Consider the following 230,686-nt stretch of genomic DNA (forward strand, 5'->3'; position numbering starts at 1 on the left):
GAACACGGAAGTTAAGCTTCTCAGCGCCGATGGTAGTTGGGGGTTCTCCCCCTGTGAGAGTAGGACGTCGCCAGGCATACCATTATTCCGCAGTAGCTCAGTGGTAGAGCATTCGGCTGTTAACCGAACGGTCGTAGGTTCGAGTCCTACCTGCGGAGCCATTATTTTTATTATATGTTAGCCAAGGTGCTTCCATAGCTCAGCAGGTAGAGCACTTCCATGGTAAGGAAGAGGTCACCGGTTCGAGCCCGGTTGGAAGCTTACGAAAATAAATATGGCCCATTGGTCAAGCGGTTAAGACACCGCCCTTTCACGGCGGTAACACGGGTTCGAATCCCGTATGGGTCACCATTTGGAGGATTAGCTCAGCTGGGAGAGCATCTGCCTTACAAGCAGAGGGTCGGCGGTTCGATCCCGTCATCCTCCACCATTGATTCTTAAAAGTTTATAAATTTATTGCCGGTTTAGCTCAATTGGTAGAGCAACTGACTTGTAATCAGTAGGTTGGGGGTTCAAGTCCTCTAGCCGGCACCACTTTTTTAAATTGTCATTAGTTTGAATATCGGAGGGGTAGCGAAGTGGCTAAACGCGGCGGACTGTAAATCCGCTCCTTCGGGTTCGGCGGTTCGAATCCGTCCCCCTCCACCATTTATGATTGGACAATATTAATTATATGTCCTTTTTATATTTTTGGGCTATAGCCAAGCGGTAAGGCAACGGACTTTGACTCCGTCATTCGTTGGTTCGAATCCAGCTAGCCCAGCCAACGAGCCATTAGCTCAGTCGGTAGAGCATCTGACTTTTAATCAGAGGGTCGGAGGTTCGAATCCTCCATGGCTCATCTTTCTTTAAACCAAACACAATCGTGTTTGGTTTTTTTGTGCTTTTTAAGCATGGCATTCTTGTTGTTTCCTCTCGGGATTTATAGAATATTCGCATATATATACATAAAGATGTTGAGTTGAGTCATTGTTTCAGAAGAAGGTACAATAAAAGAAGAATATGACTGGAGAGATGGGGGAGGATTTTCATGAGAAAGCTGACTATTATTGGAATGCCGATGGATCTTGGACAAATGCGCAGAGGTGTAGATATGGGGCCAAGTGCAATCCGTTACGCAGGTATTTTTGAAAGATTATCAAAGCTATTTTCCTCTATAGAAGATTGGGGAGATATATCAGTAGGAAGACCAGAAACCATAATAGATGTCCAAAGCAATCTTAGAAATCTTCATTTAATAGCAGAAAAAAATCAAATGCTTGCAGAAATGGTTGATAAGATTATTCAATCAAAGTCATTTCCTCTTGTTTTAGGCGGAGATCATAGTATAGCAATTGGGACACTTGCTGGAGTATCTAAGCATTACACCAATTTAGGTGTCATTTGGTATGATGCACATGGAGATTTAAATACGGCAGAAACCTCTCCATCAGGGAATATTCATGGGATGCCACTGGCTGTAAGTTTAGGATATGGGCATGAGCTATTGACCAATATATTAGGAACCTCTCCTAAAATAAAACCAGAGCATGTAGTGATAATAGGAGCTAGATCTTTAGATGAAGGTGAGCGCAGGCTTATAAAAGAATTAGGAATAAAAGTTTTTACCATGCATGAAATTGATCGACTAGGGATGACGAAGGTGATGGAGAGTACGATTGATTATTTAAAGGAAAAAACAGATGGGGTACACTTGTCTCTAGACTTAGATGGATTAGATCCAAATGATGCACCAGGAGTTGGAACACCAGTACCTGGGGGAATAAGTTATAGAGAGAGTCATTTAGCTATGGAAATGTTAGCGGAGTCTGGACTTATTACTTCCGCTGAATTTGTAGAAGTTAACCCGATATTAGATGAAAGAAACAAGACTGCCTCGTTAGCTGTAGCATTGATGGGTTCACTATTTGGAGAAAAATTACTATAAATTAAAATCTAAAAAGCAGGCATGGATGTGCACTGCTTTTTAGATGATAATTGGACTGAAAGCAAGATAAAAGCAATCTTATTATTTAACAGATAGTTCACTACATATTTTTTCATATTTATTTAATAACAAATCTAATTTTGTACTTAAGTCAACAACTTTTGGGTGCGAAAAAGAAGTGTTGTTTGCCAAATAGATCATCATTTCACGATGTTCTTCAATGTCTTTTAATAATTTTCTATCACTCATTTGCTTCACCCTCTATATGTTTTTATAATTCTTCATAATCTATATAGCCGTAGTAAATTCAAATGTTGCTTGTCTTGATTTTAGCATATTATTACTTTTTTTATAACCAATTCTAAAAATTTTAAACATTATGTGGCATTATTTGTTAAAATAAGAATGAGTATCCTAAAAAAGATAGATGTGCATAATAGGGAGATTTTTCACTACATATAAGTGAGAATATTATTTTTTTTATACATAAATAAAATTTTTTTAGAGAAAAAATGAAACCTTTCCTGCTGTCGATTCGTAAATCGATTAGCCGCACTAGAGCGGAGGTAAATAGATGGAAGCATTAGTAAAAAAAAGGATTCAACAAGTTTTAAAAGGGGATAAAAATGCATTTGGTGACATAATCGAACTATATAAAGATAAAGTGTTTCAAATTTGTTATCGGATGTTGGGGAATAGGCATGAAGCAGAGGATATAGCACAAGAGGCTTTTATTCGTGCATATGTGAATGTTCATCGCTATAATATGGAATATAAGTTTTCAACATGGCTATATCGTATTGCGACAAACCTATGCATTGACCGTATAAGAAAAAGGAAACCAGATTATTATCTTGATGCAGAGGTTCCAGGTACAGACGGCTTAAATATGTACTCGCAAATTTCCTCGGATGGAAAATTGCCTGAGGAAGATGTAGAGAGTATGGAACTGCAAGCAATGATACAAAGGGAAATCTCCAAACTTCCTGAAAAGTATCGAGCAGTCATCGTTTTAAAATATATCGAAGAACTTTCTTTAAATGAGATAAGTGAAATTCTGGAGCTTCCTTTAGGAACAGTTAAAACACGTATTCACAGGGGAAGAGAAGCGTTGAGAAAACAATTACGGTATGTCTGATAAAGAAGGTGAAAATAATATGACTTGTTCAACAGAGATTATTTCCTATATGCATCAATATCTTGATGAAGAAATAGAAGAAGAGAATTTAAAAGAATTAAAGAAGCATTTAGATCAGTGTGAAGAATGTGCAACTCATTTTCATGAACTGAAAAAAACTATCGCACTGGTCCAAAGTACTTCTCACATTCAAGCACCAATGAACTTTACAGAAAATATACTTGCTAAATTACCGGAAGAAAAGAAGCAAGTCAGAGTGAAACGATGGCTGCGTCATCATCCTATGCTTGCTGCTGCTTCCCTTTTCCTTATATTAATGATATCGAGTCTAATGTCGTCATGGAATGAGGATCATCAGTTTTCTGTTTCGAAACAGCCAAATATAATAGTAGAAAATAATACAGCTATTGTGCCAGAGGGAGAGACAGTAAAAGGTGATGTGATCGTTCGTAATGGAGATATTAAAATAGAGGGACAAGTTGAAGGAAATGTAACAGTAATCAATGGAAAGAAGTATATGGCTTCTGCTAACCAAGTAACTGGTGATATTAAAGAGGTAAACGAGATATTTGATTGGTTATGGTACCATATAAAGAAAACTGTAACGGATATTACAGGGGTATTTAGTGATGAGGATAACACCCAAAAAAATAGCCTTCCTGCAATTTAATTTTAAATTGCAGGTTTTTTTATTTAGTTTTACATGTATTTTTCTTTCGAGTAAAAATAGGGCTTAAATACAATGGAGACACATATACTACTGATATGGACAATCTAATTGTTTTCAAGATAGTTGGTTATGCTTTTCTTTGTATTAATTGGAATTGTGTTATAATATGATAATTGTAGGTTTTCTCCTGACATGTTTGAGTTAGGGAAAAATCTTCAAAACGTCACTTTTGAAATATATACTTTGGAGGAAGGAAAATGTCGTTTGCAGATTTCCCTTTTTTAAAATATTTAGCGAATACAGTAGACATTATCCTTGTTTGGTATGTCATTTATAAGATTATTACAATTATCCGTGGGACAAAAGCGGTACAATTGTTGAATGGAATATTTGTTATTTTAATTATTAAAATGTTAAGTGACTATTTCCAACTACAAACATTAGGCTGGATGATGCAGCAGGTAATACAGTGGGGTGCATTAGCCCTTATTATTATTTTCCAGGGAGAATTAAGAAGAGCTCTCGAACAATTGGGGCGAGGGAAGTTTTTTTCACGATCCGTTGTTCAAGAACATGAACTCCAAGCCCAGTTAGTGGAATCCATTGTAAAAGCAGTAGACTATATGGCTAAACGAAGAATTGGTGCGTTAATCACAATTGAAAGAGAAACAGGAATGAGTGATTACATAGAAACAGGTATAGCGCTTGATTCAAAGATATCTGCAGAGCTATTGATTAATATTTTTATTCCGAATACTCCACTGCATGATGGAGCCGTTATTATACAAAAAACAAATATTGCCGCAGCTGCATGTTACCTTCCTCTATCGGAAAGTCCCTTTATTTCAAAAGAGCTGGGAACTAGACATAGAGCGGCACTGGGCATTAGTGAAGTAACAGACAGCTTAACCGTCGTTGTTTCAGAGGAAACGGGTGCAATCTCCATAACGAAAAACGGTGATTTGCACAGAGAATTAAAACTAGATGCATTTAGAGAAATGTTATCTAGTGCCTTGATAACACCTTCTACCAAACAAACCACGTCTAGTAAGTGGAGCTGGAAGGGGAAGAAAAATGAGTAAATTGTTTAATAATGTAATAGGTAAAAATTGGTTTACAAAAGTTTTATCCTTAGCTTTTGCTCTTTTACTTTTTTCCTATGCATATGATCCCAATGAAAGTTCAACAGATGTAAATGTTCCAGGTGATTCTGAAACTGTTATTTTAGAGGATATTCCGGTAACAGCCTATTATGATACTGAAAATGTAGTTGTCACAGGGATACCGAAAACAGTTACCGTCACTTTAAGAGGTCCAACGGTTCATATACAGCAGGCTAAATTGAAAAAGGATTTTGAGGTATATGTTAATTTAGCAAATGCTAATTTAGGAAGTAAGACCGTTCCCCTTCAAATAAAGAACTTATCTGATAAAATTAGGGCAACGATTGATCCCGAAACGATAAAAGTCACGGTTAAAGAAAAGGTTACTCAAGAATTTAATGTAGAAGCAGAATTTAGCAGTAACGCTATTGCGAAGGGATACGCTGCTGGAACACCGAAAATTGAGCCAAAAACAGTTAAGGTTACAGGAGCAAAAGATGAGATTGAAAAAATTGCCTATGTAAAGGCAAATGTAAATCTTGATGGAAATACAAATGAGGCAGTAAGCCAACAGGCGAAGGTTTCTGTATTGGATGGTAGTTTAAATAAATTAAATGTGCAAGTGGAACCAGAAATAGTAGAAGTGAATATTCCTGTCAAAAGAACGAGTAAAACAGTACCTATAAATATAGTGGAACAAGGTAAGCCACAGGATGGTATAACGATTGACTCGATAACTTTGGATACAAAGGAAGCAACTATCACTGGTCCAGAAGATGTTTTAAAAGATGTGGAAAGCACAAGAGTTGAAGTTGACCTAAGTAAAATAGAAAAGGATGAAGAATTAACATTACCTGTCATTATATCCAATGGGGTAACATCTGTTGATCCAGAGCTTGTAAAGGTTACAGTAAAGGTAACAGCAGCACAGCAAGAACAAGAAAAAGAACAGAAAGAGGATGAGCAGGAGAATCAAGATTCAGAGGAAGCCGCGACGACAGAAAAAACAGAAACAAGAACGTTAAGCAATGTACCTATTACTATTATAGGCTTAAATAGCGATTTGGAGGCAACCATTACTAAACCAAAAAGTAGTAGTACAAGTCTTCGGATTTCTGGGGAGCAAAATAGGGTAAGGGAATTGAGTGTCTCTGATTTTAATCTCTATATAGATTTAACAGGAATGGATGATGGGGAGCACGAAGTCCCTATTAAAGTAAATGGGCCTGACAATATAGATTGGGAACTAGCTACGAATACGGCGAGTGTGTCTATTACAAATAAAGAGGCTTAACATAAAACGTGATCTATACTAGTTAGAAGGAGCGATATAGAAATGGGTAAATATTTCGGTACGGACGGAGTACGAGGTGTGGCAAATAGTGAACTAACACCAGAAATAGCGTTTAAGCTAGGAAGATATGGTGGTTTCGTCCTAACAAAAGACCACGACAGACCAAAGGTATTAATCGGACGAGATACTCGTATTTCCGGACATATGCTGGAAGGAGCGCTTGTAGCAGGATTGCTTTCCATTGGTGCAGAAGTAATGCGCTTAGGTGTTATCTCTACACCAGGTGTATCTTATTTAACAAAGGCATTAGGAGCACAGGCGGGAGTAATGATTTCTGCATCGCATAACCCGGTCGCAGATAATGGAATTAAATTTTTTGGTCCTGATGGTTTTAAACTATCGGATGAGCAAGAGTTAGAAATTGAAGCACTGATTGATCAAGCAGAAGATACGCTGCCTAGACCAACGGGTGCAGATCTTGGTCAGGTTGATGACTATTTTGAAGGTGGTCAGAAGTATCTGCAATTCTTAAAACAAACAGTGGATGAAGAATTTGCAGGTATTCACATTGCATTAGATTGTGCACATGGAGCAACTTCTTCCTTAGCAATGCATTTGTTTGCAGATTTGGATGCGGATATTTCTACAATGGGCGCATCACCGAATGGATTAAATATTAATGATGGCGTAGGTTCTACACACCCTGAGGCGCTTTCTAAATTTGTCCTAGAAAAAGAAGCAGATGTTGGGTTAGCCTTTGACGGTGATGGTGATCGTTTGATTGCTATTGATGAAAATGGGGATATCGTTGACGGCGATCAAATTATGTATATATGTGCAAAATACTTAAAAGAAACAGGAAGACTCAAAAACAATACAGTTGTGTCTACTGTCATGAGTAATTTAGGCTTCTATAAAGCGCTAGAACAACACGCAATTACGAGCATTCCAACTGCTGTTGGAGACCGTTATGTAGTCGAAGAAATGCGTAATAATGGCTATAACCTTGGTGGAGAACAGTCAGGACATATTATCTTCCTTGACTACAACACAACAGGTGACGGTCTTTTAACTGGGCTGCAATTAGTTAATATTATGAAAGTAACAAAGAAAAAGCTATCGGAGCTTGCAGGAGAAATGAAGAAATTTCCGCAAAAATTAGTGAATATTAGAGTGACAGATAAATTTCATGTAACAGATAATGAAAAAGTAAAAGAAGTAATTGCAAAAGTGGAACAAGATATGAACGGAAATGGAAGGATTTTAGTTCGTCCTTCTGGAACAGAGCCACTTGTACGTGTGATGGCGGAGGCTCCAACAGAGGAATTATGTGAAGCTTATGTGAATGTTATTTCCGAAGTTGTTAAAGAGGAAATGGGTTTACCAGAAGAATAAACTTAAACACATAAGGGACTTATACTAATATCTATGCAATTTGGAACACAATTAGCACGATAGAATACATTATTAGGGTGAAAGACATTTCCGAAGGAATGTTTTTTACCCTATTATTTTTTCCGCTTTTCGTGTCGGAATGTATCCTACCTCAGTTAATGAAATAAAAATTTACGATTTTGTCATAGGATTGTATTTGACGGAACGATTCTTGGTAGGGTATGATTAAATTGCTTTTTGAATAAAAGCAAACCTGTTGTTAAGGAGGATAGGAGTTATTTTAGGAATTTGAAGCGCCTGGACTAGTAATGGACGACACGAAACTAGTTGACGAGGAGGAGGTTTATCGATTTTTCGGCGGATGCCTCCCGGTTGTATTAGCCAATCGTAAGTCATACTTTAAAACATTAAGGTAACTTAATGCACAAAGAGTAGGGCATGCTAATCAGAAGCGTAATCTTTAAGTTGTATTATCTACAACCTTTTGTTTTTATCTGTCTTTATGCAGGACAAAAGATGCAGTATATTACGACTTATAACCCCAAAAAAACAGAGATAAGGGAGCAAGTTTGTTCCCTAAATAGTGACTTCTTGCTCCCTTAGAACGGAGGAAAAGAAGTATGTGCGGAATTGTTGGTTATATTGGAAATCAGGATGCGAAAGAGATTTTATTAAAAGGTTTAGAAAAACTAGAATATAGAGGCTATGACTCAGCTGGTATTGCATTAAGCAATGGAGAGGGAGTTCAAGTTTTTAAAGAAAAAGGACGAATTGCTGACCTACGCAGTATTGTGGACGAAGAGGTATTTGCACCTGCTGGAATTGGTCATACACGCTGGGCAACTCATGGCGTGCCAAGCAGATTAAATGCGCACCCACATAAAAGTGCATCAGAACGCTTTACAATTGTTCATAATGGCGTTATTGAAAACTATGACTTATTAAAGAAGGAATATCTTGCTGATATCACTTTGAAAAGTGATACAGACACGGAAGTCGTTGTTCAACTTATTGAACATTTTGTAGAAGCTGGAAGTGATGTAAAGGCAGCATTTGTTCAAACACTAAAGTTATTAAAAGGGTCTTATGCATTTGCCTTATTAGATGAGCAAAACAAAGACATGATATATGTAGCAAAAAATAAAAGCCCATTATTGATAGGTTTAGGGGAAGGCTTCAATGTTATCGCAAGTGATGCAATGGCTATGCTTCAAGTAACTGATCAATATGTGGAATTAGTAGATAAAGAAATTGTGATCGTGACAAAAGACGAGGTAACGATTGAAACATTAGAGGGAGAGGTTATTTCCCGGGAAGCATATACGGCAGAACTAGATGCTAGTGATATTGAAAAAGGGACATATCCTCATTATATGCTAAAAGAAATTGACGAACAGCCAGTAGCTATTCGCAAAATTATTCAGGAATATCAAGACAAAGATGGAAAGTTGACAATTGATCCAGCGATCATTGAAGCGGTGAAAGCTGCCGATCGACTGTACATTGTAGCTGCTGGTACATCTTATCATGCCGGTCTTCTTGGGAAGCAATTTATTGAGAAATTAGCAAAAATCCCTGTAGAGGTTCATGTGGCAAGTGAGTTCGGCTACAATATGCCGCTGCTTTCTGAAAAACCACTGTTCATTTTCATTACACAAAGTGGAGAAACTGCAGATAGCCGTGCTGTGCTTGTGCAAGTGAAGGAAATGGGTTTACCAACTCTAACTATCACAAATGTACCAGGCTCCACATTGTCTCGTGAAGCTGACCACACCTTATTATTGTATGCTGGTCCGGAAATTGCAGTAGCTTCTACTAAAGCTTATACTTCGCAAATGGCTGTATTGTCTATCCTTGCAGAAGTAACAGCAAGAAGCAAAGGCTACCAGATAGATTTTGATCTTATTCATGAATTAGGTATCATTGCCAATGCCATGGAAGGCGTTTTTGAAGATAAAGAAGAGCTAGAGGCTATTGCTCGAGAATATCTGGAAACATCAAGAAATGCTTTCTATATCGGGCGCGGCATTGATTACTATGTTGGCCTTGAAGGTTCTTTAAAGCTAAAAGAAATCTCTTACATCCAAGCAGAAGGATTCGCAGGTGGAGAATTAAAGCATGGAACAATTGCTTTAATTGAAGATGGAACACCTATTATCGCATTAGCAACACAAGAGAGTGTTAACTTAAGCATACGTGGTAACGTGAAAGAGGTAGTAGCTCGCGGAGCAAACCCATGCATCATTTCAATGAAAGGCTTAGAAATGGATGGCGACCGCTACATCGTACCAGCTGTGCACGACCTGTTAACACCCCTTATCTCTGTAGTACCATTACAATTAATTGCTTACTATGCAGCACTTCATAGAGGCTGTGACGTAGATAAACCACGTAACTTGGCTAAGAGTGTTACGGTGGAGTGATTTATTTTGTAATTCTTTATGTGAGTGTACACCCTTAAAAATCTTTGTCCTTAAACAATAAACCATGTCCTTAACTAAAAAAGTCTGGTCAAGACCGAAGGAAAATCAGGTGAAATCCTGGTCGCCCTTCGGTCTTTTTTGGTTTGAAAAAAGCGGGAAAAAATGCGAGGATATGAATCGCTGGTCAGCCATTCAGAATAAATGAAAGTCTAAATAATACTGCTAAATCAAGGGTTGGGGCAGGAAAGAGCATGAGAAAAAGGCAGAGGAAAAGCAGGAGAAAAGGGTGGAGAAAAATAAGAAAGGCAGGGGGAAAGCGGGAGAAAAAGCAGGAGAAATACAGGACTTTTGGACAAAGTTTTTTATGTCTACGACCCTGAAAATTCGGTACAATTTTGGGCGGAAATGGGGAAAAGGCGGGACAAAGTTTTTTCTCTTCCAATTGTTGGTGAAAGGGCTTGAGCCTATGCTGGACAAGGAGTTGGAAGGAAAAAGGATGGAAAGGGGGAGGGACAAAGATTTTTATGTGTGAACAAGTAGATATAATTGAGCAGGAACATCAGGTGGTCCAGTCTATAAAAAAGATTGATCATTTAAAACAAAGTTCGGTTATTTAAAATAAAGAATGATAATTTATAATAAAGTTTGTTTAAAATCCTGTTTTTACAGGATTTTTTTCTTTAACTCTAGGGTAGCGTTTATCGAAAAAAGATTAACGCTTTTTTATTGTAATCAAAAGGTGCAGTTTTAGATTTAAAATAAAGTTGCAACTTCGCAACATAAATACCCTATTTCCTGAATATCTTTATGACATAAAATCCATCACCTCCCATTCCTCCGATACTAATCAAACATACAGCTCTTTTTACAAGAACTTCAATTCCTTGCCGGGCAATTTGGTTTGTCTTTTGATCACTTGTCAAAACATGCCCATATTGATTACATGTTTGTCTATGCCATAAAGAAAAAACAAAATAAAACGGAGGTGGCGATGTGATTTCAATCAGTTTATGCATGATTGTAAAAAATGAAGAAGCTGTTATTGGACGGTGCTTAGATTCTGTGCAAGGGATAGCTGATGAAATAAACATTGTGGATACCGGTTCAGTTGACAAGACGAAGGACATCGCTGCCCGTTATACAGACCGGATTTTTGATTTTGAATGGACTGATGATTTTGCGGCTGCCCGAAATTTTTCGTTTCAGCAGGCAACGACCGACTATATTTTATGGCTTGATGCCGACGACGTGTTTACTGAGAATGATCAAGAGATTTTATTGGATTTAAAAGGAACGCTAGATCGCGTATTGACGCGGTCTCAATGAAATACCATTTAGCTTTTGATGAAGAAAATAACGTCACATCCAGCTTAAGAAGGTACCGGCTGGTAAAACGCGAAAAAAGCTTTAAGTGGATTGGCGCCGTCCATGAATATTTGGAAGTGTACGGAAACCTTCACCACAGTGAAGTTGCAGTTTCTCACCTTCCACTTAGCCATGACGCAGATCGCAACCTCCGAATTTATGAAAAAATGGCCTCGTCAGGAAAGGATTTTTCTCCAAGAGATTTATTTTACTATGCGAACGAGTTGTGTGATCACGGAAAAATGGAGCAAGCAATTGAGTATTATTTACGGTTTTTACAAATGAAACAGGGATGGGTCGAGGATAATATCAGAGCGTGCAATAAATTAGCAGACTGCTATCATTCATTGGGGCTGAAGGAAAAAGAATTAAGCTGGGTGCTCCACACGCTCGTCTATGGACCGCCTAGAGCAGAAACCTGCTGCAGGTTGGGATACTATTTTTTAGAAAAAAACGATTTTCAAAGTGCGGTCTATTGGTATGAAAAAGCAATAGAAAACAAAGGAGCAGAAAACCTGGCTTTTCAAAACCGCGCCTGCGCGACCTGGCTTCCCCACCTGCAATTAGCAGTCTGCTACGATAAACTCGGCCAGCATCAGCTTGCCTATCAGCATAATGAATCGGCATTACAATACCGTCCCCATGATTCAAGAATGCTAGCCAACAAAAAATATTTTGAAGATATCCTTCAGCAGCAAGCTAGCTCCGGGAACATAAAAATACAGAAATTCAGCATGCAGAAGATAGAATAAATGATTAGATTTCGGAAAAATTTGAAGAGGATGAGATAGAACTGTTGGAAACGGAATTAATGACATAAATATTTTATATTTAAACTTTTTTACAAGATAATGGATAAATTTAAAATAAGAAACTATTTTGCTCAAACTTTAATTAAAATGGTTCCTTTTATTCTTCACTTACAGTACCAAGAGAAAGAGTCATTAACCAGTTTTTAAATATTATTGCATATTATACCAAGTATAATTAGAATAGTTATGTAAACCACTAAAATGGAACAATTAGATTTGAATTCGCAAAAAAATTTGCTAAGCCAAAATAACAAGCTAAAATCCCATCATAAGTGATAAGGATTTTACATTTGGGAACTCATAATAAGTCCGAAAAAAACCAGTGCCTTTTCTAACTGACACTGGTTTTTTTATTTATCTTGGTAAGCTAAAAGTAGCAGATTTTCCTTTGAATTGATCTTTACCATCTGTACCGACAAATGGACCAAACCTCATATCAAACTTTTTATATATTTCAAATTCATCTTTTCTAAGTAGGAAAACATGCAGTTTTTCACCTTTTTGTCCCGCAGCAATCTCCCTTTGTTCACGAGGTTCCACCATACCCTGACTTAACACTTTCGCACGATTGTCATCAATATTAAGAGTAGTTTTTAGATTCGATATGTCAACAGGTTCTGATGTTTGATTATCAACATTCAATTTGACAGTCACAGCCACAATCCCATTATCACCAAAATTTCTAAAGCGTTCTTTATTGGCTTCTGTTGGAATCACTTCAGTATATTGTACACCTTCAAGGGTAATTTTCACTTTATCTATCTCTTTGGTATCATTAATTCCAGATTTTTCAAAAATCATTTTTTTGTCAGCCATATTATCAGTCGTTAAACGATCTTGATAAAATTGGGGTTGTTCAGCTGTTTGTTTTGCTTGTTCATCGCTATAAATAAAATCATAAGCCGGCGATTGCTGCATGTTACTATTTTTAGCTTGGTCATTATCAGCTAAACCGCCTTCAATTATATATTTTGGTTTTACTGTTTTTAATTTTTCAAATTCAGCATCTGATAATCTGAAACTCATTAAGCCAGTTACCTTCTCGCCAGCTTCATATAAAGTAATCTTTTCTTTATTCTTTTTGATTTTATTAATCTGCTGATCTTCAGGTACAAGAGTTTTCCAGTCAGACGGAATATAATCATACTCATTGCTTAGCTGAATTCTATGATTATTATTATAATACATTGGTTTATCGGTTCCATTTTCAATGGTAACTTTAGTCGTTACTACGTATCCATTATTCTGGCCATCAAAACGCAACTTAGAATCTTCGTTCATGTCTGTTACTTTAACAATTTGGTACTCGTTAACGGATACTTTGAAACCATTAATATCATTTAAAAATCCAGGTTCTTTATTGGTATAAACCACTTCAACATTTCCTTCTGTTTCTTCTGCAATACTTGGATTCAATACCTCACCTGATTTAGTATCTGATTCTTCTGCTTTTTCATTCGTTTTCCCTTTATTACTTGTTTCCTCTGTTTTAGCCTTTGAATCATTCTCTTTTGGTGATTCAGAAGCTTTTTCTTCATTTCCGCAAGCCGCCAACAATAACATTGCTGCAGAAAGGATTGATACCGATAATACTTTTGCTTTTCTCACATTTACACCCCTTCTTTTTATGTAGACCATAATTATTATAAAGGAAAATAGATAAGAATTCCTTTAATATTACAAAAATGGTATATTTTATCTAGTTTTGAAGAAGACTTTATCCCCAATTTCAATAAGTTTTGTAGTATGAAACTTTCTAAAAATTTTGATAGAGAAATGGATGAATGAGCGACGAAAAGCAATTAAAGCATAGATTGGTCAACCTGCTTTCGCAAGAAACTGAGAAAAAGAAGCTAGATTTCGATTTGGCCGTCTTTGATGAAAGAATCAGGAGCATATTTGAGCCGCGTATCGGCATCAATTATACTTGAGGAGATGGATGGAACTAATAGAAAGACTGCCATCCGTCTATCCAGTAGAAAGCTAACTAGATATCGGGAGGAGAATTGCTTACGATGACACAATTTGAGGCGTTCAATTCACTTAGGGAAATAGGAAAAAAGCCGGTCTTGGCGCAAATTGGCGGATTTCGTCCGGAGGAAGCGTGGATGAGTTGGTTTGGCGGGCATTTTTATATCGATAAGGAAGCGGGATGGCCTCATGACAAAGATGGTCCCATGATTCCCGTATTGCAAGCGTATGTGCCTGAAATACCTGGTGGGATCGATGGTATGGGAGAGGCAAGTTTGATCCAGCTATTTCTGAACAGGAAACAGCTTCCAATCTATCCTGTCAAGAACGGAGAAGGCTGGCTACTCATCGAGCATCAGTCGGTGGAAGAGCTGCAATTAATGGAAACACCGGAAGAAGCGAGAGGTCTCAGGGAGTTTCAGATTAGATGGCACAAGGCTGATAGCGATGATTACCCGTGCTGGGAAGAGGCTTGGGATTATGTTGATTTGACGGAAGTGAACGAGGATGAAGCTGCGAGCGATCAGTTCTTCGATGAATTCGGCAGTTACCCGCAAACGAAAATAGGAGGATACGCATCCTATATCCAGTCACCGGTTTCCTTAGAAGATTGTCAGTATATCATGCAAATCGGAAGCGAGGAAAAGCCGAGATTTATGGTGGGTGACAACGGGACGATTTACTTGTTCAGGTCTCGTTCGACTGGTGAATGGCATATGCATTGGGATTGTTATTGAGGGTTTGACGGTCAGATAGGATAAACTGGCGCTAAAAAGCAGGTTTTTCTACCCATGCCCGTCAGCATGAAATAATTTAAGCTGTTTCCGGACTCGCAAATGGTAAAATTATGTTAGGGTTAAGCCAGCGGTCGGTGGAGTCGTTTCGTCTTGTCTCTTGGGATTTTGGCGAACCGGGACAGTTTAAGCAGCGAGATTCAACCGTTTTCGGTTTAGTAGAGAAGACAAAACACAATGCTATTTCCTTAAGTTACTTTATTTTAAAGCTGCAGGTAAAAGACTTGTATAGACTATCTTGAATAAAGAGACACTATAAAACAACTTCGAAAAGGTACACTTACACAAAGTACTAATTCGAAAGATGTTTTGCATGGGAAAAACTATGTGATACTTATTATTCTAGGTAATATGCACTAAATAAACTATTCATGTCCTTCATATGGGCATATCTCCTTCTTGCGTGAGATAAAGTGGTTGGGAAACCAACTCTTTATCTCACGCAAGAAGGAGGTTTCTTATTACCTCGCTAAAAAGCTTTTCTGGAACTCCCTGCATAGACAGGGGTTTTCGAAAATCATTAATCAAACCCACAAATTTTATTCCAAACCAACAAGATTTGAAACGAAATTAATCAAATTTTATTTCAAAGTTACAAAAGGAAAAATAAAAATACTTGCATTTTAAATCCAATTGAGTTAAATTATTTGATGGGTCAATGATTGATAGGTCAAATAATTTCAAAAAATAAAAAAGGAGGAAAGTTATTGACAAATTCTTGCTCTAAGGAAGCAATTATTTTATATAAATTATTTTTTATTAATAAAGAAATCAATTCGAAATTTGAAGGGTGTACAGGTGTTAGTCAGTCGCGCCTTGAACTTTTGAGCCATCTTTATCAAGTGGATGAAATGAGCCAAAAAGCGCTTCAAAAAGAGATGAATATTGACAATGCTGCAATCACGCGGCATTTAAAACAACTCGAAGTAAACGGGTTGATTTTAAGACGAAAAAAAACAAGTGACAATAGGATCACGCTTGTGACGCTTACTGATTATGGACGTCAAAAAATTAGTTGCTATCAAGAAGAAAAGAAACGTTTCGTCACTTCCATGCTAAAAGATATTAGTGAAGAGGAACGAGATTTGCTATTTGATATGCTAAATCGTATTCAAAATAACATAAAAGAAATCTAATACGTAAAATTTTAGTAGGACGCCGTTCAAATATGCAGCTAATGCTTGTAGCACGCGAACATGGATACGATACATGCCTAATCGGTAGTTTTAGAAAAGGATAAGATTGCAGAAGTATTTGGCTTAGAAAAGGATTGTTATATACCAGTGATGCTTATTTCAATTGGGAAAGCAGCAGACAGAGGTTATAAATCTGTTCGAATTGTACAGTGGAAGAAAAAAGGGAAAGAAACAAGTCCTGTGGTGGATTGATATACACACTGCGTGTTCATGGATGTTTTAAATTTTCTTTAACATAAAAAGATTCAGAGAAGAGGAGGAGAACGATGATTATTATTCATGCTGTAATGCAAATAGACTCAACAAAGCAACAAAGTTTTTTAGAAGAGATAGAAACACTAATGCGTGCTTCTAGACAAGAAAGTGGAAATATTTCTTACAATTTATATAAGGATATAGAAAAGAACCATACATTTACCATGGTTGAAGTATGGCAAGATGCAGCGGCGGTAGAAAGCCATAATACAAGTGAACATTTTACTTCTTTCGTGGCCAAAGCTAGTAACTTTTTAGTTGCGCCACTTGATATAAAAGCATATGATGGACACCCTTTGCAAAGTTAGGGAGTTCTAGTGCAAAAAAATCTTTAGTGAGTTATAAGTAGACATCACTTTTTTATTGCGAATTATAAATGGTAAGATTGTTAATTAAAAAATATCTGGATAATAATGACATGTCCAAATCTTACTAAGAATAGTAAAGTTTACATTTTTAAGAGATTCTCCTGCATGGCTATCGACTTAGTTATAAAGCACCTTTGAAAATCGCGAATTAATTAGAAGTAGAAGGAACAAAAAACTAATGAATATCGATGGCGCAGCCGTATTTATCCTTGTTCGCTCAACCGAGCAAGTCAGAGTCTTCACCGGAAATGCCAGCATAGAAGACTGTTCTGTATTTAAGAAAGTGCTGTTGTAAATGAAGAAAAATATAGAAAATATTAAAAAATTATAGGAGTTGTTTGCACATGAAAACTACATTAAAAACAAACGATTTTATGAAAATAATGAAAGGGCGCCGATCCATTCGCAACTATGATCCAACAGTTAAAATCAGCAAAGAAGAGATGACTGAAATATTAGAGGAGGCGACTACAGCTCCATCTTCAGTCAACGCACAGCCATGGCGTTTTCTTATCATTGAAAGCCCAGAATCCAAAGAAAAACTTGCGGGGCTTGCTAAATTTAATCAGTCACAAGTCACCACTTCATCTGCCGTAATCGCCGTATTTGCAGATATGAACAATGCAGACTATTTAGAAGAAATTTATTCAAAAGCCGTTGACTTAGGATACATGCCACAGGAGGTAAAAGACAGACAAATCGAGGCTTTGAAGGCACATTTTGAACAACTACCGGAGCAAGTAAATCGGGAAACGATTCTAGTTGACGCTGGTCTCGTCTCCATGCAGCTTATGTTGACAGCACGCGCGCACGGATATGAAACAAACCCAATAGGGGGCTATGAAAAAGAAAATATCGCTGAAGCCTTCGGATTGGAAAAGGAGCGCTATGTACCGGTCATGCTTCTATCCATCGGAAAAGCAGTCGATGAAGGATATGCTTCATACCGTCTCCCTGTCGATAGAATTGCGCAATGGAAATAATATAAATTGATATTAGGAAACAGAAAAGGGGGGGATTAGTGAGTGGAAGTACTTGCGGCCATTTTAGTTGGGATAGTAGCAATAGAACATTTATTTATTATGATCCTTGAAATGTTTTTTATTGATTCAAAATTGGCAAAACGAGCTTTCAATTTACCGAAGCACTTAGAAAGAGATCGAAATGTAGCCATCATGTTTGCAAATCAAGGTTTATATAATGGGTTTTTAGCAGCTGGTCTCATTTGGGGACTCATACTTGGACTTAATTCAATTGGCTATATGATTCAGTTGTTTTTTGTAATTTGTGTGGTAGTGGCAGCCATTTTCGGAGGCTTTACATCCAACAAATCAATTATTGTGAAACAAGGAATTCCAGCTATTTTAGCACTGGTTACCCTTTTGTCTGTAATGTAGAACCGAAGCTTTTATATTTTATGAATATATGTATGTTGAAGATCATAAGATGAAAACAATCAAACTTTTTTATAAAAAAATCTAACAGAGTTATTAAAAGAAAATCTATTTTGAAGAAAACTTATTCAAAATGGATTTTTTGTATTCTTTGGTAAATAAAGAGTCAATAAAATGTTTTAATTAATCTTTATTTGAAAGCTACATTTGTATAAAGTTGCAACGTTTATCCCCCTTTAGTTCTAATAATTGGCAGGGGGTTTTTTAGTGAAGGGAAGAGGTATGCATATTCAAATGGGAGAATGATTGAAGGGGAGTAGCGGGTATTTCATTAACTCAGTAGATTCCCCATAAAGTAGTTTCCTAATAACAAATATAGTAAAATAAAGGAAAAAGAAAAGGCGGTTTTTGAATGCAGCGCAACTTTGGAAAGTATGATATACCAGCAAGCCTTCAAAAATTAATGGAATTAGAGAAGGAACTAGGCGATTGTGAATCTTTTTATAATGGGCTTCACTTTTATATTTCATTATCCGACTTTCGCTATTTTAACACACCAAGCGATGTTATTGTATTTGGCCATATTGGAGTAGATGGTATTCATTATGGATTTTTAACAGACTATGGGTCGGTTTCTGACCTTGAAGAGGCGCCTATTGTCTGTATAAGTCCAATGGAGTTTGAAAAGCCAACCCGTATAATCGCAAAAAATTTGCGTGAATTTTTACGTATCAATTGCACAGATAGTGATTTATTTTATAATTATTTCGCTGATGAAGACAGTTATTTAGTATTCAAGGAACGGGAAGTGGATGATGAACTTCATCCTCAGTCTGAACGACAATTATTAAAGTATATCGATAACTTTTTAGAAAAAAACATTCAAATGCCTATTATTGCTAATCCTTATCGCTATATTCAAACGCTTAGATTGCAGCGACAAAAAATGATAACTATTCAAACCCAGGATGGTCTTGGTGTAATTGCTCCATTTCTTGCTAATGAAACGCACATTCCTTTTAAAATTAATATAGACGTTGAACCAGACTTAGCAGCTTTAAAAGCATACTTATCTCGTGCACCAATACCATCACAATATGCTGTGTTTCGAGATATACAACTTCATCATGTTCTATCTGATGAACCATTGTTAAAGAAAATTGTGCTGGAATCCATGTATAATATAGGACTTATCGATGAAGCGAATAGACTATCTTAAAAGCTTTTTCGTTGTCATGATTCAAAGACCAAATGTGGTAACCCTTTTTATAAAGATTGGATAACACTTAGCAAATAAAAAATCCATTTTGATAATTTTTTCAAAATGGATTTTTCTTTTTTTACACAAAAAGAGGGTGTGAACTATCTTTAAGCAAACTTTATTTTTAATCGATATTAAGCTTAAAAACCTATTTTAATTCCCGCTTATTTTCTTTTAAAAACTCTTTGTAATTTTCTCCCCATTCATTCATTAGAGAAATAATTGGTTCGAGCGTTCTTCCAAATTCCGTTAATGAGTATTCCACTTTAGGGGGGATTTCGGGATATACTTCTCGATGAACAATTCCGTCTTCTTCCAGTTCCCTTAATTGGAGAGATAACATTCGTTTGGTAATACCAGGCATTAATCTACTGAATTCATTAAATCTTTTCTTTCCATCTAATAAATAAAACAAAATAACGCCTTTCCATTTACCCCCGATCACATCAAGCGTTCCTTCAACCGGACATCCTTCAGGGCATCCATACCCTTTCTTTCGATTTCTCATCGGTACTCATACCTTTCTCATTTCTGCTTGTTCTTCTTTTCTTAATTAGTAACATAGTTAATAGCAGATTACAAGAATGTCAGTTGCAGCTGCTTTCATTTCTCTCCTAATAGGTAACATGTGTGATACCAGATTACAAGAATGTGCGTACTTACTCTTAATATATTTCTTTTTTATAATAAACATGAATAAAAAAGGAGGGCTTTTAAATGAAAGCAGTTGGATTGTATAAATATTTACCGATTGAAAAGGAAGAAAGTTTGATAGATGTCCAAGTGGAAAAACCTACACCAACCAAAAGAGATATACTTGTTAAAATAAAAGCTGTTTCGATTAATCCGGTTGATGTAAAGGTACGTGCTCCTAAAGATAAAGAAGAAACAGAACCAAGAATTTTAGGCTGGGATGCAAGTGGAGTGGTGGAAGAAATTGGACCGGATTGTACAATGTTTAAACCTGGAGACGAAGTGTTTTATTCTGGTGACCTAACTCGACCAGGGACGTATAGCGAATACCATTTGGTTGATGAAAGAATTGTCGGATTAAAGCCAAAGTCTTTAAATTTTGCACAATCAGCGGCTTTACCACTGACATCGATAACAGCATGGGAAAGTTTATTTGATCGATTAATGATAGATATTAATAACTACGAAGAAAATCAATCTAAGAGCATTCTTATTATTGGCGGGGCTGGGGGAGTGGGCTCCATAGCGATTCAATTAGCTAAAATGGCAGGTTTACAAGTGATTGCCACAGCATCTAGAGAAGAGAGTAAGCAATGGGTGAATAAATTAGGTGCTGATTATATCATTAACCATCACGAAAACTTTCGAACTCAACTACAAGATCATGATATAAAAGGCGTTGAGTACATTTTATGTTTGAACGAAACAGAGCAGCATTGGCAAAACATGGCCGATATTATTTTCCCTCAAGGAAGGATTTGCTCGATTGTAGAAATGGCTAATCCTATCGACCTTACTGCTTTAAAAAATAAAAGTGTCACGTTTGTTTGGGAATTTATGTTTACAAGATCCATGTATGAAACTCCAGACATGATCAAACAACATGAACTTTTATCCAAACTAAATAAACTAATAGATGACGGGAAAGTAACAACAACCCTTACAGAAACTCTTAGACCAATTAATGCCGAAACCTTACGTAAAGCACATAAAATTGTAGAAACGGGAAGTATGATTGGTAAAATAGTAGTTGAGAATGAATAAATGCCTAATGAGATGGTCATCTTATCTAAAAAGTAGACTGTTTGGTTAACAATGACTTAGGATTGAAGATTATTAGTCTATTTAGAACTTAATTTTGGGGATTAGCCTTATAAAAGGGAGGGGAAAACCAGCAAAGCTGTTATCCCCTCCCTAAATAGATTTTTTATTATTGAATTATTCTCTATTCCTCACTATTCAAAAATTCCCTCACATAAATCCTATGTACTCCCTCTAAAACAATGGAACTATATTCAGCAAATGTAACCTTCGTGCTTTTCCCCTTTACAATAAAGTCCCCAGAAACTGCTCCAGTCTTATCCATTGCGGCATCGTAGAGTAAAGCAGCCCCTTTTGTCGGTGGGGAAAAGAAAAACTTCATCAATGGTTTTATATAAAAGGGAATACCTGATTTTTTTTCTTTCCGTAACGTATTGTTACTCCCGGGGTCTACACTTAGAAAACAGGCGCTACTAACCTGATTTTGAAAAATAGTTATGGAAAAAGAATGATTTTAACAAAGATGCTTATGCCAAAGCGGTAGCAGTTTATAATCAATTGACTAATCAATGCAAAGGCCTCTGCTAGTAATAATAAATTTTACAGAAAGATGGAATTCATCAGCAGTGGAGAATTAAAGTAATAGCGCTTTATATCTTTTCTACCAAGATGTATCAGAAATAGAGTCTATTGCTTAAGCATTTAGTAGTGAAAAAAGATTTGAATTTAAATAAGATAGATTAGTGTAAATTTTTTGAAAAAATAATTTACGTGCAATATATTATTTAGTATACTCTAATTGTAAAATATTGGAGGTGAAATTCGAATGAATATAATGAAAAGATTAACGGTTGGTGGATTGGCAATAGGTATATCTCTAGGAATAGGTTTATCTAACGTATCTGCAGCAATACCAACTGAAGCAAAGATTAGTGGTCCGAAAAATGAAATTAGATTTGGTTCTTCTGCTATAATGACTAAAACTATTTCTTGGGGTGGGGGTAACGGAATTTATAATGTAAAGTACCATGATGGTATTACTACTCGATTTACAGATCCTGCTGCTAATTATTATAGTACAACTAGATCATCTACATATCATCTAGGTTCCTTAAGTACCGACAAATGGAACCTTACACTAACTGTTTCATCCGCTGGGGGTGGAACTGCACGTGCAACAGGAACAGTAACACTAAGAAAATAAATGTAAAATTCTATGGCACCCTAGTCAACTGACTAGGGTGATTGTAATTAATCAATTTAAGGAGGAACGTCATGATTGATATAAAGTATTTACAAAAGTCATTTTCTGAATCCAATTCCATAATAGAAAATGTATCCTTGTCTATTGAAGAGGGACAGTGGTATACGATCGTAGGCCCTTCGGGTACAGGAAAGTCTACTTTACTTAAATGTATTTCAGGACTTTTAAAGCCTGATAAAGGCGAGGTCTTATATGAGAGAACTAATATTTATCACATGAATGAAAATGCGAGAAGCGAGTATAGAAAAAAAAATATTGGTTTTATATTTCAGGACTTCAAACTTTTGCCCCACTACTCTGTTATTGATAATGTCATGTTACCTCTTATTTATGATTATCCGAAAAAGGAACTATATATTAGAGCGGAAAAATTACTTGAGAGTGTGGGAATTAATAATTCTTTGTTTGCTAGACTGCCAGAATCTTTATCAGGAGGGGAAAAGCAAAGAGTGGGGATTGCTAGAGCTTTAATGGCTAATCCAAAGGTACTGATATGTGATGAACCGACTGGGAACTTAGATATTGAAAATAGAGATAACATTCTGCGCATTCTGATTGAATGCAAAAATAAAGGACAAACGATTATTATTGTAACCCATGATGAGGAAGTTGCGAAACTTGGTGATAAGACCTATAAATTATACAAAGGTAATTTGAAGGAAAACGAGGTATTTGTATGATACGTTTTGCTTGGGTTCGTATTTTAAGCAGAAAGTTGATCTCCATTACCATTTTATTAGCATTTATTGGTTTATATACACTTATTCCATTAGGTTTTCAGAGCACAAAAGAAATTAAGTTAGCAGTTAATCATTCCGTAGAAGAATACGGACGAGGTACATATGACATCCTAGTACGACCAAGTTCTACAAGAACAGATGTTGAAAAAAAATTAGGAATGATTGAAGAGAATTATATCGGTGATGGGGGAGGTGGTATTTCTATTTCTGATTGGGAACAGATTAAAAGAAACCCGGACATAGAATTGGCCGCTCCAGTAGCATCTCTAGGGTATTTTAGTGGTAAAAGGATGTCTATTGAACTTCCAGTATTAAAGGAACCAACAAGATTTTCTTGGCAATTTTATACCTCGGATGGGATTCATAAATATCCTATTGATCAGAAAGAGGAGTTATATTATTTTGATGGTTCGGTTCCAGGAAACATACAATATATTGACGCTTCGTATCCAAATTCCTTAACAGGTGTAGCAATGACAGTCCTAATGCCTTTTAATTATTATCTATTAGCTGCTATTGATGTTGAGAGCGAAAGTAAGTTAACTGGAATTGACTATTCTGAATTAGATAAAGAGATTAATGATATTGAATTTAAAGAAGTTCGGGAAAGTTTAGGAAATCCACCCGTTATCAAAGTTATACAGCGGCAGGATATAAATATTCCATTATATATGACTGTGAAGACAGATAGGATAGATGTAGATCTCGGAGAATATCAGGAGAAATTAGGCCTGATGAAAGATGACTCACTATTAATGGGCTATGAAAAACCTGAAAAAATGGAGCAAGTAATTAATGAACTATCTAAAGCTAAAGCGCTTGATAATAGAGAATATAATTTAGATTTATCAAAATTCCAAAAACCGTTTGAGGGGACAGCTGTAAAGATTGGGGAGGATTTCAGTATAAGTGAGACTGATCGCTTTATGTCTGACCAAGATACCTCGATTTATTACATAGCATCAAAAATCAACTATAAAATAAATGAAAATAATCTAGAAGTGCCCATACTTGAAGATGGACCTCCCCCAATATATAAAACAGTAAATAAAAAGGGGATAAGTGCCTATCAAAGTCAAAAGGTGCCCTTTATTATTGAACAAGTGGGAGAATTTTCACCTAATAAGGATACTAACCAGTTAGCTTCAAGCCCATTAGGTATATATTCTACCACAGAGTCAAAAAGCTTAGACGGTAAAGTGGTACAATCTACAATCTTTCCTGGAAGCTTTATTCCTACACCAGCGAGCGGGATAACAACCCTGGAAGCTGCTGAAATGGTAAAAGGTCAAAAACCGATTGATGCAATAAGGATCAAAGTGGCCGGGATAAATAAATATAACGTGGATGCTCAAGAGAAAATTGAACAAGTTGCAATAGACCTACTAAAATCTGGTTATGAAGTGGATATTGTTGCTGGTTCCTCTTTTAAACAAATGAGATTAGATGTTGAAGGTTTAGGCCAGATACTGGAGCCTTGGACAACTCTGGGGGTAGCACAAGAGCTGAGTGAAAATTGGAATCACATGTCCGTGATTTCTTTCATATTGTTTTCTCTTTTTGGGTTTCTATGGTTATATTCAAGAGTAACTTTTGAAAAAAAAGCCTTATATAAGGAAGATGAGTTACTATATCTATTAGGGTGGAAAAGGAAATTTATTTTTCTACGGAACTGTCTTGAACAATTTATTATTATTACTATTGGGTATGTAGTTAGCATTATTTTATTTACTCTATTCAAACAAGATGCATTCCCTTATTTACTCTCTTCATTATTATGGTTCCTAACCGTGGTCATGGTATGTTTATTATTTTTAAGAAATGGATCAGGGAATAAAACTAGGATAATGGAATATAAGAAAGTTCCAGCAATTATTCATTATAAAGAGTTTATATTACCAACCATTTTTGTTTTGTTCATTTCGATTATACTACTGATTATTCAGATATCTAACTTAGGATATTCCATTGAAAAAGCTAAGGAAACAACACTAGGTCAATTTACAATGGATGAAACATTAATCATACAAATTTCCATTATAGTGATAACCGTACTGCTTTCTTACCTAGCAGTTAGTGAGAGTATTACAGCACTCCTTCAATACCGAGCGAAGGAATTTTCTATGTACCATATTATTGGGTGGACTAAAGGTCGTATATTGATTCATTTCTCTAAAGAAATCTCTCTCTGGTCAGGAGTCCCAATTGTTTTAGGGGTTCTTTTAGGAAGTTTGATTTTATTTGGAATGAATGTTTCATACAGTTGGATTTTTATTAGTATATTAATCTCTATAGGTATTTTATCAATTGCAATCGTCGTGACTACCATTACAAAATTAAAACCGTTTAGCAAGGGATAGCCTTGAATTAGTTTTTTACTAATTTGTATCAAATAAATTGTGTTTCAGAGTCAAAACATAATTAACTTCACTCTTACAGTGACACTCAAGGAAAAAGGAATGGAATGTCGAGTGCTGTGGATAAATTAAGCTAGCAATTATGAGTTTTGATACTATTGGTCGATATCTGAACTAGAGTTAAGGATAAAATACACTTCATCTTTTATTAGATGAGGTGTATTTTGTACAATCAAATATTCAACAATAATTAAAAAGATAATGCAAGGAAAATCATTCTTTGTCGATGAGCATATTAGATTACAAGACATGAAGAGGAGGACTATTAATGAAAATGAAGGTAAAACATATTTGAGTATAAACTATAATCAAACTTTATTCGAAACAAACCCTGATTATCCTGCAGACCTTCTTTTTATTATCCTCTATTCCTCACTATTCAAAAATTCCCTCACATAAATCCTATGTACTCCCTCTAAAACAATGGAACTATATTCAGCAAATGTAACCTTCGTGCTTTTCCCCTTTACAATAAAGTCCCCAGAAACTGCTCCAGTCTTATCCATTGCGGCATCGTAGAGTAAAGCAGCCCCTTTTGTCGGTGGGGAAAAGAAAAACTTCATCAATGGTTTTATATAAAAGGGAATACCTGATTTTTTTTCTTTCCGTAACGTATTGTTACTCCCGGGGTCTACACTTAGAAACCGGAATCCATTGGCACTCTCTCTTTTTGCTATTTCTTTTGTCCATAAAGATAAAGCTAGCTTTGCTGTCGCATAGGGACCAAATAACTTTTTAAAGGAAGATGGGTTTTCCAATGTATCTGGATCAAACTGTTTCACGCGAAGGATGACAGCTGAAGATGTATTAACAATTGTCTTATCTTCTCCCATTTCAAATAAAGGGGACAGCTCCTTAAAAATAATATAAGGCACTACTGTCTGAAGTTCATAATGTAGTTCGCGATTTTGCTTAGAAAATAATAACGAAGGAAAACTGCCGCCAGCGTTATTGAAAAGGAAATCTATTTTCTTCTCCGTTGCTTTTATTTCTTCCAGCGCATTTTTTAGACTGTTAAAATCAGATAAATCTGCTTTATAAATTCGTAATTGTCCTGTAGTAATTTTTGATTGAATAAAGAGGTCGTCCTTTGAAAAAGAAGAACGTATTAATGCAATAACTTGACTCCCTTCTGCTAGCATTTTTTTGGCTAATTCTAGACCAATCCCATTATTGGCTCCAGTAATGACTACTACCTTTCCTGTTCCCAAAATAATTACCTCCGATATGATAAATAATTTTTGTTGGTAAATGAACAATTGACACTTAAGTTACAATTGTCACTTAGCTTGAAAGGATTGTATAATAAATTTAAGCAAAGAAAAAGCAAAGAATTTTTTTATGTGACACAGGAAAGGAAATTGGTGCATAAATGGATAAACGGGTCGAAAGAACACAAAAATTATTGCTGCAAAGTTTAATGATGTTTAATCTTAAGAATAAAAACTTTTATGAGATTTCCATCCGAGATTTATGCGAGCAAGCTGGAATTGCAAGGCAAACATTTTACAGGAATTATTTAGTGAAAGAAGACATCATTATAAGACAGATATCCAACGTCATGAGTGATTTTAAGTCGGTTTTAAAGCAGCAATCTTTTAACGCTTCAGGCTTTATTCAACTACTAATACAATTTTGGAAACAAAATCAACAGACATTTGCATTAATTGAATGGGCGGGCATTAGTAACGAATTTATTCGTCAGTTAGCCAATTTTAATAAGCTTGTAATGGAGCAACATAAAGCGTTCGGTAAGAATAGTGAATATATTGCAAACTATTATGCAGGCGCTACTTACATGTTTTTAAAGACATTTATGGAAAAGAACGATTTTAGCCAAGAGGCTTATGCCAAAGGAGCTGCGGTTTATAATCAGTTGACCAACCAATGCAAAGGTTTGTTTGAACCACTTAATTAGGAATGGAGTTAAGCTCCTAACATAGGAATAATAATATTTCCCATAATAGAAAAATGGAGGACGAATATGAATAGAGAAACAGATGATTCAAAACAGGTAGTTATTCAAGTTGGAACAGTGCTTAAAAAATTGCGAAAGGAGAGGCGGTTGAGTCTTGAAAATTTATCTGAGATATCAGGTGTAAGTAAGTTGACGCTGGGAAATATTGAGCGAGGAGAAACTAATCCAACAATTGGGGTATTGTGGAAGATTTCGCGAAGTTTATCGATCCCTCTGATGGCGTTATTTTCCTCAGGAAGCAGTGTGAATGTATCGCGGGCTGGTAGCGGGGTAAGAATTTTCGGAGATGATGGCAATTGGGCTGTAGAGCCGATTTTTCAAAATCAAAAGGATGAGATGGAAATGTGTCGAGCATATTTACAACCACATAGTTCTTATTATCCAGAAAAGCATCACCCCAATACGACGGAAATAGCTACGGTGATGTCGGGAACCATAACCATTAATGTAAATAATGAGTCATATATCTTAAATGAATATGATTCGATTAGTTTTGATGCAAATGGAAGCCATTCCTATATAAATCATACCGATAAAGTTGCTGTACTCTATATCTTATTGAGATACGGGAGGTAGTGGTTAGGTTATTCCGTCCAATAGCGGGGATATATTTTGTTTCTTCAACTTCTAGAAAAAAGAATGGACAAACACCTGCTTGTTATATTATATTATTCATTATCATAGTGAAAATATATTATATTATACCAAATTACTTAACTGACTACTTCTTATTAATGATGAAGGACTCATTTCATAGTCATTTGGCTACTATAATCAGGAGGAAACAATGACTAATCAACATATACAATCAAATCGAGCTGTTCATAAGTCAGCCGTTTGGATGGTTATTATAGGAATAATCTTTATTGCTGCCAATTTAAGAGCTCCGTTAACATCAGTGGGTCCAATAGTAGGATTTATTAGGGATGATCTTCATATTTCTAATACATTAGCAGGGATGATTACCACATTGCCATTATTATCTTTTGCGCTTTTTTCTCAGATTGTACCTAAATTGGCTCGTAAATTTGGTGTGGAAATGATGATTCTGATGTCTATAATCTTTCTTACACTAGGCATTATTTTACGTTTATTATCTGGGGTGGCTGCTTTATATATTGGTACTGCTGTGCTAGGATTGGCGATTTCAATTTCTAATGTGCTATTACCTAGTCTGATTAAACAAGAGTTTCCAACTCGAATTGGATTAATGACAGGCGTATATTCTATTTCGATGAATTTATTAGCTGCTATTGCTTCGGGACTAAGTGTTCCAATTGCCATTGGACTTGGAATTGGCTGGCAGGGTGGATTGGGAATTTGGGGGATACTTAGCTTCGTATCCATTTTATTCTGGCTGCCTCAAATAAAGCATCTCAACAAGGAAACAGCAGCTGTTCGAAATAAAGTAGTAGATTCTCAGGTGAACTTGTGGCGCTCTCCATTAGCTTGGCAGGTGACCTTATTTATGGGGTTACAATCGATGGTCTTTTACATTCTTATTGCATGGCTGCCTGAGATTTTACAACAACAAGGAATAAGTTCAGATCAATCTGGCTGGCTCCTTTCTGTGATGCAATTAGCATTACTTCCCTTTACCTTTATTGTACCTATTATTGCAGGGCGTATGAAAAGTCAGCGTTCTTTAGTCACTATCATGAGCGCTTTGCTTTTAGCGGGGACACTTGGACTAATTTATGGAAGTGCAAAGTTAATTGTATGCTGGATTATCATGATAGGTATTGGGGGAGGTTGTGCCTTCAGTTTATCGATGATGTTTTTTGGCTTGCGAACGGAGAATGGCAGACAGGCAGCAGAACTATCTGGCATGGCTCAATCAGTTGGCTATTTACTAGCGGCTATTGGTCCTACGCTTTTCGGGTATTTACATGATGTAACGAATAGCTGGACTATTCCGTTATTCATTTTAGCTGGTGCGTCATTGCTGCTCTTTGTATTTGGATTAGGAGCAGCTAGAGATCGGTATGTAAGCACAAGTAAATAGTTTATCATAACGAAGGTTTTTTCCGGTGCAACGCCGGAGAATCTTCGTTTTTTTTACGGATAACAAAGGACCTGTGAGGAATGAGATAGAAATGGAGATTATTGCTAAGTCGATATAAAGTTTCGCGCGGCTTTTCTGGGGAATAGTTAAGGGACAAACAAATAATTGGAGGGAAGATTATTGATGAATAATTATAATGCAGATCCCAACAAGGCCGAAGAAACAGTGAAAGAAATGGATAGAAAAACAATCCAAGAGAAGCTAGAGAATTTTAATGAGTTTAAATCTTATCTAAGCAGTAAAATAGAAGTAGGCAAAAATCTTGGCATGGATAAAGAGCAATTAGCGAAAAGTGCGGAGAAAGTCGCTGGCTATCTTGCTAACAACGCAGAACCACAAAATCGTGAGGAGGCACTACTTCAGGAACTGTGGAAAGTGGGAAATGAAGAGGAACGCCATAAATTAGCGCATATGCTTGTGAAATTGGCAAATTAATTCGTGATTTCAATTTTTAAAGGATAAAAGAAATGATAGAAAGTGAAACTCGCCTTTGGCGAGTTTTCTTTTTGCAAAAAATTAGAAGAAGGTGAGACCAAATGATTAAGTCTTTCGTAGAAGAAATAGAGAAACATCATATCATTATTTATAATGATAAACAGTAATAGATTGTAATAACACGGAGGAAGAAATCATGCATTTGTATGATAATGTTTATTATTTGTTTACTACCTAGCTCTTACTAGCACATTAAGATTTCATATCGTTTTTGCCAATATTTAATCATTTGGAAAATCTACAAGCATTTAAAGCAAATGAATAGAGTAAAAGTTAATGAGAATTTAAAAAGGGCAATCGCTTTAGCGTTGCCCTTTAAATATGCCTAAAAGAGTTTAAATTTATTAGTAGTCTACTTGATTTTATGGTCTCTTAGTTGGTGAAATGGAGAATTTTCATCAAAAGATGGCAAAATCACGTATAACTTACTATTTGTAATTGACAGAAAAATAGAAAACAAGTATTATAATTGAGAATGATAATCATTTATATTATAAAATTATATAGAAAAAGAGGGACATACATATGTTTAAAAAACAAAGAAAGCCATTTATTTCTATTTTCTTATTCTCAATTGTAGCCATTCTTTTACTAGCGGGTTGTTCAAGTCAGTCATCCTCGAAGGCAGATAAAGAAAAATCAGCTGATTCTAATACAGATTCATCGTATCCAATAACGATTAAGCATGCGCTTGGAGAGACTGTCATTAAGGAAAAACCTGAACGTGTTGCAACAATTGCATGGTCTAACCAAGATGTAGCACTTGCGCTTGGTGTTGTACCTGTAGGTTTCTCAGCAGCAAATTATGGTGTTCAAGATGATAGCGGAATGTTACCTTGGACTGCAAAAAAACTAGAAGAGCTAGGTGAAAAAAATCCTAATATTTATCAAGATACAGATGGCATAGACTTTGAGGCGATTTCTGATTCTAATCCAGATGTCATTCTTGCCGCGTACTCAGGACTTACACAAGAAGAGTATGATACTTTAAGTGAAATTGCTCCTGTTGTAGCATATCCAAAAAATCCTTGGGTTGCTTCTTGGCGTGAACAAGTAACATATAATTCAATGGGAATGGGTATGGAAAAAGAAGGGAAGCAGCTTATTGCAGATACAGAAAAATTCATTGCAGATAAAGCAAATGAGTTTCCTGAATTGAAAGGGAAAAAAGCAGCATTTGTAAGTGTTAATGGTGCTGACTTATCCAAATTTTATATCTATTCACCAACTGATCCACGAGGTGAATTCCTCACAGAGTTGGGGATGGAATATCCGGAAAGTATTACAAGTCAAATGACGGATCCAACTAGTTTCTATTTGGAAGTAAGTGCTGAAAATGCAGACATATTAAATGATGTAGATATTTTTGTATCGTATGGAAATGATGAAACACTTGCTGCTTTACAGAAAGATCCGATTTATGGAAAGATTCCAGCTGTACAGCGAGGGTCTGTTGTCATTATCGAGGATAATACGCCACTTGCAGCAGCCGGAACACCAAGTACACTTTCGATTGAATATACGCTCGACGAGTACCTAAAATTACTCTCAGAAGCTGTAAGTAAAGTGAAGTAAATGGAACAGACATCCGTTCTAAAAAATAAGCAGTTATTAATACCGAGAAAATTTATTAGTGTATTAGTAATTTCTATTATCTTACTCGGTATAAGTATATTGGCGTCTCTTGCTTTTGGATCTCGCACTGTTGGCTGGAATGAAATACTGGATGGATTATTCCATCCAGAAGTACAGTCTCACGGAGCAAATGTTGTCCGCCAAAGAATTGCTAGAACTGTATTTAGTTTGTTGTGTGGTGCTGCATTGGGAGTTTCTGGTGCTCTTATGCAATCCGTCACTCGTAATCCGATTGCAGATCCTAGTATATTAGGAGTAAACACAGGTGCAGCTCTATTTGTTGTTTGTGGGATATCCTTTTTTCATATTGGCACTGCTGGTCAATACATTTGGTTTGCATTAGCAGGAGCAATCTTAACTGCCATTTTTGTATTCGGAATTGGTTCGATGGGGAGTGGCGGTGCCACCCCCCTTAAACTTGTTTTAGCGGGGGCAGCGACAAGTGCAGCATTATCCTCTCTTGTAATGGCTATTATGATTCCGCGTTCCAATGTTATGGATCAATTTAGATTTTGGCAGGTAGGAAGTGTTGGTGCTGGAAATTGGGATTCTATCTCTATTTTCATTCCTTTTCTCGTTGTAGGCATTCTAATCGCCTTGTTCTCTGCCCCGGGCTTAAATGCTTTGGCCTTAGGGGATGAAGCAGCAAAGGGGTTGGGAGTGCGGACCGGCACACTTAGACTTGTTGCGGCATTTGGAGGGGTCTTATTGTGTGGTGCAGCAACAGCTCTAGCGGGCCCAATTGGTTTTATAGGTTTACTTGCAACCCATGTGATCCGTCTTATTATTGGTCCTGATTTGCGCTACATTATTCCAATGTCCGCTCTAGCAGGAGCGATTATCCTAACGATTTCAGATGTGTGCGGCCGGATTATTGGCAGTCCCGGTGAACTGGAAGTGGGCGTAGTTACAGCCTTTATCGGGGCCCCGATTTTAATCTTAATAACTATGAAAGCGAAAATGCGTACGTTATGATGAATGAATCAATGAATCTTATTATGGTAGGTAGAACAAAAAGGCGTCGTCGTTTTATTATTGTGACTAGTTTGTTAGCAATCATTGCTTTTGCTTTATGCTGCATGATGCTTATGCTTGGAAATACGATTTATCCAGTTGGGGATGTAATTAGTGTTTTACTAGGCGAGCAAGTAAAAGGAACCTCTTTTGCGGTCGGAACAATCCGTTTTCCAAGGATGGTGGCTGGGGTTTTTGCTGGTTTTGCTTTTGGTATTTCTGGACATGTGTTTCAAACAATGCTTCGTAATCCTCTAGCAAATCCAAATGTTATTGGAATAACAGCTGGCTCAAGTGCTGCTGCGGTATTTTGTATCATTGTTCTTCATGCAAGCAGTACGTTTGTTTCCATTGCTTCTATTATCGGTGGACTAGCTACAGTACTGGTTATTTTTCTATTATCGAAAGGCACTTCTTTTTCTATTGGCAGGTTAATATTGATAGGTATTGGAATACAGGCGATGTTAAATGCTGTAATATCCTATTTATTGCTTATTGGACAGCATCATGATGTTCCGACAGCAATGAGATGGTTAAGTGGTAGCTTAAATGGTGTGAAAATGGAGAATCTTTATCCGCTTATGATTACCGTTCTACTTTTGGCACCTATCATTATCTTACTTGGAAAACGATTAGATATGTTAGAGCTTGGGGAACAAACTGCTGCATCACTAGGCGTTAACACAGATAGAACAAGAGTTGTACTGGTTATCAGTTCGGTTCTAATTATTGCGTTAGCTACTGCTACCACTGGCCCGATTGCATTTGTTGCATTCCTTTCTGGCCCTATTGCTAAACGATTAGTTGGGATAGGATTTTCTAGTGTTATTCCGGCAGGTCTTGTGGGAATCATTTTGGTTTTAGCATCTGACCTGATTGGACAGTTTGCATTTGTCGCTAGATACCCAGTAGGTGTGATCACTGGTATTCTAGGTGCACCATACTTAATCATGCTATTAATTCGAATGAATCGAAAGGAAGAGTTGTAATGGATAAGATACATGAGTTTCGAGCGGAAAAGTTAACATCAGGCTATGAAGGCAAAATGATATTGCAAGATATTGAGCTTGAAATTCCGAGTAATAAAATTAGTGTGATTATCGGCGCAAATGGCTGTGGAAAATCAACGCTTTTAAAAACACTATCCAATCTTATTAAGTCTTCCTCTGGCAGCATTGCACTCGATGGAAAGGCGATTAGTAAATTTCCGCCAAAACAATTAGCTCGCATTCTCGGTATTTTGCCACAATCCCCTATTGTACCAGAAGGAATAACAGTAGCAGATCTAGTTGGGCGAGGGAGATTTCCTCACCAAAATTTCTTTAGTGGCTGGTCCAAGAAGGATTATGAAGCAGTTGCAGAAGCAATGGAAATTATGAAGATTACAGAATTTGCTAATCGAAATATTGATGAGCTCTCAGGCGGGCAGAGACAACGTGTCTGGATTGCGATGGCACTTGCTCAGCAAACGGATATTTTATTTCTTGATGAGCCAACCACTTTCTTAGATATCACCTATCAAGTGGAAATATTAGATTTGCTGACAGATCTTAATCGGAAATACGGTACAACGATCGTAATGGTCCTGCATGATATTAATCTTTCGGCACGGTATGCGGACTATATTTTTGCACTAGACAAAGGCAAGCTTGTAGGAGAGGGGAAGCCAGCTGACATCATTACAAGTAAGTTGGTTAAAGACATCTTCGGACTTAATTGTACGGTGATTAATGATCCAGTTTCAGGAACTCCTTTAGTTGTGCCGAAGGGCCGATATCATGTTAATGCATAGGTTTATAATGAGAAAGCCTTCAAGTATGAAAACTTGAAGGCCTTTTGTGTCTATATACCGGACGATCTTAATACTGGCAATAATAGTTTATTTTGGAAATAATATTGTTTCTCTTGGGCATATTACATGTTATATGCCAAACCTTTTAAAGGATGATTATTTATGTCCATCGCTATTATGTCACTGTTAGCATGTATAGTATTGATTGTATTTGCTATTGTTCCGAAAGGTTTAATGCTTACGGAGATTGTTTTTTTGTACTTTATTATTGGAATTTTAACAATTACGATATTTACAATATTAGATGTTAATTTGCACTGGGTCCCTCTTACTCGCACGGTTGAAGGTTCATTTGCTATGTATATTTGCCGATTTATTGTGATACCATTTCAAATTCTCCTGTCTATTTGTATCCTTTGCTCTTCATGGAAGACAAAATGGCGATTACTATTTACTGGGCTCATTGTGTTGTTTTTATGCTTGGAGGATCGGATCTATATATGGGCAGATCTTCTTGCCTTCGAGAATTGGAATCAGTTATATTCTGCTCTTTTGTATGTTATATCAATAGTTTTAGTATGGTGGATAGCCCGCTGGTTTATTGGCCTGGATAAAGGAGAGTTGGAAGAAAAATGAAAGAATTACATTATGATTTTCATTTTAGTTTAAATGAGTGGAGTATCCTTATCTCGATTTTTTTGGGATTTCTATTGGTGATATTGCTCCCAAGGCGTTTTACCAAAAAGACGATGAGTATATATCTCATGTGTGGTATTTTTTTTGGTTTCGTTTTTGACCATACGTTAAGTATTTTACCAGTGCGTTATTATATAATAAATGACAGTTCTTCTTTTGAAATAATGGATTTCTTTTCCCATGTAATGTATGCCCCGATAAGCTACCTTTTCTTTTATCTATATGATCTCTTCCATATTAAACCTAATTTTACGCTGTTATACATTTTAGGCTGGGCCCTTGTGAGTGTTGCGATAGAGAGAATTTGTGGCATGATAGGGATTTTTCATTATCAACATGGATATACGATTTATTATTCCTTTGTTATTTATTTATTAGTTATTAGCATTTGGATTATCTTTTACAGATTGATTAAAGAACATGGAGAGAAACAATATTAGCCGAATTCCGTATGAAATAAATCAAGATTTGTTATCCGAAAGAGGATATTTTAACAGGATGAATAAAAACGGGGACTGTTTTCAGGAAGAAAACAAGCCCTTTTTTTAAGAAGTATAACCAATTAAGAAGCTGATAAATAATATTATTAATACTATGGCTGTTATTCCAACATATAACCAGTCCTTTTCTTTATAGAAAGCATAACAGGATATTCCAACTCTTAATACAGGGGTTAGGATTAAACAAAAGAGACCTAGCATAATAATGGCAAATGGTTTAAATGTAGCAACCCCAATAAAAATGTCTTTAAAATTAGTAGGGAACGTTTCCTTATAACCAGAGTTATTTGTAATCAAATAAGTAATAATGCCTACAAAAATAATTAGGGCAGAGACAAGAACCCCGAATCTAAGTATTTTTCCGATTGTTTCCTCAATAATGACTAATTCTTCTTCAGAAGTTTGTTCTTTTTTTTGTGCTTCCATTAAAATTTCACCCCAAATCCTTCTAATATCATTTGAGCACCGATATAGCATAAAAGTGGAATAAAAATAATTCGGATCCATTTTGCTGGTAATATTTGCATTACTTTTGCTCCAATTGTGGATCCAATTAATACCCCAATAGCAACGGGAGCAGCAACTTCTGGTAAGATAGAGCCGTTGAAAAATAATACAGTTGCACTTGTAGCAGCAGTAACTCCCATCATTAGGTTGCTAGTTGCGCTAGAAGGCTTGAGTGGCATTTTCATAAATGTATCCAATGCCATTACTTTAAAGGCACCACTGCCAATCCCTAGTAACCCACTAGCTAATCCTGCCCCAAACATCACACTAAACCCTGCTGGGACTTTTTCGACTTGATAATCAATTTGTGTCTTTAGGCTTTTATCATAATATGTATTATTTAGTTTTAGCCTGTCCGATAAATAGTCAGGTTGCGCCTTTTTCAATACTTCTTCGCCCGAACGGAGCTTTTGTACCATATTGATCGCTGAGTAAAGTAAGAAAGAACCAAATAAAATAAACATAAGAGTCGGCGAGAGAATGCCTACTAAGATTGCTCCTATGATCGCTCCAACCGTAGTAGCAATCTCTAAAAACATGGCCACGCGAATATTGAGCATTCGATCTCTTAAGTATGCTACTGCTGAACCGGAACTTGTTGCAATAACAGATATTATACTTGCTCCAATCGCATGGTGGATATCAAACCCAAATCCTAGTGTTAGAACTGGAGTAAGAATAATCCCTCCACCTATTCCGAGGATAGAGCCCAGAAGCCCGGCAAAAATACAAATAAAAAGAAGTAAAATGAAAGTTAGCATTACATAGCCTCCTAGTGAATAAGGTAATGTCTTAAACATAGTGGTAAATCTCTACATAAAAGAATCGAATGAAAACTAATTCTTACTTAAGAATTAGAATGATAGTTTAAAAGAAAACAAAGATTTGTTGTAAGTCATTTGAACCATACTATTTCATTGACAATATGTCAATATATTTGTTCATTCTAATGTTCTAATCAAGTAATAACCCATACATAGACATAAGTTCATAGATGTTTATGCGTTTTTTATAGGGATAGATAATAGAAAACGATTTGTTTGTTGACAAAAAATCAACAGTCCGCTATTTTAGTAGTATATTGCGTGTTAATATTACAAATTCTTAATATAAAAGAATAATAAAAGATAGGAGCTTAATCTAATATGAGGGACATCAATGAGATTGGATTATTATTAAAAAATCTTTTGAAGAAAAATGCTATGTCAATGAGAAAGCTCAGTGTGTTAACGAATATTGACACAGCTACAATCTCACGAATAATTAACGGCAAAAGAAGACCAACCCCAGAACATCTTCAAAAATTTGCAAAGTTTCTTGATTTTCCTGTAGATAAAATGTTTACAGCGGCCGGTTATTTACCTTCAGAAGTGTCAAGTCAATCAGAAGATATCTTCGATTCTATCGAAACCATTCAAAGTGAATTATTCTCTTCTAACCACTATAAGGAGACCTTTTCTATCAAAGAAGTGCAAGAACAGCTTCAAAAATATAATCATTATGCATTGACTGATGAAGGAAAGGGATTAGTAGCTGATAAATTTGAAGAAAAAGTGCAAAAAGTAGAAGGGGTAGGACCATTCATACAACAACTAAAAGAGTATTATCAACGTTTTTCCAACAAAAAAGGAAATATTACGGAATTAGCTGTTATGGGAGCCGCTCTTATCTATTTTATAATTTCCGTTGATGTTATTCCGGATTACATTTTCCCAATCGGATATTTAGATGATGCGGTAGCAATTAAGATTTCGGCTAAGCTTTTGCCTGCAAAGGGTTAGAGAATAAAGGAGATATAGAATGGAAAATAATACGAGAGTAAAAAGAAAAAAGGGAATAAGGTGGAAGAGGGTTTTTGGTTTTGCAATTCTTATTTTTGCTTTAGCCGTTTTTTATTCTGTTTATCAATATAATAAAGGCTTAAAACAAGCAACCCAAATGAAAGGAAATAATAAAATAGAAAGTAGTTTTGAAGACTTTGAAGGACCTGAGCCACAATTTGGAGAAATTAATATTATGTTGTTAGGAAGTGATTCGCGAGGAGAGGAACATGCTAGAACGGATACACTAATGATTGTGCATTATAATCAAAATACACATAAAATGAAAATAGCCTCTATTATGAGAGACATATATGTAAATATTCCGGAAATAGGATATCAAAAAATGAATGCGGCATTTGCTTATGGCGGACCTGAATTAGTAAGAAAAACCTTGAAAGAGAACTTTGGTATTGATATTAACTATTATGCGATTGCAGATTTTGAGGGTTTTTCCAAAATTGTAGATATAGTAGCTCCTAAAGGAATTGAAGTTGATATACCATATGAGATGTCCTATGGGATTGGTATGACATTACATCCAGGGAAACAAGTATTACATGGCGATCAGTTATTAGGTTATGTCCGTTTTCGCCATGATCGATTAAGTGATTTTGGCAGGGTGGAGAGACAGCAGGAAGCAATAGAAAAGCTGAAAGAACAAGCAGTTAGTATACACAGTGTAGTGAATTTACCTAAAATCCTAGGTACTGTTACGCCTTATATTGAGACAAACTTAGATACACCTACAATATTGTCGATAACAAAAGGGTTAGTAGTAAATAAATCAGACGATTTGGACCGTATTAGAATTCCAGTTCAGAACTCCTATGAAAATGATACGGTTAATGTGGGAGCAGTATTAAAAATAGACATGGATGAAAACGCAAGAGTATTAAATGAATTTTTAGCTGATGGACATGGACTTGTAGAAGGAAAGGCAGGTAATTAATCAAATAAATCTTCCTTTGCTGATGGCTATGCTTTTCTATAGACTTAGTTCAGCAACAATCCTCATCCTAATTATGGATGAGGATTGTTTTAAGTGATAATAAGGTTTACTAGAATAATATTTTTTTGGTAGAACAAGAAATTTGAATGGTGAAACACTTTTTTTATGCTTGGGATTTCCCTATATATAGTTTGTATACAATGAGAGTAAGAAAAGAAATGAATAGAATTCTCTAGCATATTTTGTCAGAAAATATGCTATTATTATTTTATTCATAATACAAAGAGAATTTATTTGGAACAATATGGGGGAATAAGATGAAGACCTGGATACTACAGAAATTATATTGGATCATACCAGGGGTGCTGATTTTATTAGGACTGTTTTTATTGTTTTTTGAAAATTTTTCTAAGGTGACAGCGCAGCCAGGGCCGGATTGGAGCAAAGGATTGTTAGTTGGACAATCTGAAGTAAATAAACTGCCGGCAATCAAGGAGACGGGTGATGGAGGTTACTTGTTCTCTTTCTTTCAGGAAAATAAGTTAAAGACGGCTATCATGACCAATGACTTTAGGATCAAGGAAGAGAAAAATTATGATATACCTGTAGACAAATGGACACAAATATATCAGGGAAATGATGAGCTTATTTATTTTGATTATGAAAATATTTTTGACCAAGATAAGACACAATTAGTTGCGGATGTAGAGCAGTTTATTCCACTCGAGAAAACTATTCTCTATATAAAAGAAAATAAGCTTTTTCAATTAAATCCTGAAACAAAAGAAACGTCGGAAATTATGGATATTGATCTAGAAAAGGAAAAGTTAGCAGTAGAGGAAAATGCGGATGGCATTCACCTTCTATTATTTGCAAAGGAAAAGGGCAATGTTGACCTTGCTTTATCTCGTGTCCAAGATGGGAAAGTCAACCACTTATATGAAACAAAGGTAAAGGTTGATCCTGGGAAGATAGTAAATGGCATATCTTTTACGTTTGAAGATCAAAAACTGGCGTTATTGCTTCAAGAGGAATTAGAATTAACGCAAGGAAAACCAGAGTTTTTCAACTATTATGCAGAAATTGATATTACAAAAGGACAAGAGGCTGTGCAATATGAGTTAACGTTCCAAGATCCTGCAAGGGAGAATGGGAAGCTAACAGAAATTTCAGATGTTGCATTTACCTTTAGGGATGGAAAGCCGCGCCTGCTATTTAAGGCGAATGGTTATACAGAAACGAAATATAATGAGAAGACTGGATTCAATATTTATGAATCGGAAATAGGGGAAAACGGAAGTACAAAGACGGAGCGACGAAGCAATACAGCTGCGATATCGACTATTCCACAATGGTTAAATGAAGATATGATTGCATGGATGGATTTACATGGAGATGGCAATAAAGTCTATGTTTCTTCCAATGAAATTACAAAAATAAACAAACAAATAAAACATACATCTGAGGATTGGCTGCAGGCATTTGGCAAAACATTTGGAATGATTTCCACCTCTTTTTTCGCCTTTGCACTTTCCTTTATATGGTTATTGTGGCCAATACTATTTGTTATTTTCATGTATGTATTTTTTAGTAGAAAGGTTGATTACAATCCACCGTGGATTTTCTATACCGGAATTGGAATCTATTTGATTGCAGCAGTTATATGGAAGGATCGTTTCTTTGTTCCGAATATACTTGCAACTGCACCTAAGTACCTAACATTTACGGGCAGTACTTATTTTTATTTGTTATTATTTGCGGTTATTTCCTATTTTTTATCCATACTAACAAAACGTATCAATGAATGGACAGGTGCACCGAGGATTATCTATTTTGTTGGTGTACACATTATTTTGTTAACTGTATATTTTGGTCCGTATATTATCTATTAGAAAGGAGTGGCTTTTATGAACCTATTTGAGGGATTTTTATAACGACATTGGAGCTGGATTCGTGCCCCGCCAATTATAAATAGAATAATAGAAACATATGAATAAATATAATTGGAGGGATAGCATGAGAACAGAGAAGCAAATATTAGATTTAGTGTTAAAAGTGGCTAATCAGGATAAGAGAGTAAGAGCTGTTTGCATGAATGGCTCGAGAACAAATCCAAATGTACCGAAGGATGCTTTTCAGGATTTTGATATTGTTTATCTAGTAGATGATATGGAATCTTTTTTGAATGAGCCTAACTGGATTGATGTTTTTGGGAAACGAATCATTATGCAAACCCCAGAGGATTCCTCGCTTTTTCCGGCAGAGCTAGGCGGAAGATTTTCCTATCTTATGCTATTTACGGATGGTAACCGCATCGACTTAACCCTTGTTCCGCTGGAGGAAAAGAACAAGTATTGTCAGGAGGATGGGTTGACGGTGATTCTCTTAGATAAAGACAATAGTCTCCCTTGTATACCCCCTAGTACAGATAAAGATTATTGGGTAAAAAAGCCAACTGCCGAACAATTTTCTGATTGCTGTAACGAATTTTGGTGGGTCTCTACCTATGTTGTTAAGGGATTATGGAGAAGAGAAATTCTTTATGCGATTGACCATATGAATATCATAAGGGTGATGCTGTTAAAAATGTTGGAATGGAAGGTAGGCATCGAAACAGATTTTTCCCTTAGTGTAGGAAAAAACAGTAAATACTTAAAACAGTATATTGATGATGATACATGGAAAAGGCTCATGCATACCTATCCGAGTGGCGATTATAGTCTAGTCTGGAAATCGTTATTTTCTATGACAGCATTATTTGAGGAAATCGGATTAGAAGTTGGCAGAAAGATGGATTTTCTTTATCCCTTAGAAGAGGCGGAAGGGGTGAAAGCTTATTTAAACCATGTTCGTCAATTGAAGCCTAATGCAGCAGAGACCGCCTTTTGATGATATGGGAACCTTTAAATAAAAAGCTGAATATCAGACTTTAAAGCATCTTTAAGATAAACCTTAGCGTCGACAATTTCGACTTCTGGATAAAACTCTTCTTGTTTAAATCCAAGTATATCAACTGATAATTTGCAGGCAAGAAACTTAACTTGTTTTTTTCTTGCCCCTTTTAAGAAAGCTATAAGTGGTGAAGCTTCTTCCTCCTCAAGCATTTCCTTCATCATTATTTTACCTAGACCAGCATAATTCATTTTAGATAAAGGAAGCTGCTCTACGTCTTTAGGTTGGAAGGTGCTAAACATTTTTTCATAAAAGGACTTACCTTCCAAATCGACTTTTTCGGGATCACGAAGTAATAAAAGCCCCCAAAAGGTGAAAAACATGGTTACCTCCACATTTATTTCCCGGGCACTATTAGCTAGAATGAAACCAGCCATTGCTTTATCGTAGTCCCCGCTAAACATTAATACGTTTAACTTTTTTTCCATGGAAAAATTCCTTTCTTGTTTTAGAATATCTTTAGCTTTCATCAAATAGTTTTGGATATGCGGATTTCACTATATTGTCATATTTACGGAAGAGAATAGAAAAAAGCGGATATAATAGGAAGGTGATGAGCAGTCATGCTATATCGTAAATTTACAGCAAATGATTTTGAGTTATATTACCAATTAGTTTCTAATGAGCGAGTGATGGCCCAGATTACAGAAAGAGCTATTCCGTTAGAAGAGGCAAAGGCTGACTTTGAGAAATTATTGATCCGCAATGACAAGAATCAGATCTTTGGATCATATGCTTTTTTTCAACCAGCCTCAGAAGTATTTATAGGGCTTGGTCATGTGACTTTAACGGAGCAAGAGCTTGCTGAAGCAGAACTTGGCTATATGCTTTTGCCAGAACATTGGGGGAAGGGATATGGCGGTCTGGTTGCGGATAGATTGATGTCATTAGTGAAGCATACAGATATAAAGGTAATAAAGGCAATTATAGATCCTGCTAATAGAGCCTCGAGAAAAATATTAGTGAGTAGAGGATTTACTTCAGCATGGATTGGAGAAATAGAAGGCCTGCCAGGAGAGATTTTGAAGAAAGTTCTTTAATAGTCTAGAAGGTATTATGTGAAAATTCATTTAAAAAGTTGTTGTGTACTTTTAAACGTTCCCGTATTATCTAATTTATATGTATTTATAAAGGAGTATTAGATTTATGCAATCAAGAATTTCTTTTTCAACTTATGCTCTAATTGGGACGATGCTTTTTGGTATGTTTTTTGGAGCGGGAAACTTAATTTTTCCTATTCAGCTTGGACAGCTTGCGGGAACAAACTTTTGGCTTGCGCTAGCTGGCTTTTTAGTAACAGCGATTGGGCTTCCTTTTCTCGGTATATTAGCAATTGGCTTATCAGGAAGCAATGGCCTGCGCGAGCTTTCAAGTCGCGTTCATCCAGTGTTCGGATTTCTCTTTTCGTTATTTCTTTATTTAACGATTGGTCCATTCTTTGCTATTCCACGTACAGCGACAGTTCCATTTGCAATAGGGATTGAACCGTTTGTCGCTAATAGCCATATTGCTTTATTTTTAGCTATTTTTAGTTTTCTTTTCTTTTTACTGGTTTACTATTTTTCCTTAAATCCGGCAAAGATTATGGATGTGATTGGGAAATATCTGACTCCTGCTTTTCTGCTGTTTTTATTTTTATTAATAATAGTAAGTGTTGTTCGCCCGATGGGGAGCTTTCAAGAGCCACAGGGAGCATATCTAAATAATGCTTTTATGACAGGTTTTAAAGAAGGATACAACACCATGGATGCTCTAGCATCTCTAGCCTTTGGTATAGTGGTGATTAACGCTATTAAAGGGAAGGGGATTATGGATGTAAAGAGTATTGCGAAGACAACATGGAAATCAGGAATATTTGCCATGCTGCTAATGATGTTTATCTACGGATTTATCACTTATATGGGTTCTTCTAGTGTACAAGCTGTAGGAACTTTTGAAAATGGCGGACTTATCTTTGCTGCAGTAGCTAAGCATTATTTTGGTCCTTTTGGCGGCATTTTGCTTGCGGTTATCATTGTGCTTGCCTGTTTAAAAACAAGTATTGGATTAATAACGTCTTGTAGTGAATTTTTTCATGAAGTATTTCCGAAGATTGGCTATAAGACTTTTGTGCTTAGTCTATGTGTTGTTTCTTTCTTATTTGCCAATTTAGGCTTAAATAAAATTATTCTATTTGCAGTACCTGTGCTCATGTTCTTATACCCTTTAGCAATTGTGCTTATCATACTTGCTCTTTTTTCGCCATTATTCAAAGGCAAGCAAAGTGTGTACCTAACGGCAATGGTGCTAACATTCTTTGTAAGTATATTGGATGGCTATCAAGCACTTGTAAAAAGCATCCCAGAAGCTAAGCTTAGCTTTTTTGAGGAGATTGGGCATTTTTACGAGAATATTCTCCCCTTTTACGAGATAGGGTTAGGCTGGGTTTTACCCGCCCTTATTGGTGTGGTGATTGGATATTTCGTTCGTAAATAGTACGCAGAGGGCGGTTCTCCTGCATTCCATAGAGGAAGCGGGAGAATCGTCTTTTTATTACCATATTTATCAAGTTTATTATTTGATAAACATTCTAAATAATACACCGATAGTAATAGTGCTATTAGTGTTTTATAAAAGAGTCAAGGGATGTCATGTAAGTTAGGGTGGTAGCTTATAACAGGTCAATCTGTAATTAGGTGTAGTAAATACTCTTTATTAAGAGTCTTTTTTTAACGCTTAATGATTCTACTTGGGGGAAGCAGAGCAATATAAAGAAAATGAACAGGGAACAAGGGTGAAAGGTATGAAAATAAAATTAAAGCTAGGAACAAAAATAAATATAATTGTTTTTGCAATTATTATTGTTCTGTCTGGGGTTATCGGTTTTTTAGTAAATCAGGAAATAACAAGAGGAATGAAACAATTTGCTACAGAGAAAGCAAAAGGGGATATTGGACTTGCTTATCGGTATATAAATAATAAATATCCAGGTGATTGGGAAATCAAAGAAGATAAACTATATAAAGGAAATACGGTTCTCAATGATAATTTTGAGGTTGTAGATAAAATAGGCGCGGATACTGGTGATACCGTAACTGTTTTCCAAGGAGATACACGCATTGCGACGAATGTCATGATGAATGGAGAACGAGCAATTGGCACACAGGCCTCCCCAGAAGTTGTGAGTACAGTATTAGATCAAGGAGAAAGATTTTATGGGGAAGCAAATGTAGTTGGCCAATTGTATCAAACTGCGTACATGCCTCTAGAGAACAAAGCAGGAGAAGTTATTGGAATTCTATATGTTGGAGCTTCTCAAGAAATTATTGATAGTATTATATCCTCCTTTTTATGGAAGTTTATCGTGGTCTTGGTGATGATGATAGTGTTAGCTTCTGTTGTCGTATACTTCTATACAAGTCAATTGAAAAAGAGACTTTCTAATTTAACAGCTGCCTTAAAATTGGCTGGAGAAGGCGACTTTACAAACAATATTCAAGACAATGCTGGTGATGAATTAAGTCTCTTGTCAGATAGCTATAATAAAATGGCAGACAACCTTAAGTTGATGGTAAATGAATTGATGTTGTCCTCTGAGCGACTTGCTTCTTCTTCAGAAGAATTAACAGCAAGTGCGGAAGAGACTAGCAAAGCAACAGAGACCATAACAGAATCTATACAGCAAGTTGCGGATGGGGCAGATCAATCGACTACTAGTGTTCAGGAAAGCTCGTTTGCTTTAGAAGAGGTCTCAAAAGGGATTCAATCAATTGCCGCTAATGCTGTTATTATTACTGATATGAGTAAAAGTACAACAGAGAAGGCAAAGGAAGGCAGCTTTTTTGTGGATAAGACTGTAAACCAAATACACGAAATCAATCGTTCTGTGGCAATAAGTGGAAAGGTAATGAAGAATTTAGATAATCGATCCCAAGAGATTGAAGAAATTACAAAGGTCATTACAGATATTGCGAACCAGACGAATTTATTAGCATTAAATGCGGCCATAGAAGCGGCTAGAGCTGGAGAACATGGGAAAGGCTTTGCGGTAGTTGCAGATGAAGTGAGAAAATTAGCAGAGCAATCTCAAAAATCATCTTCTCAAATTGCCTTATTGATTAAAACAATACAGGAAGATATGACACAATCCAATCAATCGATGGAAAAAGTAAATACGGATGTAAAAGCAGGATTGGAAGTTGTTAATCAAACAAAGGATAATTTTCAAGAGATTTATCACTTTATGGAAAAAATGACAGAGTTGACGGAGGATATGGCGGCAACCTCTGAACAAATTTCTGCAAGTACGCACCAAGTTTCATCAACCGTATCTGGAATCATTAACATATCAGAGAATACTTCTATGCATTCTCAAAATGTGGCAGCTTCAGCAGAAGAACAGCTTGCATCCATGGAAGAAATTGCGTCCTCTGCTTCCGACTTATCGAATTTAGCGGAGAATTTACAAGAACTAATTAGTAGATTTAAAGTATAAGAATATGAAGGGACGATACTCCTGCTTTTCTTCGGGAAGGAGGGAGAACTGTCCCTTTGTGTATGCTAAGTCAGCAATAAAACCAAAGAATTAATGGCAAAGTCAATATTGATTCATCATTTGCTGAATTCTCCTTTTTATTTCATTTCTTATGTCTGTGGGTTCGATCACTTCTAAATAATTCCCGTAGGATAATAGGTAGCTGTATAACCATTCCCCTTTTATATGAGAGGTGCAAATGATATGATAGCCATCCTTCTCTTTTGAGATATCCTTTTCCTCAAATTCATCATAAATCCGATAACTGGCTCTGGAACTAATTCTGAGCACTAAGTCTGCCCATTCTAAATAATCCCCATCCAAAGAATCATTTAAAATTAATTCTTCCGTTTTTTTTATGTTGTCATAAATTTCATTAGTTAAAGCTATATTAGACATACGGTTTATTTTAAAAGTTCTATTCGCCGATTTTTCTAGGCAAAAACCTTCTAAATACCAGGCTTTATCCTTAAACAATAATTTTGTCGCAAGAATTCGCCGTAAGCTCTTTTCCCCATTCGAATTGATATAGTGAAACGAGAGGATATGACGCTCTAGAATGGCTTGTCTAAAAAGGGAGAAGTATTCCTTTCTTTTTGTATCACTGCCCCATGCTGAAAAATCTACCTCAATCCACTTAGTTTCGCTTTTTTGAAATAGATGACTTAGTTTCGCTAAAATATCGCTTGTATCTGGGTAATTAGTGGCAGATAGACTTTGCAGGGAAAATAGTATTTCATCCTGCTCTTTGTCTAAAAGGAGTGATTTGTTGAGTACAAACTGATCCATCAAGGTAATTCCGCCACCTTTACCTTGGGTTGTATAAATAGGAATGCCAGACTCCGTAAGAACTTCAATATCGCGGTATATAGTTCGAACAGATACTTCAAGTTTATCGGCTAGTTCGTTAGCCGTGATCATTTTTCTTTCTAGCAATGTATAGATAATTTGAAACAGTCTACTTATTTTCATGGGAAGACTCCTTATTGAGGAATATGGAGAGAAACGGAAGAACCGCTCCTCTGTCACCATTTTAATGGTGGTTTATCTAATTGAGCTTCTATTCCTAATTCTTCGGCTGCTGCTAAAATAAATTCTTTGCGGAAGAAGTAGCTTTGGTGGCTGACGATTTTGCCATTCTCGATTTCTTGTATTTGAATATCGTGAATTTTTAATTGCCCATCGATTTCTGCTAATACAATAATAACAGGTTTTCCCCATAAGATTTTTGACATTGCTGTATGTCCGGGTAATCCGTAGATGAGAGAGCCGTTACGCATTTCGTCTTTGGAATACTCTTGGAAGCCAAGGAAAGCTTCATTTTGAGCATAATCACTATAAAGACGTAACATCTTATCTAAATTTCCTTCATTGAATGCCTGCAGGTAAGCTTGAATAGTTTCTTTTTGTGCAAAATTAGCTTCTGTATATGTTTCAGAATTAGAAAAGTCTAAGGATTTAATTTTTTTTCGAGCGCGTTGAACGGAAGAATAGACCCCGCCTGGAGTACTTTTTACAATTCCTGCAACTTCTTCGGCGCTAAAATGAAAAACATCTAGAAGAAGAAAGGCAGCTGTTTGTTTAGGCGTTAAATTTGATTCCAAAGAAAGTAGAATCTCTTCTAAGAGTAGATGATCTGTAAAAGCAACGGAAGGGGTTGGAATATCTTCTAAGATTCCAATCTCTCTTTTCCTTTTTCTACACTGATCAATCCAAGTATTTGTCGCGATTCGAAAAAGATAGTTCTTTTTATCTGTAATCTCATGCCACCTTTGTGGAACCATTCCAAATGATTTAATAATTGTATCTTGAAATAAATCTTCTCCATCCCAAGGGGAACCTGTAACATATTTACAATAGTTCCATAAGGATTCGGAGTAGGATGAAATCATTTCTTCCAATTCATTTAATAAATTTCTTGATTCCTCTGTAAAATGCTTAGTGAACATTTTTTTCATTATTTTACCTCCTAAAGTCTTTTCCTATATATAACGGCCAGGTAGAACAAAATTAAACGGGTAAAATTATTTTTTTTAATTAAGTGTATCATCCAAAGAAAAGAGAAGCGAGAAGTGGTCTCAAAATATGACATACTGTTGTCAGGTTAATTGGATTATACTAAGAATAAGAATAATTTTTAAAAGAGGATGGTTTGATGGAAACTAGATGTGCCTGGGCAAATTCCAGTGACTTGATGCGAGAATATCATGATAAAGAGTGGTGTATTCCAAGTCATAATGATCAATATTTGTTTGAAATGCTTGTGCTAGAGGGAGCACAAGCTGGATTGTCTTGGTCAATCATTTTAAAAAAGCGAGAAGCATACAAAAAGGCCTTTCACGATTTCGATTTAGAATACTGTGCAAACCTAACAGAAACAGAGTTGGAAAATATCCGAATTAATACAGAGGTTGTGAAACATCCGTTAAAGATTAAATCAGTTAAAAGCAATGCCTTAGCAATGATAGAAATACAGAAAGAATACGGAAGTTTTGCTGAATTTTTATGGTCTTATGTAGATGGAAAACCAATCATATCAAATTGGCAGTATGACAGCGAAATACCAGCGCAAACTGACCTATCAAAGAAAGTCAGCAAAGATTTGAAAAAAAGAGGGTTTAAGTTTGTAGGACCCATAACTATCTATTCCTATCTACAAGCAGTCGGAATAGTCAACGACCACATAACTAGCTGTGCTTTTCATAAAGAATAAAGGAAATCGAGGAGGTTCTCCTGTTTTTGAAAGTATTCCAAGCTTTTAAACAAACTGGATAGGAATCTTACAAAAAAGTATCGAGAGTACAAGGGGAAGCTTGACTAAACCAGCGCTTTTCTTATAAGAAAAATATTCAGCAGAAAACAGAAAAATTGCCCCTCTACTTCCCATTTATGGTATAATAATGTTAATTAGATGAATGGAGGGTTGCTTTAAGATGTGGAATTCTATCTCGATTGTATACTTTATGTAACTAATTTTATAGTACTTAAAGGCTCTGCCTGTGTGTAGAGTAATCGGGATTAGTTTGCCTATTTTTAAAAGCAACCTTTCATTAACGTTATTTATAATGATGTGGTGTAAAAGGGGAGAATTATGCTCTCTTTTTATTAAAATGGAATAATATTTTCTTTAGAAACCCATTTTAGACTTAGGGTTTACTTTATATATACTATTCCTCTTCCTTATTCCGATTGCTTCACACACAGGTGGCCACCTGTGTGTTTTTTTATGAACAGAATGGAGGAACAGGAATGGAAGGAAAACAAAAAGCGATAGTAGTAGGCGTTCATTATGATCAGAAAGAAGACTTTGCTAATTCAATGGAAGAGCTAATTCAATTGGCAGAAGCTTGTGATATAGAAGTAGTGGGAGAGATAACGCAGAAGTTGGATCGGGTTCATTCTGGACACTATATTGGGAAAGGGAAACTGCAGGAGTTAACTGCATTGCTTGCGGAGAAGGACGTGCAGGCTGTTCTTTTCAATGATGAGCTGTCTCCTTCCCAAGTTCGTAATTTAGAGGAAGCAACAGATTGCCGAATCATTGACAGAACAGTATTGATTTTAGATATATTTGCTCAAAGAGCGAAGACAAAAGAAGCGATGCTCCAGGTTGAAATCGCAAAATTGCAATATATGCTGCCTCGATTAGCTGGTTTAGGAGAATCACTAGGTCGTCAAGGAGGAGGATCTGGCCTTATAAATAGAGGGTCAGGGGAAACGAAGCTTGAATTGGATCGAAGACGGATTGAAGACAGAATTAGTCGCTTGCATAAAGAGTTAGATACGCTCGTGGTCCAACGTAAAAACCAGCGAAAGATGCGAAAAAAGAAAGAGTTGCCAAGTATTGCACTCGTTGGCTATACGAATGCTGGGAAGTCGACTTTAATGAATGTGCTGCTTGAAAAATATCATGCTGCAACCGAGAAAATGGTGTTTGAAAAGAATATGCTCTTTGCAACCCTTGAAACATCAGTGCGCAATATTACATTGCCAAAAAATAAATCCTTTTTATTAACAGATACAGTTGGATTTATTAGTAAATTACCGCACCAATTAGTAAAAGCATTCAGGTCGACCTTGGAGGAAGTGGCGGAAGCTGATTTGCTTATTCATGTCGTTGACTACTCTAATCCAAATTATCAAGAGCAAATCAATGTGACTAATAAGACTTTAAAAGAGCTTAACGCGGAAAATATCCCAGCTATCTATGCTTTTAATAAGATAGATTTAGCAGCAGGAGATACATCGATGGCAGGAACAGATGGAGTTTATCTTTCTGCTAAAAGGCAAATTGGAATAAATGAACTAGTGGAAGCTATTTCTAAAAATGTCTTTAAGCAGTATATTTCCTGTGAAATGACTATCCCGTATGATAAAGGGAATGTATTATCCTATTTGACGGAAAAGGCAAATATCCTTTCAACAGAATATAAGGAAGAAGGAATATTCCTATCTATCGAATGCAAAGAAGAAGACTATAATCGTTATCGAGAATACGTAATATAAAATACGCAGAGAGACGTTTTACGGCTTCTATTTTTGAAAAAGGGAAGCGCAAGAACCGTCCCTCTGCTCTCATTCTACATCCTGCAAGTACATAGAAAAATCTGCTGCCTCTCCGTTTACTATTAAGGATCCATCATCGGTGAAACGGGGCATGACTAGGCGTTCTTTTATGTTATTGAATATGGATAGTTCCTTTAAATTTTCATTTTCTAATTGATATAGTTTAACTGTATCTGTATTTTTTTCCACTACACTTAATGCGATGTAATTTTTATAGACAGCATAAGTAGTGAAAGGTGGTGTGTGGATTTCATGGAATTCTCCATTAGAGAGATCAATATACCCTAAAATAGTTGGTCTCTTATCGTCATTTGAAAAGGCTGCATATATTTTATTATTTATTAAAGTAACGTTTTCAGCTGCTTTATAGGGAACGCTATATTTCCCAACTTGTTTTCGGCTGGTTAGATTATAGACAAAAAACTCCGTTTTATTTCTGTTATTTGATTTAAACTGCTCAGGAATAACAAGTAAATTACGATTTAAATCAGCTTTACTGTTTCTGGAAATTCCCGTGAAACCATGAATGCTAGTTTCCTTAAGTGTTGATAAATTTAACTGCTTATATCCAGAAATATCATCATAAATTAATGTATTTCCTTTCAATTGAACATCTCCTATAATGTCTTTTTTATATTCTTTCTGCGACAGTGTTTTTCGATTTTTAATAAAAAGCTTATTATTTCTTTCTCCCCACACAAGCCAATGCGCATTTGCTGTCAGTGCATATGTATCAATGTTTGCACTAGATTCGACAAGTACTTGCTGTGAGTGCGATGTGAGGGAATAAGAATAAATGTTTTTTTTATCAGCATAAATCAATTCGTTCGTTTCCTTTATATAGAAAGAATGGATTAAAGATGAATAATCAACATTTGGTATAGTTACTTTTTCCAGCGGTGTATGAAAAGAAGAGTGTGTTGAAAGCCGGTTTACTAGAGAAGGACTAATTAAAATAAGGAGAAGACTAATAATGGCAACTACACTAAATATTGGACGGACTATTCGTTTTCTTTGATTAATATTTTGCATTTGCTGGTTTGCATTTCGTAAAATCTTTTGTTTGTTTTCTTCGGAAAGGGTGATATCCGCTGGGATTGTTTCATCAAATAATTGTTTAATGTTCTTTGGCATGATTTATCTCCTCCTCACTCATGGTTAGTTGTGCTTTCTTCCGTCCTCTCGCTAGTCTAGTTTTAACCGTATTGCTGGAACAGTTTAATATCTCGCTGATTTCCTGTGTAGATAATTCAGCATAGTAATATAACCATAAGACTTCCTTATACTTTATTGGCAGTTTATTAAGTAAGTCGGCAAGATAATTTTTACTTTCTTGTTTTAAATAGGCTTCTTCGGGTGTTTCTTTATGGATCAGAAAAGTGTTCTTAATCTTCGAAACTTCGACTTTTCGATAAGCCCAGCTTTTAAAGTAGTTTCGGCATTCATTTACCGTTATACGATATAAATATGTTTTCACACTAGATCGACCTTCAAATTGATCAAGCTGCAAATAATAACGAATAAACACATCCTGCACAATGTCCTTTGCTTTTTCCCTATCTTTCACAAGGGCGTAGGCAAGTCGGGATAAATAATGGCCATATGCATCCATCGCGTTTGTAAGCAATTTATCTTTTTCTTGCTTCTCCACAATTCCCTCTCCTTTCTACCTACAGATTAGACAAAACAAACAGACGAACGGTTTCTTTTTTTACAAATTTATTCTAGCACTACGAAGGCAATGTCGTTCATATACTTAAAATAGAAGAAAAAGGGGGAATCTATGGAGATGAATATTCTTGATTGTATAGTTATTGGTGGTGGTCCAGCTGGGATGAGTGCTGCGCTGACACTGGGAAGAACGAGAAGAAGTGTGGCTATTTTTGATGATGGGACGAATAGAAATAGAGTAAGTCATGAATCACATGGCTTTCTAACAAGAGATGGAATAAATCCGCAGATGTTTAAGGATTTAGGGATGAATGATTTAATGAATTATCCGAGCATTTCTCCCTATAAGGATACGGTAACGGAAATTGAAAAGTTAAGAGAGGCTGAAGTGTTTCTTGTTAAAACGAAAAAACATAAAGAATACTTAGCAGATAAAATCATTTTAGCGACTGGTGTGCAAGAGGTCATTCCCATTCCTAATGCGAGACAATATTATGGGAAAAGCCTTTTTAGCTGCCCATACTGCGATGGCTGGGAGCTAAGAGATCAAGCTCTTCTTATTATTGCTTACACGGAAGCACAAGCATTACATATGGGAAGGTTAGTTTATAATTGGTCGAAGGATTTAGTAATAGCAACAAATGGTGCAGCGATTTCCCAAAATACAAAAGAAATATTTCTTAAGCGGAATGTTCCAATCGTTACCGAACCAATAAAGAGCTTAATAGGAGAAAACGGGTATCTTCAGCAAGTTGTATTTACATCAGGAAGGCAGATTAATAGAACGGGGGGCTTTGTTTCTCCTTCTTATTATCGTTCCAATCAGTTTGTCGAGCAGCTAAGATTAGATGTCCATGAAAATGGAGTGCTAGTAACAGATGGATCAGGGAGAACATCCCAAAAGAATGTTTATGTTGCTGGAGAAACCGAAAAAGAAGGGGCATCATCCTTACTATTTGCTGCTGCTGATGGAAGCAAAGCAGCTATAGCCGTAAATACTGATCTTATGCTGGAAAGATTCTAAAGGAATCAAATGGCCAACTTCTTATGCTCCTATTGTTTCAAAAAGGGAAGTTAAGAACCTTCCCATCTGATTCTTTATCCTCTCGTCATTGGTAACGAATTACTGCTTTTCTTAACCAATAAATATTGAATAACATCAATGTTGCTGGCTTTAAAGGAAGCGGCACAAGCTTGCAAATACAAGTCCCACATGCGGATAAAGCGTTCATCCTTTGTTTTCCTGATTTCCTCTAGGTTAGCGATAAAGTTAGCATGCCATATTTCTAATGTTTTTTGATAATGGCGACGAAGGCTTTCTAAGTCTACTAATTGCAGATTTTCAGCTGTCATATGGCTGACTAGCTCCGCGACCCCAGGAATATAGCCTCCAGGAAAAATATATTTATTGATCCAAGCATTAGTCGCGCCACCTTGCTGGCGTGAAATTCCATGAATTAAGGCTGCCCCATCGTCTTTTAGCAATTGGTGTACCTGGTGGAAATAGGCTTGGAGATTTTCTTTGCCTACATGTTCAAACATCCCAACACTAGTGATGCGGTCAAAGGTCCTATCCTTTAAATCCCGATAATCCATTAAATAGACGGTTATGCTTTCCGATAATCCTTTTTCCTTAGCTAATTGGGTAACATAATTATACTGTTCTTGGCTCAAAGTAATGCCGGTTGCCTTCACCTGATAATCTTTTACCGCAGTAAAAATAAGATTCCCCCATCCGCAGCCAATGTCTAATAGATGCTGGCCCGGAGATAGATTTAATTTTTTTAAAATATGATCCACCTTATTTTGCTGTGCGGTTTCTAATGTGTCTTCTGGGTTTTTGAAATAGGCACAGGAATAAGTCATGGAACGGTCTAGCCATAGTTTATAAAAGTCATTGCCGATATCGTAATGATTTTGGATATCTTCTTTACTTCGCGCTTTCGTATGAGATTGTTTGGGAACAAATTTCCTAAACTTATTATTTTGCATAAAGCTAGATGCATTTTCATAGGCAGACGCAATTAAATCCTCGATACTTCCCTTTATTTCAATCTTCCCGTCCATGTAAGCCTCTCCTAAAGCTAATGACGCGTTATTGTGAATGTCTTTAATACGAATAGGTTTCCTAAAAATAAGCTCTATTGCAGGATCGCCGTTACCATAAACAGCTGATTTTCCATCCCAATAAGTAACCTTCACTGGAATGGTGAAGGAATTGCTTAGAATAGTTTTATATATAGATTTCTCGAACACACCATTCACCCCTTACTCTTATGTTATATGTATAATTTTACCTCTATTCCATGAAATATGTGTTCGATATGCTCAAACGAGAAAATGGATACTTTAGGAAAAAAATTATCCATCTACAAGAATGAGAATGATAAAATAGAGACAAACATCATGAGAGGAAAGAGGTGGAATGAAATTGCAATTTATAACAGCAAGCGCCAAGATGCTTGAAGAAGTTAATGATATCTATATCAAATGCAGAGAAAATCTAATTAAGCATGATATTTTCCAATGGGATGATCATTATCCGAATAGAGGCTATTTTCAAGACTGTATCGAAAATAAGATGCTATTCGTTTTATTAGAAGAGGATAAGATAGTGGGACATGTGGTATTAAATGAATGGCAAACAGAGGAATGGCAGTCCATTCCATGGAATGGAAATAATCCTTTGATTATTCACTCTCTTATGCTTAATCCCCGTTACCAAGGAAAAGGGATAGGAGCAATCATGGTCCAGCATATGGAGGAATATGCTCTTGCCAAAGGATATGATAGCATCCGATTAGATGTATTTTCAGGAAACCCTCAAGCTTTAAAGTTATATAAAAAGCATAGTTATATAGAAAAAGGGGAAGTTTTCTTTGCCTCTAAGCCTATTGGGCATCAAAAATATCTTTGTATGGAGAAGGAATTGATATGAATATTACCGCCATTACTGAAACCAACCGTGAAAAAGTAAAATTATTTTTCCAATCTCATTGGGGAAGCCCTGAAATGGTACTTTCTACAGGTATCTATGATTGCAGTGCTTTAGATGGATTTATTGCCTGGAATAAAGAAGGGGAAATGATTGGTTTAATAACCTATATTTTAAGAGATACGGAGTGTGAAGTTATCTCTTTAGACAGTATCGAAGAAGGAAAGGGTGTTGGGACAAAGCTTTTACATACTGTTGAACAAACAGCCAAACAAGTCCTATGTGATCAGGTCAAAATAGTTACAACAAATGATAATTTACTAGCTTTAAAGTTTTACCAAAAAAGGGGCTATTGTTTAGCAGAATTGCTCGTAGACGCAGTAAAAGAAGCTAGAAAAATTAAACCAGAAATCCCCTTCCTCGGAAACGATGGTATTCCTATTAGAGATGAAGTGGTGCTCATAAAAAATCTATTAACAACCAAAGTGAATGAAAGGTGAAGATAGTGTCTATATCATTGGAAGTTTATGAAGAAAAATATAAGCAGCAATTAGAAGAATATCTTTTGTCAGATGAACAGCTATATTATACAAGTACGCCGCTTGATGCTTTAGAGAAATGTTTAATGGAAGAGGATCGTCACCCTATTGTTATCTTAAATGATGGGATGGTTGCGGGCTTTTTTGTCCTTCATGGATGGGAGGGAGTAAAAGCGTATAGTGACAATAAAGAAGCTATTCTTATGCGAGCTTATTCTATCCAGCATTCATTTCAGGGGCAAGGAATAGGCAGGGAATCAATGGAACAATTAATCCCCTTTGTGAAAAAGCATTTTCCTGCGAAAAAGGAAGTAATCTTGGCTGTGAATGTGAAAAATACTAGAGCGCAATATGTTTATCAGAAAGCAGGATTTGCTGATACAGGAAGAAGGGTAATGGGGCCAAAAGGAGAACAAATTATTCTCAGCAGAAAAGTGTAAGTAAGATTATTTCAAAAGAATAATCTGAAATAGTAGGAAAATCTAATTGTAATCCGAGAAAGTAATAGATGCTTTCTTGGATTTTTTTAGTTGGGTTGTAAATACAATAAATCGCTAAAGAAAGCCTCTTACCATATTAAAAGAAAATATTAAAAAAACAGAACCTAAAGGAGGTTTGTGTCGTCTAAACGTAATAGGAAAAAGGAGGAGGTTTTAGATGCTTGAGAAAAAGCACAATATGCATCAGAGAGAACAAATGAGCTCTGCCGATCCTCTTGAAAAGGAAGAACGCCTTATTTGGTTAATGGATGAGTACGGAAAAAGTGTTGTCCGATTAGCATATACTTATGTTCGCCATAAACAAATGGCAGAGGATATTGCCCAGGATGTATTTATAAAGTGTTATGAAAATATCGATGATTTCCGAAACGAGGCATCCTATAAGACTTGGGTATACCGCATTACGGTAAATCGCTGTAAAGATGTATTAAAAAGTTGGTCTTATAAAAATATCCTTTTTGCAGACTTTCTTTCTTTTAAAAGAGATAGTAAAGAACAATCTGTAGAATCACAAATTCTTTTAAATGAGGAGAATCGTTACATCTCCGAGCAAGTCATTTCTTTATCTGTCCCACTTCGAGAAGTGATTATCCTGTATTATTATGAAGGTTTATCCCAATACGAAATAGCAGAATTACTAGAATTGAATGAGAATACGGTAAAGTCCAGGATGCATCGTGCACGTCAGAAGCTAAAAAAACTGCTTGATGGAGGAGATGGCAATGGATGAAAAACTAAAAAATTTAGATGAGAAAATGAATGGAACGATATTAAAGGAAATAAATTTTTCTGAGGAACAGAAGCAAAGGATATTGAAGCAGATTAATTATTCTGGAAAGAAAAGAAAAAGCCCATGGTTTGTTCATAAATATATTCCGGCAACAATTAGTGTAGTCATGATTATCCTTTTTTTTATTGGTATAAAAAGTCTTATGATAAATCAGAGTGTTTCAGCACAATATCGAGATAAAAAGGAAATTGTTGAAAGATTATCCCAAACATTTAAGCCTGTGCATACTGTTGTTGGCCAATTCGAGAATAGAATGAGAGATGGAGATAAAGCTAATACTATAACTTTTACATTAAATCTAGACAAAGAACTATATAAATCCAGCGAGAAAGTATGGACCGAAGATGGTTATCAAACAATAAATATATTATGGAAAGATGGAAAGCTAATCTATAAAAATTCCACAATAGGCGTTTCGGATGAAAAAAAATTAACAAAACAGGAATTTATAGAATCAGGATATTTAGGTTCCATTTTCGAAGGCAGAAAGTATATTTCACTTCTTGAAAATTATAATAATTGGAAATACAAGGAAGTTGAGCGGTTTGGGAGAGTGCTCTATCAGATTGAAGGTATGCAGCCGGATAATACTCATTTTCCCAAGAAAGATGCTTTTGCTCTGACAGTAGATAAGGAAACAGGTATTATTTTGTATTTAGCCTTATATGATCAAAATGGCATGAGCAAAGTAATAATAGACACAATTGATATATGGATAAATAAGGAAGTTCCGGATGATATATTCCAACTTTTTTAAATAAGGAGTAATAAAAAGAAAGAGAGATAACCATGAAAAAACATAAGAAAATTACTATAAGTATATTATCTATTATTTTTATTAGCATATGTAGTTTTGTATTTTACTTGTATAAAACGATAGATAATACAGTAGATAAGGTTTACGAACCTATTGATGGAGAAACAAAAACGGAAAGTAAGCTAAGAAGTGAAAATGTCAAAAATAAAAAGCCTATCTCCATTTTATTAATGGGAGTGGATGAGCGGAAGAACGATGTGGGGAGAACTGATGCCTTGATTGTTATGACGTTAAATCCGGTGAAGGAAAAATTACAAATGATAAGTATACCGAGAGATACAAGAGCAGAAATAGTCGGAAACGGGGCGATTACTAGAATTAACTCCGCTTATGCGTTAGGGGGAGTGAAGATGGTATTAGATACAGTAGAGGGATTTACTGGGCAAAAATTGGACTATTATATAAAAATTAATATGGAAGCACTAAGTGGGATGGTCGATGCTTTAGGTGGCATAACCGTAGATAATGAAATTGAATGGCTTGATGAAGGGTACTACAAGAAAGGATATCATTATCAATTAGGAAATATAGATTTAGATGGGGAGCAGGCATTAGGTTATGTGAGAATGAGAAAACTGGACCCTAGAGGAGATTTTGGCAGGAATGAAAGACAAAGAAAGGTGATAGCAGCGATTATTGATAAAGGAACTAGTATCTCCTCAGTTACTAAATTTAAGGATATATTAGAGACTTTAGGTGAAAATGTGAAGACTAACATTCCCTTGAATGAGATGGTATCTATTGAAAGAAGTTATAAGAATACTAGAAATAGTATGGAACAATATGAAGTAAAAGGTGAGGATGCTTATATAGATGGTAAGTATTTCTTCGTGGTAAATGAAGCGGAAAGAAATCATGTTAAGGAAATGCTTGCGAATAATCTTTTAGACTGAGACGAGAAGAATTAAATATGCGTTCGACTGTGAAAATAAAGCAAGTATCCATCTACATTATGATTCTGGTGGAAAAGTAGGAAGGTTGATTCTGCTCTTAACGGACGGTAAGACTCCAACTGCCAGCTAATCCCGAATGAGAGAAAGATAGCAGGCATATCAAGAGCCAGTAAAAGCCAATAGAAAACGACTAGCCATTATTTTTATCAAATCGGTTCTCGTTCTATGCAAACATATTATAATAAGCTATATCTAAATAAAATGGGGAAGAAGGTTATTTTATATGGGTCCAATTAATCTATTAGAGCAATATATTGATGCGACAAATACGCATGACTTCGAAAATGTAGAACGGCTGCTGCACCCACAAGCGATCTATTGGTTCTCAGATCAAACATGCAGAAGTAAAGAGGAGATAAAAAATTATTTTGAGAATGCGTGGGACACTATTAAGGAAGAAAAGTATTCAGCTGCAGACATACAGTGGCTAGGTATGGGAAATGACACAGCAACATGCGTCTATCATTATCATTATGAAGGATATTATAAAGGCGAATTTATAAAAGGCAGTGGACGAGCAACGAATGTGTTCGTAAAAGATACAGATGGAAATTGGAAGATTATTCATGAGCATTTGAGCAGCTTGTAATACTGATTAAAAGGAAGATAAAGGCCAAAGTCCGTTTCCAATTATTCATTGTGAATTAGTGGAAACGGAATAGGCTGCAGTATAATCGAATGAATATTTAAAATTTTATTTTTCTAATGCTAACGTCATAAAAACACTATTCGGATCTTCGGTATAATCCGAAAATGGGCCGCAATACTCAAATCCTAAGCTTTCGTATAGTTTTTTGGCTGGTAGAAAAGCATCCATGGAACCTGTCTCTAAACTTAATCGGCTATAGCCACGATTTTTGGCTTCTGCGATAATATGGAGAAGCAATTTTCTTGCTACTCCTTTTCGTAAATGATGAGGGGAGGTTTTCATAGACTTTATTTCTCCATGCTTGTTATCTAGCTCTTTTAATGCACCGCAGCCAGTTAGCTCTCCATCCTCCCATGCACTCCAAAAGGTTACATCTGGTTTTCTTAATCCTTCCACATCTAATGCATGAATGCTCTCAGGAGGGGAGTGGAGGGTCATGCTATGTAAATGATCCTCTAATAAAGCAATGATTTCTTTTGATGTAACAGGGTCGATTATAATGTGCATCCTCATCATCCTTTTCATTGTTTTACCTACTATTCTACTAATTTCCTGATTCAAGTGGAATAGCTTATTTGCATTTTGATTGGAAATATTTAATTAAATATCTTTAATTAAAAATATTTGCCTTTGAACCATTTTTTTTGTTATGATATTCACATAGGTTTAAATATGTATGAGGGAAAGGAAAATGAAATAAATGAATGTATTAGTAGTAAAAGCAAACAATCGTCCGGCAGCTGAAGCTGTATCAAGCAAAATGTATGAAACGTTTATGGAATCTGTTAAGGGTGCTGAAAACCTTAATGTGAATGTATATGATGTCTATGCAGAAGATACTCCTTATTTTGGTCAAGAATTATTTGATGCTTTCGGTAAAGTGCAAAGCGGAGAAGAATTAACAGATATAGAGCAACGCTTATTAGCTGCAAAGCAAAAAGCGATGGATGCTTTAACAGCTGCTGATGTAGTAGTGTTCGCATTCCCACTTTGGAACTTAACTATTCCAGCTAAATTACAAACATTTATTGATTATGTATATGCTGCAGGCTTTGCCTTTAAATTTGATGCAGAAGGTAACATGATTCAATTAATGACAGATAAGAAAGCAATCCTTTTAAATGCTCGTGGCGGTGTTTATTCTACTCCAGAAGCTGCTTCTTCTGAAATGGCTGTTAACTATATGCGTGCTGTATTTGGTGGCGTATTTGGTATGGAAATCATTGATGAAGTTATTATCGAAGGTCATAACGCAATGCCTGATAAAGCTGCTTCTATCATTGAAGAAGGATTACAAAAAGTTGCTGCTGCTGGAAAGAAATTAGTAGCACAAACTGTTTAATAAATATTTAACTAGTTAAATAGATAAACTCCGTTTGAAATTAAGTTTTCAGACGGAGTTTTTTTATGGAAAAAAGATTATACTAGGAGAAGGAATGTTTAGGACATATGTCCTTTTCCTATTTTTAGAAATCGATTATCTTTAAAAAGGAAATCAAACAACAAGGGGTCGAACAAATGAGAGGTATTTTATTTGCACTAATGGGTGGGGCATTCATTACCCTTCAAGGAGTGGCAAATGCAAAAATTAGTCAGGATATTGGTTCTTGGCAGGCAGCTACCATTACACAATTTACTGGTTTTGTACTTGCATTTCTAATCTTATTAATCGTAAAGGAAGAAGCATTTTCAAAATATAAACAAGTAAAGCCATTATATTTGGCGGGAGGTTCGTTTGCTTCGGTTGTTATTTTCAGCACGATTACCGCCATGCATTTAGTGGGGGCAACGTTAACAATCTCAACTGCTTTGATTGCCCAGTTATTTATAACCTTTCTAATAGATAGCAATGGCTGGTTTGGACTGGAAAAGCAGCAAATGAGAGCTCCGCAGTTTATTGGAATTGGTATGATGATAATAGGTGTTCTTTTATTAAAAATGTAAGGAGAACCATCCGTGAAAGAAATGGGAAATCTAGAGCAGATAGAAAAATATATTCGCAAGTTTCAATTAGAAGCAATCTTTCCGAAAAAGTTGAAAGACCATTTACATCTTTATGCTTTTAATCAAGGGGAATTTATTTGTACGCAAGGACAGGCAGCGGAATATCTTTATATTTTGGTAGATGGCAAGGTGAAAATATATACGACAACAGCAGAAGGAAAAACGTTAATTCTATCCTTTAAAACACCAATCGAAATGATTGGGGACGTTGAATATGTAAGGAATACAGATATTTTGAACACGGTGGAAGCTATCACAGATGGGGTGGTCATTGGTGTACATAAACGATATTTAAAGCAATATGCGAATGATTATGCCCCTTTCTTGCAGTTTCTATTGGATATTATTACGAAAAAATTCTATATAAAATCTAGTTCGATGCGTTTCAATTTATTTTACCCAGTGGAAGTGAGACTGGCTAGTTATTTAGTATCTGTTTCTTTTGATAAGGAGGATCCTTTATACAATACGGATGGTAATGAAATTAATCTTAAGGATACAGCCAATCTAATTGGCACTAGCTATCGTCATTTAAATAGGGTAATACAGCAATTCTGTCAGGATGGATTGATTGAACGGAAAAAGGGGTTTATTATGGTGAAAAACCGCGATGGTTTATTGAATTTAGCTGGTAAAAGTATTTACGAAGAAGGGGCAGGTGAATAAAAAACATGATATATGGATTACTGATTGCCTTTATTAGCGGGAGTCTCGTTGGGGTGCAGAATATATTTAATAATCGAGTAAATCAGAAGGCTGGTCTTTGGGCAACGACGACTCTAGTGTTAGCGTTAGGCTTTATTGCCTCCTTTACTTTGGGTATTATTTCAGAAGGTACAGGCCTTTTTCACTTAGAAAATATGCACACATGGTATTGGTTCAGCGGAATTATTGGTGTCGGTGTTGTTGTATGCATGACAAAGGGGATTAAGCATTTGGGAGCAACATATGCTGTGTCGATTTCTTTGTCTTCTCAGCTTGTTTTTGCCTTGCTATTTGATTCCTTTGGTTTATTGGGATTAGATCAGGTTCCGTTTACTTTCAAGCAATTAATAGGAGTATTAGTTATTATCGGTGGCATTCTCGTGTTCAAAATGGGTGGTGTATCAGAGAAGAAACAGCCAGTGAAAGAACTGCTGAAATAATAGGAGTGAGTTTACATGCAAGGATTACTGAATAATAAGGAAGAAACAATCAGCAAAAACGCTGGGATTATGAAGTATTATCAAACATTGCTTTTTGATGTGGACGATACTTTACTAGACTTTGCAGCTGCAGAGGATCACGCCTTTCGATTATTGCTGCAAGAGCAAGGAGTTTCCTACAGAGATGAATGGAAAAAGCAATATCAAGAGCTCAATAAAGATCTTTGGAAAGCCTTTGAAGAAGGAAAAATAACGCGCGATGAGGTCGTCAATACAAGATTTACCCTCTTCTTTGACACATTGGGCATAAAAGTAGATGGTGTTGTATTACAGCAAAGCTACCGCAAGTATTTAGGAGAAGGAAATCAGCTGCTAGATGGAGCACTTGATTTAATACAAAGAATTTCCAATCGTTTTGATTTATATATTGTGACCAATGGAATATCAAAAATCCAAGAAAAGCGGTTAAAATCCTCAGGTCTTTACCCATTCTTTAAAGCTATATTTGTCTCAGAAGATACTGGCTATCAAAAGCCGATGAAGGAGTTCTTTGATTATTGCTTTGAACGAATCCCGCAAATCAACAAAGAGACAACTTTAATTATTGGCGATTCGCTAAGCGCCGATATACAAGGCGGCTGCAATGCAGGAATTGATACATGCTGGTTTAATCCATTAAAAAAGAAAAAGGAATTAGAAGTCCAGCCAACATATGAAATAGCCAAACTAGAAGAATTGCTTATTCTTCTAGACCAAGAAGAACAATCGAACCCTTAATGGATCGATTGTTTTTTATCTTCTTTGTCTAATTTTCGGATAAGTCCAATACAAGTTCTGGAAATTAAGAAGGTACAAGTTTCGGTTAGCAATGTATCATACCAATTCCAGCCCTTCTTATAGGAGATTAACTTTGTGTATTTTTCGAACAGAATTTCTACAATCGTCATCGGGATACTAAAACAAAGTGCTTTGAGAATAATTCCCGGTAGTTTGGAATGATAGCTTATTTGATTATAAACAACACAGGTGATCGGAAATAGTAAATAATCAAATAACACATTTATTTTAAAATGCTTTGGTAAAAATCGAACAGGGAAACTAAGGCGTTTTTTCGAAGTAACAATACCGTCAATAAAACTAGACAGATACCCTTTTAAAAAGAAAACAAGAAACCAATCCTTTGCTTGTTTTTTTCTAAAGATAATTGGTAAAAGTCCAATTCCTAAAAATAGGAGGAATCTTAATATTTTCCGTTCCACTAATAATCACCCGTCTAGTTACGATTATCCTTTCTCTAAGTTATCACAGGATTTTTTTATATTCCCCCAATACGAAGAAAGTATGAAAAAAAAGCATCTGTTTGGATGCTTTTTTTGTGACAATGAAACCTCGCTGCCTTTTTAATCATGTGCTTTTCCGTTTAATTAATTCTGACTGCAGTAAAACAGTTTTTGGAATTTTTCTTTGATCTAGAATTTGCTCAAGAAGTAAAGAAACACCCGTCTTGCATAGTTCCGGTATATCAATATGAAAGGTTGTTAAGGGAGGTGATACATATTTCGCCACACTTATATTATTGACGCTTATAATACTGACTCTATTTGGAATCGAAATATTATATTCATTAAAAGCTTGAAGACTTCCGACTGCAATTGGATCAGAGGCAATAAAGAAGGCAGTCGGCAATTCTTCTTTTAAGCAGTCAATTGCTTTCTTTGTAACGGTATAGCCATCATTTACGGAAAAATGCCTTTCGCCAAATATATATCTTTCATCGAGCAATCCTATATTCTGCATATGTGCACGAAACGTGATTTCGCGAATATCCATTTCATCTTCATTCGTATCTGGATTATGATAGGTTCCACCAATAAACCCAATTTTTTGATGTCCATTTTCAATGAAGTAATCGATTGCCTTTTTGGTGATTCTTATAGTATCCGGTAATACAGCATCATATAGGTCAGGGACAGGATTAGTATCAATGAAAACCCCTTTTTTCGTTTTCTTTCTTAGTTTTTGAATTTCTTCCATCGAAAAGGCACCAACTGCAATAAAGCCAGAAATATCATGGGGGATACTATTTATACCGTCTTCATGTTTGTATAGATGCAATTCAATATTATGGTTAATAGCATTTTTTTCAAGTTCTAATCGCATTTGTTTAAAATAAACATCCTCCAGCTCTTCTTTATCCGTAATCCAGTAAAGAAGTGCAACCTTTTCAATAAGTGGTTGAATACTTTTTCTTTCATATCCTAACTCAAATGCTGTATCTAAAATTCTCTTCTTGGTTTCTGGAGAAATAGAGAGTGTTGAATCATTATTTAATAATCTCGAAACGGTAGATGGTGAAAAACCTGCCTTTTTTGCAATATCTTTTATGGTGACCATGTAAACCTCCTAAAAGCACTGTTCTCAATACATTCATTATAAGCGATTTGTTTATAAATTAGTAATGTTTTTTAGTAAATTATTTTCCTGATGTTATTCTTAATAAGTAAATATTTTTATTAGTATTTATTATATTATTAAATTTATTAAGTATTGTATTTTTCTTTTTTAATAAAATATATTACTAAATATATTTACAAAAAATTCTTTGTATAGTATTCTTTTGTTAGAAAACGTTTTCAGACAATAGAAAAAGCAAAGGGTGGAAAAAAGATGAAAAAGAGGCTTACCGCAATACTTTTGAGTAGTTCTTTAGCTTTAGCATTAGCAGGTTGTGGACCATCAGATGAGGCAAATAGCGATACATTTTCAAAGAAAAATAACAATGGCTATGATCTCCTTGTATGGGAAGATCAAAGCAAGTCGGAAGGAATTGCAGATGCAATTAAAAAATTTGAAGAAGAAAATAACGTGAAAATTAAAGTTGAAGAGAAAGCTTATGCAGATCAATTAGAAGATTTGCGATTAGACGGACCAGCAGGTACAGGAGCTGATGTTATCACAATTCCCGCAGATCAGATTGGAACGGCTGTAACAGAGGGGATTTTAAAGGAAATCACAGTTGATGATACGCAAAAGTCAATGTATACAGAGGCAGCGATGGAATCCCAAATGGTTGATGGCAAAGTATATGGGCTTCCTAAAGCCGTGGAAACGACCATTTTATACTATAACAAGGACTTAGTAAGTGAAGACCAATTGCCGAAAACAACAGAGGAATGGTATGAGTTCTCTAAAGGGGTAACCAAGGATGGAAATTATGGCTTATTGGCTTTATGGGATCAAATATACTATGCAAATGGTGTTCTAAGTGGATATGGAGGTTATGTATTCGGGCAGGACAGTTCTGGAGCATACAATCCAGAGGATATTGGTTTAGCAAATGAAGGAGCCATTGAAGGAGCAGAGTATATTTCTAAATTTTATAAAGATGGATTGTTCCCATCCGGAATTATTGGCGAGCAAGGGATAAATGTTCTGGATTCTCTATTTACAGAAGGGAAAGCCGCTGCGGTTATTTCTGGACCGTGGAATTTAGAGCCGTATGCGAAAGCAGGCGTCAATTATGGAGTAGCAGAGCTCCCGATGTTAGCAAATGGAGAACATATGGGATCCTTCATCGGGGTGAAAAGCTATAACGTAAGCACTTATAGTAAAAATGCAGAACTAGCAGAAAAATTAGTTGGATTTTTAGCAAATGAAGAGAATTCGAAAACACGCTATGAAATTACGAAAGAAGTTCCAGCAGTAAAGGCGTTAGCAGAAGATCCAGCTGTGACAGAAAGTGAAAATGCAAAGGCAGTAGCGAATCAATCTCAATATTCACAATTAACACCAGGCATTACAGCAATGGATGCAGTGTGGCAGCCAATTGACTCAGCACTTCAAACGATTGCAACAGGAAAAGCGAAGCCAAAAGAGGCTCTGTCAACAGCGGTCGAGACAATCAAAGGTTCCATTGCTGCTAATAGTGGAAACTAACTAGGAACAAGGAGGGGCACAGTATCCAAAAAATACTGGTCCCTTTTAAAAGGAGAGAGGTGAAGTTTAAGTATGAGCTTCCAAGCAAAGGCAGTTGATACAGATACAAAGACAGCGAAAAGGGCTGCATTATTATCAATCATTCCAGGTTTAGGGCAGTTCTATAATAAACAATGGGGAAAGGGAGCATTCTTCCTTATCTTTTCTATCGCATTTATTGTTGTTTTTAAGGATTTATTTAATATGGGACTATGGGGGATTGTTACGCTTGGGGAACAAGTGCCCCGAGATAATTCCATCTTCTTACTTGCAGAGGGCATTATCGCTGTAATTGTTATTTTTTTCGGATTAGCTTTTTATTACTTCAATATAAAAGATGCGTATGCGATTGGAAAGAGAAGAGAAGAAGGATTTGCTATTCCCTCCATAAAAGAGCAGTATCAGGTTCTTTTAGCAGAAGGATATCCATATATCATTACAAGTCCAGCTTTCCTTTTACTTATTTTCTCTGTTATTTTTCCGATCCTATTTTGTTTTGCACTTGCCTTTACTAACTATGACCTGTACCATTCCGCTCCCGCTAATTTAGTGGATTGGGTAGGACTTGAGACATTTAAGAAGATATTTACCGTCGATATATGGCGAGCTACTTTTTTTGATGTATTAGGATGGACTTTAATTTGGACACTGATTGCCTCAACGCTTCAAGTGGCAATAGGGATTTTTTTAGCGGTGGTGGTTCATCAGAAGGAATTACGCTTTAAAAAATTCTTTCGTACTATTTTAGTGTTACCGTGGGCTGTACCTGGATTTGTAACAATTTTAGTATTTGCAGGCATGTTCAATGATAGCTTTGGGGCGATTAATACTTCCATCTTAGCTTTTTTTGGGATAGATAGTATTCCTTGGCTGACAAGCCCAAACTGGACACGATTGGCATTATTGCTTATACAAGGATGGCTTGGGTTTCCGTATATATTCATTGTCACCACCGGGGTACTTCAATCGATTTCCGATGATCTATACGAAGCAGCAACGATTGATGGAGCTTCCCCCATTCAAAAGTTCAAAAATATTACGCTGCCACTTATTTTATACTCAATGGCACCTATTATTATTACGCAATATACGTTTAATTTTAATAACTTTAACATTATCTATCTGTTTAATGCGGGAGGACCAGCTGTGCCAGGATCAACAGCCGGTGGTACAGATATTTTAGTTTCCTGGATTTATAAATTAACGATGCAGAACAGTCAATATGCACTTGCTGCTGCATTGACGATTTTACTTAGTATTTTTGTTATTAGTATTGCTTTATGGCAATTCAGAAGAACGAATTCTTTTAAGGAGGTAAAATAAGATGGCCAAAAAAACGGTCAGTATCAAAAAACAGCGGACTATTCGAATGACACTTACTTACCTCCTTTTGCTTATTGTATGTACCCTTATTATTTATCCGTTAGTATGGACGATTGGTGCTAGCTTCAATCCGGGTAACAGCTTGGTAAGTACGAGTATTATCCCAGATAATCCAACAGTGGGTCATTATAAAGACCTTTTTCAACAGGAAGGTACTCTTTACTATGGAAAATGGTATATGAATTCGATGAAGATTAGTATTCTCACAATGGTGTTTTCGATACTATGTGTCTCTTATACAGCATATGCTTTCTCTCGTTTTCGGTTTAAAGGGAGGAAAAATGGTTTAATGTTATTCTTGCTATTACAAATGATTCCACAGTTTTCTGCTTTAATCGCAATCTTTGTTTTGGCGCAAATGCTTGGGTTAATCAATAGCCATTGGCTCTTAATATTTATTTATGTTGGTGGCCAAATCCCAATGAATACGTATTTAATGAAAGGATATATTGATTCTATACCGCTTGACCTGGATGAAAGTGCGAAAATTGATGGAGCTAGCAACACCAGAATATTTTGGAGAATACTCATGCCCTTATCTAGACCGATGCTTGCGGTAGTTGCAATGAATGGATTCACTGCTCCGCTGGGAGACTTCGCGATATCATCGGTTATATTGAGAAATCCAGAATACTATACACTTCCGATAGGCTTGTATAAATTAGTCAGCGACAAAATGGGAGCAAGCTACACCACCTTTGCAGCTGGAGCTATTCTGATAAGTATTCCGGTTGCGATTGTATTTGTAGCTTTACAGAAGCATTTCGTATCTGGATTAACAGCAGGAGGAACAAAAGGATAAGAATCGGAGGGCATTAAGATGACAGATAAAACAGTAGCAGATAATCGCTTATTGCATGGTGGAGATTATAATCCAGATCAATGGCTCGATTATCCAGAAATATTGAAAGATGATTTACGATTGATGAAATTAGCAAAAGCAAATACGTTCACTTTAGGGGTATTTGCATGGAGTGCACTTGAACCAACAGAAGGGGAATTCCATTTTGACTGGCTCGATGAAAGAATAGAGGCTATTTATCAAATGGGCGGGAGAGTCATCTTAGCTACTCCAAGCGGCGCCAGACCAGCATGGATGTCTAAGAAGTATCCAGAAGTCTTAAGAACCACCGAAAATCGCATGAAAATGTTACATGGGGGACGCCATAATCATTGTTTTTCTTCCCCTATCTATCGTGAAAAAGTAGCAATTATTAATAGAAAGCTAGCGGAGCGCTATGGAAATCATCCTGCGTTACTAATGTGGCATATTTCCAATGAGTATAGCGGCGATTGTCATTGTGGACTTTGCCAAGATAATTTCCGTAATTGGCTGAAAAAGAAGTATGGGACCTTAGATAAACTAAATCATGCTTGGTGGGGACCATTTTGGAGTCATACGATCACGGATTGGTCAGAAGTTGAATCTCCTTCTTCCATTGGAGAAAGTATGGTTCATGGTTTAAATTTAGATTGGAAACGTTTTGTCACTGACCAAACAATTGATTTTTACAAGCATGAAATAGTGCCATTAAGGGAAATCTCTCCATCTATCCCTATTACAACAAACTTTATGGCAGACACGCATGATTTAATACCCTTTCAAAGTTTGAATTATAGTGAGTTTGCAAAGCATGTGGATATTGTTAGTTGGGATTGCTATCCTGCTTGGCACAATGATTGGGAGGAAACAAAGGACTTAGCTGCAAAAGTTGGTTTTATCAATGATTTGTATCGCTCTTTAAAACAACAGCCTTTTCTCATTATGGAAAGTACACCAAGTGGCGTCAACTGGCATGATGTGAATAAAACGAAGAGACCTGGTATGCATTTGCTATCCTCCATGCAATTTATCGCACATGGTTCAGACAGTGTTCTGTATTTTCAATGGAGAAAATCAAGAGGATCCTCCGAGAAATTTCATGGGGCAGTAGTGGATCATGATAATAGTGAAACGAATCGAGTCTTTCAAGAGGTTTCAGCAGTTGGTGGAGCTCTAGAGAAGATTGCTGAAGTAAAGGGAACACATAAACAAGCAAGAGTAGCAATTGTATATGATTGGGAAAATAACTGGGCTTTAAACGATGCACAAGGATTCTCCGATTCAACAAAGCAATATCCTCAAACGTTGCAAAAGCATTATCAAAGTTTTTGGAAAAAGGATATTAGTGTCGATATAGTTACATTAAATCAAGAGCTTGCTTCCTATGATTTAGTTATTGCTCCAATGCTCTACATGATGTCTCTTGATACAATTTCTAAATTAGAAAACTATGTTGCAAATGGAGGAACACTTGTAAGTTCATATATTAGTGGCCTTGTTAATGAAACGGATCTTGCCCATTTATCAGGTTGGCCGGCAACGCTAAAACGAATATTTGGCATTGATGTAAAAGAAACAGATACTCTTTATCCAAAAGATAGAAATACCCTTACCTATAACGGGAAGCAATATGAAATAAAAGATTATTGCACCATTTTTGAAAGGAAAGAAGCGAATATTTTAGCGACGTATATGGAGGACTTTTATCAAGGGAATCCTGCTGTTGTAGAAAACTGCTACGGGAAAGGAAAAGCCTATTTTATAGGGGCAAGAACGGAACAGGCCTTTTTAGATGATTTTTATGAGGAATTGCAAAAAGAAGGTAATCTTGACAGCGAAAGGGAAATTCTGCATAAAGAAGGTGTTTCCGTCCAAAGAAGGGATTCGGCTGAGTGCTACTATTTATTTGTCATGAATTTTACAGAACAAAAGCAAACAGTAACGTTAAAAGAATCCTTTTTCGATTTACTTACACAAGAAATAAAGCAAGAACAGATAGAACTTTTGCCATATGAAGTAAGGGTGTTAAAAAGAGAAAAATAATGAGGAATAACAAAAGAGGACGACGGATATCGTCCTTTTTTTGCTGTTCTAAGTCGTAACCATAGCACCGCCATTTACATGAATCGTTTGTCCTGTCATATAAGAACCATCATCAGAAGCAAGCAACACATAGACTGGAGCAATTTCATACGGCTGCCCCGCCCGCTTCATTGGTACATCTGAGCCTAATGTAGCAATATTTTCAGCTGATTGTGAAGCAGGCTGGATGGGTGTCCAGAAAGGTCCAGGAGCAACAGCGTTCACACGGATACCTTTTTGCACAAGGTTGTTGGCTAGCGCTCTTGTATAACTAACAATCGCACCTTTAGTCGTCGTATAATCAATCAAGTCACTTACCCCAATATAGGCAACCAAAGAGGTCGTATTAACAATACTGGCTCCTTCTTTCAAATAAGGTAGGGCAGCCTTTGTTAAGTGGAAATAGGCATGGATATTTACATCAAATGTTAATTCCCATTGTTCATCTGGTATGGAAGTTAAGTCTTCTCGCAAAAATTGTACAGCTGCATTATTAACCAAAATATCAATTTTCCCAAACGTTTCTAATGTTTTTTGCACAATGAATTCACAATGTTCTCTTCTTCGCAAGTCTCCTGGAATCAGTAAGCAGGAACGACCATAATGCTCGACAACTCGCTTTGTTGTTTCCGCATCTGTATGTTCGTCAAAATAAGAGATAACAATGTTCGCCCCTTCCTTCGCAAAAGCGACGGCAACGGCTCTGCCAATGCCGCTGTCTCCGCCGGTAATAATAGCTGTACGATCCTTTAACTTACCTGTTCCGATATATTTAGGGTTATCAAAAATTGGAAGTGGATCCATCAAATATTCAAACCCCGGCTGCCGTGTTTGCTGCTGAGGAGGAAACGTCCATTCAATTTCTTCACATTTTACTTCAGAACCATAATGTTGTTTCTTTATCACATTAATAACCTCCATACTTTCTTACTTTTCCTGGTTAATAAGCGTGGGGAGGAGAGGAAAGATTGAGATAAGGATGTATAGTGGGTGAAGGCTGAGTGGCATGGTATGGATAGTTTAGGACTCCTCCGGTTTGGTCACATCCTGGTGGTGGCCCGAGAATAGTAGACTGTGTAATTGGGGCAATGGCATGTGCGTAGGCGGCTTCGTTTACACAATAAGCTCTGTTAGCAATTTCCTTTGGCAAAAAGCGTAGAAAATCAGAACCAAACACGATATCAGGTTTCGGCTGGTCGAAAATAGTAAGAAAATGAGTATTGTTTCGCAATGCTACTATCCAGTGGAACCACCCCTTTGGAAATTGGGAAGCTTGCCCGGGTTTTACATGATAAGTCATGATGCTTTGTGTAAAGGGGTTGAAGACAGAGGTCATAACTTCCCCACTAATGACAAAAACAAGTTCATTCACATTTGTGTGCCAGTGCGGCTGAACAATGAATCCTTGATTAAGATGGACATTGAATAACCCAGTATGTATCGCAGGCAATTGTTCAGAAAATAACTGTGTAATGTAATTATAAGAATCCCTTTTATAATTAACAGACTGGGTAGAATCCCCGAATAGTTGAAAGGAAGGGGAAGCTGGATTAACAGACATGATGTAGCCTCCTATTTTTCATATGGAAATATTTATATGGCTTACAACTTTAAATATATACAAAACTAGGTTGGCCTATGAGTGGGAAAATCAGTTTGTTTGTAGGAAAAGTAAGGCAATGGCTTGATATGGATGGAGGTGAAGGGCGGAAATCGAAGTGGGAGAATCGGCAAAATTTTGGGTATAACAGTTAAAATAGTGGGGAAATCAGTAAAAGTATAAGTATTATATTAGTCAAAATAGTAGGGGAATCGGTGAAATTATGAGTGTACCAGCCAAGGTGAAGGGGTAAATTAGCTAAATTATGGATATATTAGCCAAAGTGTAGGAGAAATCAGCCAAACTCTGAAAATATCAGCCAAAAGGGAGGTAGAATCAGCCAAACTCCGAATATATCAGCCAAAAGGGAGGTAGAATCAGCCAAACTCAGGATATATCAGCCAAAGTGGAGGTAGAATCAGCCAAACTCTAGATATATCAGCCAAAGTGGAGAGGGAATCAGCCAAACTCCAGATATATCAGCCAAAGTGGAGGTAGAATCAGCCAAACTCAGGATATATCAGCCAAAGTGGAGGTAGAATCAGCCAAACTCAGGATATATCAGCCAAAGTGGAGGTAGAATCAGCCAAACTCCAGATAAATCAGCCAAAGTGGAGAGGGAATCAGCCAAACTCCAGATAAATCAGCCAAAGTGGAGATAGAATCAGCCAAACTCTGAAAATATCAGCCAAAAGGGAGGTAGAATCAGCCAAACTCCAGATATATCAGCCAAAGTAGAGGTAGAATCAGCCAAACTCCAGATATATCAGCCAAAGTGGAGGTAGAATCAGCCAAACTCCAGATATATCAGCCAAAGTGGAGAGGGAATCAGCCAAACTCCGAATATATCAGCCAAAGTAGAGAGGGAATCAGCCAAACTCCGAATATATCAGCCAAACCTCAACCACCCAATCAAACACCCCCCCACCCTCCAATTCCAACCACAAAAAAGCACCACCCAATCAAAACGATTAAAGTGGTGCAATGACTCATCTGTCAATCATGAAAGTTTGTACCGTCGGTTACTTCTTTAACAATGCCAGCGCGAATAACAAAGTCTCCAAAATGTTCATTTGCCGTTCTTTCTTTCGCATAGCGCGGGAGCAGTACGCGAAGTTCTGAAAGGATTTCTTCCTCGCCAACATTTTCGCGATAGAGTTTGCTTAAGCGGCTACCATTAAAGGCGGCGCCTAGGTACATATTGTACTTTCCAGGTCCTTTTCCAATGAAGGCGATTTCCCCTAATGCATGGCGGGCACAGCCATTTGGACAGCCTGTCATACGGATTGTAATTTCTTCATCACGAAGCCCATTTTCATCCACAATTTCTTCTATCTTATCGATTAAGACTGGTAAGTATCGTTCTGCTTCTGCCATCGCTAGCCCGCAGGTTGGCAGGGATACACAAGCAATAGAATTACGACGCAGTGCAGAGAAACGTTTTCCATCCATAATGCCATATTGCTCGATTAAATGAGCGATTTGCTTTTTATTACGGCTGGAGACATTCGCAATGACTAGATTTTGATTGGCTGTTAACCGGAAGTCGCCAGTATGTACTTTAGCAATTTCGCGCAAGCCGGTCATTAATGGATAATTTTCATAATCTTTAATGCGGCCACCTTCCACGAATAAAGTGAAGTGCCATTTTCCTTTAATGCCTTTTTCCCAGCCATAGCGGTCGCCGTTATGATTAAATTGAAATTCTCTTGCTTCTTGAAGTTTCCAGCCTAAGCGATTTTCTAGCTCTTCTACTACAGTATCTAGACCAAGACGATCTACGGTATATTTAAAACGGGCGTTCTTTCGAACAGAGCGATTTCCATAATCACGTTGAATCGTAATTACTTTTTCTGCCACATCAAGAATTTGCTCAGGTGTACAGAATCCAATAACTTTTGCAAGCTGAGGATAGGTTGCTTTATCTCCATGGGTCATTCCCATTCCGCCGCCGATGGCAACATTAAATCCAACTAATTTTTCTTCTTCCGTAATTGCAATTAGCCCTAGGTCTTGGGAAAAAACATCAATATCATTAGAAGGAGGAACGGCAATACCAATTTTAAATTTTCTAGGTAAATATAATTTTCCGTACATTGGCTCCACTTCTGTTTCCTCGACAGTTGGAGTGAAAGCTACCTTTTCCTTATCTAACCAGAGCTCATGATAAGCTTGTGTACGAGGCAGTAAATAATCACTTAATTTTTTTGACCATTCATACACTTCACTATGCAAAGCTGATTGATACGGATTAGGGTTGCACATCACATTTCTATTGACGTCGCCACAAGCAGCAATTGTATCAAGTAGGGATTGGTGTATATCTTGAATAGTCTGTTTCATATTCCATTTTAAAATGCCATGCATTTGGAAAGCTTGGCGTGTCGTTAATTTTAATGTTTTATTTCCATACTTTTGTGCAAGATCATCCATTGTTAGCCATTGAGCCGGTGTAGCTACTCCACCCGGTGTTCGAACTCGCAGCATAAATTGGTAGGCAGGCTCCAATTTTTGCTTAGCGCGTTCGTTGCGTATATCACGATCATCTTGCAAATAACTTCCGTGGAATTTCATTAAGCGGTTATCATCGTCTGAAATACCAGCGCTTAATTCTTCCTCCATGGATTCCTTCAATGTGCCACGTAAATAATTACTCTCTTCTTTTATTCGTTCTACATCACTTGGTGGTCCATCTGGTGCTTTTAATACTTGTTTTGCCATTTTCGAAAAACTCCTTTCCTGCCAACTATTTAATAGACGTCACGCTGATAACGCTTGGTTTGAGTCATAGAAGCTATATATTCCTCAGCCTTTTCTAAAGCCATTTTGCCTTCTTTTTGGATAATAGTAAGGAGTGTTTGGTGAACATCATGCGCCATATGCTTTTCGTCTCCACAAACATAAAGAACAGCTCCTTCTTCCAGCCATTCAAATAACTCTTTGCTATGCTCCAGCATCCGGTGCTGCACATATACCTTTTCCGCTTTATCGCGGGAAAAAGCAATACTCATTTTTGTTAACACCCCATCTTTAAGCCAATTTTGCCATTCGGTTTGATAGAGAAAGTCTGTAACAAAATGTTGGTCGCCAAAGAATAGCCATGCTTTTCCTTCTGCACCGATTTCTTCTCTTTCCTGCAGAAAAGAACGGAAGGGTGCCACCCCTGTCCCAGGACCAACCATAATAATAGGAGTATCTGGGTTTTCCGGAAGTTTGAAATTTTCATTGTTTTGTATATAGATAGGCAGTTTATCGCCTGGCTGAATACGTTCCGCTATTTGAACAGAGCAAACACCATTACGATCTCGTCCGTTTGCATGGTAACGAACGGCGCCAATCGTCAAATGTGCTTCATCAGGGTTTGCTTTGTAGCTGCTGGCAATCGAATAAAGGCGGGTAGGCAGTTTACGAAGCAAGGCTACAAATGTCTGCACATCTGCCTCAATTGGCCCATAATCTCGAATAAGGTCTAATAAGTCACGCCCATTTATATATGCCTTTAATTTATCTTCATTTCCTTTAGCAAGTAAGTCTTCTAAAGCTGGATTGGTTGTTATTTTTGCAAATTTCTCTACCAATGGTTTGGTTAAAACTGTAATTTCAAAATAGGTTAATAAAGCTTCTCGAAAAGCCAGAACTTCTCCTTGTTTATTGATTGTGACACTTTCTGTTGGAGAAAAGCTTAATTCTTGTATTAAAAGATCAACTAATTCTGGGTCATTATTTGGGAATATTCCTAGGCTGTCACCTGGTTCGTAAGAGATTCCAGAATCCTCAAGCGAAAGCTCTACATGCAATGTTTCTTTATTGGAGCCACGTCCATTTAAATTAATGACCTCCAGTACCTCTGCATAATACGGATTGCTGCGAGAATAACCAGAATCTAGAAGAGATGGTGGTGTTATACTTATGGACTGAGCGGTTGATTCTGATTGAAGGCTCAAGCTGCTGACGATGCCTTCGAACCATTCACTAGCTGGTTCATCATAATCAAGGTCACAATCCACACGTGGATAAAGTCTTGTTCCACCCAATTCTTCTAAACGCTGATCAAATTGTTTCCCTGTTTCGCAGAAGAATTCATACGAGCTGTCACCAAGCGCTAACACGGAATATTGGAAGTTCTCCAGCTTAGGTGCTCGCTTTCCATGTAAGAATTCATGGAAGGCTATAGCGGTATCTGGTGGATCGCCTTCTCCATGAGTACTAACAATAACAAGGAGATTTTGTATTTTTTTAAGATTATTTGGTTTAAAGTCACCCATTGACTGTACAGTGACATTAAACCCTAATTCTTTTAAACGATTGCCATGATTTTTGGCAAGGCTTTGTGCATTTCCAGTTTGGGATCCAAAAAGAATCGTAATGTCTTTTGTAATTGGTTCAGCTGCCTTTTGCTCCGTTAATGCAGTATTGGAGATAGGTTCTGCTGATGCTGCGATTGCAGTGGAAGCAGATAAATACCCGCTTAGCCAAATTTTCTGTGATTCAGTTAAAGTTGGTAAAAGACGGTTTAATAATTCTGTTTGTTCTTGATTAAAAGGACTATTTATTACTTGAAGCTGCAACACTTTCACCTCGCATAGATAATGGTATTCCCTATTGTTATTTGATTAGTGGGATAATTCTTGCAATTCATTTTATAATGAAGAGGGAGGATTGTCACTCTGTATTTTATTAATCCTATCAGACAAATCGGATTAGAAATACAAAAGAAGCTTGTTACTAATTAGAACAAGCAAGGGATATTGTTTTTCTAAATAAATAGATTAGTATCTAATTGGAGATTAATTTAAGCATGTGACGAAAGCTTGATAGGCGTTAAGGTATCCATACATGAAAGCAGCCGCCTTAAGCATCCTCGTATGAGATGTATTCTAATTGTACTTTACTGGAAATTAAAGAATTAGTAAAATACATATAATTAATAGCAACTATTAGTATTCTTAATAATTTTCCTATTAGCGAAAAGGAGGAGGAAAAATGCAGTATGAAGCTCTAAAAACATTTGTGACGCTTGTTGAAGTAAAGAATTTTACAAAGACAGCAGAAATGCTGTTAATGAGTCAGCCGAGTGTAAGTCTACATATTAAAAACCTGGAAAAGGAGTTTCAAACAAAACTATTGGAGCGGTCACCAAAATATTTAAAAGTAACACCCACCGGTCAAATGCTTTATGATTGTGCCATTCAGATGATACGCTTATATGACCAGACGAGACAGCATATTTTAGAGCATCATCATGCGATTAAGGGTGAATTAAAAATAGGTGCTAGTTTTACGATCGGCGAATATATTCTTCCTGCATTACTGCTTGATCTGCAAAGAAAGCATTCTGAATTGCAAATTCAAGTGACGATTGGTAATACAGAAGAAATTGTTCAAGCGGTAAGATTATATGAAGTAGATATCGGTTTAATTGAAGGACAAACAAATGATAAGGAATTGCAGGTGGTGCCATTTATGGAGGATGAGTTATTTATTGTGGCATCTGTTCATCATCCACTTGCGACTCGGGAAGGCATTTCCATTTCTGAACTCCATGATCAGACATGGATTACAAGAGAGCTTGGATCGGGTACAAGAGAGTACTTAGATCATGTTATTCGATCCAATGGGTTAAGAGCTGAATCCTTTTTAACCATTAGCAGTAATCAAGGCATCAAGGAAACGCTTATTAATGGCAATGGCTTATCACTCTTATCCAAAAGTGTGATAGAAAGGGATGTGAAGAATGGAAACCTAAGTATTATTCCAGTCACAAAAACGCGATTTACAAGGAGATTATCTTATCTCTTTGCTCCAATTATGAAGGAGAAACAAAATGTTATCACCTTTATTGAAACCCTTAAAGAGACTTTTCCTTATAACGAGTAATCCGATAATGTATAACAGCAAGTAATTAACCCCATCCTAAGGAAAATGCAGAAAATCCTTCTTATTATCATAGAAAAAATACTTGTATTTGTAGTATGATAACAAAGGAATTTTATTAAATTGAGGGAAAAGTGGATAATGCTTTTTCCACATAAGGAGAACTACTTGCAGATGAAGAAAAAAAATAAAACTACTCGTTTGGTTCTACTAGGACTTCTTACGGCTATTATTATTATTCAAACCTTTGTTCCAATATTAGGGTATATTCCGACTCCTGTACTTAGTATAACAATCATTCAGATCACAGTTATTATCGCAGCGATTGTTTTAGGACCATTAGAAGGTGCAATTATTGGAGGAGTATGGGGCATCATCACATTTATTCGTGCTTTCACTTATCCGACAAGTGTTCTTGCTCCGATTATTTTTACCAATCCGTTAATATCTGTTTTTCCTAGAGTAATGATTGGAGTAGTGGCAGGACTGTTATTTTATAAGGTGCTGAAAGACAAAATGAATGAGACAGTAGCAATGAGCATTTCGGGTGTGATAGGATCTCTAATCAATACAATTCTTGTGCTAGGTTTTGTCTATTTATTTGTAAGAGAGCCGTATGCAAACGCAATTGGCGTGAATGTGGAAGATCTCTTGCCGGCGATACTAGCTGTAGTTGGTACAAATGGTGTCCCAGAGGCAATTTTATCAGGTATTTTAACACCTATCATTGCAAAGCCGTTATTAAAGATACGAAAAAAATAAGAATGGAAAGATAGCTGATATAGTCTAGTGCTAATCAGCTATTTTTGCCAACAATAGTAATAGGACATTCACTAATACTATATTTTTTTCTATAATAAGAAAAGTATTTCCCCTAAAATACTAGGAAATAAATCGTTAATCCCGACTAAACAACTAGAAAAACTTATTGACAATAATGGCAATTATGATAAAATTTAGAAAATAACAATGCCTTTCAAGAGAGATGGAGAGAATCAGCCCAAGGAAGTCTGGCAACTTGCTGGATGCAAGGTGCAAAATCCAACAAAATGGATACCCATTTTGAAAGAGAGGGTAAGGAATAATACTCAACTCTTTCCAAATGGAAGGATTTTTTTAATCGTAAATGCATTTCACTTACGATGGTCGAGCATTCCTTTGATAGGCGTTTTCGATTCAAAAATATGTCTGGCGTAAACGCTATTCAAATGGTTTAGTAAGATTTCACCTTTTTTAAGGAGGGATTTGTTGGTGGGGGAAACAAATCAGCTGGACAAAGTGAAAATTCAATTAGAGCAAATTCTAAACACAATGAAATTTGGATCGGTCACATTAGTCGTACAGGATGGAAAAATTATTCAAATCGAAAAAAATGAAAAGATACGCTTAGGAAAATAACAAGAATTTCCTGTTTAAGGCGTTTGATAAAGAAGCTGACTAGACAAACTAGAGGCAACTTTAACTGAGAAAGTGGGTTAAAGCTGCCTCTTTTTATATTTTGGGCACATAATCCACGAACAAAATACCATTATTAAATTGGAGGATTTTTAATGAGTCAGTTATTAACCTATGAAACTATTGATACGTATCCTCCTGTGAACTTTTCAAGTGAAACGGAAACAAAGGGAGCTTTAGAGGTTTTAAAGTGGGCTTATGATACGTACCGAGAGGATATTGTCTATGCTTGTAGTTTTGGAATTGAAGGGATTGTTCTTATCGATTTAATTTCGCAGATAAAGAAGGACGCGCGTATTGTCTTTTTAGATACAGATGTACATTTTGAGGAAACTTATGAATTAATTGAAAAAGTGAAACAGCGGTATCCAGATTTGCAAATTGAAATGAAAAAACCAGCCATTACGTTAGAAGAACAGGCTGCACAATATGGAGAAGAACTTTGGTTAACTAATCCAAATAAATGCTGTGAGATTCGCAAGGTTGTTCCTTTACATGAAGTGCTGTCTGAACCGATTGCCTGGATTTCAGGACTTCGCAGAGAACAGTCAGAAACAAGAAAAAACACGCAATATCTAAATAAGGATAATAAATTTAAATCCATAAAGGTTTGTCCACTGATTCATTGGACATGGAAAGATGTTTGGAGATATGCCCATAAGAACTCTTTGGACTACAATATTCTTCACGATAAGGGTTATCCGAGCATTGGCTGCAGAACATGTACCCAGCCTGCTATTAATATGGATGATTTACGTTCTGGAAGATGGACGGGAAAAGGAAAAACAGAATGCGGGCTACACTTACAATAATGAGTAGAGGTACAAAGAAATGATCATTATTTTAGCAGGTATTATGTCATTGTTTTTTGCAATGAACATTGGTGCAAGTGGTGCAGCAGCAAGCCTTGGTGTTGCCTATGGATCAGGCGCCATACCAAAAAAGAGAGTTGCTCTGCTTATATGTGCGGTAGCGATTTTTCTAGGAGCGGTAATTGGCGGGAGTGAAGTAGTAAAAACAGTTGGGGAAGGATTAATTCCGAGTAGTATCCTTGATGCCAAAATTGTCTTAATCATTTTATCATCAGCTGCACTCTCCCTATTTATAGCTAATATAATGGGGATTCCATTATCAACAAGTGAAATTACAGTTGGCAGTGTAGTAGGAGTAGGTGTGGCTTTTAAAAGCTTATATATTGCGAATATATTATGGATTGTCTTCTTTTGGCTTCTTGTTCCAATCGTTTCTTTTTTTATAGCTCTATGGGCTGGGAAATATGTAAGAAAGCTTGAGAATCAAAATGAATGGATTCGCAATCCGAGTAATGAAAAATACTTGTCTATTTTTGTTATTATCGTGGGGTGCTTTGAAGCTTTCTCTGCGGGAATGAATAATGTTGCAAACTCTATTGGACCATTAGTTGGCGCTGACATGATATCCATGCAAACAGGAGTAGTAGTGGGTGGATTTTTTATTGCAATCGGCGCTTTTCTGTTAGGGGGAAGAGTCTTGCAGACAAATGGAAAGAAAATTGTCCAATTCACGAAGCTGGAAGGAGGACTAATTTCTGGCACGGGCGCGACATTAGTGACAATAGCTTCTATATTTGGAATACCAGTTCCGTTAACGCAAGTAACTAGCTCTGCCATTATCGGAATAGGTGTCTCGAAGAATGGATATGAGATTCTGAAGAAGAAACTAGTGTTAAGAATTTTTAAGGTATGGATTGTTTCACCAGTCCTATCATTAGTTATTTCTTACGGTTTAGTTCAATTATTTATTGAAGCAGATATCTATAATGTACTTATTATTCTTAGTGTATGTATTGCTACACTTGGAATTATAAGCCTAATGAAAACGATTCGTGAAGATAACAGTACTATTTATGAAGATGGTGGCGGAATTTAACGGAAATCATTTATAAGAAAAGGTCCGAAAAAAGAAAGGTGTGCTAAAAAATGTCATTAAGTCAACCACATGGTGGAAAATTAATTAATTTATACGATCCTAATTATGATGTCTCTGAACTAAAGGTGGAGCTAGAAATTGATACTATTGCACTTAGTGATTTAGAACTGATTGGAAATGGAGCCTATAGCCCGCTTACAGGATTTTTATCCCAAAAAGATTATGAAGCAGTGGTAGAGAGTATGCGCTTAGCAACAGGTGAGGTTTGGAGCATCCCTATTACATTGCCCATTTCAAAAGAACAATCAGATACCATTGAACTTCAGGATACGGTAAAACTAGTCCATGAAGGTGAAGTATATGGTGTGCTGACAGTAGAGGATATTTATATTCCAGATAAAAATAAAGAGGCTGTTTCTGTTTACCGTACAGATGATTTAGCACATCCAGGTGTGAAGAAAATGTTTGATCGTGGAAATATATATATTGGCGGTCCGATTAAACTCTTAAAGAAAGTAGAGAAAACGGATTTTAGCAGTTTTTACTTAGATCCGGCAGAAACGAGAGAAATATTTGCAGAAAAGGGATGGAAGACAGTAGTCGGGTTCCAAACAAGAAATCCTGTTCATCGTGCACATGAATATATTCAAAAATCAGCACTTGAAATTGTGGATGGTCTATTCTTAAATCCATTAGTAGGTGAAACGAAGGCGGATGATATTCCAGCAGATGTTCGCATGGAAAGCTACCAAGTGCTATTGAAAAGTTACTATCCAAAAGATCGTGTATTTCTAGCTGTATTTCCTGCTGCTATGCGTTATGCAGGACCAAGAGAAGCGATATTCCATGCGATGGTGAGAAAGAATTATGGCTGTACTCACTTTATCGTCGGCCGTGATCATGCTGGAGTAGGGAGCTACTACGGTACCTATGATGCCCAAAGAATTTTTGACCAATTTACACAAGAAGAGTTAGGTATTAATCTATTATTCTTTGAACATAGTTTCTATTGTAAAAAATGTGAGAACATGGCTTCTACAAAAACTTGTCCACATGGCAAGGAACATCATGAAATTTTATCTGGGACGAAGGTTCGTGAGCTTTTAAGAAATGGAGAGATTCCACCAAGTACATTTAGTCGGAAAGAAGTAGTGGAAGTGTTAATAAAAGGATTACAAAAACAAGAAATCCATTCTTAAAGGAGAGAGAACTTTTGAGCCAAAGTACAAATATTACATGGCATGACCATGCAGTAACAAAGAAGGATAGAAGAGAAAAAAATAAGCATCATAGCTATGTTCTATGGTTTACAGGGTTATCTGGTTCCGGAAAATCAACGGTTGCAAATGCTGTTGCAAAAAGATTATTTGAAGACCAGACAAATAGCTATGTCCTAGATGGAGATAATATTCGTTTTGGAATTAATAAAGATTTAGGATTTTCGGATGAGGACCGCAAAGAAAACATTAGAAGAATTGGTGAGGTCAGTAAGCTATTTGTTGATAGTGGGCAAGTCGTTCTAACTGCCTTCATTTCTCCGTTTCGAGAAGACCGTGATCGAGTAAGAGCTTTATTAGAAGAAAACGAGTTTGTGGAAATATATATAAAGTGTTCTATAGAGGCATGTGAAGCAAGGGATCCGAAAGGCTTATATGAGAAGGCAAGAAAAGGAGTTATAAAAGACTTTACAGGGATTAGTTCCCCTTATGAGGAGCCGCTTCAGCCAGAATTAATCGTGGATACAGAAAAACATTCTATTGAAGAATGTGTAGAACAAATCGTACAATATTTAAAAGAAAAAGAATATTATATCTCTTAATATTGGGAAAGGGAAAAACGGAGCATGGTCCTTGCAAGTACCATTCGTTCATCGTCAATTCCTTTCCCCGCTTTTTAATGGATCCGAACAACAAGAAGGGTGGATAAAATGGGGAGAGTATATCTAGTTGGTGCAGGGCCAGGAGATCCGGACTTAATAACGGTAAAAGGATTAAAATGCATCAAAAATGCCGATGTAATTTTATATGATCGTTTAGTGAATCGTGAGTTATTAGAATATGCGAAACCGAAGGCTGAACTGATTTATTGCGGCAAACTTCCGCATCATCATGCCATGAAACAGGAATTGATCAATCAAACCCTAGTAAAACATGCGAAAAAAGGGAAAATTGTCACAAGGCTAAAAGGTGGTGATCCCTTTGTATTTGGAAGGGGCGGGGAAGAAGCAGAGGAATTAGCTAAGAATCAAATCCCCTTTGAAATAGTACCAGGAATTACTGCAGGCATTGCTGCTCCCAGTTATGCCGGTATCCCAGTGACCCACCGCGATTATGGCTCTTCTTTTGCCTTTGTAACAGGCCATATAAAAAATGGAGAGGAAGACCATATTAAATGGGAAGCACTTTCTCAAATTGATACACTTGCCATCTATATGGGAGTGAAAAATCTACCCTATATTCAGTCGAAGCTTTTGTCCTTTGGAAAAAAAAGTACAATACCAGTTGCACTCATCAATTGGGGAACAACCTTTAAACAAAAGACAATTATTACTGATCTTAACCATGTAATAGAGGATGCTGAAAAAGGAGGAATTGAAAATCCTTGTATGATTGTGATTGGTGAAGTAGTAAAAATGAGAGAGAAAATTAAATGGTTTGAGGAAAACTTCGGTGAAACCATTCCGAAAGAGGTTGTTTGATAATGGAAGCAATATTATATATATGTCATGGAAGCAGGGTAAAGGAAGCAAGCGAGCAGGCTGTCTCCTTTATTGAAAAGTGTATGAAGATAAATGGTTTCAAAGGCATACAAGAATATTCTTTCTTAGAATTATCTGATCCCTCCATTGAAGAAGGTTTTCAAAAATGTGTAGAAAAGGGTGCTTCCACTATTTATATCATACCCGTTTTGCTTCTTACAGCAGCCCATGCCAAAAAAGATATTCCAGAAGTATTAGAAAAGCTCTCACTGAAATATCCGCATGTCCAGATGAAATATGGAAAACCGATTGGAGTTCATCCTCAAATGGTTAAAATTGCTGCAGACAAAATTCGTAGTGCTTCTCTTTATAAAGAAAGTGATGAAACAATGCTTGTTATACTTGTTGGAAGAGGAAGCAGTGATCCCGATGTAAAACGAGATTTAGGAAAAATGGCAGCTTTAATTGAACAACAAGTGGAGCAAATCGTTGTACAGGATTGTTATTTAACTGCTGCAGAACCAAGCTTTGAAGAAGCGCTGCAAATGGCAGAACATTCTTCCTATCGCCATGTGTTGGTAATTCCCTATCTTCTTTTTACGGGGATTTTGATGAAGTCAATGGAAAAAACTATTAATAAAATAAAAAGTGACCATAAAGAATACGAACTCGCCCCTTATTTGGGTTATAATCCATTGATAGCTGGAATATTAAAAGAAAGAATAGACGAAATGATGGTAGGGAATGAATATGCTTTCATTACTAGTTGATATAAAAGATAAACATTGTGTAGTAGTTGGTGGAGGCAAGATTGCCTATCGAAAGGTGTTGATGCTTCTAGAAGAAGAAGCAAGTGTAACAGTAATCAGTCCCGAAGTTTGTACTGAAATAGAAGATCTTTCAGAGGACAGGAAAATAAAGCTGCTGCGACGAAAAGGGAAAGAGGAAGATTTCACCCATGCCTTTCTAACTATTACAGCAACCAATGATTCACAAGAAAATCATCGTATCGCCAAACAAATTAAATCGTTTTGCTTAGTGAATGATGCTTCTTCTTTTGAAGAAGGAAACTGTCAGATTCCAGCTAGCTTTAAAAAAGGGCGACTTCACTTAAGTGTTTCCACTAATGGCGCAAGCCCGAAACTGGCAAAAAAGCTGAAAGAGGAATGGCAGCAAATGTATGATGGTAATTATATTGCGTATATTGATTTTTTATATGAAGTTCGGACTCTTATCAAACAAAGATCGCTTTCTTCTGATGTGTCTAATGCTATATTAACGGAAATATTGGATGATGCATATAAAGACTCACCTAGTTTACGCCATATTTATTATGAAAAGCTCCTAAACCTTTAAGCTTGTACCAGGTTTAGGAGTTTTCATTATGTCCTAAATAAGGGGAATCCACTTTATACCAATAATCTTTAAATAAAAGAGTTTTTTACGCTCCGGACATGTTAGTTCCCCTTCCCGGCTGCTCCTAGTTTCATCCAATTATCATATTGTATCATTTCCATATTTAACATATAATTTTTGTAGAATGGAATTATTTTCATAACGTAAAAAATCATCTTTGTTTATAAATATTCATGCTTGTTTATCAAAAATAATCTTCCGAGTTTCCTTATTTTATGCTTTTAAACTGGTAGATTGATAGGAGGATACATGAGATTTAGTACAAAGCTTTATGTTGGTTTAGGCATTATTTTTGTATTCATTACGATTTTAATTATTGTACTTATGAGTATGCTTCGACAGCAAAATGACAAAATGCATGTTCTTGCACATGATAAAACAGAAAGAATTAATGCAGCCTATACGTTAAAGAATGAAGTTACTAACTTAAGCAGACAAATATATGAATTATCCTCACAATCCTCTAAAACACTCAATGAAATAACAATGAGACAAATGGAAGAAACAAGAAAAGAAATAAACAAAGCGTATAATTTCTTAACAGAGAATGATAAAAGGGATGAAACGCAGGACTTATTAATAAAATTTTCGACATTATATAAACCCTTTGAAGAAAAGGGCCAACAAATAGTGGAAGCCGAAAATAAAAAAATGAACACCAATTTTTGGGCGAGAGAAAGTGATGAAAAAAATAGATTGTTACAAATCGCGAGCTCGCTTTATAGTGCCCAGATTAAAGAGATGCAAGAAGAACTAGAAGGTTCAAAAAAAACATATGATATTGTCGTATTAATGACCTATGTCTATATTATAGTCGGAGTAATATGCAGTATTGCATTGGCCATTTATTTAATAAGGGGATTAACAAAAAATCTACATAAAGTTACGAAAGTGATGTCCGGTGCTTCTTTTAGTAGAGGAATAAAGTTTCCAAGGCTGGAGATTAATTCGAAGGATGAAATAGGAGAAATTTCTCGTGCCTTTAATGAAATGGTAACAACTTTAGAAAAGTACTCTCGAGATGAAATTGAAAGCCGTGCAAAGGCAGAGGAGCAAAGTTGGCTTGACTCACGGTTGGCAGAAATAACAACTAGTTTTTCAATGGTAGAAACGATGGAATCTCTTGCAGATTACTTCATTAGTCAAATAACTCCTGCTGTAGGTGCGCAATATGGTGTTTTTTATCTGTTAAGCGAGAAGGGTAATGCCCGTTTCCTCAAGGAAATAGCAAATTATGCTTTTGATAACGAAGACAGACAATCTATCATTCAGCTTGGAGAAGGTTTAGTGGGACAAGCTGCAAAGGAGAATAAAAGCATCAGTCTTATTGATATTCCCAATGGATACATAAAGATTAAATCTGGATCAGGAGAGGCAGAACCAAAGCAGGTGCTTATTCAGCCCATTTCTTATGAAGGGGAAGTGTTAGCGATTGTAGAATTAGCCTCTTTGCAATATTTCCGACCGGTGCAGCAAAGCTTACTTAAAGAAGTGGGGGAATACTTAGGTATATCCATTCACGGTATTTTTAATCGACTCGAAGTAAAGAGATTGCTAGAGGATGAGCAGCGTTTGACGGAGGAGCTGCAAAGCCAGTCGGAGGAACTACAAGCTCAGCAGCAGGAATTAATGGCTATTAATGAAGAATTACAGGCACAATACAGAGTGTCAGAAGAAAAGAATGCAGAGCTAGAAAAGATAGGAAAGAAGTTAGAGGAACAAGCCCAGCAGTTAATCTATAGCTCCCAGTATAAATCGGAGTTTTTGGCGAATATGTCCCATGAGCTTAGAACACCCTTAAATAGTATGCTAATTCTATCACAAATGCTCGTTGAAAAGGAAAATGAGAATTTAACTACAAAACAAATCCAGTATTTGCAGACCATTTATTATTCTGGTAATGAATTACTAAGGTTAATAAATGAGATATTAGATTTGGAGAAGATTGAGACTGGGATGATGGAAATAATAGAGGAACCAGTAAAATTAGAAGGGATACAAAACTGCTTGAAAAGCCAGTTTTCTCCTATCGCTAATCAGAAGAAACTTGATTTTTGTGTGAAAATTAATAAAGAGGTGCCTGCTTTTATAGAGACAGACACACATCGTTTAAATCAAGTATTAAAAAATTTATTGTCCAATGCTTTTAAATTTACAGAAAAGGGAAGTGTGGAGCTGATTATTCGGATGGAGGAGACAGCCAAGTTCAAGTTTGCCATGGCGGAAGAATCTATCGTATCCTTCACTGTGAAGGATACAGGGATTGGGATTCCTAAAGATAAAATGAATATTATTTTTGAACCATTTAAGCAAGCAGATGGAACCATCAGCAGGAAATATGGGGGAACGGGTCTTGGGTTATCTATCTGTAAAGAGATTTCCCGCTTACTTGGGGGAGAATTGGAAGCAACAAGTATCGAAGGAATGGGCAGTTCCTTTTCTCTCTATTTACCTGTGAAACGCCAAAAGCAACAAGGAGCTGTCGAACAGTCACCTATTGAAGAAAGTTATCGACAAATTGCAGTAACAAATAATGAGTTAATCGATACTACGGAACTATATAAGAGTGCTAATTTAATAGGGAAGAAAGTGCTGATTATAGATGATGATATACGGAATATTTTTTCCATCCATGCAGCATTGGAAGAGTACAATATTGAAATTCTTTATGCAGAGAATGCGAAGGATGGGATCAGCCTTCTAGAGGAAAACGCGGATATTGATCTTGTGTTGATGGATATTATGATGCCAGAAATGAGTGGTTTAGAGGCTATTTCCATCATACGGAAAAAGGATAAATTTAAAACGCTGCCAATTATCGCCCTAACAGCAAAGGCGATGAAACATAATCGAGAACAGTGCATGGAAGCGGGAGCATCTGATTATATTAGTAAACCAGTAAATTTAGAGCAATTATATTCGCTTATCAGAGTTTGGCTTTATAAAGAATAATAGAGCGCAACTAGCATCTAGGTAACATTGGTAAATGGCTTGTTAATAGATAGGAGGCTTTATAAATTTATGCAGTATTCGGCTCAATCTATAGAACAAAAGAAAAAGCTATCTCCTTCCGTATCAGAACCAATCTATATTTTAATGGTAGATGATTTACAAGAAAATCTGATGGCCTTAGAAGCAGTATTAAATTCTCCTCGTTATCATTTGATTTTTGCTAAATCCGGTGAAGAAGCTTTAAAATGCATTTTGAAATATGACTTTGCCGTAATTCTACTCGATGTTCAAATGCCAGGCTTAAATGGGTTTGAAACAGCAAAATTAATAAAAGAACGAAAAAAATCACGACATATTCCCATTATTTTTATTACTGCCATCAGTCAAGATATTCATCATATTACACAAGGCTATCAAGCAGGGGCGATTGATTATATTGTTAAACCATTTAATCCAGATGCATTAAGAAGTAAGGTGGCTCAGTTTGTGCAAATTTTCGAAAGTCATACGACAAGCCTCCATGAAATGAATTGGCAAACAACGTCAGAATTGGAAAAAATGAATAAAGAATTAAGAATAACGAAAATGGATTTAACCAAAAATGCGGTATTCTCTTCGGTATTACAGAAGGCGTTACAAGACACCATTGTGACCTTTGATGAAGAAGGAATAATAATCAGTGTCAATCCAAGTGTGAAAAGAATGTTTGGCTATGTAGAAGAAGAACTTATAGGAGCTTCGATTGAAGTACTCTTACATTCTGTTGAATCAGAAACATCTGGAGAAACACCTATTACATTTGAGATGATGGTTCCTAAGTTAATCGGCAGAATGATAGAAGCGAAGGCGAAGCGGAAGAATCATATTATTTTTCCAGTAGATATATATATTGGAGATGCCATGGTAGAGGATTATCAATTATTCATTTGTACGATTCGTGATATCTCTGAACGAAAAGAAGTGGAATTATTAAGAAAGCAGCAACTTGATCGCTTAGAGCATGCTGTAGAAGAAAGAACGCTGGAGTTATTATCCATGAATCATCAGCTGCATAGGGAAAGAGAAGAAAAATCTAAAGTAACAGATGATTTAATGCTTTCGGAAGGACGCTTTCGACAAATATTTGAGGCGAGTCCATGTATGATGGCAATCCGCACCTTACAAAATCCTAGTTTTATTGCTGTAAATAATAACTGGGTAACAAGCACAGGTTATACAATCGAGGAATTGAAGGATGAGTGTTATCAGTGGGAAATATCGAAGGAAATTAATGGTATAGAAGAGAGCTTTCAGGAAGAAGAATGGCTGACTCCTTTTAAAAATCAAAGAGTCAACTTCATGCTGAAAAATGGAGAGCAGAAGCAAGGATTATTATCCACTGAAATTATAACGATCGAAAAGAAGAATTGTGTGTTAATTGTGTTAAATGACATAACAGAACGATTAGCATTTGAAAAAGAAATGGCAAGACTTGATCAATTAAATTTAGTTGGTGAAATGGCAGCTGGAATAGCCCATGAAATTCGTAATCCGATGACAACCGTTCATGGATTCCTGCAAATTGGAAAATCAAATCCTTCTAACCTTTCGCTAGAACATATGGAGCTCATGATTGATGAGTTAGATCGAGCAAATAAAATCATCAAGGAATTTCTAACATTAGCTAAAAATAAGACGAGCGATAAACGATTATATTCGTTAAATAGAATTATTGAAATTATTTTTCCTTTAATTAATGCAGAAGCTTTATTGACAGGAAAGAAGGTGAACCTTCAATTAGAGGAATGTCCAGAACTGTTTTTGGATGAGAAAGAGATAAGGCAGCTTTTATTAAACCTTGCTCTAAACGGTTTAGAGGCTATGGAGCCAGAAGGAATTCTTACGATAAAAACATTCTGTAAAGGAAAGTATCTTGTGTTGGAAATCATTGATAGCGGCAATGGAATCGATGAAGAAATATTAAAAAAGCTAGGAACCCCCTTCTTTACAACAAAGGATAATGGGACAGGACTAGGACTGGCGGTTTGTTATCGAATTGCTGAGCGTCATAGGGCAAGAATAAAAGTGCATACAAGTGAGAGTGGTACAAAATTCTCCGTGTATTTTGAGATAGAGGAAGGAAAATAGAGATTTGCTCAGCTAGCAGTTCTTTATTTTTCTTTTTTATGACAAAAAATTGACTATAAGAGGGTTTTTCTAAAGGGAAACAGAATGTAGAGGAGAAAAATAATAAGAGAGGGTTTTTGCAAATGGTTCCACAAAGAGTTTCATTGCTTACCATAGGAGCATTACGGTTACCGGAATTGCGAAGGTTCTATCAGCGGCTTGGCTGGCTGGAAAAGGAATCAAGCTCTGATCAATATGCTATTTTTAAGACAGCAGGTGTTTTGCTAACATTGTTTCCATTAGAGGAATTAGCGAAGGATGCAGGAGTAGAACTGCAAAATCCTATGGAGGGTTATCGAGGGGCTACCTTTGCTATTAATGTAAATACCCTTGAGGATGTAGACGCAGTGATGGAAAAAGTCAAAGAAGCAGGCGGGAAGATTATTAGAGAGGCAAGCGATGCCTTTTGGGGCGGAAGAACAGCTTATTTTGCCGATCCAGAAAATAATCTCTGGGAAGTTGCTTGGAATCCTGATTCTGTATTTGATGAAAGAGGAGCAATGATTGATTTTTAAAAGGAAATGGCGTTTTAAAATAAAGACTGATTATTTAAAGGAAAGTTGGATTAAAAGACATTTAATATTTAAATTAAATTAGGATAGAGTTTTTTTCAGTAAATGTAGGTAATTAAGAGAATCTATAATTATTTGATTATGTTAACTTGTTTATTCTATAGTTATGGAAGAAACGGGGCAGGTTAGTGAAAGAAGGATTTACATATTTTTTGGTGAATATTTAAATGAACTTACTAAATTTATCAGAAGATGATGTAATCCATATGGCTAGTAAATCAGATTTATAATGAAAATTTCGCTTTTTAGAAATTATGTAGATATATGCGAAGGGGGATATACATGACTGAAATAAAAACACTTTCAATTCCAGACCCAATAACTGCCCTGCTAAATAACTATGAGATGACTATTGAAAGGTTATATATATTTAATAGGTTACTACCAGAAAGGGATACCAAAGAGAATGATTTATATCAACTAGCTGAAGAGTACTATAAAGTTTTAAAGCATGTTTCTAAAGAGCTATATAAGGATTTTTCAGTGGAGTTATTACCGGTTGGAGAGTTCTTAGAAGAAATGTCCGAGAGATTGGATGACGATGAAATTCAGAAATTAATTAAACCATTCTTAGAATAAATCTTGAGTAGCAAGCCCTAAATAGTGTTTCCCTAAGTTTATTATTTTTGCTCTAGTGGTGTTTTTAACATTTATCAATAAAACCTAATGAAAAATTCTTTAGAAAGATCGTGCTACATTCCTATAATAAATAAGATGCTTCTTTTGTCGCTATAGGGGCAGGTTAGCGGAAGAAGGATATTTACATATTAATAACGAATTAACGATGAACATAAACATAGTAAAGAAGATTCAGACCGTTTATATGAATTCAATAGTGACAATTTAAATTTGTAGGGTGATAAGTCAATGATAGGAATAAGCATTGCAACAAAGTGGGAATATGAAGCGACATTAGAATACTTTAGCATAGAAGATAACGAATGTTTCGGTTATCCTTATGGCGAGTATTTTACAACAACAATAAATGATACTGAACTTGTTTTTTATAGCACAGGTGTAAGAAAAGTAAATGGTGTCGGTGGAAATCAGTATATGATTTCTAAATTTAACTTAACTAAAGTAATCGTTGCTGGAACGTGTGCAGGAATAGATGATAAATTCAGTAATTTGGATATTTTTATACCTGATAAAGCCGTTCAATATGATTGTACAGTAAAAGAAATTGAACCTCTTATTAAACAATCCTTCATAGTCGATATTGATCTATCGAAATACGGAAATGATTTTTATACTGGAACAATTGCCACCGCTGATAAAGCAGTAGTTATGTGGAAGGACTATTTAGAACTAAAAGAAAACAAAATAACAATAGCAGATACAGAAGCGGGTGCTATTGCTTATATTTGTAAGAAGAATGATGTTGAATGCATTATCATTAAAGGAATATCTGATTTCCCAACAGATGAAAGAAACTGTAATAAATTCGAATCAAACATTGAACAAATTAATGTATATTTAGAAAACACACCAAAAGTTATGAACAAAATATTTGGGGAATATCTAAAGAGATTTATTTAAATTGATTTAAAGTCAATAGAAAGATGATGTTGATGGATTAATGCCCGCTTCTGTTGAAATCCTTATTGTAGAAACGGGGCAGGTTAGCGCAACAAGGAACATCGTAGATTTACAACGCTAAGTAAAAAACCTACCAAACGACGCTTTGGGAACCTAAAATACATAATTACATTTATGGTAATATTATTCTGTAAATCCATTACATAAAAAGGTGGGCATGGAACATGATTGTTAAAGTCGGACTTGATTATGATGATGATATAGAGTATATGATTTGTCCTGCAAAAGTCGGGAGAAATATTAAGCGATTACAAAGAGATTTTTGGATTTGGCTATTTGACCGAGAGAACCAGCATCCTTATTGGGAAATACATTATCAAGATGAAGAAGGAAATCCTGTTTATGGAGTTAGTTACCGTACAGATGCTTTTGTCTATTGGTTGAATAATGTCAGATTTATTAAAGGGAAAAAAGTCGCACGGTTAATAGAAGTTCCAAAGACATTACCTAAAAAAGCAATCCGATTTTAAGGATGTTGAAGTGTAGTAAAATTTATATAATATGCAGTTTCAATTATAATAACATTCCCAAATGACACTTTGGTAACTAACCTAGACATCCAATTAAGTGGTGGCATTATTAGCCACCTCTGAATGGAATGTTACTCAATAAGAATTTATAAAACCCGTTCAAAACATTCTGAACGGGTTTTACTATTCGTTAATTTAAATCAATTATAACAGGCTTCAATTGCTCTGTTTCAGCACTACTAATTTTTAATACAGGAACGACTTTTATAGAAGTTGTGTCTCTAGGTAGCTCTAATAAAAGAGTGCTATCACTAATATGATTAAAGCTTATTTTTTTTCCATCCATACTATATGCTTCAAAAGTATAAGTTTGCCCTTCAAAAGCTTGTGCAAAGTTAACTGAATAAGAAATTGTTGCATTCGTTTGGCCAATTCGAATATCCTCAAATGTAATGTTAAGTTCCTTATTTTGAGAAATAACCTGTTGATTAATGAGTTGTTGCTTGGACGGCAGCTTTTCGGCAGCTAAATCAAATGACCATTCTCCTCGAATGCCCGCCATATGCGTAAATGTAATAGGTAACGAGATGACATTTTCAGTAAAATCAGAAGGAACATCTAAAATAAGTGCACCTGTATAACCACCTTCAGTTTTTGTCAATGCCCCCAGTGAACCACCCCATGTAGACACGTCTTTGCCATCAAACATTTCGTAGGTAAAACCAGCTTCTGGTCCCTGATTGCCACCTATTGTATTCTTCACTGCACCAGTTGCTTTAAATGTGATGCCAACATATGCTGCATCATAAAAAACAGATGTGATTTCTACCTGAACATCTTGATCGTTTGCAATGAGTGACGTTTCAGTAAGTAGTTGCTCTTCGGCAAGTTGTTCACCAATCGACATTTGATATTTTTCATAAATGCCACCTATTAACGGGACTTGTGCCAATACATTCGAAACAGGTATAAAAATAAAGCCTGAAGCAAGGAGCATAGCTGCTGCTGCAGACGTAAAATACGTCATGCGCTTTGTCATCTTTTTACGTTTCGTTTTCTTCTCCACCAGTTGCGCTTGCTCAATGCCTAAACGAATTGCTTGGAAAACTTCTTCTTTTGGTACTTCAATGTTATGTAAATCTTTGTGCATAGTAGTCATCTCCTAACTTTTGTTTTAATACTAGTTTTGCTCTTCGCAAATACGTTTTTATTGTCGATGGAGGCTTGCCCATCGAATTGGCAATGGTGTGAATCGGTAAATCATAATAATAAAACAATAAAATGGCATTCTTATATTCTGACTTTAATGTAGAAAGAGGTTCTGATAAATCAAGGGTAGGCTCTTCCTTTTGGTTCGATTCTAGAATGTAGGTGATTGTTTCTTCTGGTAAGGCAATCGATTTCTTTTTACGTTCTAATTCTCTGTAAGCTGTACGAATTAAAATTTTTACAAGCCACGTGCTAAAGTAGGCTGGTTCCTTCAGTTGAGTGATTGATAAATAAGCTTTGCAGGTAGCTTCTTGAATTACGTCTAATGCATCTTCTTTATTTTGCATATGGAGAAAGGAGATTTTATATAATTTCTCACTTTCAATTTTTAATAACTCCTCAAACGCGAGCTGATCTCCATGAATAGCTTTAAAAGCTAGATGAGCTTTATTAGTCATGAGCTGACCTCCTTTCACTTATTAGAGCAAATAACTGTATGATAAAGTTTCAAAATCTAAAAAGATTTTAGAAACCTGTAATTTGGAATTGTTTTAATACTTTAGTTTACACTACTTTAAAATGCAATTAGAGGCGTTATTTAGTACAACAAGGATTTCAACACTAGTATAAAGTATACAAGTTAAGCTTAATAAACGTTCCCAAATAAAAGTTTGGGAGTATATTAAAAAGCCACAAGTAATCGTTAAATCAACATTTTGTGGCTTTTTCTATGAACATTATTTATACACGGTTTTATGCAAGTTCTTTGAACGTCAGTTACAACAACGTTTTGGAAGTATATTGAACAATGCTGTACAATCTCAGTTATTGCATAAGACTTTGCATATTACTAGTTGTAAATCCACAAAAATTTGGCGAGAACGCCAAAAAAGGTGGCGTAATTTTTGCATTGATAACGCATTTAAGGAATTAAGTTCATAAAGTCATAGAAAAGATTGTGAAGTATTGTACTTAAACTAACGTGGGCGTTAGTTGAATAAAAAAGTATAGAAATAATCAAACTTTATTATAAAAAATCTAACAAAGTTATTAATAGAAAAACCATTTTGAACAATCTTTATTCAAAATGGTTTTTTGGCAATATTATTTATGTTTAACAAAGTCCATTACGTAGCGAATGTATTTATCATCTCTTGCAAGCCATACGCCATAATTTCGGCGCAGGAAGATTTCTCCTTGTAGGAAGGTAGAGAAGGTTTGTGGAAGCTTTGTTTTTTTATGGTTTATTGCCCACTGGTTTTTGCTCACTTGATAAAGGAAGAATACCTCATCTTGTTTATTTTCAAATAAAGTCCCAAGAGGAGAGTCTTTTTTATTGTATTCATTCTTTTTCGGGTCTTCCCTTAAAGGCTCTAAGGCAAAGGTTTCTAAGCAGTAATTTTGGTATGCTTTATCGGTTAAGTTGCAGCCAGATGCCTTTACATGACCTCCCCCGCCGTATACGCCCGCCACTTTTGATACATCTACATGATCATGAATCGTGCGGAATCCAAGTTTTTTTCCACCGATATTAACAATTGCTATGTAATCTAAATGAGGATATTCCTTGCCAAGTTCATTCCCCAATTCAGAATGGTATTGCTCTGCATATACAATGCCTGCATACAAACCGTCTATTTCCTTTTGGACAAGTTCACGACGTTTCCGACGGATGTAACGGTCAATTTTCTTTTCTTCCATATCTAGAATCTGTGTTTCTAGCTCATCGAAGTAGAAATGATCACTTTCCTTTAATCGTGTAACCATTTTTTCCACAAATTCATCAAATGAAATAAGATAGAAAAGTGCATTTAAACGTTGTGCTTCTAAATTATTGTTTCTTTCCCAATCCCATGTATCATATTGTCTTACCAACTCCACGAATTCTGATATTGCTGGAGAGGGAGTCATGTATTCATGTTTTACAAGGTATTCATATAATAAAGACGTGGCACTAGTCAAAGTTCCATCCTCATCTTGAACAGACACAAATCCCCATTCAAAATCATTTAAATGAAGAGCTGTTTTATGATGGTCGATTAGTTGTACCTTGCCACCCTTTTTATAATAGTCATCTAATCGAATCGTATTTTCTTCATTGACAGAAAGATCGGTAATAAAGAGAAAAGTGTCTTCCGTTTTTTGATCTAAGAACTTTTCTACTTCTTGGTTGAGAAAAGATACGGAATTATAACGCACCTCTACGTCTTCTCCGAATGCGAGTTTTGCAATAATGCCGCAGCCAACTCCATCTAGGTCATTATGCGATAATAGTTTGTACATTTTTTTCACCCCTGCCCAATAGTATAATCTAATATGAAAAAAATAGAACCGATTACGGCTAATTTCTTTTTGAAAAACACATTCTTACAAAGAAAAAAGGTGTCTCAGATAGGTTGTGCACCATATGTGAGACAGCCTTTTTGAATGGTTATTTCAATCCAATGGATACTTTTTCGCCGTCTATTTGAAGCTCTTTCATTTCTGTTATTCTTTCGAATAGAAGCTCATGGAGAATAACTCCTTTATGAATAAGAGAATGATATTCCATAATCGTTTGTTGGAAAGTGACTGGACAGTCGATATATAAATCAATTTTCTTATCGACTGGCAAGTTCTTTTCTTTCCGCAAATCTTGGACAGAACGAATCAGTTCTCTGATGTTCCCTTCCTTTTTTAATGCCTCTGATATGGTAGTATCAAGCATTACGGTGAAATTTTTATTGGAAGCCTCATGATATCCAGGTAGATTTGTCTTTCTTTGGAGAAGTATTTCTTCCCCTGTTAAGGTAATACATTCTTTACTTTCTAGTTGGAAAGTTAAATATCCTTTATTTCTAAATAAATTTATCTCTTCTTCTGTTGCAGCTTGTAATTTATCCTTTATAAATTTAACACTTTTTCCTAGTTTTGGACCTGCCTTTTTAAAATCAAGTTTTAAAGAATATTGAACATAATCTTCTTGTGAATCTAGCCAGTTAATCCTTTTTACATTTAGTTCTTCTTTTATGATAGATTCAAACTGTAAAAAATCAGTATTCTGGTTACTGTTGTTCGAGAACATCAATAATGTAGCCAACGGTTGTTTTGTTTTTATTTGAAACCGATGACGAAGACTTCTTCCGAGCTCAACCACTTCTTTTACTTTTTCCATTTGTTCTTCTAATTGTTTATTTACCCTTTCAGAGTTTCTGGAAGGGAAATTAGTTAAATGAACGCTTTTCCCTGTTAAGGCAAGATGAATACTTTCAGATGTAAAGGGAATAAACGAAGCTAATAATTGTGATAAATGGATTAAAACACTATATAAGGTTTGAAAAGCAGAAAGTTTGTCTTCTGACATTCCCCTACTCCAAAATCGCTCGCGATTTCTGCGAATATACCAATTACTTATATCATCCATTAATGCAGCGATTTTTCTGGCGGCATTGGTCAATTGATATTGTTCCATCTCCGTTTGGACAACTATCGATGTCGTTTCTAAGCGAGAAAGAATCCAGCGATCCATAATTGGGAGGTTATTAGCTCTTGGTAAATTCGGATCAAAATGATCTATTTCAGCGTATAGGGAATAGAAATGAAATAAACTTAAGAATGTATCAATAATCTTTGATTTTGCCTCTTGGACATTTTTTTCTGAGAATCTCTTTTGATTCCATGGAGCACTGTCTGCCACAAGCGCCCACCGTAGTGCATCTGCGCCATATGTTTGGATAAGCTTTACAGGGTCTAATGCATTGCCTTTGCTTTTAGACATTTTTTGTCCTTGTTCATCTAGTACATGCCCTGTTGCTACCACATTTTTATATGGTGCTTTGCCAGAATAAAGGACGGAAACAGCTAACAGTGAATAAAACCATCCTCTTGTTTGATCGATTCCTTCCACAACTACATCTGCAGGGAACTGCTGTTGAAGTATGCCGCTATTCTCAAAAGGTGTATGATATTGGGCAAATGGCATGGAGCCACTATCAAACCATACGTCGATCACTTCTGGTGTTCGATGCATTTCCCCACTGCATGAGGGACAAGTTAAGATTAGTTCATCCACATACGGTTTGTGCAATTCTAAATGGTCAAAAGGATTCTTCGTATATTTTTTTAGCTGTGCTATGCTTTTAGGAGCTATTTCTGTTTGGCAGCAAGTACATTGCCATACGTTTAGTGGAGTTCCCCAATAACGGTTTCGGCTTATATTCCAATCGACTAATCCATTAAGGAAATTTCCAAAACGGCCATCTTTTATATGTTCAGGGTACCAGTTTACCTCTTGATTTTTCGCGATCAGCATTTCCTTTGCTGCGGTTGTTTTGATAAACCAGCTTTCGGTTGCATAATACAAAAGAGCTGTGTCACAGCGCCAGCAATGTGGGTAGGAATGTTCATATTTTTCTTTATGGAATAACAGTCCCTTTTGATGAAGCATTTTGATTATCTCGACATCCGCTTTTCCATCTTTTACAAAGGTGCCTGCTAAAGGGGTAATGGCTTCTTTATATCTTCCCCTTTCATCAACTACATGGACAAAAGAAAGGTCGTTCGCTTGCACAAGATGATAATCATCTTCGCCATAAGCTGGGGCAATATGGACAATTCCAGTTCCACTGTCACTTGTGACGAAATCACCATGATGAATAGTATGACCTTTCTCCACTTGCACGTAAGAAAATGGTGCTATATAGGAAAGTCCGAGTAAGTCTTCCCCTTTTAATTGTTCGATCACCTCTCCCTCTGTACCAAATACTGCCTGTAATCTATTTTTAGCGATGATAAATACATCGTCCTCCATTTTAATCTTTACATAGTCCAAGTCTTTATGAACTGCTAATGCAACATTTGCTGGTAATGTCCACGGGGTCGTTGTCCAGCCTAGTACATATTCATTCTCCTTTGAAGCAAGCTTGAATTTGACAGTAGCACTTAAATCTTTTACATCTTTATAACCTTGAGCCACCTCATGTGAGCTTAAGGAGGTCTGACAGCTAGGGCAATATGGAGAAACACGATGCCCTTTATACAGCCAGCCCTTCTCATGAATGCTACCAAGGATATTCCAAACAGATTCAATATAATCATTACTCATGGTCATATAAGGATCATCCATATTAACCCAATAGCCTAGTTCTTTTGTAAATGTGCGCCATTGTTGTTCATAGGAGAATACGCTAGCTTTACATTGTTCAATAAAAGGAATCACGCCATATTTTTCGATTTCTTGTTTTCCGGAAATACCGAGTGCCCTTTCTACGCCTAATTCCACCGGAAGCCCGTGCGTATCCCAGCCCGCTTTGCGAATGACTTGTTTGCCGTTCATTGTTTGAAACCTGGCAATGATATCCTTGATCGTTCTACCTAACGCATGCCCGACGTGCGGAAGCCCATTGGCTGTTGGCGGTCCTTCATAAAATACAAAGGGTTCTTTATTTTTGCGCTGTTCAATTGATTTTTGAAAAATTTGCTCTTCTTCCCAAAAAGCGAGAATTCTTTCTTCGCGGCCTCTGTCTGTTTCTTTTGGTGTTTCCATCCATATCCCTCCATAATAATCAATAAACATTCCAGTATAGAAAGATATTTTTCGGAAATAAAAAAACACCCGTCCCTATGTAGGGACGAGTGTATTATTTATAACCCGCGTTACCACCCAAATTCTGTTTGGCAAAAAGCAAACAGCGCTTAGTCAACGTACTATCATACGTGTTCCTTTTAACGGTGGAAATCCGTCAAGACTTACTAACTGCTCGGGTTCTGCCTTGCATCTCAGAGATGATTTTTCCGGTTTGCTTTCCTTACTGGCTTCCACCATACCCAGCTCGCTAAAAGGGACACAAAACGTACTTTTTCTCTTCATCGATTTCTATGAATTGGAATGTTTTGTATAGGATAGCACTTTTAAATGGTAAACTCAAGAGACATTAACCTAATTTAAGATAAAAAAATAAAACATGAGAAGTGGGAGGAAATACAGCCACAAAACTGTCATAGTATCGAGACTGGGATTTTGTTAGAATGATAGGTAGTGATTGAATAGGCTTGAAAGGGAGTAGAGACATGAAGAAAGTATTAAATATAGCCTTTTTTTATGCGATTTTAGGATTGGTTAGTGGTGTTTACTATAGAGAATTTACGAAAATGAGAGATTTTACAGGTGAGACCCAGCTCTCCGTGGTGCATACTCATTCGTTTGCTTTAGGAATGATGATTATGTTAATCGTCTATCTATTCTGTTATACAATGAAAATCCATACACTCAAAAACTTTGATGTATTCTTTTATTTTTACAATATTGGAGTGCTTTCTACTATTACGCTAATGATTATTAGAGGAACGCTGCAAGTGCTTGAGTTTGATTTATCAAGCGGGTTAGATTCTGCTATTTCGGGAATCGCGGGCCTAGGCCATATTGCCGTTACCATCGGATTAGTCCTGTTTTTTCTTTTATTGAAAAAAAATCACCATGAAAATATTCGGACGAAGTAGACAAGAGCTGTTTTTCCGAAGCTTATTGAGAGCAGCTGCTTCGGAAAAACGCTAGATTAATTTAAGAATTTGCCAGCTTGTTGAGGAGGTCAATTCTATAATGGGATAGCGCAAGTAATGGAAAAATATGATTATAGCTATGATAATAAATATAGAATTGAGTTGGTAAGCCGATGCCTGTTGGATAAGTAATGGTATGATTCTCCCTTTTTTCTTCTAATAAATATTGTATTCCCCTTTTTACTTCTCTGCTCGCTCCTTCTCCTGCTGCGATTAAAGCATCGACAGCCCAAGCTGTTTGTGATTCCGTGCTAAACGGCAGCGGCACATACGTTAGTTTTTCACAGCTTTGACAGGATTCTCCCCATCCGCCATTTGAATGTTGAATTCTCTTCAGCCAAGTTACTGCCTTTTTGATTGTTGGATGATTTAAAGACATACCAACAGCTGTTAAACCTGTAAGGGCAGCCCATGTACCGTAAATATAACAGACTCCCCATCTGCCATACCAAGAGCCATTTTTCTCTTGATTATCGCTTAGCCAATCTACAGCCAGTTTTATATGAGGATGTGTATAACGCAGATGTGCAAAATTACCTAAATATTCTAGAACTCTTCCTGTTAAGTCAGCGGTAGATGGATCTACTGCTGCATCTTTTGCATTTTCAATAGGAACGAGTTTAAGTATTTCCCAATCTGTATTTTTTTCAAAGGCGCCCCATCCGCCATCTCTGTTTTGCATGGAAAGCAAATAGTTTGTGCCCTTTTGCCAAGCTTGATGAACAGTTGGATTTTTTGCAGCTGCAGCGGTTAAGGCGCGTAGAACAGCTGAGGTATCATCATTGTCTGGATTATTAGTGTTAATGTCAGAAAATCCCCACCCGCCAGGTTCTGTACGGGGATTATGAACCTGCCAATCGCCTCTTTTTGTATGTTGCTTTGTTAGAAGATATTTTGTTGCTTTTTTTATCGTAATAGATTCTGAAGTCATGCCCGCTTGTTGTAATGTATAGCTAATTAATCCTGTATCCCACACGGTGCTGGTAGAATTTTCTAGGTGGCTGAGTTCCCCTCTTTTATCAATAAGAGAGGAGAGACCTGAAACTGCTTTTTTAATAACAGGTGAGTCTTTTTTATAGCCAAGAGCAAGCAAGGCATAAATCATAAAGAAAGTGGCACTGGCATAACTGTAGAGCGTTCCATCTTCTTCGAGTCGATCTAGCATATATTTTTCGCCATATTGAAATCCTAAATGATGAAGATAGGCTGGGAATTTTCCGATTCTTTTCATTTCGTTCCACAGGAAGGTAAGGGGTGACCGCTCATTTTCTAGGTATTCGTAAGATGGATAAAGAGCTATACCTCTTACAAATAAATCATCTAGCTTTGCTTTTGGCTGAAGGGTAAACTTTTTATTGGATGCTATTAACATAGGAATGAAATGAATCCGGGCATAGGCGCTAAATTGGTAGAAGTTAATAGGCTGAAACGTTGGCAGCAATAAAAATGTCATCGGAATGTATATCATATGGGACCATGGGTATAAACCATTGACGGAAAGCATCCATTTTATCATAAAATGAGCTTTTGCTAAGCCGCCATTTTTTATAATAAATGATCTTGCCTTCTTCATCTGTTGATCGTCCTTCGTATAATGGCCAGAGTATAGAAGGGCAGTATACGCAATAATGGTTGCTGATAAATGACCATTTGGCTCATCCCGATATGCCTTCCAATACCCTTCCTTCTCCTGGGTAGTACGCAGTGTTTTAGTCAAAAGACGGATATTTTCTTCTTCGGTTTCGATGTTTAAGGCTCTAATCGTAATGATATAAAAAGCATCTGTCATTAAGCTACCTTGAAAACGGAATTGAAAAGATCCATCTGTCTGCTGATGTTCAACAAGTTTCTTTATCCGTCTATGTTGCTCTTTTTCAACTGTTTCGAGAATTGTATTCAATAAAGTCACCTCAACTTTAAGATCGTATTAGTAAACTTTATGCATCAAAAGGAAAATCATATTCAGAAATATTTATATTTTCTTTTTTTAGTGGTTGAAATTGGAAAGGAAGAGGACTATAATAAAACATAATTTAATGGAGCGAACATGTTGATCAGAAGGAGTAGCCTAAGAAACTTTTTCAAAAGAGAGCAGTCGGCAGCTGAAAAGATTGTGTAAAAGTCTTTGGTGAAGACATCTGTGAGTGTTACTTTGAAGATTGTACAAACAATTAGTAGGAGTAACCGGCCATCACCGTTATGATACAAGTGGTTTTTTGAAAAGAACAATTTGGGTGGTACCGCGGATAATCCGTCCCTTTTATAGGGGCGGTTTTTTGTTGTTTTTTTCTAAATTACAAGATAGGTTCACGACAGTTTTCTACCATCGTATTTTTGTTTCAAATGTGTACAGAGCAAAAAGATAGGGCTTTTCTTATAAGGAGGTGAGTACCGTGGATGATGATGATGATAACGATATGAATCAAAAAAAATTACTGATTATTTTAGGAGGAACAACGATATGGAATCTTCAAAAAGGGTACTCATCTCTGAGTGCGAACAGTATGTTGGAAAGGAAGTAGTATTAAAGGGCTGGGTGAAGAAAATCCGACAGCTCGGAAAGGTTGGTTTCTTGTTATTAAGAGATCGCACGGGAACGATTCAATGTGTCCTTGAGCAAGAGCAGAATCAACTGAAGATAGAGACAGAAAGTGTCGTTCAGGTGACTGGAGTTCTTGTTGATACGGAAAAAACAGCAAATGGAGTAGAGCTTCAAGTAAGGGAATTAACGATTCTAGCAGAAGCTGGCCCTTTGCCATTCGAAATTAATAAGAACCATGTTAAGGTAGGATTAGATCATTTATTAAACCACCGAGTTCTATCATTAAGACATGAGCAAATTAATGCTATTTTTACGATTCAATCTATGTTTGTAAAAGGTTTTACAGAGTTCCTAACTACTGAAGGCTTTACGCGCATTTTTACACCGAAAATTGTTTCACAGGGAGCAGAAGGCGGTGCTAATGTTTTTACCTTTAACTATTTTGATAAGCATGCTTATTTAGCGCAGTCCCCTCAATTTTATAAACAAATGATGGTTGGCGCTGGGTTTGAACGAGTGTTTGAAATTGCACCTGTATATAGAGCAGAAGAGCATAATTCATCTAGACACTTAAATGAATATATTTCCCTAGATGTTGAAATCGGCTTTATTGACAATGTGGAAGAAGTAATGGAGATGGAAAGGCGGGTTCTTCAATATACTTTTCAGTACGTAAAGGAGCATTGTCCAAACCAGTTAGATTTATTAAAAGTCGAAATACCGGTATTGAATAATATACCAAAAATGACATTAGAAGAGGCACAGCAGCTATTAAAGGATAAGTATCAGAAGAGCTCTCCTGAAGGAGATTTAAATACGGAAGGGGAAAAATACATTGGAAGGTATATAAAAGATAAGTATGGAAGCGATTTTGTTTTTATAACAAACTATCCAAGAACTTCGAGACCAATGTATACAATGCCAAATAAAGAAAACCCAGCTTTAACTGATTCTTTTGACCTTTTATATAAAGGCAGCGAAATTACTTCAGGTGGACAGAGGATTCATTGTCAAACGGAACTGATAGAGTCTTTTAAGGAGAAAGGGTTAAATCCAAGTGAGTTTACAACCTATATCAATTCCTTTGCTTATGGAATGCCACCACATGGAGGATTTGGAATTGGCTTAGAACGTATCATCATGAAGTTTCTAAATTTAGGAAACATCCGCGAAGCAAGTGCTTTTCCAAGAGACTGTGACAGACTTATTCCTTAGAAGGAGATTGTAGAACCAGTGCTGGACGTAAATAAAATTTGCTCTTTACTCGTACACTCGTAGATCAATTTGGAAGTATTTGATGTCCAAAAATAGAACCACATTACGAATAGAGGCAAATTTTATTTACAAGGGTAAACGATAAAAGAAGCAGCTTATTCATAAAAAATTTAGACAATTTGGTAGGGAGGGGTTTCTTTTCCTTTTAGAAAAGGTATATAAAAAGGAGCTAGATTATATATACATAATGGAGGGGGAAGCGCATGCATGAAGAAGTAGAATTAGTGCTTGATGCTAAAGCAGAGCTAGGGGAAGGGCCATGCTGGGATTTCAGGAATAATCTCTTATATTGGGTAGATATTGAAGGGAAAAAAGTACATATGTATAACCATATCTCTGGTAAGCACAAACAAATTCAACTAGAACGTGAAGTGTCAGCCATTATCCCTTGTAGTAAAAAAGATACGGAATTTATTGTTACATTAGATAGCGGTTTTCATCTTTTAAATATAGAAACAGGACAGCTAGAATTCATGACGGATCCAGAGAAGGAATTAACACGAAATCGATTTAATGATGGCAAGTGCGATGCTAAAGGGCGATTGTGGGCAGGAACGATGAGCAGGGATGATAAGAAAGAGGCAGCCCTTTATTGTCTTGGAAAAGATGGCAGATGCACAGCGAAGATGAGCGATTTAACTATTTCAAATGGAATGGCATGGACAAGCGATAATAAATACTTTTACCATATTGATACACCTACCCAAATTATCACTCAATATGAATATGAGTTAGAAACAGGAGAGCTAGGGAGGGCAAAACAGATTATTAATTTCTCTGAGGAAGAGGGATTTCCAGATGGCATGACGATTGATAGCGAAGGAATGCTATGGGTGGCTCATTATGGTGGAGGAAAAGTATCGAGATGGAATCCCGATAATGGTGAAAAACTAGAGGAAATTCTTTTGCCGGTCCCAAATGTGACTTCTTGTACATTCGGGGGAAAAAGGCTGGATGAATTATATATAACTACAGCACGGTCTGGTTTAGATGATGAGAAGTTAAAAGAGCATCCACAATCAGGAGGACTATTCAAAGTGAAGTTAGGTATAAAAGGCGTCAAGACTTATTTATATCAGAACTGAAGCTTACTAGTTTATAAGCGCGATTACGTTTTAATAGAGAAAAGAGAGTGGGCAAAAGATAGCCACTCTCTTATGATTATTTAACAACTAATAGGGCTTTGGGCTCTTTTTATGCTAGTTTGGCTGCTTCTTCCGTTGCTCTTAAGGAGTTTTTCGAACCATCAATTGCTAAAAGAATAGTAGAATACATCATTTACGCCCCTTTTCTGATTTAGTGATCAGATACTTTTGCATTTGGGTTTTGAAAAACAGTAAGCTTATCCACTATCTTTTGACTAGCGGAATTTAACCCTGTCATTATTACTGTATTCTGGTTTTCCTTTAACTTTAAGGCGATTTTATCAATCGCACCAACTGCAGAATCATCCCAAACATGAGAATGGGTAAAATCGATGAAAATCTTGTTGTTGGTAATGGAAGTATCAAATGCTTTAATAAAACTGTCAACAGATGCGAAGAATAATTGACCTTCCACAGTATAGTGCTCTTCATTCGTTCTTTCTTGCTTATGCACCTTAACATGGGAAATCTTCGCTGCGAAAAAGACCGCACTTAACAGGACTCCAGCAATAACGCCAAGGGATAAATTATCGGTTGCAACCACAATAATGACTGTCACAAGCATGACTACGGCATCTGCCTTTGGCGCATTCACGATATATTTGAAGGAAGACCAGTTAAAGGTGCCGATACAAACCATAATCATAATGCCGACTAATACTGGCATTGGAATCTGTACAACGAGACTGCCTAATACCATAATCAAAAACATAAGAAAGACTCCGGCAACAAAGGTAGATAATCGGCCTCTTCCTCCCGATTTTACATTGATGACAGATTGACCAATCATTGCACAGCCAGCCATGCCACCGAAGAATCCTGTCACAATATTAGCGATTCCCTGCCCTCTTGCTTCTCTATTTTTATTGCTTTCTGTATCGGTTGCATCATCAACGATAGAAGATGTTAATAAGGATTCCAGTAGGCCGACAATAGATAAAGCCAATGCATAAGGAAAAATAATCGCTAATGTTTCAAAGGAATATGGCACATTTGGAAGGAAGAAAGTTGGTAAGGACTGTGTAATTTTCCCCAAATCTCCAACAGTAGCAACATTAACATTTCCAAAAATAGCAACAGCCGTTAAAATAATAATAGCAATCAGCGGCGCAGGAATAATCTTTATAAATCTTGGCAAGATATACACAATTAATAATGTAATAATAACGAATAAATAAGTTATATTTGTTACGTTAATAAGATGTGGAACTTGAGCCATAAAAATAAGGATGGCTAAGGCATTAACAAAGCCAATCATAACGGCTCTTGGAATAAACTTCATCAGCTTGGCTATTTTTAATACGCCAAAAATAATTTGAATAATACCAGTTAGAATCGTAGCAGCAAATAAATATTCCAACCCGTAATCTCTGACTAATGGTCCCATTAATAGTGCCATTGCCCCTGTAGCTGCCGAAATCATCCCAGGTCTTCCACCTGTAAACGAAATAACTACAGCCATTGTAAAGGAAGCATATAATCCGATCATCGGATCTACTCCAGCGATAATAGAAAAGGCAATTGCCTCTGGTATTAGCGCTAAGGCAACAACCATTCCTGATAAAATATCCCCGCGGATATTCGAAAACCATTCCCTTTTTATCTTTTCAATCAAATGCTTCACCTCAATATTTGTCTTCTGTTTACTAAAAGTAGTCTATCATGATTATTCCCAAAAAGGAATATATTTTGGGAAAGTTTTTACAAGGTCTTTATTTCTGTCTATAATAGGAAAAAGAGATAACGTTGGAGGCAATGAAGATGATATATGGCTATATTCGCCCAACCATCGCAGATATTCACTGCGAGCAGCAGTTAAAAATACTAAAATCTATATGTGAGCAAGTGTATAAAGAAGAACATGATTCGGCAAAAAATAGAACAAAGCTATTGGAATTGTTGTCGTCCCTTTCCAAGGGAGACAAGATTGTGGTGGTGCAATTATTCGCGATTGCAGACTCGAGTAGACATCTGATGGAGATATTAGATATCCTTGAGAAGAAAGGTGCCTATTTACAGACAATTAAGGAAGATATTGATACAGAAAGAACAAAAAAATATTCATTGTCCGAAATGCTGTCCCATTTAATAGAATTCCAGAATGAAATTATTCGAGAAAGAACCAAAAAAGGGATGGAGTATGCGAAACAGCATGGGAAAACAAGCGGCAGACCTCGAAAAGCCGATGAGAATGTAAAAAAAGCAATCGAGATGTATCAATCAAAAAAATATACCTTGAAAGATATAAAAGAAGAAACAGGGATAAGTAAGTCTACTTTATATCGGTATTTGGAGAATTAGTCATGAAATTATTTTAGAAGGAAAGACGGAGAGCCACAGAGGATTTTATAATCTAAGAGAAAAAGCAGCAGATTCCAGGTAAACAATAACCAGAACAACCATATGTTTGTTCTGGTTTATCATTTAAAACTTAATTTGTTTTTAGCAACTGTTTAACAATGGTACCTAAAGAGCTTTCTCCCATAAACGGAGCCAGTTTCGCCAGGAGTCCTGGAGACAGCCTGTCAGGATCGATGCGAGCTAGTAATCGTTCGATCGCTTCTTCCTCTAAAAAAGGTGCCAGCTCAGTAAGCTCCTCTAATTCTATTTCATCATCTACTGCTTTATCCACCAGCGTATTTAATGTTTCTTCTCCTATAAATGGGGCCATCTTTCGGATGAATGGCCAGCTGCCTCTTCCACCTGCAATCAAAGTCAATTGATCAATTGTTTCTTCTTCTAAAAAGGGGGCTAATGGCAGAATCTTTTCTTCATTTAAAGGATCCTTTATTTCTTGCAGAACAAGCTCATTTAGAGCTGTGTCACTTACGAATGGAGCTATTTCTGTAATGAACCTCCATGTTAACTTGCCTGTGCTTACTTTTAGGAGCATATCATTCATGTATTCTTCCTCTAAGAATGGCGCTAGATGCAATAACTCCATTGGTTCAGCGGATTCATTAATTAACTGATCAGCTATTTTGTTTAATGCATGTGCAGATACAAAAGGAGCAATACGCTGTATCATTTTCCAATTGATTGCTTTTTTCGCTGCTTCTATAACTATTTCATCTAATGCTTCTGTTTGTAAAAAAGGAGCTAGGTGGACGATGGAGTCTATATCCCAAACATTGGTATTCATCTTTTCTGATACTTTACTCAGCTGGCTAGATTTAATAATAGGAGCGATATCGACAAGCTCATTTACTTGTGCGGATCCTGAATTGATTAAGTGAGCAACTTCTTCTGGTTTATCCTCCGATAAATGCTGCACGATTTTTCCTAATTGTTTAGAATGGTCCATCTTATCAACCCCCGCATTCATTAAGAGGTCAATAGATATATCAAATACATGTGCAATAACAGGAATGGTTGTAATATCTGGAAGGGACTCGCCTCTTTCCCATTTTGATATCGCTTGGTGACTAATATTTAATTTATCTGCTAACTCTACTTGGGTAAAATCTTTTTCCTTTCTTAATTTAGATATATAAGCACCAATTTTTCGTGAATCAATCATCCTATCATCTCCTTTATTTTTCCAGTGCGCACTGTCTACTTCGATACTAGCATACATACCGAAGTGTGCCTATCAACGGTTGGTTGAATGTTCAAAAAATAATGATTCTACTGGTGGTAGAATTAGCTGTTTGCAATTATAGATGATGGATCTTGTCTTTCCGAGGTACATAATAAAAACCAATGCCAATTTAGAAACTAAAAAAGTCCACAAAGAGTATCAAAACTCCTTGTGGACTATTAAAAACTTATACTAGTACGCCTTCTTTATATTCCTTTGTTAAGGTTGGCCAGTATTCTTTATTTGCTTCAATTAAATCATCAAGGACTGCTTTTGCTACTTTAGCTGATGGTAAAGTTTTATTTAAAGTGAAAGCCTGTAATGCTTTTTCGTAGGAACCTTCCACAATTGCTTCAACTAAGATCTTTTCAGATGCTAATTGTTGGTCAATCATTGCTTTATAGAAGTAAGGAATATCTCCCACAAATTCAGGCTTAGGACCGTCACTAGTAATAAGTGCAGGTACTTCAATCATTGCATCAGCTGGCAGGTTTGGAATCGTGCCATTGTTTTCTACCATAACTAAATATCTTTTTCCTAGATTTTGCGCAAGAGATACCGTTACATCTACAATAAATGTTCCATGTACACCAACCGCGAAGGAATCTTCTAAAATCCCTGTCTCTTCATATTTCTTCACTGTTTCAAATAGAGTTTTTTCACGCCCGTCCATTACTTCATTCGCACGGGTATATTCTTTATTAGAAGTTTCGACAATATGATCTGGGAACAAATAGTATTGTAAATAAGGGTTTGGCAGATATTCTGGAAAATGATCCATGATTAGTTTAATGTTCTTAAATGTTTTAATCCAAGAAGAATCGGCATGACGATAGTCAATTTTGGAAATATCTTCTGTCAGTAAACCGTATTTATAAACATGTTCGCGAATCTCTGGCAATCTTTCCACACCATCCACTTTAATGCTTGTAAACCAGCCAAAGTGGTTTAAACCGAAATAGTCTACTTCTAATTCTTCCCTTTCGACTCCAAGGATTGCTGCAATATTACGCATGGTTGCTACCGGCATATCACAAATATTTAGGACTCTTGAATTTGGTCGTAATTTGCGTACTCCTTCTGCCACAATGGATGCTGGGTTAGAGTAGTTGACAATCCATGCAGTTTCTTTTGCATATTTTTCTACATAATCGATTAATTCGATCATTGGTGCAATCGTTCTAAGTCCATAAGCTAATCCACCAGGACCACAGGTTTCTTGTCCGACTACATTATGGGAAAGAGGGATTTTCTCATCTAGCTCACGCATCGCATATTTTCCAACTCTCATTTGGGCAAATACAAAGTCTACATCCTCAAATGCGGTTTGTGGATCTGTTGTATCAATGACTTTAATTTTATCTGTATATTCCTCAATAACAGCTTTAGCGGCCACAACTACTTTGGCTTGTCTTTCTCCGTCAATATCATAGAAACGAATTTCAGATAGAGGCAGATCCTCTAGACGATCCATCAGACTACGAATAATTCCTGGTGTATAAGTGCTTCCTCCACCTGCAACTGCTAATTTAAATGTCTTCATCTTAAATACCTCCTAATTGTTGGTCTACTTGGTCTCGAACTGATTTCACATTTAAGCCATAAACAACTTGAACATTATTACCAGACTTGATAATACCTTTTGAGCCTGTTTGTTTTAATGTTTGTTCATCTACTATATTTGGATCTTTCAAAATTAAGCGCAATCTTGTATAGCAATTATCGACATTTTCAATATTCGCTTTTCCACCTAATGCATTAACAATAGTTGCACCTAAAGCAGAGGGGGAGTCATTTCTTGCAGTAGCAGATGCTGCTGCTTCTGCATTTGCTGTCTCACTTGTTTCTGTATCCTCTTCGCGACCCGGTGTTTTTAAATTTAATTTAAGAATTAAGAAGCGGAAAAGTAGGAAATAGATAGCTGCCATTAATAGTCCTACTAAGATAAACATTGGCCAGTTTGATTTCGTCGTACCAAGCGGCAAGTTATATAGCAGGAAGTCAATAAATCCATTAGCGCCAATCGCATGAACATGAAAGATACTTAAGAGCATCATTCCCACACCTGAAAGTACAGCATGTAACACAAACAAGATTGGTGCTGTGAACAGGAAGGCAAATTCTAATGGCTCTGTTACTCCTAGTAAAAAAGAAGTAAAGGCTGCCGGAAGAAGAATGGCTTTTGCGATTGTTTTCTTCTTTTTATCTGCTGTCACATACATGGCTAAAGCTGCACCCATCAGGCCAAACATTTTACTTAGGCCACGAGCATCCCAGTTAACGGTACTGCTTAGTACTTTAATGCTTGAGTCTGCCATTTCAGCAAAGTAGATATTTCTCGCTCCGTAGATAATTTCGTTTCCGATATGGGCTACTCCACCTAGTTCTGTATACAGAAATGGAGTATAAACTAAGTGATGAAGACCGGTTGGGATTAAGATTCTTTCTAAGAATCCATAAATAAGTAAGCCAAATACTCCTAAATTCTTAATGCCGCTTGCAACAGCTGTAATGCCATCTTGTACAAATGGCCAAAATTCTGCAGCAATCGCTCCTAAAATCATGGCACTAGGGATGGCTAAAATAGCAACAAAGCGATGTCCTGAGTAAATGGCCATAACCCCTTTAAATTCTGTGTCACAGTACTTATTGTGTAAGATACCAACTAGAGCACCGAGAAGAATTCCGGAGAAAACACCCATTTCTAACACTTGAACATTTAATACCATTGCTTGACCAGCTAGCTGCATTTCCTCTGGTGCCACTAAGCTGCCAGACAGACTTAACACTTGATGCATGGCATTTATGAAAATAACGAAGGTAACTAGTCCAGTTAAAGCAGCATATCCTTTATCCTTTTTAGCTAAGCCAATTGGAATGCCGACAGCAAAGATTAAAGCAAGGTTTTGTAAAATTGATACAGCAGAAGAAGAAATAAATTTCCCTGTATTTTGGATAGATGGATGTTCTAGAAACGGGATATATTGTGCTAAGTTTCCGTTTCCGAAAACATTTCCAAATGCGATAAATAATCCGATAATCGGTAGAATGAGAATTGGTGCGAATAAGGATTTCCCGAATAGCTGAAGACCATTTACGACCTTTTTCATCTATAAAACCTCCCTTTTTGGTAAGCGTTATCATATCTTTTAATATCCAAAGTATATAATTGAACATATAATTTTGAAAGGGGTTGCAATCATTGTGTACTATGTCTTTCAATCCTGTAACATGTTACACGTTATGGAAGGAAAGGCAAATGGACGAAATAGAGAGGATGTTCTCCCGAGCATCCTCTATTTTGGCGTTATTAAGGAAAGTTGTTAATATTCTTTAATAATCCCCCTTTTAATCGCGATAATTAAGAGTAAATCAATAAGCATAAACATATTGGATTCATAGGAGGTTACCTCAAATTCTTGTTGAGATTCAATAGTAGGGTCAAGGACCGTAAAGACAATATCAGAAATTTTGGCTGTTGAGCTTTTATTATTTCCGGTGAAAAGTATCGTTTTTACGCCTTTATCCTTGGCGATTTTTACTTTCTCTAGTACTTTAGCTGTTTCGCCAGAACGGGAAAAAGCGATGAGTAATTTGTATTTTTGAATATTATTGAGAAAAATGGCACGACTGTCGCTGGTAGTTGTATTGGAAACGTAATAACCAAATAACTCTAATTTCTTAGCGAAATAGCTAGAAAAAAGAGTGGAAAAGCCAGCGCCATAAAAATATATCATTTTATTTTCATTGATTTGAGATAAGAACTGTTCAATGGTTGTCTCATCTAGTGAGTCGATTGTTTGTTTATAATTACGCTTAAAGGAGGATACCGCCTCTATTAATGGTTGATGAATACTATCTACATATTCCACTTCTTGATCAAGCATCTTTGTTACTTTTAAATTTAGGTTGTAAATGAATTCACTATACCCACTAAAACCAAGTTTTTTACAAAGGCGGATAATGGTTGCAGTAGATACGAAGAGATCATTAGCCGCTGCTCGGATACTTAACGTTTCTCCGGCTAACTTTTTCTCTATCAGAAACTGGATAATATCGTTCTCTGCTTCGGTTAAATTTTTGCCATTAGTATAATCAAGAAAAAGCATATCTGAATTTTTCAAATCTATCATCATTCCTTGTTCATATTTTCGTCTAGTATGGATTCTTTTATTATAAATGATGTTTTTTCTATATGGATTGATTGGATAGCATAGCATAATATCTATAGGGATGCCAATACTATTAAAACTATGTAAGTGTTGGAGGTTTTACTTTATGTCCCAATCAAATATAAAACTAACATCTTCAGAAATTGCTTCTCTGTGGACATCTTATTTAAATAACTGTATGTCTAAACAGGTTCTCACTCATATGGTACAACATGTGAAGGATCGGGAAATTGTCGATGCTATTCGCTTTGCTTACCGATTTGCTCAAAAACAGGAAAAGCGCTTTGCGAAAATTTTCCTGGAAGATAAATTTGCCATACCACATGGCTTCACAGAAGACGATGTAAATAAAAAGGCCCCAGCCTTGTTTACCGATCCCTTCTGTTTAGCCTATATTAATCAAATGGCAAAAGCAGGATTAGTGGCATACGGGGGATTCTTATCAATGTGCACACGGAAAGATATAATCCGTTTTTTTCAAGAGGGACTACTGGATACTTCAAAGCTATATCAGTTAAGTACCTCTATTCTTGATAAAAAAGGATTGTTAGTCCGAGCCCCCTTTACTTCCGTACCAAAGGAAGTCGATTATATTGAAAATAGAAAATACTTGAGTGGTTTCTCTTTATTTCACAAAAAGAGACCATTAAATGCAGTGGAAGTTTCCCATCTTTTTATGAATACACAGACGAATAATATGGGACTTAAGATTACCTTGGCTTTCGCCCAGACAACGACGAATAAAGAAGTACAGGCTTATATGTTAAGAGGAAAAGATATTTCACAAAAACACTTAAAAATATTTACAGATACTCTATTAAAAGAAGGGATACAAAGTCCGAACACTTCCGATATTGGTATTACAGATTCTACTGTACGCACTTTTTCTGATAAATTAATGATGTTTCATATAAGTTTATTGAGTGCCTCAGGAATTGGAAATTATGCATTAGCGGGAGGAGCTAGTCAAAGAAGTGACCTGCTACTTAATTATGATAGGCTTTCGATCGAAATTGGCCAGTATGCCAAAGATGGGGCAGATTTAATGATTGACTATAATTGGGTGGAGCAGCCGCCGTCAATTATAAAGATTAAAAATGATGTAACAGGGAAATAGAGAGAAATTATATTCACAGTGTATACAAACTCCTGTATTTTGGAAAGAAATTGGAGTTAAGTATATTTATTAACCTCTTTCAATCAGGGGGTTGCTTTCCGTGGCGCTCGCGCTGAGCCGCGGTCTGCTTACAGCCTGCAGGGTCTTAGGCTGTCTCGCTAACCACAGGAGTCTCACCCCCTCCACTCCAAGCAACGCATGAAAATGCAATTCTACTTCTCCAATATCTTTTTGTCGACAAACTCAAATTATTTTTCCCTGTTACTCTTTTCTAAGCTTCCCGCTCCTCATTAAGCTTGCTGTTCTTTTTAACCTTATGAGCGCTTTCCTCTAAGATGTACATGACCGGTAATTGAGAAGTGATATTTGATCGTCCTGTATATACTTCTGTAACATAATACGCAATATTTATATCAGATATTTTTGCAAGGTGACAGTCTTTACTATTAGTAATGCTAATAATATTGCAGCCTTCCATTTTTAATCGATTTGCAAGATGAATGGTATAATCTGTTTCACCAGAAACCGATAAGATGATAGCGGTACATTTTTTCAGCTCCTTGCTGTTAATTGGGTAAAAGGGGTCTTTTATAAAAGTGGAAAACTTCCCTAAACTTGAAAAATATCTAGCACCATACTCCGCTAAAATGCCTGAACTTCCTGTTCCTACAAAAATTACTTTATCAGATTGACTAACCATATCCGCAGTTTCTTGTATATATGTTTCGAAATTACCTTTCATTGTGCGTTCTAAGAACTCAGAAAGATAGTATTTCGTTGACTTTAAGTTTTCTTGCTTACTTCTATCTAAATATAATTTTAATTTAACCTTAAACTCGGAAAAACCATCACAGTTTAACTTTCGGCAGAATCTAAGAATACTAGATGTGGATACATGCGTTTCATCGGATAATTCTCTAATACGCATATATATAACTTTATCGATATTTTTTGTAACATAGTTATAGAGTAGCATTTCTAAATCATTAAAGGATTGGATCATTTCATTTGTGAACAAATTATTCCCTCCTACTCTAAATAGAATTTTCCTTACATTCACCATTTTTCCAACTATTAATGGACTGAAAGTATATGTGAATCGCAAATAGATGAAAAATTCGCTGTCCATAAAAATATAAATGGTTCAACTAATCATCAGTGGGGATGACTTCCTTAATCATGGTAATCTTTCCTCTATTATAAAACAGGTTGTGACTAAAATGTAACAAATTCCTTCCGAAGAAAAAAGATAGTAAGTGGTTATTTTTACTTCTAATTAGTTTGCAAACGCATACATTTTAAGTGGAAGGGGGTATGTAATTGCCTGAGAAAATTAGAAATTCCTTGTGGGGTCAGCTTTTGCGCCGATTGAGTAAGGGGAGCATATGATGAAAAAGGACCATTCGAATGAGAATATTATACAAAAATCAATTATTGGAGGGAAGAAAATGAAGAAATTACTTTTAGTTTGTGCAGCGGGAATGTCTACTAGTTTATTAGTAAATAAAATGAAAGATGCAGCAAAAGAAAAAGGAATAGAGCTCGAAATCTTTGCATTGCCAGTATCAGAATGTCAAAAAGTCGCACATGAAGTGGATGTCGTTTTATTAGGTCCTCAGGTGCGTTACCAAAAACCACAGGTGGAGGAGATTATTGCGGGGAGAGTTCCGGTAGAAGTAATTGATATGAGAGCATATGGAATGATGAATGGCAAAGCAGTATTAGAAAGAGCATTAGAATTAATGGCATAAATCAATCAGCAACTTGCACCTAAAGAAGCCTGCAAAAATAGTTTTCCAATGTAAAAATAACATATTTATTTAGGGGGAATTATAATGGGTTTTATGGCGGCCTTTGAAAAGTTTGCGGAGAAAACGTTAGTGCCAGTTGCAGCAAAATTAAACTCGCAAAGGCATATCGTTGCTATCCGCGATGCATTTATTCTATCTTTTCCTATTACGCTTGCAGGTTCATTAATTGTATTACTAAATTTTGCTGTCTTAGCACCAGACGGATTCATTGCCAAAATCCTATTCTTGCATAAATTATTTCCAAATTTAGCTGATTTACAAGCGGTTTTTTCTCCTGTATTAAATGGCTCTGTTAATATATTATCTATGTTCATCGTCTTTCTCGTTGCCAGAAATATGGCAATTTCACTCAAAGCCGATGAATTATTAAGTGGGCTGACAGGTCTTTCTGTATTTTTTATTATTTATCCACCATATACCAATGTAGAAGGAACCAACTTTTTAACAACTCAATGGGTAGGAGCACAGGGACTATTTGTTGCTTTAATTGTGGGATTACTAGTTGGTGAGCTTTTCAGCAGATTATCTAGATCCAAAAAATTACAAATAAACATGCCTGATTCTGTACCTCCGGCTGTTTCTCGTTCTTTTAAAGTATTATTTCCTATTATAATTATTACTGTGGTGTTCGCTATTGCAAACGCTTTAATAAATGCAGTTTATCCAGAAGGCTTACATGGATTTATTTACGCAGTGATTCAAACTCCATTGAAGAGTTTAGGCACCAATATTGTTTCCTTAGTTATCTTAGCGATAGTTTCCAACCTATTATGGGTTTTTGGAATCCATGGTCCGAATACCATTGCTGCTATACGGGAAGCTATGTTTGCAGAAGCGGGCTTAGAAAACCTTAACTTCGTCGCAGAGCACGGTACAGCTTGGGGAGCACCATATCCCGTAACTTGGGCAATTAATGATGCTTTTGCAAACTATGGTGGTTCCGGAATGACGCTGGGATTGCTTATTGCTATCTTTATTGTGGCAAAAAGGCAGGATTACAGGGATATTGGAAAACTTTCACTTGCACCAGGGATATTTAATATAAATGAGCCAATTATTTTTGGTTTGCCAGTTGTATTAAATCCAATTTTAATTGTGCCATTTATTCTTGTTCCAGCCATAAATATTATTATTGGATATGTTGCGATTGTATCAGGATTGATTCCACCAATTGCGTATTCCGTTCCATGGACTACACCAGGACCGCTGATTGCTTTCCTTGGAACAGGTGGAAATTATATTGCGCTATTGCTTGGTTTTGTTTGCTTGGCTGTTTCTACACTGGTGTATATACCATTCGTTATGGCAGCAAATAAAGCAAACGCCGTAAGTTATGGAGGGGAGAAAAAGTGATTCGGCTGCTTCTGCTTAAAGTGATAGAAAAATGAATCAATATACTATTCAATTTTTCTGTGGACAAATAAATTATGTCCGAGATGTTTTTGAAAATTACCAGGATGATTACATCACAACTAGCATAAAGGTTATTAACAAGATTAAAGCGGAGCTAGTAGTTGTTACATCTTTATCAGCGGAGCTTGCCATACGCCATGTAGAGAAAATATTTCAGCAGTCTAAATATGGTTGTGCGCTCCACTTTCATACGACCATAACAGAAGGATAATCAATAGAAAATGTCAAACAAGGGGTACTTCTTTAAGGAGTATCCCTTGCTATAATTTCGAGTTAGTTAATAGTATTTTTTATGATAGTATGTAAAGGCTACGAAAGAATGGAATTTTAATACTAGGTAAAATCTGCATCTTTCTTTTTAGCTCGTATTACCTTATAATTATTTTAACTTTATTTTTAAGCAGGGGGAGATTTCGATGAGTGAAGTCTCTTTCTGTTTGTTTGCGATTTTACAAATAAGCAATGGATTTTTACTATTGACACAATTGGTGTATAGTTATTAATAGATAATTTTTAGAAGGAATAGGGTGTTGAACAATGAGTGAATATCGAGTATTACTTTATTATAAATATGTACCGATTGAAAATCCGGAGGAATTAACCAAAGAGCATTTAGCTTTTTGTAAAGAACTAGGATTATTAGGTCGAATTCTAATTTCCCACGAGGGGATTAATGGAACAGTTTCTGGTACGGTAGAGCAAACAGACAAGTATATCGAAGCAATGAGACAGGATCCGCGTTTCAGCGATACTATTTTCAAAATTGATGAAGCAGATGGACATGCTTTTAAGAAAATGCATGTTCGTCATAAAAAAGAATTAGTTAACTTAAGCTTAGAGGACGATGTAGATCCACTTAAATTAACTGGTAAGCACTTAAAACCAGCAGAATTTTATGAGAAAATGCAAGATCCTGATACAATTGTGATCGATGCTCGTAATGATTATGAATATGATCTTGGTCATTTCCGAGGTGCGATTAAGCCAGAAATTGAAACATTTAGAGAACTGCCACAATGGATAAAAGAAAATAAAGATATACTAGAAGGTAAAAAGATTCTTACTTACTGTACGGGTGGAGTAAGATGTGAGAAATTCTCTGGCTGGCTAATGAAAGAGGGTTTTGAAGATGTAAGCCAATTAGATGGGGGAATTGTGACTTACGGAAAAGACCCAGAAGTACAAGGCGAGCTTTGGGATGGTCAATGCTACGTATTCGACCAAAGAATCAGTGTGCCAGTCAATCAAAAAGAACATGTGATTGTAGGACGTGACTTCTTTACTGGGGAGCCATGTGAAAGATATGTAAACTGTGCAAACCCAGAGTGTAACCGCAAAATGCTTTGCAGTGAAGAAAATGAAGAGAAGTATATGAGAAGCTGCAGCCATGAGTGCCGCACACATCCAAGAAACTTCTATGTAAAACAACATGGACTCACACAAGAGCAAGTGGAAGCAAGAGTAAAAGAAATTGCTCAATGGGAAGAAGAAAGCAAAGTAATGTAATAGGAAAGGCTGTCCGTTGCGGGCGGCCTTTTTTAGTTTGAGAGAGGTTTGGCTGATAAAATGTGGTTTTGGCTGATAGATGCATCACTTTGGCTGAAAAAACCAAAGTTTGGCTGATAGATGCATCACTTTGGCTGAAAAAACCAAAGTTTGGCTGATAGATGCATCACTTTGGGGAATGTAAATTATTTTGTGTAAATGATTTAATTACTATATATGGTTAATACTATCACTATAAGATTCTTACCTATTAGGGGGATAGGGCAATGCTGGGGAGCACCCCGAGCACCTAGTAGGGTTCTGTACAAAAGTGGAGAGGCGTTATCCTCTCTTTTTCTTTTGGGAGAACCAAAGCGATAAACCCTTAGGGCATAGCCCTAAAGCGTAAGAAAATCATAAAAAATGATTATTTCCCAAATCGACCCTCAAACATTATTTCAAACTGTTGTCTACATTCTAACCATCCAGGCACAGGAATAGTCCATTTATCCGTTACACCGATAGTCGCTAGATAAACAATTTTTCTTAAAGCGTTATCCGTAGGATAAGCCGTTTTCGTTTTGGTGACTTTTCTTAGTTGTCGGTGAAAGGCTTCAATAGTATTCGTTGTATAAATTAATTTTCTAATTTCCACTGGATAAGAGAAATAAGTGGTAAGCTCTAACCAATTATTTTCCCATGACTTAATAACAGATGGATGCTTCTTTTCCCATTTTGTTTTAAATTCTTCAAAGGCCATTTCCGCTTGTTCAATGGTAAAGGCCTTATAGACATTCTTTAAATCGTTCATAAATTCTTTACGATTTTTATTGGGAACAGTCTTGGAATTATTCCGTAGTTGATGAATAATACAAGATTGAACATCAGCCTTAGGAAAAGTAGCGTTAATAGCTTCAGTAAAACCAGAAAGCCCATCTTTACAGGCTATTAGGATGTCTTCGACCCCGCGACTTTTTAAATCTTGACATACATTTAACCAAAAACTAGCACTTTCTTCTTCGCCAATCCAAATACCTAAAATATCTTTTATCCCATCTGTATTAATACCGAGAACGGTATAAGCAGCTTTACTCACAATCCTATTTTCATGCTTTACCTTAAAATGAATAGCATCTAAAAACACGATTGGATATACAGATTCTAGTAGACGGGATTGCCACTCATAAACAAGTGGTAAAACCTTATCAGTTACCTTACTAACTAAAGTCGGAGAAACACTAATCCCATATATGTCTCTCATATGACTTTCTATATCTCTAGTAGACATTCCCTTGGAATAAAGGGCGATAATTTGATCCTCTAAGCCATTGATGGAGGTCTCATACTTTTTAATAATCTGAGGCTCATATTCTCCTTTACGATCCCTAGGGATATTTAATTTAGTTTCACCTAACTTAGATTTAATGGTTTTTTTACTATAGCCATTGCGACTATTTCCCGAGTTAATACCACTAACATTGTGTTTAGAGTAACCTAAGTGTTCCTCGATTTCAGCTTCAAATACTTGTTGAAGAGTTTCCTTAAAAAGTTCTTTTAACATCATGTGGATATCATCAACTGTTTCACATTGACTGGCCAACTCTCTAATTGTCATATTCCGTAGATCTTGCATAAATGATCATCTCCTTAATTGGTAAGTATAACCATTTACACAAAATTATAGACGCTCTCTCACTTTGGCTGAAAAAACCAAAGTTTGGCTGATAAGTGCTCCAATTTGGCTGAAAAAACCAAAGTTTGGCTGATAAGTGCACCAGTTTGGCTGAAAAAATCAAAGTTTGGCTGATATCTACTCCAATTTGGCTGATAAAAGCAAAACTTGATTGAAAAGGCAATAGCTTTCTGCAAATAAAAAACGAAAAAGAGGCTAATATCCCACGTATTTATGCGATATCAACCTCATTTCCCCACTTCATATTCATTGCAGACAAACCAAGTTTGTCTGCAACGTTTCAAAACTACTAGTTTGATGTGTACTCTAGCCCAATGCTTTTCTTACAATTCGAATGTTTCCCCTAGTTCTAATACTTTCCCTTTCAAACCAAGTTCCTCAAGCTTATTTACAAACGCCTTAGCGTCTTGCTCAATTACAGGGAATGTATTGTAGTGGATGGGAATAATTAATTTTGCTTGATACCATTCGGCTGCTTGCAGCGCATCCTCGGGTCCCATTGTAAAATGGTCTCCAATGGGTAGAAAGACAACGTCTAAATGGTGTCGGTCTCCAATCATCTTCATATCACTGAAAAGTCCAGTGTCTCCGGCATGATGGATGGTTTTCCCTTCTGCTTCAATAATATATCCACCTGGCATTCCGCCATATAAGATATTTTTATTTTCTTCATCAATAATCCCGGAACTGTGGAATGCATGCGTCATTTTTGCTTTAGCAAAGCCTAAATCGACTGTTCCGCCGATATTCATACCAATTGTTTCTACACCTTGCCAAGACATATAAGCAGCTAATTCAGGGTTAGCAACAACTGGAGCATTATTTGCTTTGGCGATTGGTGCCGCATCGAGAATATGATCCATATGTGCATGTGTCAGTAAAACAGCATCCACTTTCACTTCTTCCACTTTTGTAACAGCAGAAGGGTTGCCACTAATAAACGGGTCAATAATTAAAGACTTTCCTTCTGTACTAATTTCAATAGTGGATTGACCATGATAAGTAATTTTCATGCAAAATCATCTCCTTAAAATTCCACATAGGTGGATTATTGTCCATTTTAGATTAAAGCAGAGAAAGGAAAAATACCAAATGATATGCTTGTCTATTTCTCAAATCAGTATTGACACTAACTTGTAAGGAAATACGCAGAGACAAGAAAGGCTATTGTTGTTTCGGCTGACATAAAGCTAGCATAATAAAAGAAATAATGGTGATGGTTATTACCCAAATCCAAGCCATTTTCATATTGCCAGTTTCAATGGCGACATAAATAGCAGTAGGCAGTGTCTGTGTTTTCCCTGGGATATTACCGGCAAACATTAAAGTTGCACCAAATTCTCCTAAACCTCTGGCAAAGCTAAGGATGCTTCCAGACATAAGCGAGTGGGAGGCTAGTGGAATAGAAATAGATGTTAAAACTTTCCACTCGTTTGCCCCATCAACACGTGCCGCCTCTTCAATCGAGCGTTCAATCTGGATAAACCCAGCCTTTGCCGATTGATACATTAAAGGAAAAGACACCATAAATGCAGCAATTACTGCAGCCCACCATGTAAAAATAATTGGTTGATGAAAAAGCCATTCGATTCCTTTTCCAATGATACTATTGCGTCCAAAGACAACGAGCAATAAAAAGCCAGTAACTGTTGGGGGAAGAACGATTGGCAGTAACAAACAGGTTTCCAGCAATACCTTGCCTTTAAATTTTCGTCTCGCTAATAAAGCGGCTAGAATTATTCCCGAAACAATGACGCAGACAGTGGCAATGAGTGACACTTGCAAGGAAAGAGAAATGGGAGACCAAAAGTTACTCCAATCCTCTTTAGTTAACAATAAATCCATTTTCTTTAAAAACCTCTAGGCTAATGGGTGTCTGCAAATAGTCATAGAATACTTTGGCTGCCTGATAATGCTTACTGTCTTTGATGATACCTAGAGGATAAACAATGGGAGAATGACTCGCTTCATCCGCAATTGCTGCTACCTGAACAGTAGCAGAAGCCTTTGCATCGGTTCCATAAACAATGCCTGCTGCTACATTATTTGTTTCTACATAAGATAGAACTTGGCGTACATCCTTTGCAGGAACGATATTTTCTTGGATCTTTTCCCATATATGCAGGGATTGCAGTGTTTCTTTTGCATAATTTCCTGCTGGAACGGATTCGGGTATACCGATAGCGATTTTTTCTGTATCCAATGTTTCTAAATCTGCAAAGTTATCGATAGTAGTGTCAGCCTGTTTATTGGTGATTAATACTAAATTATTCTTAACTAAGTTCATATGATCGGAATCCCTAATGAAGCCATCCTTTATTAAAAGCGCCATCTTATCTTCTGCTGCAGAGAGAAATAAATCGACGGGAGCTCCCTGGGAAATTTGCTGCTGCAATGCTCCAGATGAACCAAAATTAAAAGTTAGGGTAATATCTGGGTGCTCCTTTTCGAATTTCTCTTTGATTGACTCTAATGCATCTTGCATACTGGCAGCAGCAGAGATGGTTAAGGAAATAGGTTCTTGTTTAGATGCTGCTGATTGCCCTTGCTTATTGCTGCAAGAAGCTAAAATCAATATCGTAATTAAGAGTATAATAGGTTGGAAGTGTTTTTTCATCATGCCTCTCCTTTTTGCCAAACCTCCATTAGGGTTTTCTGTTCTTGTTTATTCAAAGTGGATAATGGCTCTCTACAAATACCTGCTTCTATGTTGCTTTCAGATAATAGATATTTAATAGCCCGCAGTGCACCTATTTCTAGAATAGTATGTATCGTTGGCAGCAATTTGGAGAACTGTTTTTCCGCCAATTCCCATTTTTGTGATTTTATCAATTGAACAATTTGTTGTATTTCTTGGGGAAAAATATTTCCTATTATACTAGTAATTCCATTATATCCGTTACGCAAATGGTCTAAAAGGTATAAATCTGTACCGGTTAAGACAGAGAAGGATGAACCAAGCTCTTTTTGAAGGATAAGAGCATTGTCGGGATTTCCAGCTTCCTTTAACCCTTTTATTTGGGGAAGTTTCTCTACTATACGATAGAGAGTATTTAATTCCAGGTTAAATCCAGTACGGGATGGATTATTGTAAAGCAAGATGGGTAAATCGGTAACTGTGCAAACTTGTTCGACATATGCTGCAGCTTCTTTCTGACTTATACGTAAATAAGGAGGAAACCCTAGCATTATTCCATCTAACCCTTCTTTTTGAGCAGCTTCCGCTAGTCGAATGGCCTCTGTCGTTCTTACAGCAGCAACTCCACCAATGAGAAGGAAATCATCTTTCCCTGCGGACTTTACCTCCCGATAGAGCATCTGTCTTTCTTCGATTGTCATGGAATGCTGTTCCCCTGTTGATCCACTAATAAGCAGTGCTGGGACATGATTCTGTTTATAGTAATCTATTAATGAATAGATGCCGGTTTGCGAAAGCTTTTCCCTTTGGTCAAAGGGGGTTACCATTGCAACACTATATGAAACAAATGGATTTTGTGTAATCATTTTCCTAACTCCTTTCAAAATAGATTATACTTAAACTATTCAGATAATGGTACAGAAAGCTGTCTAATGAAGTCTTTCTATCAATTTATCTTTTTCTTGGGATGAAATCAATATGAAGTGGGGAAGGGAGTAGAAGTTTTATGATGAGAGTGGCACTTAATTATGCAATTATGCTGGAGCAAGTGAAAGCAAAGGGATTTAAGGAAGAGGCGGTTAGCAAAGCTCTCGAAACAGAAGATTTTGCGTTCTTTCAGAACTGTGGAAATGGCTTGCCAGATTGGCAGACGCTTTTCTCCTATTATAAAGACAATAAAGCTAGCGTCAAAGCGATTATGCAAGATGATTATGAAATAACCTTTTTGACTAAGGGAACGTTAAAAAGGCTTATACTATTGAAATATCAATTAGTAGAGGGAAGAGACTATGAGGACCGCGGTGAATCAATTGGAACTATTACATTGCCGAAGGAATCCTTTCAGCAATTTACAAAGATATTAGCCAAAAACTGGACTATTGTCGTATTGGAAGAAAATCCAGACAATGTTATCTTTGATGTAAAGTTATTTGTAATCGATTAAATGAAAATGGGACAAGTGGTTGTTATTTTTACATGAAATCTTTCTTTATATATATAGAAGGAGGTAAAGATAACATATAGGCAAAAGAGGCTAATGAAGATTAGTCCCTTTTTTTACAACAAAAACAGAACATATGTTCCTTTTGGGAGGTCGAAAGGATGAAAGAATGCCGTTCTTCTCAATCAGAAGCTTTTACCGCATTTTTAGAGGAAAATAAATCATTATTAAGCAATCCAATTGTAAAGAGTTTTTTGCAGAAAAAGGTCAATGTTCATCTGTTAAAAAAAGCGCTAGAATGTCCGACAAAGGAAAATAAAGAAAAGGTGGATGAATCTTTTAAAAAGCATTTCTTTACCATTCGGTTTACTTCGTATATCACTTCTTCGATGGAGTACAGTACCATAAATTTTAATAAAAACTTATCCATGTATCAAAAACGATTTCCGTTAATACTGACCGAGAAGGAAGAGGGAGGAGAAAAGGATATTAATCTAAATGATAAAGAGGCTGAAATAGAAGCAATAGTCGAGAAGGAGGAACGATGGTCTGAGATGGAGGAATATATTTCAAATAAAACAATCTATTCAGCCGTTCTGAACTTGACTCCTTCCCAACGAAAGATCCTTACCTATGCCTATCTTTATAAATTTACGGATACAGAAATTGCCCGGAGAATTCGAACGTCTCAACAATATGTTTCAAAAACAAGAAAAACGGCTTTAAAACGTATTCTTTCAATTATCAATAACAAGGAGGAAGGCAGATGGAATTAGTAGATATGACGCAATGGATGACAATGATTAGCAATTTTGGTTTTCCACTAACCTTATCTTTATTTGTTCTCCTAAGATTAGATAAAAAAATGGATCAACTACTGAAGGAATGGAAGGAAACCCAGGAAGACGAGCGAAAGGAAAAGGACAAATGACCGATATGTATACGATGGTAAAAAGGGCAAAGGCAGATCCGGAAATGCTCCATGAGCTAATAAAGTTGTTCGAACCAAAGGTAAATAAATTAACAAAAAGAACAAGTCCAAATGATATGGCAGATCTTTCACAAGAGCTGAAGTTAATGCTTATACAATCTACCTATCAATATGACCTAGACAGTATTCCGGGCTTTTGGGAATTTAAAGATCAGCTTAATAGAGAATGACAGCTATTAAAAAGTCCGAGTCCAACTAGTGACAAGCAGCATGCAGAGTTGGATCGGATTTTTACCATACTCATTACACATTCCTATTTAATAAGCTAAGCGTAATTTCAAAAAGATGGTTTTTGTAATCCCCATCAGGTAATTTACTTAGTTGTTTAATTGCTTTCTCTGTATATTTTTTAGCAAGGAGCTCTGCTTTTTCTACTCCTTTATATTTAGCGATAAGTTTAGAAAGCTGCGCCATATCTTCGTCAGTCAAGGATTCTTTTTTATCTAATATAGGAATCAGCTCATGCGGATTTGTTTGGATTGCATAGATAAGTGGTAAATTATAGTGACCTTGTTTAATATCTGCCATCACAGGCTTTCCTAATGTTTGGGAATCTCCTTTATAATCGAGAATATCGTCCATTATTTGAAAAGCCATGCCAATATAATGCCCCATATTCCAAGCATTCATGGCGAGTGGTCTGCTTGCTTCACTTTCAACCGCACCAGAATAGCAGCTTACGGCAAAAAGCTGGGCTGTTTTTCCAGAGACTCTTGCTAAATATTTTTTCACCGTAACAGTAGATTGGTATCGAGCGTTTAATTGATCTAATTCTCCGCTTAAGATTTTTTCCATACTGCGGGCATTAAATTCTAAATGGGAAAGAGATGTTGCGTACTTAGATAAAATGGTAAAACAAACACAGAATAAATAATCACCCGCATAGATGGCAAACTTATTTCCATTATGAGTATGAATGGTTGGAATGTTATGTCGTGTTGGCGATTCATCAATAACATCGTCATGAATCAGCGTCGCCATATGCAAGGTTTCCAACGCTGCTGCCACTGCTATTGCACGATTTTTATCTTTAGACGGACCTATTTGTGAACAAAGGAGGGAATAGGCAGGTCTGAGTAGCTTGCCACCGGAATAAATTAAATCCTTAATCGTTTTTTCAACTACTTTGTCACGAACACGAATATTGCTTTCAATTAATTGAAGTACTTTTGACAAGTCATTTTTTAATTCTGGATACGTATCCCACATTTGATGTACACGCATAGTTTAACCTCTTTCCTATCTAGATTCGTTTATTTCCGATAAATCTCTATAATACTGTAGTTTTTCTACATGTGTGATTAAATAGTTGGCTAGTATTCCTATTGCTATTCCTGATAGGATACCGATAAAAGATAGAATAGGTAAATATAAGAATACTGTCCAGGTTTGTGCAACAAAACTTGCAACTGCTAATTGACCAATATTATGAAGAATGGCTCCAGTTGTACTAACGCCAATTAAGCTAATTCGTTTTGTTCCAAGCTGCTTTACACCCCACATGCCGATAAAGCTTAAGAGGGCTCCGCTGGCACTATACATAAAAGTAGAAAGTGTTCCTCCTAATAAGGTGGCTAGACAGAGCCGGATTGCGACCACTTGAAAGGCATCTTTAGTAGGAAGTGTATATAAGGCTAAGCAGGTAATAATATTTGCTAATCCAAGCTTTGCTCCGGGAGCAAATGCAAAGGGAAATGGGATAGCCCGTTCTAATAAGCTTATAATTACCGCTTGAGAAGCAAGCAGTGCTATATATACAAGGCGTTGATTTTTTGTCATCTTCTCAACTTCCATTCTTGCGATATAATTATTACTATAAATAAGTTGATTGTAGGTTAAATAAATACTGACTCCTATTAATCAGTACAGGGCAAAAAAGAATACGGTATGATAGATTCTTTATTCTATAACTAATCTTATTGTTAAACAGATTGATGCAAGCATCCTAAAGTGGAAGACAATCTACTGTCTTAAAAGCTTAAGGGTTAAGAAAAGATCAAAGAATATAAAACCACTAGCTTCTTTTTTCTCCTTTACTGATTCAAAGGGTGCTAGAAACATGGGAACTTTAATTCCCTATGTTTCTAGCAAATTTTTTATTATTTATAGTCTTTATAGATTGCTCGTTCTTTACCATACCACCAGTCGCCCAATTTTCTTTGAAGGAAAGGAACAACCCAATAATCTAATCCAAATGTACGACCAGACCCATTCATTAAAGCAATAGAAGCTGGCAAGGCCCAAACTTTATCCCAGCCAAGCATTGCAGTAAGTGTAAACATTACTAGGAATGCAGCACTTGCAGCATTTGCTAACCATGTGAATAAACCAGCAAGAATGGCTAATCCGATTGCTAACTCAATGAAAATCATCATTTTTTGCATAAATAGTGCAACTTCCGGAGTTGGAAGCATAATTTTCATAATCCACTCAAACCAGAATGGCATTTTATTTAATATGGGGGTTGCAAAGTCAGTAGAAGCAGCAGCTTCACTTGCACCACTTGTAGCAGTTTGCAGCCATTCAAAAGGCATTTTGACACTTGTTGCAGTTAACCATGAATCGTCTCCAAGACCATTAAATAAGTTTGGAACCTTTGACCAGCTGGAAATAGAATCTTTCCATGTGGATTCTCCCCAAAGCTTCGCACATGCTTCTACAATCCAGAAACCTGCGACAAATACACGTAAAGGTAAGCTCCAAAGAACATTGCCATAGCGGGTTAAGAAATCACGGAAAATATTACGTTTATCTTTTGTGTGGAAAAATTCATGCATCACATATTGGTACATATAATAGCCGCTTCTAATACCAAAGAAATAATATAGATTAACCATATGCTTCATGAAATTTGCAAACCAGCCGCTTAAATGCATGCCGCTTAAATTTGCAACACCGTATCTTGCTCCGATAGAAACCATAACCCCATGGTATTTACCTTCATATTTTTCTTTTTCACCGCCGCTGATTTCTGCAATAATATTCTTTGCTGCAGTCATAGCAGTCTGTTCGGCCGCTTCCACAATTTGTGGAGTTGGTTTTCCAGGCTCTTCTTCAAAATAGGCTAAGTCGCCGACTACATAGACATCTTTATAGTCTTCAGATTCCATATGAGCATTTACTTTTAAGCGGCCTGCTCTTCCAGCTGACATGCCGTAATCTTTTGTATCTGAATTTGCGCGGACCCCAGCTGTCCATATAAGAGTGTAAGTTGGAAGCTCTTCGCCTGATTTTAATACGATAGCGTCTTCTTTTACTTCGACGATTGGAGAGCTTTTTAAGATTTTTACTCCTTTTTTTACCATATAGCTTTCTGCTTTATCGGCATCTCTGCGTTCTAGCATATTTAATATAGTAGGAGCAGCTTCTACCACATATAAAGTAATATCCTCTGCATCTAGCTTATTGTCTTTGGCTAATCTTTCTTTCCATTCAATCAGTTCTCCAACCATTTCGATTCCTGTGAAGCCTGAACCACATACAGTAAAGGTAAGCATTGCCTTTCTTGTAGCTTCATCATGAACACGAGCAGCTTTACGAACAATCTTTTCAATATGTTCTCTTAATTTAACAGCATCTTCCCAAGACCAAAGGGTAAAGCCATTTTCTTGTACTCCGGGTGTACCAAAGTCATTTGGTTCGCCGCCCATCCCTAGGATGAGATAATCGAAGGAGAATTGGCCGTTTTCAGTTGTAACTAATTTACTTTGATAATCAACATGTTTCACGTTGTCTGTAACCAATTTAACCTTTGTACGATTAAATAAACGGCGTAAATCAAATTGAATAGCATCTGGTTCTACTCTATGCGCAGCAACCTCATGTAATTCAGTCATCATTGTATGATAGGAATGTCTATCTATAAGTGTAATGGAAACCGAATCATCTTTTTTATACTTTTTAGCAAGCTTTTTTGCAGCATGAACTCCCGCATAACCTGCTCCGATTATGACAATATTTTTCTTGTCCATTCTTCCTATTCACTCCCTTAATTGTTAATCGCTCATTTGTGAAGTTTTGAACAATTTTAATATAACAATGTGGTTTTTATCTGTCTATGGACTTCATAGAATGTCTACAATTTAAAATTTTGATTGTTCACATTTTCGAAACATTTATAAATAGTGGATTTTTGTCATAAATTCTCCATATTTAAAGGAGATGCTGATAAACACTATTAAGACAATGATTATTCCGTAAATCAGCTATTTTATAGGGTTTTGTCCACCAAAAAGTCGATAGACAGTGGCAGAAAGCAATGATAAAATGACGGTGTTATAAATGTGAATAAATTCACATGACCAATAATTTAAAGACTTGTTTATATTTAGAGACAAGATAAAACAATCGAAATGTGATATTCATAGAAGGGATGATTTTAATGAATAAATTCAAATTCGCTGCGATTCTTTTTCTTGCCCTCCTTTTATTAATTGGATGTGGAAAACAAAAGGAATCGAACGCAATGGTAAATAGTAATCCGTATAAAAGAACGGAATTTTTAATGGGGACAGTTGTCACGATTAAAATCTATGATAAAGACAAGGAAGCTGTACTGGATAAAGTATTTGATCGAATAGAGTTATTGGCAAGCCAAATCACAGTAAATGAAGATGGGTCGATTGTTGATGAAATAAATGAAAATGCTGGTCGGAATCCAGTTCAGGTCCCAGAAGATATTTACCGTTTAGTGAAAGCTGGTAAAGAATATAGTGGGTACTCAGGAGGGGACTTTGATATAACGATTGGACCATTAACTAATTTATGGCATATTGGATTCCCGGACGAGAAAAAGCCAACACAATCAGAAATTAATGCCGTTCTACCATTGATCAACTATACAAAGATAGAATTAAATGAAGACAAGCAAACGGTATTTTTGCCGGAACAAGGAATGATGCTGGATTTAGGGGGAATTGCCAAAGGGTTTATTACAGACGAAGTTATAAAAGTATTAAATGATAATAAGGTAGAATCTGCGATTGTTGATTTAGGAGGAAACATTTATGTAAAAGGAACAAATCCTTCTGGAAAGCCGTGGGAAGTAGGAGTTCAAGATCCATTTTCCGATAGAGGTGAAATGGTGGGGAAAATGGAGGAAACGAATACTTCGATCGTTACTTCTGGGATATATGAGCGGTATTTAGAGGTGGATGGAGTAAAATACCATCATATTCTCAGCCCTAAAAATGGCTATTCTGTCAATAATGAAGTTGCGGGTATTACGATTGTTTCTGATAAATCATTTGATGGCGACGGATATTCAACAACCATATTTATAAAAGGGATAGAAGAAGGGTTAAAGGCGGTAGAAAAAATGGAGGGAATAGAGGCCATCTTTGTAACCAAGGATAAAGAGGTTTATTTAACTTCAGGACTAAAAGGTAAATTTACTTTAACAAATGAGAAATTTAAATTAGCAAATGAATAAAAAGAAGAGGGAGGTCATTTGGAATGTCGATTCGTTCATTTTTAAAGTTAGTTGAAATACAAACAAAAATAGCTAGTATCTTCCCATTTTTTATTGGCATATTATTTGTATTATATCGTTATGAGGCACTTCATTGGAAAAATACACTAATATTCTTTGCCTCTATGTTAATCTTTGATTTAACAACAACGGCGATTAATAATTATATGGATTATCGAAAGGCAAATAGTGATGAATATAGGAAGGAAAAAAACGTAATAGGACAAGAGGGGATAAAGGAAAGCACCGTTATCGCAACCATATTCACCCTTTTTTTTACAGCAACGGGGCTAGGTATTTGGCTTACTGCTGAAACAGGATTATTGGTGCTTTTGATTGGATTTATCTGCTTTTGCATTGGCATCCTCTATACCTTTGGACCAATTCCCTTATCAAGAATGCCTTTAGGAGAAGTTTTTTCCGGTGTAACAATGGGATTTGGGATCGTTTTTCTTACGGTCTATGTCAATGCGTTTGATTATGGGATTGCGTCCTTAGTATGGGAACAAGACATGATTTTGCTGCAAGTAAACATAATAAAAATAATAGAAATTATCATTGTATCTTTACCTTGTATGTTTACGATCGCGAATCTTATGCTGGCAAACAATATTTGTGATGTAGAAGACGATATAAAAAATCATCGTTTCACTTTACCATTTTATTTAGGAAAGAAATACTCCTTATGGCTGTATAATGGCCTTTATGCGGGATCCTTTATGGCTATATTAATCTCTGTGTTTTTTCACTTACTACCAGTTATTGCGTTAATTAGCTTAATTGCTATTTTACCAGTTTATAAGCATATTCGGATTTTTAACCAAATCCAAGTTAAATCTAAAACATTTAGTTTAGCAGTGAAAAACTTAATTATTGTGAATGGATGTCTAGTATTATCTTTAGCTATGTTTTTTATTATTAGTTAAATAAATAATTGCTAGCATTTTAAGCTTTTCTATGGAGGGGGTATTGATTTTGCGCACCGTTTTGGAAGTGGAGGAATTAAGCTTTCGGTATGATAAAAAGCATGATAAGAGTCATGTGGAAAATGTGTCCTTTCTATTAAGAGAGGGAGAATGGACAGCGCTAATTGGTCATAATGGAAGTGGGAAATCCACCTTAGCTCATTTACTTGTTGGCTTGCTTCAACCCGATGAAGGGAAAATTAAGATAAATGGAGTTAGTCAAAAGAAAGGGCAAGGTGCTCAGGGGATTGGCATTGTTTTTCAAAATCCAGAAAATCAATTCATTGGAACAACTGTAGAAGATGATGTGGCTTTCGGGCTGGAAAATATAAATATGTCTTATGAAGAAATGCATGAAAGAGTGGATCAAGCACTAACAGATGTAGATATGCTCGGCTTTCGCATGGTGGATCCTTCTCAATTATCAGGTGGACAAAAACAAAGGGTCGCAATTGCAGGAATGCTGGCATTAGAGCCCAAGGTACTTATATTGGATGAGGCCTTTGTTATGTTAGATCCAAGAAGTCGCAAGGAATTAATAGCAATTATACGCAAATTAACAAATAAGGGAATGACAATCCTATCCATTACGCATGACATGGAAGAAGCTGCACAGGCTGATAGAGTAATGGTCATGGAACAAGGGAGAATAACAAAAATTGAAAGTCCCTCTCAGTTGTTTTATACAGATTCTACTTTAGAAAAACCATTTGCAGAGAAACTCAGAGAATCTTTGAAAAATAGAGGGAGTAAGGTTCCAGATAAATATATGACAGAAGAAGAAATGGTGCGATGGATATGCAAATCGAATTAAAAGATGTATCTGCTAATTATCAAATTGGACCGATCCGTAAACCCAATGTATTAAACTCCATCAATCTTACTATTGAATCAGGTACTTTTACAGCACTCATCGGAAGAACTGGTGCAGGAAAATCAAGTCTATTAAAGATATTGAACGGCTTGCTTCTTCCAACAAAAGGAAGCATTCGTATAGGAGAGACAATGATAGAATCACCTATCCAAAAAGAGAATATCCGTAAGATTCGCAAGCAAGTGGGGATGGTGTTCCAATTTCCAGAGTCCCAATTATTTGCGGAAACAGTGGAAAAGGACATTTGTTTTGGTCCGCTTAACTTTGGCGTATCGTTGGAAGAAGCGAAAGAAAAGGCTGCACAGGTAATTGAGCTAGTGGGCTTAGAGCCGTCTATTTTATCAAAATCCCCCTTTGCTTTATCGGGAGGACAAAAAAGGCGAGTGGCGATTGCAGGAATATTAGCAATGGAGCCATCTGTCCTTGTTTTAGATGAACCTGGTGCCGGGTTGGATCCGCAGGGGAAAAAGGAAATAATGTCTCTTCTAGCTACTTGGCATAAACAAGCGTCTTTAACGACTATTCTCGTTACACACGATATGGAGGATGTGGCTTTATTCGCAGACCAAGTTATTTTAATGGATCAAGGAAAAATTATCAAATCGGACAAAACAAAAATGATCTTTTCAGATCCAGCTTTATTGGAAAGTTGGGGGCTGGAAATGCCACAGGCTCGGTATTATCAAATGAAAATTGAACAAGAAACAGGAATAAAATTACCAAGGGTTTGCTTAACGCTGGATGAATTAGCAGATGCTTTAGTTTCGGTGGGATTAGTATGAATAAATTAATATTAGGAAGATACTTTCCGGGAGAATCATGGCTCCATCAGTTGGATGCTCGGGCAAAAATGATTTCTGTCCTTTTACTTATAGCTATGCTATTTATAGCAGATAATTGGATGGCCTACTTATTTTTATGGATGATTACCCTTTTCATTATGCACTTATCACAAGTTCCTTTCCGCACCTATGTACGAGGAGTCAAACCAATGATATGGCTCATTCTATTTACCGTAATACTGCAGGTACTATTTACTTCTGGCAGTAATGTATATATAGCATGGGGGCCAATTACTATTTCAGAGTATGGATTAATAAATGGAATCTTTATCTTTAGTCGTTTTGTTCTTATTGTATTTTTATCTACTGTCTTAACATTAACTACAAAACCAATCGATTTGACAGATGGAATAAATAAACTGCTATCTCCATTGCGTTTTATTAAGGTACCTGTAGATGATATTAGCATTATGTTATCTATTTCTTTGCGATTCATTCCCAATTTATTAGATGAAACACAAAAAGTGATGGATGCTCAAAAGGCAAGAGGGACGGAGTTTGGCCAAGGCTCATTATTTCAGCAGATGAAAACATTGGTCCCTATTTTCCTTCCTTTATTTGTAAGTTCGTTGAATAGGGCTGAGGACATGGCTAATATGATGGATGTTAAAGGATACCGTTCGGGAATAAAACGATCGGCATTTCGAAGAATATATTGGCAGAAACAAGATACATGGTGTTTATGTAGTGTATGTTTTATTGGAGTGATTACGGTTTTATTAAGCGGATAATAAATCACCTAATGTATAAAAAATTATTTTATTCACGGACCGTAATAACTTTACATGGAGCCTCTGCGGGCGTTATCAATGAGCCAAGAAGCCAGCATTATCAATAGCTGCTCATCTTCCTAAGGATATCATGCCCGCCTCTCTATATAAAGGTGGTTCTAAGCGTTTGGAAAAATTTATACAAATTCACCGCTTTTGTACATAGTTAAACTAGCACTTCCAGATTCCTATAGGAGCTTCAATAAATTTATATTTTAGATACAGCATGTGGGGAATTCTGTTACTTTTTTCCTCTGCTCCACTTCCTTCCGAGCACAGAGAACTCTTGTTTGTTAATTTCCCCCTTTTTTAATGTATAATCCGTACATGTTCCAACTTTTTATATGAATCTACTTTTTCCTTATTCATAACGCAGTGACGAGGAAGCTCAGGCGTAGCCCCATGAAAAGCGAAGTGTATTCAGGCTGCGAGTGATTACCACAAACTTTCTTTCTTAAAATAAATAAAAAACCCAAACAATTATACGAATATTTTTTTAGTGTGTACGTATAATTGCTCGGGGTTAAATTTGATTGAAATACTTATTTCTCCCCCTCTTTTTATGTATACTTCCCCTCTTCGCTTAGTAAAGGAGTAATTCAAATCAGTTTAGCATGCACCATTTTATGACAAAATCAATCGGAAATTTACAATCCTTTACTATTCCTTAAAATAGATTCAATGATTTATTAACATTGGAACCCTATACTAAATCTGATAGCTCAGATAGATAAAACTTTGAGGTGAAAAAACATGCAGGCTAACAGGAGTATCCATATTTTAAAAGAGATATCAATTGTACAAGCAAATAACCTTAAATCTTCTAAAAAAGTTTCCTTTTATCAAGTTTTTAAAAGAATGATGGATCTCTTTATAGCAAGTATAGGTATTGTTATAACTCTCCCGTTGATTCTTCTATTTGCTATTCTCATTCGCATAGATTCACCGGGTTCTCCCTTTTATGTGCAGCAAAGGGTTGGGAAGAATGGCAAATGCTTTCGTTTAATTAAATTGCGATCGATGAGAATGGATGCAGAAAAGGACGGAGAAAAATGGGCAGAGATAAATGATCCAAGAATTACAAAAATTGGTGCGTTTATAAGAAAAACAAGGATTGATGAGCTACCACAATTATTTTCTGTTTTAAAAGGTGATATGTCTATTATTGGACCAAGACCGGAGAGACCTTCTTTTACGGAACAATTTAGCAAGGAGATTGATGGTTTTTCGAATAGGCTGCTAGTAAAGCCAGGATTAACTGGCCTTGCCCAGGTAAACGGTGGGTATGACATCACACCAAGAGAAAAGCTAACTTACGATCTTCAATATATTAATAATGTAACATTTTCTTTAGAAATGAAAATTTTAGTAAAGACGATAAAAGTGGTGCTCACAGGAGAGGGTGCAAGATAATTGGACTCCATAAAAAGCAAGATTAACAGTGGAGCAAAATGGACCAGTATAGCAACGTTCGTTATTACTCTCTTACAGATTGGACAGTTTATCGTACTAGGCAATATCATGAGTGCAAAGGAGTTTGGCATGATTGGCATGCTGACGACAATCAGCATCTTTGCACAAATTTTTGTTGAATTAGGTTTAGGGGCTGCAGTCATCCAAAAACATCATGCAACAGAAAGGCAGTTATCTACCCTTTTTTGGATAAATGTTCTTTTAGGAATATTTATTTGTTTCCTTATGCAGGCAGCAAGCCCCATTATTGCAGATTATTTTCAAACAAAAGAGTTAGAGGGAAAAGTCAGATTACTATCAATCGTATTTTTGATCGCGCCTATAGGACAGCAGTCACAGTACTTAATGCAGCGAGACTTATCGTTTAAGACATTAGGAAAGATCGAAACGATATCTAATGTTTTAAGCTTTAGTCTCTTAATTGGACTGCTCCTTTTTTTAAAGCAAAATCCAGTTAATGCTTATGTATGGTCACAGGTTTGCCTTTATTCCTTGAAAGGGATTCTTTTTTATATTTGTTACTTCCCAAAGTGGAGACCAAGCTTTGTGCTAGATATCAAAGCATGTAAAGAATTTTTCTCTTTTGGCGTGTATCAGCTTTTATCTAGGCTCGTAAATCGTTTAGGAAGCAATATGGATATGTTGTTGATTGGAAGATTTATGGGCATGGAAGCATTGGGGATTTATAACTTAGTCTATCAAATTATAACTATTCCCGTTCTTAAGTTAAATCCTATTATAACGAGAGTTGCCTTTCCGGTGTTTGCGAAAGATAAAAATAATAATCGGGCATTAGAGAGTGGTTATTTATATATGACCAAATTATTAGCAATTGTGTCGTTTCCATTGTTATTAGGGCTCTATGCTGTTGCAGATTTAGTTATCCCACTCTTCTTTGGAGAGCAATGGATGGCGGCTGTTCCTGTTTTGGAAATTATGATTATAGTAGGAATTCTAAGGGTTCTTATGAATCCCAATGGGAGCATTATATTAGCAAAGGGAAAAGCAGACATTGCTTTTTATTGGGACTTAGGAGTATTAGTTTGTTATGGTTTAGCATTATTAGCTGCAGTTCGGAGTAATCAGCTGGAAATAGTAGCATGGACATATGTGGGTGTAAGTATTCTTAATTTTATCGGTGGGAGAATCCTATTAACTAGAATGATCGGGCTTCAGCTAAAAAGTTATGTAAAAGTGTTGCTGCTGCCATTTATTCTTGCAGTGGTCAGCAGTGGGATTGCATTCCTGTCAAAAACGCAAATGATTTCTATTCATAATAATTTGGTTTGGGCACTTGTATGGTCTGTGTTGATAAGCGGGATTAGTTATTTGCTGCTACTGCATGCATTAAAGCATGTAGCATTTCGAGAAGAATATCAATAAAGGAATAAGCTGAACGATAGGATGTGTATCATGAAAGTATTGTGGATAACGAGTGTTTACCCTAGTGCAGATAACCCTGGAAGCGGGGTGTTTCATGAAACACAGGTAAGAGCATTATCCTCTTTAGGAGTGGATATAACAGTTATTAATCCAGTTCCATTAAATCCTTTTTTCTTTCGACTATGGAAGAAAAAATATCATAAAAAGAACTATCCATATTTAGAGAAAAGGCATGGCATAAACATATATAGGCCTGTGTATAGGGCGACACCTGGTCAACTTCGCTGGTTCCAGCCAGATAAGCGCATTGCAGAATGTATTCTTAAAACTTGGAAGAAAGAGAACATAGAGGTCGATTTGATCCATGCACACTTCGCTATGCCTTCGGGAGGGGCAGCAAGAATTGTTGCCGCTAAATGTAAAAAGCCTTGGCTGCTCACATTACATGGAAGTGATGTCTATATTTATCCATCATTTAGTCGAAGTGCGGAACGGATTTTTCAAAAAACGGTAAAGTCCGCAGATGAAGTTATTGCCGTAGGAGAACATCTTGCTGCTGCAGCTGAGACAAAAACTGGGAGAAAATGTATACCGTTACCGATAGGAATTGATTTATCGAAATTTAAATTACCGCAGGCAGCCAATTTAAAAGCGAGCTATAGAGAGGAATTAGCATTACCTGTTAATAAAAAAATCATTTTGTTTGTAGGGCGTCTTGTGAAAGAAAAAGGGATTTTTGAATTAGCAGAGGCATTATCTTATCTTCCGGAAGATTATGTAGTGGTTTATGTGGGGGCTGGCCCAGAAAAAGAAAAGCTGCAAAAAAATAATTTGTATAATAAACGATTATTCTTAGCAGGACAAATTCCTAATGAGATAGTAAGCGATTATTTGTCAGCATGCGATACTTTTATCTTACCGTCCTATTCGGAAGGATTACCGACCGTTGTTATAGAGGCGATGGCTTTGAAGATACCGACAATTTGCACAAGTGTCGGCGGGATACCTGATTTATTTGGAGAGTACACCAATTTGCTGATTCAGCCTCGGTCGGTACAAGCGATTGTAACAAGAGTGAAAGAGCAGGCAGCTGATGCAGCCTTGTTTGACAAGGCTGCAGAACAATTATATCAGCGTGTTCTTGATAACTATTCTGCAGTTGATAATGCTAAAAAACTACTGGGAACTTACCAAGAATTGGCGAGCAAGTCGATAGAATCTACTAATCAATTAAATCACTTTTGGGAGGAAGCGAAATGACCAAGGTTCTTGTTACTGGTGGAGCGGGCTTTATTGGTTCACATATTGTAGAGAGTTTGTTAGAAGAAGGATATGAAGTAATAGTTATCGATAATTTTTCTACGGGTAAATTTGAGAATATACAGGATTTAGCTGTTAAAATATGCCCGTTTGATATAACAGATTCTCGTGTGATTGATTATATTGTCGACTTAAATCCTGATTTTATTATTCATCAAGCTGCCCAAGTAAGTGTGGCAGAATCAGTGCATGACATATTACATGATGAAAATGTAAATGTAAAAGGATCATTACATGTCATTAAAGCAGCTATTCGCGGTTCCGTCCGGAAAATACTATTTGCCTCTTCGGCAGCTGTATACGGGAATCCAGTGAAGCTCCCTGTTACGACAGAACATCCAACTTTGCCGGAATCACCCTATGGATTAACAAAATTAACGGTCGAAAAATATTTGAAGTTAGCTTCTAAATTATATGGACTGTCGTATGGAATTTTAAGATATAGCAATGTCTATGGACCGCGGCAGGATGGTAAAGGAGAAGGTGGGGTTATCTCTATTTTTGCTGATCGTGTTTTTGAAGAAAAACCACCAATTATTTACGGTTCTGGAGAACAAACAAGAGATTTCATTTATGTAAAAGACGTTGCGAATGCAAATTTACATGCGTTAAAGCAGGACGAAAATCTTTGCCTGAATATTTCATCCAATAACCGAATCTCGATAAATCAACTTTGGGAGAAGATAGCTGATATAAGCGAGGTACCATTAAAACCAATTTATAAAGCAGACAGAGAAGGCGATATTCTCCATAGTATTTTATGCAATGAACAGACCATGCAACAACTGAATTGGCAGCCACAAACCAATTTAGAATATGGATTAAGAGAAACGCTATTCTCATCTAAACAAGTTTTACAAAAGTAGGGAGGAAGGATTGTAGAAGTTGGGAACTAACCGTACAGTAAGCAAAACAATAGGATTCACCGTATTAGGGATCGGTTGTCTTACCGTTTTATATTGGACAACGATGTATCAATTAACTTGGATGCTTCCCATCGTATGTATATGGATTGCGATTCAATTAGGAATATATTTGAAGTCAGTCATAACACTTGATCAGTTATTTCAAAATGTCATGTATGTCTTATTGCTTTCCACTTTTCTTAACCAATCCATTCTTAGTGTGAAAGTTGGTGCTTTTTCTGTTTTCTTATACAGAATATTGTTATTATTAGCAATTGTTTTATATATGGGCACTGCTTTTTACAGAAAAAGGATGGTACAGGATTTTAATCGCAGTGGGCTACCGTTTATTTGGTTGTTCTTTGGTGGATGGATTCTTTATGGAACCATTTCGATTCTTTGGTCTATTTCTATTATTGCTTCCATTAAATACATGTCCTTATTGGTAATGGGAATAGCATTTGTCTATTTAGCGAATGTGACATTTAAAACACGGCAACAGCTAAAGTACTTTTTGGCAGGATGGCTTGGAATGACCATTTTATTAGTGGGAATAGGATTCGTGAATTATTTCTTTTCTATTCAATTACCAAGTTCCGGTCTGTATGGTGCTTCCAGTTATAAACTATCGTATCCAACAGCCGTCTTTTACAATCAAAATGATTTTGCTGTCTATTTAGGCATTTCTTTTTTCTTCTTTTTAGCTGTTGTAAAAAATACCAAGAGAACAATGCTGAAGGGATCTATGTTTGTTTTTAGCGTCCTAGTCTTCCTGCTTATTTATTTAACGGAATCACGTGCTGGAATACTTGCCCTTGCAGGAGGCGGATTAGTGTATATATTCCTGATCATTCCAAAGTGGTGGAAGAAACTAATATTACGAATTAGTCTTGGAGTAGGAATACTAGGAGGGATTTTGTTTGCTAACAGAGGATTTAGTAAAATTCAGAGTCTTATAGAGTTAGCCGGACAATATGAGCTAAATGAAGTGTTACCATCAAACTTAGCGAGAATCAATCTTTTAAGAAATACGTTTTCTTATTTGCTCGATTCTTACGGATTTGGAATCGGAGCAGGAAATATTCCTTATTATCTGGAGTATAAGAGTTATTTTCCAACAGGAAATGTCTACCAAGTGCATAATTGGTATGCTGAAATCGCCGGCAACTTTGGGTTAATGATTTTGTTTGGCTACTTAATGATATTGATTTATGCATTTATATCATTCTATCGAGCATACGAGAAGGCGGACAGCGGTACCGATAAAATGTTGTTAGAGGCGTGTATGATCGGAATGGTAGCATTCGTTATTTCGAGTATCAGCCCAAGCTCTGTGATGAACTTATATTTTCATTGGGTATTTCTTGGGTTTATTTTATGTACTCTGTCTGTTTATAAAAATAGAAAGCTAGAATCTTAACTTTCATAGCAGAAAGGGAGAGTTCGTTTGTGAGGTCTGTTTTATCAATTATAGCAGCTAGATGGAAAAAATATTTTATCCCTTTATTATTGCTTAGTGTCCTTTTAGGAGCAATAGGATGGTTTGTCCCAGCTGGGAAAGAAAGGGGAGCAGTTAAAGCAGAGGCCACTATTTTACTAGGGAATTATGAAAATGAGTACTTAAATAATAGTGAAGTAATTGCATCCTTATTAAGAAATGAAACGACTTTTGTACACTATTTACCCGGTGTCGATATAGAGAAGGAACAGCTTCTTATTTCTGCGGATACCCCTAAAAAGATCAGCTTTACACTTACTGGTTCAAGTGAACAAGAAGCCGTAGATTCCTTATCAGAATTAGTAGCTGCCTTTCTGGAAATGGATCAACAGTATTATCAAGAAAAAGATGAAATTATCTCAGAAAGCATTAATCAGCTTCAAGAAAAACCTGTTCAAGCAGAATCAGCTGTTGATCAACAACGATTTCTATATGAATTAAAAACGAAACAAGTAAATATGCAGCCAGCAATGTTAGTTAAGGATGTCGCAGCAATAAGTGGGGATAATCGTGTAATCTCTCCCCAAGATCGAGCGCTAATGGGTGTAATGATCGGCATCATGCTCAGTTGTTTATGGATAATTTATCCGGTGTTCTTAAAATCCGAGATCGAATAAAGAGGTGAGTGGGAGATGGTTCCATCTGTATCCATTATTATGCCTTCCTATAATTGTAAAGAGTATATATCTTTTAGCATCCAGTCTGTTAGGGAACAAACATACACAGATTGGGAACTGCTCATTGTTGATGACCATTCCACAGACGGCACAGTCGAGGTATTAAAAGAATGGGAAAAAGTAGAGGAGAGAATTCGAGTTTTTTACCGAACGGTTAATGGAGGAGCGGCTGTTGCTCGGAATATGGCGCTCGAGCATGCGCGTGGAAAATATATTGCCTTTTTAGACAGTGATGACCGATGGAAACAAGAAAAGCTTGAAATTCAACTAGCATATATGAAGGAAAATCAGTATGCTTTCACCTTTACTGCTTATGAGTGTATTGATCAAAAAGGAGAGCGGATCAATAAATATATTCGGGTTCCTGAGCAAGTGGATTATCAAACCATGCTAAAAAATACAATTGTTGGCTGTCTGACTGTTCTAATTGATCGTGATCAAGTAGGGGATTTTCAAATGCCCAACATCCGTACTCGGCAGGATCTAGCAACTTGGTTAATGATTTTGAAGCGAGGTTTCCGTGCATTTGGCTTAAACGAAATATTAGCAGAATATAGAGTAGGAAATGATTCTATCTCTAAAAATAAATGGAAAGCAGCAAAAAATAATTGGCATGTTTATCGTCAAATAGAGCAGTTAAATTTCTTGCAGTCATCCTGGTATTTTTCTCATTATGCTTATAATGCTATTCGGAAAAGACTGTAGAAGGTAGAGGAGCATAGAAAATGAGAACAATCCATGTTATCGTTGCAACTGGCGTTTGGAATTTAGACAATTTGACTTATCGAAGACATCGATTTGCAGAGTTTCTGCAAAAGCAGCAGGAAACTGAGGAAGTAATCTGGTTATGTCCAGGGGAAAAACAGACATCAGAAGTAACGAGGTTAGAAAATGGTATTTACCAGTGGATAATCAGTGATTTGGGAAATTATAAAGTACAACGTTTCGCTCGATTTATCCCTTTTTTCTACCAAAAGAAGCTCCGAAGTTTAAGTAATTATTTAGCAGAAAAGAAAGGGAATTATTTGGTGAATTTATGGTATACCTATCCTGCTTTTCCGACTTTGTATAAGATATATTCATGGGATCAAATCGTTTATGACTGCAGTGATTTATGGGCAGAACAATTGAGCGGGAAATTTTCTTTCCTTTCTTATTTAAAGCAAAAGATCATCTATCAAAGTGAACAAACAATTGTTGAAAAAGCAAGTTATATTACTTGTACTTCATGCTTTTTAGCGGCGGAAATAATAAGTAGAACACCAGCCTATCGAGACAAGATTTTTACGTATGAAAACGGAGTAGAATACCAGCTTTTTCAGGAACAGAAGAATAGGGAGCCGGTTATTGAGAAAGAAGGGCTGATGATTGGGTACATTGGTGGGATTAAACCAAAACTTGATTTTGAATTAATCCAGCAAATTGCACAAAGAAGAAGAGATTGGACCATTTTATTAGTTGGACCTGATGGAACGAATAACAGCCCGGGATTTATGAAATTATTGAAGGAACCAAATATTCGATGGATGGGAAGTGTCCCGAGAAATCAGGTTCCTGCTTATATGCATATGCTTGATATAGGGATTATGCCATATAAGGATACTCCATATAATAAGGCTATTTTTCCATTAAAGCTTTTTGAATTTCTTGCTGCTGGAAAGCCAGTGATAGGGATGAACTTGCCTTCAACAAAAGGATATGTGGAAGGAGGCGTTTATGAACTTTTGCTAGGGGAGACAGAAGTAAATCAATTTATTCATGCCTGTGAAAAGATGGCAGAGAATGCTGGTAGCCAAACGTGGCAGAGCAGAAGAAAGCAACTTGCCATGTTAAAAGATTGGGAGAATATCTTCCAAGAGATGATCCAAGTCGACAAAAAAACTAGCATATGAGGATACCTGATGGCTAGTTTTTTTGTCGTTCTTATTCAGGCTAAATTTTACTGTATATTTCCATTTCATCCATTATATCTTGTAATGTAATATGTTCTAATTCCTTTTCCATTGTTAGTTGAATGGTAGAAAAAGTCTGGTTTAAGATTGGATGAATTTTGCTTCCTATCGGGCAACGGTGATTTGGATGATCATGTATTGCGAACCATTCACTTTTTGATTGAACGGCTAAATAAATGTCTAAAAGGGTAATATCAGCAGGAGGTTTTAATAAGGATGCCCCAGAAATGCCTGCTCTGCTCGTTAGCATTCCTCCTCTTTTCAAAAGTCCGCACATTCTTCTTATCACTACAGGATTTGTATTCACACTTTCTGCAATAGAATCAGAGGTTATTTGTTCGTATGGTTTCGAGGCAATTAAAGATAGGATATGAATAGCAACAGATAGCCGGCTGTTAGCCATAATAGATAAACACCACCAATCAAATTTTTTGTCATTCATTAGGAATACGTTATAATTGTTGCGTTGATAAAATTGATAGCGAATCCGAAGAGAAGCGCTTACATTACGTGGCTACTATTATTATACAATGGAATATAAGGGCATAATCAGCTAATTTGCGATTAAATTGTGAACAAATAGACACAAAAAAAGCGATGATGGTGAGAAAGAAAATGGTCATGATGCTTTATAATAAAAAAAGCTATTAATAAGAAGGTATTTAGAAGAGGGAATTTTGCTAAAAGAGGTGGAAGAAAGTGAAAACGGTTTTAGTTATAGGTGGTGGGATAACAGGATTATCTGCCATGTATTATTTGCAGAAGGAAAATAGAGAAAGACAATTAGGACTTCGACTAGTTTTAGTGGAGGCAAATGACTACCTAGGCGGGAAAATCCATACGGTTACAAAAGATGATCTGCTTATGGAAACAGGAGCAGATTCCATTGTTGCCCGCAATAAAAATGTTCTTCCCTTTGTTAAGGAACTTAATTTAGAAGAAGAAATTGTTTATAACGCAACAGGGACATCTTATATTCATACACAAAACAAATTATTAGAAATTCCCAAGGATTCTATTTTCGGTATTCCGATGACATTAGAAGCTCTTTTTACAAGTGAACTACTTTCCACTCGAGGAAAGCTAGAGGCTTTAAAGGATCTTTTTCGTACTAAGTCAAGCTTTACGAGAGAATCCTCCATTGGTGAATTTTTAGAGTATTATCTGGGAAAGGAAATCGTAGAAAAGCAGATTGCACCAGTTCTTGCGGGCGTTTACTCTGGAAATATTTATTCATTAACAATGGGCTCCACCCTACCTTATCTGCTCGAATATAAGGAAAAGTATGGAAGCATCATCCGTGGGCTAGGGAAGAATAAAGAATCGTTTCAATCGGCTGCGAATAAGAAATTTATTTCTTTTAAAGATGGGTTATCTACAATTATTGATCGACTGGAGAAGGTATTAGAAGATGTATCCATTAGAAAGGGAATAGCTGTTACACGAATAAATAAGGAAGCAGACCAATATAAAGTTCAATTATCCAATGGGGAAGAAGAAGTGGCAGACATGGTTGTCTTATCTACTCCCCACAATGTAACACAGCATATTTTAAGGAAGGATGAATTAAATCCTGTCTTTAGCAAGCTGAAAAATTCGTCCAATATCACCTTATATTTGTCCTATGATATTTCCGATGATGAACTGCCTAAAGATGGTACAGGCTTTATAGTCGCAGGGGATAGTGACATTGTTTGTAATGCTTGTACGTGGACAAGTAGAAAGTGGAAGCATACATCGAAGAATAATCAGCTATTATTGCGTCTATTCTATAAAAAAACAAATCCAGCCTATGAACGGCTAAATAGCCTTACAGAAGAGGAACTAATCCAAGAGGCTAGAAAGGATATAGAGAGAAGTCTTGGTATTACTTCAAAACCTAAAAGTTATGAAGTGACAAAATGGACTAATGCGATGCCTGTTTACTCATTAGAACATAAGCAAGCAGTAGAACAACTTAGCCAAGACTTAGCTCTTTTATATCCTAATGTGCATCTAGCTGGTTGTTCCTACTATGGAGTAGGAATTGCAGCATGTATAGCGAATGGGGAAGAAACAGCTAAGAAAATTTTGCATTCCATAGAATAAGAAAAGTGCAGAGCCATAGTAGGAAGGCTCTGTTTTTTTGTGAAATGATTTGATAATGGAGCAATCGCTTGCTATTTATTTTGTAAAATAGCCGATTTTTAATCTCTTAATCTAGTAACGGGTTTTCACAAGATTTATAATAGGTGGAAGAACATAAAGAAAAGAGGAACTAACTAAATGAACAAAAGCCAGATGATGAGGATACAGGAGCAAAAGTAATGGATCATACTGTCATGGTATTTATTGTTTTAATCACGATGTCGGGTGCATTGCATGTGATATTAGCCATTATTGCGTATATGAATAGACAGGCATTTGAAGGAATGCGAACATTCCTATGGTTTTCCTGTTTTAATGCTATTTATGCATTTGGGTATGCATTAGGTCTTGCCAGCTCAACGATAGAAGAAATGAAATTTTGGACAGCTGTTCAGTATTTAGGTATGCCGTTTTCGGCACCAGCTACATTAATTCTTGTTTTACAATATATCGGCTACGATAGGCATTTAAATAAAAAAATGTATTTTTTCTATTATTTAATCCCAGCGCTTTCCTTTTTACTCGTTGCGACAAATGATTATCATCATTTATTCTATCAATCTGTATATTTAGAATATCGAAACGCAACTCCTCTCATGCAAATTACAATGGGACAATGGTATTTACTACATGGTGCTTATTCGTTTGGAACGTCTGCCATTGCCTTTATATTACTATCGATTTATTGGTTTAAAGAGAAATCTAGGCAAACAAAACAAGTAGCCATACTATTGACAGGAATTCTTGTCCCTGTTGGCGCGTCTTTTTCTTATTTGATAGGACTTACTCCAAACGGCTTAGATCCTGTTCCAATTGCCATGCTATTTTCTAGTTCTCTCTATTTATATGCCATTATATCTACGAAATTTTTGCTGGTTCCGCCAATAGAAAAAGATTATATATTTGAAAGTATGGGAGATGCAGTATTAGTTTTAGATCAGACATATCATCTAAAAGATTTTAATAAGGCTGCTTCTAGGTTGTTTTCGGATGTAAAAACAGGAAAACACATAGCAGCTGTATTAGGGTTGGATGATCAGATTCTTGGGCTGCTAAAAAACATCGATACGGATTCTGTCATATCGGAAGTAGAGAGGACTAATAAATCAGCAACGGAATATTATCAAGTTAAGATCTCTCCGATTAAAAAAGGAGAGTCAGCTATTGTTGGTATTTCGATTATATTTACGAATATTACGGAACAAAAGAAGGAACAGCTCAGTTTAACAAAATTGGCATACACAGATAGTCTGACACAAATATCTAATCGTGCCTATGTGACAGCAATTGCTGAAGAGATGCTTACCAAGCATAGAAAGATAGCCGTTATCCTGTTTGATGTTGATCATTTCAAGAAAATAAATGATACATATGGACATTTTGGGGGAGACGAAGCATTAAAGCATATTGCCTCTCTAAGTAAAGCTCTTGTGCCTAAGAATGGAGTTTTTGGCGAGAGGAATTTATTCTTTTTCTATTTGGAAAAGAAGCAGATTCAGCCATTTCTATTTCTGGGAAATTAAGGAGGGTAATCGCAGAAACCCCTTTATATTATAAGGAAATAGTAATTAATATTACTGCGAGCTTTGGTGTAGCTATAAAGGAAAACTGTCTAGCTCTTACCCCGTTGATAAGCGAGGCGGATGAAGCGCTATATGCATCTAAAAGAGAGGGAAGAAATACCGTTTGTGTAGTAGAAAATGGAGAATACATTAAATTAGACTCTTCTCCGTTAGTAAAAGGAAAATAATATAGGAAGGGAGTCCCCTCATACGGTATGTGGATGTTAGCGGTGGTGTTCTAATAATGTTATTTTTTCTTACACTATTTGTTAAAATATTTAGAAAATACTCAAAAATGTATTGCGTAAAAAAGAGTGGTGTATTACAATTTTTTATATAATCTAAATCTATCTTTTTTCGTCTAGGTCAAAATGATAGAGAGAAAAGTTTGTTAGTTTTGCTGTTATTCAAGACAGAGCCCTTTTCTTACGACATATGCATTGCTTCGAATGTTTATGATGATCTCATAAATATCTCGTGCAATATCCAGATGTTTATAGGAGGAGTATCACATGTATCATGCAAATACCATATATATTATTGGAGAAAGTAAAACATCCTCTAATAATGCCATTATGCAGCAATACAATGGTTTTTTTATTGCATTAGTGGTGGATAGAGTCTCTCATACAATTATTGATGCAGAATGTTCTTCCACTATCAATATAACCTCTTCCTTCATTAAGTCTATTGTTGTCGGGAAATCGATGGTAGATTTAGACACCGTTTTAAAGGAAGTAGAAAATCGTTATTTTGGATCTTCTCAAAAAGCAGTTATGGTTGCTTTTAAGAATGCCCATATTAAATATAAACAACTATTAAAAGAATTAGTATAAACTGCTTTTTCTGTTATACGCAGAGAAAATCCAGTTGATAGAGATTTTACTTCTCTGTTAGCTGGATTTTTTTATTTTGTACAAATAAGATGGATCAAAAAAATGTGGGAGGTTTTTCTAAATGGGCAAAATTTATATGTCAGTTGATATGGAAGGAATAACAGGGTTAATTGATCACACACAGGTTGATTCTAATAAGCTAAATTATGAAAGAAGCCGTATCTTGATGACAGATGAAGCAAATTATGTTGTCACAAGTCTATTTGATCAAGGCATAGAAGAAGTGGTTGTAAATGACAGCCATAGTAAAATGAATAATTTATTAATAGAAAGATTTCATCCAAAAACAAAGTTAATAACAGGGGATGTGAAGCCATATTCAATGGTGCAAGGGCTTGATGCTAGTTATGACGGGGCAATCTTTGTCGGGTATCATGCGCGAGCTTCTGTTCCTGGTGTTATGACCCATAGCATGATTTTTGGAGTCCGTAATATGTACATAGATGACGTTGTTGTTGGAGAATTAGGATTTAATGCTTATGTTGCAGGATATTTTGGTGTTCCAATTATTCTTGTAGCAGGGGACGATCAAGCAGCACAAGAAGCAGAGCAGTTAATTCCTAATGTAACAACAGCGATTGTGAAAAATAGTATTTCAAGATCAGCAGCGATGAGTTTAACTCCTGCCCAGGCTGGAGAATTGCTAAAAGAAAAGACAAGGGAAGCGTTAGAAAAAAAGCACTTAGTAAAGCCTTTAGTACCACCTGCTACTCCATTGCTCCGCATCGAATTTGCGAACTATGGACAAGCTGAATGGGCTCATTTAATGCCGGGAACCGAGATAGAGCCTGGTACTACAATTGTTCGTTTTCAAGCAAAAAACATCTTAGAAGCATATCAAGCTATGCTGGTTATGACTGAACTTGCGATGAGAACAACATTTTGTTAGGTGGTGAGACCGATGAAATCTTATTATGTTAAGCGCTTTTTCTCGATGCTCGTGACGTTATGGGTCATTATTACGATTACTTTCTTTTTAATGCATTTTACACCTGGTTCTCCATTTAATGATGAAAGAACGACAAATGACGCGATTCAGAAGAATTTAGAAGAGCAATATCATTTAGATAAACCGCTCATTGTTCAATATGGTATGTATTTAAAACAAATAGCAACCTTTGACTTTGGCATTTCGATAAAAAAATCATCGCAGACAGTAAATGAAATGATTGGAAGAGGATTTCCTGTCTCTTTTGAACTTGGCATGGTTTCCTTAATAGTCGCGGTTATTTCGGGGATAACACTTGGCGTAATTGCCTCCCTTAAACACAATGGGGTCATCGATTATGCAGCGATGACAATAGCAGTAATAGGAATTTCCATTCCTAACTTTGTTTTAGCAACCATGTTGATTCAACAGTTCGCTGTTAATTGGAGGATACTCCCAACGGCTACTTGGTCAAGCTGGAAGCATATGATTCTACCAACGATAGCACTTGCGACAGGTCCAACTGCCATTATTGCTCGGTTAACGAGAACGAGCATGCTAGAGGTATTAACACAAGATTATATAAAAACAGCTAAGGCAAAGGGACTTTCTCCATTCAAAATAATTGTCAAACACGCCCTGCGCAATGCTCTTTTGCCAGTTGTAACTTTATTAGGTGCTTTGGCGGCCAGTATTTTGACTGGTACCTTCGTGATTGAAAAAATATTTGCGATTCCTGGTATGGGGAAATACTTTGTAGATAGTATTAATAATCGTGATTATCCTGTTATTATGGGGACGACTATTTTTTACAGTACCATTTTAATTATTATGCTGTTCCTCGTTGATTTAGCATATGGCATATTGGATCCGCGAATAAAACTTCAGAAGAAGGAGGGCTAGCAATGGGCTTACGTCAAGAAACAATGTATGAAAAAAAGGACGATATTGCTCTTGATGAATGGTTTGTACCAATAGAGAAACAGCATGGGGAGGCTGAAGCCGTTGTTCGTCCAAGCCTATCCTATTGGCAAGAAGCATGGAGAAATCTTTGGAAGAATAAATTAGCGATGGGAGCATTTTTTTTCTTAATTTTATTAATTATTATGTCTATCATTGGTCCGATAATTTCTCCCCATTCGATTTCGGAGCAAAAGCTTATTAATCAAAATCAGCCGCCTTCTTCTGAATATTGGTTTGGGACAGATAGTCTGGGCAGAGACGTCTTTTCAAGAACCTGGTATGGGGCCAGAATATCGTTGTTTGTTGGGATTGCAGCTGCCGTCATTGATTTTTTGATAGGAGTTGCTTACGGTGGGCTATCGGGATACAAGGGTGGCAAGATGGATCACATCATGATGAGAATAGTAGAAGTACTATATGGACTCCCATATTTATTAATCGTTATTTTAATGTCTGTTGTGATGGGTCCGGGACTAGGATCTATTATTATTGCCTTGTCTATTACAGGATGGGTTGGAATGGCCCGCATAGTTAGAGGACAAGTTCTTCAAATAAAAAACTATGAATTTATTTTAGCATCGAAAACTTTTGGAGCTAAAACTTACAGAATAATTAGAAAAAACCTCCTTCCAAATACAATGGGCCCGATAATTGTTCAAATGACTTTAACAGTTCCCTCTGCAATATTTGCAGAAGCGTTTTTAAGCTTTTTAGGGCTTGGCATTCAAGCACCTTTAACAAGCTGGGGGGTTATGGCAGATGAAGGATTATCTGCTATTTTAACAGGTCATTGGTGGAGGCTGTTTTTTCCAACCTTATTTATATCGCTTACGATGTTTGCTTTCAATGTATTAGGGGATGGACTCCAGGATGCTCTTGATCCAAAGCTGAGGGGTGGAAAATAATGACGACAATACTAGAAATCCGTAATCTTCATGTTTCTTTTGCGTCTTATGGAGGAGAGGTAAAAGCGGTACGAGGAGTAAATTTTTCTTTGGAAAAGGGGGAAACTTTAGCCATTGTTGGAGAATCTGGCTGTGGAAAAAGCGTTACATCGCAAACGATTATGCGATTAATTCCGAGTCCGCCAGGAAGAATTACAGACGGCTCTATTTTATATAAAGGGATGGATCTCACCAAGCTGAAAGATGAAGAGATGAGAAAAATTCGCGGTGCCGATATCTCTATGATTTTCCAAGATCCAATGACAGCTTTAAATCCTACGCTGACGATTGGAGATCAGATTATGGAAGGCATTAAACAGCACAAGCAGATTTCAAAAGCAGAAGCAAAAGATAAGGCGATTGAAATGCTTACATTAGTTGGCATCCCTAATCCCGAAATGCGATTGAAACAATATCCTCACCAATTTAGCGGAGGGATGAGACAGCGAATAGTGATCGCGATGGCATTGATTTGTGAACCAGAGATTTTAATTGCAGATGAGCCTACAACAGCTTTAGATGTAACAATCCAAGCACAGATTTTGGACTTATTCCGAGAGATTCAACAAAAAAGAGAAGTGTCCATTATTCTAATCACACATGATTTAGGGGTAGTTGCTCAAGTAGCTGATCGTGTAGCGGTTATGTACGCAGGAAAAATAGTGGAGATGGGGAATAGAAGAGATATTTTCTATTCTCCCCAGCATCCATATACAAAGGGCTTGCTAAATTCTGTCCCAAGATTGGATCAGGAAGGAGAGCTGGTGCCAATAGACGGAACTCCTCCAGATTTATTTTCTCCGCCAGAAGGCTGCTCCTTTACGGCAAGATGCCCGTATGCGATGGAAGTGTGCAAAAGAGTGTATCCGTCAAAAAGTAATTTGAGTGCTCAACATCAAGTCAATTGCTGGCTGCAGGATGAGCGGGCAAGGCGGGTATTGCACACGATTTAACGATTGGAAATCTTCGAAATATAGTTTTTAGCTATTTTTTGACTTTAAAGAAAAAGTCATTTTATAGATTATGAGATGAAAACGATGTGGGGGGAATACGATGAAAAAGATAACGATCGGTTTTTTGGCTATGATGATAATTTTGTCACTTGCTGCTTGTACAGCAAATAGTGATGCAGGAAAGGAAAAGGCGGCAGGGGAAACGAAAGAAAAGGTATTAAATTTAAACAATGGACAAGAGCCTAGTTCCTTCGATCCGCCGATTGGTTTTGATAGTGTTTCGTGGACAGCTTTAAACAATTTAATGGAGGGGTTAACACGATTGGATAACAATCATGAGCCTCAAGCGGCTATAGCTGAAAAATGGGATGTGTCAGAAGACGGAAAAGTATACACTTTCCATTTAAGAGATAATGCAAATTGGTCTAATGGAGATCCAGTTACTGCGGGTGATTTTGTCTTTGCTTGGAAACGATTGTTAAATCCAGATACGAAATCGCCAGCTGCTTTCCTTGGTTATTTTATTGAGGGGGGAGAAGCATATGCAAACGGAGAAGGTTCAGCAGAGGATGTAAAACTTAAAGCAGTTAATGAAAAAACGCTTGAAGTTACCTTAACAAACCCGCAAGCTTATTTTCTAAATGTTATCACTAATCCTGCATTTTTTCCGATTAATGAAAAGGTAGCGACAGAAAATCCAGAATGGTTTTCAGAGGCAGATTCATTTGTAGGAAATGGTCCATTTAAATTAACTAAATGGGAGCATGACAGCTATTTTGAAATGGAGAAAAACGAAAAATATTGGGATGCTGATACCGTTAAGTTAGATAAAATACACTGGGCAATGGTGGATGATTCCAATACAGAGTATCAAATGTTCCAAAATGGGGAATTGGATGTTTCTGATGTTCCAGCAGAATTAAGTGAGCAGCTATTTAGTGAAGGAAAAGTTAAAGTAGAAGACCAGGCAGGAACGTATTTTTATCGATTTAATGTGACAAAAGAGCCGTTCACAAATAAAAATATTCGTAAAGCTTTTGCTTTAGCTGTTGATCAACAGCAAATCGTCGATTATGTAACAAAAAATCAAGAGAAACCTGCCTATGGCTTTGTTTCATATGGATACTTGGACAATGACGAGAAGGATTTCCGTGAAACGAGTGGAGATTTAATAAAGACAGATGTGGAAGCAGCAAAGAAACTGCTTGAACAAGGAATGAAGGAAGAAGGATATACAACCTTGCCGGAAGTAACGCTTACCTATAGTACTAGTGATACTCATAAAGCAATAGCGGAAGCTTTACAAGCAATGTTTAAGGATAATCTTGGCGTAGACGTCAAGCTTGCCAATATGGAAGCAAGTGTCTTTACGCAAGAACAAACTGCACTAAAGCTGCAATTATCCAGAAGCTCTTTCCTTGCAGACTATGGAGATCCGATTAACTTTCTTGAAAACTTCCAATCTGGTTTGGCAATGAATAGAACAGGTTGGTCAAATGCGGAATATGATCAATTAATTAAAGATGCTAAAAATGAATCGGATGAAGCAAAACGTTTTGAATTAATGTATAAAGCAGAAAAATTATTGTTGGATGAGGCACCAATTTTCCCTATTCATTTCTATAACTATGTGTATTTACAAAACGACAGTGTGACGGGAATTGTTCGTCATCCGGTTGGATACCTTGAATTAAAATGGGCGGATAAAAAATAAGAAGAGAGCAGAAGGGATGAACAAAAGGCATCCCTTCTTTCCTTAAAGCATTAAAAAAACGAAAAAAGAAAGGGATAATAAAAGTGATAAAGCCGGAACGTTTAAAAAAAGGAGATACCATTGCCGTTATTGCTCCAGCTAGTCCGCCATCGCCCGATTCTTTACAGAAAGGCATCCAGTATTTAGAAGAGGAATTAGGGTTAAAAGTAAAGGTTGGACAACATGTTTACGATCAATACGGTTACTTAGCAGGAGAAGATGAAGCTAGATTAATAGATTTAGAAAATGCGTTTTTAGATCAAGAAGTAAAGGGAATTATTTGTGCTTGTGGGGGTTATGGAACCGCTAGATTGGCAAGTCAAATTAACTATTCCATCATTGCTCAAAATCCGAAGATATTTTGGGGCTACAGTGATATAACGTTTCTGCATACTGCAATTGCTAAAAGAACTGGATTAGTTACTTTTCATGGTCCGATGCTTTCCTCGGATATTGGAATGGAAGACTGTCATCCTTTATCGAAAGCTTTATTAAAACAATTATTTCAACCGCAAGAAATAATGTATACAGAAGAGTACTCAAACGTGGATGTTTTAGTAGAAGGGAGGGCCTCAGGAAGGATAACAGGAGGAAACCTTTCTCTTATCACAAGCTCGATCGGTACTCCTTTTGAAATAGATACCAAAGCAAAAATTCTACTGATAGAAGATATAAATGAAGAGCCGCGATCCGTAGACCGAATGCTTAATCAATTACAGCAAGCTGGAAAGCTGACAGATGCTGCCGGAATTATTATTGGTGATTTTCATCAATGTCAACCCAAAAGAGACAAGTCGCTTGCGTTAGACGAAGTGATCAACCACTATATTCAAAGAGCAGGGAAACCAACTATGAAGGGATTTAAAATAGGACATTGTTCGCCACATATATCTATTCCGCTAGGGGTTAATGCAGAAATAAACACGAATGAAAAAGTACTAATTATTGATAGCGGAGTGGAATAAATTAGAAGAAGTAAAAGCTGGAGAGTAAGTTAATTGGCATAGCAACACTAGAAAACAAGATTTTAAAAATAAGGATGATACATAGTGAAAATAACTAAAATCGAAACATTCCGTGTCGCAGTTCCATTAATTAAACCTTTTAAGACAGCGTTACGAACTGTAACGATTGCTGATTCTGTATATGTAAAAATTACATGCGAAAACGGAATTGTTGGTTGGGGAGAAGCACCGCCGACTTTAGTAATAACAGGAGATAGTCTAAAAAGCATCGAAGCATCCATTCATGAAGTGTTCAAACCTTATTTATTGAGCAAAAGCATTTTGCAGCTTGAATTATTGCTTCAAGGAATCCAGCAAATACTTGTTGGAAATGTGAGTGCAAAGGCAGCAATTGATATGGCCCTATATGACTGTTTTTCTCAATATTGTAAGCTGCCACTTTATCAATTATTGGGTGGATATAATAATACATTGGAAACAGACTATACAGTTAGTGTCAATGACCCGGTAGAAATGGGAGAAGACGCAATGAGCTATGTTAAACAAGGGTTTAATGTATTAAAGATTAAAGTGGGAAAAGATGAAATACAAACAGATATTAATAGAATAATAGAGATTAGAAGAAGAGTAGGAAGTGAAATTAAATTAAGACTGGACGCTAACCAAGGCTGGAGCCCGAAAGAGGCAGTTGTAGCTATACGAAAAATGGAGGACTTAGGACTTAATATCGAATTAGTGGAACAGCCAGTTAAAGCGGATGATATCCAAGGTTTAAAGAAGGTAACTGATTCAGTAGACACATTAATTATGGCTGATGAGGCTGTATTTACTCCACAGCAGGCCTTTGAGGTGCTGAAAACACGCAGTGCAGATTTAATTAATATTAAATTAATGAAATCAGGGGGCATCTACCGTGCCCAGATTATCAATCATTTAGCTGAAGTTTCAGGAATGGAATGTATGGTCGGAAGTATGATTGAAACTAAATTAGGAATTACTGCTGCGGCCCATTTTGCAGCAAGTAAAAAGAATATAACTCGTTATGACTTTGATGCACCACTGATGCTGGCCCGAGATATAGTAGATGGCGGTGTTCAATATGACGGAAGAAACATCATTTTATCTAAGCAATTTGGTTTAGGGATAAATCATATTCTTGTACACGAAAAGGAGAATGTGGGATGAATAAATATGATGTGAGAATAGTGGATGTTCCTGTTGCTACCCTCTGGACAACTGAATATTCAGCAAGAGAAATAGACGCAGGGGCAATTGATAATCCTTGTGATATAAAGAGCTGGATTGCGAGTCTTGATTATGAAAAAGGACTAGAGCTTTGTACAGAGAACTTAGTACAATCACAAGTATTGTATGGGCAAGAGGTATATGTATTGGAAGAAAAAGGCGACTGGACATATGTAGCATTGCCCAATCAAGCAACTCGGAAAAATCAGCTTGGCTACCCGGGGTGGATACCTAAAAAACAACTTGTAAAAAGGGAAGGTTATTCTTTACAAAGTGGACCGATTGCAATAGTTGAAGCATCTGCAGCAGAGTTATGTGATGGTAATAAAAATGCAATATTGTCATTATCCTTTCAAACGAGACTCCCGCTAAAAAAACAAGAAGGAGAGTGGGTTCAAGTGTCGACACCTTCTGGGGAAGGGTGGATTAGAGCAGCGGATGTAGTCGTTTATCCCTCTTTTCAAGATGTCCGTAAAGGAACAGGGAAAGATATAGTAAAACAAGGAGAACGATTTTTGAAACTGGACTATTTATGGGGCGGCATGAGTTCGTTCGGTTATGATTGCTCTGGTTTCAGTTACAGTATGTGCTTAGCGAATGGGTATGTGATACCGAGAGATGCCAGTGAGCAAGCAGAGGCAGGGAAAAATATTCCTTTAGAGGAAATGGAGCCAGGAGATTTATTGTTTTTTGCTTACGAGGAAGGGAAAGGACATATCCACCATGTAGGTATTTATTATGGAGAAAATAAATTGCTTCATTCCCCAAAGACAGGAAAGACAATCGAAATTATTCCTTTAGAAAATACAATCTATGAAAAAGAATTATGTGTAGCAAGAAGATATTGGGAATAAGGAGAGAGTGGGATGACACAGCAGGTTCTATTGAAAGTAGAAAATGTATCGAAGCATTTTGAATTAGAGAAGAATACGACATTACAAGCAGTATCTAATGTATCCTTTTCTATCAAGAAAGGAGAAACATTTGGTATTGTCGGTGAATCAGGCTGTGGAAAATCGACATTAGGCAGAACGATTATGGGATTATATAAAGCATCGAATGGGCAAGTTTTATACAATGATATCAATATGGGAAGTATGTCTGAAAAGGATAATTTTTCATTTCGACGAAAAATGCAAATGATTTTTCAGGATCCCTATGCTTCGTTAAATCCTCGTTCCACGGTCCGGGAAATTTTGGCAGAGCCTTTAGAAATTCATGGAGTCTATCGAACAAAGGAAGAAAAAAATACTCGTATAGATGAGTTATTGGAAAGTGTAGGGCTGAATAGAGAACATGCCAATCGTTTTCCCCATGAATTTAGCGGGGGACAAAGACAAAGAATTGGCATTGCGAGAGCATTAGCCCTAGAGCCGGAATTTATTATTGCAGATGAGCCGATCTCCGCACTAGATGTTTCTGTGCAAGCACAAGTAGTAAATCTATTAAAAAGGCTGCAAAGAGAAAAACAATTAACCTATCTATTTATAGCCCATGATTTATCGATGGTAAAGCAGATTAGTGATCGAATTGGTGTCATGTACTTAGGGAATTTAGTAGAGTTAACAGACAGTAAGGCATTGTATTCCAATCCCCTACATCCATATACACAGGCACTTCTTTCTGCTATTCCTATTCCAGATCCAGATATAGAAGACAAAAGAGAACGAATTATCTTAAAAGGGGAATTACCAAGTCCAGTTGACCCGCCAAGTGGTTGTGTTTTTCGAACCCGCTGTCCCCATGCGATGGATATTTGTGCCAATAAAAAGCCAGATTGGCAAGAGCGAGAAAATGGCCATTTTGTAGCCTGTCACCTTTATTAGGATATAACAGGATGAATATGGAGAAATTAAGCAAGCTTATAAATAAAATTGTACAGGAATATGAGGGAGAAGGTCATTTTGGGATAGCTATGGAATGGAGAGGGCAAGGTTTTTTTCTAAATGAAAACGACGTCTTCCCCAGTGCTAGTCTCATTAAATTACCAGTTATGGTCGAAAGCTTTATGCAAAGCTCAGGTGGAACACTGGCGTTAGAAGATTTAGTGGAGGTTAGAAGCCTCCTAAGAACAGGGGGAGCGGGTATTGTTCAATACATGTCTCCGCAAAGTCGTTTATCGATTCGTGATTTACTTACTTTAATGATGATTGTTTCGGATAATATGGCAACCAATTATTTGATTGAGCGACTTGGCATGGACAATGTGAATAGAAGATGTCAACAGCTTGGGATGTCATCAACCGTTCTGCAGCGAAAAATGATGGACCGAGAAGCGCGAAAAAGAAAAATTGAAAACTATACTTCTCCTCATGATATTCTCCGATGTCTAAAGGCGATTTATAACGATAGAAATCAGAGTGGGAAGACAATCTTATATCATCAGCAACTTCTTGATAAACTGCCGTATTATCGCGGAGAGAATAGTGGTATTAGAATTGCTAATAAAACTGGAGAATTGGATAAGGTGGAACACGATTGTGCCATCATAGAGCACGAGGATGAAATTATCTTTATTGCGATTTTAACAGATCAGCTTACAGCCAATCAGAAAGGGAAAGAACTAATCCAATTAATTGGAGCCAGTATTTTTGAGTGTTTATATGATAAAAAAAGTCTGAACGGATAAGGCAGACTTTTTTTTGCGTGAGTCAAATCAGAAAGGTGCAAGAAAAATTCGTGTAAATATGTGAAACAGTCTTGAATGAAATCCTCGTTCAAACTATAATAAATAATGAAAATCATTATCATTTATAATTTGTAAAGAAATAGATATCTCTTTTATCTTCGAATAAAGAAGGAAATAACGGCGGAAAATAGCAACAGAAAATGACTCCGAATTTATTATAAAACATATAGAAAGAACAGGAAGGAGGGGAAGAAGAATGGACATACTGGCTACAGATCAACTCAAAATTGGATATGAAGATAAAATTATTGTCGATGACTTGAATCTACGCGTGAAGGAAGGGGAAATTACAACCATTATTGGGCCTAATGGTTGTGGTAAGTCCACGATATTAAAGACTCTTGCGCGGATTCATAAAGCAAAGGAAGGGTTTGTATATCTAGACGGAGAAATGATACACAAAATCCCTACTAAAAAAATTGCCCAAAGAATGGCAGTGCTTCCTCAATCACCAGACGCACCGAATGGATTAACGATTTATGATTTAGTTTCCTATGGTCGTTCCCCTCATCAAAGAGGATTTGGGCGATTAGGAGAGAAAGATAAAGAAGTGATAAATTGGGCATTAGAAGTAACTGGTTTAACAGAGCTGAAGGATCAAGAAGTTGATACATTATCAGGTGGTCAGCGTCAAAGAGCGTGGATTGCGATGGCGATTGCGCAGGAAACAAATCTTCTGTTATTAGATGAACCGACAACGTATTTAGATATGGCTCATCAACTGGAAGTACTGAAATTGTTAAAGAAACTGAATGAAGAAGAAAATCGAACTATTGTGATGGTTATTCATGATCTGAACCATGCAGCAAGATTTTCCGATCATATGGTCGCGATGAGAAATGGTAAATTGATGAAAGAGGGAACAGCGGAAGAGGTAATGACAGAAGAGGTTCTAAAAGAAGTTTTCCAAATAGATGCTGTTGTTGTAAAGGACCCTAGAACGAATAAGCCTGCTTGTCTTTCTTACGACTTATTACACCAAAAGGAAAGAGAATTAGTAGCATTCGCTAAGTAATGGATAAAAGATTACTTAGCTTTTTTTTATATATGAAAACTTGTCCTATTCTTTTTTTAGCATGAAGAGAAGGGGGTTCTCATATAATGGGATTGAGTACATTTCACATAAATTTGCTTATTATCGTCGTACCTATTTATAATTTTGGTATACTATTAGAATAGTGTAGTCAGAAATATGTATAGAAGGTTGAGATTAATGGATAAAAATATACTGCTAAAAAAATTTCTTGAAATATTGCCTGAAGAAAGTGTAAAAATGGATGAGGCGTTAAATAAATATACGTATACTAAAATTGGTGGGAAGGCTGATTTTTTACTTTTTCCGCAAACATATGAACAATTACAGTCAGCGTATAAATTAGCCCTTACACAAAATGTGCCGATTACGATATTAGGAAATGGTTCTAATGTGTTGATTAGAGATGGTGGAATTCGTGGGGTTGTATTTAATTTAACTAAGCTTGAGGAAATTTCTCTTGCAGGCAATAAAGTGGTTGCCCAAAGTGGTGCGGCGATTATTGAGACCTCTAGATTTGCATTAGAGCATTCTTTAACTGGATTGGAATTTGCTTGTGGAATTCCAGGTTCTGTCGGCGGAGCGTTATATATGAATGCGGGGGCCTATGGTGGAGAGGTTGCTGATGTTTTGGAATCAGCAAAAGTATTAACGAAAACAGGTGAAATTCAAACAGTAACAAAAGAGGAATTAGAACTTGGCTACCGTACTAGTAGTATAGAGAAAAATGGCTGGGTGGCATTAGAAGGAACTTTCTCTCTGCAAACAGGTGAGTATGCAGAAATTAAGGCGAAAATGGATGAACTTACTTTCTTGCGTGAATCTAAACAACCGTTAGAATATCCTTCATGTGGGAGTGTCTTTAAAAGACCGCCTAACCATTTTGCAGGGAAACTGATTCAAGACAGCGGTCTTCAAGGAACGAAAATAGGTGGTGCACAAGTTTCTACGAAACACGCAGGGTTCATTGTGAACGTAGAAGATGCTACAGCCAATGACTATCTATCCTTAATAAAACATGTCCAAAAAACAGTAAAAGAAAACTTTAACGTCGACCTTGAGACAGAAGTTAGAATTATTGGTGAGGAATAATAGGTTTGTTCTGTTTTCTTTAACAGGACAAAAGGGGTATTTGAAGGAGAATTCATCTTTTTCAGATACCCCTTTTTGGTGATTATTTTCTATCTATTTTCCGCAAAAATAACCGCATTAATAGATAGAGAAGATATCCTATTATCGCACCAAAGACATTTAGAATGAAATCATCTATATCGGCAGCTCGATCTGTAGTAAAGAAAAATTGGATTAGTTCAATGGAAAGGGAGCAGAGGATAGCAAGTCCTATTGTGATCAATGCTTGAAAGTGTTTTTTATATAACATAGGCAGTATAAAACCAAAGGGAATAAACAAGACGATGTTGCCTAAAGTATATAACATCCAAAAGAAAGGCGGCTTATATTTATATTGATACAAAATTTGAACATAGGGTGTAATATTCATTTTTCCTTCCGTTATGGTTGGTGGAGTGAAGTGAAAAGGAGCTAAAGTCACATAAGCAACAGTCAGTAAATAAAAGAAAAATAGATTGAGCAGAATTTCTTTAGAAAAAATGACTGAATTTCTTTCGTTCTTTCGTTGAAGTCGGAAATAGACCCATAACGGCACGGCCAGAATAAGAATAAAAGGAAAATTTAATCGTAATTGAACTCCACTCATCGACCATAATGTAATAAATAGAAAGAGAAAAATGATGACAAAGATTCCACTTTTTAATACATGCACAGATAATCGAAGTCCTTTCATTAATGTTTGTTCTCCTAAAAGTATATGAAGCTTGTTTGAAAATAGAATACAAAGCGAATTGCTTTACTCTTATTAAAGAAAAAAGCATACTAGGGGAGAAAGAGAATAGTTGTCTATATACTAATGAAGGAGATGAATCTTTTGAGTAGTAAAGTTCAAATCGGTCAAACGGCTATGCATGTTACGAAGCTAGGATATGGTGCAAACTCTGTCGGTGGTCATAATTTATTTCCGAATTTAAGTGATGAAACAGGAAAAAATGTAGTAAGAAGTGCATTGGATGCTGGGATTGATTTTCTTGATACCGCTTATGTATACGGATTAGGGAGATCAGAGGAATTAATCGGAGAGGTGCTGAAGGAAAGAGGCAACCGCCAAGATATTGTTCTTGCAAGCAAGGCTGCTCATAAATTAGTAGATGGCAAAATTGAACTTGATAATAGTAAAGAATTTTTACGTAAAGCGGTAGAAGATAGTTTAAAGCGTCTGCAAACAGATTATATTGATTTATTTTATGTTCACTTTCCAGATGGAGTTACTCCTATGGCTGAGGTAGCAGGAACATTAAAAGAATTAAAGGATGAAGGAAAGATTCTTGCAGTTGGAGCTTCGAATTTAGATGCCGAACAAATAGAGGAATTTAACCAAGATGGTTATCTAGAGGTATTCCAAGCAGAGTATTCTTTATTTAAAAGACAAGCAGAGGAAATATATTTACCATATTGTGTAGAAAACAATATTAGCTTTATTCCGTATTTTCCATTAGCTTCTGGATTATTAACCGGGAAGTACTCGAAGGATTCGATCATCAGCGGCGGAAAAGAAAATAATCCACTTTTCCAGGGAGAAGCATTTATTCGTAATGTAGAAAAGGTGGATCAATTAAAGCAAATGGCTGAAGCTAAAGGCTTTGATGCAACACATTTTGCACTAGCATGGCTGTTAGAGCAGCCTGCGGTTGATGTAATCATTCCAGGGGCGAAATCAACTGAACAGCTTAAGAATAATCTTCGAACATTAGACGTGTCATTAACGGAAGAAGAAGTAAAGAAAATTAGTGAGATATTTGCATAAGAGGTAATGCATCTAATGTGCGAATAAACTTGAGAGAGAATAATGATATCAATAAAAAAGCGATGAAGGGATATAAATCTTCATCGTTTTTTTTAGATTTTTTACAACAGCCAATAATTGAGAAAAGAAAGAAAGTTATTTTAATATATCTTTATTTTGGAACGGCATCAAGAAAATGGAAGGAAATATAAAAAATAGACGGGACTGTTTGTTAGGTTTTCTAACATTTATCGTTAGATGGTTATTGATATAACGATGTTTTTACCTTTTTCTAGAAAAAGTAAACAAAATAAACTTATCTGAATAATCACAAGAATAAATTATACCAATTTTGTTATCATAGTGTTACAATAGGTAAAAGTTTAAATATACAGATTTTTCGATTTAGTCGGATAATTGGAGGGATAAAAGTGACACAATTGAGAAGTAATATGATTAAGAAAGGATTCGACCGAGCTCCGCATAGAAGCTTACTGCGTGCAGCTGGTGTTAAAGAGGAGGATTTTGATAAACCGTTTATTGCAGTGGTCAATTCATATATTGATATTGTTCCAGGTCATGTCCACTTACAGGAATTTGGGAAAATTGTAAAAGATGCAATAAGAGAAGCGGGCGGCGTTCCCTTTGAAATGAACACAATTGGGGTAGATGATGGGATCGCAATGGGACATATTGGAATGCGCTATTCATTACCAAGCCGTGAAATTATTGCAGATTCTATTGAAACAGTAGTTGCAGCACACTGGTTTGACGGGATGGTTTGTATTCCTAACTGTGATAAAATCACACCTGGAATGATGATGGCTTCTTTACGCTTAAATATTCCTACTATTTTTGTAAGTGGGGGGCCGATGAAAGCTGGAGTTACTAGTGATGGCAGAAAGATCTCCTTATCATCTGTATTTGAAGGTGTAGGGGCTTACCAGTCAGGTAAAATCGATGAAAGTGGACTAAGAGAATTAGAACAATTTGGCTGTCCGACATGCGGTTCTTGTTCCGGCATGTTCACAGCAAATTCCATGAATTGTTTGGCAGAAGCTTTAGGTCTTGCTTTACCTGGAAATGGGACAATTCTTGCTGTGGCACCAGAGAGAAAGGAATTTGTAAAGAAATCTGCGAAACAGTTGATGAATCTAATAAAAGAAGATATCAAACCGAGAGATATTGTTACAGAAAAGGCAATCGATAATGCGTTTGCTTTAGACATGGCATTAGGTGGATCCACTAATACAGTGCTTCATACATTAGCATTGGCTCATGAAGCAGGTGTAGAGTATCCTCTTGAAAGAATCAATGAAGTAGCATCTAGAGTACCTCATTTATCGAAGCTTGCGCCTTCGTCTGATGTACATATTGAAGATCTGCACGAAGCAGGCGGTGTGTCAGCAGCGCTATACGAATTATCGAAAAAGGAAGGAGCTCTCCATTTAGATACGTTAACTGTTACAGGAAAAACACTTGGAGAAAATATCGCTGGATGTAAAGTGAAAGATTATCAAGTCATTCGACCAATTGATGATCCTCATACTCAAACAGGTGGATTGGCAGTCCTATTTGGGAATTTAGCTCCTCAAGGTGCTATTATTAAAACAGGTGGAGTCCAAAATGGCATTCAACGACATGAGGGACCAGCTATTGTGTTTAATTCACAAGATGAAGTGCTGGAAGGATTAGTAAAAGGAAAAGTGAAGGAAGGACATGTTGTCATCATTCGCTATGAGGGACCAAAAGGAGGACCTGGTATGCCGGAAATGCTGGCACCTACTTCCCAAATTGTTGGAATGGGTCTTGGTCCAAAAGTAGCACTGGTAACAGATGGGCGTTTTTCCGGGGCTTCTCGAGGTATTTCGATTGGTCATGCTTCTCCTGAGGCAGCCGAAGGAGGACCATTGGCATTTGTAAAAGATGGCGATCATATTGTAATTGATATTGAAAATCGTACAATGGATGTTGTTGTTCCAGAGGAAGAATGGGAACAGAGAAAAGCAGAATGGAAAGGTTTTGAGTCGAAAGTAAAAAGCGGCTACTTGGCACGTTATTCGAAGCTTGTGACATCTGCGAATACAGGAGCAGTATTAAAGTATTAATTTGAACTGCTCATTATAGAATAAAAGCAGGCTGGATTCACTTTCTTGTGTGAATCCAGCCTGCTTTTATTGAATAGAAATGAAGCGAGAACTATTCTTTTACTAAGTTTGTTTTCCTTTTTGGATCCATACTTTGTACTTGGAGGATATCTAAAAGAAACACAAACACAGGTATACCAATGATTAATCCCCATACTCCAAAGAAATGCTCTGAGAAGATAAGGACAATAAAGGTGAAAAATACAGGTAAATTTGTTTTCGAAGACATGAGCTTCGGGTTAAGAATATAAGCTTCGATTGCATGAATGATACAAATAAAAATAATCAAAATAATGATATAGGGGTATCCGCCAATGGTATATCCAATTGTTAATAAGGGAATGAGGGAAATAATAACCCCGGCAACTGGAATAAGACCAAGAACAAATACCATAAGAGATAATCCTAGTAATTGAGGAAAACTGAGTATCCATAATCCGATTGTCGTTAAAATGCAATTTACCAAAGCGATAATAACCTGTGCTTCTAATACTTTTCCGAAAGTTAACACAAACTTTTTGCCGAAAAACTCCATTTCGTTATAAAAAGGAGCTATTTTACTTGTGCGGAAGTTTTCTTTATATTTAATCAAACGCGGCTTCTCTAACAGGAAGAAGAAGCTTAAGATAATAGCTAGTATGAATTGTAAACTTAGGGAACTAATACTGGAAAAATATTTAACGATAATGCCCAGCCCTTGTTCCAAATAGCTGTTTATTTGTCTTTCTTGAATAATGGAAACAATATAATTTAAGACAGCATTATCATGGGGACGAGAGTAAAAATCCATTAGTTGTCTAACTAATGCTGTTATTTCTTCCACTAACATTGGCAAATATTTAATAAAGCTATAAGAAAGTAATCCGATGGTTATGAGATAGAGGATGCTAACTATAACGTTTCGTTTTACGTGAATTCGCTTAGAGATAATTTTTTCCATACGATCCATTAAAAATGAAAGAATAAAGGTAAAAAGCATTAAATTAATCATACTCCTAAGTGTGTAGATACCCAGAATCATGAGAGCAAAGATGAAAAACCTTTTTACACTTTTACTTGTAAGAAAATTGATAATTGTTTCCACTCCATTTCCCCTTTTTGATATATTTTTTCTTGTCTATCTATCTACCTATATTCTAACCTAAATTGATTTTTAATCATATAAAAAAGCCGACATTTTTGAAAATTTAGCAAGATAAAAAGCGTGTGCAAAATATATTGGAAGTATTTTGCTTGAAACTTTTCTCCTTAGACTTATATAATTAATTAAGTATAACTAAAACGTTATGGTTAGGAGGAGAAGCGATGGGGCTGTGAAATTAAGAATTGGTGATTTAGCAAAAGCTACTGGTGTGGCAAAAAGAACCATTGATTATTATACAAACCTTGGCCTTCTTCAAGCAGAGCGTTCCCAAACTAATTATCGTTACTATGGTGAAGAACAAAATTGAATAAATAAAGCTATTGAAGAATACAAAAAGAGTAAGCTTACGCTGGAGGAAAAGAAGGAACGATTAAATAATCAACAAGTGCATTCCATAGGTATAGAGGAACTGAGAGCAAATAGGAAGAGTCTAAGTGATAAAATGCATCAGATGCTTACCTCTAGAGATGCACAGGTCCAACATAAAAATAGAGAAGTAAGAAATACTATTATCCATGAAAGCATTTCTTTATACAAGCACTGCTTCTTTTGCTAAATTAACTGTTTTGCATTTATTTATATATTCGGAAGTAGGAATGAATTTTAACTAGTAGCAGCGTCTTTCCTTTTGTAATGTGAGAAAGGCATGCGGCTTTTATTAATCAGGAGGTGTAAGCCCCTTTACGGGCTACTTATTGGAAATTTTTAATTTGATTTTATTCGTGATATTAATTGCATTTACTGCTTTTTTCGTGGCAACAGAGTTTGCGATCGTAAAAGTCAGGAGTTCAAGAATTGATCAGTTAGTTGCTGAAGGTAAAAAAGGAGCATTAGCAGCAAAAAAAGTTACGACACATTTAGATGAATATTTATCAGCTTGTCAATTAGGGATAACTGTGACAGCCTTAGGTCTTGGTTGGATTGGAGAATCTACTTTCGCAGAAATTCTAGAGCCTCTATTTGTTCATTTATCGATCGGAACGGCGCTATCGCACTTGATTGCCTTCATTATTTCTTTTTTACTTGTAACTTTTTTGCATGTCGTTGTTGGAGAATTAGCTCCGAAAACAGTAGCTATTCAAAAAGCAGAATTAATAACATTAACCTTTGCAACACCAATTATTTGGTTTTATCGTCTATTATACCCTTTTATTTGGTTGTTGAATGGCTCTGCAAGACTTTTGACAAGTATCTTTGGATTAAAGCCAGCGTCAGAACATGAACTTGCTCACTCGGAAGAAGAGTTAAGAATTTTAATGTCAGAAAGCTATAAAAGCGGTGAAATCAATAAAAACGAATTAGCATATGTAAATAATATTTTTGAGTTTGATGAACGAATTGCCAAAGAAATAATGGTCCCAAGAACAGAAATGGTGACTATCAGTGTGGACAATACATTTGATGAAATAATGGCTATCTTAGAGGAAGAAAATTATACTCGCTACCCGTTAGTAAATGGGGATAAGGATAATGTGATCGGCTTAATTAATATTCGCGAATTTCTTACTGCAACTATTCAAAGCAGAGAAGCAATTCAATTAGAGGATTATATGAAACCAATTATCCGGGTAATTGAAACAGTTCCTATCCGCGAATTGCTGATTAAAATGCAAAAGGAACGTACACATATGGCGATTTTGCTTGATGAGTATGGTGGTACTTCAGGAATTGTTACAGCTGAAGATATTCTGGAAGAAATTGTTGGAGACATTAGAGATGAATTTGATGAGGACGAAATCTCTGACATTCGCAAAATAAAGGATAATCATTATATTCTTAATGGCAAAGTATTGATTAGTGAAGTAAATGATCTTTTAGGAACTCACTTATCAGAAGATGAAGTAGATACAATAGGCGGATGGTTTTTGACTAATAATTTTGAAGCGGTTGAGGGAGATATATTAAAAGAGGAAGGATATATCTTCAAAATTAAAAATATTGAAGAACACCATATACATTTCATTGAAGTAATCAAAGATACAAGTGTAGTGGAAGCTTGATGAAAGACTTTTAAGAGAAGGGGAAACCCTTCTCTTTTTATGTGTAGTTACGTATAAATAGGAAGGGTGGTGGCATTTTATAAAGAGGAAATTAAAGCGAATGCTGATTTTATTGAATTTTACCAATTAAATTAATTTAATTGTGTCAACATTGTGTCTGTCAAAAGTGTATTTACTTTGAATTGAGAATAATCTGTAACCGCTTTATAATCAAACTGAAATATTAAGGGGGTTAAACAAAATGTCAGACGAAAATAAAAATGGTTTTCGTGTCAAAATACAGCGTTTTGGTAGTCATTTAAGTGGCATGATTATGCCTAATATAGGAGCATTTATCGCATGGGGGTTAATTACCGCCTTATTCATTGAAACAGGATGGGCTCCTAACAAAGAGTTAGCAAAACTAGTAAGTCCAATGATTACGTATTTATTGCCATTATTAATTGGTTATACAGGCGGTAAGATGGTTTACGCAGAGCGCGGTGGTGTAGTTGGTGCAATTGCAACCATGGGTGTAATCGTCGGTGCAGATATTCCGATGTTCCTTGGTGCGATGGTTATGGGTCCACTTGGTGGCTACTTAATCAAAAAAGTGGACGATTTATTTAGAGGAAAAATTAAAGCCGGATTTGAAATGTTAGTAAATAACTTCTCAGCTGGTATTTTGGGAGCGCTTATTGCCATTATTGGTTTTAAATATGTTGGTCCAATTGTAGCAGCATTAAGTAACTTCTTATCGAACGGTGTAGAATTAATTGTTAATGCAAACCTCTTACCATTAGCAAGTATCTTTATTGAGCCTGCTAAAGTATTGTTCTTAAATAATGCCATCAACCAAGGTATTTTAGGTCCGATTGGGGTAGAACAAGCGAAAGAGGTAGGAAAATCTATTCTATTCTTACTAGAATCAAACCCTGGTCCTGGGTTTGGGGTACTATTAGCTTATTGTATATTTGGAAGAGGTACATCAAGACAGACAGCACCTGGGGCAGCAATTATTCACTTCTTGGGTGGTATTCATGAAATTTACTTCCCATATATTTTAATGAAACCTGTAATGTTATTAGCTGTAATCGCTGGTGGTATGGGTGGAGTATTCACCTTTACACTATTTGATGCAGGTCTAGTAGCGACTCCATCCCCTGGTAGCATCATTGCGTTAATGATGATGGCGCCAAAAGGACAACATTTAGGTGTTATCGCTGGTGTTGTGGTTGCAACGATTATTTCTTTCGTGATTGCAGCTATTATTTTGAAAACAAGTAAAGATAAAGAAGAAGATATTAATGCAGCAACAGAAAAAATGGAAGCATTAAAAGGGAAGAAAAGCTCGGTTGCAAGTGCAATTACTGAGACTACAGCAACTCCTGATGCAGCTGAAACTTCAGAATTTGATTACAAATCAGTGAAGAAAGTAATCTTTGCTTGTGATGCTGGTATGGGATCTAGTGCGATGGGTGCATCAATTATGCGTAATAAAGTGAAAAAAGCAGGAATTGAAGGAGTAGATGTAACAAATACTTCTATTGCAAACCTTCCAAGTGATGCGGATCTTGTTATTACCCATAAAGATCTAACAGATAGAGCAGTAGAAAAATTACCGACTGCACACCATGTTTCTGTTGAGAATTTCATGAACAGCCCTAAATATGATGAGATCATTGAAAAATTAAAATAAGAATTAGCAGAAATACCGGCCAACTTAGTAGATTGGCTGGTATTTTTTGTGTTTAACGCGGTTTATGTCTATTTAATCTTTTTCCATGAAAAAGTACTTAAATTTCAGTATTTATAGATAAAAATAGGGAAGTATAAATTAGAAATGGCAACAATGAAATTGAAAAAAATATGTTTAATACTGTTTGAATAAGTGTGTATAACAGTTTTATAATTAAATTATGTCAGGTGATTAAGGGGATAAGCTATGATTATTTCCGCTCGAGAAAGAATTATTTTACAGATACTATTAGAAAATATAGAGGAAGAAATGACGATTAAGGGAATTGCTGAACATGTAAATGTTAGTGAACGAACGATACATCGTGATTTAAAGAATGTCGAATCTATACTAAAAGATTTTCATCTTCAAATGAATAAAAAAGCTGGAGTCGGCGTGAAAATTGTAGGAAATCCTAATGATATTTATCAACTAAGGGTATCTATCTTAAAACAGGATTATATAGAATACACACCCGATGAACGGATAATCGTGGCTTTATGTACCTTATTAGATCATCAAGAACCGATTAAACTATTTTCTTTAGCAAAAGAACTAGGAGTAACAACTGCCACGGTAAGCAATGATTTGGATAAGCTGGAACCGATTATAGCAAAGTATGATTTGCAATTAATGAGAAAAAGAGGTTATGGTATTGAATTAGTTGGAACAGAGGAAGATAAGAGAAAAGCGATTCGCAGTCTTATATCCGACCGATTTGATGTCCCAGAGTTTCTTAAAATGGTGAAGGAAAACATTCAAAAAAAGTCTAGCAATAAAATCGACTCAATTTCCGAACGGCTTTTAGGATTGGTACAAAAAGAAAAATTGCTGCGTATTGAAAATATTATTGAAGATATCAACGAGCAATTACCTTATCCGCTGGCGGATAGTTCTTATGTTGGATTGGTCGTTCACATTGCTCTTGCTATGGAGAGAATCCAGCGAGGAGAAAATATTTCTTTTAAAGAAGATTATTTAGGGGAGCTGTCGCAAACAAAAGAATTTGATTTTGCGCGCCAAATCGTATCAAGACTAGAACGTACTTTTGATATTTCGATTCCTACAGAGGAAGTCGGTTATATTACGATGCATTTAAGGGGAGCAAAGGTACGTTATGACAATAAAGTCGGCATTGAAGATGAAAATGTTGAAGTAGCAATGCTAGTTAGGACATTAATTGCAAATGTCGAAAAATTACTGCATACAACATTGGCAGATGATTCTTTATTTCAAGGGTTATTAGCTCACCTTCAGCCTACATTATATCGTTTAGATCAGAAAATGAGTATTTCCAATCCCTTATTAGAAGATATTAAAGAGGATTATGCTGAGTTGTTTGAAGTGGTTCAGCAAGCTGTGGAAAAAACACTTGTTGACAGAGATGTACCAGAAGAAGAAATCGGCTATTTAGTTCTTCATTTTGGTTCTGCGTTAAATGATAGAAAAATAACAAAAAATATCAAGTTATTGATCATTTGTTCATCCGGAATTGGGACATCTAAAATGCTTGCAGCAAAAATTGTTAATCAAATTCCAAGCCTATCAGAAGTGAAAACAGCATCTGTATTCGAGTTAAAGAATATTTCCATCGATGATTATGATGCCATTCTTTCGACTATTCCATTAGAGGATATCTCTAGAGATTATTTATTAGTAAATCCGATTTTAAATGATAAGGATTTGGAAGAAGTAAAAACCTATCTTCAAAAGAATATCGGTCATGTAATAAGGGAAGAAAAGGGAATAGAAGTTCCTAAACAAAAATGTATTGATTTCCAGACCTTTCTCCTTTTTTCAGAGCAAGCCCAGCTATTATCCTCTATTTTAAAGGAGCTGGATATTTGGGATGAGAGAGCAAGTTTAAGTGCAAGCTTAAACAAGGGATTAAGGATATTGAAACAACAAGGTTCTATTTCAAGCGTGGAAGAAGTATTTGCTGCTTTAGAAGCACGGGCTGAAATAGGGGGACTTGCTATTCCGGAAACCAATTTAGCTCTTTATCACACAAGTAATAATCAAATTGAAAAACCATCTTTCAATATCATAGACTTGCCCGAGATGGTGAGTTTGAGGGCAATGAATGGTGCTAATGAAATGGTGAAGCGGGTATTACTTTTGCTTGCGCCGTTAGATGCAAATCAAAATGTAATGGAAGTATTAAGTTTTTTAAGTGCCTCTATTATTGAATCGGAAAGAAGTATTCATGTATTCAGTAACGGCAAGAAAGAAGAACTATTAAATTTTATTAGCAGCAGGTTTTTAAAACATCATTTGAGAAATTAATAGGAGGAATAAACAATGAGTATTTTAAAAAAAGAGAACATTATTTTAAACAGCAGTCTAGCAAGTAAAGAGGAAGCTATCAAAAAAGCAGGTCAAATTCTAGTGGAACAAGGCTATGTTTCAGAGGATTATGTCCCAGCTATGCTGCAAAGAGAAGAAATTTCATCAACTTATATGGGTAACTTCTTAGCTATTCCCCATGGTACAGATGAAGCAAAAACAGCAGTATTAAACTCTGGATTATCTGTTATTCAAGCACCAAACGGCGTAGACTTTGGAGATGGCAATATTGTTAAATTAATCATTGGAATTGCTGGGAAGGATGGCGAACATTTAGAGCTGTTATCACAAATTGCCATTGTATGTTCTGAAATGGAAAATGTCGAAAAATTAGTTGCTGCGAAATCAGAAGAGGAAATAATCCAAATTTTAAGCGAGGTAGAATAATACGATGAATGCTATTCATTTTGGAGCTGGAAATATAGGTAGAGGATTTATTGGTCTATTACTACATCAGTCAAATTATGCTATTACCTTTGTGGATGTAAACGAACAGATTATCGATGAAATTAATCGTGTTGGTCAATATCATGTTTTATTGGCAAATGAAGCGAAAGATCAATTCACAGTTAAGAATATTAAAGGAATTAATAGTAAAGTAAATCCAGAACAAGTGGTTGAACAATTTATCCATGCAGACATTGTGACTACAGCTATCGGACCTAATATTCTAAAGTTCATCGCGCCGCTAATTGCTGACGGAATTAAAGCACGAATGAAAAGTAATCAAACACCTGTTAATGTAATTGCTTGTGAAAATATGATTGGTGGTAGTAGTGCCCTTAAACAGTTTGTGTTAGAGCATTTAAATGAAGAGGAAGCAGCTTGGACAGAGGAATACGTTGGTTTCCCTGACTCAGCTGTAGATAGAATTGTGCCAAACCAGAAGAATGAAAACTTATTAGATGTTCTGGTAGAGCCTTTCCATGAGTGGGTTGTAGATGAAACGGCAATTAAAGGAGCGAAACCTGAAATTGCCGAGGCGCATTTCGTAAATAATTTACAGGCATATATTGAAAGAAAGTTATTTACTGTAAATACTGGTCATGCAGCAACAGCCTATTTAGGCAATAGAAAGAATTATGAAACCATTTCTGAAACAATTCAACATGAAGATGTGAAAGAAAAGGTGCTTCATGTTTTACAAGAAACGGGAAAAGTATTAGTAGCAAAATATGGTTTTAATGCAGCAGATCATCAAAAATATATCGACAAAATTTTAGGCCGCTTTGCGAATGTTTATATTGTAGACGATGTAAAACGAGTTGGTAGATCACCGCTTCGAAAATTGGGCGGGAATGATCGATTAGTTGCTCCAGCGCTAGCATACTATAATGAGTTTAAAGAAATTCCTTCTTATTTAGTAGAAGTAATGGCATCGGCTCTTCACTTTTATACAGCAGAAGATCAAGAGTCTGTTGAATTAAAGAACTTAATAGATGAAAAAGGAGTTCAAGCTGCTTTTAGTGAAGTTTCTGGTTTAAGCGAAGATCATGCTTTAGTGAAAGAAGTAGTGCTTACTTATAACAAAATAAATGCATAAATAAAAAATCCAATGAGGTTTCAAAGCCCATTGGATTTTTTATTTCTAGAGTAATTAGAAGCTCTTAGAGCGTGTTGCTAATGCTGAGGCTGCCTTTGACTGTTTGCGCTTGTCCCACATTTTTTTGGCGAAGGGATAAATGATAGGTCCCCACGTAATTAGTCGTCTGAACATTTTTTTCATTATCTCTCACATCCTTTTAGCCTTTACTTATTCTTTTCCCAAGAAATCAAATGGATAAACAATAACCCCTATTCTAGTTAAATTTGGTAATATTAGATAGAGATCCCTTCTTGTAATTTAGAAAAAAAGAGAATATAGTTTTCATAGATAGTTGCAACATATAAGAGAAAATAACCGTCTAATGATTAGAGAGAAAAACGGAAGAAGATTTATTCTATGAGTAAAAGTAAAGGATAGGTAATAGATGGATCGATTAAAACCATATTGGGAAGGGTTTCGACGTTTCTGGAAAAAGAGACATCTTACCCAAATTATACTGTTGGCTTTGTTATTATTTGTTTTATTAGCGATATTATATTTTACGTACCTAGCAACACAAGCAAATGTTAGTACATTAAAGGCTGGCTTAAGTCAGGCGACCATTATTTATGACAAAGATGGAGATGAAGCAACTCGAATAAGAACGGAAAGAACAGAAGGCATTGAATTAAAGGATGTCCCAAAATATGTTCCAGACGCAGTTGTTTCTATCGAAGATGAACGTTTCTATCAACATAATGGGTTTGATATTAAAGGGATCAGCCGTGCGTTTTTTAAGAATATTTTTGCAGGGAGAATTACTGGTGGAGGAAGTACGATTACCCAGCAATTAACAAAAAATGCTTTGTTAACTTCCGAACAGACCTATAAGCGGAAAGCAGAGGAACTATTCCTTGCTGTAGAAATAGAGAAGCATTATGAAAAAGATGAAATTCTACAAATGTATTTGAATCACGTTTATTTTGGCAGTGGTGCCTGGGGTATCAGCCAAGCATCCTTGAAATATTTTAATAAAGATATTAAGGATGTATCTATTAGTGAGGCTGCATTGCTAGCAGGAATAGTGCAAGCTCCATCTGCATTAGACCCTTATAAAAATTATGAGGGTGCGATTAATCGCCGCAACCTTGTTCTGAAGAAAATGGCAGAGTTAAAAAAAATTACAGAAGAGCAGTACCAGCAAGCAGTGAACGAAAAAATTGTATTAGAAAATGGGGGAGGATCTTTTATTGAAAGAGATTATCCCTACTTTGTAGATGCAGTGATCGATGAAGCAATCAGCAAGTATGGACTTACACAAGAAGAAATCTTAAAAAGAGGATATAAGATTTATACAGAAATGGATCAAAACCTTCAATCTACTTTAGAAAAAACTTTTGCAAGAGATTCCCTGTTTCCAAGAAGTTATGATGGAACACTAGTGCAAGGCGGAGCGGTTTTACTTGATCCGGAAACAGGGGGAGTAAGAGGATTAGTGGGAGGAAGAGGAGAGCAAGTTTTCAGAGGCTTTAATCGAGCTACTCAAATTAAAGTCCAGCCAGGATCTACGATGAAGCCACTTGCTGTTTATACACCTGCTTTAGAAAAAGGGTATAAAATTGACTCTATGCTTGAAGATAAGCCTTTCAAAAAGGGTGATTATGAACCGAAAAACTTCACGAAGACTTATAGAGGCGAAGTTCCGATGTATGAAGCATTAGAAGACTCTTTAAATGTGCCAGCAGTCTGGCTGCTAGATAAAATTGGTTTGGAAAATGGTCTTAAATCCCTTGATCGCTTCGGCATTCCTTATGAAAAAGAGGATGAATATCTAGGAATAGCTTTAGGCGGGATGTACAGTGGTGTTTCACCATTACAAATGGCGAGCGCTTATTCTACATTTCCTAATGAGGGAGTCCGAATGGAAAGTCATTTGATTACAAAAATTGTTGGACCGACAGGCAATGTTGTGGCTGAATATGAGCCAAAATCGACAAGAGTTACTTCCAAATCCGTGGCAAATGACATGACCTCCATGTTATTGGATGTTATTAAATCAGGAACTGGCCAAGGAGCAAAAATAACAGGATTTCAACTTGCCGGAAAAACAGGTTCCACTCAATTAAAGGATTCGAATATTCCTGGTACAAAGGATCAATGGTTTGTAGGGTATACCCCTAATTTAGTTGGGTCGATGTGGCTTGGATATGATAAAACAGATAACAATCATTATCTGCCAAGCAAAAGTTCTGGCGATGTAGTACCAATTTTCAAAACAATTATGGATCAAGCCGTACAATATGTAGAGCCAGAGAATTTTCAGGTTCAATCTGTAAGTGATAGACTTGCAAATAAGGATAGTAAAAATGTAAATAAAAAAGTAGAAGAAACGAAAAAGGCAATTAAAGAGAAAGCAGAAGAAATAGAAACAACTATAAAAGAGAATTCTTCCAAGTGGAGCCAAGTTGTAGACGAGATTAAAGAAGATGCGAAAAAGGTAAATGATAAGGTAAAAGGGAAATTACAAGAAATACTAGGAAATTAATCGTTTCAAAAGATAGAAGTAGATACTGATACTAGTGGCAGCTGCTATTAGTATCAGTATAAATTTCTATCTTTTTTTCATAAGCAGCAAGAAGGGAAGATTTGTTTCTTATAATTTTGTATAACTAGAGATAAATAATGGATAGAATTAGGAAAGAGTATGAGGTTTATTTATATCGAGCCTGTGATAAATATAACAGAATAAATAAAAGGGGGAATGTTCATTTACAGAAGGAAAACACGAATAAAATGATGGAAAAAGCAACCAGTATAAATTATAATTGATGTAAGCGTTTTTAAAAGGAGATTTGAAGAAATGATCTAATTTGTAAAAATGTTTGTGACATAATTGTGGACGTGGATTTTAATAATGGTATCTGCTATAATAAAAAGGTTGATAAAATCTTGAATATAGGAAAACATAAGGATAGAAAATGTGAAAATTGGTAAAATTATACTTACGTTTTTTGTCACATATAATAGGTTCAAGATATGATATCATCATACAGGTAGTAATAATTCCTATTTTACCTCTGTAATATGAATGTTCTGTGTCTAAATATCGAACATTCTGTGAATAATTTAACATTTTAATTTATATGGAAGGAGCTGTACAAATGAAAAAGGGAGTTTTAGTTTCGCTTTTAGCAATTGTACCATTATTCATTTTAAGTGGCTGTGAATCCATGGTAGTATTTGACCCGCAAGGTCCTGTTGCTAGAAGTATTACGGACTTGATTAACTGGTCAATTGTATTAATGGCTTTTGTTTGTCTAGTAGTTTTTGCACTATTTGGCTACATAGTTTGGAAGTATCGTGCAACCAAAGAAAATGCTGACTATGAACCAGATGAACATGGAAGCACAAAGCTTGAAATTGTTTGGACTGTAATACCGTTCTTAATAATCATTGCATTAACGGTTCCAACTGTAAAAACAATCTTTGCTTTAGAAGATGTTCCAAAAGATTATAAAGATCGTGATCCAGTAGTGATTAACGTTACTTCTGCAGATTGGAAATGGATTTTTAGTTATCCAGAAGAGGGGATTGAAACAGTTAATTATGTAAATATCCCTGCTGGTGTACCTGTTGAGTTTAAATTAACTTCTGCTGGTACCATGCAATCATTTTGGATTCCTGCTTTAGCTGGTCAAAAGTATACAATGTATGGTGCTGAAACAGAACTTTATGTGGTAGCAGATAACCCAGGTAACTATGAAGGACAAAATACAAGCTTTAACGGTAAAGGTTATGCGGAGATGAAGTTTGATGTCGAAGCAAAATCTGTTGAGGATTATGATAAATGGGTAGATGAAGTAAAAGACACTGCTCCTAAGTTAACAGAGGAGAAATACAGAGAAATTATCAAGCCTACACATTTAGGGCGTATGACTTTCTCTAATACACATTTAGAGTGGATTGACCACGGTAAAGGTGGAGACTCAAACTATTATTTAAACCCTGAGTTATATCGAGTTCATGGATATCCAGGTAGAACTTTTGAAAAGAATCAAGAGTCTGACGGAGGTGAAAAGGATGCACATTAAGTGGGATGACATTGTTATTACTGGTGATCCCCTAATATTGTCTGCTCAAATAGGTATTATTCTAACCATGCTTGCTGTAGTAGTTGGTGTTACTTATTTTAAGAAGTGGCAATATTTATGGGATGAATGGATAACAACGGTTGATCACAAAAAAATCGGTATCATGTATATTATTGTTGCCGTATTAATGTTCTTCCGTGGTGGAGTAGACGGTTTGATGATGAAATATCAAACATCAGCTCCTGAAATGAAATTTTTAGATCCACAGCATTATAATGAAGTATTTACAACGCATGGTGTTATCATGATTCTTTTTATGGCGATGCCAGCATTGATTGGATTAATGAACGTAGTTATTCCATTGCAAATTGGTGCACGTGATGTTGCGTTCCCCCAATTGAATGCATTAAGCTTCTGGTTAACATTCAGTGGAGCAATGCTATTCAATATTTCTTTCGTAATTGGTGGTTCTCCTGATGCAGGATGGACATCCTATTTCCCTCTAGCGGGGAAAGAATTTACACCAGGAGTTGGAAACAACTTCTATGCAATTGGACTGCAAATCGCAGGTATTGGTACGTTAATGACAGGTATTAACTTTATTGTGACAATCCTGAAAATGCGTGCTAAAGGGATGACCTTAATGAAAATGCCAATGTTTACTTGGACTTCATTAATTACAAACGTAATTATTGTGTTTGCATTCCCTATTTTAACTGTTGCATTAGCATTAATGACATTTGACCGTTTATTCGGAACTCATTTCTTCACGATTTCTGGTGGAGGAAATGCGATGTTATGGAATAACCTATTCTGGTTATGGGGACATCCAGAGGTATATATTGTTATCTTGCCTGCATTTGGAATGTTCTCTGAAGTTATTGCTACATTCTCGAAAAAACGCCTATATGGTTATAATTCAATGATTATCTCTATTGTCGGTATTGCATTATTGAGTTTCCTTGTGTGGGTTCACCATTTCTATACAATGGGATCTGGACCAGTTGTAAACTCTGTATTCTCAATCACAACTATGTTAATCGCAGTTCCAACTGGGGTTAAGATTTTCAACTGGTTGTTTACTATGAGAAAAGGACGTATCCAATTTACAACGGCAATGCTATGGGCGCTTGCATTTATTCCGACCTTTACTATTGGTGGGGTAACGGGAGTTATGCTGGCAATGGCTGCAGCAGACTATCAATATCATAATACATTATTCTTAGTAGCTCATTTCCACTATGTATTAATACCAGGTGTTGTATATGCAGTATTTGCTGGTTTCTATTACTGGTGGCCAAAAATGTTTGGTTATGCATTAAACGAACGTTTAGGAAAATGGCATTTCTGGTTGTTTAATATTGGTTTTAATGTAACCTTTATGCCAATGTTCTTCTTAGGCTTAAAAGGAGCAGTAAGACGTTCTTATACTTTCTCAGCGGAATCTGGATTTGCGCCATTGTTCATGTTATCAGCAATCGGATCTCTTATTCTTGCTGCTGGATTTGCCGTACTAGTTTATAACATCTACTATAGTACTCGTTATGCAGATAGAAAGATTTCTACAGATCCATGGGATGCAAGAACACTAGAATGGCATACAGCTTCACCAGTTCAGCCATATAACTTTGCAATTACTCCAGAAGTAAAAGCATTAGATGCGTTCTGGTATATGAAGAAAAATAATGAAGGCTTAGTATTAAAAGAAGAAGAACTAGAGGAAATACACATGCCAAGCAATTCTGGGCTTCCATTCTATATGTGTGTTGTATTTGGTATCGTCGGTTTCTTCCTAATATTTGAATGGTTTATTCCAGCTGCAATTTGTAGCTTAGGTATTTTTGTTGGCTTAATCATTCGTTCCTTTGATTATAACGAAGGTTATCATATTAAACTGGATGTTATTAAGAAAACGGAACGTGCATGGAGAGGTGAGAAATAATGGCAAAAGTCGATAAGTCCTTACCACTAGAATATCAAACAGAGCAAAGTCGTTTAAATATTCTAGGCTTCTGGATTTTCCTTGGTGCGGAGGTTGTATTATTCGCTACCTTATTTGCAGCCTATGGATCTTTAAAGGATAACTTTGCAGGCGGACCTACTCCAGCTGAATTATTTAAATTAAAAGATGTAATGATTGAAACACTTTTACTATTAACAAGTAGTTTCACTTGTGGGATCGCTATCTGGTATATGCGTCGCCAAAATTTAAAAGGATTATTAACATGGTTAATTATCACTTTAGCATTGGGTGCAGGCTTCGTCTTTGTGGAAGTAAATGAATTTATTCATTATGTACATGAAGGAGCGACAATGCAGACAAGTGCCTTCCTTTCTTCGTTCTTTGTATTGCTAGGAACACACGGATTGCACGTATCCTTAGGTATAGGCTGGGCGATATTGATTATTATTCAATTGCTTAAACATGGCTTAACACCAACAACTGCTCGTAAGACATTTATTATAAGTTTATACTGGCATTTCTTAGACGTTGTGTGGATTTTCATCTTCACATTCGTTTATCTTGCTAGAATGGGAGGGTAATAAAAGATGGCAAAAAATCATGAAAATGAAAAATTTCCAATTAGTCATATTGCAGGTTTTATTGTTTCTTTATTACTTACCTTCGCAGCTGTAGGGGCTAAGTTATATACAGATCTTCCAATGGTTACTGTAATGTGGATTATCGGGGCATTAGCTGTGATTCAGGCAATTCTTCAACTGTTTATGTTTATGCATCTTACAGAAGGAGAAGGGCAAGTACAGACTATTAATATCATTTATGCTTTCTTCTGCGCAATTGTCGTTGCCGGTGGAACAATTTGGGTAATGACGTCAGGACACGTACATTACTAATAAAGTTAGAAAAAAGCCTCCCTTTGGGGGCTTTTTTTGTATATAAAAGACTAAATAACTAGGTAATAGGGATTATTATTTTTGAAATGTTGTGATAATTACATTTGGCCTTTTAAAAAGCATTGACGGGCTAGAAAAAGATGATAAAATAAAGAAAGAATCTAAATGATAATGAAAATCATTTGCGATGAAGTTGGGAGTGAGGGAAACGAGTAATATTACTCATTGGCACTATGAAAATTAGACACTTAACTATAATGTTAATAGTTTTATCTATCATCTCCCTATTTGTAGGAGTAATTGATATTCATCCACAAAATATTTTTCATTTAACAGCAGATCAGAGAGAAATTCTCCTGATTAGCAGATTTCCTCGCTTAGTCAGTATTATTATAGCTGGTGTTAGTCTAAGTATTTGTGGACTTATCATGCAGCAGATATCGAGAAATAAATTTGTTTCTCCTACAACTGCTGGAACAATGGACTGGGCGAGACTTGGGATTTTAGTAGCTTTAATGCTTTTTACAGGCGAGAGCCCGATTATTAAAATGTTAATCGCTTTTGTATTCGCACTTGGAGGAACCTTTTTGTTTATGCGAATACTTAATATGATTAAATTTAAAGACGCTATCTTTATTCCATTAATCGGTTTAATGCTAGGGAATATTGTTAGCTCGATTACCACTTTTTTTGCCATGAAATATGATTTGATTCAAAATATGTCTTCATGGTTACAAGGAGATTTTTCTTTAATCATGGAAGGACGTTATGAACTTCTTTACATAAGTATTCCGATGGTTATTGTTGCATACTTATATGCCAATAAATTCACAATTGCTGGACTAGGTGAGGATTTTTCTACTAATCTTGGTCTCAATCACAAAAGAGTAGTGAATATAGGGTTAATTATCGTAGCGTTAGTCTCTTCTGTTGTATTGCTGACAGTAGGAATGATTCCTTTTCTAGGTCTAATTATTCCCAATATTGTTTCGTTATACAGAGGAGATAATCTGAAAAATAGCTTAACCCATACAGCATTATTAGGAGCAGTCTTTGTATTATTCTGTGATATTCTTGGAAGAGTGATTATTTATCCGTATGAGATATCGATCGGTGTGATGGTGGGTGTCATTGGAAGTGGAGTATTCTTGTATTTACTAGTAAGGAGAAAGTCTTATGATGCAACCTAGAGTAAAACTAATAATACTAGCTATAGTAGCAGTATTATTAATTTCCATATTTATGCTAATAAAGGTTAGTGGTAATAACTGGGAATATGTGATTCCACGTAGAGCCATAAAAATTATCGCGATTCTTTTAACAGGCGGCTGTATCGCCTTTACTTCGATGGTATTTCAGACGATTACAAATAATCGTATTTTAACACCGAGTATTTTAGGACTAGACTCCCTTTATCTCTTCATTCAAACTGTAGTGGTTTTCGTTTTTGGTTCAAGTACAATGACTGTGATGAATAGCAATATTAATTTTTTGTTATCCGTCGTTTTAATGGTTTTTTTCTCAAGTATTCTTTATAAGCTATTCTTTAGGAGAGATAATCAAAACATATTATTACTGCTGTTGATTGGAATTGTATTAGGAAGCTTTTTCTCTAGTCTCTCTTCCTTTATGCAGGTGTTAATTGATCCAAATGAGTTCCTTATTATCCAAGATAAAATGTTTGCAAGTTTTAATAATGTAAACACCAATATTTTAATAATCAGTATTATTATTGTTACTATTGTGTCTGTCTATGTTACGAGATATAGTAAATTCTTTGATGTCATGTCATTAGGAAGAGACCAGGCCATTAATTTAGGAATTGATTATGAGAAAGTAGTACGCCGTATGCTAATTGTGGTGTCGATCCTAGTGTCGGTTTCCACTGCCTTAGTGGGACCCATCACCTTTCTTGGATTATTGGTTGTTAATTTAGCTCGTGAGTTTTTAAAAACATATAAACACCGAACTTTAATTACTGGATCTATCTTATTGAGTATTATTTCTTTAGTTGGTGGGTTACTGATTGTAGAACGTGTATTTACTTTTTCAACGACAATCAGTGTGATAATTAACTTTGTAGGTGGAGTGTATTTTATCTATCTATTACTAAAGGAGAGAAAAGCATGGTAGAAGTAAAGAATATTACCAAACAATATGGGGGCAAAAAAGTGCTCGATAATGTTTCTCTTTCAGTAGAGAAAGGGAAAATCACTTCTTTTATTGGACCAAATGGAGCAGGGAAAAGTACATTGCTTTCAGTAATAAGTCGCTTAACGAAAGCAGACAGTGGAGATGTTTATATTGATGGACAGCATATCGATAAATCGAAGAGTAATGATCTTGCCAAGAAAATTTCTATTTTAAAACAGGCAAACCATATAAACCTCCGCTTAACTGTAAGAGAACTTGTCAGCTTTGGCCGATTCCCATATTCGCAAGGAAAATTAAATGCCCTTGATGAGAAAATGGTAGACGAAGCTATTAAATATATGGAATTAGAAGATATGCAGCATAAATACATAGATCAACTAAGTGGAGGACAAAAGCAAAGAGCCTATATTGCGATGGTAATTGCTCAAGATACAGAATATATCCTATTGGATGAGCCATTAAATAATTTAGATATGAAGCATTCTGTCCAAATAATGAAGGTTCTAAGAAGATTAGTAGAAGAGCTGGGGAAAACAGTAGTAATCGTAATCCATGATATCAATTTTGCCTCAGTTTATTCCGATAATATCGTAGCATTAAAGAATGGCAAAATCATAAACGATGGACCAGCAAAAAAAATCATTAATCAAAAAGTATTGAAAGATATTTATGAAATGGATATGCAAATTGAAGAAATAAATAATCAAAGAATATGTGTTTATTTCGCATAAAAAATGAACATTGATTATGGATAAATGATTGATTCATTGTAGAAAGAAGCTAATGGTGGTAGAAAAATAGAAAGGGGGCAGTGTAATTATGGCTGACTTAAAAATAAGTCCCTTCGCCAGAAGAAAACCATAATAACACTACCATTAGATATTAGCAAAATCCTAAATCATTCTAGGAAAATGAGGAAGGAAAAAGGCTAATAATACCTTATCATAGGGTATTCTGTCTTTAAATGCAATGCATTCAATTTAGTTTATAAATTAAATTTAGAGGTGTTTATAAGATGAAGAAAAAGCTTTCCCTATTATTATTAACATTGATTTTTGCAGTATTAGCTGCATGTGGAAATACAGAAAAATCGAATGCTGATACAAAGAAAGGTAGCGAGAAATCGGCAGAAATTAAAGTAACCCATGATTTAGGAGAAGATACAGTTAAAGCAGACCCTAAAACAGTTGTTGCTTTTGATTTTGGTGTTTTAGATACTTTAGATAAATTGGGAATAGAAGTAGCCGGGGTTCCACAGGCGAATATTCCACCATATCTTTCTAAATATGAAGATTCAAAATATACAAATGTAGGTAGTTTAAAAGAGCCAGATTTCGAGGCAATTAGTGAATTAGAACCGGATGTAATCTTTATTTCTGGAAGACAGTCGGCTGCATATGAAGAATTGAAAAAAATTGCCCCAACTGTATATCTTGGTGTTGATACAACAGATTATATGAATTCCTTTAAGCATAATATGAATATTATTGGAGAGATTTTTGATAAGAAACAAGAGGTTACCAAAGAATTAGCAAAAATAGATGAAGATATTGCTGCACTTAACGAAAAGGCAAAAGCAGTAGATGGTAAATCCTTAATCTTATTGGTGAATGATGGTAGCATAAGTGCGTACGGGAAAAACTCTCGTTTCGGCATTATTCATGATGTTTTTGGGCTGGCACCGGCAGATGAAAATATTGAAGCTTCTACACATGGACAAAAGGTTACTTTTGAATATGTAGCAGAAAAAAATCCAGCCTATTTATTTGTTATTGATAGAGGAGCAGTTGTTGGAGGGGAGTCTTCTGCTGAGAAGGTCCTTGATAACAAACTTATAAATGGAATTGATGCAGCTAAAAATGATCATATTGTTTATTTAGACCCAAGCTATTGGTATCTATCAGGGGGCGGTCTTCTGTCAACAAGTGAGATGGTTAAAGAAATTTCAGAAGCCATTTCCAAATAACGCTGGGTAAAGAGTCCAACGAGTAAAAAACTACTTGTTGGATTTTTTTATAGTAAATAAAATAATAGATCATTTTCAAAAGATAAAAATTCTAGTAGATAGTTGCTTTTTTTAGGAGTTCCCTCCAAAATAAAAGGGAAGAAGGGAATATTCATCGAATGAGGAGGTCTTTGGATGACGATTAAATTTGGAGTTATCGGAACCAATTGGATTACAGAATCTTTTATAAAGGCAGCTGGTGAAATAGAAGATTTTCAATTAAATGCGGTATACTCACGAACAGCGGATAAAGCGAAAGCGTTTGCTGCTAAATTTAATGTTGAACATACATATACTAATTTAGAAGAAATGGCAAAGAGCGACAAAATAGATGCTGTATATATTGCAAGCCCTAACGCTTATCATGCGCAACAGGCAATCCTATTTTTGAAAAATAAAAAGCATGTTTTAACAGAAAAAGCGATGGCTTCTAATACAGCAGAAGTGAAAGAAATGATTACTGCGGCCAAGGAAAATGAAGTTCTTTTAATGGAGGCACTCAAAACAACATTTCTTCCTAATTTTAAAGTTGTTCAAGAAAATTTACATAAACTGGGGAAAATTAGACGTGCATTTGTAAGTTATTGTCAGTATTCTTCGCGGTATGATGCTTATAAAGAAGGAACAGTATTAAATGCTTTTAAGCCAGAGCTGTCAAATGGAGCATTAATGGATATTGGGGTTTATTGTCTCTATCCTATGGTACTTCTTTTTGGAAAACCAGAGAAAGTTAAGGCAAATAGTTTCTTATTGGAAACAGGTGTTGACGGCGAAGGAAGCATTATTCTAGAGTATCCAGATATGGATATCATTCTCATGTATTCGAAAATAACCAACTCTCATATTCCGTCTGAAATCCAAGGAGAAGATGGCAATTTAATAATCAATCAAATGAATACTCCTACAAAAGTAGAGTTTATACCACGAAATGGAGAAGGGGAGAATCTTACCCTTCCTCAAAAGGAAGCTTCGATGTTTTATGAGGCACAGGAATTTATAGAATTGATTAAGGCAGGAAAAACCGAATCCTCTGTTAACTCTTTTAATATTTCTTTAGCGGTAATGGAAGTGATGGATGAGGTAAGAAGACAAACGGGAATAGTTTTCCCGGCTGACACAAAACAGTAAGTATATAAAACTATTATAAGGAGAGAGAAACCATGTCACTATACGGCGCTATTGAAGCTGGTGGAACAAAATTTGTCTGTGCAGTAGGGGATGCAAAGGGAAATATCCAAGAAAGAATATCCATTCCAACAACAACACCGGAAGAAACGATGCCAGAGGTTATTGCTTTCTTTAAAAAGTTTTCCGTTGACGCAATTGGAATTGGCTCGTTTGGTCCTATTGATGTGGATAAAAACAATGCCACATATGGAAATATAACAACGACACCAAAGCTTGCATGGAAGGACTTTCCATTACTAAAAACAATAGAAGATGAATTTTCTGTTCCAACTGGTTTTAATACAGATGTAAATGTTGCCGCACTAGGAGAAGCAAAGCTAGGCGCTGCTAAAGGTGTGGATAATTGTTTATATATAACGATTGGTACAGGGATTGGTGCTGGAGCTTATATTAATGGGGAATTGCTGCAAGGATTAACACACCCAGAGATGGGTCATATTTTAGTAAGAAGGCATCCCAAAGATAGCTATAAAGGCAGATGCCCATACCATGCAGATTGCTTAGAAGGATTAGCAGCTGGGCCGGCAATTGAAGAACGCTGGGGCGAGAAAGCATTTCACTTAAGTGATAAAGAGGAAGTATGGGAAATGGAAGGCTATTACATTGCACAAGCCCTTATGCAATATATTCTTATTCTATCTCCAAAAAAAATTATCCTTGGCGGCGGGGTTATGAATCAGGAGCATGTGTTAACATATGTTTATCGCTATTTGGGAGAGCTTTTAAATGGCTATGTTTCCTACCCTGAAGTGCAGGATAAAATGAATGAATATATTGTTAGACCAGGTTTAGGAGATAATGCTGGAATTACAGGTGGACTTCTCCTTGCAGAAAAAGTTTTTCACGAAAGATAAGTCAATAATGGAGGCCATTTAAAGGAGAATATCTTTTAAATGGCCTTTTTATGTTTTTAGCTTTCCTGATGGAGATTTTATTCGCGAAAATATGTGACTTATTCGCTAAAAATCATTAATAATTCGCGGAAAACTTCTCGTAATTCGCGAAAATCCACAATATTGTCCAAAGCCAAGCAAATATTTAAAAAAGTAAATAGAGTGTGTTGGCATATCCACATTTCTGCCTAAATAAATATGATATGATTAATTTAACCATTTATAAATTTGATGAAACGGTGGTAATACATGAGAATTAAATACATCTATCAGCAGCTAATTAGTCACTTAAGCGTTATTCTCGTAGCCCTATTAGTATTAAGTCTTGTTTTTTCACATTATATTGAGAAATTGGTTTTCTCTATGAAGGCAGATGAACTAAAGGGATACGGATATAATATAGTCCAAGACGTTCAAGGAGCGGATTTATGGTCCGCAGCAACTTATTCTACGTTATTACGATATTCGGAAGAGCTAAAGGGCACTGGGATAACGATTGGCATCTTCAATACACAAAGAAATCGTATTTGGTCTTTTGGAAAGGATTTGGATATCAATATTACTCATGCAGAGTGGGATGAAATAAAGGATGGTCGCAGTACAGTCATTAAACCGAGTACAAAAAGGGGAGACCAAGAGGTAGCTTTAGTTGCAATTCCGTATTCTGTTAATGATGTAGTTGTGGGAGGAATCATCTTAACGTCACCTCTTTTAGAAGCAAAAGAAATGATTCAGGAAATTAATCGCTATTTAATTTATATTCTTTTTCTAGTGTTTGCGATTGCCTTATTGATGAGCTTTATTTTTTCAAGAGTACATGTTAATCGAATAAAAAAACTTCAGGAAGCTACAAGCCATGTTGCAGAAGGAGATTATAGCGTGAAAGTTTCCTCTTCTACATTTGATGAGATTGGAGAATTAGGGGAAGATTTTAATCAGATGGTAGATAAATTAAGAGAGTCGAAGGAAGCAATTGATGCACTAGAAAATCGGAGACGGCAATTTATGTCAGATGTTTCTCATGAATTAAAGACCCCGTTAACAACGATTAGCGGTGTCATAGAAGGATTAAACAATAATATGATACCAGAAAATGAGCGGGAGAAAGGTCTGAAATTAATTAGCCATGAGGCAAAAAGACTTATCCGATTAGTAAATGAGAATCTTGATTATGATAAAATACGTTCCAACCAAATTGTACTGATGAAGGAGTTTATTTCCCTCCAAGAAGTATTAGAAATAATTGATGACCAGCTGTCTATTTTAGCAGAGGAGAAAGGGGTTAAAATCCACATTGATGTGGGTAGTGATGCTGTGATTTATGCTGATTATGATCGGCTTATCCAGATCATTATGAACATCACGAAAAACAGCATACAGTTTACCGAGAACGGAAATATATGGTTAAGAGGACGAACGGAAGCAAGCAAAACAATCATAGAGGTAAAAGATACTGGAATTGGTATAGATGCACACGAAATAGAAAACATTTGGAAAAGGTTTTATAAAGCGGATCTCTCTAGAACCAATAACCCTTACGGCGAATTTGGACTTGGTTTATCTATTGTTAAGCAATTAGTTCAGTTCCATGAAGGGAATATTCAAGTGTCGAGCGAAAAAGGGAAAGGCACTACCTTTACTCTTTTCTTCCCTCTTCCAGAAGAAAAGTAACAGAGCTTTCATGCCTTGTATAAAATAGGTTGAGGGAATAAAATGTTCTAAAATTCTTCTATGTCTTTTCAAACTTTGTTCATAATTTATTCATATATGATGGTTACTATGTATGTATAAACAAATTATTAGAAATGAAAAGAAAAGTAATGAACTGAAATATATGTTGATACTTGTTAATAGGAGGAACAAATAATGAGTGATTTGGAAAAAAGAAATGAATGGGAGAAAGATCGCCCTGAGGCTGCAGATACAAACCTTGGGGGAGAAGAAATATTAGAAGAGAAGGAAGACCGAACAGTTTCAGAAGATCCTGTAGTGAAAGAAGAAATAAACAAGCCTGAAGAAGCGGAATATGCTGCTGGAAAAGAAGAGCAAGTTCATCTTGAAAAAGAAGAAGAACAAGCAGAAGCCAGTTCGGAAAGAACACAATATAATACTCGAAAAGATGCTTCAAAAACAAAAGGTTTCCTTTCTTTGTTGGCAGCAGGTGTTGTCGGTTCTGCGTTAACTTTTTTTACGATTCCCCATACAGACCTTTATAATGATTCCTATGATAAGCTCGAAAAGCAGGTCGCAGAGCTATCTAATAAAGTGGAAGGTAAACAGACGGGAGCAATTACTGCCAATACAACATCGAATACAAAAACTAGTGATGGTACATTAGCTATTGCGGATATGGTGGAGTCATCTTCTAAAGCAATTGTAGGGATTGTAAACATGCAAAAGCAATCAAATCCATTTTCTCAGAATTCCAGTGATGTAGAATCTGGTTCTGGATCTGGTATTATCTTTAAGAAAGATAATCAATATGCATATATAGTGACAAATAACCACGTAATCGAAGGAGCAAATGCATTAGAAATCTCCCTTTATAACGGGGATAAAACGGAGGCTAAGCTAATTGGGGCAGATGCCTTAACTGATTTAGCGGTAGTAAGAATTGATGCTAAATATGCTTCTGATATTATCAATTTTGGCGATTCTTCTACATTGAGACCTGGCGATCAAGTATGGGCTATTGGTAATCCACTTGGGCAACAGCTGTCTCGAACAGTAACACAAGGTATAGTAAGTGCTGTAGATCGAAGCATTACAGTAAATACATCTGCCGGTGATTGGGAATTTAATGTTATTCAAACCGATGCAGCTATTAATCCTGGTAACAGTGGTGGAGCATTAATCAACTCAAAAGGAGAGGTAATTGGCATAAACAGTTTGAAAATCGCTGATAGTGGTGTTGAAGGACTAGGCTTTGCGATTCCAAGTAATGACTTAATTCCAATAGTTAATGAGATAATTGAGAAGGGAAAAGTAGAACGTCCATATCTTGGAGTAGGATTAGCAAGCTTAGAAGAAGTTCCTCGTATGTATTTGCAAGACCTGCCAAATAAAGTTTCAGAAGGAGTAATGATTACTAATATTGATGCTAATTCTGCCGCTGCTAAAGCTGGTTTGAAAGTTCAGGATGTTATTGTAGCCATCGATGGCAAAAAAGTAGCTAATTCAACAGATTTACGAAAATATCTATATTCAGAAGTGAAAATTGGCGATAAAGTAAAACTAGAAATTTATAGAGATGGCAAATCTCAAAAAGTGGAATTAACGTTAACAAGTAATAATACGATAAATTAATCGACAAGTTTCATGTGAAACATACGAAATTTGTCGAAAAAATTCCATCTTATTTCGTAATAGGATGGAATTTTTTTAAATCTGTTAATAATTTCGTCATAATTATATGATAATATAGTGTAAGAGTTATAATAGGGGTATGCCCGTTATATCCAAAATTTTGTGCAGAGAGGATTTTAGCTTAATATGAAAAATAAGAAGGTTCTTATTCCTATTCTAGCGGTAGTACTAGTAGCGTTAATAATAGGAGCGGTTTATCTAACACAACGAAGTAAAACAGTCGCAACGGTGGAAAACGAAAAGATTACACAAGAGCAACTAAATAAAGAGCTAAACAAACAATATGGCGCAACTGTATTAAATATGATGATCTCTAATAAAGTAGTAGATCTTGAAGCTGATAAAGCGAAAGTGAAAGTAGCGGATAAAGACGTCCAAGCAGAATTGGACAAGATGATTAAACAGTACGGTGGGCAAGAAACCTTTAATATGTTGTTAGCTCAAAATGGGATGACAGAAGATTTATTTAAAGAACAAGTGGAACAAAATCTAAAAGTAACAAAAATTCTTGAGCCGTCTATCGAAATCACAGATGATGAGATTAAAACATACTTTGAAGATAATAAAGCAAGTTTTGGCACTCCAGAGCAAGTGGAGGCAAGTCATATCTTAGTAGAAGATGAAAAAACTGCAAAAGAAGTGAAGAAGAAGTTAGACGACGGGGAAGACTTTGCTAAATTAGCTAAAGAATATTCTACTGACACTCAAACAAAAGATAAAGGTGGAGAATTAGGCTACTTTACTACAGGAAAAATGGTTGAAGCCTTTGACAAAGCGGCGTTCTCAATGAAAGTAGATGAAATTAGCGACCCAGTTAAAACAGATTTTGGATACCATATTATTAAAGTAACTGGTAAAAAAGAAGCAAAAGAAGCAACATTAGAAGATTCAAAAGCGAAAATTAAAGAAGCTTTATTAGCACAAAAGGTGCAAGAAAAAGCTGGTACTTGGTTAAATGAGGCTACTGCAAAATATAAAATTGATAATAAGTTAGAAAAAGATCAAAAAGATCAAAAAGATAAAAAGTAAATAAAAAAAGCGGATAGCAAATGCTATCTGCTTTTTTATATTCAGAATGAAGAAATAAAAAGTTAATATAAAGGAGTAATATCCACATTGGCAGGCAGCTCAAATGGATTTTTACTATTGATATGATCATAAAATAGTATTCCGTTTAAGTGATCTATTTCATGTTGAAAGACGATTGCTTCATAATCCTTTAATTTAATTTTTACTTCTTCGCCATGTATATTGTATGCTCGAACCGTTATCCTACGATAGCGTGGAACATAGCCAACAATGGATCGATCAATAGAAAGACAGCCTTCACTCTCGGGAATATAGGTCATGGCAGTAGAATGACTAATGATCTTAGGGTTGATTAACATATATTCCAATGCTTCACCGTTTTCTTGCCTCATATAACTCGCAAACATTCGTTTATTTAAGCCAATTTGGTTTGCCGATAATCCTACCCCTGCTCGTAGTTGGTATTTTTTTGACAAGATTGGATCCTGACTATTTTTCAAATATTGCAGCATGCATTGCAGCTCTTCTTTATCCTCTTCAGTAGGAGGAATAGATACTTCCTTTGTTTTTTCACGAAGGATAGGATCGCCTTCTCTCACAATATCCTCCATGGTTATAATATATTCCTTTGTAAATTTACTCATCTAATAAACTCATCTCCAGCAAATATGGTATATATGTAAAATAGCAGAAGGAGCTTTAGATGTCTAATGGTTAAGCATAAATCCTTAATTAGATAAGAAAATGGATTACAAAAAAGCAAATATTTTTAGGAAAATCTTACATATAAAACAAAGAAGAGGAAAGGCTATGAAGGTATAAATTTTACCTATTTAAATGGAAAGGAAGAGTTAGATGAAAAAAATAATGTTGCTGTTGATGCTAACTACTATAGCATTAACCAGCTTTAGTTCTTTAGCAAGTGCAACTCCATCTCCAGAGAAAAGAGAGATAACCCAAGAAGATAAACAGTTTCTAATAGAAATGGCAAGAAGTCTGGGAATAAAGACAGAAGGTAAAGACACAGCTGCGATTAAAAAAGAAATTCATGACGTATTAATAAAGAAGGAAGCACAAAAATTAGGAATAAAAACAGAGGGGAAAGATTTACAGCAAATAGCGATGGAAGTACATACTGCCCATCTTAAAGAGGAAGCAAAGTCGCTAGGAATCAGTACAGAGGGGAAAGATGCCAAAACATTAATGAAAGAAGTGTTTGAGGCGAAAATTTCGAAACAGGCAAAAGAACTGGGAATAGATACAAAAGGAAAAACAATGCAGCAGCTAGGTAAAGAAGTGCAAGAAAAAATGATTATGACTGAAGCAAAAAAGCTTAATATTCAAACGGAAGGAAAAGACTTTAAGCAAATCGCCGATGAGATAAGAGATGCACAAATTATTAAGAAAGCGAAAGAGTTGGGGATTGAGACAGAAAAGAAACAGCCAAAAGAGTTATTAAAAGAAATGATGATTAAACATCCAGAAGAAGTGAAAAAGTTAAAATTGTTTCCCTCGTATGGGGAACATTTCATGTTTAAAAAGCACTATAAATTAAACAGAGAACATTAAATATTACCTAAAAAAACACTTGAATAATTCAAGTGTTTTTTCTTTATCTCCTATTTTGTTCATTATTTAGAACAAAATAGGAGATTGGTGTATTCGAAATAGGGGAAAAGAGTCAAAAACAGCATTTACCAATAGGGGATTGATTACCAAAAAAATAGGAAAGAGGAAGAGGTGTTCAATATATTGAAATAAACCTTTTGCCCTATTAACAATTGGGATTTTGAAACGTATTATCTATTTTTAAAAAAAATAGCATAAAAGCCTGTAATTTTTATAAAGGATTAGTATGCTTAACTTAGCAGACTTAGACAGTATATATGGTTTATGGAAAATTTAGACGAAAAAGAATAGTTATGTAAGGGAAAAGAAATCTGTTAATAGCTGCAGTAAAATGGGAGCAATAGGAGGAATAAAGATTGAAGCAATATTCCAAACTACGAATTACGGAAAAAGATGAAAATATTTATAACGCACTGTGTGATTTGTATAAGGAAAAAGGGGGAAAGGTAGGGATTGGCCCTACAGAGATTGGAATAAGAGTTGGTAGAGATTCCTATGATGCTTCAGCATATTGCAATGCATCTTTAAAAAAGCTGATTCATTTTAAAAAAATTGAAAAAATAGATAACGGAAAGTATATACCACTAGCGACAGGGAAAGAAGAGTAATAAAAGGTCGCAGTTGCCTCATAAAAAATGTTGTAGAGCGGTGTTTTGTTTACAAACACTACAAGCTTTAAAACATTATGTTATGGGGCATTTTTGCTTTATAGAAATAATTTATATGAATGCTATTGGAAAATAGTTCACAGAGCGAAAAAGGGATTGAAAGTTAAAGAAATTAATGTATAATAACTGGGTATAACTAAACTTTAAGTTTAGTTATACAAAACTTTTGTGCCTTCAAGTTTACTATTTCTAAACAAAAAGTAGGTTGAATCATGGAAATTGGAAAAAAAATAAAGAATTTACGGTTGAAAAAAGGGTTAACACAAGAAGAATTAGGAGAAAGAACCGATTTAAGCAAGGGATATATATCTCAGCTAGAGAGAGACTTAAGTTCTCCTTCCATTGAGACATTCTTTGATATTTTAGAAGTGTTGGGATGTTCACCGAAAGAATTCTTCGACGATGAAGAGCGAAAGCAGAAGGTTGTTTATACAGAGGAAGATATAACAGATTTTCTTGATGAAGAGAAAGGGTATCGGATTCAATGGCTAGTTCCTGAATCAAATGAAAAAGAAATGGAACCAATACGGCTATTCTTTTCTAAAAATGGAGAATTTAAAAAATTTGAACCTTCTTTATCAGAAACATTTGCATACGTAGTAGAAGGGGAAATTCTGTTGAAATTAGGCAGACAAGAGTATCGGGCTAAAAAAGGGGAATCTATTTACTATCATGCTACAGAGGAACATCAATTAATAAATCTAGCAGATGATGTTACGGAATTAATTCTTGTAGTCACAGATTCTTATTTATAGGAAGAATTCATAAACAATAAAAAAATAAATGAAGAGGGGGATATTATGTCTGAGCAGCATATTATTCAATTTGAAAATGTAACAAAGAGCTATGATCAAGATACGACCGTTTTAGAAAATGTAAGCTTTGAAATTGAGCGAGGAAAATTTTATACATTGCTTGGTCCATCTGGCTGTGGTAAAACGACTGTTTTACGGTTAATTGCTGGATTTATGGAACCGACAGAAGGAAATATTTACTTTAACGGTAAGCTGATTAATAAAATACCAGCAAATAAAAGACAGGTAAATACCGTTTTCCAAGATTATGCGCTATTCCCCCATTTAAATGTATTTGAAAATGTGGCCTTTGGTCTTCGTATAAAAAAATGGAAGAAGCAAGTAATTGAAGAAAAAGTAAAAGAGGCTCTACGTTTTGTTAACTTGGAAGGCTATGAGAATAGAGAAATTAGTGAGATGTCTGGTGGACAGAGACAACGTGTTGCAATTGCAAGAGCTATTGTAAATGAACCAGAAATTATTCTTCTCGATGAACCATTATCTGCACTTGATTTAAAGCTTCGTACAGAAATGCAATATGAGTTAAGAGAATTACAGAGAAGATTAGGGATTACTTTTATCTTTGTGACACACGATCAGGAAGAAGCTTTGGCCATGTCAGATGAAATCTTTGTTTTAAATAAAGGACGCATTGAGCAAAGCGGAACACCAACTGACATTTATGATGAACCAATTAATCGTTTTGTAGCAGACTTTATCGGGGAATCGAATATTGTACCAGGGACGATGAAAAAAGATTTTGTTGTTCATTTTGGCAGTAAAACTTTTGATTGTGTCGATGGTGGCTTTGACGATAATGAAGCTGTTGAAGTAGTTATACGCCCGGAGGATTTAGAAATTACTTCTTTAGAAGCGGGAAAATTAAAGGTAAAGGTAGACTCTCAATTATTTAGAGGCGTACATTATGAGATTTGTGGGTATGACGAGGATGGAAATGAATGGCTTGTTCACTCTACAAAGAAAGCAACGGTAGGAACCGAAATTGGCCTTTATTTTGAACCAGAGGCTATTCATGTTATGCGCCTTGGAGAAACAGAAGAAGAGTTTGATAAACGACTAGAAGCGTATGAGGGGGCAGCCAATGAAAAGTAGTACTAAATGGTATACGGTCCCTTACTATCTTTGGATTGTACTTTTTGTTATTGCTCCAGTTGCACTTGTTGTTTATTATTCTTTCTTTGATATTGAAGGGACATTTACGTTTGAAAATTATCAGAAGTTCTTCACACCAGTTTATTTGAAAATGACGTTAAGCTCCTTTTGGTATGCTTTTTTAATAACGTTCTTTTCCTTAATTATTGCATATCCTACTGCGTATTTATTAACTAAAACGAAGCATAAGCAATTATGGCTGTTATTAATTATTTTACCATCATGGATTAATCTTCTATTAAAGGCATATGCGTTCTTGGGGATATTTGGAACACATGGTGCAGCCAATCAAATGCTCAATTTCCTTGGAATTGGGGAACAACAAATACTCTTTACAGACTTTAGCTTTCTATTTGTAAGTGTGTATATCTTTATTCCTTTTATGATTCTGCCTATTTTCAATGCATTAGAGAAGATGAATCCTAGCTTAGTTGATGCGTCCCAGGATTTAGGAGCGTCATCTTGGACGACATTTAAAAAGATTGTCTTTCCTCTAACATTAAATGGAGTAAAGTCTGGGTGCCAAGCTGTATTTATTCCAGCTCTATCCCTATTTATGATCACTCGTTTAATTGCAGGGAACCGTGTTATAACATTAGGTACTGCGATTGAACAGCATTTCCTGATTACACAAGATTGGGGAATGGGTTCGACGATAGCTGTATTTTTGATTATTAGTATGATTATCATCATGGTTCTTACGGGGAACAGAAAGAGAGGGATATAAGATGAAAAAGCTATCAAAATGGTCTGTATTGTACTTATGCATTGTTTTTATCATATTATATGCCCCTATCTTTTATTTGATTTTTTACTCGTTTAATAGCGGGGGAACCATGCATGATTTTGATACCTTTACATTTGACTGGTATAAGGAGTTGTTCCAAGATACACGATTGCTAATAATCGTTTTAAATACGATTATTATTGCTCTTTTGTCTGCAGCCGTATCAACTATTATTGGAGTACTTGGGGCTATTAGTATTTCTATGATGAGAAAAAAGGGCTTAAGGAATTCTATTTTGTCTTTAAACAATGTGCTTATTGTAAGCCCTGATGTTATTATTGGTGCTTCCTTCTTAATCTTTTTTACGATCATTGGAATTAAACTAGGATTCTTTTCGGTTCTGTTGTCACATATAGCTTTCTCAATTCCTATTGTTGTGATTATGGTTTTACCTAAGCTGGAAGAAATGAGTCCGACTTTGGTCGATGCTGCATTAGATCTTGGAGCAAGCTGGAAGGATGTATTGACAAAAGTCATTATTCCTTATATTTCACCAGGAATATTTGCTGGTTTCTTTATGGCATTAACCTATTCTTTAGATGACTTTGCTGTAACATTTTTTGTAACAGGTAATGGATTTACCACCTTATCTGTAGAGATTTATTCTTTAGCACGACGAGGGATCTCTTTAAATATTAATGCATTATCGACCTTATTATTCTTATTTACGTTGCTTCTGGTCATTGGTTACTATTTCATTACGCAACGTGTTAATAAAACTCCACAAGCGGGGGTGAGAAAATGAAGTCTCTCATTCGTGGATTAATTGTTATTTTTGCACTGTCCTTCATCCTGCTATTTATTGTTCATCAATTAAATTCAAGCAGAGGATATACGAGTGGTAAGACATTAACGGTATATAACTGGGGAGATTACATTGATGCAGACTTAATTTCTAAATTTGAAGAGGAGACAGGGATTAAGGTTATTTATGAAACCTTTGATTCCAATGAGGCAATGATGACAAAGATTCAGCAGGGAGGAACAAGCTATGATATTGCGATTCCCTCTGAATATATGATCGATAAAATGAAGGAAGAAGATTTATTAATTCCGATTGATCATTCGAAGCTTCCTAACTTGAAAAATATAGACAGTCGATTTATGGATCTTTCCTTTGATCCAGACAATAAATACTCGATTCCTTATTTCTGGGGAACAGTAGGAATTGTTTATAATCCAGCCATGCTTGATAATAAGAAAATTACTTCTTGGAATGATTTATGGGATAAGGATTTAAGAAATAAAATTATGCTGATAGATGGTGCAAGAGAAATCATGGGGATGAGCTTAAATAGCTTACATTATTCTTTAAATGATAAAAATCATGATCACTTGCGGGAAGCAAAGGAAAAATTGGATACTTTAACACCAAATGTAAAGGCAATTGTGGGCGATGAAATTCGTATGCTCATTGAAAATGAAGAAGCATCAATCGGTGTTTTATGGTCTGGAATGGCTGCTGAGATTATGTGGGAAAATGAAGATGTAGAATATGTTGTCCCAGAAGAAGGATCTAATCTATGGTTCGATAATATGGTTATTCCAAAAACAGCCAAGAATATCGATGGGGCTCATCAATTTATTAATTTTATGCTGGATGCTGAAAATGCGGCCCAAAATACAGAATATGTCGGTTATTCTACTCCTAACAAGGCAGCAATGGAATTTTTGCCAGAGGATATTACAGGGGATGAACGTTTCTATCCAGATGAAGAAATGACATCTAAATTAGAAGTATACGAAAATCTCGGTCATCGTTCTCTAGCAGAATATAATGATTTATTCTTGGAGTTTAAGATGCATCGGAAATAATGAAAACAAGACAGTTCGCTGAATTTTTAGCGGGCTGTTTTTTGTATGTAACCACCTGTTATAGAAAATACTAACGAAAAACAAGGTAGGTTATAACATGAAAAAATTAATATGCTTCTTCTGTTTTTTTACGTTTCCGCTGGGAATCTTCGCTCAGGAGGCAGCGCCATCTAAAAATCAAGTTAGAAAAGAGCTTGCCATCGTCATTGATGACTTTGGTAATAATATGAAAGGGACAGATGAGATGCTCAATCTACCTGTTCCTATTACGGTAGCGATTATGCCTTTTCTATCTACAAGTAAAGAAGATGCCATTCGTGCCCATAAAAAAGGACATGAAGTGATTGTTCATCTGCCGCTAGAGCCAAAAAAGGGAAAAAAGAGCTGGCTTGGACCAGGTGCTATCACAACAGATTTATCGGATCAAGAAATTAGAAAACGGGTAAAGGATGCGATTGAAAGTATTCCTTATGCGGTTGGAATGAATCATCATATGGGTTCAAAGGCGACAGAAGATAAAAGAGTAATGAGGATTATTCTAGAAGAATGTCGAAATCATAGTCTTTATTATTTAGACAGTAAGACAACAAGCAATAGTGTCATAAAGGAATTGGCCGAGGAAATAAATGTCCCTTATTTAGAAAATGATCTTTTTTTTGATCATATATATACAAGTCAATATATTAATAAGCAAGCTAGTCGATTAGCGAAAAAGCTAGATACAGAACAGGAATTTATTGCGATTGGCCATGTCGGAGTTTCTGGGCCAGCTGTAGTAAGTGTTTTAAAGGAGTACATTCCACTTTATCAAAAAGATGCTGATATTGTACCGCTTTCGACTCTAGTAGAAGGCTATGAACTGTTGGATACAGACATACCATAATTTATATAAGAGCAAAACCATCACGCTATACCGAATAATGAAATTGGTATATAACGCTGGTCTATACTCTCCTAATTAGATTAAACTATGAAACGGGTTTCATAACAATAGGCGTTTTGAAGATATTGTAAAAATACATCGTCTTACCTATATAGAAAAAGGACAGACGAGAATTTTTCGCCTGTCCTTTATAGCTTGGTTAGCTATTTAAAGGATTATCATCATTTGGTTTTTGAATAGAAGTTTGTTCCATTTTTCTATCCAGTTTATCCAAACGTTTTTTAGCAAATTCTTTGCCGCCAAGTCCAAAGGCAAGACCAAATGCTAGTGCAAGACCGCCAAGGATTAAGATAAAGGCAGCGTTGACAATAGAAGAAGCTACCTTTAATTGGTCAAGTGCCATAAAGACAGACAAAGTGATAATCGCATATTTTGCGATAATTGGTAACACTTTAAAGTGGCTGCCTTGTAAAACGCTGCTTAGCAGTTTCTGCACAAGATAACCTAGCCATAAGCCGACGCCAATAATGACAATAGCAGCAATCACCATTGGTAAATAAGCAATAACAGCCGTAGATAGTGTAACTAAAAATTCAAGTCCGACAATATTTAATGCTTGTACAGCTAATAAGAATACAATCAGAATTTGAACAATTGTCCCAATAATGTTTGAAATACTATTATTAGCGTTTAAGCCCATTTTTCGCACATACGTATCTAAGCTTAGTTTAACTAATAAAGTAACAACCATTTGTTTTACCCATTTTCCTATCCAAATACCAATTAAGATAAGGAAAATGGCTGTCGCAATATTAGGAATCATTGTCAGAATATCATTTAGCATGTTAATGGCTGGCTGAGAGATTCCTTGAATGTCCAATTTCTCAAGCGCTGAAATAACAGTTGGAATGAGAATAAAAATGAAAACAATGTTCCCGATAACAGAAGATAAGCTTACGTTATCAAGAAGCTTGTTAATACCTAAGCGTTTAGCTAAGGCTTCTGTGCCGATTGCTTGTAGGAAGTTTGTTAGAATCGTACGTACCATTTTTGCAACAAACCAGCCTACTAAAATGATTAATGCTGCTGCTAAAAGTTTTGGTAAGAAAGCAAGCATGTTTTGAAGCATATTAGCAAATGGTTCAGAAACACCATATAAATTAAGGGCACCTAGGATAGCAGGTAAGAATAATAAGAGTACTAAATAGAATACAATATTAGCTACTTTATCCATTATGTTTTGTGGGTTATTCTTTTCTGCAAGATTCCATTTCTGTAATCTCTCATGAACCTTTAAGGTACTTCCTGTCTTTTTAATAAGATATCTTAATCCGGAAGCAACTACCCAGGCAATTAATAGAATTAATGCTGCCTTTAAAATATTTGGTATTGCTCCTAGAATGGTGGAAAGTAGATTTACCAACGGAGATGTAATTACGGTTAAATTTAATATATTAAAGAATAGGGTAAAGACAAAAACTAATAATAGATAGAAAACAATCTTACTAATTATCTTTTCAGATGAATATTTTTTGGGTTTGCCTTCAGGGAAAATTTTCTCATCAACATTTGTTTTTTGCAGTCCTTTATAAAGGGCTTTTTCAATGATTTTTGCAATAATCCACCCGATAATTAAAACGACCACTGCTAGAATAAAATCAGGTAGCTTGTCCCAAAAGGAATTCCAATTCCAGTTATAGTACATACTCTTCACTCCTTGATTTAAATTAGGCATTTTAAAGAATGTTGTTTCGTATAGAAATGAAATAAGTTAATTTTTACATAAGTAAAATTATTTGTTCCGATGAGCTTTAGAAAATTTATACGTTTCCTATTAAAAACAACAAACTTTAATCAGCCTTAATGTATTCTACTTAATACCCAGTGAGGATAGGATTAAACGTTGGATAAAATGGAGTTTAAGGTAGGAAAGGATTAATAAAAAAAGAGAAGACTGTAATGAAAGCCTTCTCCTAAGGAGTGATTTTCTATTATGTTTTTCTAAAAAGATTATCTTAATGCTTTTTCCTCAAATTTATATAAACAGTCATTACTGCCAACCATAATGAGGATATCGCCCTGATGGATTACTTCATTTGCGGATGGAGAGACAATTGTTTCTCCTGCTCGTTGAATGCCAATAATAGTACATCCATAATTAGCACGGACATCTAAATCTAAAATTGACTTATTATGTATTTTCGGAGAAGCTACCATTTCCACAATTCCGTGTTCTTTTGAAAGCTCGATATAATCAATCATACTATCAGAAACAACATGGTGGGCAATTCTTTTTGCCATATCCTGTTCTGGATGAATGACGCGGTCAGCACCGATTTTTTCTAAAACGCGTTTATGATAGACATCGGCTGCTTTCACCCAGACCTTGCTAAGGCCCATCTCTTTTAACAGCATGGTCGTAAGGGTGCTAGACTCGACGTCATCTCCAAACGAAACAAAAGCGTGATCAAAATTCCGAATACCGATTTGCGTTAGTGATGCCTCCGTAATATTTGTCATTTGCACACAAAGGGTAGCGAAAGGTCGATATTTTTCCACTTTCTCAAGAGATTGATCAATGGCTAATACTTCCGCCCCCATTTTATGAAATTCTTCCACTAAGCTACCACCAAAGCTGCCTAATCCTATCACAACAAATTGTTTTTTCATATTTATCCTCCTAGGGATGAAAAATACATACTTTTGCCATCATTATACTTTTTTATCGAAAAGAAGGAAAATGATTTTTCTTCTTTTCAGAGATAAATAGGGAGAAGAAGCTTTAAGGGAAAATAAAAAACCACTTTTTCGTTAAGAAGACGAAAAAGTGGTTGATTCATTCCAATATTATTCAGAAAGGTATGCAGTTAACATCCATAAGTGTTTTTCAATTTTGCCAATTAAATCAATGGCTAAATCATTGGTAATCACATCTTCTAATTCATCTGCATGTGCTGCTAGTGCTTTTAATTGTGTATTAATATGGCTATAATCCTCTACTAAAGATTTCACCATATCATTTGCAGATCGTTTTTCCGTACTTTCTTGTAATGTGGAAGTTTCGATAAATTCTTTTAATGTAGAAACAGGTTTACCACCAATAGCAAGCAAGCGCTCTGCAAGTTCATCTACTGCTTCACCAGCTTCGTCATATAACTCTTCGAATTTTTCATGAAGTGTGAAGAAAAATGGTCCTTTTACATACCAGTGATGTTGATGTAGTTTTGTGTATAATACGCTCCAGTTAGCAATTTGTACGTTTAGTTCTTTTTGTAATTCTACTTTTGTTTGTAATCCCATGTTTAACAAACTCCCTTCGACTGATTATATATTAATTATAACAAATTCTAAATTAAAATCAATACTTATTTATAATTATTTTAATTTAGTTTTTATTACAATCAGATAAAACATAGTCATCTTTTTGCTGCTAAAATTTCTTTATAGTTTTTGTTGTTCTATTAAAATATATACCCTAATTACAGAGGAAAGAAAACAAAAGGGAGAAAGATTTCATCAAATGGACAAATATAAAAAAAGACTCAGCGATGCGCGGAGTCTAAATGTTCCTTATAATTAGAAAGAAAGAGATTTAGAAGAAAACATATAAGACTTATGGTGATAACGAATACTAAATATGAGTCCCATTGCCATTAAATTGCACATTAGAGAGCTACCCCCATAACTTATAAACGGAAGGGGAATCCCTGTTATCGGCAATAATTGTATAGTCATTCCGATATTCTCAAAAACGTGGAATGTAATCATACTAATAACCCCGACACTTATATAAATACTGTAGGGATTGGCTGTTTGCAATGCAGTTCGAACTAGGTGGAATATTAAAAGAAAATAAAGAATAATGACAATACTGCCCCCAATAAATCCGTACTCCTCCCCAATAATCGTAAAAATAAAGTCTGTATGTCTTTCGGGAATATACACTTCCTCTTTTCCTAAGCCTTTACCACTAATAAGTCCAGAGCCTATCGCCATCAGCGATTTGACTAACTGCAAGCCATCATCGCCAGCATTATGAGGATCTAGCCAGGAATTAACACGAGCGAATTGATAGGGATCCACTCCTAGATATTTTTCTAATAGTTCTCTTCCGAAGATAGCTAAGTATAAAACAATGGAACCAAATGCAGCAGCAGCACCATATAAAGGAATGAGCAGTTTCCATGAAATTCCTGATACTAGCATCATTCCAATTAATATAGCCATTAACACGAGTGTAGTCCCAAAATCCTGCAAAATGACTAATGCTATTGGAACACCAGCTACGATCGCCAGTTTACACATCAAAATAAAATCTGTTCGCAGAGATTTATGAATGGTTTTGACATTATGATTATTTATAACTTTAGCAATCGCTAAAATATAAAAGACCTTCATATATTCAGACGGTTGAATACTGCCAATATGGGGAATGACATACCAACTTTGCGCTCCGCCTCTGCGTGGAGTAAATGCCGTTTCTGGAGCAACTAGAAGACCGATTAATAAAACGGCCCCTATTCCATACAAAATCCAAGTGATTTGTTGAATCTGCTCATTATCAAAATACATAATAATGGCAATTACAACCGCGCCAATAACATACCACATAATTTGTGATTGTAAGTAAGCAGCGTTCGCGCTGTATATAGCAATACTGCTAACTAGACAAAATAACATAAGCAAAAGACATAATGTCCAATCAAATCTTTCAGAAAAAACATTTCTTGTTCTCATTTCTGCAAACCCCTAGTTCAAATTTCTTACCTATTTATATAGACGGAAATGGAAACAGAATTGTTTCCTTATTTTTCATAATCGATAAAAAAAGATAGGTGGAAAAAATAGACAGGATTTAAAAAGACTGCCTTTTGACAGACAGTCTTTTCTTTCACATTAAATGGGCAAGAAAAATTTGTGCGATTCCGAAGTAAATAAATAACGAAAATATATCATTAAGAGTTGTAATTAATGGTCCAGACGCTACTGCTGGGTCAATATTTAACTTATAAAGAATAATGGGAATAATAGTGCCGGATAGCGTTCCAATGATAAGCGTACAAATTAAAGAAAGACCAACGACTAAGCCAAGCATGAGATCGCTTTGCCAGACATAGGCAATAATCGTAATAATAACGCCGCAGGTAATCCCAATGATCAAACCAACTAATAATTCCCTAAAAATCAGTTTTGTTACAACTGCTTTATTAATCGTATTAGAAATAAGTCCGCGAACAACAACAGCTAATGATTGTGTTCCCGTGTTCCCAGTCATTCCAGAAATCATCGGCATAAAAAAAGATAATGCTACAACTTTTGTAAGAACATCCTCATAATTGCTTATAATACTGCCAGATACAACCCCAATAAAAAGCAGCAAGATTAACCAAGGAAGTCTTCTGTAGGCTGCAACAGATGCTTTTGTATCAAAGTCTATCGATTTACCTGAAGCTGAAAGCTTTTCGATATCTTCATTTGCTTCTTGAAAAACGACATCAATCATATCATCAACTGTAACAATCCCCATTAAGATATTTTCTTCATTAACAACGGGAATGGCTAAGAAATCATATTTTTGGATGGTTTGCGCTACTTCTTCTTGGTCCTGATCCACTGTTACACTAATAACCCGTTCATACATAATGTCACGAATTTTGTCCTGCGGTTCAGCAATCAAAAGATCACGATAGGAAACAACACCAACTAATTTTCTATTCTGATCAATGACGTATAAATAGCTTAATGTTTCCGCGAAATCTGCAAACGATTTTAGTTTATCGACAGCTTCACGAGTAGTGTAATAGTCACGAATCCAGACAAAACGATTCGTCATAAGACGTCCAGCAGTTTCATCTGGGTAGTTCATTAAGTTTTGTACAATAATGGATTCTTCTTTTTTCATTCCAGAAAGGAGTTCTTTAATTCTTTCTGGTGCTAGTTCATTTAAAAGGGAAGCTAGGTCATCATTGTCCATTAAATCTAGAACTTTCCCTGTTTTGTCCATTCCTAATGTATTTAGAACTTCCAGCTGTTCCTCTTTATCCAATTCCTCCAAGAGATGGGCTAATAAGTCGACTTTTAAGAAAAGCAAAAAACGAGCCCTATGCTTATCGGGGAGACTCTCATAAATTTGAGCTATATCATATGGTTGTAGCTCATCAACGATGGATTCAAATTCAGATTTTTTATTATCTTTTAGTGTCTGAATGATGTGAAGTGTGATCTGATTTTCTGTCATTTTGTGTATCATACTTCTCACTCTCCCTTCCGATGTTTATAGGCTATTATTCGACATATACCCTGTTTTATTATATGTAATTAAGTGAAAGAATGAAATGGATAAATCTTTGTAAAAAAGGAGATTTTGAGAAAAAACAGATCCCTTGAAAAAACATTGTTAAGTTTTCTGACAATTAACTTGAAAAGAATTGCCTCTCATTTAAAATAAGGGTATAACATGCATGACCGCAGGCAACTGCTGCTATTGCGCCTTTTTTTCGTATATCCTTAATAATTGGGTTAAGGGTCTCTACTGGAAACCGTAAATTTCTTGCTACGAAAAATATGCTTTGAACTAGCATATTTTTCGTAGTTTTTTTGTGTTTATACGGAAATTTAAACAAGCATGGGGGAGTTTAAATGGGAAATATGTTAATCAAAAATGCACAGATAGTGACAATGAATCAAGCAGAAGAAATTATAACCGGAGATATTTATATAGAAGGGAATATCATTAAGGAAATAGGAGAGAATCTTGAAAAAAATCACGTAGATAAAATGATTGATGCGACAAATAGAACGGTAATTCCTGGGTTTGTTCAGACTCATATTCACTTATGCCAGACACTTTTTCGCGGAAAAGGGGATGATCTTGAGCTAATGGATTGGCTTAAACAAAGGATCTGGCCACTTGAGGCTGCTCATGACGAGGAATCTATTTATTATTCCGCCATGCTTGGTATTGGAGAGCTATTGGAAAGCGGGACAACAACGATTGTTGATATGGAAACGGTTCATCATACGGAACATGCTTTTCGCGCACTTGCGAAGAGTGGAATCCGGGCTGTTTCTGGAAAGGTAATGATGGATAAAGGAGATGAAGTCCCCTTAGCATTGCAGGAATTAACAGCGGAGTCTATTCAACAGAGTGTAGATTTATTAGAAAAATGGGATGGCTTTGATAATGGAAGAATTCAATATGCCTTTTCGCCAAGATTTGTGGTTTCTTGTACGGAAGAGCTATTGAAAGAGGTGAAGATTCTTTCAGATAAATATGGTGTAAAAGTGCACACCCATGCCTCAGAAAATAAGGGAGAAATTCAAATCGTGCAAAAAGAAACAGGTATGAGGAATGTGGTGTACTTAGATCATCTCGGTTTAGCAAATGACCGCTTGATATTGGCGCATTGTATTTGGCTGGATGAAGAAGAAAAGCGGATTATTCAAGAGAAGGGTGTCCATGTTTGTCATTGTCCCGGCTCTAATTTAAAGCTAGCATCAGGGATAGCTGATACACACCATCTTACTTGCAATCATGTTTCCGTCAGTTTAGGGGCAGATGGGGCTCCGTGTAATAATAACTTGGATATGTTTAATGAAATGAGATTAGCTGCACTTATTCAAAAGCCAATACATGGACCAACAGCGATGGATGCGAGAACAGTGTTCCGCATGGCAACCTTAGGCGGAGCAAAAGCAGTCGGACTTGAAAAGGAAATTGGCAGTCTGGAAATTGGCAAGCGAGCAGATTTAGCTATTTTAAACCTGCAAAATTTTCATACCTTTCCGTCCTATGATGTTGATCCTATCTCAAGAATTGTCTATTCCGCAACACGAGCAGATGTAGAAACAACCATTATAGACGGTAGAATAGTAATGGAAAATAAAATCATGAAAACAATAGATAAAAGTATCGTGCTAAAAGAAGCGGATAAAAGTATGAAAAGATTGTTAAGCAAAACAACCATAAGTTGAGCTGGATTTGATTGACACCGTTACTAGGATTTTGGAAAATTGCGTTATTCCATTTCCTAGTACGGTGTATTTTTGTTGGGGGGAGGTAAGTGGTCGAGATTGGCTGATAAAATCAATTATTTAGCTAAAAACATTAAAATTCATCTAAAAACGACTATTACTGCCCCTTTGAACAGCACAAAATTAACTAAAATCGCTCTGATGGATGTCTCTTGGCTGAATAATCCGCAATATTAATGAATATTCCAGTTAGCTTTCTCCCTAAATGATTCACATGCCAAGTATTTACTTCCTTTTTTTTCTAAATTTTAGATTATGTAAGCTATTTTTCCTCTTTTTTGTTAAACTAAAATGGTTACAATAAGTACAACTAGATGTATGATGGATAGTATGTATAAGCAGATCATGGAATTTAAATATAATATATAAAAACAAGAGAATATTTCTTGTCATGATTTCGATAAAATGGAGTAAAGGCAATTTCGGTAACAAGAAAGTAAGCTAAAGCTCTTTAAGTTTACAAGCTAATAATGTTTGGAGGTTTACTTGATGAAAAAAGGTAATAATGATATTCGAGATGTGGTTTATATCCATCTAAATGAGAAAGAACGTTTTGTGCTTTCTTATGGTATAGAGTTTAGAGAGTTTTACAGGATTCTTGCTGATACTCTTGCCTCTATTTTGTTGTTAAAGCATCAGTTTGAAGATGGAGAATTTCATATACATACTCAGTTCGAATATGTTCCAAACAATAAATTAGCATCGTTATCGATGGAAGATGTTTATGGATATGGGGACTTTGTATGGGTCGATTTTGATGAGACGGAAACATTAGATATTTTAGAAGGGCAAACGATTGCGGAACTCTTGTATTTGGGACATAAACAGGAGCCTTTAAAAAAGCCATTTTTTCAACAATTAAACAACCAATATGCCTATTTAGCTCATGATGACGGCTGGTTTAATAAAATTTATTATAAAAACATGGAGTCCTTTTATCAATTATTTTGTGAGGTTATTGCAAATAAAGTGACAGAACTTAAATTAGAGAAAGCGTTGTTGGGAATTAAAAAGAAAAGGCTTTATCCGCCTCTTCCGAAAGAAATTGTAACAGAGTTAAAACGTTATATGAGTGAGGGCATGGTACTATCTATTGAAAAAGCCTATCAAACACGATTGAAGCTGGAGATACCAATTTGGGTTTTAGGGGATTTTGATAATATGGATGATATGTATGAAGAATATGAGAAGAACGCTAAGAAAAAAAGTGATGCTTTACTTGTTTTTGATAAAAAATTAAGAGAATGGCAATTAGCTATCGTTTAATTGGTGACGAATATGAGGGGAAAAGTAATGGTAAGCTTTCCGGCAGCATTAAAGAAAATGACGTTTGTGGAGCGCCCTAATCGGTTTATTTTACACTGTTATAATCAGGAAACAGAAGAAATAGAAAAGGTCCATTTGGCAGATCCAGGGCGGCTGATCGAACTTTTAGTTGAAGGGGCTGTGATTTATGTTCTTCCGAGCATGAATCCTAATCGGAAAACAAAGTGGACGGCTGTATATGTGGAATCAAATGGACTGCTTGTGTCAATAAATACTACGTATCCTAATAAGTTAGTCGAATTAATGTTAAAGGAAGCCATGATAGAGGAGCTTTCTACTTATCATTGGGTTAAGTCTGAATATACCTATGGTAGTTCACGATGGGATTTCTTATTAAAAGATATAAAAGGCAATCAGCTGCTTCTCGAAGTAAAGAGTGTCACCTTAGCGAGCAATGGAATTGGGATGTTTCCAGACGCTGTTACCAAAAGGGGTTCTAAGCATGTGCAAGAATTAACTGCTATTGCGAGAGAAGGAATAATAAAAACAGCTATTTTATTTGTTGTGCAGAGAGAAGATGTGGAAATAGTGACAGGAGCAGCTGCAATTGATCCAGTATTCGCAAAAAGCTTGGAAGAAGCTGCACATGCTGGGGTGCAATTATTAAGCTACACCTGCATATTGTCAGAGCAGGGAATAGCATTAGGCCATGCGGTTCCTGTCGACCCATTTTTAAAACTTTAGTAAAGGAATATATTTATTTACACATCCTTTAATTGTATAATCAGAAAAGACGAAAAATAAAATAGATAGATGATGGTGAGACTTTTGGGAAATGGTTGATGAGGAATTCTTTAGCCTTTTTACCAGAAGTCTCTTAAAAGGGAAGTTAGTGAGAATCTAACACGGTCCCGCCACTGTAAATGATTGCAGCATGGAAAAGTGCCACTGTACGGATGTATGGGAAGGCTTCATGTGGCGAAAATCATGAGTCAGGAGACCTGCCATTCTCTATACACCAAATAAACCTACGAGGATAGGGAGGTGTGGAGCACTTTGAAAATATTTTTGAAGACATCCCAACATCTCTATGGACAATGATAGAGATGTTTTTTATTTTTCCCAATATTTATTTAGGAAGGTGAACTAGATGAAAAAGTTTTATTCCATACTGTTAGCGATGCTGCTCGTTGTAGGTGTGCTTGCAGGTTGCGGAGAAACGAAGACAGAAAATAAGCATAATAAAGAACAAACTACTACTACAGAAGAGGCTAGCTTCCCTGTCACCATTAAGGATGGATTGGATCAAGAAGTTGTAATTGAGAAAAAACCAGAAAAGATAGTTTCCTTAATGCCTAGCAATACGGAAATTATATTTGCGCTTGGGCTAGGGGAGGAGTTAGTTGGAGTTAGTGACTTTGATAACTATCCAAAAGAAGCGGCAGAAAAAGAGAAGGTAGGCGGGATGGATTTTAATGTGGAGAAAATAATCTCTCTAAATCCAGATGTAGTGTTAGCACATGCATCGAGCGCCCATAATTCTACGGAAGGCTTGCAGCAAATCCGGGATGCGGGCATTGATGTTGTTGTTGTGAATGATGCCACTTCTTTTGAAGATGTTTATAAAAGCATGGACATGATTGGACAAGCCACTGGAACAGAGAAAGAGGCAAACAAGCTTGTTGCTGATATGAAAGAAAAGTTAAGTGCTATCAAGGAGAAAGCAGCAGCCATTTCCGATAGTGATAAAAAGGCAGTTTACATAGAAGTAAACGCGGAACCAAATTTATTTACGACTGGTAAAAAGACATTTATGCAAGAGATGTTAGACACTATTCGCGCAAATAATATCATTTCTGAGGAAGGCTGGATTCAAGTGGATCAAGAGGCAGTAATTGCAGCTAATCCGGATGTTATTATTACTACTTATGGTGCCTACTCAGAAAAAAGTCCAATCGAGCAAATTAGCTCGAGAAAAGGCTGGGAAAAGATAAATGCAGTAAAGGAAAAGCAAATAGTAGATGTAGATTCTGACACAGTAACTCGTTCTGGTCCTCGTTTAGTCGATGGAGTAGAGGCAGTTGCCAAAGCGGTGTACCCGGATGTTTTTAAATAAAAGAAAAGCGGCTTATGTTTATGCCGCTTTTTTTCTCCTTTTTGCGATTGTGATGGGAATATCCATTGGAACGATCTCTGTCCCTGTTTTATCAGTATTAAAAATATTTGCAAGCTACATTGGACCAGAAAGCATATTAACGAATGTCGATCCCATGCATGTTAATATAGTTCAAAATATTCGCCTCCCTAGAGTGCTTTTGGCAGGACTTGTCGGTGCCAGTCTTTCCATAGCGGGAGCTGCATTTCAGGGATTATTAAGAAATCCATTGGCAGACCCATATACACTTGGGGTTTCGTCTGGAGCATCGGTTGGAGCCGTTATTACGTTATTTTTCCACTTTACCATTCCGTTTCTTGGCGGATTGACTTTGCCATTTATGAGTGTATTATTCTCCTTTCTGACGATATTATTTGTCGTTTTTTTTGCAAAAAAAATGGACCCTGCCATGCGGGTTGAAACAATTATTTTAACGGGCATCATTATTGGTTCTTTTCTAAGTGCATTTATTTCTCTTATGATTGCATTAACAGGGAACGAACTACGCCAAATTATAGGCTGGTTACTTGGAAGTGTCTCTATGAGAGGATGGGAATACATTAAAATTATCCTGCCTTTTTTTGTAGTTGGTTCCGGTCTCCTTCTTTCGCAAGGAAAGGAATTAAATGCTTTAGCATTTGGCGAAGAAAGAGCCCAGCATTTAGGGATCCATGTACAGAGAAGAAAAATGGTTATTTTGCTGGCTGGTTCCATGTTAACAGGTGCGGCTGTTGCTGTATCTGGTACGATCGGATTTATAGGTCTTGTGATTCCACACTTTGTCCGGATTATCGTAGGTCCTGATCACAGACATTTAATGGGAGTCTCTCTTTTTGCTGGCAGTGGTTTTATGATTTTGGCTGATTTATTGGCTAGGACGATTATCTCTCCGACAGAACTCCCGATAGGGGTCATAACAGCTATAGTTGGTGCTCCAGTGTTTGCAGGATTATTACTGAGAAGAAGGAAGAGGAGTTTAAAATAATGCTGAATGTACGAAATCTCTTTTTTCAATATGAAACAAAACAAATTTTACAGAATATTTCTTTTTCTGTGAATAAAGGGGAAATGATTGGTATCCTTGGGCCAAATGGCAGTGGGAAAACGACTCTAATGAAAATTATCAGCGGTATTTTAGCCCCGCGAGAGGGACAGGTGGAGATAAAGGGCACATCCATTGACCAGTATAAAACAAAAGAATTAGCAAAGGTAGTCGCCGTGCTTTCTCAGCATGTGAATGAATCATTTTCCTATACTGTTCGAGAAATTGTATCGCTCGGGAGGTATGCACATCAATCGGGGCTGTTTCAGTCCTGGACTTCTAAAGATGAAGAAGTAATCACACGAGTAATGAAACAAACGGGGGTCTTTGTTTTTCAAGACAAGTCTATTCATGCATTGTCTGGCGGGGAAAAGCAGCGTGTTTATTTGGCTCAGGCCCTGGCACAAGAGCCAGAAATCCTTCTGTTAGATGAACCTACTAACCATTTGGATCTATCCTACCAGAAGGAGTTATTGGATAGCTTAAGAGAATGGAGCAGAGAAAAAGACCTAACAATTGTTTGTATCTTTCATGATTTAAACTTGGCAGGATTATATTGTGATCGACTCCTTTTATTACATGATGGAAAAGTAGAAGTAGATGCCTCTCCTTCTGATGTATTGCAAGAAAAAAGAGTGAAAAGAATCTATAAGACAAATGTGAAAAATACTTTTCATCCAAGCATACCAGCTTCTCAAATAGCGCTTGTGCCAAGAGAGCTAGAGAGAAAGAAAGTTCAAATAGATACAACGGCAATTACTGTTACTTCAGAAAGAGTAGAAATGAAGGCTCCTTTCCCATTATACACGCTTTCATCTGGCGTAACGGGTGCTGGGATGGGCTGGTATAAAAACTTTGTAAACCGCCATGTAGATAAGACATACCGCTGCGAGGATTACCGGAAAGACATGTACGAGTATTTGCTTCAAAATGGCTTTAGCCCACAAGAGACAGTCGGAATGATGACAGCTGTTCATACAGAAGATGCAGCCTATCAGTTATTAGAGCAAGGGGATTTCTCTGTCATGATTGTGGTAACAGGTGGAGTAGGAAATGCTGTCGATGCAGCTAAGACAAACGCGCATTCATCCTCGTTCCATCCAGGGACCATTAATACTTGGATTTTTGTCAATGGGACATTATCAGAGCAAGCCTTTTTGCAAAGTGTCATTACTGCTACCGAAGCAAAAGCAGCCGTCTTGCGTGATCGGAAAATAAAGGATATGGAAACAGGAACTATTGCAACAGGTACATCAACAGATAGTATATCGGTCGCTGCCACTCAAGTAGGAACATACCTTGAATTTGCCGGTACGATTACTTCACTTGGGAAGTGTATAGCAGAAGGGGTCTATCACTGTTTAACAAAGTCATTAGATAAAAGGGATAGGAGGCTGGCAGCTAAATGATCGGTCATTTAATCAGCATTACCATTGCGATTATTTTAGATAAGTTGATTGGGGATCCTCCAAGCTGGCCACATCCTGTGAAAGGGATGGGAAAGTTAATTTCCTATTTAGATCAAAGATTAAATAAGGGGAGAAAACGGCAGTTAAAAGGATTATGGATGCTCATGAGTGTTTTAGTGCTTACCTTTTTGCTTAGCTGTTTCCTTGTTTATATTAGCTATCAGCTTCATTGGTGGATCGGCGTAATAATAGAAGCTCTACTTATCGCCACAACCATTGCCCAGAAGAGTCTGAAGGATGCTGCGATAGAGGTCTATGAACCATTGCGGGCTAATGATCTAGTGCTGGCAAGAAGAAAGCTGTCTTATATTGTGGGAAGAGATACAGAGCAGTTAGAGGAAAAAGAAATTGTCCGGGCAACGGTAGAGACTGTGGCAGAAAACACTAGTGATGGCATTACAGCTCCACTGTTTTGGGCATTTATTGGTGGTGCTCCTTTCAGTCTTGTATATAGGGCCATTAATACATGTGACAGCATGGTTGGTTATAAGAATGATAAATATAGAGAATTCGGGTATTATGCTGCGAAATGTGATGATATTGTTAACTACTTGCCGAGTCGAATAACAGCAATGCTTTTGCTTTTGGTTAGTCGTACTCCTTTCCATTCGAAAAAGGAAGCCTGGAAGCTGCTATTCCAAGATGCGAAGAAGCATCCATCTCCAAACAGCGGCTGGGGGGAAGCAGTAACTGCTATTCTCCTTGGCATACAGCTCGGTGGGATTAATTATTATCGAGGACAGAAATCAGATCGGGCTAGAATGGGAACAGCACTGCAGCCTTTAGGAAAGAAACATATTATCGAGTCGACTAAAATTGCTAATAAAGCAGTTGTTTACTTCTATCTTTTTTTATTTATAGGAGGAATTGGATTTGAACTGGCCAATGCATGGAGCTAATCCCCAGTATATATATGAAAAGACAAATCTAGAAATGCCAGTGGATGCAATTGATTTTAGTGCAAATATTAATCCATTAGGACCTCCGCCGATTTTATTAAAGAAGTGGAATGACCTTTTTCAGACCGTTCATCTTTATCCAGATCCTTTTGCAAGTCGCCTAAAAGAAAAAATTTCAAACCACTATGGAATTCCTTCCAAGCAGCTTTTGATTGGAAATGGAGCTGCGGAAATCATTTCCTTATTAGGGAGAATTCTGACGGGAAAAAAGGTATTGCTTCTTCAGCCAGCCTTTTCTGAATATGAAGAAGTGTGCCGGATTAATAATTGCGACATCTATCATTATTATTTATTCGCAGAAACAGGATGGGAGCTGTCTCCCGCTAAATTGGAAAAGGCTATTCGTCAAGTCGATGCTGTATTTTTATGTAATCCTAATAATCCAACAGGGATATTTTATCCGAAGAAATTAGTAGAAGAGTTATTGGATATTTGTATGCAAAACGATTGTTCCGTTGTTCTAGATGAAGCTTTCTATGATTTTGTAGTTGGATATGAGGATATGCTTCCGCTCTTAAAAAATTACCCAAATCTCATTATTTTACGTTCTTTAACTAAAATGTACAGTATACCAGGAATACGCCTAGGCTACGTATTAGCATCAGAAGAACTAATTGCACAACTGCAGCATTTGCAAACACAATGGAGTATAAACGGAATTGCTTTAAAGGCTGGCGAGTTATTAATAGAGCAGGAGGAGTTTCTAAAAAAAACGCAAAGCTATATAGAAGAGGAGAAGAAAAAGCTATTTTCCTTCTTTAAGAATGAATATTTTGCGTACTCCAACTCTGCTGCTAATTATTACTTGTTAAAGGATCCAAGGTTAACGGATCAAAAGGAATTCCTTACTTTCCTGCTAAACAATGGCATCATTGCAAGACATACATATAATTATCCAAGTTTAGAAGGAAGCTGGCTGCGGTTTGCGATTAAAAGCATGGAACAGAATCAGCGATTGCGGGGAGTGTTAACTAAATGGAAACAAAATCATCCATCATCTTTGTAACTGGTGGCGTGAGAAGTGGAAAATCTTCGCTTGCTGAGAGATTGGCAATCAAATATGCGCAAGATGAAAGAGCAGAATTGCATTATATCGCTACTGCTGTCATTACGGATGCTGAAATGGAAGAAAGAATTATCAGACACCAACAAAACAGAGAGGCACAAAAGGTGAAATGGAATAGCTATGAAAAGCCAGTTGATATTGGGGAGTTAGCGGCTGTCTTTACAAAAAAGGATGTTGTTTTGCTCGATTGTTTAACCGTTTTGGTCAATAATGAACTTTTTTTCCAAGATAAACAACAGGAAGGGATAGAGGGAAAGCTGAAAAAGGATCTAGTAGAACTAAGCCGAAGTTGCCGTTATCTTATCCTTGTTAGTAATGAGGTTACATATGAACCGTCTCTCGATCCAGCTGTACAGAAATATTGCAGGATTTTAAATCGGCTGCATCATTTTCTCGTACAGCATGCACATGAGGCATATCTAGTAGAAAACGGAATCGCACAACGGAAGAAGGGAGGATAAGAATGAAGGGTGTGATGATACAAGGGACTTCATCTGATGTGGGGAAAAGTCTGATTGCGACTGCTTTATGCAGAATGCTAGCAAATGAGGGAATAAAGGTAGCGCCATTTAAATCACAAAATATGTCGAACAACTCTTATGTCACAGTAGATGGAAAAGAAATTGGAAGAGCACAAGGAGTGCAGGCGGAAGCAGCAAAGATAGAGGCAACAGTTTGGATGAATCCAATTCTCCTAAAACCAAGATCTGACTTCCAATCAGAAGTTGTCCTGCTTGGAGAAGCAAGTAATACTCTTTCAGGAAGAGGGTATCGTGAACAGTTTTATGAAGAAGGCATTCGTGTTATTCAAAAAAGTCTTCATTACCTGCAAAGGAATTATGAGATGGTAATCATGGAAGGGGCGGGAAGTCCAGTAGAAATAAATTTAAAAGATAGAGAGCTTGTAAATATGAAGGTGGCAGCAATGGCTGACATCCCGGTTATTCTCGTTGCTGATATTGATCGCGGCGGTGTGTTTGCGAGTATTGTTGGTACCCTCTCCTTATTTTCAGAAGAGGAACGAAGCAGGGTAAAGGGGATTATTATTAATAAATTTCGCGGTGATGTCACGCTTTTTGAAGATGGTGTGCAATGGCTGAAGGAGAAGACCGGCATCCCCGTTCTCGGAGTCCTTCCTTTTATTCATAACCATATGATTGAAGGAGAGGACTCCTTGTCTATACGGGAGAAAAGAATAGCAACTTCACAAAAAGTGCTTGATTTAGCAGTAGTAAACAATCGTTATATGTCTAATTTTACGGATATAGAACCATTTTTCCTAGAGGAAGATGTTACTATCCGTCTGATTGATAAAGGCGAAGATTTAGGAAATCCAGATGCAGTCATTATTCCAGGTACAAAAAGTACGATAGAGGGTTTAAGAGAAATGAAAAGCAATGGATTAGATGTCCGGCTTAAGCGCTATTATAAAGAAGGCGGCAGAGTAATAGGTTTATGTGGAGGCTATCAAATGCTGTGTTCTGTCTTATTGGATCCGTATGGAGCTGATACTGGAATCGCAGGCGAAGAAATAGAAGGGCTGGGGCTTATACCTGCAAAGACGGTATTTGAACAGAAAAAAGAAACAATTCGCGTGGAAGGTAGTTATCATCCCTTTACAAAGCTATCCTCAGAAAAAATAGAGGGGTATGAGATTCATTTAGGTAAAACAGAGTATGAGAATTCTGCCGAAAGATGTCCGTTTCTATTACTTAATAATAGGGATGAGGGTTATTATCGAGAAGACGGAAAATTGATAGGAACCTATATGCATCATCTTTTCTACAACGATGTGTTTCGTAATACATGGTTAAATCAGATACGACTGCAAAAGGGCATGGCAGAAAGAAAAACACTGTTTATGCGAGAGCAAAAGGATAAACGCTTTGATGCGCTTGCTGATGAGATGAAGAGACATCTTGATTGGGAGAAAATATGGGAAATCCTTCAAGCTGGTGATGACCAATGAAAAAATGGTGTATTGGTCTTTTAGTAAATATACAGTTCTTTACGGCAATACCAGTGAGAAAGGTGCTGCCGATGGAAGGGGAGTTTCTGCAGAAAAGTATAAAAACATTCCCTTTGCTAGGCCTTTTCCAAGGCTTTATTTATATGGGGATTTTCTTTTTGCTAAATGAATATACTCCATTTACAGCTCTCGCCGTTGCTTTTATTGTTTGGATCAGTACGATTTTATTAACAGGCGGACTTCATTTAGATGGCTGGATGGATGCAAGTGATGCTTATTTTTCTTATCAAGATGCAAAAAAAAGATTAGAAATTATGAAAGATCCTCATGTCGGTGCCTTTGGTGTTTTGTCTGTCATTCTTTTATTGAGTACGAAGTTTTTTTTTATCTATGAAATCGTGACACATATGCAAGAATTCACCTATTTTTTTGTGATGCTCTTGCCATTCTTTTCTAAAGCGGTAATGGGCTGGAGCTTACTATTTGTTCAAGAGGCAAAAAGGGACGGACTCGGCGCATACTTTAAAAAGTCTGTCCAAGGGCAGCGCATGTTTTTTTATAGTGGATATATTGCAGCTGTTTTGCTAGTTTTCTTGTTATTGTTTCCCAAATGGCTGCCATTATTCTTTTTGTTTCTTTTCGTGAGCATCGGCTGCTACTTATTATTCAGCCGATTTATGAAACAGGCTTTTGGTGGATTAACAGGTGACTTATTAGGTGCAAGTGTAGAAGGGACGGAAATGGCACTATGGGCGACACTATGGTTATTGCATTACTTCGTCATGGGCTAACGGCTGCAAATGAACGAAAGGCATATATTGGCTGGACGGATGCGCCTTTAAGTGGAAAGGGAAGAAATATGTTTTATGAAAAAGGAAGGCCAGTGTCTAAATATGACTGGATAAGTACAAGTGATTTATTGCGGACGAAAGAGACAGCAGCATATTGGTTTCCTGAACAGATTCTGCACAGTGTTTCTGCTTTTCGTGAAATAAATTTTGGGGATTGGGAAGGAAAAACATACGAACAATTAAAAGAGTTACCTGAATATTGCAAATGGTTAAATGCTCCATTTACTAATGCTCCAACAAATGGAGAATCTTTTGCAGAGCTGATAGAGCGAGTGGATAGGGGCTGGAATCACTTAATTAAACAGAGTACTCGAAATAATAGAATGGCGGTAGTTACACATGGCGGTGTCATTCGATACTTGCTTAGTAAATATGGTGTAACAGAAAGGGATTTTTGGGATTATACGATTTCTCCTGGTGAAGGTATCGAGTTAATTTGGTCCCACAAAGAAAGTTTTAGGAGGAAGGAAAGATGCACTTTATTACAGGAGGTAGCTTTCACGGGAAAAAAAGCTGGACAGTAACATTTGCAAGAGAGCAGGGATTTACAGAAGGAAAGGTTCTCCGTCTATTTGATGAAAAGGAAATAAACATGGCAAATAATGAGAAGGGTTCTTTCTATAGGATAGAAGGACTAGAGTGGATGATCAAAAATCGTCTGCAGGAAGAAACATTGGAGCAAACAGTCGATTATATAGAAAAACTAGTGGAAGCTTTGCTTCAATGGGAAAGAGAAGAGAATAATCGCTGCGTGTTTATAATTGGCAGTGATATTACAAAAGGCGTTGTTCCGATTGATAGAAGAGATCGCTTGTGGCGTGATGCCACAGGGCTGATCTTTCAGCGAATTGCTGCCGCTGCAGACAGAGTAGATGTTATTTGGTATGGGTTAAATGAGCGATTAAAGTAGTGATCGATCGAATGATAGGAAGCAGCAAAATGCCTATAGGCATAAAAATAAGGACAAAACAGAAAGAGGGGGAGAAAATGCGTATCTATACAAAAACAGGTGATAGCGGGGAAACGAGTATTATAGGAGGGAGAGTATCAAAGGATGATATTCGAGTAGAAGCCTATGGAACGGTCGATGAGTTGAATTCTTTTGTCGGGCTAATTGTTGCGCAATTAACAGGGGAACAATTTGCTGATATTAAGGAAGATTTAGAGAAAATCCAGCATGAATTATTTGATTGTGGCGGGGATTTAGCTAGTATTTCGACGAGAAGACAACTAAAGTTAACAGCATCTGCTATCACTTATTTAGAGGACAGAATTGATAATTTTATGGAGGAGACACCAGATTTGGAGCGCTTTATCCTGCCTGGAGGGACAGAAGCGGCAGCTACTGTTCATATTGCACGAACGGTGACAAGAAGAGCGGAACGCTTAGTCGTGACATTAATGAAGACAATGGAAGACATTCCAGAAATGCCCTTAAAATATTTAAATAGACTTTCTGATTACTTTTTTGCACTGGCGAGGGTAATAAATTTCCGAAGCAATGTGGCAGATATCGAGTATATTCGAAGCGCAAAAGTATTTCGAACAAGTAAAAAGGGAGAGCGAAATGAACGCGAAGAAAATTAATGTCCTTGCTATTTTTATTGCTATATCAGTTATTGGGGCTTTTATAAAAATACCAAGTTTTATTGGAAGTGTTGCCCTTGATAGTTCTCCAAGTCTTATTGCTGGAGCACTTTTAGGCGGGCTAGCTGGAGGAATAGTTGCAGCCCTCGGTCACCTTGTTTCTGCATATTTAGGCGGGCTGCCACTAGGCATGCTTCATCTCTTTATCGCAGTAGAAATGTTTCTGCTTGTTTTTACTTTTTCAAAAATCTATCAAACTGGAAATAGCATAATCTCCATATTGTTCTTTGTGTTAGGAAATGGTGTAATACTTCCACTTCCTTTTTTATATCTAATGGGAAAGGGCTTTTACATTTCGATGGTTCCAGTACTGCTGATAGGAGCTGTATTGAACTGCATTATTGCCCAGTTGTTAATGCCAAGGCTTACAGTTTTTCTTAAAGAGTGGAGAGTGGTCAAGCAGTGAGAGATGTACAAGTCGTACCGTGGAATCAGAAAGAAGAGCTGATTATTAGTGCGGATAATAGTGGAGGAATTGGGCAGAAAGAAGCCGATCAACTTTCCGTCCCTTATGATATTGTTTCCTATTTTTCCTTTCGTGTAGCGGTTATGGAATGTATGGCAGCGGGGGGAGTACCGTTCTCGGTAATCCTGCAGAATTTTTGTGGAGACGATGCTTGGGCTTCCCTTTTGGCAGGTATATATAAAGGAATAGAGGAGCTTGGATTAGAGAGGGAAATTGGAATAACAGGAAGCACAGAAAGCAATTTTTCTCTCCGTGAATCAGCAATAGGACTCACAGTCCTTGGAAAAAGAACTGCAGATTCACAGAATGCCACTATTATCAATGGAAAAATGGCTGTAATAGGCAGTCCTCTTGTTGGAGAAGAAGTGATTCGACAAGAAGAAAATGTAGTGCCTTTAGCAGTATTTTTCCGAGTGGCGAAAGTAGATAGATGTCGAATTCAGCCTGTTGGATCAAAGGGGATTCTTTATGAATTGGGGCAGCTAAAGGGCGATTTGATTCAAGAGGAAGAAGTGCAGTGTTCTGTAGATCTTTTAAAATCCGCTGGTCCAGCTACATGCTTTATTGTTGAATATGAAAAGGAAGTAGAGGCAGAAATAAAAAGACTAACGAGGGGCTTTTTTCAAGAAGTGCAAGTTACTTCGAGATAAGAGAAAAGCACAAAGTGGTTTTTTCTTTCTTTAGGAGATATTTAAATAAATAAGCTTCCATTTTTCCCTTTTTTCATATTGTATTAAGAGTTAAAATGGAAAAGGATTAATAGGCACTATTACAGGAATATGTGTTTTCGATTAAATTATTATTTGACTCACATGTTTTATTTTTAAAGGTATGATTCTAGTGGTAGAATAAACAAGTGCATTGATTAAATGGAGGTATACTCATAATGAAAAAGAAACTGGGATTATTATATGGCGGTAAATCAGCTGAACATAAAGTTAGCATGCAAACAGCATTGGCTGTAATTAAAGCACTAGATACAGATAAATATGATATTCACCCAATTTACATATCAGAGAGCGGTGAATGGGTTCGTGGTCCTCAATTAATGGGACCAGTTGAAAATGTAAAAGAGCTTGCGTTTAACACACAGGAGCAAATCGGCTCGAATGCCCTTTCTACTACACTCTTTCAAGCGAATGACGAAGCTTCCTTAGATGTTATTTTTCCACTGCTTCATGGACCAAATGGAGAAGATGGAACAGTACAAGGATTGTTAGAACTTCTTAACCTTCCTTATGTTGGGAATGGTGTTCTAGCCTCTTCAGCTGGAATGGATAAAGTAATTATGAAAAACATCTTTGAAGTAGCTGGATTAAATCAAGTGAAATACAATTCTTTTATCCGCAGTGACTGGCAAAGTGATAGGGATGCAGCCTATGAACGTGTAGAAAAAGAATTAGGTTTCCCTTGTTTTGTTAAGCCTGCTAATCTTGGTTCAAGTGTAGGGATAAGTAAATGTACAACAAGAGAAGAGCTAGAAACAGCCTTTATTGAAGCATTCCAATTTGACCGCAAGATTATTGTAGAAGAAGGCTTAACAGCAAGAGAAATTGAAGTAGGGGTACTAGGAAACGACCATCCTGAAGTTTCTGTAGCTGGTGAGATTGTTCCGAAAAAAGATTTCTATGATTATAAAGCAAAATATGAAGATGGAGATACAGCTTTAATTATTCCTGCAGACGTGACAGATATGGAGTATGCAGCGATTAAAGAAGATGCTATTAAAGCATTTAAAGCACTTGATTGTTCTGGCCTAGTCCGTGCAGATTTCTTTCTGACAAAAGAAGGAAAAGTTTATATTAACGAAGTGAATACAATGCCTGGATTTACACCATTCAGTATGTTCCCGTTATTATGGAAACACACAGGTTTAGAATATGATGCACTCATCAATAAATTAGTGGATCTAGCTGTGGAAAGACACACTGAAAAGCAAAGTATTAAATATACGATTTAAAAAGAAGAACATAAAAGGAGAGGTGAGAAAAATGCCTCTTCTTTTGTTCCATCCAATGAAAGTTTTTTAGTAGAGAAGGGCAGTAGTCTCCGCTCATTTTTAAAGGAGGTTTTATTTTGATTAAGCGTACATATGCAGAAATTGCTTCAATGTCAAGCAGTACTCGTTTTTTTGAGCAATATAATGAGGTGCTTATTAGCGGGGTAACCATTGATTCGAGAAAAATAGAAGCAGGACAATTATTCATCCCTTTTAAAGGAGAAAGGACGGATGGGCATGAATATGTCGCAGATGCAATTAAACAAGGCGCTGCTGCGGCATTTTGGCAAAAGGATGTCCCGAATCCGCCTGAGAATCTCCCTCTTATCTTTGTGGACGATTCGTTAACAGCGATTCAAACGCTTGCTAAAAGCTATTTACAGCAATTGAAGGTTAAAATTGTGGGAATAACAGGAAGTAACGGAAAAACATCTACGAAGGATATGACAACAAGTCTTCTTTCTTTAAAATATAAAGTGCAAAAAACAGAAGGCAATTATAATAATCATCTTGGTCTTCCTTTAACTGTACTTGGTTTAGAGGAAGATACAGATATTGCTGTGCTCGAAATGGGCATGAGCAGTCGTGGAGAAATCGACTTTTTGAGCCGGTTAGCAGAACCAGATATTGCTGTAATTACGAATATCGGGGAGTCTCATATGCAAGATCTCGGATCAAGAGAAGGGATTGCAGAGGCGAAGTTAGAAATCTTAAATGGATTGAAGGAGAAAGGACGATTTGTTTACTTTGGAGATGAACCTCTTCTTTCAACGCGTGTTAAAGACAGGAACCTGGATATGAAAACCTTTGGAATGGATCCTGCCAATGATTTATACCCATATGAAATAAAGGCACTTGAAAATGGCAGTGTTTTTCAAATTAATAAAGCGGCAGAACCATTTGAATTGCCTGTTTTAGGAAATCATAATATTTTAAATGCGTTGGCAGCAATGCTAGTGGCAGAGTATTTTGAAATTCCTTATGAAGAGATGAATAAAGGTCTTCAATCGCTAAAACTGACAAATATGCGCATGGAGTTAGTCGAAGGGCAGTTAGGTGTGAAAGTTATTAATGATGCATACAATGCCAGTCCTACTTCTATGCTTGCAGCTATTGATGTGTTAAAGAAGCTGCCAGGTTATAAGCAAAAAATTGCAGTTCTTGGAGATATGCTAGAGTTAGGAGACCAAGAAGAAGCTTTTCATTATGAGATGGGAGAGCATTTAGAAGGAGTCGATTACGTTTTAACATATGGAAAGCTGGGTAATTTCATTGCAGAAGGTGCAAAAACAGTTCTTCCTGAAGATCATGTTTTTTCTTTCCAAGAAAAAGAGCCATTAATAGAAACTTTACTGCCTTTTCTAAATAAAGAAACAGTAATTTTAGTCAAAGCTTCTAGAGGAATGAAGTTAGAGGAAATCGTTAAGGCAATACAATAATAGAAGGAGGCCAGCCTATTTGAAAAACGAAAAACGTTTTCCTTGTAGGTTCGGCTTTTTTTAGAGTGGATAGTTAAGAAATGTATATAAAAAATGAATTACTCTTATAGTGTAAAATATCTCTAAAAGGAGGGGGAGTAAATGACAGCGTGTTTATGTATACATGGATTTACAGGTTCTCCAATGGAGGTAGAACCACTAGCTGAATATATCCAGAACTATACCAATTGGGAGTGTATGGTTCCAACACTTCCTGGGCATGGCGATCAATTAAGATTAAAAGGGATTATATATAATGAGTGGATCCAATATGCGGAAGAAGCGCTAAAGGATTTATTAAAAAGACACGACACAGTATATGTTGTCGGTTTTTCCATGGGTGGATTAATAGCAAGCTATTTAGCAGCAAAGTATCCGATTAAGAAATTAATTCTCTTAAGTGCAGCAGCCTATTATGTAAATTTAATCCAGCTTCAAAAGGATATAAGAATAATTTGTGCTGATTTTTTTCGAGGGAAAATTAGAGAGAATGAGCAATTTATCCGCTATATGAACAAAATTAAAAGTACTCCTTTAGCCGCTGCCATTCAGTTTAGGAAGCTTGTGCAATATGTAAAACCATTGTTAGCTAACATTCAAGTGCCTACATTGATTGCCCAAGGGGAGAAGGATGGAATTGTCCCATTGAAGAGTGCAACCTATTTGTATAATACAATTCGTGCAGAAAATAAGAAGATCTTATACGTGCAGGAATCCAAGCACTTAATTTGTCATTGTGAGAAAAGAGAAGCATTATTTCAAGAAATAATAACATTCCTCAAGGCGCCCTCATAAGTTAAAAGTAACCCTATATAATCGTATAGATTTAAGGTTGATTGGAAAGAGTAAAGGAAGGGAGGTTCGGCCAATTTTGGTCTTTACTTAAAAGATCACTTTGTGTCAAAACGGCTATAAAAGAACGTAAGGGGCTCTTTATTCCGCATAAAGCGTTTACATTGTAAAAATGGTAAAAACACGTATAAAACCTAGATTTTCAGCTGCCCAATTTATTGCAAAGCGTATATCTTAATGATAATATTATTTTAAAAAGTAGGGTGACAAACTTAACATTTTGGGCATAATGTTAGAGAAAAAAACCTCTTTGTAAACGATAAATTAGTCAAATAGAGAGAAATGAATGGAAGAAGAATTCCGAGAAAATGAATTCTTTTGTTTAGGAAGGGAATAACCATTGTTCTTTGTATTTGGCTAACTTTTCTAGATTAGCTGATTTGGTTTTAAGCTCCGTGAAAAAATCATGTTTTTTCGGGCGTGAATTTTGAAGATTCTCATTTTGGAGAAACAGACTAATCATTAAGTGGTAACAGAGCTATTATAAAAATAAATAGAAGTCATTTGAAATTTCCTCCTATTTATAACTAAGTTAAATAGTATCTCATAACTAATAAGACTTAAATATTTTGCATATACCCTCATCATTCTCCTGATAAAGGTTGTAAGGCTATTGAAACCAACAATAACTTTCATCATTTATATATAACGAGCATCATTATCTTTTTAATTGTATGGGGAAGGCATAATGTGATGAATACGATATGCCATTTTAATATGTTTCATTTAGAAAAATGAGGTACATACAAATGGTTGGCATGATGGATTTATTCCATCTGTTTATGGATATTTTTTAATGACTAGAAGGAGATTGGATATATTGGTAAAGTTTCAAGATTTAGGTATTAGTCCTGCTACAATGAAAGCATTAAAAAGAATGGGGTTTGAGGAAGCGACGCCTATTCAGGCAGAAACGATTCCATTGAGCCTTCAAAATAAAGACTTAATTGGTCAAGCACAAACAGGAACAGGGAAAACAGCTGCTTTTGGAGTGCCTTTAGTTGATAAAATTGACGTAGCGAATGAAGTAATTCAAGGGATTATTATTGCTCCGACAAGAGAGCTAGCTATTCAGGTTTCAGAAGAATTATACAAAATTGGTTATGGAAAGCGTACAAGAGTATTATCAATTTTCGGTGGACAGGATATAAATCGCCAAATTCGTGCATTGAAGAAAAACCCGCATATTATTGTTGGGACGCCTGGACGTATATTAGATCATATTAATCGTAAAACACTTCGATTAGATAATGTTCAAACAGTTATATTAGACGAAGCTGATGAAATGCTAAACATGGGATTCATTGATGATATTGAAGCAATCCTTTCAAAAATTCCAACAGAAAGACAAACATTACTATTCTCTGCTACAATGCCTGGACCGATTAGAAAAATGGCAGAGCGCTTTATGAAAGATCCAGAAGTAGTTAAAGTGAAAGCAAAAGAAATGACTGTGCCGTTGATTGAACAGTATTATATCGAAACACAAGAGAAAACGAAATTTGATATTTTAACAAGATTGCTGGATATTCAATCTCCAGAGCTAGCTATTATATTCGGTCGCACGAAACGTCGTGTTGATGAGCTGTCTGAAGCATTAAATCTACGTGGTTATACAGCAGAAGGCATTCATGGAGATTTAAGCCAAGCGAAACGTATGTCTGTTCTTCGTAAGTTTAAAGAGGGAACGATTGATGTACTAGTGGCAACAGATGTAGCTGCACGTGGACTTGATATTTCCGGTGTAACACATGTTTATAACTTTGATATTCCTCAAGATCCAGAAAGCTATGTACATCGTATCGGACGTACTGGCCGTGCAGGAAAAGAAGGGGTAGCTATTACGTTTATTACGTATCGTGAAAGATCTTATCTGCAGGTTGTGGAAAAAACAACGAAGCGAAAAATGGAAAAGATGATTCCTCCAACAGTCGACCAAGCAATAGAAGGTCAGCAAAAAGCTGTTATGGAAAAAATATCACAAATTATAGAGGAAAATAATTTAGATTCTTATCGAAATGCTGCGGATGACTTATTGGAACAAAAAGATGCTTCTACTGTTGTAGCTGCAGTTCTAAAGATGCTTACAAAAGAACCAGATACAACTCCTGTTAAATTAACAGAAGAAAAGCCATTGCCAATGAAACGTGACCGCAGACCATATGATAAAAATAATGACCGTGGTGGACGCAAAAACTATAATCCACGTCAACGCCAAGGCTATGGCAGCAATAAACGTCAAGGTCAATCAGGCAATAGCTACAATAAATCAAAGTCTTACCGTTAAGCTTTGTGTTAAAAACCTCCATGAATGTCGTGGAGGTTTTTTATTTCGGGGATAGTGATAGAGAGACAGAAAAATATGAAACCACCTTATCGTATTTTCGTATATAGTTAAGAGATACAGAAAAAATTCAGAAAATAGGAGGAGTGTAATTGATAACAATACCTCAAAATAGGTTATCGAAAAAGGGGATCACTGTTTGGCGCTTAACAGGAGTTATATCTTCGCTCATTATGATGGTTATTGGTGCTGGGGTAATTACGTTTGCTATTCTTTTTGATTGGCACATACTTATAAGTATAGGAACGATAATTTATCTTCTTTTTCATATGGCTCTCACAATTGGCATCTTGCCGCCTTTAAAGTGGAAAAGATGGAGATATGAAGTAAGAGGAGATGAAATTGAAATACAGCAAGGGGTTATTGTAATAAAGCGAACGCTCATTCCAATGATTAGAGTGCAGCATGTAGATATGAAGCAAGGACCTCTATTAAGAAAGTACGAGCTTGCCACAGTGTCGATTTCTACAGCAGCAACCGTACACGAAATCCCTGTACTTCAAGTGGATGAAGCAGAAGAGATTAGACAGTATATTTCTAGCAAAGCAAAGGTGGCAGAAGAAGATGTTTAAGCAAAACAGACTTCATCCTGTTTCCATCATTTACGTTATTTTGAAGCGGTTAAGAGAGTTTATTTTTCCGTTTATTGGAATTATTGTACTTGGAGGTAAGCCTACCGAGTGGGGATTATATACAATTCTAGGAGCGTCATTCTTACTTTTGATTATTCTCATTAGCGGATTTTTGTCATGGAACTTTTTCACCTTTTATGTAATGGGAAATGAATTACGAATCGAGTATGGTGTATTTATAAAAAAGAAACGCTACATACCCTTTGAACGAATTCAAAGTATCGATTTTACAGAGGGAATTTTTCATCGTCCATTTAGTTTAGTAAAAGTAAAAATTGAAACAGCAGGTGGTGCTGAAGCTGAAGGCGAACTTACCGCTATTTCTAAAAAGGTTGCTCAAGAATTAAAAAGATATATTATTCAAAAAAAGAATGAGCAGATTGAAACGGACGAAATAATAGAAGAGGTAGAACCTGCTCAACAAGAAATCTACCGGATTTCATCTAAAAAATTAGTCGTTTTGGCGTCAACTTCGGGCGGCGTAGGTGTGATTATCTCGGCAATATTTGCTTTTATTTCACAATTTGATGATTTAATTCCGTATAAGGAAATCTACAAACATGTTCAACAAGTCATTACAAGCGGTGTAGCGTTAGTTTCTATCGTTGTTTTTGTTTTATTTGTATTGTTATGGGTTTTATCTTGGTTCATTACTATATTAAAATATGCGAATTTTACATTATCGAAGACGAAAGATGATTTGATTATTACACGTGGCCTAATTGAAAAAAAGCAGATTACTATTCCGCTGAAACGGATTCAAGCAATTAAAATAACAGAAGCGATGCTTAGACAGCCGTTTCAATTAGTTAGTGTATCTGTTATTAGCGCTGGTGGATCTTTTGATGATATAGAAGCTTCTGATGTAGTTGCCGTTCCGTTATTAAAGAAAAAGGAATTACCACTTTTATTAAAAGAAATGGTACCTGAGTATGAATGGAATGAGGAGCTGCATTCGCCGCCAAAACGATCAATTTGGAGATATATTATTAAAAATAGTTGGATAGCATTACCTGTTATTATCGCTATGATTTACTTTTTTCATGAATGGGGAGCGTTATCGTTGTTGTTATTACTAGTTTTACCATTATGGGGCTACTGGAATTATCGTTCAGCTGGATATCGTATTTCAGGTAAGCAGTTAACATTATCCTTCCGCCAATTTAATAAAACGACTTTCCTGATGAGACGAAATCGAATTCAAGCCCTTTATTACACAGAGGGATGGTGGCAGCGAAAAGGGGAGCTTGCTTCTGTACAGGGTGTTGTTCTTTCTGGTGCTGGAGGAGCCACTGGGGTAGTTACAGACCTGACCAAAGAAGATGTAGAAAAGGTATATGAATGGTATTCGCTAAGTTAAGTGAGTGTCGGATAAAGCTAAATAGCCCAACAAGCTCTAATTTAGTAGTCAAATCAATTCGGTCTATCATTTTTTTCAAAAGAAAATAAAACGGAGCAAACTGAATACACGTACACTCCTATGGGAGCTGCGAGAAAGTCCGAGACCCTGCAGGAGCATATGAGACGAAGCGGCTCGCCCCCATGGAAAGCTGAGTATATTCAGTCTGCGGGTGATGACTACACACATTCTTTCTTAAATTGAAATAAAAACTCCAAAACAAGTATACGAATTTATAAGATATATGTATACTTGTTCGGAGTTATATTTGGTCAAATTATTTATGTCTCATCTTGTTTTTGACAGAGACTGGGACAAAGCAATATATATAATGGTTATTATTGACTAACAAATCCTATAATGGCAAGACCGAAGATGATAATCCAAATGATAATAGATTTTGCTTCGGGCTTTTTTGTGCGGCGGAGCTGTTGTCGTAAATAATACCATTCTTCTTTATAACTGGTAAGTATCTTCTTTCCCTTTGATTCCGATAAACTTCCGACGATGACCCCTGTTAGAAATCCAAAAATATGGGCAACAATATTTATATTTGGCTGTAAAAAGGTCATGATTAAGCTAAGAACAGCAATGGTCGTAATAATTTGGGCGTTCCCTTGAGAAATAATGTCTTTTCGAAATACAACTAGACTAATATAATAGCCGAATAGACCAAATATTGCTCCACTAGAACCTAAGTGGACATAAGTAAGTGGTTCGATAAGAAGAGTGATAATATTTGCTGCGATACCAGTGACTAAGTAGATAAGGAG

The 230,686-nt window shown here is 36.2% G+C and carries 214 protein-coding genes, 8 tRNA genes, 1 rRNA gene, 2 pseudogenes, 3 riboswitches and 2 other annotated features (2 of these 230 cut by a window edge); of the genes and pseudogenes, 176 read left to right on the forward strand and 49 right to left on the reverse strand.

Annotated elements, in window-relative coordinates; genetic code table 11:
- From rrf to rocF, 10 genes are all read left to right on the forward strand, one after another.
- Window positions 1-76, forward strand: a 5S ribosomal RNA gene (gene rrf, locus MHH96_RS06660); it begins 41 nt to the left of the window's first position.
- Window positions 77-86: 10 nt separating this feature from the next.
- A tRNA-Asn gene (locus MHH96_RS06665) sits at window positions 87-161 on the forward strand.
- A gap of 27 nt (window positions 162-188) precedes the next feature.
- Window positions 189-261, forward strand: a tRNA-Thr gene (locus tag MHH96_RS06670).
- Between the two features lie 15 nt (window positions 262-276).
- A tRNA-Glu gene (locus tag MHH96_RS06675) sits at window positions 277-351 on the forward strand.
- A 3-nt stretch (window positions 352-354) separates the two neighbouring features.
- Window positions 355-430, forward strand: a tRNA-Val gene (locus tag MHH96_RS06680).
- Between the two features lie 28 nt (window positions 431-458).
- A tRNA-Thr gene (locus MHH96_RS06685) sits at window positions 459-534 on the forward strand.
- Between the two features lie 30 nt (window positions 535-564).
- A tRNA-Tyr gene (locus tag MHH96_RS06690) sits at window positions 565-648 on the forward strand.
- A 43-nt stretch (window positions 649-691) separates the two neighbouring features.
- A tRNA-Gln gene (locus tag MHH96_RS06695) sits at window positions 692-766 on the forward strand.
- A gap of 2 nt (window positions 767-768) precedes the next feature.
- Window positions 769-841 (forward strand) — tRNA-Lys (locus MHH96_RS06700).
- 189 nt (window positions 842-1,030) lie between these two features.
- Complete coding sequence (gene rocF / locus MHH96_RS06705) at window positions 1,031-1,927, forward strand: arginase (protein ID WP_047943944.1); 897 nt, start codon at window positions 1,031-1,033, stop codon at window positions 1,925-1,927.
- An 81-nt stretch (window positions 1,928-2,008) separates the two neighbouring features.
- Here the strand turns inward: rocF and MHH96_RS06710 are convergent, their stop codons facing one another.
- Window positions 2,009-2,176, reverse strand: a complete 168-nt coding sequence (locus MHH96_RS06710) for an aspartyl-phosphate phosphatase Spo0E family protein (protein WP_082138414.1) — start codon at window positions 2,174-2,176, stop codon at window positions 2,009-2,011.
- A gap of 325 nt (window positions 2,177-2,501) precedes the next feature.
- Here MHH96_RS06710 and sigW point away from each other — a divergent pair, with 325 nt between their 5' ends.
- From sigW to MHH96_RS06750, 8 genes and pseudogenes are all read left to right on the forward strand, one after another.
- On the forward strand, window positions 2,502-3,065 hold the full coding sequence (sigW, locus tag MHH96_RS06715) for an RNA polymerase sigma factor SigW (RefSeq protein WP_047943945.1): 564 nt from the start codon (window positions 2,502-2,504) through the stop codon (window positions 3,063-3,065).
- 19 nt (window positions 3,066-3,084) lie between these two features.
- Complete coding sequence (locus tag MHH96_RS06720) at window positions 3,085-3,735, forward strand: anti-sigma factor family protein (protein WP_047944013.1); 651 nt, start codon at window positions 3,085-3,087, stop codon at window positions 3,733-3,735.
- 257 nt (window positions 3,736-3,992) lie between these two features.
- A complete protein-coding gene (gene cdaA / locus MHH96_RS06725; protein ID WP_047943946.1) occupies window positions 3,993-4,817 on the forward strand; it encodes a diadenylate cyclase CdaA in 825 nt (274 codons plus the stop codon).
- Window positions 4,810-6,132, forward strand: a complete 1,323-nt coding sequence (locus MHH96_RS06730) for a CdaR family protein (RefSeq protein WP_047943947.1) — start codon at window positions 4,810-4,812, stop codon at window positions 6,130-6,132. The genes cdaA and MHH96_RS06730 overlap by 8 nt, the downstream gene beginning before the upstream one ends.
- A gap of 42 nt (window positions 6,133-6,174) precedes the next feature.
- The gene (glmM, locus tag MHH96_RS06735) at window positions 6,175-7,527 is read left to right on the forward strand and encodes a phosphoglucosamine mutase (protein ID WP_047943949.1); all 1,353 of its coding nucleotides are present in this window, start codon (window positions 6,175-6,177) and stop codon (window positions 7,525-7,527) included.
- Window positions 7,528-8,147: 620 nt separating this feature from the next.
- Window positions 8,148-9,950 (forward strand): glutamine--fructose-6-phosphate transaminase (isomerizing), encoded by a 1,803-nt coding sequence (gene glmS, locus MHH96_RS06740; protein WP_047943950.1) that lies wholly within the window; start codon window positions 8,148-8,150, stop codon window positions 9,948-9,950.
- A 286-nt stretch (window positions 9,951-10,236) separates the two neighbouring features.
- Window positions 10,237-10,482 carry a hypothetical protein gene (locus MHH96_RS06745; RefSeq protein ID WP_047943951.1) on the forward strand — a complete coding sequence of 82 codons (246 nt, stop codon included), beginning with the start codon at window positions 10,237-10,239 and terminating at the stop codon, window positions 10,480-10,482.
- A 461-nt stretch (window positions 10,483-10,943) separates the two neighbouring features.
- A pseudogene (locus MHH96_RS06750) lies at window positions 10,944-12,067 on the forward strand (tetratricopeptide repeat-containing glycosyltransferase family 2 protein).
- Window positions 12,068-12,481: 414 nt separating this feature from the next.
- Here MHH96_RS06750 and MHH96_RS06755 read toward each other — a convergent pair.
- Window positions 12,482-13,735 (reverse strand): DUF5068 domain-containing protein, encoded by a 1,254-nt coding sequence (locus MHH96_RS06755; protein WP_144546777.1) that lies wholly within the window; start codon window positions 13,733-13,735, stop codon window positions 12,482-12,484.
- A 407-nt stretch (window positions 13,736-14,142) separates the two neighbouring features.
- Between MHH96_RS06755 and MHH96_RS06760 the strand changes: the two genes are divergently transcribed.
- From MHH96_RS06760 to MHH96_RS06790, 7 genes and pseudogenes are all read left to right on the forward strand, one after another.
- Window positions 14,143-14,835: a DUF1963 domain-containing protein gene (locus MHH96_RS06760; protein WP_341116923.1), complete on the forward strand. Its 693-nt coding sequence runs from the start codon at window positions 14,143-14,145 to the stop codon at window positions 14,833-14,835.
- A 764-nt stretch (window positions 14,836-15,599) separates the two neighbouring features.
- Window positions 15,600-16,028, forward strand: a complete 429-nt coding sequence (locus tag MHH96_RS06765; RefSeq protein WP_047943954.1) for a MarR family winged helix-turn-helix transcriptional regulator — start codon at window positions 15,600-15,602, stop codon at window positions 16,026-16,028.
- A gap of 32 nt (window positions 16,029-16,060) precedes the next feature.
- A pseudogene (locus tag MHH96_RS06770) lies at window positions 16,061-16,280 on the forward strand (nitroreductase family protein); the annotation flags it as partial.
- 74 nt (window positions 16,281-16,354) lie between these two features.
- Complete coding sequence (locus tag MHH96_RS06775; protein ID WP_047943955.1) at window positions 16,355-16,651, forward strand: putative quinol monooxygenase; 297 nt, start codon at window positions 16,355-16,357, stop codon at window positions 16,649-16,651.
- Window positions 16,652-17,055: 404 nt separating this feature from the next.
- Entirely contained in the window at window positions 17,056-17,694 is a 639-nt protein-coding gene (locus tag MHH96_RS06780; protein ID WP_047943956.1) for a nitroreductase family protein, read from the forward strand.
- A gap of 42 nt (window positions 17,695-17,736) precedes the next feature.
- Window positions 17,737-18,108 (forward strand): DUF1304 domain-containing protein, encoded by a 372-nt coding sequence (locus MHH96_RS06785; RefSeq protein WP_047943957.1) that lies wholly within the window; start codon window positions 17,737-17,739, stop codon window positions 18,106-18,108.
- Between the two features lie 409 nt (window positions 18,109-18,517).
- On the forward strand, window positions 18,518-19,324 hold the full coding sequence (locus MHH96_RS06790) for a hypothetical protein (protein WP_047943958.1): 807 nt from the start codon (window positions 18,518-18,520) through the stop codon (window positions 19,322-19,324).
- Between the two features lie 190 nt (window positions 19,325-19,514).
- On the opposite strand, the gene MHH96_RS06795 is transcribed toward MHH96_RS06790, so the two are convergent.
- Entirely contained in the window at window positions 19,515-19,874 is a 360-nt protein-coding gene (locus tag MHH96_RS06795) for a winged helix-turn-helix transcriptional regulator (RefSeq protein ID WP_047943959.1), read from the reverse strand.
- Window positions 19,875-20,083: 209 nt separating this feature from the next.
- On the opposite strand from MHH96_RS06795, the gene MHH96_RS06800 reads away from it, so the two are divergent.
- The 4 genes from MHH96_RS06800 (at window position 20,084) to MHH96_RS06815 (ending at window position 25,464) form a co-directional block, all read left to right on the forward strand.
- On the forward strand, window positions 20,084-21,103 hold the full coding sequence (locus MHH96_RS06800) for a zinc-binding alcohol dehydrogenase family protein (protein WP_047943960.1): 1,020 nt from the start codon (window positions 20,084-20,086) through the stop codon (window positions 21,101-21,103).
- A gap of 823 nt (window positions 21,104-21,926) precedes the next feature.
- On the forward strand, window positions 21,927-22,304 hold the full coding sequence (locus tag MHH96_RS06805; RefSeq protein ID WP_144546773.1) for a hypothetical protein: 378 nt from the start codon (window positions 21,927-21,929) through the stop codon (window positions 22,302-22,304).
- Between the two features lie 71 nt (window positions 22,305-22,375).
- Window positions 22,376-23,044, forward strand: coding sequence for an ABC transporter ATP-binding protein (locus MHH96_RS06810; RefSeq protein ID WP_144546771.1), 669 nt, complete (start codon window positions 22,376-22,378; stop codon window positions 23,042-23,044).
- Entirely contained in the window at window positions 23,041-25,464 is a 2,424-nt protein-coding gene (locus MHH96_RS06815; protein WP_144546769.1) for a hypothetical protein, read from the forward strand. Before MHH96_RS06810 ends, MHH96_RS06815 begins: the two co-directional genes overlap by 4 nt.
- 422 nt (window positions 25,465-25,886) lie before the next feature.
- Here MHH96_RS06815 and MHH96_RS06820 read toward each other — a convergent pair whose 3' ends face one another.
- Window positions 25,887-26,732, reverse strand: a complete 846-nt coding sequence (locus MHH96_RS06820; protein ID WP_235844539.1) for an SDR family NAD(P)-dependent oxidoreductase — start codon at window positions 26,730-26,732, stop codon at window positions 25,887-25,889.
- 161 nt (window positions 26,733-26,893) lie between these two features.
- Between MHH96_RS06820 and MHH96_RS06825 the strand changes: the two genes are divergently transcribed.
- The 10 genes from MHH96_RS06825 to MHH96_RS06870 all read left to right on the forward strand — a co-directional run bounded on the left by MHH96_RS06825 (window position 26,894) and on the right by MHH96_RS06870 (window position 35,636).
- Window positions 26,894-27,439, forward strand: coding sequence for a TetR/AcrR family transcriptional regulator (locus MHH96_RS06825; protein WP_053215771.1), 546 nt, complete (start codon window positions 26,894-26,896; stop codon window positions 27,437-27,439).
- A gap of 66 nt (window positions 27,440-27,505) precedes the next feature.
- A complete protein-coding gene (locus MHH96_RS06830) occupies window positions 27,506-28,075 on the forward strand; it encodes a helix-turn-helix domain-containing protein (RefSeq protein WP_047943961.1) in 570 nt (189 codons plus the stop codon).
- Between the two features lie 211 nt (window positions 28,076-28,286).
- On the forward strand, window positions 28,287-29,504 hold the full coding sequence (locus MHH96_RS06835) for a CynX/NimT family MFS transporter (protein ID WP_047943962.1): 1,218 nt from the start codon (window positions 28,287-28,289) through the stop codon (window positions 29,502-29,504).
- A 183-nt stretch (window positions 29,505-29,687) separates the two neighbouring features.
- Entirely contained in the window at window positions 29,688-29,999 is a 312-nt protein-coding gene (locus MHH96_RS06840; RefSeq protein ID WP_053215772.1) for a DUF3243 domain-containing protein, read from the forward strand.
- Between the two features lie 585 nt (window positions 30,000-30,584).
- On the forward strand, window positions 30,585-31,634 hold the full coding sequence (locus tag MHH96_RS06845) for an iron-siderophore ABC transporter substrate-binding protein (protein WP_047943963.1): 1,050 nt from the start codon (window positions 30,585-30,587) through the stop codon (window positions 31,632-31,634).
- Window positions 31,635-32,669 carry a FecCD family ABC transporter permease gene (locus tag MHH96_RS06850; RefSeq protein ID WP_172885210.1) on the forward strand — a complete coding sequence of 345 codons (1,035 nt, stop codon included), beginning with the start codon at window positions 31,635-31,637 and terminating at the stop codon, window positions 32,667-32,669.
- Window positions 32,666-33,697, forward strand: coding sequence for a FecCD family ABC transporter permease (locus tag MHH96_RS06855; RefSeq protein ID WP_047943964.1), 1,032 nt, complete (start codon window positions 32,666-32,668; stop codon window positions 33,695-33,697). The genes MHH96_RS06850 and MHH96_RS06855 overlap by 4 nt, the downstream gene beginning before the upstream one ends.
- A complete protein-coding gene (locus tag MHH96_RS06860; RefSeq protein ID WP_047943965.1) occupies window positions 33,697-34,500 on the forward strand; it encodes an ABC transporter ATP-binding protein in 804 nt (267 codons plus the stop codon). Before MHH96_RS06855 ends, MHH96_RS06860 begins: the two co-directional genes overlap by 1 nt.
- Window positions 34,501-34,662: 162 nt before the next feature.
- A complete protein-coding gene (locus MHH96_RS06865) occupies window positions 34,663-35,136 on the forward strand; it encodes a hypothetical protein (protein ID WP_047943967.1) in 474 nt (157 codons plus the stop codon).
- Window positions 35,133-35,636 carry a hypothetical protein gene (locus MHH96_RS06870; RefSeq protein ID WP_047943968.1) on the forward strand — a complete coding sequence of 168 codons (504 nt, stop codon included), beginning with the start codon at window positions 35,133-35,135 and terminating at the stop codon, window positions 35,634-35,636. Before MHH96_RS06865 ends, MHH96_RS06870 begins: the two co-directional genes overlap by 4 nt.
- A gap of 105 nt (window positions 35,637-35,741) precedes the next feature.
- Here the strand turns inward: MHH96_RS06870 and MHH96_RS06875 are convergent, their stop codons facing one another.
- A complete protein-coding gene (locus MHH96_RS06875; RefSeq protein WP_341116939.1) occupies window positions 35,742-36,122 on the reverse strand; it encodes a DUF1634 domain-containing protein in 381 nt (126 codons plus the stop codon).
- Entirely contained in the window at window positions 36,122-36,964 is an 843-nt protein-coding gene (locus MHH96_RS06880; RefSeq protein ID WP_341116941.1) for a sulfite exporter TauE/SafE family protein, read from the reverse strand. The genes MHH96_RS06875 and MHH96_RS06880 overlap by 1 nt, the downstream gene beginning before the upstream one ends.
- A 384-nt stretch (window positions 36,965-37,348) precedes the next feature.
- On the opposite strand from MHH96_RS06880, the gene MHH96_RS06885 reads away from it, so the two are divergent.
- The 4 genes from MHH96_RS06885 to MHH96_RS06900 all read left to right on the forward strand — a co-directional run bounded on the left by MHH96_RS06885 (window position 37,349) and on the right by MHH96_RS06900 (window position 41,864).
- Complete coding sequence (locus MHH96_RS06885; protein WP_047943972.1) at window positions 37,349-37,984, forward strand: helix-turn-helix domain-containing protein; 636 nt, start codon at window positions 37,349-37,351, stop codon at window positions 37,982-37,984.
- 19 nt (window positions 37,985-38,003) lie between these two features.
- The gene (locus tag MHH96_RS06890) at window positions 38,004-38,975 is read left to right on the forward strand and encodes an LCP family protein (RefSeq protein ID WP_047943973.1); all 972 of its coding nucleotides are present in this window, start codon (window positions 38,004-38,006) and stop codon (window positions 38,973-38,975) included.
- A gap of 317 nt (window positions 38,976-39,292) precedes the next feature.
- Complete coding sequence (locus MHH96_RS06895) at window positions 39,293-40,867, forward strand: hypothetical protein (protein WP_047943975.1); 1,575 nt, start codon at window positions 39,293-39,295, stop codon at window positions 40,865-40,867.
- 124 nt (window positions 40,868-40,991) lie between these two features.
- Window positions 40,992-41,864: an aminoglycoside 6-adenylyltransferase gene (locus MHH96_RS06900; RefSeq protein WP_047943976.1), complete on the forward strand. Its 873-nt coding sequence runs from the start codon at window positions 40,992-40,994 to the stop codon at window positions 41,862-41,864.
- Between the two features lie 14 nt (window positions 41,865-41,878).
- On the opposite strand, the gene MHH96_RS06905 is transcribed toward MHH96_RS06900, so the two are convergent.
- Complete coding sequence (locus tag MHH96_RS06905) at window positions 41,879-42,355, reverse strand: DsrE/DsrF/DrsH-like family protein (protein WP_047943977.1); 477 nt, start codon at window positions 42,353-42,355, stop codon at window positions 41,879-41,881.
- Window positions 42,356-42,490: 135 nt separating this feature from the next.
- Here MHH96_RS06905 and MHH96_RS06910 point away from each other — a divergent pair, with 135 nt between their 5' ends.
- The 3 genes from MHH96_RS06910 to MHH96_RS06920 all read left to right on the forward strand — a co-directional run bounded on the left by MHH96_RS06910 (window position 42,491) and on the right by MHH96_RS06920 (window position 46,401).
- On the forward strand, window positions 42,491-42,967 hold the full coding sequence (locus MHH96_RS06910) for a GNAT family N-acetyltransferase (protein ID WP_047943978.1): 477 nt from the start codon (window positions 42,491-42,493) through the stop codon (window positions 42,965-42,967).
- Between the two features lie 106 nt (window positions 42,968-43,073).
- Window positions 43,074-44,402, forward strand: a complete 1,329-nt coding sequence (brnQ, locus tag MHH96_RS06915) for a branched-chain amino acid transport system II carrier protein (RefSeq protein ID WP_341116950.1) — start codon at window positions 43,074-43,076, stop codon at window positions 44,400-44,402.
- Between the two features lie 307 nt (window positions 44,403-44,709).
- Entirely contained in the window at window positions 44,710-46,401 is a 1,692-nt protein-coding gene (locus tag MHH96_RS06920) for a methyl-accepting chemotaxis protein (protein WP_047944021.1), read from the forward strand.
- Window positions 46,402-46,503: 102 nt separating this feature from the next.
- On the opposite strand, the gene MHH96_RS06925 is transcribed toward MHH96_RS06920, so the two are convergent.
- Window positions 46,504-47,472 carry a helix-turn-helix transcriptional regulator gene (locus MHH96_RS06925; protein ID WP_321198362.1) on the reverse strand — a complete coding sequence of 323 codons (969 nt, stop codon included), beginning with the start codon at window positions 47,470-47,472 and terminating at the stop codon, window positions 46,504-46,506.
- A complete protein-coding gene (locus MHH96_RS06930) occupies window positions 47,466-48,398 on the reverse strand; it encodes an RNA polymerase sigma factor (protein ID WP_047943981.1) in 933 nt (310 codons plus the stop codon). The genes MHH96_RS06925 and MHH96_RS06930 overlap by 7 nt, the downstream gene beginning before the upstream one ends.
- A gap of 197 nt (window positions 48,399-48,595) precedes the next feature.
- Between MHH96_RS06930 and MHH96_RS06935 the strand changes: the two genes are divergently transcribed.
- Together MHH96_RS06935 and hflX are read left to right on the forward strand one after the other, a co-directional pair.
- Window positions 48,596-49,153 carry a DNA-3-methyladenine glycosylase I gene (locus MHH96_RS06935; protein WP_016201422.1) on the forward strand — a complete coding sequence of 186 codons (558 nt, stop codon included), beginning with the start codon at window positions 48,596-48,598 and terminating at the stop codon, window positions 49,151-49,153.
- Window positions 49,154-49,689: 536 nt separating this feature from the next.
- Window positions 49,690-50,946 (forward strand): GTPase HflX, encoded by a 1,257-nt coding sequence (gene hflX / locus MHH96_RS06940; RefSeq protein WP_047944022.1) that lies wholly within the window; start codon window positions 49,690-49,692, stop codon window positions 50,944-50,946.
- Window positions 50,947-51,015: 69 nt separating this feature from the next.
- On the opposite strand, the gene MHH96_RS06945 is transcribed toward hflX, so the two are convergent.
- Window positions 51,016-52,140, reverse strand: a complete 1,125-nt coding sequence (locus MHH96_RS06945) for a hypothetical protein (RefSeq protein ID WP_047943982.1) — start codon at window positions 52,138-52,140, stop codon at window positions 51,016-51,018.
- Window positions 52,124-52,657, reverse strand: a complete 534-nt coding sequence (locus MHH96_RS06950) for a sigma-70 family RNA polymerase sigma factor (RefSeq protein WP_095320609.1) — start codon at window positions 52,655-52,657, stop codon at window positions 52,124-52,126. Before MHH96_RS06950 ends, MHH96_RS06945 begins: the two co-directional genes overlap by 17 nt.
- A gap of 138 nt (window positions 52,658-52,795) precedes the next feature.
- Here MHH96_RS06950 and MHH96_RS06955 point away from each other — a divergent pair, with 138 nt between their 5' ends.
- A complete protein-coding gene (locus MHH96_RS06955) occupies window positions 52,796-53,701 on the forward strand; it encodes an NAD(P)/FAD-dependent oxidoreductase (protein ID WP_341118109.1) in 906 nt (301 codons plus the stop codon).
- Between the two features lie 74 nt (window positions 53,702-53,775).
- Here MHH96_RS06955 and MHH96_RS06960 read toward each other — a convergent pair whose 3' ends face one another.
- A complete protein-coding gene (locus MHH96_RS06960; RefSeq protein ID WP_016201418.1) occupies window positions 53,776-54,933 on the reverse strand; it encodes an SAM-dependent methyltransferase in 1,158 nt (385 codons plus the stop codon).
- Window positions 54,934-55,108: 175 nt separating this feature from the next.
- Here MHH96_RS06960 and MHH96_RS06965 point away from each other — a divergent pair, with 175 nt between their 5' ends.
- From MHH96_RS06965 to MHH96_RS06995, 7 genes are all read left to right on the forward strand, one after another.
- Window positions 55,109-55,615 (forward strand): GNAT family N-acetyltransferase, encoded by a 507-nt coding sequence (locus MHH96_RS06965; RefSeq protein WP_161798408.1) that lies wholly within the window; start codon window positions 55,109-55,111, stop codon window positions 55,613-55,615.
- Window positions 55,612-56,112: a GNAT family N-acetyltransferase gene (locus MHH96_RS06970; RefSeq protein WP_047943983.1), complete on the forward strand. Its 501-nt coding sequence runs from the start codon at window positions 55,612-55,614 to the stop codon at window positions 56,110-56,112. Before MHH96_RS06965 ends, MHH96_RS06970 begins: the two co-directional genes overlap by 4 nt.
- Before the next feature lie 5 nt (window positions 56,113-56,117).
- Entirely contained in the window at window positions 56,118-56,591 is a 474-nt protein-coding gene (locus tag MHH96_RS06975; protein WP_047943984.1) for a GNAT family N-acetyltransferase, read from the forward strand.
- Between the two features lie 217 nt (window positions 56,592-56,808).
- Window positions 56,809-57,381, forward strand: a complete 573-nt coding sequence (locus tag MHH96_RS06980) for a sigma-70 family RNA polymerase sigma factor (protein WP_082138416.1) — start codon at window positions 56,809-56,811, stop codon at window positions 57,379-57,381.
- Window positions 57,374-58,198, forward strand: a complete 825-nt coding sequence (locus tag MHH96_RS06985) for a hypothetical protein (RefSeq protein ID WP_047943985.1) — start codon at window positions 57,374-57,376, stop codon at window positions 58,196-58,198. The genes MHH96_RS06980 and MHH96_RS06985 overlap by 8 nt, the downstream gene beginning before the upstream one ends.
- Before the next feature lie 32 nt (window positions 58,199-58,230).
- Complete coding sequence (locus tag MHH96_RS06990; protein WP_047943987.1) at window positions 58,231-59,151, forward strand: LCP family glycopolymer transferase; 921 nt, start codon at window positions 58,231-58,233, stop codon at window positions 59,149-59,151.
- Window positions 59,152-59,434: 283 nt separating this feature from the next.
- The gene (locus MHH96_RS06995) at window positions 59,435-59,800 is read left to right on the forward strand and encodes a YybH family protein (protein ID WP_061800669.1); all 366 of its coding nucleotides are present in this window, start codon (window positions 59,435-59,437) and stop codon (window positions 59,798-59,800) included.
- A gap of 105 nt (window positions 59,801-59,905) precedes the next feature.
- Here MHH96_RS06995 and MHH96_RS07000 read toward each other — a convergent pair whose 3' ends face one another.
- Window positions 59,906-60,367: a GNAT family N-acetyltransferase gene (locus tag MHH96_RS07000; RefSeq protein WP_061800667.1), complete on the reverse strand. Its 462-nt coding sequence runs from the start codon at window positions 60,365-60,367 to the stop codon at window positions 59,906-59,908.
- 193 nt (window positions 60,368-60,560) lie between these two features.
- On the opposite strand from MHH96_RS07000, the gene MHH96_RS07005 reads away from it, so the two are divergent.
- The 5 genes from MHH96_RS07005 to MHH96_RS07025 all read left to right on the forward strand — a co-directional run bounded on the left by MHH96_RS07005 (window position 60,561) and on the right by MHH96_RS07025 (window position 63,786).
- Window positions 60,561-61,202, forward strand: a complete 642-nt coding sequence (locus tag MHH96_RS07005; RefSeq protein WP_047943995.1) for an FMN-dependent NADH-azoreductase — start codon at window positions 60,561-60,563, stop codon at window positions 61,200-61,202.
- A gap of 176 nt (window positions 61,203-61,378) precedes the next feature.
- On the forward strand, window positions 61,379-61,804 hold the full coding sequence (locus MHH96_RS07010) for a DMT family transporter (protein WP_047943997.1): 426 nt from the start codon (window positions 61,379-61,381) through the stop codon (window positions 61,802-61,804).
- A gap of 12 nt (window positions 61,805-61,816) precedes the next feature.
- On the forward strand, window positions 61,817-62,530 hold the full coding sequence (locus MHH96_RS07015; RefSeq protein ID WP_144546757.1) for a Crp/Fnr family transcriptional regulator: 714 nt from the start codon (window positions 61,817-61,819) through the stop codon (window positions 62,528-62,530).
- Between the two features lie 5 nt (window positions 62,531-62,535).
- A complete protein-coding gene (locus MHH96_RS07020) occupies window positions 62,536-63,009 on the forward strand; it encodes a DMT family transporter (RefSeq protein WP_047944000.1) in 474 nt (157 codons plus the stop codon).
- 69 nt (window positions 63,010-63,078) lie between these two features.
- A complete protein-coding gene (locus MHH96_RS07025; RefSeq protein WP_061800743.1) occupies window positions 63,079-63,786 on the forward strand; it encodes a YjjG family noncanonical pyrimidine nucleotidase in 708 nt (235 codons plus the stop codon).
- On the opposite strand, the gene MHH96_RS07030 is transcribed toward MHH96_RS07025, so the two are convergent.
- Together MHH96_RS07030 and MHH96_RS07035 are read right to left on the reverse strand one after the other, a co-directional pair.
- Window positions 63,783-64,268, reverse strand: coding sequence for a CBO0543 family protein (locus MHH96_RS07030; RefSeq protein WP_047944002.1), 486 nt, complete (start codon window positions 64,266-64,268; stop codon window positions 63,783-63,785). The genes MHH96_RS07025 and MHH96_RS07030 overlap by 4 nt on opposite strands.
- A gap of 145 nt (window positions 64,269-64,413) precedes the next feature.
- On the reverse strand, window positions 64,414-65,403 hold the full coding sequence (locus MHH96_RS07035) for a LacI family DNA-binding transcriptional regulator (RefSeq protein ID WP_047944004.1): 990 nt from the start codon (window positions 65,401-65,403) through the stop codon (window positions 64,414-64,416).
- Between the two features lie 273 nt (window positions 65,404-65,676).
- Between MHH96_RS07035 and MHH96_RS07040 the strand changes: the two genes are divergently transcribed.
- The 4 genes from MHH96_RS07040 (at window position 65,677) to MHH96_RS07055 (ending at window position 71,233) form a co-directional block, all read left to right on the forward strand.
- A complete protein-coding gene (locus MHH96_RS07040) occupies window positions 65,677-66,945 on the forward strand; it encodes a sugar ABC transporter substrate-binding protein (protein ID WP_341116954.1) in 1,269 nt (422 codons plus the stop codon).
- A gap of 72 nt (window positions 66,946-67,017) precedes the next feature.
- Window positions 67,018-68,307: a sugar ABC transporter permease gene (locus MHH96_RS07045; protein WP_047944007.1), complete on the forward strand. Its 1,290-nt coding sequence runs from the start codon at window positions 67,018-67,020 to the stop codon at window positions 68,305-68,307.
- Between the two features lies 1 nt (window position 68,308).
- The gene (locus MHH96_RS07050; protein ID WP_047944009.1) at window positions 68,309-69,169 is read left to right on the forward strand and encodes a sugar ABC transporter permease; all 861 of its coding nucleotides are present in this window, start codon (window positions 68,309-68,311) and stop codon (window positions 69,167-69,169) included.
- Window positions 69,170-69,187: 18 nt separating this feature from the next.
- On the forward strand, window positions 69,188-71,233 hold the full coding sequence (locus tag MHH96_RS07055; protein ID WP_144546753.1) for a beta-galactosidase: 2,046 nt from the start codon (window positions 69,188-69,190) through the stop codon (window positions 71,231-71,233).
- Between the two features lie 48 nt (window positions 71,234-71,281).
- On the opposite strand, the gene MHH96_RS07060 is transcribed toward MHH96_RS07055, so the two are convergent.
- From MHH96_RS07060 to MHH96_RS07075, 4 genes are all read right to left on the reverse strand, one after another.
- Window positions 71,282-72,178, reverse strand: coding sequence for an SDR family oxidoreductase (locus tag MHH96_RS07060; RefSeq protein WP_412759316.1), 897 nt, complete (start codon window positions 72,176-72,178; stop codon window positions 71,282-71,284).
- A 34-nt stretch (window positions 72,179-72,212) separates the two neighbouring features.
- Window positions 72,213-72,833: a cupin domain-containing protein gene (locus MHH96_RS07065; RefSeq protein ID WP_144546749.1), complete on the reverse strand. Its 621-nt coding sequence runs from the start codon at window positions 72,831-72,833 to the stop codon at window positions 72,213-72,215.
- 1,035 nt (window positions 72,834-73,868) lie between these two features.
- Entirely contained in the window at window positions 73,869-75,593 is a 1,725-nt protein-coding gene (gene cysI / locus MHH96_RS07070; RefSeq protein WP_172864929.1) for an assimilatory sulfite reductase (NADPH) hemoprotein subunit, read from the reverse strand.
- Window positions 75,594-75,622: 29 nt separating this feature from the next.
- Entirely contained in the window at window positions 75,623-77,440 is a 1,818-nt protein-coding gene (locus MHH96_RS07075; RefSeq protein WP_144547272.1) for an assimilatory sulfite reductase (NADPH) flavoprotein subunit, read from the reverse strand.
- Between the two features lie 415 nt (window positions 77,441-77,855).
- Between MHH96_RS07075 and MHH96_RS07080 the strand changes: the two genes are divergently transcribed.
- The 16 genes from MHH96_RS07080 (at window position 77,856) to MHH96_RS07155 (ending at window position 93,982) form a co-directional block, all read left to right on the forward strand.
- Entirely contained in the window at window positions 77,856-78,749 is an 894-nt protein-coding gene (locus MHH96_RS07080) for a LysR family transcriptional regulator (protein ID WP_047944968.1), read from the forward strand.
- Between the two features lie 171 nt (window positions 78,750-78,920).
- A complete protein-coding gene (locus MHH96_RS07085; protein WP_047944970.1) occupies window positions 78,921-79,508 on the forward strand; it encodes an ECF transporter S component in 588 nt (195 codons plus the stop codon).
- Window positions 79,509-79,716: 208 nt separating this feature from the next.
- Window positions 79,717-79,822: riboswitch (SAM riboswitch) on the forward strand.
- A 193-nt stretch (window positions 79,823-80,015) separates the two neighbouring features.
- On the forward strand, window positions 80,016-80,144 hold the full coding sequence (locus MHH96_RS07090) for a YezD family protein (protein WP_235973290.1): 129 nt from the start codon (window positions 80,016-80,018) through the stop codon (window positions 80,142-80,144).
- A 152-nt stretch (window positions 80,145-80,296) separates the two neighbouring features.
- Window positions 80,297-81,013 (forward strand): phosphoadenylyl-sulfate reductase, encoded by a 717-nt coding sequence (locus MHH96_RS07095; RefSeq protein ID WP_047944973.1) that lies wholly within the window; start codon window positions 80,297-80,299, stop codon window positions 81,011-81,013.
- Between the two features lie 19 nt (window positions 81,014-81,032).
- Window positions 81,033-82,109, forward strand: coding sequence for an inorganic phosphate transporter (locus MHH96_RS07100; protein ID WP_047944975.1), 1,077 nt, complete (start codon window positions 81,033-81,035; stop codon window positions 82,107-82,109).
- Window positions 82,110-82,159: 50 nt separating this feature from the next.
- Window positions 82,160-83,308, forward strand: coding sequence for a sulfate adenylyltransferase (sat, locus tag MHH96_RS07105; RefSeq protein WP_047944976.1), 1,149 nt, complete (start codon window positions 82,160-82,162; stop codon window positions 83,306-83,308).
- A 14-nt stretch (window positions 83,309-83,322) separates the two neighbouring features.
- A complete protein-coding gene (cysC, locus tag MHH96_RS07110; protein ID WP_047944977.1) occupies window positions 83,323-83,928 on the forward strand; it encodes an adenylyl-sulfate kinase in 606 nt (201 codons plus the stop codon).
- A 108-nt stretch (window positions 83,929-84,036) separates the two neighbouring features.
- Window positions 84,037-84,807: a uroporphyrinogen-III C-methyltransferase gene (cobA, locus tag MHH96_RS07115; protein ID WP_047944978.1), complete on the forward strand. Its 771-nt coding sequence runs from the start codon at window positions 84,037-84,039 to the stop codon at window positions 84,805-84,807.
- A gap of 2 nt (window positions 84,808-84,809) precedes the next feature.
- The gene (locus MHH96_RS07120; protein ID WP_047944979.1) at window positions 84,810-85,577 is read left to right on the forward strand and encodes a sirohydrochlorin chelatase; all 768 of its coding nucleotides are present in this window, start codon (window positions 84,810-84,812) and stop codon (window positions 85,575-85,577) included.
- Window positions 85,558-86,163: a precorrin-2 dehydrogenase/sirohydrochlorin ferrochelatase family protein gene (locus MHH96_RS07125; RefSeq protein WP_336045298.1), complete on the forward strand. Its 606-nt coding sequence runs from the start codon at window positions 85,558-85,560 to the stop codon at window positions 86,161-86,163. The genes MHH96_RS07120 and MHH96_RS07125 overlap by 20 nt, the downstream gene beginning before the upstream one ends.
- Window positions 86,164-86,472: 309 nt before the next feature.
- Window positions 86,473-89,175 (forward strand): response regulator, encoded by a 2,703-nt coding sequence (locus MHH96_RS07130; protein WP_328283650.1) that lies wholly within the window; start codon window positions 86,473-86,475, stop codon window positions 89,173-89,175.
- 69 nt (window positions 89,176-89,244) lie between these two features.
- A complete protein-coding gene (locus MHH96_RS07135; RefSeq protein WP_336045297.1) occupies window positions 89,245-91,302 on the forward strand; it encodes a response regulator in 2,058 nt (685 codons plus the stop codon).
- Window positions 91,303-91,424: 122 nt separating this feature from the next.
- On the forward strand, window positions 91,425-91,856 hold the full coding sequence (locus MHH96_RS07140; RefSeq protein WP_047944983.1) for a VOC family protein: 432 nt from the start codon (window positions 91,425-91,427) through the stop codon (window positions 91,854-91,856).
- 339 nt (window positions 91,857-92,195) lie between these two features.
- Window positions 92,196-92,492: a hypothetical protein gene (locus MHH96_RS07145; RefSeq protein WP_047944984.1), complete on the forward strand. Its 297-nt coding sequence runs from the start codon at window positions 92,196-92,198 to the stop codon at window positions 92,490-92,492.
- A gap of 288 nt (window positions 92,493-92,780) precedes the next feature.
- Window positions 92,781-93,452, forward strand: a complete 672-nt coding sequence (locus MHH96_RS07150) for a 5'-methylthioadenosine/S-adenosylhomocysteine nucleosidase family protein (protein ID WP_047944985.1) — start codon at window positions 92,781-92,783, stop codon at window positions 93,450-93,452.
- Between the two features lie 224 nt (window positions 93,453-93,676).
- Window positions 93,677-93,982 carry a hypothetical protein gene (locus MHH96_RS07155; protein ID WP_144545946.1) on the forward strand — a complete coding sequence of 102 codons (306 nt, stop codon included), beginning with the start codon at window positions 93,677-93,679 and terminating at the stop codon, window positions 93,980-93,982.
- Window positions 93,983-94,172: 190 nt separating this feature from the next.
- Here MHH96_RS07155 and MHH96_RS07160 read toward each other — a convergent pair whose 3' ends face one another.
- From MHH96_RS07160 to ileS, 4 genes are all read right to left on the reverse strand, one after another.
- A complete protein-coding gene (locus MHH96_RS07160; RefSeq protein ID WP_047944675.1) occupies window positions 94,173-95,132 on the reverse strand; it encodes a DUF4179 domain-containing protein in 960 nt (319 codons plus the stop codon).
- Window positions 95,113-95,649, reverse strand: coding sequence for a sigma-70 family RNA polymerase sigma factor (locus MHH96_RS07165; RefSeq protein WP_047944676.1), 537 nt, complete (start codon window positions 95,647-95,649; stop codon window positions 95,113-95,115). Before MHH96_RS07165 ends, MHH96_RS07160 begins: the two co-directional genes overlap by 20 nt.
- A 646-nt stretch (window positions 95,650-96,295) precedes the next feature.
- Window positions 96,296-97,474, reverse strand: coding sequence for a DHH family phosphoesterase (locus MHH96_RS07170; RefSeq protein ID WP_061801186.1), 1,179 nt, complete (start codon window positions 97,472-97,474; stop codon window positions 96,296-96,298).
- A gap of 148 nt (window positions 97,475-97,622) precedes the next feature.
- The gene (gene ileS / locus MHH96_RS07175; RefSeq protein ID WP_144545948.1) at window positions 97,623-100,715 is read right to left on the reverse strand and encodes an isoleucine--tRNA ligase; all 3,093 of its coding nucleotides are present in this window, start codon (window positions 100,713-100,715) and stop codon (window positions 97,623-97,625) included.
- Window positions 100,716-100,793: 78 nt separating this feature from the next.
- Window positions 100,794-101,048, reverse strand: a binding site (T-box leader).
- A gap of 191 nt (window positions 101,049-101,239) precedes the next feature.
- On the opposite strand from ileS, the gene MHH96_RS07180 reads away from it, so the two are divergent.
- On the forward strand, window positions 101,240-101,668 hold the full coding sequence (locus MHH96_RS07180; protein WP_047944678.1) for a DUF2871 domain-containing protein: 429 nt from the start codon (window positions 101,240-101,242) through the stop codon (window positions 101,666-101,668).
- Between the two features lie 61 nt (window positions 101,669-101,729).
- On the opposite strand, the gene shc is transcribed toward MHH96_RS07180, so the two are convergent.
- Entirely contained in the window at window positions 101,730-103,628 is a 1,899-nt protein-coding gene (shc, locus tag MHH96_RS07185; RefSeq protein WP_047944679.1) for a squalene--hopene cyclase, read from the reverse strand.
- A 141-nt stretch (window positions 103,629-103,769) separates the two neighbouring features.
- Window positions 103,770-103,990 (forward strand) — a binding site (T-box leader).
- 199 nt (window positions 103,991-104,189) lie between these two features.
- Here shc and aspS point away from each other — a divergent pair.
- Both aspS and MHH96_RS07195 read left to right on the forward strand, forming a co-directional pair.
- Window positions 104,190-105,485, forward strand: coding sequence for an aspartate--tRNA(Asn) ligase (aspS, locus tag MHH96_RS07190; protein WP_047944680.1), 1,296 nt, complete (start codon window positions 104,190-104,192; stop codon window positions 105,483-105,485).
- Window positions 105,486-105,748: 263 nt separating this feature from the next.
- Window positions 105,749-106,630, forward strand: a complete 882-nt coding sequence (locus tag MHH96_RS07195) for an SMP-30/gluconolactonase/LRE family protein (protein ID WP_047944681.1) — start codon at window positions 105,749-105,751, stop codon at window positions 106,628-106,630.
- 109 nt (window positions 106,631-106,739) lie between these two features.
- On the opposite strand, the gene MHH96_RS07200 is transcribed toward MHH96_RS07195, so the two are convergent.
- Window positions 106,740-106,823 carry a universal stress protein gene (locus MHH96_RS07200; protein WP_321198323.1) on the reverse strand — a complete coding sequence of 28 codons (84 nt, stop codon included), beginning with the start codon at window positions 106,821-106,823 and terminating at the stop codon, window positions 106,740-106,742.
- Window positions 106,824-106,841: 18 nt separating this feature from the next.
- On the reverse strand, window positions 106,842-108,305 hold the full coding sequence (locus MHH96_RS07205) for a SulP family inorganic anion transporter (RefSeq protein WP_047944682.1): 1,464 nt from the start codon (window positions 108,303-108,305) through the stop codon (window positions 106,842-106,844).
- A gap of 146 nt (window positions 108,306-108,451) precedes the next feature.
- Between MHH96_RS07205 and MHH96_RS07210 the strand changes: the two genes are divergently transcribed.
- Window positions 108,452-108,991, forward strand: a complete 540-nt coding sequence (locus MHH96_RS07210; RefSeq protein WP_144580941.1) for a recombinase family protein — start codon at window positions 108,452-108,454, stop codon at window positions 108,989-108,991.
- A 130-nt stretch (window positions 108,992-109,121) separates the two neighbouring features.
- Here MHH96_RS07210 and MHH96_RS07215 read toward each other — a convergent pair whose 3' ends face one another.
- The 4 genes from MHH96_RS07215 to MHH96_RS07230 all read right to left on the reverse strand — a co-directional run bounded on the left by MHH96_RS07215 (window position 109,122) and on the right by MHH96_RS07230 (window position 114,394).
- Entirely contained in the window at window positions 109,122-110,210 is a 1,089-nt protein-coding gene (locus MHH96_RS07215; protein ID WP_341116983.1) for a helix-turn-helix domain-containing protein, read from the reverse strand.
- 247 nt (window positions 110,211-110,457) lie between these two features.
- Window positions 110,458-111,813, reverse strand: coding sequence for a 6-phospho-alpha-glucosidase (locus MHH96_RS07220; RefSeq protein WP_047944684.1), 1,356 nt, complete (start codon window positions 111,811-111,813; stop codon window positions 110,458-110,460).
- Window position 111,814: 1 nt separating this feature from the next.
- Window positions 111,815-113,380, reverse strand: a complete 1,566-nt coding sequence (locus MHH96_RS07225) for a PTS transporter subunit EIIC (protein ID WP_047944685.1) — start codon at window positions 113,378-113,380, stop codon at window positions 111,815-111,817.
- A gap of 213 nt (window positions 113,381-113,593) precedes the next feature.
- Window positions 113,594-114,394: a MurR/RpiR family transcriptional regulator gene (locus MHH96_RS07230; protein WP_341116986.1), complete on the reverse strand. Its 801-nt coding sequence runs from the start codon at window positions 114,392-114,394 to the stop codon at window positions 113,594-113,596.
- Between the two features lie 154 nt (window positions 114,395-114,548).
- On the opposite strand from MHH96_RS07230, the gene MHH96_RS07235 reads away from it, so the two are divergent.
- A complete protein-coding gene (locus MHH96_RS07235) occupies window positions 114,549-115,559 on the forward strand; it encodes a DUF3231 family protein (RefSeq protein ID WP_047944688.1) in 1,011 nt (336 codons plus the stop codon).
- 271 nt (window positions 115,560-115,830) lie between these two features.
- Here MHH96_RS07235 and MHH96_RS07240 read toward each other — a convergent pair whose 3' ends face one another.
- The gene (locus MHH96_RS07240; protein ID WP_047944689.1) at window positions 115,831-116,577 is read right to left on the reverse strand and encodes a MurR/RpiR family transcriptional regulator; all 747 of its coding nucleotides are present in this window, start codon (window positions 116,575-116,577) and stop codon (window positions 115,831-115,833) included.
- Between the two features lie 430 nt (window positions 116,578-117,007).
- Between MHH96_RS07240 and MHH96_RS07245 the strand changes: the two genes are divergently transcribed.
- The 4 genes from MHH96_RS07245 (at window position 117,008) to trhO (ending at window position 120,289) form a co-directional block, all read left to right on the forward strand.
- Window positions 117,008-117,310 carry a PTS sugar transporter subunit IIB gene (locus MHH96_RS07245; protein WP_047944695.1) on the forward strand — a complete coding sequence of 101 codons (303 nt, stop codon included), beginning with the start codon at window positions 117,008-117,010 and terminating at the stop codon, window positions 117,308-117,310.
- A gap of 84 nt (window positions 117,311-117,394) precedes the next feature.
- On the forward strand, window positions 117,395-118,723 hold the full coding sequence (locus MHH96_RS07250) for a PTS sugar transporter subunit IIC (protein WP_047944690.1): 1,329 nt from the start codon (window positions 117,395-117,397) through the stop codon (window positions 118,721-118,723).
- 31 nt (window positions 118,724-118,754) lie between these two features.
- A complete protein-coding gene (locus MHH96_RS07255) occupies window positions 118,755-118,994 on the forward strand; it encodes a hypothetical protein (RefSeq protein WP_047944691.1) in 240 nt (79 codons plus the stop codon).
- A 326-nt stretch (window positions 118,995-119,320) separates the two neighbouring features.
- Entirely contained in the window at window positions 119,321-120,289 is a 969-nt protein-coding gene (trhO, locus tag MHH96_RS07260; protein WP_047944692.1) for an oxygen-dependent tRNA uridine(34) hydroxylase TrhO, read from the forward strand.
- A gap of 406 nt (window positions 120,290-120,695) precedes the next feature.
- On the opposite strand, the gene MHH96_RS07265 is transcribed toward trhO, so the two are convergent.
- From MHH96_RS07265 to MHH96_RS07285, 5 genes are all read right to left on the reverse strand, one after another.
- Window positions 120,696-121,901, reverse strand: coding sequence for an IS256 family transposase (locus MHH96_RS07265; RefSeq protein WP_061800615.1), 1,206 nt, complete (start codon window positions 121,899-121,901; stop codon window positions 120,696-120,698).
- Window positions 121,902-122,284: 383 nt separating this feature from the next.
- Window positions 122,285-122,974 (reverse strand): metal-dependent hydrolase, encoded by a 690-nt coding sequence (locus MHH96_RS07270; protein WP_047944283.1) that lies wholly within the window; start codon window positions 122,972-122,974, stop codon window positions 122,285-122,287.
- Between the two features lie 151 nt (window positions 122,975-123,125).
- Window positions 123,126-123,806 (reverse strand): molybdate ABC transporter permease subunit, encoded by a 681-nt coding sequence (gene modB / locus MHH96_RS07275; protein ID WP_047944282.1) that lies wholly within the window; start codon window positions 123,804-123,806, stop codon window positions 123,126-123,128.
- A complete protein-coding gene (gene modA / locus MHH96_RS07280) occupies window positions 123,787-124,581 on the reverse strand; it encodes a molybdate ABC transporter substrate-binding protein (protein ID WP_047944281.1) in 795 nt (264 codons plus the stop codon). Before modA ends, modB begins: the two co-directional genes overlap by 20 nt.
- Window positions 124,578-125,465, reverse strand: coding sequence for a dihydrodipicolinate synthase family protein (locus MHH96_RS07285; protein WP_047944280.1), 888 nt, complete (start codon window positions 125,463-125,465; stop codon window positions 124,578-124,580). The genes modA and MHH96_RS07285 overlap by 4 nt, the downstream gene beginning before the upstream one ends.
- Window positions 125,466-125,605: 140 nt before the next feature.
- Here MHH96_RS07285 and MHH96_RS07290 point away from each other — a divergent pair, with 140 nt between their 5' ends.
- The 4 genes from MHH96_RS07290 to MHH96_RS07305 all read left to right on the forward strand — a co-directional run bounded on the left by MHH96_RS07290 (window position 125,606) and on the right by MHH96_RS07305 (window position 127,201).
- The gene (locus tag MHH96_RS07290; RefSeq protein WP_047944279.1) at window positions 125,606-126,043 is read left to right on the forward strand and encodes a hypothetical protein; all 438 of its coding nucleotides are present in this window, start codon (window positions 125,606-125,608) and stop codon (window positions 126,041-126,043) included.
- Between the two features lie 158 nt (window positions 126,044-126,201).
- Complete coding sequence (locus tag MHH96_RS07295; RefSeq protein ID WP_047944278.1) at window positions 126,202-126,816, forward strand: sigma-70 family RNA polymerase sigma factor; 615 nt, start codon at window positions 126,202-126,204, stop codon at window positions 126,814-126,816.
- On the forward strand, window positions 126,807-126,971 hold the full coding sequence (locus tag MHH96_RS07300) for a YvrJ family protein (RefSeq protein ID WP_095257964.1): 165 nt from the start codon (window positions 126,807-126,809) through the stop codon (window positions 126,969-126,971). Before MHH96_RS07295 ends, MHH96_RS07300 begins: the two co-directional genes overlap by 10 nt.
- Window positions 126,968-127,201 (forward strand): hypothetical protein, encoded by a 234-nt coding sequence (locus tag MHH96_RS07305; protein WP_047944277.1) that lies wholly within the window; start codon window positions 126,968-126,970, stop codon window positions 127,199-127,201. Before MHH96_RS07300 ends, MHH96_RS07305 begins: the two co-directional genes overlap by 4 nt.
- A gap of 73 nt (window positions 127,202-127,274) precedes the next feature.
- Here the strand turns inward: MHH96_RS07305 and MHH96_RS07310 are convergent, their stop codons facing one another.
- The 3 genes from MHH96_RS07310 to MHH96_RS07320 all read right to left on the reverse strand — a co-directional run bounded on the left by MHH96_RS07310 (window position 127,275) and on the right by MHH96_RS07320 (window position 131,002).
- Complete coding sequence (locus MHH96_RS07310; protein ID WP_047944276.1) at window positions 127,275-128,255, reverse strand: polyprenyl synthetase family protein; 981 nt, start codon at window positions 128,253-128,255, stop codon at window positions 127,275-127,277.
- A gap of 15 nt (window positions 128,256-128,270) precedes the next feature.
- Window positions 128,271-128,810, reverse strand: coding sequence for a Gx transporter family protein (locus MHH96_RS07315; protein ID WP_047944275.1), 540 nt, complete (start codon window positions 128,808-128,810; stop codon window positions 128,271-128,273).
- Between the two features lie 320 nt (window positions 128,811-129,130).
- Window positions 129,131-131,002: an FAD-dependent oxidoreductase gene (locus MHH96_RS07320; protein WP_047944274.1), complete on the reverse strand. Its 1,872-nt coding sequence runs from the start codon at window positions 131,000-131,002 to the stop codon at window positions 129,131-129,133.
- A 410-nt stretch (window positions 131,003-131,412) separates the two neighbouring features.
- Between MHH96_RS07320 and MHH96_RS07325 the strand changes: the two genes are divergently transcribed.
- The 13 genes from MHH96_RS07325 to tuaH all read left to right on the forward strand — a co-directional run bounded on the left by MHH96_RS07325 (window position 131,413) and on the right by tuaH (window position 145,100).
- The gene (locus MHH96_RS07325; RefSeq protein ID WP_047944273.1) at window positions 131,413-132,462 is read left to right on the forward strand and encodes an FAD:protein FMN transferase; all 1,050 of its coding nucleotides are present in this window, start codon (window positions 131,413-131,415) and stop codon (window positions 132,460-132,462) included.
- Between the two features lie 23 nt (window positions 132,463-132,485).
- Window positions 132,486-133,427, forward strand: a complete 942-nt coding sequence (gene menA, locus MHH96_RS07330) for a 1,4-dihydroxy-2-naphthoate polyprenyltransferase (protein WP_047944272.1) — start codon at window positions 132,486-132,488, stop codon at window positions 133,425-133,427.
- 49 nt (window positions 133,428-133,476) lie between these two features.
- Window positions 133,477-134,280, forward strand: a complete 804-nt coding sequence (locus tag MHH96_RS07335; RefSeq protein ID WP_330218693.1) for an energy-coupling factor transporter ATPase — start codon at window positions 133,477-133,479, stop codon at window positions 134,278-134,280.
- Window positions 134,265-135,122 carry an energy-coupling factor transporter ATPase gene (locus MHH96_RS07340; protein ID WP_047944288.1) on the forward strand — a complete coding sequence of 286 codons (858 nt, stop codon included), beginning with the start codon at window positions 134,265-134,267 and terminating at the stop codon, window positions 135,120-135,122. Before MHH96_RS07335 ends, MHH96_RS07340 begins: the two co-directional genes overlap by 16 nt.
- On the forward strand, window positions 135,119-135,913 hold the full coding sequence (locus MHH96_RS07345; protein WP_047944270.1) for an energy-coupling factor transporter transmembrane component T family protein: 795 nt from the start codon (window positions 135,119-135,121) through the stop codon (window positions 135,911-135,913). The genes MHH96_RS07340 and MHH96_RS07345 overlap by 4 nt, the downstream gene beginning before the upstream one ends.
- 792 nt (window positions 135,914-136,705) lie before the next feature.
- Window positions 136,706-137,365, forward strand: coding sequence for a sugar transferase (locus MHH96_RS07350; RefSeq protein ID WP_047944269.1), 660 nt, complete (start codon window positions 136,706-136,708; stop codon window positions 137,363-137,365).
- Entirely contained in the window at window positions 137,366-138,808 is a 1,443-nt protein-coding gene (gene tuaB / locus MHH96_RS07355) for a teichuronic acid biosynthesis protein TuaB (RefSeq protein ID WP_047944268.1), read from the forward strand.
- A gap of 30 nt (window positions 138,809-138,838) precedes the next feature.
- Window positions 138,839-140,068: a teichuronic acid biosynthesis protein TuaC gene (gene tuaC, locus MHH96_RS07360; RefSeq protein WP_047944267.1), complete on the forward strand. Its 1,230-nt coding sequence runs from the start codon at window positions 138,839-138,841 to the stop codon at window positions 140,066-140,068.
- Window positions 140,065-140,994 carry an NAD-dependent epimerase/dehydratase family protein gene (locus MHH96_RS07365; protein WP_047944266.1) on the forward strand — a complete coding sequence of 310 codons (930 nt, stop codon included), beginning with the start codon at window positions 140,065-140,067 and terminating at the stop codon, window positions 140,992-140,994. Before tuaC ends, MHH96_RS07365 begins: the two co-directional genes overlap by 4 nt.
- A gap of 19 nt (window positions 140,995-141,013) precedes the next feature.
- Window positions 141,014-142,453 carry an O-antigen ligase family protein gene (locus MHH96_RS07370; protein WP_053215789.1) on the forward strand — a complete coding sequence of 480 codons (1,440 nt, stop codon included), beginning with the start codon at window positions 141,014-141,016 and terminating at the stop codon, window positions 142,451-142,453.
- 29 nt (window positions 142,454-142,482) lie between these two features.
- Window positions 142,483-143,148, forward strand: coding sequence for a hypothetical protein (locus tag MHH96_RS07375; protein WP_047944265.1), 666 nt, complete (start codon window positions 142,483-142,485; stop codon window positions 143,146-143,148).
- Window positions 143,149-143,163: 15 nt separating this feature from the next.
- A complete protein-coding gene (gene tuaG, locus MHH96_RS07380) occupies window positions 143,164-143,913 on the forward strand; it encodes a teichuronic acid biosynthesis protein TuaG (RefSeq protein WP_047944264.1) in 750 nt (249 codons plus the stop codon).
- A 20-nt stretch (window positions 143,914-143,933) separates the two neighbouring features.
- On the forward strand, window positions 143,934-145,100 hold the full coding sequence (tuaH, locus tag MHH96_RS07385; protein WP_047944263.1) for a teichuronic acid biosynthesis protein TuaH: 1,167 nt from the start codon (window positions 143,934-143,936) through the stop codon (window positions 145,098-145,100).
- Between the two features lie 40 nt (window positions 145,101-145,140).
- On the opposite strand, the gene MHH96_RS07390 is transcribed toward tuaH, so the two are convergent.
- Complete coding sequence (locus MHH96_RS07390) at window positions 145,141-145,563, reverse strand: Rrf2 family transcriptional regulator (protein ID WP_047944262.1); 423 nt, start codon at window positions 145,561-145,563, stop codon at window positions 145,141-145,143.
- Window positions 145,564-145,859: 296 nt separating this feature from the next.
- Here MHH96_RS07390 and MHH96_RS07395 point away from each other — a divergent pair, with 296 nt between their 5' ends.
- The 16 genes from MHH96_RS07395 (at window position 145,860) to murB (ending at window position 162,310) form a co-directional block, all read left to right on the forward strand.
- Complete coding sequence (locus MHH96_RS07395) at window positions 145,860-147,248, forward strand: protoporphyrinogen oxidase (RefSeq protein ID WP_047944261.1); 1,389 nt, start codon at window positions 145,860-145,862, stop codon at window positions 147,246-147,248.
- Between the two features lie 218 nt (window positions 147,249-147,466).
- A complete protein-coding gene (locus MHH96_RS07400) occupies window positions 147,467-148,810 on the forward strand; it encodes a histidine kinase N-terminal 7TM domain-containing diguanylate cyclase (RefSeq protein WP_341117001.1) in 1,344 nt (447 codons plus the stop codon).
- Window positions 148,795-149,037 carry a GGDEF domain-containing protein gene (locus MHH96_RS25595; protein ID WP_445669006.1) on the forward strand — a complete coding sequence of 81 codons (243 nt, stop codon included), beginning with the start codon at window positions 148,795-148,797 and terminating at the stop codon, window positions 149,035-149,037. Before MHH96_RS07400 ends, MHH96_RS25595 begins: the two co-directional genes overlap by 16 nt.
- Before the next feature lie 324 nt (window positions 149,038-149,361).
- Window positions 149,362-149,685: a DUF3870 domain-containing protein gene (locus MHH96_RS07405; RefSeq protein WP_047944259.1), complete on the forward strand. Its 324-nt coding sequence runs from the start codon at window positions 149,362-149,364 to the stop codon at window positions 149,683-149,685.
- 121 nt (window positions 149,686-149,806) lie between these two features.
- The gene (locus MHH96_RS07410) at window positions 149,807-150,634 is read left to right on the forward strand and encodes a M55 family metallopeptidase (protein WP_047944258.1); all 828 of its coding nucleotides are present in this window, start codon (window positions 149,807-149,809) and stop codon (window positions 150,632-150,634) included.
- A 12-nt stretch (window positions 150,635-150,646) separates the two neighbouring features.
- Complete coding sequence (locus tag MHH96_RS07415) at window positions 150,647-151,576, forward strand: ABC transporter permease (protein WP_047944257.1); 930 nt, start codon at window positions 150,647-150,649, stop codon at window positions 151,574-151,576.
- A 2-nt stretch (window positions 151,577-151,578) separates the two neighbouring features.
- The gene (locus MHH96_RS07420) at window positions 151,579-152,541 is read left to right on the forward strand and encodes an ABC transporter permease (protein ID WP_161798413.1); all 963 of its coding nucleotides are present in this window, start codon (window positions 151,579-151,581) and stop codon (window positions 152,539-152,541) included.
- Window positions 152,541-153,533 carry an ABC transporter ATP-binding protein gene (locus tag MHH96_RS07425; RefSeq protein WP_047944255.1) on the forward strand — a complete coding sequence of 331 codons (993 nt, stop codon included), beginning with the start codon at window positions 152,541-152,543 and terminating at the stop codon, window positions 153,531-153,533. Before MHH96_RS07420 ends, MHH96_RS07425 begins: the two co-directional genes overlap by 1 nt.
- A 100-nt stretch (window positions 153,534-153,633) precedes the next feature.
- Entirely contained in the window at window positions 153,634-155,247 is a 1,614-nt protein-coding gene (locus tag MHH96_RS07430) for a peptide ABC transporter substrate-binding protein (RefSeq protein WP_047944254.1), read from the forward strand.
- 83 nt (window positions 155,248-155,330) lie between these two features.
- Window positions 155,331-156,251, forward strand: coding sequence for an LD-carboxypeptidase (locus tag MHH96_RS07435; RefSeq protein ID WP_144545963.1), 921 nt, complete (start codon window positions 155,331-155,333; stop codon window positions 156,249-156,251).
- A gap of 84 nt (window positions 156,252-156,335) precedes the next feature.
- Window positions 156,336-157,436 carry a dipeptide epimerase gene (locus tag MHH96_RS07440; RefSeq protein WP_047944251.1) on the forward strand — a complete coding sequence of 367 codons (1,101 nt, stop codon included), beginning with the start codon at window positions 156,336-156,338 and terminating at the stop codon, window positions 157,434-157,436.
- Window positions 157,433-158,350 (forward strand): C40 family peptidase, encoded by a 918-nt coding sequence (locus MHH96_RS07445; RefSeq protein ID WP_047944250.1) that lies wholly within the window; start codon window positions 157,433-157,435, stop codon window positions 158,348-158,350. The genes MHH96_RS07440 and MHH96_RS07445 overlap by 4 nt, the downstream gene beginning before the upstream one ends.
- 12 nt (window positions 158,351-158,362) lie before the next feature.
- On the forward strand, window positions 158,363-159,322 hold the full coding sequence (locus tag MHH96_RS07450; RefSeq protein WP_047944249.1) for an ABC transporter ATP-binding protein: 960 nt from the start codon (window positions 158,363-158,365) through the stop codon (window positions 159,320-159,322).
- A gap of 11 nt (window positions 159,323-159,333) precedes the next feature.
- Window positions 159,334-160,125 (forward strand): serine hydrolase, encoded by a 792-nt coding sequence (locus MHH96_RS07455; RefSeq protein ID WP_061800071.1) that lies wholly within the window; start codon window positions 159,334-159,336, stop codon window positions 160,123-160,125.
- 256 nt (window positions 160,126-160,381) lie between these two features.
- Window positions 160,382-161,200 (forward strand): ABC transporter ATP-binding protein, encoded by an 819-nt coding sequence (locus MHH96_RS07460; protein ID WP_341117005.1) that lies wholly within the window; start codon window positions 160,382-160,384, stop codon window positions 161,198-161,200.
- Between the two features lie 198 nt (window positions 161,201-161,398).
- A complete protein-coding gene (murB, locus tag MHH96_RS07465) occupies window positions 161,399-162,310 on the forward strand; it encodes a UDP-N-acetylmuramate dehydrogenase (protein WP_047944247.1) in 912 nt (303 codons plus the stop codon).
- Between the two features lie 82 nt (window positions 162,311-162,392).
- Here the strand turns inward: murB and MHH96_RS07470 are convergent, their stop codons facing one another.
- Entirely contained in the window at window positions 162,393-163,022 is a 630-nt protein-coding gene (locus MHH96_RS07470; protein ID WP_053215787.1) for a VanZ family protein, read from the reverse strand.
- A 174-nt stretch (window positions 163,023-163,196) separates the two neighbouring features.
- On the opposite strand from MHH96_RS07470, the gene MHH96_RS07475 reads away from it, so the two are divergent.
- The gene (locus MHH96_RS07475; protein ID WP_235850483.1) at window positions 163,197-164,096 is read left to right on the forward strand and encodes an aldo/keto reductase; all 900 of its coding nucleotides are present in this window, start codon (window positions 163,197-163,199) and stop codon (window positions 164,094-164,096) included.
- 410 nt (window positions 164,097-164,506) lie between these two features.
- A complete protein-coding gene (ilvD, locus tag MHH96_RS07480; protein WP_047944245.1) occupies window positions 164,507-166,183 on the forward strand; it encodes a dihydroxy-acid dehydratase in 1,677 nt (558 codons plus the stop codon).
- Window positions 166,184-166,274: 91 nt separating this feature from the next.
- Here the strand turns inward: ilvD and MHH96_RS07485 are convergent, their stop codons facing one another.
- Window positions 166,275-167,306: an AI-2E family transporter gene (locus MHH96_RS07485; protein ID WP_047944244.1), complete on the reverse strand. Its 1,032-nt coding sequence runs from the start codon at window positions 167,304-167,306 to the stop codon at window positions 166,275-166,277.
- 229 nt (window positions 167,307-167,535) lie between these two features.
- Between MHH96_RS07485 and MHH96_RS07490 the strand changes: the two genes are divergently transcribed.
- From MHH96_RS07490 to MHH96_RS07585, 20 genes are all read left to right on the forward strand, one after another.
- Window positions 167,536-167,673, forward strand: a complete 138-nt coding sequence (locus MHH96_RS07490) for a MerR family DNA-binding transcriptional regulator (protein WP_186440704.1) — start codon at window positions 167,536-167,538, stop codon at window positions 167,671-167,673.
- A 388-nt stretch (window positions 167,674-168,061) separates the two neighbouring features.
- Window positions 168,062-169,366, forward strand: coding sequence for a hemolysin family protein (locus tag MHH96_RS07495; protein WP_047944243.1), 1,305 nt, complete (start codon window positions 168,062-168,064; stop codon window positions 169,364-169,366).
- Window positions 169,367-169,607: 241 nt separating this feature from the next.
- Window positions 169,608-171,044, forward strand: a complete 1,437-nt coding sequence (locus MHH96_RS07500; protein ID WP_047944242.1) for a PTS mannitol transporter subunit IICB — start codon at window positions 169,608-169,610, stop codon at window positions 171,042-171,044.
- A 246-nt stretch (window positions 171,045-171,290) separates the two neighbouring features.
- Window positions 171,291-173,369 carry a BglG family transcription antiterminator gene (locus MHH96_RS07505; protein ID WP_047944241.1) on the forward strand — a complete coding sequence of 693 codons (2,079 nt, stop codon included), beginning with the start codon at window positions 171,291-171,293 and terminating at the stop codon, window positions 173,367-173,369.
- A gap of 15 nt (window positions 173,370-173,384) precedes the next feature.
- On the forward strand, window positions 173,385-173,816 hold the full coding sequence (locus tag MHH96_RS07510; RefSeq protein WP_047944240.1) for a PTS sugar transporter subunit IIA: 432 nt from the start codon (window positions 173,385-173,387) through the stop codon (window positions 173,814-173,816).
- A gap of 4 nt (window positions 173,817-173,820) precedes the next feature.
- Window positions 173,821-174,972 (forward strand): mannitol-1-phosphate 5-dehydrogenase, encoded by a 1,152-nt coding sequence (locus MHH96_RS07515; RefSeq protein ID WP_047944239.1) that lies wholly within the window; start codon window positions 173,821-173,823, stop codon window positions 174,970-174,972.
- Window positions 174,973-175,399: 427 nt separating this feature from the next.
- Window positions 175,400-177,499, forward strand: coding sequence for a PBP1A family penicillin-binding protein (locus tag MHH96_RS07520; protein ID WP_047944238.1), 2,100 nt, complete (start codon window positions 175,400-175,402; stop codon window positions 177,497-177,499).
- A 616-nt stretch (window positions 177,500-178,115) separates the two neighbouring features.
- The gene (gene qoxA, locus MHH96_RS07525) at window positions 178,116-179,045 is read left to right on the forward strand and encodes a cytochrome aa3 quinol oxidase subunit II (protein WP_047944237.1); all 930 of its coding nucleotides are present in this window, start codon (window positions 178,116-178,118) and stop codon (window positions 179,043-179,045) included.
- Window positions 179,035-180,987 (forward strand): cytochrome aa3 quinol oxidase subunit I, encoded by a 1,953-nt coding sequence (gene qoxB / locus MHH96_RS07530; RefSeq protein WP_047944236.1) that lies wholly within the window; start codon window positions 179,035-179,037, stop codon window positions 180,985-180,987. The genes qoxA and qoxB overlap by 11 nt, the downstream gene beginning before the upstream one ends.
- Window positions 180,987-181,589 carry a cytochrome aa3 quinol oxidase subunit III gene (qoxC, locus tag MHH96_RS07535; RefSeq protein WP_095322681.1) on the forward strand — a complete coding sequence of 201 codons (603 nt, stop codon included), beginning with the start codon at window positions 180,987-180,989 and terminating at the stop codon, window positions 181,587-181,589. The genes qoxB and qoxC overlap by 1 nt, the downstream gene beginning before the upstream one ends.
- 6 nt (window positions 181,590-181,595) lie before the next feature.
- On the forward strand, window positions 181,596-181,901 hold the full coding sequence (gene qoxD / locus MHH96_RS07540) for a cytochrome aa3 quinol oxidase subunit IV (RefSeq protein WP_047944233.1): 306 nt from the start codon (window positions 181,596-181,598) through the stop codon (window positions 181,899-181,901).
- A 233-nt stretch (window positions 181,902-182,134) separates the two neighbouring features.
- A complete protein-coding gene (locus MHH96_RS07545) occupies window positions 182,135-183,091 on the forward strand; it encodes an ABC transporter permease (protein ID WP_047944228.1) in 957 nt (318 codons plus the stop codon).
- The gene (locus tag MHH96_RS07550) at window positions 183,081-184,034 is read left to right on the forward strand and encodes an iron chelate uptake ABC transporter family permease subunit (RefSeq protein WP_144545991.1); all 954 of its coding nucleotides are present in this window, start codon (window positions 183,081-183,083) and stop codon (window positions 184,032-184,034) included. The genes MHH96_RS07545 and MHH96_RS07550 overlap by 11 nt, the downstream gene beginning before the upstream one ends.
- Window positions 184,028-184,786 (forward strand): iron ABC transporter ATP-binding protein, encoded by a 759-nt coding sequence (locus MHH96_RS07555; protein WP_047944226.1) that lies wholly within the window; start codon window positions 184,028-184,030, stop codon window positions 184,784-184,786. The genes MHH96_RS07550 and MHH96_RS07555 overlap by 7 nt, the downstream gene beginning before the upstream one ends.
- 284 nt (window positions 184,787-185,070) lie before the next feature.
- The gene (locus tag MHH96_RS07560) at window positions 185,071-186,021 is read left to right on the forward strand and encodes a siderophore ABC transporter substrate-binding protein (RefSeq protein ID WP_341117008.1); all 951 of its coding nucleotides are present in this window, start codon (window positions 185,071-185,073) and stop codon (window positions 186,019-186,021) included.
- Window positions 186,022-186,195: 174 nt separating this feature from the next.
- Window positions 186,196-187,188, forward strand: a complete 993-nt coding sequence (locus MHH96_RS07565; RefSeq protein WP_095257985.1) for a Gfo/Idh/MocA family protein — start codon at window positions 186,196-186,198, stop codon at window positions 187,186-187,188.
- A 32-nt stretch (window positions 187,189-187,220) separates the two neighbouring features.
- Window positions 187,221-188,102, forward strand: coding sequence for an ROK family protein (locus MHH96_RS07570; RefSeq protein ID WP_047944223.1), 882 nt, complete (start codon window positions 187,221-187,223; stop codon window positions 188,100-188,102).
- Window positions 188,103-188,390: 288 nt separating this feature from the next.
- Complete coding sequence (locus MHH96_RS07575) at window positions 188,391-189,812, forward strand: sensor histidine kinase (protein WP_341117010.1); 1,422 nt, start codon at window positions 188,391-188,393, stop codon at window positions 189,810-189,812.
- Between the two features lie 195 nt (window positions 189,813-190,007).
- On the forward strand, window positions 190,008-191,447 hold the full coding sequence (locus MHH96_RS07580) for a S1C family serine protease (RefSeq protein ID WP_341117013.1): 1,440 nt from the start codon (window positions 190,008-190,010) through the stop codon (window positions 191,445-191,447).
- Window positions 191,448-191,633: 186 nt separating this feature from the next.
- Window positions 191,634-192,536, forward strand: a complete 903-nt coding sequence (locus MHH96_RS07585) for a peptidylprolyl isomerase (protein WP_341117015.1) — start codon at window positions 191,634-191,636, stop codon at window positions 192,534-192,536.
- Between the two features lie 62 nt (window positions 192,537-192,598).
- Here MHH96_RS07585 and def read toward each other — a convergent pair whose 3' ends face one another.
- Entirely contained in the window at window positions 192,599-193,180 is a 582-nt protein-coding gene (gene def / locus MHH96_RS07590) for a peptide deformylase (protein WP_047944219.1), read from the reverse strand.
- 211 nt (window positions 193,181-193,391) lie between these two features.
- Between def and MHH96_RS07595 the strand changes: the two genes are divergently transcribed.
- The 8 genes from MHH96_RS07595 (at window position 193,392) to MHH96_RS07630 (ending at window position 200,285) form a co-directional block, all read left to right on the forward strand.
- Entirely contained in the window at window positions 193,392-194,105 is a 714-nt protein-coding gene (locus MHH96_RS07595; protein ID WP_144580918.1) for a hypothetical protein, read from the forward strand.
- Window positions 194,106-194,521: 416 nt separating this feature from the next.
- Entirely contained in the window at window positions 194,522-194,773 is a 252-nt protein-coding gene (locus tag MHH96_RS07600; RefSeq protein ID WP_047944217.1) for a hypothetical protein, read from the forward strand.
- A 272-nt stretch (window positions 194,774-195,045) separates the two neighbouring features.
- On the forward strand, window positions 195,046-195,588 hold the full coding sequence (locus MHH96_RS07605) for a helix-turn-helix domain-containing protein (protein WP_047944216.1): 543 nt from the start codon (window positions 195,046-195,048) through the stop codon (window positions 195,586-195,588).
- 45 nt (window positions 195,589-195,633) lie between these two features.
- Window positions 195,634-196,740, forward strand: coding sequence for an ABC transporter ATP-binding protein (locus tag MHH96_RS07610; protein WP_047944214.1), 1,107 nt, complete (start codon window positions 195,634-195,636; stop codon window positions 196,738-196,740).
- On the forward strand, window positions 196,730-197,527 hold the full coding sequence (locus MHH96_RS07615) for an ABC transporter permease (protein ID WP_047944213.1): 798 nt from the start codon (window positions 196,730-196,732) through the stop codon (window positions 197,525-197,527). The genes MHH96_RS07610 and MHH96_RS07615 overlap by 11 nt, the downstream gene beginning before the upstream one ends.
- 1 nt (window position 197,528) lies before the next feature.
- The gene (locus MHH96_RS07620; RefSeq protein WP_047944212.1) at window positions 197,529-198,332 is read left to right on the forward strand and encodes an ABC transporter permease; all 804 of its coding nucleotides are present in this window, start codon (window positions 197,529-197,531) and stop codon (window positions 198,330-198,332) included.
- Window positions 198,329-199,402 carry an ABC transporter substrate-binding protein gene (locus MHH96_RS07625; RefSeq protein WP_047944211.1) on the forward strand — a complete coding sequence of 358 codons (1,074 nt, stop codon included), beginning with the start codon at window positions 198,329-198,331 and terminating at the stop codon, window positions 199,400-199,402. Before MHH96_RS07620 ends, MHH96_RS07625 begins: the two co-directional genes overlap by 4 nt.
- Before the next feature lie 97 nt (window positions 199,403-199,499).
- Window positions 199,500-200,285 carry a divergent polysaccharide deacetylase family protein gene (locus MHH96_RS07630; RefSeq protein ID WP_047944210.1) on the forward strand — a complete coding sequence of 262 codons (786 nt, stop codon included), beginning with the start codon at window positions 199,500-199,502 and terminating at the stop codon, window positions 200,283-200,285.
- Between the two features lie 199 nt (window positions 200,286-200,484).
- Here the strand turns inward: MHH96_RS07630 and MHH96_RS07635 are convergent, their stop codons facing one another.
- The 5 genes from MHH96_RS07635 to mgtE form a co-directional block, all read right to left on the reverse strand.
- Window positions 200,485-201,990: a mechanosensitive ion channel gene (locus tag MHH96_RS07635; protein ID WP_095257991.1), complete on the reverse strand. Its 1,506-nt coding sequence runs from the start codon at window positions 201,988-201,990 to the stop codon at window positions 200,485-200,487.
- A gap of 305 nt (window positions 201,991-202,295) precedes the next feature.
- Entirely contained in the window at window positions 202,296-202,955 is a 660-nt protein-coding gene (locus MHH96_RS07640; RefSeq protein ID WP_047944208.1) for a potassium channel family protein, read from the reverse strand.
- Window positions 202,956-203,132: 177 nt separating this feature from the next.
- Window positions 203,133-203,585 (reverse strand): Dps family protein, encoded by a 453-nt coding sequence (locus MHH96_RS07645; RefSeq protein WP_047944207.1) that lies wholly within the window; start codon window positions 203,583-203,585, stop codon window positions 203,133-203,135.
- A 276-nt stretch (window positions 203,586-203,861) separates the two neighbouring features.
- Entirely contained in the window at window positions 203,862-205,022 is a 1,161-nt protein-coding gene (locus MHH96_RS07650) for an FtsW/RodA/SpoVE family cell cycle protein (RefSeq protein ID WP_144545978.1), read from the reverse strand.
- 154 nt (window positions 205,023-205,176) lie between these two features.
- Complete coding sequence (mgtE, locus tag MHH96_RS07655) at window positions 205,177-206,535, reverse strand: magnesium transporter (RefSeq protein ID WP_095257993.1); 1,359 nt, start codon at window positions 206,533-206,535, stop codon at window positions 205,177-205,179.
- A 227-nt stretch (window positions 206,536-206,762) separates the two neighbouring features.
- Window positions 206,763-206,861: riboswitch (purine riboswitch) on the forward strand.
- 63 nt (window positions 206,862-206,924) lie between these two features.
- On the opposite strand from mgtE, the gene MHH96_RS07660 reads away from it, so the two are divergent.
- From MHH96_RS07660 to MHH96_RS07770, 23 genes are all read left to right on the forward strand, one after another.
- A complete protein-coding gene (locus MHH96_RS07660; protein ID WP_095257994.1) occupies window positions 206,925-208,259 on the forward strand; it encodes a 5'-deoxyadenosine deaminase in 1,335 nt (444 codons plus the stop codon).
- Between the two features lie 99 nt (window positions 208,260-208,358).
- On the forward strand, window positions 208,359-208,496 hold the full coding sequence (locus tag MHH96_RS07665) for a hypothetical protein (protein WP_176474081.1): 138 nt from the start codon (window positions 208,359-208,361) through the stop codon (window positions 208,494-208,496).
- 312 nt (window positions 208,497-208,808) lie between these two features.
- Window positions 208,809-209,585 carry a hypothetical protein gene (locus MHH96_RS07670; RefSeq protein WP_047944203.1) on the forward strand — a complete coding sequence of 259 codons (777 nt, stop codon included), beginning with the start codon at window positions 208,809-208,811 and terminating at the stop codon, window positions 209,583-209,585.
- Between the two features lie 27 nt (window positions 209,586-209,612).
- Complete coding sequence (sfsA, locus tag MHH96_RS07675) at window positions 209,613-210,329, forward strand: DNA/RNA nuclease SfsA (protein WP_235844526.1); 717 nt, start codon at window positions 209,613-209,615, stop codon at window positions 210,327-210,329.
- Between the two features lie 80 nt (window positions 210,330-210,409).
- Window positions 210,410-210,608: riboswitch (cobalamin riboswitch) on the forward strand.
- A gap of 127 nt (window positions 210,609-210,735) precedes the next feature.
- Window positions 210,736-211,701, forward strand: a complete 966-nt coding sequence (locus MHH96_RS07680; RefSeq protein WP_144545980.1) for an ABC transporter substrate-binding protein — start codon at window positions 210,736-210,738, stop codon at window positions 211,699-211,701.
- The gene (locus tag MHH96_RS07685) at window positions 211,688-212,725 is read left to right on the forward strand and encodes a FecCD family ABC transporter permease (protein WP_172865823.1); all 1,038 of its coding nucleotides are present in this window, start codon (window positions 211,688-211,690) and stop codon (window positions 212,723-212,725) included. The genes MHH96_RS07680 and MHH96_RS07685 overlap by 14 nt, the downstream gene beginning before the upstream one ends.
- Window positions 212,725-214,191: an adenosylcobinamide amidohydrolase gene (locus MHH96_RS07690; protein WP_061800152.1), complete on the forward strand. Its 1,467-nt coding sequence runs from the start codon at window positions 212,725-212,727 to the stop codon at window positions 214,189-214,191. The genes MHH96_RS07685 and MHH96_RS07690 overlap by 1 nt, the downstream gene beginning before the upstream one ends.
- The gene (gene cbiB / locus MHH96_RS07695; protein WP_144545982.1) at window positions 214,188-215,150 is read left to right on the forward strand and encodes an adenosylcobinamide-phosphate synthase CbiB; all 963 of its coding nucleotides are present in this window, start codon (window positions 214,188-214,190) and stop codon (window positions 215,148-215,150) included. The genes MHH96_RS07690 and cbiB overlap by 4 nt, the downstream gene beginning before the upstream one ends.
- A complete protein-coding gene (gene cobD / locus MHH96_RS07700; protein ID WP_144545984.1) occupies window positions 215,125-216,216 on the forward strand; it encodes a threonine-phosphate decarboxylase CobD in 1,092 nt (363 codons plus the stop codon). The genes cbiB and cobD overlap by 26 nt, the downstream gene beginning before the upstream one ends.
- On the forward strand, window positions 216,186-216,737 hold the full coding sequence (locus MHH96_RS07705; RefSeq protein WP_095322699.1) for a bifunctional adenosylcobinamide kinase/adenosylcobinamide-phosphate guanylyltransferase: 552 nt from the start codon (window positions 216,186-216,188) through the stop codon (window positions 216,735-216,737). Before cobD ends, MHH96_RS07705 begins: the two co-directional genes overlap by 31 nt.
- 2 nt (window positions 216,738-216,739) lie before the next feature.
- A complete protein-coding gene (locus MHH96_RS07710; RefSeq protein ID WP_144545985.1) occupies window positions 216,740-218,245 on the forward strand; it encodes a cobyric acid synthase in 1,506 nt (501 codons plus the stop codon).
- Complete coding sequence (gene cobS, locus MHH96_RS07715; protein ID WP_144545987.1) at window positions 218,242-219,036, forward strand: adenosylcobinamide-GDP ribazoletransferase; 795 nt, start codon at window positions 218,242-218,244, stop codon at window positions 219,034-219,036. Before MHH96_RS07710 ends, cobS begins: the two co-directional genes overlap by 4 nt.
- Window positions 218,994-219,620 carry a histidine phosphatase family protein gene (locus tag MHH96_RS07720; RefSeq protein ID WP_328283602.1) on the forward strand — a complete coding sequence of 209 codons (627 nt, stop codon included), beginning with the start codon at window positions 218,994-218,996 and terminating at the stop codon, window positions 219,618-219,620. The genes cobS and MHH96_RS07720 overlap by 43 nt, the downstream gene beginning before the upstream one ends.
- A complete protein-coding gene (locus tag MHH96_RS07725) occupies window positions 219,569-220,006 on the forward strand; it encodes a bifunctional adenosylcobinamide kinase/adenosylcobinamide-phosphate guanylyltransferase (protein WP_047944192.1) in 438 nt (145 codons plus the stop codon). The genes MHH96_RS07720 and MHH96_RS07725 overlap by 52 nt, the downstream gene beginning before the upstream one ends.
- A 77-nt stretch (window positions 220,007-220,083) precedes the next feature.
- On the forward strand, window positions 220,084-220,683 hold the full coding sequence (locus tag MHH96_RS07730; RefSeq protein WP_047944231.1) for a cob(I)yrinic acid a,c-diamide adenosyltransferase: 600 nt from the start codon (window positions 220,084-220,086) through the stop codon (window positions 220,681-220,683).
- The gene (locus MHH96_RS07735; RefSeq protein WP_144545989.1) at window positions 220,664-221,149 is read left to right on the forward strand and encodes an ECF transporter S component; all 486 of its coding nucleotides are present in this window, start codon (window positions 220,664-220,666) and stop codon (window positions 221,147-221,149) included. Before MHH96_RS07730 ends, MHH96_RS07735 begins: the two co-directional genes overlap by 20 nt.
- Complete coding sequence (locus MHH96_RS07740; protein ID WP_047944190.1) at window positions 221,146-221,859, forward strand: hypothetical protein; 714 nt, start codon at window positions 221,146-221,148, stop codon at window positions 221,857-221,859. Before MHH96_RS07735 ends, MHH96_RS07740 begins: the two co-directional genes overlap by 4 nt.
- Window positions 221,860-222,095: 236 nt before the next feature.
- Entirely contained in the window at window positions 222,096-223,169 is a 1,074-nt protein-coding gene (locus MHH96_RS07745; RefSeq protein ID WP_328283601.1) for a D-alanine--D-alanine ligase, read from the forward strand.
- A 116-nt stretch (window positions 223,170-223,285) separates the two neighbouring features.
- Window positions 223,286-224,647 carry a UDP-N-acetylmuramoyl-tripeptide--D-alanyl-D-alanine ligase gene (locus MHH96_RS07750; RefSeq protein ID WP_410796096.1) on the forward strand — a complete coding sequence of 454 codons (1,362 nt, stop codon included), beginning with the start codon at window positions 223,286-223,288 and terminating at the stop codon, window positions 224,645-224,647.
- Between the two features lie 141 nt (window positions 224,648-224,788).
- A complete protein-coding gene (locus tag MHH96_RS07755) occupies window positions 224,789-225,481 on the forward strand; it encodes an alpha/beta hydrolase (protein WP_047944188.1) in 693 nt (230 codons plus the stop codon).
- Window positions 225,482-226,358: 877 nt separating this feature from the next.
- Window positions 226,359-227,825: a DEAD/DEAH box helicase gene (locus tag MHH96_RS07760; RefSeq protein WP_047944187.1), complete on the forward strand. Its 1,467-nt coding sequence runs from the start codon at window positions 226,359-226,361 to the stop codon at window positions 227,823-227,825.
- A 149-nt stretch (window positions 227,826-227,974) separates the two neighbouring features.
- The gene (locus MHH96_RS07765; RefSeq protein WP_095258003.1) at window positions 227,975-228,454 is read left to right on the forward strand and encodes a PH domain-containing protein; all 480 of its coding nucleotides are present in this window, start codon (window positions 227,975-227,977) and stop codon (window positions 228,452-228,454) included.
- Window positions 228,447-229,874 (forward strand): PH domain-containing protein, encoded by a 1,428-nt coding sequence (locus MHH96_RS07770; RefSeq protein WP_047944185.1) that lies wholly within the window; start codon window positions 228,447-228,449, stop codon window positions 229,872-229,874. The genes MHH96_RS07765 and MHH96_RS07770 overlap by 8 nt, the downstream gene beginning before the upstream one ends.
- A gap of 377 nt (window positions 229,875-230,251) precedes the next feature.
- Here the strand turns inward: MHH96_RS07770 and MHH96_RS07775 are convergent, their stop codons facing one another.
- Window positions 230,252-230,686, reverse strand: the 3' portion of a protein-coding gene (locus tag MHH96_RS07775; protein WP_047944184.1) for a rhomboid family intramembrane serine protease. The gene runs 291 nt beyond the window's last position; the window shows 435 of its 726 coding nt (coding positions 292-726); its start codon lies off the right edge, out of view; its stop codon occupies window positions 230,252-230,254.

Source organism: Niallia sp. FSL K6-0212 (genome assembly GCF_038007605.1).
GTDB classification, from domain to species: domain Bacteria; phylum Bacillota; class Bacilli; order Bacillales; family Cytobacillaceae; genus Niallia; species Niallia circulans.

What these genes read in the sequence shown, in the direction of transcription:
- rocF (WP_047943944.1), top strand. Translation starts at nt 1,031, where the DNA reads ATGAGAAAGCTGACTATTATTGGAATGCCGATGGATCTTGGACAAATG.
- MHH96_RS06710 (WP_082138414.1), bottom strand. Translation starts at nt 2,176, where the DNA reads ATGAGTGATAGAAAATTATTAAAAGACATTGAAGAACATCGTGAAATG.
- sigW (WP_047943945.1), top strand. Translation starts at nt 2,502, where the DNA reads ATGGAAGCATTAGTAAAAAAAAGGATTCAACAAGTTTTAAAAGGGGAT.
- MHH96_RS06720 (WP_047944013.1), top strand. Translation starts at nt 3,085, where the DNA reads ATGACTTGTTCAACAGAGATTATTTCCTATATGCATCAATATCTTGAT.
- cdaA (WP_047943946.1), top strand. Translation starts at nt 3,993, where the DNA reads ATGTCGTTTGCAGATTTCCCTTTTTTAAAATATTTAGCGAATACAGTA.
- MHH96_RS06730 (WP_047943947.1), top strand. Translation starts at nt 4,810, where the DNA reads ATGAGTAAATTGTTTAATAATGTAATAGGTAAAAATTGGTTTACAAAA.
- glmM (WP_047943949.1), top strand. Translation starts at nt 6,175, where the DNA reads ATGGGTAAATATTTCGGTACGGACGGAGTACGAGGTGTGGCAAATAGT.
- glmS (WP_047943950.1), top strand. Translation starts at nt 8,148, where the DNA reads ATGTGCGGAATTGTTGGTTATATTGGAAATCAGGATGCGAAAGAGATT.
- MHH96_RS06760 (WP_341116923.1), top strand. Translation starts at nt 14,143, where the DNA reads ATGACACAATTTGAGGCGTTCAATTCACTTAGGGAAATAGGAAAAAAG.
- MHH96_RS06775 (WP_047943955.1), top strand. Translation starts at nt 16,355, where the DNA reads ATGATTATTATTCATGCTGTAATGCAAATAGACTCAACAAAGCAACAA.
- MHH96_RS06780 (WP_047943956.1), top strand. Translation starts at nt 17,056, where the DNA reads ATGAAAACTACATTAAAAACAAACGATTTTATGAAAATAATGAAAGGG.
- MHH96_RS06790 (WP_047943958.1), top strand. Translation starts at nt 18,518, where the DNA reads ATGCAGCGCAACTTTGGAAAGTATGATATACCAGCAAGCCTTCAAAAA.
- MHH96_RS06795 (WP_047943959.1), bottom strand. Translation starts at nt 19,874, where the DNA reads ATGAGAAATCGAAAGAAAGGGTATGGATGCCCTGAAGGATGTCCGGTT.
- MHH96_RS06800 (WP_047943960.1), top strand. Translation starts at nt 20,084, where the DNA reads ATGAAAGCAGTTGGATTGTATAAATATTTACCGATTGAAAAGGAAGAA.
- MHH96_RS06805 (WP_144546773.1), top strand. Translation starts at nt 21,927, where the DNA reads ATGAATATAATGAAAAGATTAACGGTTGGTGGATTGGCAATAGGTATA.
- MHH96_RS06810 (WP_144546771.1), top strand. Translation starts at nt 22,376, where the DNA reads ATGATTGATATAAAGTATTTACAAAAGTCATTTTCTGAATCCAATTCC.
- MHH96_RS06815 (WP_144546769.1), top strand. Translation starts at nt 23,041, where the DNA reads ATGATACGTTTTGCTTGGGTTCGTATTTTAAGCAGAAAGTTGATCTCC.
- MHH96_RS06825 (WP_053215771.1), top strand. Translation starts at nt 26,894, where the DNA reads ATGGATAAACGGGTCGAAAGAACACAAAAATTATTGCTGCAAAGTTTA.
- MHH96_RS06830 (WP_047943961.1), top strand. Translation starts at nt 27,506, where the DNA reads ATGAATAGAGAAACAGATGATTCAAAACAGGTAGTTATTCAAGTTGGA.
- MHH96_RS06835 (WP_047943962.1), top strand. Translation starts at nt 28,287, where the DNA reads ATGACTAATCAACATATACAATCAAATCGAGCTGTTCATAAGTCAGCC.
- MHH96_RS06840 (WP_053215772.1), top strand. Translation starts at nt 29,688, where the DNA reads ATGAATAATTATAATGCAGATCCCAACAAGGCCGAAGAAACAGTGAAA.
- MHH96_RS06845 (WP_047943963.1), top strand. Translation starts at nt 30,585, where the DNA reads ATGTTTAAAAAACAAAGAAAGCCATTTATTTCTATTTTCTTATTCTCA.
- MHH96_RS06850 (WP_172885210.1), top strand. Translation starts at nt 31,635, where the DNA reads ATGGAACAGACATCCGTTCTAAAAAATAAGCAGTTATTAATACCGAGA.
- MHH96_RS06855 (WP_047943964.1), top strand. Translation starts at nt 32,666, where the DNA reads ATGATGAATGAATCAATGAATCTTATTATGGTAGGTAGAACAAAAAGG.
- MHH96_RS06860 (WP_047943965.1), top strand. Translation starts at nt 33,697, where the DNA reads ATGGATAAGATACATGAGTTTCGAGCGGAAAAGTTAACATCAGGCTAT.
- MHH96_RS06865 (WP_047943967.1), top strand. Translation starts at nt 34,663, where the DNA reads ATGTCCATCGCTATTATGTCACTGTTAGCATGTATAGTATTGATTGTA.
- MHH96_RS06870 (WP_047943968.1), top strand. Translation starts at nt 35,133, where the DNA reads ATGAAAGAATTACATTATGATTTTCATTTTAGTTTAAATGAGTGGAGT.
- MHH96_RS06875 (WP_341116939.1), bottom strand. Translation starts at nt 36,122, where the DNA reads ATGGAAGCACAAAAAAAAGAACAAACTTCTGAAGAAGAATTAGTCATT.
- MHH96_RS06880 (WP_341116941.1), bottom strand. Translation starts at nt 36,964, where the DNA reads ATGCTAACTTTCATTTTACTTCTTTTTATTTGTATTTTTGCCGGGCTT.
- MHH96_RS06885 (WP_047943972.1), top strand. Translation starts at nt 37,349, where the DNA reads ATGAGGGACATCAATGAGATTGGATTATTATTAAAAAATCTTTTGAAG.
- MHH96_RS06890 (WP_047943973.1), top strand. Translation starts at nt 38,004, where the DNA reads ATGGAAAATAATACGAGAGTAAAAAGAAAAAAGGGAATAAGGTGGAAG.
- MHH96_RS06895 (WP_047943975.1), top strand. Translation starts at nt 39,293, where the DNA reads ATGAAGACCTGGATACTACAGAAATTATATTGGATCATACCAGGGGTG.
- MHH96_RS06900 (WP_047943976.1), top strand. Translation starts at nt 40,992, where the DNA reads ATGAGAACAGAGAAGCAAATATTAGATTTAGTGTTAAAAGTGGCTAAT.
- MHH96_RS06905 (WP_047943977.1), bottom strand. Translation starts at nt 42,355, where the DNA reads ATGGAAAAAAAGTTAAACGTATTAATGTTTAGCGGGGACTACGATAAA.
- MHH96_RS06910 (WP_047943978.1), top strand. Translation starts at nt 42,491, where the DNA reads ATGCTATATCGTAAATTTACAGCAAATGATTTTGAGTTATATTACCAA.
- brnQ (WP_341116950.1), top strand. Translation starts at nt 43,074, where the DNA reads ATGCAATCAAGAATTTCTTTTTCAACTTATGCTCTAATTGGGACGATG.
- MHH96_RS06920 (WP_047944021.1), top strand. Translation starts at nt 44,710, where the DNA reads ATGAAAATAAAATTAAAGCTAGGAACAAAAATAAATATAATTGTTTTT.
- MHH96_RS06925 (WP_321198362.1), bottom strand. Translation starts at nt 47,472, where the DNA reads ATGGTGACAGAGGAGCGGTTCTTCCGTTTCTCTCCATATTCCTCAATA.
- MHH96_RS06930 (WP_047943981.1), bottom strand. Translation starts at nt 48,398, where the DNA reads ATGAAAAAAATGTTCACTAAGCATTTTACAGAGGAATCAAGAAATTTA.
- MHH96_RS06935 (WP_016201422.1), top strand. Translation starts at nt 48,596, where the DNA reads ATGGAAACTAGATGTGCCTGGGCAAATTCCAGTGACTTGATGCGAGAA.
- hflX (WP_047944022.1), top strand. Translation starts at nt 49,690, where the DNA reads ATGGAAGGAAAACAAAAAGCGATAGTAGTAGGCGTTCATTATGATCAG.
- MHH96_RS06945 (WP_047943982.1), bottom strand. Translation starts at nt 52,140, where the DNA reads ATGCCAAAGAACATTAAACAATTATTTGATGAAACAATCCCAGCGGAT.
- MHH96_RS06955 (WP_341118109.1), top strand. Translation starts at nt 52,796, where the DNA reads ATGAATATTCTTGATTGTATAGTTATTGGTGGTGGTCCAGCTGGGATG.
- MHH96_RS06970 (WP_047943983.1), top strand. Translation starts at nt 55,612, where the DNA reads ATGAATATTACCGCCATTACTGAAACCAACCGTGAAAAAGTAAAATTA.
- MHH96_RS06980 (WP_082138416.1), top strand. Translation starts at nt 56,809, where the DNA reads ATGCTTGAGAAAAAGCACAATATGCATCAGAGAGAACAAATGAGCTCT.
- MHH96_RS06985 (WP_047943985.1), top strand. Translation starts at nt 57,374, where the DNA reads ATGGATGAAAAACTAAAAAATTTAGATGAGAAAATGAATGGAACGATA.
- MHH96_RS06990 (WP_047943987.1), top strand. Translation starts at nt 58,231, where the DNA reads ATGAAAAAACATAAGAAAATTACTATAAGTATATTATCTATTATTTTT.
- MHH96_RS06995 (WP_061800669.1), top strand. Translation starts at nt 59,435, where the DNA reads ATGGGTCCAATTAATCTATTAGAGCAATATATTGATGCGACAAATACG.
- MHH96_RS07000 (WP_061800667.1), bottom strand. Translation starts at nt 60,367, where the DNA reads ATGCACATTATAATCGACCCTGTTACATCAAAAGAAATCATTGCTTTA.
- MHH96_RS07005 (WP_047943995.1), top strand. Translation starts at nt 60,561, where the DNA reads ATGAATGTATTAGTAGTAAAAGCAAACAATCGTCCGGCAGCTGAAGCT.
- MHH96_RS07010 (WP_047943997.1), top strand. Translation starts at nt 61,379, where the DNA reads ATGAGAGGTATTTTATTTGCACTAATGGGTGGGGCATTCATTACCCTT.
- MHH96_RS07020 (WP_047944000.1), top strand. Translation starts at nt 62,536, where the DNA reads ATGATATATGGATTACTGATTGCCTTTATTAGCGGGAGTCTCGTTGGG.
- MHH96_RS07025 (WP_061800743.1), top strand. Translation starts at nt 63,079, where the DNA reads ATGAAGTATTATCAAACATTGCTTTTTGATGTGGACGATACTTTACTA.
- MHH96_RS07035 (WP_047944004.1), bottom strand. Translation starts at nt 65,403, where the DNA reads ATGGTCACCATAAAAGATATTGCAAAAAAGGCAGGTTTTTCACCATCT.
- MHH96_RS07040 (WP_341116954.1), top strand. Translation starts at nt 65,677, where the DNA reads ATGAAAAAGAGGCTTACCGCAATACTTTTGAGTAGTTCTTTAGCTTTA.
- MHH96_RS07045 (WP_047944007.1), top strand. Translation starts at nt 67,018, where the DNA reads ATGAGCTTCCAAGCAAAGGCAGTTGATACAGATACAAAGACAGCGAAA.
- MHH96_RS07050 (WP_047944009.1), top strand. Translation starts at nt 68,309, where the DNA reads ATGGCCAAAAAAACGGTCAGTATCAAAAAACAGCGGACTATTCGAATG.
- MHH96_RS07055 (WP_144546753.1), top strand. Translation starts at nt 69,188, where the DNA reads ATGACAGATAAAACAGTAGCAGATAATCGCTTATTGCATGGTGGAGAT.
- MHH96_RS07065 (WP_144546749.1), bottom strand. Translation starts at nt 72,833, where the DNA reads ATGTCTGTTAATCCAGCTTCCCCTTCCTTTCAACTATTCGGGGATTCT.
- cysI (WP_172864929.1), bottom strand. Translation starts at nt 75,593, where the DNA reads ATGGCAAAACAAGTATTAAAAGCACCAGATGGACCACCAAGTGATGTA.
- MHH96_RS07080 (WP_047944968.1), top strand. Translation starts at nt 77,856, where the DNA reads ATGCAGTATGAAGCTCTAAAAACATTTGTGACGCTTGTTGAAGTAAAG.
- MHH96_RS07085 (WP_047944970.1), top strand. Translation starts at nt 78,921, where the DNA reads ATGAAGAAAAAAAATAAAACTACTCGTTTGGTTCTACTAGGACTTCTT.
- MHH96_RS07095 (WP_047944973.1), top strand. Translation starts at nt 80,297, where the DNA reads ATGAGTCAGTTATTAACCTATGAAACTATTGATACGTATCCTCCTGTG.
- MHH96_RS07100 (WP_047944975.1), top strand. Translation starts at nt 81,033, where the DNA reads ATGATCATTATTTTAGCAGGTATTATGTCATTGTTTTTTGCAATGAAC.
- sat (WP_047944976.1), top strand. Translation starts at nt 82,160, where the DNA reads ATGTCATTAAGTCAACCACATGGTGGAAAATTAATTAATTTATACGAT.
- cobA (WP_047944978.1), top strand. Translation starts at nt 84,037, where the DNA reads ATGGGGAGAGTATATCTAGTTGGTGCAGGGCCAGGAGATCCGGACTTA.
- MHH96_RS07120 (WP_047944979.1), top strand. Translation starts at nt 84,810, where the DNA reads ATGGAAGCAATATTATATATATGTCATGGAAGCAGGGTAAAGGAAGCA.
- MHH96_RS07125 (WP_336045298.1), top strand. Translation starts at nt 85,558, where the DNA reads ATGCTTTCATTACTAGTTGATATAAAAGATAAACATTGTGTAGTAGTT.
- MHH96_RS07130 (WP_328283650.1), top strand. Translation starts at nt 86,473, where the DNA reads ATGAGATTTAGTACAAAGCTTTATGTTGGTTTAGGCATTATTTTTGTA.
- MHH96_RS07135 (WP_336045297.1), top strand. Translation starts at nt 89,245, where the DNA reads ATGCAGTATTCGGCTCAATCTATAGAACAAAAGAAAAAGCTATCTCCT.
- MHH96_RS07140 (WP_047944983.1), top strand. Translation starts at nt 91,425, where the DNA reads ATGGTTCCACAAAGAGTTTCATTGCTTACCATAGGAGCATTACGGTTA.
- MHH96_RS07145 (WP_047944984.1), top strand. Translation starts at nt 92,196, where the DNA reads ATGACTGAAATAAAAACACTTTCAATTCCAGACCCAATAACTGCCCTG.
- MHH96_RS07150 (WP_047944985.1), top strand. Translation starts at nt 92,781, where the DNA reads ATGATAGGAATAAGCATTGCAACAAAGTGGGAATATGAAGCGACATTA.
- MHH96_RS07155 (WP_144545946.1), top strand. Translation starts at nt 93,677, where the DNA reads ATGATTGTTAAAGTCGGACTTGATTATGATGATGATATAGAGTATATG.
- MHH96_RS07160 (WP_047944675.1), bottom strand. Translation starts at nt 95,132, where the DNA reads ATGCACAAAGATTTACATAACATTGAAGTACCAAAAGAAGAAGTTTTC.
- MHH96_RS07165 (WP_047944676.1), bottom strand. Translation starts at nt 95,649, where the DNA reads ATGACTAATAAAGCTCATCTAGCTTTTAAAGCTATTCATGGAGATCAG.
- MHH96_RS07170 (WP_061801186.1), bottom strand. Translation starts at nt 97,474, where the DNA reads ATGTACAAACTATTATCGCATAATGACCTAGATGGAGTTGGCTGCGGC.
- ileS (WP_144545948.1), bottom strand. Translation starts at nt 100,715, where the DNA reads ATGGAAACACCAAAAGAAACAGACAGAGGCCGCGAAGAAAGAATTCTC.
- MHH96_RS07180 (WP_047944678.1), top strand. Translation starts at nt 101,240, where the DNA reads ATGAAGAAAGTATTAAATATAGCCTTTTTTTATGCGATTTTAGGATTG.
- aspS (WP_047944680.1), top strand. Translation starts at nt 104,190, where the DNA reads ATGGAATCTTCAAAAAGGGTACTCATCTCTGAGTGCGAACAGTATGTT.
- MHH96_RS07195 (WP_047944681.1), top strand. Translation starts at nt 105,749, where the DNA reads ATGCATGAAGAAGTAGAATTAGTGCTTGATGCTAAAGCAGAGCTAGGG.
- MHH96_RS07200 (WP_321198323.1), bottom strand. Translation starts at nt 106,823, where the DNA reads ATGATGTATTCTACTATTCTTTTAGCAATTGATGGTTCGAAAAACTCC.
- MHH96_RS07210 (WP_144580941.1), top strand. Translation starts at nt 108,452, where the DNA reads ATGATATATGGCTATATTCGCCCAACCATCGCAGATATTCACTGCGAG.
- MHH96_RS07215 (WP_341116983.1), bottom strand. Translation starts at nt 110,210, where the DNA reads ATGATTGATTCACGAAAAATTGGTGCTTATATATCTAAATTAAGAAAG.
- MHH96_RS07220 (WP_047944684.1), bottom strand. Translation starts at nt 111,813, where the DNA reads ATGAAGACATTTAAATTAGCAGTTGCAGGTGGAGGAAGCACTTATACA.
- MHH96_RS07225 (WP_047944685.1), bottom strand. Translation starts at nt 113,380, where the DNA reads ATGAAAAAGGTCGTAAATGGTCTTCAGCTATTCGGGAAATCCTTATTC.
- MHH96_RS07235 (WP_047944688.1), top strand. Translation starts at nt 114,549, where the DNA reads ATGTCCCAATCAAATATAAAACTAACATCTTCAGAAATTGCTTCTCTG.
- MHH96_RS07245 (WP_047944695.1), top strand. Translation starts at nt 117,008, where the DNA reads ATGAAGAAATTACTTTTAGTTTGTGCAGCGGGAATGTCTACTAGTTTA.
- MHH96_RS07250 (WP_047944690.1), top strand. Translation starts at nt 117,395, where the DNA reads ATGGGTTTTATGGCGGCCTTTGAAAAGTTTGCGGAGAAAACGTTAGTG.
- MHH96_RS07255 (WP_047944691.1), top strand. Translation starts at nt 118,755, where the DNA reads ATGAATCAATATACTATTCAATTTTTCTGTGGACAAATAAATTATGTC.
- trhO (WP_047944692.1), top strand. Translation starts at nt 119,321, where the DNA reads ATGAGTGAATATCGAGTATTACTTTATTATAAATATGTACCGATTGAA.
- MHH96_RS07265 (WP_061800615.1), bottom strand. Translation starts at nt 121,901, where the DNA reads ATGCAAGATCTACGGAATATGACAATTAGAGAGTTGGCCAGTCAATGT.
- MHH96_RS07270 (WP_047944283.1), bottom strand. Translation starts at nt 122,974, where the DNA reads ATGAAAATTACTTATCATGGTCAATCCACTATTGAAATTAGTACAGAA.
- modB (WP_047944282.1), bottom strand. Translation starts at nt 123,806, where the DNA reads ATGGATTTATTGTTAACTAAAGAGGATTGGAGTAACTTTTGGTCTCCC.
- modA (WP_047944281.1), bottom strand. Translation starts at nt 124,581, where the DNA reads ATGATGAAAAAACACTTCCAACCTATTATACTCTTAATTACGATATTG.
- MHH96_RS07285 (WP_047944280.1), bottom strand. Translation starts at nt 125,465, where the DNA reads ATGATTACACAAAATCCATTTGTTTCATATAGTGTTGCAATGGTAACC.
- MHH96_RS07290 (WP_047944279.1), top strand. Translation starts at nt 125,606, where the DNA reads ATGATGAGAGTGGCACTTAATTATGCAATTATGCTGGAGCAAGTGAAA.
- MHH96_RS07295 (WP_047944278.1), top strand. Translation starts at nt 126,202, where the DNA reads ATGAAAGAATGCCGTTCTTCTCAATCAGAAGCTTTTACCGCATTTTTA.
- MHH96_RS07300 (WP_095257964.1), top strand. Translation starts at nt 126,807, where the DNA reads ATGGAATTAGTAGATATGACGCAATGGATGACAATGATTAGCAATTTT.
- MHH96_RS07305 (WP_047944277.1), top strand. Translation starts at nt 126,968, where the DNA reads ATGACCGATATGTATACGATGGTAAAAAGGGCAAAGGCAGATCCGGAA.
- MHH96_RS07310 (WP_047944276.1), bottom strand. Translation starts at nt 128,255, where the DNA reads ATGCGTGTACATCAAATGTGGGATACGTATCCAGAATTAAAAAATGAC.
- MHH96_RS07315 (WP_047944275.1), bottom strand. Translation starts at nt 128,810, where the DNA reads ATGACAAAAAATCAACGCCTTGTATATATAGCACTGCTTGCTTCTCAA.
- MHH96_RS07320 (WP_047944274.1), bottom strand. Translation starts at nt 131,002, where the DNA reads ATGGACAAGAAAAATATTGTCATAATCGGAGCAGGTTATGCGGGAGTT.
- MHH96_RS07325 (WP_047944273.1), top strand. Translation starts at nt 131,413, where the DNA reads ATGAATAAATTCAAATTCGCTGCGATTCTTTTTCTTGCCCTCCTTTTA.
- menA (WP_047944272.1), top strand. Translation starts at nt 132,486, where the DNA reads ATGTCGATTCGTTCATTTTTAAAGTTAGTTGAAATACAAACAAAAATA.
- MHH96_RS07340 (WP_047944288.1), top strand. Translation starts at nt 134,265, where the DNA reads ATGCAAATCGAATTAAAAGATGTATCTGCTAATTATCAAATTGGACCG.
- MHH96_RS07345 (WP_047944270.1), top strand. Translation starts at nt 135,119, where the DNA reads ATGAATAAATTAATATTAGGAAGATACTTTCCGGGAGAATCATGGCTC.
- MHH96_RS07350 (WP_047944269.1), top strand. Translation starts at nt 136,706, where the DNA reads ATGCAGGCTAACAGGAGTATCCATATTTTAAAAGAGATATCAATTGTA.
- tuaC (WP_047944267.1), top strand. Translation starts at nt 138,839, where the DNA reads ATGAAAGTATTGTGGATAACGAGTGTTTACCCTAGTGCAGATAACCCT.
- MHH96_RS07365 (WP_047944266.1), top strand. Translation starts at nt 140,065, where the DNA reads ATGACCAAGGTTCTTGTTACTGGTGGAGCGGGCTTTATTGGTTCACAT.
- tuaG (WP_047944264.1), top strand. Translation starts at nt 143,164, where the DNA reads ATGGTTCCATCTGTATCCATTATTATGCCTTCCTATAATTGTAAAGAG.
- tuaH (WP_047944263.1), top strand. Translation starts at nt 143,934, where the DNA reads ATGAGAACAATCCATGTTATCGTTGCAACTGGCGTTTGGAATTTAGAC.
- MHH96_RS07390 (WP_047944262.1), bottom strand. Translation starts at nt 145,563, where the DNA reads ATGGCTAACAGCCGGCTATCTGTTGCTATTCATATCCTATCTTTAATT.
- MHH96_RS07400 (WP_341117001.1), top strand. Translation starts at nt 147,467, where the DNA reads ATGGATCATACTGTCATGGTATTTATTGTTTTAATCACGATGTCGGGT.
- MHH96_RS07405 (WP_047944259.1), top strand. Translation starts at nt 149,362, where the DNA reads ATGTATCATGCAAATACCATATATATTATTGGAGAAAGTAAAACATCC.
- MHH96_RS07410 (WP_047944258.1), top strand. Translation starts at nt 149,807, where the DNA reads ATGGGCAAAATTTATATGTCAGTTGATATGGAAGGAATAACAGGGTTA.
- MHH96_RS07415 (WP_047944257.1), top strand. Translation starts at nt 150,647, where the DNA reads ATGAAATCTTATTATGTTAAGCGCTTTTTCTCGATGCTCGTGACGTTA.
- MHH96_RS07420 (WP_161798413.1), top strand. Translation starts at nt 151,579, where the DNA reads ATGGGCTTACGTCAAGAAACAATGTATGAAAAAAAGGACGATATTGCT.
- MHH96_RS07425 (WP_047944255.1), top strand. Translation starts at nt 152,541, where the DNA reads ATGACGACAATACTAGAAATCCGTAATCTTCATGTTTCTTTTGCGTCT.
- MHH96_RS07430 (WP_047944254.1), top strand. Translation starts at nt 153,634, where the DNA reads ATGAAAAAGATAACGATCGGTTTTTTGGCTATGATGATAATTTTGTCA.
- MHH96_RS07445 (WP_047944250.1), top strand. Translation starts at nt 157,433, where the DNA reads ATGAATAAATATGATGTGAGAATAGTGGATGTTCCTGTTGCTACCCTC.
- MHH96_RS07450 (WP_047944249.1), top strand. Translation starts at nt 158,363, where the DNA reads ATGACACAGCAGGTTCTATTGAAAGTAGAAAATGTATCGAAGCATTTT.
- MHH96_RS07455 (WP_061800071.1), top strand. Translation starts at nt 159,334, where the DNA reads ATGAATATGGAGAAATTAAGCAAGCTTATAAATAAAATTGTACAGGAA.
- MHH96_RS07460 (WP_341117005.1), top strand. Translation starts at nt 160,382, where the DNA reads ATGGACATACTGGCTACAGATCAACTCAAAATTGGATATGAAGATAAA.
- murB (WP_047944247.1), top strand. Translation starts at nt 161,399, where the DNA reads ATGGATAAAAATATACTGCTAAAAAAATTTCTTGAAATATTGCCTGAA.
- MHH96_RS07470 (WP_053215787.1), bottom strand. Translation starts at nt 163,022, where the DNA reads ATGAAAGGACTTCGATTATCTGTGCATGTATTAAAAAGTGGAATCTTT.
- MHH96_RS07475 (WP_235850483.1), top strand. Translation starts at nt 163,197, where the DNA reads ATGCATGTTACGAAGCTAGGATATGGTGCAAACTCTGTCGGTGGTCAT.
- MHH96_RS07500 (WP_047944242.1), top strand. Translation starts at nt 169,608, where the DNA reads ATGTCAGACGAAAATAAAAATGGTTTTCGTGTCAAAATACAGCGTTTT.
- MHH96_RS07505 (WP_047944241.1), top strand. Translation starts at nt 171,291, where the DNA reads ATGATTATTTCCGCTCGAGAAAGAATTATTTTACAGATACTATTAGAA.
- MHH96_RS07510 (WP_047944240.1), top strand. Translation starts at nt 173,385, where the DNA reads ATGAGTATTTTAAAAAAAGAGAACATTATTTTAAACAGCAGTCTAGCA.
- MHH96_RS07515 (WP_047944239.1), top strand. Translation starts at nt 173,821, where the DNA reads ATGAATGCTATTCATTTTGGAGCTGGAAATATAGGTAGAGGATTTATT.
- MHH96_RS07520 (WP_047944238.1), top strand. Translation starts at nt 175,400, where the DNA reads ATGGATCGATTAAAACCATATTGGGAAGGGTTTCGACGTTTCTGGAAA.
- qoxA (WP_047944237.1), top strand. Translation starts at nt 178,116, where the DNA reads ATGAAAAAGGGAGTTTTAGTTTCGCTTTTAGCAATTGTACCATTATTC.
- qoxB (WP_047944236.1), top strand. Translation starts at nt 179,035, where the DNA reads ATGCACATTAAGTGGGATGACATTGTTATTACTGGTGATCCCCTAATA.
- qoxC (WP_095322681.1), top strand. Translation starts at nt 180,987, where the DNA reads ATGGCAAAAGTCGATAAGTCCTTACCACTAGAATATCAAACAGAGCAA.
- qoxD (WP_047944233.1), top strand. Translation starts at nt 181,596, where the DNA reads ATGGCAAAAAATCATGAAAATGAAAAATTTCCAATTAGTCATATTGCA.
- MHH96_RS07545 (WP_047944228.1), top strand. Translation starts at nt 182,135, where the DNA reads ATGAAAATTAGACACTTAACTATAATGTTAATAGTTTTATCTATCATC.
- MHH96_RS07550 (WP_144545991.1), top strand. Translation starts at nt 183,081, where the DNA reads ATGCAACCTAGAGTAAAACTAATAATACTAGCTATAGTAGCAGTATTA.
- MHH96_RS07555 (WP_047944226.1), top strand. Translation starts at nt 184,028, where the DNA reads ATGGTAGAAGTAAAGAATATTACCAAACAATATGGGGGCAAAAAAGTG.
- MHH96_RS07560 (WP_341117008.1), top strand. Translation starts at nt 185,071, where the DNA reads ATGAAGAAAAAGCTTTCCCTATTATTATTAACATTGATTTTTGCAGTA.
- MHH96_RS07565 (WP_095257985.1), top strand. Translation starts at nt 186,196, where the DNA reads ATGACGATTAAATTTGGAGTTATCGGAACCAATTGGATTACAGAATCT.
- MHH96_RS07570 (WP_047944223.1), top strand. Translation starts at nt 187,221, where the DNA reads ATGTCACTATACGGCGCTATTGAAGCTGGTGGAACAAAATTTGTCTGT.
- MHH96_RS07575 (WP_341117010.1), top strand. Translation starts at nt 188,391, where the DNA reads ATGAGAATTAAATACATCTATCAGCAGCTAATTAGTCACTTAAGCGTT.
- MHH96_RS07580 (WP_341117013.1), top strand. Translation starts at nt 190,008, where the DNA reads ATGAGTGATTTGGAAAAAAGAAATGAATGGGAGAAAGATCGCCCTGAG.
- MHH96_RS07585 (WP_341117015.1), top strand. Translation starts at nt 191,634, where the DNA reads ATGAAAAATAAGAAGGTTCTTATTCCTATTCTAGCGGTAGTACTAGTA.
- def (WP_047944219.1), bottom strand. Translation starts at nt 193,180, where the DNA reads ATGAGTAAATTTACAAAGGAATATATTATAACCATGGAGGATATTGTG.
- MHH96_RS07595 (WP_144580918.1), top strand. Translation starts at nt 193,392, where the DNA reads ATGAAAAAAATAATGTTGCTGTTGATGCTAACTACTATAGCATTAACC.
- MHH96_RS07605 (WP_047944216.1), top strand. Translation starts at nt 195,046, where the DNA reads ATGGAAATTGGAAAAAAAATAAAGAATTTACGGTTGAAAAAAGGGTTA.
- MHH96_RS07610 (WP_047944214.1), top strand. Translation starts at nt 195,634, where the DNA reads ATGTCTGAGCAGCATATTATTCAATTTGAAAATGTAACAAAGAGCTAT.
- MHH96_RS07615 (WP_047944213.1), top strand. Translation starts at nt 196,730, where the DNA reads ATGAAAAGTAGTACTAAATGGTATACGGTCCCTTACTATCTTTGGATT.
- MHH96_RS07620 (WP_047944212.1), top strand. Translation starts at nt 197,529, where the DNA reads ATGAAAAAGCTATCAAAATGGTCTGTATTGTACTTATGCATTGTTTTT.
- MHH96_RS07625 (WP_047944211.1), top strand. Translation starts at nt 198,329, where the DNA reads ATGAAGTCTCTCATTCGTGGATTAATTGTTATTTTTGCACTGTCCTTC.
- MHH96_RS07630 (WP_047944210.1), top strand. Translation starts at nt 199,500, where the DNA reads ATGAAAAAATTAATATGCTTCTTCTGTTTTTTTACGTTTCCGCTGGGA.
- MHH96_RS07635 (WP_095257991.1), bottom strand. Translation starts at nt 201,990, where the DNA reads ATGTACTATAACTGGAATTGGAATTCCTTTTGGGACAAGCTACCTGAT.
- MHH96_RS07640 (WP_047944208.1), bottom strand. Translation starts at nt 202,955, where the DNA reads ATGAAAAAACAATTTGTTGTGATAGGATTAGGCAGCTTTGGTGGTAGC.
- MHH96_RS07645 (WP_047944207.1), bottom strand. Translation starts at nt 203,585, where the DNA reads ATGGGATTACAAACAAAAGTAGAATTACAAAAAGAACTAAACGTACAA.
- MHH96_RS07650 (WP_144545978.1), bottom strand. Translation starts at nt 205,022, where the DNA reads ATGAGAACAAGAAATGTTTTTTCTGAAAGATTTGATTGGACATTATGT.
- mgtE (WP_095257993.1), bottom strand. Translation starts at nt 206,535, where the DNA reads ATGATACACAAAATGACAGAAAATCAGATCACACTTCACATCATTCAG.
- MHH96_RS07660 (WP_095257994.1), top strand. Translation starts at nt 206,925, where the DNA reads ATGGGAAATATGTTAATCAAAAATGCACAGATAGTGACAATGAATCAA.
- MHH96_RS07670 (WP_047944203.1), top strand. Translation starts at nt 208,809, where the DNA reads ATGAAAAAAGGTAATAATGATATTCGAGATGTGGTTTATATCCATCTA.
- sfsA (WP_235844526.1), top strand. Translation starts at nt 209,613, where the DNA reads ATGGTAAGCTTTCCGGCAGCATTAAAGAAAATGACGTTTGTGGAGCGC.
- MHH96_RS07680 (WP_144545980.1), top strand. Translation starts at nt 210,736, where the DNA reads ATGAAAAAGTTTTATTCCATACTGTTAGCGATGCTGCTCGTTGTAGGT.
- MHH96_RS07685 (WP_172865823.1), top strand. Translation starts at nt 211,688, where the DNA reads ATGTTTTTAAATAAAAGAAAAGCGGCTTATGTTTATGCCGCTTTTTTT.
- MHH96_RS07690 (WP_061800152.1), top strand. Translation starts at nt 212,725, where the DNA reads ATGCTGAATGTACGAAATCTCTTTTTTCAATATGAAACAAAACAAATT.
- cbiB (WP_144545982.1), top strand. Translation starts at nt 214,188, where the DNA reads ATGATCGGTCATTTAATCAGCATTACCATTGCGATTATTTTAGATAAG.
- MHH96_RS07705 (WP_095322699.1), top strand. Translation starts at nt 216,186, where the DNA reads ATGGAAACAAAATCATCCATCATCTTTGTAACTGGTGGCGTGAGAAGT.
- MHH96_RS07710 (WP_144545985.1), top strand. Translation starts at nt 216,740, where the DNA reads ATGAAGGGTGTGATGATACAAGGGACTTCATCTGATGTGGGGAAAAGT.
- cobS (WP_144545987.1), top strand. Translation starts at nt 218,242, where the DNA reads ATGAAAAAATGGTGTATTGGTCTTTTAGTAAATATACAGTTCTTTACG.
- MHH96_RS07720 (WP_328283602.1), top strand. Translation starts at nt 218,994, where the DNA reads ATGGGCGACACTATGGTTATTGCATTACTTCGTCATGGGCTAACGGCT.
- MHH96_RS07725 (WP_047944192.1), top strand. Translation starts at nt 219,569, where the DNA reads ATGCACTTTATTACAGGAGGTAGCTTTCACGGGAAAAAAAGCTGGACA.
- MHH96_RS07730 (WP_047944231.1), top strand. Translation starts at nt 220,084, where the DNA reads ATGCGTATCTATACAAAAACAGGTGATAGCGGGGAAACGAGTATTATA.
- MHH96_RS07735 (WP_144545989.1), top strand. Translation starts at nt 220,664, where the DNA reads ATGAACGCGAAGAAAATTAATGTCCTTGCTATTTTTATTGCTATATCA.
- MHH96_RS07745 (WP_328283601.1), top strand. Translation starts at nt 222,096, where the DNA reads ATGAAAAAGAAACTGGGATTATTATATGGCGGTAAATCAGCTGAACAT.
- MHH96_RS07755 (WP_047944188.1), top strand. Translation starts at nt 224,789, where the DNA reads ATGACAGCGTGTTTATGTATACATGGATTTACAGGTTCTCCAATGGAG.
- MHH96_RS07770 (WP_047944185.1), top strand. Translation starts at nt 228,447, where the DNA reads ATGTTTAAGCAAAACAGACTTCATCCTGTTTCCATCATTTACGTTATT.